Here is a 230,686-nt window from a genome sequence, read left to right as displayed (position 1 = left end):
CTCGTTGTCCGGCGGCAGCTCCCGCTCGTCGATCACCGCCCGCAGCACGTCCCCGTCGCCGAGCCCCGCGTGGTTGGCGCGGCCGTTGCCGACGAGGTGCACCTCGCCCTTCTTGTCGATGACGCCGTGGCACAGCGGTCCCGGCAGGCTGGAGTGGCCGTCGTAGCAGAGCGCCACCGAGCTCGCGGTGCCCGAGGTGACGGTGTGGTGGATCATCACGCCGTGCGTCGGGCCCCAGGGCCCTTTGGAGTTGCGGTTGTGGGTGCGCCACTCGCGCACCTCGTGGACGGTCAGTCCCTCGGCGCGGAGCGCCGCGAGGAGCTTGGCCGCGGTCAGCGGTGTGGCCATCGGATTTCCCCCTAGGTGTTCTCGGTGGCCCGGTGGTCATCGGGGCCGGATTCGGTACGCGCACCAGGGCACCGGGGGCCTGTGCGGTACGTATTCCGGGGCCGCTACGGGCCTGTGCGGTACGCGTACCGGGCGGCGCCGGGCGGCCACCGCGCCCGCCGCCCGTGCACCGGTTCTCGGTACGCCGACCGTCCGTATACCTACGCGGGCACCGAAACGCCGTGGCCGCGGGCGCCGGGCGGCCGAGGACCGGCGGCTCCGCTTCCCCTCGAAACCCGTCCGGTTGGCCGTTTCGACACCCGCCCGGTTGACCGTCCGGGCCGTGCGGTGCGCTTGCGACTCCTGATGCTTGAGTGTTCAACGCAGCTTGCTGGAAAGGGAGTTGAGGAACAAGAGGTGTGCCGACTACCTCAAGGGAAGGTCCTGTGAAGACCGTTTGCCACACGGGTTGCCACGCGAGTTTCGATGAGCGAGTACGGGTTCGGCTCCGGCAGCGGGGCCACCGAGACGACCTCCAGGCCCGCCCGCGCGCAGACCGCGTCGAAGTCCGCGCGGGTGCGCTCCCTGCCGCCCACGTTCACCAGCATGTTCAGGTCGGTCAGATACGCCGTCCCGACCTGCCCGACCTGCCCGACCGGCACGGTCCGCGGCAGCACCTGCTCGACGATCAGCACGCGCCCCCGCGGAGCAAGGGCGGTGGCGCAGTGGCCCAGGATCGTCACCACCTGCTCGTCGTTCCAGTCGTGGACGATGCTCTTGAGCAGGTAGAGGTCGAGACCCTCGGGAACCGACCGGAAGAAGTCCCCCGCGACCAGGGAGCACCGCTCCCCGAGGCCGCTTCGCGCCAGCGTGCCGGGCGCCTGGGCGAGCCCTTCCGCACTGTCGTAGACGACACCGCACAGTTGGGGGTGCGCGTTCAGGACGGCCGCCAGCAGCGTGCCGTCGCCGCCCCCGATGTCGGCGACCGTGCCGTAGCGGCCGAAGTCGAAGAGGCCGGGGAGCAGGGCCGCGGTCTCCCGGGTGCCCTGGCTCATCGCCGTGTTGAACTCCGCCGAGAGCTCGGGGTGTTCCTTGAGGTGGGCGAAGAATCCCTTGCCGAAGAGCGGGTCGAAGGACGTGCCGCCCGTCCGTACGCTCACGTCGAGGTGTTCCCAGGCCCGCAGCATCATCGGCTCGGTGAACATCGTGACCAGCGAGGTGACCGATTCGGGGTGCGCGGGATCGAGCAACGCGCCCGTCGGCGCGACGGAGAAGGCTCCGGGCCCGGTCCCGCCCTCCCGCAGGACGCCGAGGCCCGCCAGGGCGCGCAGCAGGCGGAGCGTGGCCTGGGGCTGGGTGCCGGCCGCCTCGGCGACCTCGGCCGCGGTCCGTTCGCCGTCGCCGATCAGCTCCACCACCCGCAGCCCGACCGCGGCGCGCAGGGTCTGGGCCGCCATGCTCCCGAAGAGCAGCCGCACCAGCGGCCCCCGCTCGGCAGACCCTGACGGACGGTCGCCTTCACTGCCCACAGCCATCTCCGCACCCCTTCCCGTTCCCACGGGCGATCCGCATCACCGAATGAGGCCAACTAGGCTACTGAACAAGGAGGTTGAAAGCTCGCGGCGCGGGCGGGCGCGCCTTTCACCCGGACGGGCGGGACGCCGGGAAGCGGCGCACGGGGCGTCCGTGCGGTGGCTAGCCTGGCGCGCATGTGGCTGGCCGTCTTCGTGCTGCTCGAAGGTCTTCTGGTGTTCTGCTGCGGGGCGCTGGGCGATCGTCACCTCAACCGCAACGTCCGCAGATCGGGCCTGCTCGCGGGGACGATGGGGCTGACTGCGGAGAACGCACGGGACCTGCCGCTGCCATGGATCCACCCGACCGCCGTCGCCCTGGCGACGGCGGGCTTCTGCGCCTTCGGCATGCGGTTCGTGTGGACCGGCCTCAGGCAGGGCCGGGACCCCGGCCTCGATCCGGCCAAGGCCGCCGAGGACTATCTGGCCGGCCGCGCGAACCTGAGCCGCTTCGACCGCGCCGGTGACGTCGGAGCCCTCGACGCGAGCGTCGACAAGCTGCGGTCCGCGGTCCGATCCAGCCGGGGCGAGCGGGCCAGGACGGAGTACGCCGCGAACCTCGTCATGGCGCTGCGCGGCCGGTACGAACGCCTGCGCGATGCCGACGACCTGGACGAGGCCGTGACGACCGGCCGGGAGGTCGCGGGGTCCGCGTCGGCCCGCGCGCCGCGCCGCGGCGTCCTGCTGTCCCAGACGAGCTGCGCGCTGCGGCTGCGCCACGACCACTTCGGGGACGCGGCCGACCTCGCGGAGGCCCTGGCGGTGAGCCGGGAGGCGGTGGCCGCCGCGCGCCACTCCGAGGACCGCGTCAGCTGCCTCGGCGAGCTCTCCGCCGTGCTGCGCAGCCGCTTCGAGCGCGAGCGCCGCGCCGACGACCTGGACGAGGCGATCGAGACCCTGGAGCTCGCGGTGCGCACCACGCGCTCGCGCGACCGGCCCTTCGTGCGCGTGGTCCATCTGACGACCCTGTGCCGACTGCTCGTGGAGCGGTACGGACGGTCGGGCCGGTGGGCCGACCTCGACCGGGCGCTGACGGTCGGACGGCAGGCCGCCCAGCGCATGCCCCCCGAGTACCGCCTGTACGACACCTGCCTGAACAATCTCGCGCTCGCCCTGCGCGTCCGTTACGAGCACACGCCCGACGCGGCCGAGCTGGACGAGGCGGTCGCCCTGGCACGGGAGGCGGCGAAGAACGCGCCCGCCGACGACCCGGCCCGCGCGGGGCACCAGCTGAACCTCGCGCTCGCGCTGCACAGCCGCCACCGCGCGGACGGCAGGGCCGAAGGGGCGAGGGCCGCGGACCTGAAGGACGCGGTGCCGCCCGCCAGGTCCGCGGCGACCAGCCCGGTGGCGGACGTTCCCGCGCGGGTGGCGGCCGGGGTCGTCTGGGGCGACATCGCGGCGACGGCGGGAGAGTACGCCGAGGCGGTCACCGCCCTGGAGGGGGTGATCGAGCTGCTGCCCCGCCTCGCCGCGCGCGAGCTGCACCGCCCCGACCAGGAGCACCGGCTCGGCCAGGGCGCGGGCATCGCGGCGAACGCGGCGGCCTGCGCCCTGGCCGCAGGGCAGCCGGAGAAGGCCGTGGCGCTGCTGGAGCAGGGCCGCGGAGTGCTGCTGGGCCGGGTCCTGGACGACCGTGCGGACCTGACGGCGCTGCGGCACCACCATCCGTCGCTCGCCGACCAGTTCACGAAATTACGGGACACTCGGGATACTTTGGACGGCGTGCCAGCGCCTGAATCTCCGCTGGGCACGGAGCCGGTGGAGCCTGACGGACCGGACGGCCCGGATGATCTGGACGGCCCGGATGATCTGGATGACTCCGATGGCCCGAATGCCGCGATTCATCCGAATCATTCGGATCATCCAGACAGCGAGTCTCACCCTGAACCTGAGGGTGAGGGTGAAGTCAGTGGGATTCCGGAAGGGCGGAGTGCCGGGGCCCTGGCCCCCGTGTCCCGTCAGGTCCTCGAACGGGAGAACGGCCGCAAGGCCCGCCGCGCCCTCGCCTCCCAGTGGGACGCCCTGCTGGCGGACATCCGGTCGCGGCCCGGCTTCGAAGGCTTCGCCCGCGGCCCCGACGTCGCGGCGCTGCGCGCGACGGCCGCCGACGGGCCGATCGTCTTCCTGAACGTCAGCCCCTACCGGTCGGACGCGATCGTGCTGGAGGCCGACGGCGTACGGACCGTACCGCTGCCCGGCGTCACGCTCGACGCCGTCGACGAACAGGTCCGTACGACCGTCGACGCCGTGCGGCCGGAGCATCTGCTGGACCCTGCGGCCCAGGCGCGCTTCGCCGGGGTGCTGGCCTGGCTGTGGGACGCGGTGGCCGCGCCGGTGGCAGAGGCGCTGGACCTGCGGCCCCCGCCGCCGGGCGCGGACCCCGCGCGCGTGTGGTGGGTGCCCACCGGACCGCTGACCCTGCTGCCCGTGCATTCGGCGGGGCGCCACGGCAGCAAGGGCGGAGCGGTCGGCGGCGGCGGCAAGGGCGGGGCGGTTCCGGCGAACCTGCTGGACCGGGCGGTCTCCTCGTACGTACCGACTGTCCGTACGCTGCGTGCGGCTCGCGCCCGGCAGCCCGAGAGGTCGGTGCCCCGGCCGCTGGTCGTGGCGCTGCGCGACACTCCGGGCGCCGCGCCGCTGAACGGCGCGCCCGCCGAGGCCGACGCCGTACGGGCCGCGTTCCCCCGGGCCCGGGTGCTGTCCGACGGCGAGGCGGACGCGCGGCACGTCCTGGCCGAACTGTCGCGGCGCTCCTGGGCGCACTTCGCGTGCCACGCGGTGACGGAGCCGGACGCGCCGTCGCGCGGCCGTCTGCTGCTCCACGACCACGAGCGCAGGTCGTTCTCGGTCGCCGACATCTCCCGGCTACGGCTCAGGAACGCCGAACTGGCCTACCTCTCGTCGTGCTCGACGGCCCGCCCCGGGCACCGGCTCTACGACGAGGCGATCCACCTCGCGTCCTCGTTCCAGCTCGCCGGGTTCCGGCAGGTGATCGCCACGCTCTGGCTGCTCGACGACCACGTGGGGGCGGAGTTCGCGACACAGGTGTACGAGCAGTTGGCGGCCGCGCCGCAGGGCGCGGGGCGGGCGGTGGACGGTGCCGCGGCGGTGCACCGCGCGACGCTCACCGCGCGGGAGCGGTACCCGAACTTCCCCGCGCTGTGGGCCGGACACATCCATGTGGGGCCGTAGCGCCCGTAGCGCATGCGGGACCGTAGCGCCTGTAGCGCATGCGCGGTCGGAGCGCCCGTCCCTTGGGGAGAGGTCCGCGAAGAGCCCGCCGGGGGCGCAGGCGCCTCACTCTTCGGGCGGTGCGGACGGTGCTGGATTCGCGGGTGCCGTACGGTCGGGCGCCGCCGTCCTCGACGGGGCCGCCGGTCCCGGGCCGCCGGGCTCCTGGAGCGCCGCCTGCGGTGAGGCCCCCGCGGGACCCGCGGGACCCTCGTCGGGTTCGGTGGCGCCGTCGCGGGGCGTGTAGCCCCGCACCTCGCGGGACCTGGCGAGCAGTCGCAACTCATGCGGGGTCAGTTCGGGCACTGCGGTCCTCCGGTGGGGTGGCGGGTTCCGCCCGCGTCGGGTGGATCAGCTCGACGAGGTCCGCGTCGGCGGCGCGGACGTGCAGACCGGCGCTGTTCTCGACACGGCCCGCGAAACCGCCGTCGGGACGCATCCGCCAGACCGACTCCAGGAACAGCTCGGGCGGCTCGGGATAGGAGGTCGCGTACGACCCCGATCCGTACCAGCCGCCCGCCCAGGTACCGTCCTTGAGCCGGACCCGTACGAAGCACGAGCCCCGGTGCCGGAACATGTGGTCCCACGCGCTCGGTGTGGCCCGGTAGCGCGCGGGCAGGCGGCGGCGCTGCCACATCGAGACGCCGACGGCCGCGACGGCGGGCACGAGGACGAAGAGGACCAGCGCCAGCAGCCCGGCCTGGCGCGGCTGGCGCACCACGCCGTCCCAGCGCGCCGCGGCGCCCCCGCGGACCACGCGCACCAGCAGCGGGCCGAGGGCGATCGCGTACACCGAGTCCAGCACGACGGACGCGGTCACGGCCCGCAGGATCCGCTCCCCGAGCTTGCTCTCCCGCACGACGGGGCCGCGCAGCCGCTCCCTGACGAACTGGTAGCTGATTCCCGGCAGCACGAAGAGCACCAGGAGGAACAGCTGGACCGGGGTGGAGGGGGCCTGTCCCACTGTTCAGAATCCCGACAGGTCGTGCGGGTCGTACCGGACCGCGGTGCGCTGCCGCTCACCGCGCACGGCCAGTGCGCCCATGAGTACGGCGCCCACCGCGCACCCCACTTCGAGCTGGAGCCGTACCGAGTCCGCCCAGGCCGCCATCTCGTCCCGGTACCAGATGATGCCGACGAATCCCACGACGCCGCTGACGCACCAGGCGAGCGCGACGAGCGGGTTCTCACGGCTGGTGGCGATCTCGCCGAGGAAGAGCAGCCCGGAGGCGAGCAGGATCAGGGCGTTCAGCAACAGCATGCCCTCGGCGCCGCTGAGCAGGACGGCCTCACCGGCCGCCAGGCAGACCACGCTGATCGCGGACTTCAGCACGACGTGCCCGCTCCGGGGCGACAGGAGCACGGCGAACACCTGGATTCCCATGACGAACGACGACCACGACCACTGCACGCCCCACCCGCCTCACCCGTGTCCGCAACCGTGTCCTCACCTGCGGCCGCACCCGTGCGGAAAGCACCCGCGCCGCTCGCGGTAAGGCATCCATCGTGGCGCAACAGCGCGGCGGCCCGAGGCCTTTCGAAGACATCCGGACCCAGGCCCCCCACGTGCACCCCGTGTGCACCCCGTGTGCACCGGCGCACCGGTGCGTCCGCCTCGCCGGTTCAGCGGACGGGGAAGCCCAGCACCATCAGCGGCGCGCCGGTCGGCCGCGGCGAGCCGCCCGCCGGTTCGACGGTGATGCCCATCCCCTTGGCGCTTCCCACCCCGCCCTCCAGGAGCACCGCGCCCGTGGGCCTGTCCGGATCCAGCAGCCCGGCGGGTCGCATACCGTCGCCGTCGTCGTACCAGAGCTGGTAGACCCTGCCGGGCGGTGGGCCCGGCAGGCGGGAGGCCGCGAACACGGCGCGGTCCAGGTCCCTGGAGACCACGACCGTCCCCGACCCGCCGCCGGGCAGTCGGCCGGTGCGGGCCGTCGCGTCGTCCGCGGCCAGCACGCCCGCAACGGTCACCAGGCGGCTCCGGTCGGCCTGCGCCTGCCGCTGGGCCTCCTCGGCGCGTTGGTGCTGCTGCCAGGCCACCGTGCCGCCCAGGGCCGCGGCCGCCGCGAGGCACGCGGCGAGGGCCCATCGCGGGGTCACGCGCCGTCGGGGCGGGGCGGGAACCCGTGCGGGTACGGGCAGCGGTCCTGTCCACGCGGCCCGGTGACCGGCGACGACCGGGCCGTCCTGGCGCACGTGCGCGATGCGGCGCAGCACCTCGGGCTTCAGCCGCGCGGGCGGCCTCTCGGCGGTGGCGAGACCGAGCCGACCCGCCGTCGCCGACAGTTCCCGGGCCTCCTGCGCGCACCCCTCGCAGCCCGTCAGATGGCGCTCGAAAGCGGCGCGTTCCCCGTCGGACAGCGCGCCGAGCGCGTACGCGCCGCTGAGCGTGTGCGGATCACCGCGCGGGTACGGGTCGGCGGGGTTCACACGATCACTCCCAGGCAGTCGCGCAACCGGATCAGTCCGTCGCGCATCCGGGTCTTGACCGTCCCGAGCGGGAGGGCGAGGAGTTCGGCGACCTCACGGTAGGTCAGGCCCCGGTAGTAGGCGAGGGTCACGGACTGCCGCTGCGTCTCGGTGAGCCCGCCGAGGCACCGGCGCACCTGTTCGCGCTCCAGACGCCGCTCCACCTGTTCGCTGGTCTGGTCGAACGCGGGGGTCAGGTCGAGCAGCGCGGCCTTCCGGTCCCTGGCCGTCGACGCCTGTTCGGAGCGCACCCGGTCCACCGCCCTGCGGTGCGCGAGGGTCAGCACCCAGCTCATGACGGAGCCGCGCGCGGACTCGTAGCGCGTGGCCGTCTGCCAGACCTCGACCATCACCTCCTGGGCCACCTCCTCCGACTGCGCCGGATCGCGCAGCACGCTGCGCACCAGGCCGAGCACCGGCCCCGCGACGGCGTCGTACAGCTCGGAGAACGCGTCCTGGTCCCCGCGCGCGACGCGACGCATCAGCACCGCCAGGGGTGGCGGCGCCGCTGTCGACGGCCCGCCGAACCGCATGGTGTCCCTCACGCCCCGCCCCTCCACCCGTTGTCGGTAGCGAGAGGTATTCGCAGCGGAGGGCCGACCGGATTGGTGTCCGGCTCAGGAGGTGCGCGCCGCCCGCCACTCGGACGCGAGCACCGACCAGATCTCCTCGTCGTGCCGCTCGCCCCGGTACAGGTAGCTGGCGCGCAGCACGCCGTCCCTGGTCATGCCCAGTCGGCGGGCGATGGCGATGCTGGGCCCGTTCGAGGACGACACCCACCACTCGACGCGCTGGATGCCCCGCTCCTCGACCGCCCAGTCGATGAGCACGCGCACGGCCCGGGTCACCAGTCCCTTGCCCACCCCCGCGGGTTCGAGCCAGCAGCCCGCTTCCGCGTTGCCCTGTGCGACGTCCATCGTCCGCAGGATGACCGCTCCGACGAGCGTGCCGTCCGCCCAGATGCCGCAGATCCGCCCGGTGTCGGACGCCGCCTTCTCCGCGTACGCCTGGAGGAAGGCCCTGCTCGACTCCAGGTCGGTCACGACGTCCGGGAGGCCGTTGCGCTCCCCGATGAACTCCCGGCCCCGGTCGATGTGGTGCAGGAACTCCTCGGCCTGCCACGGCTCCAGCGGGCGCAACTGCGCCCCGTCGTCGCCCAGCGATATCGCGTACATCGTCACCCTCCGCGCCTTCCGCGCCCGGTGCGCGGCCCTGCCGACAGCGAGTCGATCTTCTCACGCGGCGAGGGATCCACCCACTTGCCCACCCAGGGTGGTCACACCTAGGGTGACGCCATGGAGTTCAGTGAGGGACTAGAGATCAACACCTTCCAGGGCAATTGGCTGGTACGGATGTGGTGGCCGCCGGGCGCGGTGGCCGGCGGCCCGCAGAAGATCGTCGTCGAAGCCGCGCCCGACGCCCCGCCCGCCGAGGCGGCGCGCGGCATCTCCACCACCGTGCTGCGCCGACTGGACATCTCCGAGGCCGTCCGGCGGGCGCAGCGACTCGCACCGGAGACCGAGCCCTGGCGCGTCGAGACCGAGCGCCTGGAGCGGGAGGCCGGGCGCACCGCACGGCTGCTGGGCGACACGGGGGTCTCGGAGCCCTATCTGGCCCGACTGTGCGAGCTGTACCTGGATCTGGCGCGCAAGGGCGTCCCCGCTCCGGTGCCGTGGCTCGCCGAACGCCTGGAGCGCAGTCCCCAGACCGTCCGGGACCACCTGAAGGCGGCGCGGCGGGAGGGCTACATGACCGCCCTGACCGGAAAGGCCGGCGGCGAGCTGACCGCCAAGGCACTGGCCGTGCTCGGCGAGGGGGGCACGGCGGGCGCGGCCGAGTGATCACCGTCACGTCATTCCCGTACGTTCCGTGTCAACCGGATGCGCCCCGCCAGGCGTATGCGAGGTGAGACCGGATAGATCCAGGAGTGGCCGTTGACCGTCGAGGAGTTCGAAGAGTTCTACGCGCGATCGGCCGCACGGCTCACCGGGCAGCTGTACGTGATGCTGGGCGATCTGCACGAGGCCCAGGACGTCGTGCAGGAAGCGTTCGTCAAGGGCTGGAGCCGTCGGCGCCAGCTGGACCGTGACGGACAGCCCGAGGCGTGGATCCGCACGGTCGCCTGGCGCTTGGCGGCGAGCCGCTGGCGCGGGCGGCGGCGGACGGCCGAGGCGTGGACCCAGGCGGGACCCCCGCCGCACGTCGAGGGCCCAGGGCCCGATTCCGTGGCGCTCGTGGAGGCGCTGCGGGAGCTGCCGCCCAAACAACGCCGGACGCTGACCCTGCACTACGTGTGCGACCTGAGCGTCGAGCAGATCGCGGGAGAGACCGGTCTGTCCGCCAGCACCGTCAAGACGCATCTCGTCAGGGGGCGGGCCGCACTGTCGCACCGCCTCCAGGACCCGCGCACCGAGGAGGCCCCGGATGTCTGATCAGCACAGCCCCCAGGACCCGTTGAACGCCTTGTTCAAGGACGCCGCGACGGGCGGCGGATCGCGGTCCAGGCCCGTACCCGTCACGGTCATCGCACAGCGGGGGCGCCGGGCCCACCGGCGCCGCATCGTCGCACTGGCCGCCGGGACGTGCCTGTTCCTCGCCGGCGCGGGCGCGGTCACCGGCGCGCTGCTGCCCGGCGGGGGCGGCACCACGCTGCCCGCCGACTCGCCCTCCCCTTCCCCCGCGCCGTCCCCGCCGCCCTCGCCGTCACCCGGTGCGACGGAAGGGAGCCCCGGGCCCGACGTGTCGCAGATGCCGACCCACCCGCCCGACGGAAGTCCCTCGGGCGTACCCTCCAGCACGTCCTCACACGGCCGGAGTGAGCCCGACCCCACGCCCTCGAACACGCCCACCGGTACACCGAGCCGTTCCATGCCGCCGCCGGACGGCAGAACCGCACCACCGAGCTGACCGCGCCACCGAGCAGGTCGCCCCGGCGGACCGCCCGGTCCGCCGGGCCGCCCGGCGCACGGGACGGTCCGCCGGGCACCGGCCCGTCCGGCACGCACGACGCGCGCCGGACGGGCCGCGTACGTACCGCCCGCTCCCCCGCGTTCCGACGCGGCCCGCGCACTCCGCCCCACCCGCCCTCCTGACAGGAGCCCCACCCCGTGACCGCGCCGGCCCCACCCCTGCCCGGGGAAAGCCACCCCCTCACCGCCATACCCTCGGCCGGGGTCCCGCAGGTCCGTGCGGGCCGTCGCAGACGGTTCGTCCTCTCCCCTGCCGACCGCGAGGTGCTGTGGCTGTACCTGCTGGTGCGCCTCTCGCTCTGGACCACGGCCTACTGCGCGCGCTGGGTCTTCCCCCCGCGCGACACCCGCCGCCCCGCGTCGGTGCTGTCCTCCTGGCAGCAGTGGGACTGGTACCACTACCGCGACATAGCCCGCCAGGGCTACTTCCCCGACGGTGCCGGGCCCTGGCTGGAGCACTGGGACAACAGGGAGGCGTTCTTCCCCGGGTTCCCGCTCGCCGCGCGCACCGTCCACCTGGTCGTACCGAGCTGGACGGCGGCGGGTCTGCTCGTCTCGTTCGTCGCCGGTGCCGTCGCCGTACTGGCCCTGGCCCGCATCACCCGGCTGCACCTGCCCGACCGGCAGGCACCGCAGCGGGCCGTGCTGTTCTTCCTCCTCTCCCCCTGTGCGGTGTTCCTGGCCGCCGGGTACACCGAGGCCCTGTTCCTCGCGTTCGCCCTCCCCGCCTGGCTCGCCGCGCAGCGCCAACGGTGGCCCCAGGCAGCCGCCCTGGCCTGTCTTGCCACGTCGGTGCGGGTCAGCGGGCTGTTCCTCGCCGCCGCCCTGCTCGTGCACTTCGTCAGCTCCTGGAGCGAGCGCCCGCACCGGCTGCGCCCGCTGCCCTGGCTCGTCCTGCCCGTCCTGCCCGCCGCGCTCTACAGCTGGTACCTCCACTGGTACACGGGCGACTGGATGGCCTGGAAGCACGCCCAGGAGCGCGGCTGGTACCGCGACTTCCACGCCCCCTGGGAGGCGTGGAGCAACACCTGGCGCGCCGCCTTCAGCGCGGAACAGCACACCGGTTACGCCTTCATGTGCCGCGCGGAACTCCTCGCCATGGTCGTCGGTCTCGCGCTGCTCGCCCTGCTGCTGCGTCAACGGCGCTGGCCCGAGGCCGTGTACCTGTCCCTCACGCTCTGGGCGCTCGGCACCTCGTACTGGTTCACCTCCGTGCCGCGCTCGACGCTCCTGTGGTGGCCGCTGTGGATCGCGCTCGCCGCGTGGAGCGTGCGCAGACCGCGCTTCGCCCCGGTGTACCTCCTGCTGACCGTGCCGTTCACGGCCGCGTTCGCCCTGGCCTTCCTGACCGGCCGCTGGACCGGCTGAACGGATCCCCGGCAGGGCCCCGACCAGCGCCCCTCCGGACGAACCTCCCCTTCGGCGGGAAACGCACCGTGCGAAAATGCGTCTCTCATGACGTCGTAGGAACAACGGGGGAGACGCGTGAGCGATTCGATCTATGCCGAGAGCTCTTGGAACCCGCTCGCCAGGACCGTGGAGCTGGCCGAGTACACGCTCCGGGTCGGCAGCAGGACCACGCCGCTGCGCGAGCTGAACCTCGCCGCGATGGCCGATGCCTACCTGCGGGGCCGCTGGCTCGGCGGCGGTGGCGTAGAGCGCGACCTGGGCGACCTGTCCGACGGGCCGGGGCGGGTGCCCGTCACCCGCGTCACCGGCACGACGCACCCGGTGAAGGTGCGCAGGGCCGCCGAGTTCGCACGGCACCTCGGAGAGCTGACGGTCCGGCAGTGCGGCGGCCCCGAACAGGTGGCGGCGTTCGCCGCGCGGGCCCTGGCGGAGGGCGTGCCGCTGTGGATGGCACGGCGGTACGCCCCCGGGCCCGCGGGCGACATAGCCGTCGCCGTCGACCGGCGTCTGATCCGGGTGGACGTGTGGGGCCCCGCGGCGCCCGTCGTACGGATCCGCGCGCCGTACGGCCTGTACGCCGCCGACAGGTCACCGGCCCGCGGGCTGGTCGTGACCGTGGGCGCCGATACGGCCTCGCTGACCCTCACCAAGGTCTGGCGCAAGTCCCGCAGTTCCGTGACCCTCAGGACGTCGCAGGGCCAGTGGGAGCTGCACCGCGAGGGCGTCATGTCCTCGCGGCTCGTGCGCGACGGGCGGCGGGTCGCGCTGCTCGCCCGGCCCGGCCGCCGTCCCAGGCCCGAGGACGGGGCGGTGCTGATGCCGCTCGCACGGATCGGTCACGACACGTCGGATCCGCTCGACGCGGTCCTCGCACACGCCTTCGCCGTCACGTTCGGCCTGGGCGACACCACGGGCACGTACCGCTTCCGGGCACTGCCCCCGCAGCGGCCCTGGCAGTCCGAGCCGCTGCTCAGCGACTGGGGCGAGCCCTGGTACAGCAACCTCGGCTCCGGCAGCGACGACAACGAGTCGGGTGGCGGAGACGGCTGGGGCTCGGACGGCGGGGACGGCGGCAGCGGGGACGGCGGCGGCGGTGGAGACGGCGGTGGCGGAGGGGACGGCGGCGGAGGCGGAGGCGGCGACTGACCGGGCGGGGTACGGGTCAGACCGAATCCGTCGCCCCCGCTCCGATCAGTTCGCCCAGCGGGCGCCCCGCCGGGGACCGCTCGGTGCGCATGGCGTGCCGGGCCAGCTCCACCAGCTCCAGCGGGGTCAGTTCGGCGAGCGTGTCGCGGAAGTGCGCGAGGAGTCCGGAAGCGGCCGACAGGAGCGCCGCGTCGCCGTTGGGGCGCGGCGCGATCCCGTCCCCGGTCAGGAGCAGGGCCCGCACCAAGGCGTAGAGCTGGGCGGTACCGGCCTCCCGTACGGTCAGCGACAGGTGCGCCGACGCGGTGCCGCCGGTCGCGACGGCCGCGTGCGCGAAACCTCTCGGCACGTACAGGACCTCGCCCTCCCTCAGTTCCGTCTCCAGGAGCACGTCCCCCGGGTCGCCGTCCACCCGCTCGGGCTGCCAGTTCCCGTCGGGCGGTCCGCCGTACACCCGCCAGCGCTTGGTCCCGTGGATCTGGACGGCCAGCACGTCGGCGTCGTCGCGGTGCACGGGGCGTCCCCGGGCGCCGGGCGGGGTGAGGAAGTAGAACGCCTCGACCTGCCGCCCGAACCGTTCGGCCAGCCCGTCGGTGAGTTCGCGCACCCCGGCGTGCCACTGGTCGACGTAGCGCAGCAGCAGGGTGGCCCGCTCCTCTTCGACCAGGCGGCGCACCGCCCCCGCGTCCACGTAGGGTTCGACGATCTCGCCGAGCACGACGCGCGGCGCACAGAACCGGGCGGCGGCGACGAGGCCGTCTTCGTGGGCGAGCTGTACGTATGGACTCTCCTTGTCCCCGGCTGCTCCGGGGGAACCGGGCGCGACGATCGCCGCGGCCGGGATTCGACGACGGCCCCGAGTCCGGGGCTGTGATCGATGTTTGCCGCACGGACCTGCCCGGAGACAGGCCGCATACGTGTTCCATACGCCACCGTCCGCCCTTCTTGACGCCGTACTTGCGCTGCCCGGGTGGCGCGGAGCTATCGCGCGGGCTTCTCCCAGACGGAGACGTGCTGGTCGCTCTCGGCGGTGAAGGGATCCCCCTTCCAGTTCTCCCAGCGGTCGCGCAGCCGCAGCCCGGCGAGCCTGGCCATCAGGTCCAGCTCGGATGGCCACACGTACCGGAACGGAATGGAGCGGTGTTCGGCGCGGCCGTCGGCGATCGTGACGTAGTTGGAGCTCATCGCCTGGGTCACGACGTCATAGGTGTCGAACGCCCACTGCGCCGGGCCGATGCCGAACGGCACCGCGCTCTGCCCCGGCGGGAGCCTGCGCAGGGCGGGCACGCCGACCTCGACGACGAAGCAGCCGCCGGGCGCAAGGTGCTCGGCCGCGTTGCGGAAGCAGTCCACCTGGGCGTCCTGCGTGGTGAGGTTGTTGATCGTGTTGAAGACCAGATAGGCGACGCCGAAGGTGCCGGGCACCCGCGTCGTGGCGAAGTCCCCTACGGTCACGGCGACGGCGTCGCCGCCCGGCTTGGTACGCAGCCGCGCCACCATGGCCCGGGACATGTCGATGCCGTGCACCGGGACGCCCCGGCCGGACAGCGGCAGCGCGATCCGGCCCGTGCCGACGCCGAATTCGAGCGCCCCGCCGTCCCCGGCGAGCCCGGCCAGCACGTCGACGGCGGGGGCCACCTCCTCGGGCCTGAACCTCTCGGCGGACGACTCGTCGTAGGTGGCCGCGATCTCTTCGCCGAAGTAACCGTCCTCGTCAGCAGTCATGCCGGGACCGTACCGGCACCCCTCCCTTCGAATCGCCCCGTTTTCCCTGCGGACGGCGCTGCTTGACGGCGCGTCACGGGGCATCGCCCTGCCACTGCCAGCGCGTTCCGTCTCCCGGCGCCGGTCCGTACCACGTTCTGCCGCCCGGCCCGAAGCTGCCGATCTCGGTGAGCAGCGCGGCGCCCTCGGCCCGTTCGCCGGGGCTCCTCGCCGTGACGTCGAGGAGCAGTCCGTCCAGGGGGCCGCCGACCAGTTCCACGTAGTCGCGCCCCTGCCGGGGCCCGGGGTCGGGGTCGTCGTGGTCGGTGCCGTAGACCCGTACGCGCATCCATTCGTCCATCACCGCAGCGTGTCACCCGCCACTGACAATCGGCCCGGGGCCGGGACCGCCGCGGCGCCCGCGGTCATCCCAGCAGTTCGCCGGCGTACAGCGCGTACACCTCGGCGCAGCGGCGCAGCGCGGCCTCGTCGACGTACTCGTCGGGGCCGTGTGAGACGTCCAGGCGGCCTGCGCCGTAGCCGAAGGCGGGGATGCCCAGTTGGGCGTACCAGCGGGTCTCCAGGATGCCCGCGCACATCTCGAAGCGGGGCCTGGCTCCCTGGACCACGGACGCGACGCGGGCGAGCGCGGCGGCGGCCGGATGCCCCGAGCTGGTCGCGGCCGGCGGCTGGAGCTGGGTGATCTCGACGGACGCGTCGGCGCCGATCTCCCGGGCCGCGCCGTCGATGAGCGCGGTGAGGCGCTTGGCCTCGGCTTCCAGGTCCTCCTCCGGGTTGTACCTGCCGTCGACGGTGAAGTACGCGGAGCCCGGCACGACGTTGAAGTTCGAGCCGCCGCCCGAAAGGCCGCCGACCACGACCATGGTGCCAGGGGCGTCCTCGGGGGCCATCGGGAAGGCCGTGTGGCGTTCGGCCATCGCGGTGGCGTACCGCTCGACGGGACGCGCGATGTGCAGCATGTGCTGGAAGGCGTTCACGCCGCGGTCGGCCTGTCCGACGTGGGCCTCCTTGCCGCGCACGTCGACGCGCAGGGAGAGCGCCCCGCGGGCCGCGTTCCAGATGCTGCCTCCGCTGGGTTCGCCCGTCACCATGGCGAGCGCGGCGGGGTCGATCAGTTCGGCGCCGCGCAGGTGTCCGGCGCCGACGACGCTGCCGGTCTCCTCGTCGCACACCAGGTGCAGGACGACGCGTCCGGAGCCGAGGAGGCCGAGTTCCTGGGCGGCGGCCGCCCCGTACAGCATGCTGACGATGCCGCCCTTCATGTCGGCGGTGCCCCGGCCGATGATCCGCCCGTCCCTGCGCACCGCCGTGAACTGCCCGCGGTCCTGTACGGGGACGACGTCGAAGTGGCCGTGGAAGTAGACCAGTCCCTCACCGTCCGGAGTGCCCGCCGTGCCGCGTACGACGCACGGCTCTTCGAGTCCCGAAGGGGTGGTGGGGTCGGTCGCGGCAGGAGCCGCGGTGACGGGCAGGATCTCGGGGGACAGCCAGAGCCGGTCCATCGCGTCCCTCAGCACGCGCGCACAGTGCCCCAGTTCGCGTCCTGGAGGGTTCTCCGATTCGACGGCGACCAGGAGCGTCAGCAACTCGGCCATCTCTTCCGACCGTGCGTCGAGCCACTCCCTGACCCGTGCCGCGGTGTCCGTCGCGGGCTTCGTGGTGGTCGGCTTCATGGGCGGCGTGGTCATGAGCGTTCTCCCCCTCCGGTCGTGCGCGTACGGTGTACCGGCTCGCTCTCCGAGCCGGTACACCGTACGGGGCCCCGCGGGGGCCGTAACAGGGTTACGGCAGCCAGTGGTTGCCGGTGACGGCGATCATGGCCTGGAGCTGGATGCTGGAGCCGTAGTAGCTGCTGGGGTCCAGCGGGACGGAGTTCATCTTCTTCCAGAGCGCGTCCAGCCAGGTGCGGCTGCCCGCGTCGGTGGAGGCGGCCACCGCGAAGGGCGCGATGAAGGCGACCGATGAGCCGGACTCGGCGACCGAGCCGTCGAGCCGGTAGCCCTGGGCGATCTTGTTCGGGTCACCGCCCGTGGCCTGCTTGATCCAGGTGTTCATCTTCTTCACGGAGGCGAGGGACTTGGCGTCGCCCGTGGTCAGCGCGTCCACGCCGAGGCGCCAGGGGTCGCGGCAGGCGTTCCAGGAGTACGCGCCGTCCAGCTCCGACTCCAGGACCTCGCCCGGTGCGGGCTTGGGGTCCGAGGTGTTGGTGTTGACCACGAAGTCGGGGAGCAGTCCGGTGCGGGACGCGTACTTCGACTGGAGGTGGCCGATGACGTTCTGGTGCGCGGCGAGGATGCCGTCCCAGGCCGAGTCGCCGGTCGCCTTGCGGAACGCCTTGAAGTGGCCGGGCAGCCAGTCGGAGCTGCGGCTGATGGTGTTCTTGCTGCCCGACGACCAGTCGCCCAGGTTGGTCAGCTTGGTGCCGGAGACGATCTCGCTCGCCTTGATGGCGTTGATCCGCTTCACGGCGAGGCGCTTGTAGTCGTACGTCCCGGCACTGCCCCACTGCTTGTCGGCGAGGAGCAGCGCGTACGCGATCTCCAGGTCGCCGTCGGTCGCGGAGTCGCCGCCGCTGACGCTCTTGCAGTTCTCGTCCTGTTCGGCGGCGTGCAGGTCGGAGTTGATGACCGAGGGGTGGTCCAGGACGTACTTCAGGACCCGGTCGAAGGAGGTGCGCGCGTCCGGGTCGGCGCCCGCCATGGTGGCGAGGATGGTGAGCCCGTAGCCCTGGCCCTCGGCGACGTACGGGTGGTCGGCGTCGGTCGAGGAGATCGCGGACCAGCCGTTGCCGCAGCGGGAGGTGACGAAGGCGGACTTCCACTTCTTGTAGTAGGCCACCACCTTCGCGTCGTTGGCCGCCTGGTCCCCGGAGACCGTGATGGAGCCGGAGGCGTACGGGAACTTGTGGCTGCCGAAGGGCACGTTGACCCCGCCGGCCGGCGGCTCGCCGGAGCCGCTGCCGTACGCCGCCACCTCGAACAGCGAGTAGCCGTACGCGGTGGCGCGCTGCGTGCCGAAGACGCGCAGGTAGCGCCCGGTGCCGCTGACCGTGAGGTCGTCGGTGCCGCCGTCGCCGGCGGTCGTGGCGGCGATCTGGCGCCAGTTCGTGCCGTCGTCGGAGATCTCGACGCGGTACGCCTTGGCGTACGCGTCCTCCCAGTTGAGGACGACCCGGCTCAGCGCGGTGCCGGCGCCGAGGTCGACGCGGATCCACTGGTTGTCCACGCCCTCCTTGCTGGCCCAGCGGGTGCCGGGGTCGCCGTCTACGGCGAGTGCGCCGCCCAGGGCGCTCGTCTCGTTGGACGAGGTGGTGACCGGGCGGTTGAGGGCGAGGTTGTCGGCGGCCTTGACGGTCCCGGCGGGCGAGGGTCCCGGGTTCCCGAGGGGCGCGGTGGACGCGTTCGCCGATGCGGGGCCGGTCAGGCCGGCGAGGAGCCCTGCGGCGGCCGCGGCCGCGCACAGCGCGACCCGAGTCCTGTTTTGTGTAGGGGGCATGGCACTGGATGGTGGCGGGCGGGACGAGCGGGGGTCAAGACGTAAGTTAGGAAACTTTACTGTTCGTCTTTGGTTCGTTCCCGGTTCGGTTCCGGTTCGGGTCTCCCCCGCCCTTTCTTCAGCCCTCGGTCGCGCATCCTTCATGCGTCAGCGCCGCCAGCACGTCCTGTTCGAGCCCCAGCTCGAACGCCGAGTCGTACACGACGTCGCCGACCGCGTCACGTGCGGCCCGCTCGCACTCCGCGCGCAGCTGCCGCAACTCGGGCATGCCCTGCTGGGCGTGGCCGACGGCGCTCCAGTACGCCTGGCTGACCCCGGCCACGAGTGCGGCCGTCTCCCCGCGCCCGTCGGACGCGGCGGCGGACGCGAGCAGTTCGAGGCCCATCGCGATGCCGTACTTGTCGCCCAGCAGCCGTTTGGCGTCCAGCATCGACCTGGCGTGCACCCTCGCCTCTTCGGGCCTGTCGGCCATCAGCGCCAGCAGCGCCAGCTGGTAGTCGGCGTAGGACCGCGTCCAGTACTCGCCGCGCGCGAAGCAGCGCTCACGCAGCTCGCCCGCCAGTTCCACCGCCTCGTCCGTCAGCCCGAGCGCGGTGAGCGCGAAGACCCTCAGGAGGAGACAGCGCAGAAGAGCGGCCGACTCGAAGGGCGAGCCGCCCGACCGTGCCAGGGCACTGTCCGCGGCCGCGGCGGCGGCCAGCGGGCGGCCGGACAGGAGGTGGGTGATGCCCAGCAGATAGGCGGCGGACAACCGCCCCTCCGTGTCGCGGGCCCGGGACGCCTCCAGTTCGCACCGCCTGGCGAGCTCCCCGGCGCGCTCGTGCTCGCCCTGGAGGAGCGCCGCCAGACCCAGCACCCACAGGGCGCGCGTGCGGTCCGCGCCCGGTGCGTGCGGTCGGGCGAGCGCCTGTTCGATGTAGGAGCGGGCCGCTCGCAGATGGCCGCAGCAGTTCCAGAAGAACGCGACCCGCCCGGACAGTTCGAGGGCGAGCTGCGGCTCGCGCGGCAGGAAGTGGTCGAGCGCGGTGCACAGGTCGGTGTGCGCCGCGGCGACCGTGCGGTACCAAGTGGCCTGTCCCGGACCGAGCCAACCCTGGTCGGCCTTGCGGGCCAGTTCGAGGAAGTACCGGGCGTGCCGGTCGGCCACGGCGCCGGTCTCCCCCAGCTCGCGCAGCCACATCGCGCCGTACCGCCGCACGGAACCCAGCATGCGGTAGCGGCCCTGCGCGTCCTTCTCCACCACGGAGCCCGCCACCAGCCGGGCCAGCGCCTCCGTCGCGCCCGCCTCGGTGAGCGGCCCTCCCGCGCACACCTCCCGCACCGCCCTCTCGTCGAAGCGGTCGCGGAAGACCGAGAGCCGCGCCCACAGCAGCCGCTCACGGGGAGCGGACAGTTCGTGGCTCCAGCCGATGGCCGTCCGCAGGCTGTGGTGGTGGACGGGTCTGGACGGTTCGGTCGGTCCCGAGGAGTCCAGCAGGTCGGGCGGCGGCGACTCGACCAGTTCGGCGAGCACCTCCAGAGACAGGTGCACGGCCCGCGCCGCGGCGAGTTCGAGCGCGAGGGGCACGCCTTCGAGTCGTCGGCAGATGCGCAGCGCCGCCGTACTGTCCCGCACCTCCGAGACGGTGAGACCCGGCGACGCGGCAGCGGCCCGTTCGGCGAACAGGGTGAGCGCGTCTCCCTCGCACGGCAGGGGCGCGAGCGGCAGCAGCTGCTCTCCCGCCACGCCCAACGGCTGCCTGCTGGTGGCGAGCACGGTGACGCGCGGCGCCGCCTCCAGCAGACGGCCCACCAGATCCCGGCAGGCCGCGACGAGATGGTCGCAGGTGTCCAGGACGATCAGCATCTCCTTGTCCGCGAGGTACGCCAGGAGCGGGTCCAGCGGCACGCCCGTCGTGTGATCGGCGAGGCCGACGGCCGCTCCGATCGTCGCCACGAACCGCCCCTCGTCCGGAAGCGGCGAGAGGTCGGCCCAACAGATCGCGGGTACGGGCGACTTGTCGTCGCCGGTCGCCGCGTGCAGGGCGAGTCGGGACTTCCCGACACCTGCCGGGCCGGTAAGCGTGGTGAGCCGGTTCCGGACGAGCGACTGTTCAAGGCGCTCCAGTTCGGTACCGCGCCCCACGAAGCTGGTGGTCACGTCTGACAAGCTCCCGGGCTTCAAGGCCAGTATGTCCGCGCCGCTCCGGTCCGCGCGCGCGTGGGGCGATGATGCCATGCGGACGGGGCGGGACTTGCTCAACAATGCGGACGGGCCCCGCGGATCCACGGCCGGACGGTACCCTTCGGGACCGCACAGGAGTGCGGAAGTCCACGTGCGGCCCACGGCCGTGTTCCCGGCCCGGCGCGTGCTTCCGCGCGGGGTGCCGGAAGCGGTGCGGCACGGATATCGCGGTGCGGCCCGCACGTCGCGCGTCTAGTGTCGACCGGCATGAGAACGGAAGGCGGCACTGCGGCGGTCCCGGACGACGAACAGGACGAACAGCAGGACGAACAGTACGGGCGGCTGCTCAACGTGGTCGACGTGGAGGCGACCTGTTGGGCGGGGCAGCCACCGCCGGGCCAGGTGCACGAGATCATCGAAATCGGCCTCTGCGTGGTCGACTTGGCCGCGGGTGAGCGCCTGGCCAGGCACCGGATCCTGGTGCGCCCGGCCCGGTCGGCCGTGAGCGGGTTCTGTACGGAGCTGACCGGGCTGACGCAGTCCGAGGTGGACACCGGTGTGTCCTTCGCCGAGGCGTGCGCGATCCTGGCGCGGGAGCACCGCGCGGGCCGGTGGCCCTGGGCGAGTTGGGGCGACTACGACCGCAAGCAGTTCACCGCGCAGTGCGGCCGCGGCGGCCCCCCTTACCCGTTCTCCGGACGGCACACCAACGCCAAGGCGGCCTTCACCGAGTCGTACGGGCTGCGGAAACGGCCGGGCATGGCGCAGGCGCTCCGGGTCGCCGGGCTACCGCTGGAGGGACGGCATCACAGCGGTGTCGACGACGCGTGGAACATCGGCGCGCTGGTACTGGACGTCCTGGGCAGGGAGGGATGGCCGCACCACTAGGGAGCCGGGCCGCACGGTTGCCTGGTGTCCGTCCGGTCGCGCGACCGGACGGACACCAGGCAATCACAGGTACGTCACCGGGCGAATGCCCCACCGGGTAAATGCCTCACCGGAGCGGCGCCACTCCCTCTCCCTCGTCCCACAGTTCGGCGCTCCGGCTCGCCACCAGCGCGCCGATCCGGGCGAGCACGTCATCGGCCGGCGCCGGGGCGATCCTGCGTCCGTCGCGCAGCCGCAGGGCAACCCGTCCGCCCGCCGCCTCCCGTGATCCGACGACCGTCTGGTAGGGCACGAAGCGCGCCTGCCTGATGCGGGCACCGAGGGTGCCCTGCTCGGGCGCCGCCAGTTCGGCGCGCAGCCCCTGTTCGACACAGCGGCGCACCAGCGCGGCGGCGTGCGGGAGTTCGGCGTCGGAGACCGGCAGGACGACCAGTTGGGTGGGGGCGATCCAGGCCGGGAACGCGCCGCCGTGCTGTTCGACGAGGAAGGCGACCGCCCGTTCCACGCTGCCGATGACGCTGCGGTGGACCATGACCGGGCGGTGCTTGGCGCCGTCCGCGCCGATGTAGTGGAGGTCGAACCGTTCGGGCTGGTGGAAGTCGATCTGGACGGTGGAGAGGGTGGATTCGCGCCCCGCACTGTCGGTCACCTGGACGTCGATCTTGGGGCCGTAGAACGCCGCTTCGCCCTCGGCCCTTTCGTAGGGAAGTCCCGAACCGTCCAGCACGTCGGACAGCAGGGCGGTGGAGCGGCGCCACAGTTCCGGATCGGCCACGTACTTGCCGCCGGGTCCGGGAAGGGAGAGGCGGTGGCGGACGCGGGTGATGCCCAGGACCCGGTACGCCTCGCGGATCATCGACAGGGCGGCGGCCGCCTCTTCGGCGGCCTGTTCCAGGGTGCAGAAGATGTGGGCGTCGTTGAGGTGGATCGCCCGCACCCGGTTGAGGCCGCCCAGGACGCCCGAGAGTTCGGAGCGGTACATCCCGCCCAGTTCCGCCATCCGCAGGGGCAGTTCGCGGTAACTGTGCGGGCGGGAGCGGTAGATGAGGGCGTGGTGCGGACAGAGGCTCGGTCGCAGGACGACCTGCTCCGCACCCAGGTCCATGGGCGGGAACATGTCGTCGCTGTAGTGCGACCAGTGCCCGGAGATCTCGTACAGCTCCCGTTTGCCGAGTACGGGAGAGTGGACGTGGCGGTAGCCGGCCAGGCGCTCCGCCTCCCTGACGTACTCCTCCAGGGCGTGCCGCACGGTCGCGCCGTCGGGCAGCCAGTACGGCAGGCCCGCCCCCATCAGGGGATCGGTGTCGAACAGGTCCAGCTCGCGGCCGAGCTTGCGGTGGTCGTACACGGTGGTCTCCTCGCGTGGAAGTCAACGGGCGAGTGACCACAGTCGAAAGCCCCGGGGCACTCGCCCCGGGGCTTTCGACTCAGACAGCTGTCAGCGCGCCGGGACACTCTCCGGCGTCGTCGTCTCCACGATCATGGCAGCGCGCTTCATGCGGCGGACGGTAGCAGAGCGACACTCAGGGGCGCGCGGCAATTACCGCGCGCCCCCTGAGGGCGGCACAGGTGCGCTCGTACACCGTCGCGCGCCCCCGGAATGCACACCGTCGTGCGCCCCCTGGGACGCGCGGCGCCGTCCGTGCCCGCACCGGCCCGCGCCCGTGTCAGCCCGCGGTCTCGTTCGCGGCCGCCTCGATCAGATCGGTGACCGCGACCGGCTGCGAGGCCAGTGAGGCGTGCCCCGCGTCCAGCTCGACGGTCTTGCGGGGGTCCATCCGCTGCGCCATGCGGCGCTCGTTGTCGGGGTGGATCATGCGGTCCTGGGCGGACACCTGGTACCAGGAGGGCTTGGCCCGCCAGGCGGGAGCGGTCACGGTGTCGCCGAAGGTCGAACCCAGCGGAGCCTTCTGCGTGACCGCCATGACCAGCGCCTCGTCCGCGTCCAGGTCCTGCGCGAAGCTCTCGTGGAACTTGTCCTGCGCGATCCACAGATAGCCGTCGGAGTCGGGGGCGATGTTCGCGAACGCGGCGGGCGGCATCTCCTGGCTGAGCTGCCCCGGGCTCTCCCCCGCGTCGGGCGCGAAGGCCGCGACGTAGACGAGGCCGACGACGTTGGGCAGGTCGCCCGCCTCGGTGATGACGGCGCCGCCGTAGGAGTGCCCGACGAGGAGCACGGGCCCGTCGACCTGCTTGACCATCTTCCGGGTCCGCTCGGCGTCGTCGGCCAGTGAGGTGAGCGGGTTCTCCACCGCACGCAGTGAGGTGAAACCCCTTCTGTGCAGTTCGACGACGACCTTCGACCAGTGGGCGGCTCCGCCCCAGAAGCCGTGGACGAGAACAACAGTGGGTTTGTCTGACATGGCTGTGCACCGTTCGCCGGTTGTGTCGTCGGCCCCCGGGAAAACGGTAGGCCCAGGGGTACCGGGCCGCCATCGCTGGAGGCCGCGACCGTCGAACGCGTCTTCGACAGTCACGGCCCGGCGGCGCCCCGACCTCCCCCCGGGGCGCGCCCCGCCGCCCCGCTCACAGCCAACGCTGCACGCAGCGGAAGCCGAGGTGGCAGGCCGTGGTGTCCTCGGCCCTGACCCGCCTCGCCGCCGGGCGGCATCCGTGGCAGCTCGCCTCGTCGCACAGGTGCGAGCCGCCCTTGACGATGCGCCCCGCAAGACCGTCCGGGCCCTCGGGCGCACTCTCCGAGGTCCACTCCCAGACGTTGCCCACCATGTCGTACAGGCCGTAACCGTTGGGGTCGTACGAGCCGACCGGACTGGTGCCCGACGGCGCGTCCCGCCGCCACGGGAACGCACCGTGCCAGGTGTTGGCCATGCGCCTGCCGTACGGGGTGAAGTCGTCGCCCCACGGGTAGACGGCGGACTCCAGGCCGCCGCGCGCCGCGTACTCCCACTCCGCCTCGGTCGGCAGGTCCTTGTCCGCCCAGCGCGCGTACGCGGTAGCGTCCTCGTACGCGACGTGCGTGACAGGGTGGTCGGCGAGGTTCTCCAGGGTGGACGAAGGCCCTTGCGGATGCTTCCAGCTGGCGCCCGGAACGTGCTCCCACAGACCTGAGGGCTCCGCGGACGGTCCGGACGGCGCAGCGGGCGGCACCACGGGCAGCCCCGCGGGTGACACCGCCGACAGGCCGGGGAGCGCCGTCCCCTCCGGCACCCGGAAGAGCAGTGAGCCGGGGTGCGCCGACGCCGTGCCGCCGGGTCGCGGAGCCGGGTCCAGGGGGCGCTCGGCGACGGTGACGTATCCCGTCGCTCGTACGAAGGCGGCGTATTCGGCCACCGTCACCGGGCGGATGTCCATGTAAAACCCGCCCACGGTCACCGCCCGAACGGGGCGCTCCTCCGGACGGAAGTCCTCACTGCCCATCCGAAACGTTCCGCCGGCGAGCCGGACCATGCCCATCGGCACCGCCTGCACTCCGTCGGTTTCCTGCTCTGATCCCAGCCCCTCAGTCATGGGCACACGCTAGCCCCCAAACGGGCATTGCAGTCATATCGCCCGAATTGCGGGCGTGTTATCGGGGCGGCGACACCAGCAGCGCCAATCGAGCGCCATAATGCCGTCACTTTGAGCCATTATGACACACAATAGCGCCACAGCGGATTGCGTTAGCGCCAGCATAGTGTCACTCTGGCGCCAATACCGCACATCACCTCTCCAGGAGGAGATCCATGCCGCACGAGCCGTCGGCTCAGCCGGTCGCCATGCCCACCGAACGCCGCGCGGGCTGCCCCTTCGACCCCGCGCACGAACTGGCCACGATCCAGGAACGGCAGCCCCTCGCCCGCCTCTCCTTCCCCGACGGGCACACCGGCTGGCTGGCCACCGGCCACTCCGCGGTCCGCGCGCTGCTCGCCGACCCGCGCATCAGCGTCCGGTACGAACTGCTGCACTACCCCTATCCCGACGGACCCGAGTTCCCGCTCCCACCGGCTCCGGTCGGCGACATGCTCGGCCTGGACGCACCTCAGCACACCAGGTTCAGGCGCAAGCTCATGGGGAAGTTCACGGTGCGCCGGATGCGCCAACTGTCCGAACGGGTGGCCGAGATCACCGAGGAACACCTGGACGCCCTGGAACGCTCGGGCCCCGGCACGGACCTGGTGGAGGCGTACGCCCGGCCCATCCCGGCACTGATGATCTGCGAACTGCTCGGCGTCCCGTACGCCGACCGCGACGCCTTCCAGGGCAACGTCACGACGATGTTCACCTCTGACGCGCCGATGGAGGCGCGGACGGCCGCCATGCAGGGGATCGACGAGTTCATCAGGGGGCTGGTCCGCGAAAAGCGCTCCGCGCCCGCCGACGACCTGCTCAGCGACCTCACCCAGGACCCCGATCTCAGCGAGGACGAACTCACCGGGCTGGGCGGACTGTTGCTCGCGGCCGGGCTCGACACCACCGCCAACATGATCGCCCACGGCGCCTTCGCCCTGCTGTCCCATCCGAAGCAGGCCGAACTGCTTCGCACCGAGCCCGACCTGGCGGACCGGGCCGTCGAGGAGCTGATGCGCTACCTGACCGTCGCCGGCACGACCATACGCTCGGCCCTGGCGGACATCGAGATCGACGGACAGGTGATCCGCGCGGGCGAGACGGTCGTGCTCTCCCTCGACGCGGCCAACCGCGACCCCGCGAAGTTCGCGGACCCCGACTCCCTCGACCTGCGTCGCGAAACGGCCGGCCAGCTGGGCTTCGGGCACGGCGCCCACCAGTGCCTGGGACAGCAACTTGCGCGGGTGGAACTGAAGATCGCCATGCCCGCGCTGTTCACCAGGTTCCCCACGCTGCGGCTGGCCGTCGCCCCCGAAGCGGTGCGGCTGCGCACGAACATGAACATCTACGGCGTGGTGAACCTGCCGGTCGCCTGGGACGAGGAGTAACACCCGTGGAACTCTCCACCGATCCCGACCGCTGCGTGGGCGCCGGACTGTGCGCGCTGCGGGTGCCCGAGGTGTTCGACCAGTCCCCCGACGACGGCCTGGTCATGCTGCTGACCGAGCACCCTCCGCAGCGCTACCACAGCGCTGTCCGCACAGCTGCGGGCACCTGCCCGGCGGCAGCCATCGCCGTAACCGAGGGCGACGCCTGACCGGCGCCGACCCGTTCGGCCTGGCCACCACCGATCCGTTCGGACAGGTCGGGGCCGATCCCTCCGTCCGACAGGTCGGGGCCGATCCCTCCGTCGGACCTGCGGCGCTTCACATCGGCAGGTCCAGCAGCCTCAGTTGTCCCTGCGGCCACCGGGCGCCGTCGTGGAGCGGACGCAGCATCGTGTGCAGCGGCATCACCACCGTGCGGTTCTCGGGCTGCGGGACGAGCACGTCACCCGCCGCCGCGTCGACCGGGCGCCATCCGAGGCGTTCGTACAGTGCGACGAGCGGCGGGCGGCAGAACAGGAGCGCGTACTCGGGGCCCATCGTGCGGGCGTGCTCCAGGGCCACCGCGACGACCCGCCGCGCCAGCCCCCGGCCCCGTACGTCGGGGGCGACGGCGACACCGCCGATCCCTATCACCTCGGTCGCGACGCCGCCCACCTCGACCGGCAGGCGCAGCAGGCCGGTGTGGGCCACGAGCCGGTCGCCCCACCGGATGCCGAAGTGCTCCTTCTTGGGCTGCCAGGTGAGTCCGACGTCAGCGACGCCGAAGGGATCGGTGACGCCGCCGAAGATCTCGTCGTGCTCGTCCTGCGCGTAGACGGCCAGACGCGTCTCCACGAAATCGGGCTCCGGGGACACCAGGTGTTCCCCTGAAGCGCCCCGTGCCGTCTGCTCGGTGTGTTCGGTCATCCCTCCATCATCAACTGGCGCCGAAGCGCAGCGCGACGGTGTCCCCCACTCCGACGGTCCGGCCCCGGTCCGCCGCCGTGAACGTCGAACCGTCCACGCTCGCCAACCAGCTCGACCCCCCGCTGTTGGACGTGGAATTGAGGGAGGTGACCACGCCCGTACCGGACGCCGGGGCGACCGATGTCACACAGCCCGCGGGCGCCGCCGCGGTGGTCGCGGCGCTCAGCACGTCGCCGAGCGTCGTCGTCGGGCCCGTCGGGGTGAGGGTCACCGCGCAGACCTTCGGAATGCCCGTGCCGTCGTCGACGGTCAGCGCCAGCTTGGTCGCCGTACCCGCGGTGAAGGCGCTCTGGCCGACCCACTTCGGCGCACCCGGCGTCACCGGGGCGGGCGGGGCGGCGGTGAAGCCGCCGCCCGCGACGGCGCGCAGGCCGTCGATGGAGGCGTACGCGGACGGCACGGTGTCCGACGGCAGGTACTTGAACCCGCCGCCCGGGTTGAACTGCTGTGCGATCAGGAAGTCCACCGGGGTCTTGCCGGGCGGCGTCAGGAAGTCACCGGTCTGCGGGTTAATGCCGCAGGCGTTGAGGCCCGAGACCGCCCAGCCGTTGGAGTCGGTGTTCACGCCGAACATCGCGTTGAACGCGCCCGTCGAGGGGACGAGCTTGCTCTTGAGGAACGCCTTGGCCTGGAGGACGTCCGGGTCCGTCTTCGGCACTCCGGACACGCAGAGCGCGGCCATGGAAGCGCCGGTCATGTCGATGTCGCTCGCGGCGCCGAGCTGGCCCGGGTCGCCCTCGGCCTTGCCGTAGTTCCAGCCGCCGTCGTTGTGCTGGTTGGCCCGGATGCGGGCGACGATCCGGTCGAGCAGGGCCTGCGGGACGCGCTGCGCGCCGGTCTGCGTCCTGGCCCCGGCGAGCGCGAGGGCCGCGAAGACGGTGCCGTTGTAGTTGGCGGACGAGCCGAAGTAGCCGGGCTCGGCGTTCTGCCAGTGGCCGTAGACGTCGGCGATGAGGTTGCGCGACGCCGAGACGCGCGCCGGGTCGATGCCCGCCGCGTACGCGTTGAGCGCCCCGCGCTCGTAGTCGGTGACGACGGGGCTCGCGGAGGGCCAGCCCGGCGTGGCGAGCAGGTTGCGGTACACGGTGCGGGCGTTCTTGGACGCGTCGCCGCCGGGCGCGACGTCGACGGCCGCGGTCCCGGCCGCCGCGAAGGCGCTGAAAGCCCACTCGTTGGAGAGTCCGGAGCCGGCGTACGAACCGTCGGCGGCCTGGAGGGACTTGAGGTAGGCGACGCCGTTCGTTTTGGAGGTGGCGATCTGTGCGGGGGTGGCGGTGGCGGACGCCGGGACCGTCGAGAGGACGAGGGCGCCGAGCGCGAGGGGGACGGTCAGCGCGGCGTACGCGGCCGGGCCGCCGCGTCTGGAGGTACGGGCGCGGAACCGGGAAGACCCAGCTGTGGCGGCACGGGTACGGAACGTGGAGACGCGGGACGTACGGGTCATGGTCTGCTCCTGGGCACGGGAACGCCGACCGTCCCGCTCCCGCGAAGAACACCCGCGCCGAACGCACGGCACCGCCCCGCGGCAGAGCGGTGTGGCCGCCGTCCAATCGCGTGGATTCGGCTTCCGGCAACTGCCTTCACCGCTTGGGCATTCGGGCTCGGCACGGCCCCCGCCGTCCCACACCGCTGCGCGTCAGCCCCGGATTCCCACCGGGTTCCCCCACTCGGCAGCCCTGGACGCTACCCCAGCGCCGTACGGTGCGCCAGCGCCCCCGAAAGACGCGCCGTACGGTCGGTGACGGCGGGTCCGTACGGTGCCCCGGTCGCCTTGACGGCCTCTTGGTACGCGTGTTCCAATCCGGCTGATACACGCTCAGTTCCAGGGGAAGCCGGTCGAATTCCGGCGCTGACCCGCAACCGTAGGCCCGGCGACGCCGGGCGAGCCGGACTGCCCGGGGCCGAGTCGATTCTCAGCACGAGACGCCGTCGCGGACTACGGCGTGGTCTGACCCCGCCCCCCCCCGGCATGCCCAGGCATGTGTCCGGCAGGGCCCGTCGCCACGCGTTTTCCCGCCCGGCGCGGACAGCCGACACGAGGGGTCGCGGTGGGGACCGGAACACGAACAGGCCGGTGGGCAGGGACTGGTGGGCTTCTCCCGCCGATCACGGCAGCACTGCTCGTGCTCGCGGCGAGCGTGGTGTTCGTCACGGGCCCCGGTACGGCTCCCGCGGCGGCGGAACCGGTGAAGAAGTGCACGGCCACCAAGGGCGCGGTCGTCGCGGTCGACTTCGGTCCGTGGGGCGGCAAGGTCGTACGGGGCTGTGACACCACCCCGACCAGCGGCTACGAACTGCTGCACACCGCGGGGTTCAGCACGGCCGGCACGCAGCACGACGGCCCCGGGTTCATCTGCCGCATCGGGCACAAGGACTTCAAGGCCGGGAAGCAGTACCCCACTCCTGACCGGGAGAAGTGCCGCCTCACGCCGCAGGCCACGGCCTACTGGTCGTACTGGATCGCCCCGCCCGGCCAGGACCACTGGTCGTACAGCCAGCTCGGCGCCATGGACCGCAGGCCGAAGGCGGGCGACGTCGAGGCGTGGGTCTACGGCGGCACCGACGTCGGCGGCACCAAGGGCCGTCCCGCCTTCTCCCCCGACGACGTGCGCCCCGAAGGCCACACCGCGCCGCCCGACCCCGAAGTGCCCGACGTCCCGCACGCCGACGTGGACGTCGCGGCGGCCTCGCGCTGGATCGCCGCCTCCCTCAAGGACGGCGAACGCGTCGTGGGGCAGGACGAGGAGGGCGCGGAGAAGAACGACCACTTCCGCACCACTGAGGCCGCCTTCGGGCTCGCCGCCGCGTACGGGCAGCGCCCCGCCCTCGACAAGACGCTCACCAGGGTGGTCGATTTCCTCGCCAGGCCCGCCGAGAGCACCGCGTACGCCTATCCGCACGGCACGGACAAGGCGCCCGACGGGGCGGCTGTAGCCCGCCTCGCGCTGGTCGCCGAGGTCACCGGGCGCGACCCGCGCGCCTTCGGCGGGTACGACCTGCTCGGTGAACTGGTCTCGCACCGCTGTGCGTCCGGCCCCGGGCCGGACGGATCCAACCCCGGCTGTACGGCCAAGGGCGACTTCCGGGGCGCGGGCTACGCCGAAGGGCAGGCGCTCGGCGTGCTCGCGCTGCTGCGCGGCGGGGTGCGGCCCCCGGCCGACACCGTGGCGCGCCTGGCGGGACTCCAGTGCCCGGACGGCGGTTTCACGAGCATTCTCGTGGGGCCCGGCGAGCACTGCGGCAGCGAAGCCGCGTCGACCGGCCTGATCGCGCTCGTCCTGCGCAAGGCGGGCGGCCACGACGCGGCTCTCGCCAAAGCCCGCACCTGGCTGCGCAAGGCACAGCTGCCGACCGGCGGCTTCCCCGGCTACGAAGGGGCGACGGTCGGCGCCGTGCAGTCCACCGCGTTCGCCGCACAGGCGCTGCGGACCCTCGGGGACGGCAGGCGCGCGGACGCCGGGATCTCCTGGACGTCCGGGCAGCAGCAGTTGAACGGATCGTTCGCGTACGAGGAGGGCGGCACGGAGCCGCTGCTGTTCGCCACGGCGCCCGCCGCGCTCGCGGGCGCGGGCAAGGACCTGGTGACGCTGTCCACCAAGAGGACCGGCCCCACGGCCCCGGGGCCCGACCTCGCCAAGGGCGTGACGTTCCTCACCGGCAAGAACCGGCTCAAGCTGGGGCGCTACTACGAGTCGGGCCCCGGCAGCGGCTTCGCCGACTACGGCCTCACCATCGACACGGCCTACGCCCTGGCGGCCACGGACCGAAACAGGGCCACCCTCCGCGACATTGTGGACTTCCTCGACAAGGGCGGCAGGGACGGCACGGGACGCTCCATTCACAACTGGACGGGCGTGGGAGACGCCAAGCACCTGTCGAGCGGCTCCCTGGGCAAGACGGCGCTGCTCGCGCAGGTCGTCGGCCGCGACCCGCGCGCCTTCGGCGGGAAGGACCTCATCGAGGGACTCTCCTCGGCGGTGTGCGCGGCCCCGAGCTCCGGCAAGGACCGGAGCTGCGCCGCCAAGGGCGCGTACCGCAACGTCCTGTCGGTCTTCTCCCAGTCGCTGGGCATCATGGCGCAGTACCGCGCGGGCGAGGGCGAGGCGGCGCGGGAGCCCGTCGCCTACCTGGAGGGCCTGCAGCATCCGTCCGGCGCGTGGCCGAGCCTGATCCCCACCACCGGGGACTCCGAGGTGGACTCCACCGCCATGGCCGCGATGGCGCTCGACCTCGTTCCCGGCGAGCGGTCACGGGCGGCGGTCGACAGGGCGCTCGCCTGGATCGCGGGCCGCCAGCTCGCCGACGGCGGCTTCCCCGGGGCCTCGGGCAACTCCGTCAACTCCGCCGCGCTCGCGATCCAGGGGCTGTCCCTGGACGCGGAGAAGTACGCGGACCGGATCGCCAAGGCGCGCGCGTTCCTCGTGACGCAGCAGAACGCCGACGGCGGGTTCAACATCGCCGTGGACGGACAGCGCGGCTCCGACGTGCGCGCGTCGGCCCAGGCGGTCAGCGGGGCGACCGGGACCTCGTTCGGACGGCTCACCGGCAGCCTGGCCGGCACCAAGGAGCATCCGCTGCCCGGTTCCACGCCCCCGGGCAAGACCCCCTCGATCGTCACGCCGGGCGAGGACGGTTCGGGCGGGGACGGTTCGGGCCCCGGATCCGGCACCGGAATCGTCACCACGGGCAACAGCGGTCCCGGCACGGGCGGGCAGCTCGCGTCCACCGGTACCCAGGCCGGACGGCTCGCGCCGACGGCCGCCGCGCTGCTGGCGTGCGGCGCGCTTCTGACGGTGGTGGCGCGCAAACGCCGTACCCCGGCCGAAAGGGGCAGGCGGTGACGCGGATCCTCACGCGTGTGCCGGTCGCCTTCGCGCTGGTGGCCGCCGTCGCCGTGCCCGCCGCTGCCGCACCGCAGCCCATGGGGCGCTGCACGACCGGTTCGGGCGCGGTGCTCGCGGTCGACTTCAGCAAGTGGGGCGGCCCGGTCTACCGCTCCTGCGGCACCACCCCGACCACCGGCTACGAACTGTTGAACCAGGGCGGCTGGCAGACCTCCGGCACGGGCCACGACGGTCCCGCGTTCATCTGCCGCATCGGGTACAGCGGCTTCCGGGGCGGCAAGCAGTTCCCGCCGCCCTCGCAGGAGAACTGCGTGCTCACTCCGCCCGCGTCCGCCTACTGGTCGTACTGGCACGCCGATCCCGGCTCCGACACCTGGCAGTACAGCCAGCTCGGCGCGATGCTCTACAAGCCGAAGCCCGGCAGCGTCGACCTGTGGATCTTCGGCGGTACGAACATCGAGGGCACCGAGGGGCGTCCCACCGTCACCCCCGACCAGCTGCGCGCCCACAACGTCCGGCCCGTCGGCGGCGGCCCTGCCGTACCGGAGGAGACCCGGACCGCGGACCCGGTGCCGCCAGGCACGGACACGGGCCCCGCACCGGTCGCACCGCCGCGCCCGGTCGCAACGGACAGGCCGCCGACCGAGAGCCCTGCCGCGAAGCAGTCCGCGACGCCCTACCCTTCCGCGTCCCCGACACCGTCGCCGTCCACGGCGCCCTCCTCCACGGCCCGGGGCCCCGTCGCCGCCGCGTCGCCGCGCCCCAAGGTCGTCGACGCGGTCCCGGCCGCCGACGCCGAGCACGACACGGGCTCGTTCGTGCCCGCCGCCGTGACCGCCGCGCTGGTCGCCCTCATCGCGGCGGCAGCGCTCTACGCGGCGAGACGCCGACGCCGTACGGAGTAGTGACGTGTCGCGCACCGAATCGACAGCGGTGCGGCCGCCGGTGTCCGGGGACCTCCCGGACACCGGCGGCCGCCGTCTGCCCCGCACCCTGCACCCCGTCGCCTGGTGGCTCTGGGCGCTGGCGCTCGCGACCGCCGTGAGCCGCACCAACAACCCGCTGCTGCTGTTCCTGGTGCTGGCCGTCCTCGGCCACGTCATCAGCATGCGCCGCACCGAGGCGCCGTGGGCACGCGGCTTCAAGTACTACCTGTACCTGGCGCTCACCGTGGTGGCGCTGCGCGTCGTCTTCCGGGCGGTGTTCGCCACCGGCATCACGCCGCGCGACCACTTCCTCTTCTCGCTGCCCCGGATCCCGACGCCCGACTGGTACGCGGGCATCGAACTGGGCGGCCCCGTCTCCCTGGAGGCGCTGCTGTCGGCGGCGACGGACGGGCTGCGCCTGGCGTGCATGCTGTGCTGCATCGGCGCGGCCAACACCCTCGCCAACCCCAAGCGGGCGCTGCGGGTGCTGCCCGGCGCACTGTACGAACTGGGCGTCGCCGTCACGGTCTCGCTCAGCGTCGCGCCCCAACTCGTGCAGAGCGTCCAGCGCGTGCACCGCGCCCGCAGGCTGCGGGCCGGACGCACCAAGGGGGTCCGGGCGCTGCGCGGCATCGCGGTGCCCGTGCTGGAGGACGCCCTGGAGCGCTCGCTGCGGCTGGCGGCCGCCATGGACTCGCGCGGCTACGGAAGGGCCGGGTCCGCGACGAAGCGCTCGCGCAGGCTGACGGGCGCGCTGATGCTGCTCGGCATGTGCGGGCTGTGCACGGGGGCGTACGGGCTCCTCGACGCGACCGCGCCGAAGCTGATCGGGCTGCCCGCGCTGGCGTTCGGCGGGGTGTTGTGCGTTGCGGGGCTGCGGCTCGGCGGGCGACGCGTGACCCGTACGACCTACCGGCCCGACCCGTGGCGGTTCGAGGAGTGGGCGGTCGCGGGGTGCGGGGTGCTCTCCGCCGTGCTGCTCTTCGCCGGCGTCGGCTTCGACGCCGCCGAACTCAATCCGTCCATCTATCCGCTCAGTTGGCCGACGCTGCCGATGGTCCCGGCCGCCGCGGTGCTGCTCGCGGGCGCCGCGGGCTTCCTGGCGCCACCGCCGCGTCCCGCAGGGGGAATCCGTTGATCACCTTCGACCAGGTCTCCGTCCACTACGACGACGCTGCCGGGCCCGCGCTGCGTGACGTCGACCTGACCGTGGAGGAGGGCGAGCTGTGCCTCGTCGTCGGCCACACCGGGGTCGGCAAGTCCACCCTCCTCGGCACGGTCAACGGTCTCGTGCCGCACTTCACCGGCGGCACGCTGCACGGCTCGGTGACGGTGGACGGCCGCGACACCGCCCACCACCCGCCCCGCGAACTCGCCGACGTGGTGGGCTTCGTGGGCCAGGATCCGCTGGACGGCTTCGTGACCGACACGGTCGAGGAGGAACTGGCGTACGCGATGGAGCAGCTGGCCGTCCCGCCCTCGACCATGCGCAAGCGCGTCGAGGAGACGCTGGACCTGCTGGGCCTCGCCGATCTGCGCCACCGCGCGTTGTACGAACTGTCCGGCGGCCAGCAGCAGCGCGTCGCGATCGGTTCCGTGCTCACCGCGCACCCCCGGGTGCTGGTGCTCGACGAGCCGACGTCCGCGCTCGACCCGACCGCGGCCGACGAGGTGCTGGCCGCCGTCACGCGGCTCGTCCACGACCTGGGCGTGACCGTGCTGCTGGCCGAACACCGTCTTGAACGGGTCGTGCAGTACGCGGACCGCGTGCTGCACCTGCCGGGTGACGGGCGCGTGGCGGCGGGGCCGCCCACGGAGGTGTTCCGGACCTCGTCCGTCGCGCCGCCCGTCGTGGAACTGGGGCGCCGCGCGGGCTGGGATCCGCTGCCGCTCTCCGTACGGGACGCGCGGCGCGCGGCCGCCCCGCTGCGGGCACGACTCGTGGACAGGCCGGTCCCGCCGGTACGGCCCCCTGCGGGCGGGAAACGGGCGAGGGTGCTCGACGCGCGCGGGGTGACGGTCGCGTACCGGGACGTGGCCGCCGTCCGCGAGGTCGACCTGGAGCTGCGGTCCGGTGAGGTGACCGCGCTGATGGGGCGCAACGGGTCGGGCAAGTCGTCGCTGCTGTGGGCGTTGCAGGGGTCGGGTCCGCGCAGGGCGGGCACGGTGCGGGTGACGCCGCTCGGCGGGGGCGCAGCGGCGGACCCCAAGGAGCTGCCCGCGGCGGGGGCGCGGCGGCTGGTGGGGCTCGTCCCGCAGACGCCGACGGACCTGTTGTACCTGGAGTCGGTGAAGCAGGAACTGGCCCAGGCCGACGCGGAGTCGACGGCCGGGACGGTACCGGCCGCGAGCGAGGGCGGCGCGCCCCGCGCACGGGACGTCCTGGACCGTCTCGCCCCCGGCATCGACGACGCGACCCATCCGCGCGACCTTTCCGAGGGTCAGAAGCTCGCGCTGGTGCTGGCCATCCAACTGTCCGCCGCGCCCGGGGTGCTGCTGCTCGACGAGCCGACCCGGGGGCTGGACTACCGGGCCAAGTCCCGGCTGGTCGAGATCGTGGACGCGCTCGCGGCGGAGGGCAGGGCCGTGGTGGTCTCCACGCACGACGTGGAGTTCGCGGCGCGCGCGGCCGACCGGGTGGTGGTGATGGCCGAGGGCGACGTGGTGGCGGACGGGCCGACCGACGAGGTCATCGTCGCTTCCCCGGTCTTCGCGCCCCAGGCGGCGAAGGTCCTGGCGCCGCTCCCCTATCTCACGCCCGGCCAGGTGGACGCGGCGCTGCGGGCCGAAGGCGGGGGCGGCACGGACGCCGGAGGGGGCGGCACGGACCCCGAAAAGGACACTACGGACGCCGGAGGGGACAGTACGGACGCCGGAGGGGAGCGCTCGTGAGGGAGCCCGCCCAGAAGTCCCCCGGTGCCGTCTCCGCGATCCGTGTCACCCCACGTGCCTCCCTGGTCATCGCGATGGCCGCGTTCCTCGGCGTCGTGGCGTTCTTCTGGCCGTTCGTCGTCGCCCCGGGCAAGCTGGGGGCCTCCTACGCCCCGCCGTTGATCTTCGGTGTGCTGCTGGCGCTCGTCCTGTGCGTGGTGATCTCCGAGATCGCCGAGGGCGGCATCAGCTCCAAGGCCCTGGCGATGCTGGGTGTGTTGTCCGCGGTCAACGCCGCACTGCGGCCGCTCGGGGCGGGCACCGCGGGAATCGAGACGGTCTTCTTCGTACTCGTCCTGGCGGGGCGGGTGTTCGGCCCCGGCTTCGGCTTCACCCTGGGCTGTACGTCGCTGTTCGCGTCGGCACTGATCACGGGCGGGGTCGGACCCTGGATGCCGTACCAGATGTTCGGCTGTGCGTTCGTGGGGATGCTGGCCGGGCTGCTGCCGAGGGCGAGCGGGCGCGTCGAGGTGCTGATGCTCGCCGTCTACGGCTCGCTGTCCGGCTATCTCTTCGGGTTCCTCCTCAATCTCTCCTTCTGGCCGTTCTCGCTCGACCCGAACAGCTCGATCGCCTATCTGCCGGGGCTGCCGTTCACCGAACAGTGGCACCGCTACGTCGCGTTCGACGTGGCGACGTCGCTCGGCTGGGACACGGGCAGGGCGGTGACCAACTTCGTGTGCATCACGCTGGCGGGCCCCGCCGTCCTCACGGTGTTCCGCCGCGCGGCCCGCAAGGCCCGCTTCCAGGCGCCGGTCCGGTTCAGCAAGGAGTGAACGTCCCCTTCGGGGAGCATCGGGCAGTGCGGCGCAACCCGGCGGGCCACCACTGGTGGCTGTTCGGGCAGTTCGTGTGTACGGATGGGCAGTGATGGGCGGCCTCCGAACCCACAGCCGATGGCCGGCGATCCGGCGGGCGGCGGGTGCGCCGAAGCACCCTTTGTGCGCAGGTCGAACGCACCGCACGGCAAGGGCCACGCACTCCACGGAGAGTGCATGGCCCTTGCATGTTCAACCACCCATACCTGACTGTCGTTCACAGACCAGACGGAAGTGGTGTATCGGCCATTCATACGGCTGATCCTGGCTGAAGTCGTGGTCTAGACCATACTGTCGAGTAGTGGTTACTGTCACCCCCCGGAAGGCACGACCGGCCTTCCCGAACCGACCGTTCCACCCACACCCCCAACCCCGCTTCCGCAGCTCAGCGCTGGGCAACGCCGCCCAGTGCCGGGCCGCGCAGCTCCGCCATGCCCACCGATAGGAACTGCCTGTGATCGACCTCGTGGTGGTACTCAGGGCCGAAGACGCCGTCCTCGACTTCCTCTCCGTGCTCGCCTCGCCGACTTCCCCGGGATCCGAACGGCCCACCGAGACCCACGTCCTGCTCTGCGACACCGGCGAGCGGCTGGTCCTGCCGCCCGGCGCGGACCCTGCGGAGCGCCTGGGCCTGCTCGCCCGGCACGTCCGGCCGGCCGACGACAGTGCCGCGTCCCCCGGTGTCACCCGCCTCACCGACTGGCTGGGCGACGCGGTGCGCGACCGCACGGCCCGCATCTGGACCCACTCGCCCGCCGACAACCGGCGCAGCCGGGGCCGTACGGGGCTGGACGCGGCCGAGGCCGCCGACGCCCTCGGGCTGCCGGTGCTGCACGCCGTCGGCTACTCCCCCTTCCTCCAGTTCATCAGCGATCGCGACCACCCCCTCGACCGGACGTCCGTCGCCGCCAAACTGAACTTCACCAACCAGTCCTGCGCCCATCTGCTGGACAGCGAGTCCCCCGACCACATGCTCTACACCGGCCGGGTGCCCGCGACCGAACGCTTCTTCGCCTCGGGGGCCGATGAGCGGCTGCGGCTCTACGCCCTGCTCGCCAGCCTCGACGACGAGGCGGCCGCAGTGCCCGACCCGTGGGAGTTCGCCTCCTCCCCGTACGAGAGCGAGCGGCTGGACACCACCACCGCCTGGATCGCCCACTGGTGCGAGCCCGACGCGGGGCCGCTCGTGGAGGTCGGCGCCTGCGAGGGCGCGCTCACCGGCCGCCTCGCCGACAAGGGCTTCCGCGTCGAGGCGACCGAGCCCAACCCGGCCTTCCGGCGCAGGCTCGTCGAGCGCGTCGCGCACGAACGGCTGACCGTCCACAACGACGACCTGGAGGCTCTGGCCGTCCCGGCGCGACAGCTGGCGGGCTCCGCGTACCTCCTGATCGAAATGCTGTACTACGGCCAGGACCTGGCGCTCCTCGACTCGCTCCCCACCGACCTGGTCTTCGTCGCCCTGGAACCTGAGGCCCTCGACACCCGGCTGCGGCCCTGGCTGGCCGAGACCCAGCGGTGGCGGCAGGCCGACGAGACGGTCCTGGTCGAGCCCGCCCTCGAAACCGTCTGCGGCGGACGCGCCTACCTGCGCAAACGCGGCAGCACCGGCATCCTCCTGCGCCGCGTCCCGGGCATCATCGGCTCCGTCGACGCCCCGGCGGCCCCCGCTTCCGACTCCGCCCAGCACTGACACCGCGAGGTCATCCGTCCGTGAGCACTGCCGCGACATCCATAGCCCCACTGGTCAACGCCTGCCTCCTGCCCGCCTACGAAGGCCGCACCCCGCCCGACTGGGTGCACCGCGCCCTCGACGCCGGACTCGCGGGCGTCGGGATCTTCGGCACCAACCTGGCGCCGGGATCGATCCGCGCCGACATCGTGGAACCACTGCGCGCCACTCGCCCCGACGCGCTCATCGCGCTGGACGAGGAGGGCGGCGACGTCACACGCCTCGACTACCACCGGGGCAGCGTCTACCCCGGCAACCACGCGCTGGGCACCGTCGACGACCCCGAGCTGACCCGCAAGGTGGCCGGCGCGATCGGCGCCGACCTGGTCGCCACCGGCATCAACCTCTGCTTCGGGCCCTGCGCCGACGTCAACTCCCAGCCGGACAACCCCATCATCGGCGTGCGTTCCTTCGGCGCCGACCCCGTCCTCGTCGCCCGGCACACCCGGGCCTTCGTCGAGGGCCTCCAGGAACACGGCGTCGCCGCCGCGCTCAAGCACTTCCCCGGCCACGGCGACACCGGCACCGACTCGCACGACGCGCTGCCCGACATCGACCGCTCCCTGGACGCCCTGCGCGCCCTGGACCTGCCCCCGTTCGCCGCGGGCGCCGCGGCCGGCGCCAAGGCCGTGATGACCGGCCACATCCGGCTGCCGCACCTCGCCGAACTGCCCGCGACCCTCAGCCACCGGGTCGTCACGGGGCTGCTGCGCGAAGAACTCGGCTTCGACGGGGTCGTCATCAGCGACGCCCTGGAGATGGCGCCGATCCTCGACCGCTGGGGCTTCGGCGGGGCCGCCGTGCTCGCCTGGGCCGCGGGGGTCGACCTGGTCCTGCTCGGCGCGAGCGGCGGCGAGCACGTCCTGCCCGAGGTGTACGACGCGGTCGCGCGCGCCGTCGACAAGGGCGAACTGTCCCTGGAGCGGCTGGAGGAGGCCGCCGAGCGGGTCGCGGCGCTGCGCGCCTGGTCCGCGCCCGGCGGCGCGGGCGTCGGGGTCGGCCTCCTCGCCGCGCGCCGCGCCCTGGCCGTCACGGGCCCGCTGCCCGCCCCCGTCGAAGGGCCCGTGCACACCGTACGGCTCGCGGGCGAGGCCAACATGGCGGTGGGGATCGCCCCCTGGGGCCTCGCCAGGCCGCTCGAACGCCTCGGTGCCCTCGCGTCCGCGACCGACGTGGAGCCCGGCACGGACCCGTCGGCGATCCCCGTCCCGGAGAGCGGCCCGCTGGCCGTCGTGGTCCGCGACGCGGCCCGCGACCCGTGGCAGCGCGCCACCCTGCGCGCGCTGCGTGAACGCCGCCCCGACCTGGTGACCGTGGAGATGGGCCTCGACACGGCCGGATCCACGGGGGACGGACCCGCAGGGGACGGCATCGTGCTGCGCACCAGGGGCGCCGGACTCGCCAACGCGGTCGCCGCCGCCGAACGCCTCACCGGACGGACCTGGTCGGGGCCGCTGCGCGAGTGACGCGACGGCCGGGTGCGGATTCCCGTTCGCGGGCCGGAGGGGGGCCGGCCGCACCCGCGCGGCGAGGGCCGCGAGCCGTACCAGACCCCGCGCCCTTCACCGGGCGCAGAACCCCACGGAGCACCACGTGAACCACGTGTACGACACCTGTGTCGGTCTCGGCTACCACTGTGAATCCACGTACCAGATCCGCCGGTTCACCGGCATCGAGCGGGCCGCCTTCTTCGACTGGCTCGACCTCGAACTCCCCTCCGTCGTCACCGCGCTCACCACCGGCTTCCAGGGCGTCCTGCGCCCCGGCCTGAGCGTGCCCGACAGCGACGGGGCCTGCGTCCACGACAAGGGCTCGGGAATCCGCTTCTTCCACGACTTCCACGCACCCGAGGGGCAGCCGCTCACCACCGCGCTGATCGACGAACAGCTCCCCGCGGTACGCGCCAAATTCGCCTACCTCGCGGACCGCTGGCGGACGACGGCCTCCTCCACCGCGCGGGTCCTCTACGTCCACCACGACGCCTTCGACGAGGCGTCGGCGGCCGATGTCCGGCGACTGCACGCCACCCTCGCCGCACAGCACGCCGAGCACCGCTTCGGGCTGCTCTGGCTGCGCCGCACACCGCCGTCCGACGCCCACGGCCTGCCGCCCGGCGTCTCCTGGGACACCGTGCCGCTCGTCGAGGGCCGCTGGGAGGGCGACGACGCCTCCTGGGACCGCGTGCTGACCCGCTTCCCGCTCGCGGCCCACGCCCACACACCGAACTGACCGAGGACTCCACATGGCTCCATTGGCTCCCTTCGACCGTACGGTCGTCCTGTCCCCGCACTTCGACGACGCCGCGCTCTCCCTGGCCGGCCTGCTGCCGGAACTGCCGGGCCCCGTCACCGTCGTGACCGTCTTCGGCGGCGCGCCCGACGCCGACGCGCCCGTCTCCTGGTGGGACCGCACCTGCGGGTTCTCAACGGCCGCCGAGGCGTACCGCACCCGGCTCGCCGAGGACGCCGCGGCCTGCGCCCTGATGGGCGCCGAGCAGATCGTGCTCGACCATCCCGACGGCCCCTACGCCGCGCCCGGCGCCGAACTCCACGCACTGGACGACTTCCTGAAGAACCTCGGTCCCGGCGCCCTGGTGCTCGCACCGCTCGGCAGCAACCAGCCGGACCACGAGGCGGTGCGCCACCGCGCCGTGTCCGTACTGGGCGCGATCGGCGCCCCGCTGCCCCGGGTGTACGCCGATCTGCCGTACACCGGGCACGTCCCCGGCTGGGGCGAGCCGGGCGCGGTGGACACGCTGGCCGTCAACTCCTACTGCGGCCTGGCCTATCAGGCGCTGTCGCGCGCGTACGACACCACCGTCAAGCACGAACTGCGGCTGTCCGACGAACAGTGGGCCGCCAAACGCGCCGCCGTACTGTGCCACGGTTCACAGCACGCCGCGATCGCCACGGACCACGGCGCGTTCCTCTCCCGTACGGGACCGCTCAGCGCCGAACTCATCTGGTCGCTGGCGCCCCTCGGCTCCGCGTCCCCGATCGAACCCGGCGAGGCCACACCGTGCGACTGACCGAAGACACTTCCGGGCCCGAAGAGCACGGCGGGCCCGACGCCGCCGACAGGCCCGTCGTCCTGGACGCGCGCGGCCTGGTCAAGGAGTACCGCAGGGGCCGCGCCGTGGACGGCGTGAGCCTCACCGTCCACGCGGGCGAGCGCCTCGGGCTGCTCGGCCCGAACGGCGCGGGCAAGACCACCACCCTCCTGATGTGCCTCGGCGCGGTCGAACCGGACGGCGGGGAGGTCGAGATCCTGGGCCGCACCCTTCCTGCACGACGGGCCGACGCCATGCAGGGCATCGGGTTCGTCGCGGGCTACCTGCCGCTGCCCGACCGCGTGCGGGTCCGCGAGTACCTGCGCCTGTACGCCGACCTGTACGGACTGCGCGAACCGGCTGCCGCCGTGGAGGCCGCGCTCGCCCGGTTCGGCATCGAGCACCTCGCGCACGCCATAGGCACCGAACTCTCCAGCGGGCAGCGCACCCTGGTGGGCATCGCCAAGGCGGCCCTGCACCAGCCCCGGCTGATGATCCTCGACGAGCCCACCGCGTCCCTGGACCCGGACATCGCGCTGCGGGTGCGCACGGCCCTGCTGAAGCTCTCCGCCGAACAGGGCACCGCGCTCCTGGTCACCAGCCACGACATGGTGGAGGTCGAACGGCTCTGCGAACGGGTCGTCTTCCTGCACGGCGGCCGCATCGCCGCCGACGGCACGCCCGAGGACGTGGCGCGCCGGTTCGGCCGCCAGGACCTGGAGGGCGTGTTCCTGCACCTCGCCGAGGAGCGCGACCGCGAGCGCGAGAAGGCGGTGGGCCGATGACGACGACCGCGCCCCTGCCGGGGCCCGCCCTGCGCACGCCCGCCTCCGCGTCCGCGCACCGGGTGCTGGCGGTCGCCCGTCGGCACTGGCTGGTGCTCAAGCGCAGCCCGCACCGCTTCTTCGACGTCCTGGTGTGGCCGCTCGTGGACACCCTGCTGTACGGCTCCATCGGGCTGTTCGCCGCACAGGCCGCGGAGAAGGCGGGCGGCAACCCGAGCACCACCGCCGCGGTGACGGTGTACCTGCTGAGCGGCACCGTCCTGTGGCACCTCGTCCACCAGACGCAGATCTCCCTGGCGACCGGCTTTCTGGAGGAGACCTGGTCCCGCAACGTCCTCGGGCTCCTCGCCACCCCCATGCGGGACTGGGAGTACCTGGCCGGGGTGGGACTGTTCGCCCTGGTCCGCACGGCGGCCAGTACGACGGCCGTCGCGACGCTCGCCTTCGCCGCGTACGCCTTCGACGTCACCGAACTGGGCATCGGGCTGATCCCCGTCGCCGCGCTGCTGCTGGCCTGCGGCTGGTCGGTCGCGCTGCTGGTGGTCGGTCTGGTGCTGCGGTACGGCAGTGGCGCCGAGGCACTGGTGTGGGGCGCGCTGTCGGTGGTGATGCCGCTGTCCGGCGTCTTCTACCCGGTGTCCACGCTGCCCGCCGCGCTGCGGCCGATCGCCGAAGTGCTGCCGACCACGCACGTGTTCGCCGCGGGCCGGGAACTCGCGGCGGGCAAGGACATGCCGTGGCGGGAGCTGCTGCTCGCGGCGGGCGGCACGTGCGTACTGATCCTGTTCAGCCTGTACGCGCTGAGCCGGATGCTGCGCACGTTCCGCAGGAGGGGGCTGGTCACCCGCTATTCCTGATCCCCCGGTTCTCGACCCCGGCTCCCTGAAGAGACGGCGTGCCATGATCGGCGGATGCTGAGCATCGGATCTGTCGTTCTGGGTGTGTCGGACGTGTCGCGCGCGACGGCGTTCTGGACCGCCGCGCTGGGATACGTACCGCGTGAGGAGCCGTCGGACGACTGGGTGGTGCTGGTCCCCGGGGAGAAGGCGGGCCCCGGGGTCCAGCTGGCCCTCGGGTTGAGCGAGTCGCCCATGCAGGAGAGGCCGAGGGTCCACCTGGACCTGTACGTGGACGACGCGGCGGAGCAGGCCGCGGAGATCGACCGGCTGGTGTCGCTGGGCGCGCACCGCGTCGACTGGGACCTGTACCCGCAGGACCCGGACTTCGTGGTGCTCGCCGACCCTGACGGCAACCGCTTCTGCGTGATCGACGCGACGCACGGGTCGGATTCCGTGTGAACCGACGCGCCGCACAGGTCTGTATCCGTGTGATCGGGGGCGCCGCACAGGTCCGTGTCCGCGTGACCGGGGGCGCCGGACAGTTCCGTGCGGGCCCGGTCGGGGACTGCTGAGGGCCAACGGCCCCTATCGCGGGCGTCCCCCGCCGTCCAAGGTGGACTCCACGACACGAAGCGAGGAGCAACCATGGACCTGCTCGACGACGCCCGCGCCCTCCAGGACGACCTGGTCAGGCTGCGCCGCACCCTGCACGCCGCGCCCGAGACCGGGCTCGAACTGCCCCGCACCCAGGAGACCGTGCTCGGCGCGCTCGACGGGCTCGGCCTCGACGTCACCACGGGCAAGGGCCTGTCATCGGTGACCGCCGTACTGCGCGGCGCCCGGCCGGGGCCGACGGTGCTGTTGCGCGGCGACATGGACGCCCTGCCCGTCGACGAGCGCACCGGCCTGGACTACGCGTCCGCCAACGGCTCCATGCACGCCTGCGGCCACGACCTGCACACCACCATGCTCGCGGGTGCCGCACGGCTGCTCGCCGCGCACCGGGACCGGCTCGCGGGCGACGTGGTGTTCATGTTCCAGCCGGGCGAGGAGGGCTTCGACGGGGCGCGGCACATGGTCGAGCAGGGCGTGCTCGACGCGTCGGGCCGGCGGGCCGACGCCGCGTACGCCATCCACGTCCTGTCGGCGGGGTTCGCGCACGGGCAGTTCGCTGTGCGGCCCGGCCCCGCGCTCGCCGCGTCCAACGGCCTCCACGTGACCGTGCGCGGCGCGGGCGGGCACGGCTCGATGCCGCACCGCGCGAAGGACCCGGTGCAGGCGGCGTGCGAGATGGTGACCTCGCTCCAGGCGTGGATCACCCGGACGTTCGACATCTTCGACCCGGTGGTGCTGACGGTGGGCGTGTTCCAGGCGGGCACGCAGTCGAACGTCATTCCCGACACGGCGTCGTTCCGGGCGACGGTGCGATGTTTCTCCGAGCGCTCCCTCGCGCTGCTGCGCGAGGGCACCGTGCGCGTGTGCCGGGGAATCGCCGACGCGTACGGCGTCGAGGTGGACGCGGAGTTCGTCGAGGTGTACCCGGTGACCGTCAACGACGCCGCCGAAGCGGCGTTCGTCTCCCGGACGGTGGCCGAACTGTTCGGCGGCGAGCGGTCGCTGGCGATGCCGCAGCCCCTGTCGGGTTCCGAGGACTTCTCGCGTGTCCTGGACGAGGTGCCGGGCGCGATGCTGTTCCTCGGCGCCACGCCGCCGGACGCCGACCACGACACGGCGCCGAACAACCACTCCCCGCTCGCGGTCTTCGACGACGCGGTCCTCGCGGACGGAACGGCGCTGTACGCGCGCCTGGCAGCGGACAGGCTGGCCAGGTAGGCCGTACGGGGCGCCGGGAGCCCGGTCGGGCCGGACAGGGCGCCGGGAGCCGTCGGTCGGCCGGTCCGGTCCCCCCGCATAGGATCCCTGGTCCAGGGGAGCTGGGGCCTGGGGCCGGGGGTCCGAGCCTCGGAGGCCGTGGAGAGGCGAGGGGCGCAGAGTGGCGAGGAAGGCGGCGCGGGGCGGACGGTACGAGGAGCCCAGGCGCAGGAAGCGGGACGACGAGGAAGGGTGCTGCACAGGAGCGCTCGACACCTACATCGGATGCGGCCGCTGCTGCCCCGCCCTCGCCCTGTCCTCCCTCGCTCTCCCCGTCTTTTCCTCCCTCTCCGGCCTCGTCCGCCCGGCTGGTGCGACGCGCGAAGAGGAGGACCCGGTCGCGCCCCGCCCGGCGGGCCGGACGGCCGCCGCGCTGTACGCAGGGGTGCGGCGCTACCGCGTCGCGGTGAGCCCCGGCCGGGCACCCTGCTGTCCGTACACCCCGAGCTGTTCGACGTACGCGATACGGGCACTGCACCGGCACGGGGCGGCGCGCGGCGGGCTACTGATTCTGCGGCGCCTGGCGCGGTGCCGTCCGGGCGCCGCACGGAGGCGCGGTTTCAGCGATCCGGTACCGGACTGACCCGGACTGACCGGGCCTCGGGGAGAGCGCGAACCGCACCTCCCTCCGGTCAGGCGAACACCTCCCTGTTCCGCGCCGCCCACGCCGCGAAGCTGCCGGGCGCCCGGCCAAGCACCCGCTCCGTGTCGGGGCTCACCCGCCGCTCCGCTTCCGACGGCTCGCCGAGCACGGACAGCGTGCCCTCCACCACCACGTCCGGCATGAAGCGCGACAGCACCGCCCGCGCCTCGTCACGGGTCAGCTGGGCGAACCGCACCGGCTCGCCCAGCGCCTCTCCGATGGCCCGTGCCTGTTCGCGCGGCGTGACGGGCGCGGGCCCGGTCAGTTCGTACGTGCGGCCCGTGTGTCCCGCCCCGCGCAGCACCCGGGCCGCGACAGCCGCGATGTCGGCGGGGTCGACGACCGGCAGTCCGACGTCCCCGAACGGCGCGGCGACCGTGCGCTGTTCGCGCACGCCCGGCACCCAGGCGAAGGCGTTCGTGGCGAAACCCGCGGGCCGCAGCACGGTCCACTCGGCCCCCGACTCCCGTACGGCCGCCTCGAACTCCCGCAGGTGGTCGTGGGACGCGGACCGCGGGCGGGTTCCGGCGAGTTGCGAGGACTGGAGCACGACCCGCCGTACGCCCGCCCTCTTGGCCGCGTCGAGGATCGCGCCCGGGTCCGTCCCGTCGCCCGCCCCTGCGACGAGGAGGTAGAGCGCGTCGGCCCCTTCGAGGGCGGGCAGCAGGCTCTCGGGCGCGGTGAGATCGGCGGAGTGGTGACGTACGCCCGGCTGTCGCGGCGCGTCCGAAGGGCGGCGCGACACGGCCGTCACCCGCTCGCCCGCCGCTGCGAGTTCCGCCACGAGGGTCCTGCCGACGTTTCCGGTGGCTCCCGTTACGACGATCATGTGGTGCTCCGTTCTGAGGTGGGTCGTCCGTTGTTGGCTGTCACCACTCTCACGGCCAAACAGGCCACCTTCTGGCCACTTTTCGCAGAAGAATGTCCGTCATGAAAGCTGACCGTCTGGTGGCGACGCTGCTGTTCCTGCAAGAGCGCGGGCGGGTGACCGTGGCCGAGGTCGCCGCGGAACTGGAGGTGTCGGTCCGCACCGCCCGCCGTGACCTGGAGGCACTCGCCCTGGCGGGCGTGCCCGTCTACTCGCAGCGCGGCCGGGGCGGCGGCTGGTCGCTCGTCGGCGGCGCGCGCACCAACCTGACCGGGCTGACCGCCGACGAGATCCGCTCCCTGTTCCTGCTGGCGGGCCCCTCGTCCACGACTCCGGCGTCGCGGACGGCGCTGCGCAAACTGGTGCGCGCGCTGCCGGCTCCACTGCGCGACGACGCCAAGGCGGCGTCCGAGGCGGGCGTGGTGGACGGCCTGGACTGGTCGCGCACGGCGGTCTCGGCCGACGAGCCGTGGCTCGGTGCGGTCCAGCGGGCGGTGGTGACCGGGGTGCGGATCAGGCTCGGGTACGCCCGGCCGGGCAGACCCGCACGCGAGCGGACCGTCCATCCGCTCGGCCTCGCCTCGAAGGCGGGCGCGTGGTACCTGGTCGCAGGGACGGACGAGGCCAACGACGACGGGACGGACGGCGGAGCCGCCGCGGGAACGGACGAGGGGGCAGCCGGGAGGGGCAAGGGGACAGCCGCCGAGGCGGGTGAGGGGGCAGCCGCCGGGTTGCGGACGTACCGCCTCAGCCGCGTGACGTCGGTCGCCGCGACGGGCGAGCCGGTGGTGCGGCCGGAGGGCTTCGACCTCGCAACGGCGTGGCGGGCGCTGGCGGCGCGGATGGAGGAGCGGATGGCGGCGGTCACGGTCCGTGCGGTCGCCGACGCGGACGCGGAACCGCTGCTGAGGCGGCTGTTCGGCGGCCGCCTGCGCATCGCCCCGCGCGAACCCGCCGCGCCGGACGACCGGATCCGGATCGAGCTGGACGGTCCTTCGCCCGAGGTCGTGGCCGCCCAGCTCGCCGGTCTCGGTGCCCGGGTGGAGGTCCTGCACCCGCCGGGAGCACGCGCCGCCCTCGCGGAGACCGCCGCCGCGCTGACCGCTCTCTACGGCCCCGTCCCCGAGCCGCGTAAACCAGCTTGACCCGCGCTTTATGGTTCGTCCATGAGCAGCACGACACTCCGCCTGGAGCCGATCACCCCGGCCAACCTCGACACCGCGACCGCCATCGAGGTCCGCCCCGACCAGGAACACCTGGTCGATCCGGTCGTGCGGTCCCTCGCCGAGGCGTACGCACACGGCGACGTCGCCTGGCCGCGCCTCATCGTCGACGGGGACCGCGCGGTCGGCTTCGTGATGGCGTTCCTCGACATCGACTTCGCGGGCGACGGCACCGGCACCGACATCCGCTCCGGCGTGTGGCGGCTGAACATCGCGGCGGGCGAACAGGGCCGGGGGTACGGCCGCTTCGCGGTCCAGGAGGTCATCGAGGAGGTCCGCCGCAGGGGCGGCGACCGGGTCACCGTCACCTGGGAGCCGGGCGACGAGGGCCCCGAGGGCTTCTACCTGGGCCTGGGTTTCCGCCCGACCGGCGAGACGAGCGGCGACGAGACGGTCGGGGAGCTCCGTATCGACGGCGGTGCCGACAGCGCGTGAGGGCTCGGCGGGAGCCGCCGCTCCCGCCCCTCTCCGGCTCGCGCCCCGTCACGGATCCCGCCGCGCAAATCCCTTTGACCGCCGCGGGAACCGTACGGATCATGGGCGCGTGTCCGCGCCCCGAAGGAGGCCCCGATGTCCGTGTCGAAGACGCCGCCCCTCGGAGGAGTCACACTGATCCGCGACGAACGGCTCACCCAGCACGTGGAGTACGCCTACGCCGCCACCGCCGACACTCCCCTCCGCACCGTCTGGACGGCGGGCGCCTGCCCCTTGGACACCGAGGGCAACACGGTCGCGATCGGCGACTACGCGGGCCAGACCCACCAGGTGATGCGCAACCTGATCTCCGCACTGGACGCCGCGGGCGCCGCGCTCACCGACGTCGTCAGGACCACGGTGTACGTGGCCTCGTCGGACCGGGCCGACCTGGCTGCGGCGTGGCAGGTGTACCGCTCGTACATGGGCGCGCACGACGCCCCCAGCACCCTGCTCGGCGTGACCGTGCTCGGCTACGACGGGCAGCTCGTCGAGGTCGAGGCGGCCGCCGTACTGCCCGACCCGGCCCGGTCCCCCGCCGCCTCCCCCGAAAGCCCCGCACCCTCCGACAACTGAAGGGCCCACCGTGCTGCTGCTCTCCACCGACCGTCTCACCCTGCGCCCGTTCCGCCAGGAGGACGCGGACGACCTGTACGCGTACCAGAGCCTGCCCGAGGTCGCGAAGTACCTCTATCGCCCGCCCTACACGCCCGAGCGCTGCGCGGAGGTCATCGAGGAGCGCGTGACGGCGAACGGGACGTGGCAGACCGACGGCGAGGTGCTGGTCCTCGCGGTGTGCCCGCGGGACGAGCCGGGCGTGGTCGGCGAGGTGGTGCTGAAGCTGGCGAGCGCCCGCGCCCGCCAGGTGGAGATCGGCTGGGTCTTCAACCCCGTGTACGCCGGGCGGGGGTACGCGACCGAGGCGGCCCGCGCCTTGGCCGTCGCCGCCTTCGACGAGCTGCACGCACATCGTGTCTTCGCCCGGCTAGACGCCGAGAACACCGCGTCGGCGCGGATCTGCGAGCGCCTGGGCATGCGCCTCGAAGCCCGCTTCGTGGAGAACGACCTGGACGGCGACCGCTGGGGCACCGAGTGCGTGTACGCGGCGCTCGCCGCCGACCTCAAGCGATGAGCACGGCATCGGCTCCGGAAGCGCGGGGCACGGGGCGGGATCCGGAGCGGTATGCGGACCGGCCGGAAGAGGATCCGGTGCGGCACGCGAACCGGCCCGGAGAGGATCCGGTGCGGCACGTCGATCGGGCCGGACGGGACGCCGAACAGACCGGGCGCGTCGTACGCGTCGTCGAGGGGGCACTGGGTCCCGCCGTCATCGGCATGTACCGGCACGGCTCGGCGACCTTCGGCGGACTGCGGCCGCACAGCGACATCGACGTGCTCGTGGCCGTACGGCGGCGCATCACGGACGCCGAGCGCGCGGCGCTCACGACGGGCCTGCTCGCGGTCTCCAGCACCTCGCCCGACGGCCCGCGCCCCGTCGAGCTGTGCGTGGTGGCCCAGCACGACGTACGGCCGTGGCGTTCCGCGCCGCACTGCGACTTCCTGTACGGGGAGTGGCTGCGCGAGGAGTTCGAGCGCGGCGGGGCCGCGGCGCCGGGGCCGAGCGACGACCTGGCGCCGCTGATCACGATGGTGCTGCGGGGCGACAGCCCGCTGACCGGACCGCCGCCCGGCGAGGTGTTCGCCCCGGTCCCGCCCGACGAACTGCGCCGGGCGATCGTTGCGGGGGTGCCTGAGCTGCTGGCGGAGCTGGAGTGGGACACCCGCAACGTGCTGCTGACGCTGGCCCGTGTCTGGTCGACCTTGGTGACCGGCGGGATCAGGTCCAAGGACGCGGCGGCTGACTGGGCCCTGGAACGGCTCCCCGACGAGCACCGCGCGGTACTGGTCCACGCGCGCGACGTCTACCGGGGAGAGGCGCTGGAGTCCTGGGAACGGCTCGCTCCCGCGGTGCTGCCGCACGCCGAGCACGTGGTCGCGGAGATCCGCGAGGCGACGAAGCACCCCTGAGGCGGCTACCGCTCCTCGGGGACCGCTTCTCCGAATACTCCGGGCTCTCCGGGTTCCCCTGGAGCCAGCTCGGCCGCCTTCGTCTCCTGCTCGACCGGCAGCCCCAGCCGTACACGGATCTCCCGCGCGGCCAGTGCGCACGCCTCGGCGCGCTCCGTCCGCCCCAGCCCCGTGAGGGCCCGGCCGAGCGCACCGAGCGCCATCGCCTGAAGCGGCTCGTGGCCGAGGATGCGCGCGCCCGCCAGGCTCCGTTCGAGGTGCGCCGCCGCCTCCGCGTACCCGCCCAGCTCGCACTCGGTGATGCCGGTGCGCAGCTCGACCATCAGTTCCAGGAACTCCGAACCGATCGCCCGGCAGCCCTCCAGCGCCTCGGTGTAGCTCTCCAGCGCCTCCTCGTGGCGGCCGAGCGCGCCGAGGGTGCGGGCGTGGCCCTGCTGGAGGTAGACGCGCACGACGGTCCAGCCGAGGGGTTCCGCCCGCCGGAGGGCGTCCGCCAGCAGGGCCAGTGCCTCGTCGCCCCGCCCGAGCTCCCGCAGGGGGCCCGCCGTGTTGTTCAGTGACTCCAGCTCGCCCCAGAGGTTGCCCCGCCTGATGTGGACCGCGGTGCTCTCGCGCAGCAGCGCGAGGGCGAGCGCCGGATCGTCGTACTCCAGCAGCGCCCGTACGTTGAGGAGTTGCCCCAGCACCGCCTCGTCGCCCGTGGCGCGGCTCAGCTCCAGCGCGGTGCGGACCTCGGCCGCGCCGTCCTCGACGCGGCCGACCTGCCAGAGCCCGCCCGCCAGCATGTAGCGGGCCCGGATCTGGGCCGGGCTGTCGCTGCGTTCGACGGCCGCCTGCGCGATGGCGGCCGCGGGGCCGTTGAGCCGGGGCCACAGGAAGTCGCTCTCGCCGAACGGGTCGAGGGCCAGCAGCAGGTCGGCGGCGGGGCCGATCGGCATGCCCGGCCGTTCGGCGGCCCGGCGGAGCACGGAGAGCACGGCGTCGAACTCCTCGCGCACCCACTCCTGTCCGGCCGCGGCACTGCTGAAGGGGGTACCGGCGGCCTTGGTACGGGCCAGGGCGTGCGGTACGGCGCAGCCGGGGCGGGCCAGTCGGTAGGCGCCGCTGACGGTGGCGAGGCTGTAGTCGACCAGCCGGCCGAGCGCCGCGTCCAGTTCGGCGGGCGTCTCGGTCTGCGCGGAGCGCGCCCGTGCGAAGAGCCGCAGCAGGTCGTGGCAGCGGTAGTGGCGGGCGCCGTGCGATTCCAGCAGGCCCGCGTCGACGAGCTGTTCCAGCATGTCGAGGGTCTCGTGCTCGGCGCGGTCCAGCACGGCGGCGGCCTTCTCGACGGAGACCAGCGGTCCCTCGGGGACGGCCAGCAGCCGGAAGACCCGGGCGAGTTCGGGCGTCAGCTGGTCGTAGCTGAGTTGAAACGACGCCTCGACGGCCAGGTCACCCACTTTCAGCTGGTCGAGCCTGCGTCGCTCGTCGGCGAGGCGGCCCGCGAGGTCGGCGATGGTCCAGCCGGGCCGCTGGGCGAGGCGGGCGCCCACGATCCGTACCGCGAGCGGGAGGTGACCGCAGGCCGCGATCAGTTCGGCCGCGGCGTCCGGCTCGGCCTCGACGCGCTCCTGGCCGATCATGCGGCCGAGCAGTTCCAGGGCCTCGGCCTGGGTGAACACATCGAGTTCGATGCTGCGCACGGGCAGCGAAAGGAGCTTGGTGCGGCTGGTCACCAGGGCCGCGCAGCCGGGTGTGGACGGCAGCAGCGGGGCGACCTGCCGTTCGTCGGCGGCGTTGTCGAGCACGACGAGGACGCGGCGTCCGGCGAGCGCGGAGCGGTACAGCGCGGCCCGCTCCTCCAGGCCCTCCGGTACGGGGCCCGCGCCGAGCGCGCGCAGGAACCTCGCCAGGACCTCGGAGGGTTCGGCGGGAGCCGCCGAAGCGCCGAGCAGGTCGGCGTGCAGCTGTCCGTCGGGGTAGCGGCCGCGCACCTGGTGTCCGGTGTGCAGGGCGAGAGCGGTCTTGCCGACGCCGCCGATGCCGGACACGGCGGAGAGGACGACGTGGGGCGCGTCGCCGTCGAGGGCCGCGAGCAGTCGGGTGCTGCTCTCGTCGCGGCCGGTGAAGTCGGCGGGCGGTGCGGGAAGTTGGGCGGGGACGGGCAGCCTGCCCGGCTCGCCGGTGAGCCAGGCGCCGGTGTTCCGCCCCTGGCCGGGTCCGGCGGCGCGCGGGGCGGGGGCGCGTGCCGCGTCGTGGCCGAGCACCGGGTCGGCGTGCAGGACGCGCAGGTGCAGCTCGGTGAGGGCGGGGCCCGGCTCGACGCCGAGCTCGTCGGCGAGCAGCCGCCGTACGTCGGCGTAGACGGCGAGGGCTTCGGCCTGCCGCCCGCTGCGGTACAGGGCCAGCATGAGGTGGGCCTGGAGCCCTTCGCGCAGCGGGTGCTCGGCGACGAGGACGCTCAGTCCGGGAACGGCCTCGGCGTGCGCGCCGAGCGCCAGGTCCAGGCCGAAGCGGGTCTCCAGGGCGGCGAGCCTGCTCTCGGCGAGCGTGGCGCGCAGTCCTTCCGCGTACGGCCCTGGGACGCCCGCGAGCGGCTGTCCGTGCCAGAGGCCGAGTGCTTCGTCGAGCTGTCGGCGCGCGGCGCGCGGGTCGCCGTCGGCGGCACTGCGGTCGGCGCGCGCCACCAGTTCCTCGTGGAGCGCGACGTCGAAGGAGCCGTCGGCGGGCTTGAGCAGATAGCCACCGTGCTCGGAGCGCAGGACGCGGGCCGGGGTGCGCGGCGGGCGGTCCGGCTCCAGTTTGCGGCGCAGTTCGCCGATCTGGGTCTGGAGCGTGGAAAGGGCGCGCCGGGGGGCGGCCGCGCCCCATATCCCGTCGACGAGTTCCCCGGTGGAGACGGGCCGGCCGCGTCGGCCGAGGAGCATGGCGAGGACGGCCTGCTGCTGGGGGCTGAGCGGGACGCTCGCGTCGCCGCGCAGGACCCGTACCGGCCCCAGCAGGGTGTAGCCAAGGTCAGTTGCGTGCATGTCTCCCGCGCTCTCCGCTGTCCCCGTCCACATGTCCCCTGTCGGCCCCCGCGCCGATGTCTGCCCTGTTGGCCCTTGCATCGGCCTGGCACATTGTATGGATGGGCAAGCCGATGGTGTTCGTTCGGGCAGAGCCGCCCACTTGACACCAAGCAGATTGGCTGATTAGTTCCGCCGTCGTCACGGCGGCGCGCCGGTCAGGGGTCCGTCGCGGCGGCCGGAGCCGTACTCGCCGCTGGCCGAGTGGCGCCCACGGAGCGCGAGTTACGGGCGGTACGCGCCCCAGGGCCGGGCGCGCGGGCGGCTCGGCGGGGCGCCCCCGGACGCGAACTGCGGGTAAAGCCCAGACCAAGGACGGTCGGCGTTCCCCCCACGGGCGTACGAGGACCGCGCTTCGAAGGCCTCCGCGATCCGCTCCAGCGGCGACAGGTGAGTGATGAAGATCTCCAGCTGTTCCGGCACCGGCGGTGCGGCCGGCCCCGAGTACTCCGGCCGTGTCGTCCGCGCCGCGCCCGCCGACGGCTTCGAGGGGATCAGGAGCTCGCCAGGCCGCCTGCGGTCTCGCCGCCGTCGATCACGAACGAGTGGCCGGTGACGAAGGCACCCGCGGGCGAGGCGAGGTAGGCGACGGCCGAGGCGATCTCGGCGGGGTCGGCGAGCCGTCGCAGCGGGACCTTTGCCGCGCACTCCGCCAGCGCCGCCTCGGCGTACTCGGCACGCTGCAACGGCGTCAGTACGTAGCCGGGGCAGACGGCGTTGACCCGGACCGCAGGAGCCAGTTCCAGCGCCATGGTCTTGGTGAGTTCGATGACGGCGGCCTTGCTGACGTTGTGGCCCGCGTAGTTCGGGATGCCGACGAGCCCGCCCACGGACGCGATGTTGACGATCGCGCCGCCGTTGCCGCGCACCATGCGCCGGGCCGCCTGCTGGGCGACCAGGAAGGTTCCGGTGAGGTTCACCTCCAGGGTTTCGCGCCAGGCCTCGGGCGTGGCGTCGAGGAACGCCTGGCGGACACTGACGTCCGCGCTGTTGCACAGCACGTCGATGCCGCCCCACACGTCGTCGAGCGCGTCGAAGGCCCGCGCCACCTGCCCGGCGTCCGACACGTCGCCCGGCAGCAGGAGGTGGGGCGCGAGGTCCAGCTTCGCGGCCCGTTCGAGGCCGACCCGGTCCCGGTCGAGTACGGCGACCCGGGCGCCGTCCTGCCGGAAGCGGTGTGCGACCGCCGCGCCGATGCCCGACGCGCCACCCGTGACCAGCACTCTCGGGGCCCGCCCCCCGTCGGGCGTGCCCGGTGTGTTCGGAGTCCGCGCCACGGCTCAGCCCGAGCTGTTCGGATCGTTCCCGCGCGAGGATTTCGGGATCTCCGCACGGGGATTCGGGATCTCCGCAGGGGAAACCGGTTTCGCATTGATTCCGGCAGCTCGCGTGCTCTCTTCGGCAGAAATAGCTACCCCCCGTTGATGCGCACCCTGCGACTGGCGTGGCGCATCGCATACAGAACGTATACGGCAGCAGCCTCTGCCGCTCCGCGCATCCTCAGCAAGGCGCCTTTGAGTCACCTTCCATCATCTTCCATCGTCTGATTTCCGGTGCGCACGACCCACTTGCCGACCTCTTGGTACTGGGAGTCGTAAACCGCCTCACCCGTACCGGGCTTCAGATCGTAATGACCCAGGTTTCCACCCCAGTAGCGAAGGATCCTTCCCAATTCGGCGGCGGGTTCGGCAGCCAGGGCCGTACCGTCCATCTCGATTTCCAGCACGAACTTCATCCCTATCCGTCCTTCGCTTCCGTTTCCGCTGCCGAGAAATTCCCGACCTTCGGAAAGCAGGAAGGACCCACCAGGCCCTCCGCGCATTCCCTGGCCTCAATCGTCTCATTGAACCGTGCAGTGAAGGTTTTCCACTGGAAACCCCAGAGTTTCAGGGCAGTGACCCCTGACAGGTCTCAAACGGGCCGTCGCCCACCCCGCCCCGCCCTCACGTTTCCCGCTCGCCGAATGCGCCGTGTCGCCCCGCCCCCGCAGCGAACCTCGCCGCGCCCGCCACCGTTTCGGTCGTCAACGACACCGCGCCGTGCTCGAACTCGTTGGCCAGCGCGGCCTCCTCCGTCATGCCCTCCTGCTCCAGCACCGACAGCCGGTCCTCCCGCAGGCAGCGCTGCGGGAACCCGGCGATCTCCGCCGCGAGCTCCCGCGCCGCCGCCAGGGCCCGGCCGGTGGGCACCACCCTGTTGGCGAGACCGATGCGCAGCGCCTCCGCCGCGTCGACCGGCCTCCCGGTGAGGATCATGTCCATGGCCACGCTGGTGCCGATCAGCCGGGGCAGCCGCACCGTGCCGCCATCGATGAGCGGGACGCCCCACCGGCGGCAGAACACTCCGAAGACCGCGCTCTCGTCGGCCACCCTCAGGTCCGCCCAGAGCGCCAGCTCAAGCCCGCCCGCCACGGCGTGCCCGCTCACCGCCGCGACGACCGGCTTGGTGAGGCGCATCCTCGTCACCCCCATCGGACCGTCGCCCTCCCGGTCCACCCGGTTGCCCCGGCCCTCGCTGATCGCCTTGAGATCGGCGCCCGCGCAGAACGCGCCGCCCGCACCGTGCAGCACCGCGACCGCCGCCCCGTCGTCGGCGTCGAACGCCCGGAACGCCTCGGCCAGCGCCGCCGCCGTCTCGCGGTCCACGGCGTTGCGGACCTCGGGCCTGTGCAGTTCCACCGTGGTGACCGCACCCTCGCGGCTCACCCGTACCGTCTCGGTTCCCATGGCGCCCGATGCTAGGGCGTGGCACCACGCGCCCGTGGTCGTTCCGCGGGAGCGAGCTGTGCGGTTCAGCGGGTCCGGTAGTGGGCGTAGATCAGCCCGCCGGCGAAGGCGCGCTGGTCGACCAGTTCGAGGTCGAGGCGCACACCGTCGGGGAAGAAGCGCTTGCCGCCGCCGACCAAGCTCGTGGTGATGAACAGGTGGTACTCGTCCACCAGACCGGCCCTGATCGCCTGGGCCGCGAGGTTCGGACCGTCGACGGTGAGGTCGCGCTCCGCCTCGGCCTTGAGCTCGCGCACCGCGTCCGGATCGAAGGTCCGCTCGATCCTGGTCCTCCGCCCCGGTACCGAGGTCGCCCTCCGCCGCCTCGGCACAGCCGTCGAGCGAGGTGAACATCGAGTAGATGAGCTTGACCATGGGTCTCCTCGGATACGACCGCACCGGTCCGCCGACCGCCGACGGTTCCGCGGATGGTGACCTCCGTACGCGCCGGAACTCATCGGCCGACCGGCCGGACACGCTCCAGCGCACCGAATCGGCACCATCACCCTTTTGGGTGCCCACCGTTCCAATACGCCCCGCACACCTTCCCGTTCGGTCAGGATCGCGACCATGCCGATCTCTGAGAGCACCCAGGAAGCCGCCCAGGACACCCTCGACCAGCGCCGAGCCGAGCTCCAGGCGAAGAAGGCGCTCAAGGCCCAGCGGCGCGCGGAGAACGAACGCAACGCCGCGGCCAACGCCGAGCGCCGCCGCCGTCTCGCGCTGCCGCCCCAGGAGCGGCTGATGGCCTCCGCGGCGATCGAGAAGATCGAGGCCCGCTGGACGGTTCCGGAGCCCGAGGTGCCGCTGGAGGAAGTGATGGCGGCCCAGCGGGCCGCGATGACCCGGGTCGAAGTCGTCGAGGTGATCCGGGAGATCACGGTGGAGGTGACCGCCCCGCCGCTGCCCCCGGGGTCGTACACCGAGTGCGAGGTGTGCGTCGGGCGCGGAATGCGGGACCGGTACGGCCAGGTCCCCGCGGCCGCACACCACATGCTCCTCACGGACTCCGCCGGGGAACGGGTCGCCGTGATCGAGACGTGCCCCACCCATGTGCCCTACGTCCAGGCGACGGCCAAGCGGCGAGGCTTCAAGGCGACGAGCCAGAACTGAACCACGGGGCCCCTCCCCCCTCCCCCTCCCTCCCCGCCCTCCCCGCCCCCTCCGCCCCCGCCGCCACCCCGTGCTCAAATCCCCATGGACGATGATCCACTCCGCGCCGTAGCGTCGGACTCCATGACTGGATCCCCGTCCTCGCCCCCGCCCCCGTCCTTGCCCCTGTCCCCGCAGCCGCCCCCGCCCGTGGCGCTGTCGGTTTCGGAGCCCGACGCGACTGCCGTCCGGCCCTTTCGCATCGCGGTCCCCCAGTGCGACCTGGACGATCTCAACGATCGTCTCGACCGCACCCGCTGGCCCGACGAGCTGCCCGGCGTCGGCTGGTCTTACGGCGTTCCGCTCGGCTACCTCCAAGAGCTCGTGCACCACTGGCGGCACGAGTACGACTGGCGCGCCGCCGAAGCCGCGCTGAACGAATGGCCGCAGTTCACCACCACGATCGACGGCGCGAACGTGCACTTCGCGCACATCCGCTCGCCCGAACCGGACGCGACCCCGCTCCTCATGACGCACGGCTGGCCCGGCTCGTTCGCGGAGTTCGCCCACGTGGTGGGACCGCTCACCGACCCCAGGGGCCACGGCGGCGACCCCTCCCAGGCGTTCCATCTGGTGCTCCCGAGCATTCCCGGCTTCGGTCTCTCCGGTCCCACCCGGGAGACGGGCTGGGAGTTCAAACGGGTGTCGAAGGCGTTCGCCGAGCTGATGCGGCGCCTTGGGTACGAGCGGTACGGCGTGCAGGGCGGCGACTGGGGCGCGGCGATCTCCCGCGAACTGGGTCGTGCCCTGCCCGATCGTGTCATCGGCGTTCACCTCAATCTGCTTCCCGGAGCGGGCGCGGTACAGGAGCCCACCGCCGAGGAGCTGGCAGGTCTGAGTCCTGCGGAGCGGGACCGTACGGTCGCGTCGTGGGAGCGGATGCGCCAGTGGCAGCGTGACAAGCAGGGGTACGCGGACCTTCAGTCCACCCGCCCGCAGACCCTCGCCTACGGCCTGACCGACTCCCCGGTCGGTCAGCTCGCCTGGATCGCCGAGAAGTTCAAGGAGTGGACGGACTCGACCGAGCGGCCCGAGGACGCCGTCGACCGCGACCACCTGCTCACCAACGTGATGCTGTACTGGCTGACCGGCACGGCCGGGTCGTCCGCCCGCATCTACTACGAGCGGGCCCACGCGGACTACTGGGGCGAGCCGCCCGAGCCTTCCCGGACGCCGACCGCGCTCGCCGACTTCCCCCGCGACAACTTCATCCCCCTGCGGCACATCGCCGAACGGACCAACAACATCGTCCGGTGGACGCGGTACGAGCGGGGCGGACACTTCGCGGCGATGGAGCAACCCGAAGCTCTGGTCTCCGACATCCGTACGTTCTTCGCCGAACTGCCCACCGCCCCTCCCTATCCCTACGCGAGCCTCGGAGGCTGACGCGGGCCTGCGGATATCCGGCCGGGCGGATCCCGCTTCCCTTTCGGCTCTTTCGGCGTTCTGCCCGTCACCAGCTCCAGCCCTGCCCCGGTGTCGCTTCCCGGCCCGTGGTCCTGCCCTGCGCCCTGCCGACCGCTGGACCACGGCTCCCGTTTCGAAGGCCGCCCCGGCCCCTGCCGCTCACCTCGCGTCCCTGGGATGCCTCCCGTCCTCGGCTCGTGCTCCTCGTCCGGTGTCCGTCCCGGTGACTCGTCGTCCCGCCCTCAGGTCCGGTCCCTGGCCCGGTGTCGTTCCGTCCGGGTCCTTCGGGGGCATTGCCCGCGGCGCGCCGGGCGGAGATCACCGAGGCGCGCTTGGCTCCTCGCCTGAGCCGGCCGAGTCCCAGCCGGGCCAGCAGGCTCAACTGCCCGTGTCCCCGTCCGCCCGCGGGACGTTGCGCCACGGGATTCTTCACCCGCGCCTCGGCCAGGGCCTGCGCGAAGTTGAGGCGTTGCCACAGGACTTCGTCCGGGTCGTGCGCCCGGACGAGCTGTTCCACGACGTCCTGTGCGGCCAGTGACTCGGGGCGGACCTGGGCCAGGGAGGGGCGCAGCCGGTGCAGCAGGCTCCTCTCGTGCGGATCCGGTACGGCCTCCTGGACCGCTTCGGGCTTCAGGACGGCCCCAATGATCGCCGCGCGCTCCCAGGGGTCGTCGGTCTGGCCGAGCAGTCGGCCGACCCTGCGTCCCCGCCAGTTGCGCGCCCGCCAGTCACCGCCCTGGGCGAGCACCTTGCGCATCTCCTCCGGGGCCCGGCCCGTCAGAAGGTCGGGTTCGCGGGCGGCGAAGTCCTTCAGCTCCTCGGCCAGATAGAGCCAGACGACGGCTCGGTACCTGTTCAGATAGAAGCGGACCGGTGTGAAGTATCCGGCCCTGGCCAGCCGGGTGAAGCGGTCCGGGCCGACTCCGATGAGTCGGGCCCCGTCCGTCGTTCCCACCGTCCTCACGCGCCGGCGGAGGGCTTCGGGGAAGCCCGGGTCCGCGCGCAGCCGCTCCACTTCCTCGCACGGCACGCGGCGTTTGGTCCCGCGCCCGGCCACGGCCGCGGTGCGGATGTGTCCCAGCTGAACGGCGAGCTCGAATTCGCCGCGCTTCAATGCAAGTTCCGCGGCGGCGCGGCCCTGCGCCAGGGTACGGCTGTTGTCCGATTCGGTCATGACGGTCTCCCCCGTGCGTCACGAATACGCTGTGTGAAGACCGTAGCCCGCCGGGGCGAATCCCGCTCAAGCCTGTGGATAACCTTGTTCCCGACAGGGAAATCCCAGTTCAGAGGCCTTGTCGGAATGTTTCCGGGCCGCGCTGGACCGTGCTCAGAATCCGTTGACGGAGGCGTTGCTGCCCGGGTTCCGAGCGGCGACGCCGAGGTGTTCGCCGACGCGGTTGACGAGCAGAGTCATCTCGTACGCGACCTGGCCGACGTCGGCCTCGGCCGCACTCAACACACAGAGGCAACTGCCGTCGCCCGCCGCGGTGACGAAGAGCATCGCGTCGTCGAACTCCACCATCGTCTGCCGCGCCCGGCCGGCGTGGAAGTGACGTCCCGATCCCCGGGCGAGGCTGTGCAGTCCTGACGAGACCGCCGCGAGGTGCTCCGCGTCCTCGCGTGCCAGCCCCGTGCTCGCCCCGGTCACCAAGCCGTCGTTGGACAGCACGATCGCGTGCCGTATGTGTTCGACCCTCCTGGTCAGGTCGTCCAGGAGCCAGTCGAGTCCTTTGTCCAGAGCCACGTGCCGTCCTCCCCGCTTCATACGTTCCCCGCACCCCGCGTAACGGCCACCCTTCCTTACTGTCCGCGTACGGGCAACCCGTCCTCCGCTTCGGGGAGTCGCGCCGTGGCCAGGGCATCGGCGGCGGATGATGGGCGCATGGCGAAGAAAATGACGCATGACGAGTGGCGGGCCTTCCTCTCGGAGGGCACGCGCACGGGCAAGCTGGCGACGGTGAAGGCCGACGGAAGCCCGCACGTGGCGCCGATCTGGTTCGTGCTGGACGGCGACGACCTGGTGTTCAACACCGGCAAGGAGACCGTGAAGGGCCGCAACCTCCTGCGGGACGGCCGGGTGGCGCTCTGTGTGGACGACGACCGGCCGCCGTTCTCCTTCGTGGTGGTGCACGGGCGCGTCGAGATCAGTGAGGACCCTGCCGAGCTGGTGCGGTGGGCGGCGCGGATCGGCGGACGGTACATGGGCGAGGACCGGGCGGAGGAGTTCGGGAAGCGCAACGGTGTGCCCGGCGAGCTGCTGGTGCGCGTCCGCGTCGAGAAGGTCCTGGCCATGGCCGACGTGGCCGACTAGTCGTTGTCGGGGTCTTCGAAGGTGTCGAGGAGCCGGGCGGTGTGTATCCGTCCGGCGTACTCGACGAGCCTGATGAGTACTTCCTTTCCCGAATCGCGGTCCCGTGCGTCGCACAGCACGACGGGGGTCCCCTGGTCGAGGTCCAGGGCCCGTGAGACTTCCTGGGTGCCGTAAGTGCGCACGCCGGGGAAGCAGTTGACGGCGACCACGAACGGAATCCGCCGGTGCTCGAAGTAGTCGACCGCCGGGAAGCAGTCGCCGAGGCGGCGGGTGTCCGCGAGGACGACCGCGCCGAGCGCGCCCTGGGCCAGTTCGTCCCACAGGAACCAGAAGCGGTCCTGTCCCGGTGTGCCGAAGAGGTAGAGGGAGAGGCCCGACCGGATGGTGATCCGGCCGAAGTCCATGGCGACCGTGGTCGTGGTCTTCTGGTCGACTCCCCCGGTGTCGTCGACGCGCTCTCCGGCCTCGCTGAGCAGTTCCTCGGTGCGCAGCGGACGGATCTCGCTGACCGATCCGACCAGGGTGGTCTTGCCGACGCCGAACCCTCCGGCGACGAGTATCTTCAGCGCGAGCGGGGTGCTGTCCACGTCCGTGCCCTCTGCTCGTTCGGAACTCATCGATCACTTCTTCCTGTCGGCGACTGATCGGATCGTGTCGGCTCGGGTCGTGTCAGCTCGGATCGCGTCGGCATGGCACCGGTATCGGGTACTGCGTGGCAAGGGGGTCACCGTTCGGTGTGTCCGAAACTTCTCTGCGGCGCCCTGGCGGTTACAGCGCCCGCAGTCCTGCTATCACTTCTCGCAGGATCCTCACGTCGGGCAGTGCGGCTGGTGGTACGGGGCGGTTGACGGTGACGTACCGCGCTTCCGACAGATCCCCGAGAAGGACCCGTACGACTCCCACCGGCAGGTCCGCGTCGGCGGCGAGTTCGGCGACGGAACGCGTCTCCGCCCTGCACAGTGCCAGTAGGGTGCGGTGCTCGGGGCCGAGCAGTGACTCCTCCGCGCGTCCCCGCGACTGGGACAGGTCGGGGGAGACGAGCGCGATCAGGTCGAACCGCGTTTGTCCCGGCCCCGCTCCGGTGCGGCCGCCCGTCATGGCGTACGGGCGGACCAGCGGGCCCGCGTCCGCGTCGTACCAGCGGGTGCCTTCCGTACCGTTCCCGCCTGCCGTTCCGTCCGTGGGGACGGTCATGCGCCCGGCCGTCTGGGCGCGGTGTACAGATGCTCGCCCACCCGTTTGACGAGGCGTGCCATCTCGTACGCGACCAGGCCGATGTCGGCGGCGATCGTGGTCAGTACCGCCAGGCAGGACCCGTCTCCCGCGGCGGCGACGAACAGGAGGCCGTCGTCCATCTCCACCAGCGTCTGCCGTACGTCGCCCGCGTCGAAGTGTCGTCCCGCCCCTTTGGCGAGGCTGTGGAAGCCGGACGCGACGGCCGCCAGGTGTTCGGCGTTCTCGCGGCCCAGTCCCGCGGAGGCTCCGACGGCCAGCCCGTCGTTGGAGAGCACGACCGCGTGCCGGACTTCCGTGGCACGTGCCACTAGGTCGTCCAGGAGCCAGTCGAGGTCGCCTGGGCGCTGGGCGGTGGTGGTCCTCGGGTGGTCGGTCATGTCCGGTCTCCTTCATCGGCCGCGTCGGCGTCGCCGCCCGGACCGTCGGCGCTGCGGGGAGGTGGCGCGAGGGCGGCGCCCCGGAGCCAGCCCGCGCGGTAGGCCGTCATGCGGTCCCTGGCCTGCTCCGGGGTGCGTGCCGGTGGGCCGCCCTGGGCGTACGGGCCCGGGGACGCCGTTTGGCCGGCAGGGGCCTGTTTCGTTGGTGCGACGCGCAGTTGGGGAGCGAGGCTGGCCTGTCGTACGCGGCGCGGAAGCGGGTCGCCGAGGTCCGGGGCCGGGCCGTCGTCGGGCGGGACGAGGCCGCGTGGAGCGGGATCGCGCGGCACAGGGCCGTGCGGATACGGGGCGCGGGGGCTCGGGACGTGCGGGGCGGCGGCACGGAGGGGCGGGAGGGGAGGAACGGTCCCTCTATCGGAAGCTTCGGCAATCGGAGCCGTACCGTTCGGATCCGTGCCGTTCGAGGCGGTGTCGTTCGAAGCGATGCCATTCGAAGCGATGCTGTTCAAGGCCGTCCCGTCCTCGGCCGCACCGTTCGGGCTTGCGCTCTTCAAAGAGGCCGTGCCGTGCGCGAGGGCAGTCGGCGGTGTGGCGGTCGCGGCGGGCGGTGCGCGGTGTTGTCCGGTCGGGGCGGGCTCGCTCTGCAACAGCCCGGTGGGGATCAGTACGACAGCGGTCGTGCCGCCGTACGGCGACGGGTGCAGCTGGACCTTGACACCGTGGCGCGCGGCCAGCCTGCTGACCACGAACAGTCCGAGCTGGTCGCTTTCGAACAGGTCGAGCTCGTCGGAGTGCGCGATCCGGTGGTTGGCCGCGGCCCTGGCCTCTTCGCCCATGCCGAGCCCTCGGTCCTCGACCTCCAGGGCGTAGCCGTGGCCGACGGGTTCGCCGACGACGCGGACCTTGGTGTGGGGTGGGGAGAACTGGGTGGCGTTCTCGATGAGTTCGGCGAGGAGGTGGGTGAGGTCGGCGACGGCCGTACCGACGAGTGCGCTCTCCGGAAGCGGGCGCACCTCCACGCGCGTGTAGTCCTCGATTTCGGAGACGGCCGCCCGTACGACGTTGGTGAGGGACACCGGCAGGCGCCAGGCTCGGCCCGGTGCGGCGCCGGACAGGATGATCAGGCTCTCGGCGTGGCGCCGCATGCGGGTGGTGAGGTGGTCGAGGCGGAAGAGGTCGCCGAGTTCGTTCGGGTCCTCCGTGCGGCGCTCCATGGAGTCGAGGAGGCTGAGCTGGCGGTGGACGAGTACCTGGCTGCGGCGGGCTAGGTTGACGAAGACGCCCGCGACGCCGTCGGCCAGTTCGGCTCGCTCCGCCGCGGCGGTCAGCGCCGCGCGGTGGACGGTGGTCAGTGCCTCGCCGACCTGTCCGACCTCGTCCTGGGCCGGGGGCCCCGTCGGGGCCTCCGCGTCGATGTCCAGGGAGTTTCCGCCGCGCAGCCCGGCCATGGCGCGGGGGAGCTTGCGGCGGGCGATCTCCAGGGCACTGTTGCGCAGCTCGACCAGTTCGACGACGAGGGTGCGACCGATGCTCACCGAGATCACGAGCGAGGCCAGGACGGCCGCGAGGCCCAGCAGCACGGCGGCTCCGGAGGGGGCGAGGACGGCCTCCTTCAGCGGATCGGTCGAGGGGCGGGCAGCGCGGGACTCGATCGCGCGCATGCCGTCCCGTACCGCTGCCACGGAGGTGTTCCACCGGGCAGGCGGTACGGCGCGTGCCGCGCGGGTGCCGGCGGGCGCGGCGAGGATCTTGTCCTCTGCCGTCAACAGCCGTGTCTGGGCGTCCTGTCCCGCCAGGCGCCGCCAGTCGGCGCGGGCCTGGCCCGGCAGGTCGGGCGCTGTGGCCTCGATCAGGGTCCGGCGGGCTTCCACGGCTCCGGTGAAGTCACGCAGCCGCTGTCCGTCCAGCGTTCCGGTGAGGGCTGCCGCGCACAGCAGGGCGTCCTCCCGGGAGAGGAGTTCGGCCGCTCTGCCGAAGTCGACGAGCACGCGCGCGTGGGCACCGCGTTCCGTGGCGAGGGATCCGGTCACCGCGAAGGCCGCTGTGACGGCGGCGGTGTACTGGCCGTAGGTGTCGTCGGGCGACGGACCGCCGCGCTGTGGGGAGTCGTCGTCCTGTTGCTCTGTACTGGAGGGCTGCTCCGCACGGGAGGGGCGCTCCGTGCGGAACGGTTGCTCCGTACGGGACGGGCTGGATTCGTCATCGCGAGACTTCAGTCGCTTCAGCTCGCCGCGCAGGGCGCGCAGCCCTTCCGTACGGGCCAGGAAGTCGTCGAGCCGCTCTGCGGTGTCCTTGGGGAGGGGGCTGGAGTCGGCGACCGTGTGGGTGGGGTCGAGCATCAGTCGGGCCAGTGCTTCGTCGGTGCGTGCGGTGTGTTGGGCGAGTGCGGCGGCGTTCGACGCGCCGGGGGCAGCCGACTGGCGCACGGCGGCGCGGCGTTCGGCCTGGAGGGCGGTGACGGCTGCCGCCACGGGGGCTCGAACGGTCTCGTCGGTGCGTTGCAGCCGGTTGAGACGGGTGAGGTCCTGTGCGGTGGTGACCGTGGCGAAGCCCCAGAGTGCGATCAGGGAGACGACGGGCACCGTGAGCAGCGAAATGATCTTGGCTCGTACGGTGCGGGGTCGCAGCCTGCCCCGTCTGCGGGGCGCCCCCTGGTCAGGGAGGGCAGTGGGTTCGTGTGCGCGCGGACCGGCGTGTGCGCGGCGGCCGCGTGCCGGGGTTTCCGGAGGGGACGGTGGTTCGGCGTCCGGAGGGAAGTGGGTTATCGGCATGGGCCTCTGCGATCTACGGAGTGGTGGCCGGTCCGGTGGCCGGCTGTCCGGCCCGTCGGACTCGTTCGGTCTGCTGGGCCCGTTCGGACGGTGCGGGCTGTTCGGACGGTGCGGGCTGTTCGGTGCGGTCGTCCTGTCCGGCTCGTGCGTACGCGGCGCGCTCGCGCGCGGTCGGCGACAGTGCGACGAACGCCGCTGTCAGGAAGAGGTAGGAGCCGAGACCGACGGCGAGGGGAAAGATGAACTGCATCGCCGTGGCCCCGGCCGGCGGGCTGCCCGAAGGGGTGACGCGCACTCCGACGGCGAGCATGCCGGTGTAGTGCATGCTGCTCACCGCCGCGCCCATGACGAGGGAGGCACCGACGACGGCGAAGGGTGCCTCGATGTTGAGCGCCGCCCATAGGGCCGCGGTCGCTGCCACCACCGCGATGACGACGGAGAGCGCGACGAGCAGGGCGTCGTACTCGACCTGTCCGTGCAGGCGCAGCGCGGCCATGCCCAGGTAGTGCATGCTGGCGACGCCCAGTCCCGTGGTGAGTCCGCCGAGGCACAGCGCCAGGGTGCGCCCCTGCCCGTATCCGACGGCGAAGACGCCCGCGCCGACGACGAGCATGGCGACGAGCAGGCTCAGTAACGTCAGTGGGACGTCGTAGCGGATCTCGGTGCCGCCGACGGCGAAGCCGAGCATGGCGACGAAGTGCATGGTCCAGATGCCCGTGCCGATCGCTGACGCCGCCGTGATCAGCCAGTTGCGGCGGGAGCGGCCCTGGGCGGCGAGCGCCCGCACCGTGCAGCGCAGCCCGAGGGCCGCTCCGACGGCAGCCATGCCGTAGGACAGGACGGGGGTGAGCCAGCCGTAGGCGGCGTGGTCCAGGTGACCCAGGGAATCGAGGTGTCGCATGGCGTACTGCGTGGCGTGCTCCATGGCCCAGGGACGCTAGTGCGCCGGGGGGCGCGCGACGGGGGCGCAGTTCGAAAGCGGATGGAACATGACAGAGATACGGCCCAGGACGACCGCGCCGAGGCCTAACGTGCCCGCCGGTGGATCCGAATGCGGGTGCGTACGGGTGTGTACGGGTGCGGATACGGGCCGGGGCGGGCGGAGCGCGGACGCGGGGCCGTCGGACCCGTCGGGGCCGTATCCGTGGTCCCCTCGGTGGGGGAAGATCACGCCATGAGCGATGACCCCACACAGGTACAGGAGTTCTTCGGCACCAGGGCGGCCACCTGGGACAGCCGTTTCCCCGACGACGGCCCGGCGTACACGGCGGCGGTCGGCGCCCTCGGTCTGCGCCCCGGGGACTCGGTGCTCGACGCGGGTTGCGGCACGGGCCGCGCGCTGCCCGCCCTGCGCGCCGCGGTCGGCCCGCAGGGCACGGTGATCGGCGCGGACCTGACGCCGGAGATGCTGGCGGAGGCGGTACGTGCGGGGCGGCACCTGAGCGGCCGGCTGCTCCTGGCCGACGTGAGCGGGCTGCCGCTGCGCTCGGGGGTGCTGGACGCGGTGTTCGGGGCCGGACTGATCTCGCACCTGCCCGAGCCCGAGGAGAACCTGCGGGAGCTGGCGCGCGTGGTGCGGCCCGGCGGGCTGCTGGCGCTCTTCCACCCCATCGGCAGGGCCGCTCTCGCGGCGCGGCACGGCCGTCGGATCACCCCGGACGATCTGCGCGCCGAGGACCGTCTGGGGCCGCTGCTCGCCGCCTCCGGCTGGCGGATGACCTCGTACGTCGACGAGGACGACCGTTTCCTGGTGCTGGCCGTCCACGACGGCTGAGCTCCAATCCGGCCCCGCGGGTGCAGACTTGGAAGATCGGCAGCCGCGCCGCCCAGCATCGCCCCGTCAGAAGAGCCAGGAAGAGGTGATCCGTGTGTTAGCCAGAATCCAGCGGTGGAGGGAATCGGCCAAGGCGCGCGCCGCGAGTCGGGATCCGCATCCGCAGCACAACCTCTTCGAGGCGGCGTCCGCCTACGTGGTGGCCTGCATCGAGGACGACGAGGACCGGATGGAGGAGGCGACGGGATGGGTGGATCCCAACGCGATGGTCTTCGGCATCAATGAACTGGCCTGTCGTGCGGTCATCTCCCTGGCCCGCGAGCGGAACGAGTCGCCGCAGAAGGTGGCCAGGGACCTGCTGGGACTGCCCGCCGTCTGACCCTCGACGCCGGTGTTACCCACTGGTTAGGGTGCGCCGACAGACGATCGAAGGGGAGGGCGCCGTGACCGGGACGGACGAGGCGGACGAGAACGACGCGCTCTATGTGCTGACCGCCGTGCTGCTCACGCCCGCGCAGTTCCCGAGCGTGCTCGGTGACGACTATCCGCAGGCGTGCGCGGCGCTCGGCCTCGAACCGTACGCCGACGGCTACGGCCTCGTCATCGGCCAGGACGGGGCGGGCGCGCGCTGGACCGTGGTCGTCGACGACGTCTCGTTGGTCGCGGTCGCCATCGCGGCCTGGGACTGCGGGATGGAGCACGAGCTGTCCCCGCCCGACCGTACGGTGGTCGCCGCGCTGCCGGGCTGGCCCCTGGCGGTGGCGGTCTCGGCGCCCGGTGTGCCCGCCCCGCACGATCCCGCCCCCGAGCCGGAGAGCGGCGGACGGGCGCCTCTGGTGCCGCCTGACACGGAGGCCTGGGGTCCAGCCCAGCGGCGGCTCGGCGCCGACGAGATCGCCCTGGAATGGTCGGCGTGGCGCGAACAGCTCGGCGACGACGCGTTCGACGTGCCGGACGGAACAGTCGGCGCGGGTGCTGCGGCCGAGGAGAGCGCGGCGGACGGCCGGAGCCCGGCGAACGAGTCGGACGCCGCGGACGAGGAACCGGCGGACGCGGCGCCGGAGGGATCCGGGGCCCGGCAGGGGATCCGGCGCGTCCTGGCCGAGGCGCACGCCTATGTGGACGTGCCTCCTCCGCCCGGTCGGGTCCGCTCCAGCTTCGCGCCCGGCGGGGCGCGGACGCTGCGCGCCGACGGACCTGGCTGGTCGATGGTGGCCAGGACCGACGACATCGCGTTCGTCCTGTTGGACGAGGAGCCGGGCCAGGTGCTTCCCGTGGGGCGCGGCGCCGAACTGCCGGGCCTGCTGGAGGGCCTGGACAGGATCGCCGTGCGCCCCGCCTGAGGGGCTCGCGGCAGGGGCGCACTGACCACATGGCGGGGGTCCGTTCCGTGTGGGTCGGCCCCATGGCCGCGACGGGAGGGCGGCAGCACGATGGGCCGCCGACCGCCCTTCCCCGCAGTTCCCCGGAGGCCCCGTATGCGTCTGTCGTCAGGCGTTCCGATTCTCACCGCGCTCTTGATGGGGGTGACGCTCGTCGGCCCCGCGGACGCCCGGACGCCCACCGGTCCGTACGACGACGGGCCGTGCGGTCGCCACACCCGGTTGGACGTTCCGGGGGCTGAGCACCAGCGGTCGGCCTGTCTCGGTGATCTGACGACCGCGGGGCTGGCGGGCACTCCGTACACCGACATGGCCGATCAGGCGGGCCTTTCGGCCAAGGGCACGCGGAATCCGTCCGGTGTGCCGGGAGTGCAGATCGACGGCTACTTTCCCGACTCTTCGCGCCTCAACGCCACGCACGGCTGGCAGCACGACGCACAGTTCGTGATCCGGCTGCCGGAGCGGTGGAACGGCGGGCTGGTGGTGACCGGCGCGCCGGGGACCCGCAAGCAGTACTCCACGGACACGCTCATCTCCGACCAGGTGCTGGCGCAGGGGTACGCGTACGCGTCGACCGACAAGGGCAATACGGGCCCCGATTTCTTCACCGACGGTGCCCGGCCCGGGGACGCGGTCGTCGAGTGGCACTCCCGGGTGACCGAGCTGACGCGCGCCGCGAAGAAGGTGGTGCGCCAGCGGTACGGGACGGCGCCGCGCCGGACCTATATGACGGGCATTTCCAATGGCGGCTATCTGACCCGCTGGCAGTTGGAGAACCGTCCCGAACTCTATGACGGCGGGGTGGACTGGGAGGGCACCCTCTGGACCGCCCGGGGGCCCAGTCCGCTCACGGTGCTGCCCGTGACGGTGGCGCGTTCGCTCGGTGCGGCGGGTGACGCGGATCTGGTCGCGGCGGGGTTCGCGGCGGACTCGACGTTCCTGTGGCCTTACCACGAGAGCGTCTACTGGGGGCTCACGCAGAAGATCTTCCGCGCGGAGTTGGACCCTTCGTACGACCCGAAGTGCCCCGGAGTGTCGGCCGGTTCCACTCCCGCCGAGATCTTCACGGCGTGCCCTTCGGACGCGGCGTACGACTACCGTTCGCGTCCCGCATCCGTCCGGCGAGCGGTGGCGAAGATCGCGCTGACGGGCCGCATCGGCAAGCCGCTGATCACGCTGCACGGCGATCTGGACGCGCTGCTGCCGATCCGTACCGACTCCGACGTGTACGCCAGGATGATCGACGGCCAAGGGCGCGGACGGCTGCACCGCTACTACACCGTCGAGGGCGGCACTCATGCCGACGGGCTGTACGACGCCTTTCCTGACCGGCTCCGGCCGATCCTGCCGTGCTACCGGTCCGCGTTCACGGCGCTGACGCGCTGGGTGGAGCGGGACCGTACGCCGCCCTCGGACCGGACGGTGCCCAGGCCCAGGAATGGTGACGTGGTCAACTCCTGCTCCCTGACCGCTCCGGCAGTTCCCGCGGCTCCTGCGTTCTGACCGTCGGGGTGTCCGGTCCGGCAGCCCGGCCGGGCTGCCGGACCGGACGGTGGCGCAGCAACGTCAGGCACGTTCCAGCGGGCCGTGCGGTTCCGCGGGCGGCTCGTCGCCCAGCGGTGCTCAGCGGCCCAGCTCCCGCTTGCTGACCCTGCGCAGCCTGCGGCGCTGGGACGGGTCCAGCATCAGATAGGCCGCCGTCGGGATACCGATCACCACCAGCAGCGACAGCCAGAATCCGATCAGTGGCATCAGGAGGAGCCCTACGGCCACTCCGCCCACTGCGATCTTCGCCCTGTTCGACATCTTCGACGCCTCCTTCGCGGCCCGTGCCGCTCCCTGCTGGGAGAACGCATGCGCGAGCCGCCCGGTTCCGCGCAGCGACAGCGAGCTTCCAGCGGGCAGTGACACAGGTCACGCTACGGCGACGCCTGGAACGGCGCCTCTTGAGTTATCCTCGGCCGCTCCGGTTCGAGTAGTCAAGTTTGAGGAATCACCATCTCCGTGCACAGGTTCCCGCCCGCCGGCCTCGCCGAGATCGCCGAACTCTCCCGCTGTTCCGCTGTTTTCCTGCCGTCCGACCCGCCCCGCGCCGGTCAGATCGCCTTCTGGCACCCCGACGGCACCGAACCCCCCGTCGGCCCCGGCACCGTCGAGGAACTGACGGTCGTCTCGGCCGACGCCACGACCACCACCGTCCGGGCCCTGATGGTCCCCGCTCCCGACGCCCTGCCCGTCCTGACGCGGGCCCGCGCCGCGCGGGGCTCCTCCCCCGCGACCGCCTTCTGGGGCGCGGCCTCCGTCCTCGCCCTGCAGTTCGCCGCGCGCGGGCTGTTCCTGCCGGGGCTCACGGCGACGGACCACGACGCCTGGCGGTTCGGGCCGCTCTCGGCCGACGACCTGGACCGGATCCGCACCCTCGCGGCGTCCATGCCGCCCTCGGCGCACGCCGTGCCGCTCGGCGCGGACGGCCTGGGCGGTCCCGCCGGACAGGACGGGCCCGTGCTCCTGCCCGAACAGGTGGAGCTGCTGCGCGCCTTCCTGGACGCCGTGGCCGACGGCCTGCCCCGTACGCCCGCCGCGCCGCTCGCGACCGGATCCCCCGCCTTCGCCGCCACCCCGCCCCAGCACCTGCCCGAGCAGCGGGCCTGGGCCGCCGACGTGGCCGCGGGCCACGACGCCGGGGTACGCCTGTCCCTGCGCATGGAAATCCCCGGTCTCTTCGCATCGGACAGCGGCGCGGAGGGTGGGGTGGAAGCGGATGCGTACGGCGCGGTGCCCGGCTTCCGTGCCGTACTCCAGATCCACAGCGTCAGCGACGCGACCCTCGTGGCCGACGCGGCCGAAGTGTGGGGCGGAGCGCAGGGGTTCGGTCCGCGCGCCCGGCTGGACGCACTGCTCGCGCTGCGGCGCGCCGCCCGCGCCTGGGCCCCGTTGGCCCCGCTGCTGTCGGCCGCCGTTCCGGACGCCCTGGAACTGGCGGACGAGGAGGTCACCGAACTCCTCGGCAGCGCGTCCCGCGCCCTGGCCGCGACGGGTGTGCAGGTGCACTGGCCCAAGGGGCTGGCGCGCAGCCTCACCGCGCACGCCGTGATCGGCCCGCCCGGCGGCGAACCCGACCTCATGCGGGACGGCGACGGGGACGGCACCGGCCGGTTCAGGCAGGCCGAGTCCGGCCTGCCCTCCTTCCTGTCGGCAAACGCCCTGCTGGCCTTCAACTGGCGCTTCGCGCTGGGCGACCAGCAGCTCACCCGCGCGGAGCTGGACCGGCTCGCCGAGTCGAGCCGCCCCGTGGTGCGCCTGCGCGACCAGTGGGTGCTGATCGACCCCGAGGAGGCGCGGCGCGCCCGCGAGGACCAGGACCGCAAGGTCACGCCGATCGACGCGCTCTCGGCCGTCCTGACGGGCACGACAGAGGTGGACGGACGGCAGGTCGCCGTCGCGCCCACCGGATGGCTGGCGCGGCTGCGGGACATGCTGGCCGATCCCGAGGGCGGGCCGCAGTCCGTGAACCAGCCCGCCGCGCTCGCCGCGACGCTGCGCGACTACCAACTGCGGGGGCTGAACTGGCTCAACACGATGACCTCGCTGGGGCTCGGCGGCTGCCTCGCCGACGACATGGGGCTCGGCAAGACCATCACGCTCATCTCGCTGCACCTGCACCGGCAGACCGTGCCGTCCGCCGCGGGTCCCACACTGGTCGTCTGTCCGACGTCCCTGATGGGCAACTGGCAGCGGGAGGTGGAGAAGTTCGCGCCCGGCACGCCCGTGCGGCGCTTCCACGGCCCTTCGCGCGGCCTGACGGACCTGGCGGACGGGGAGTTCGTCCTCACCACGTACGGCACGATGCGGCTGGACGCCGAGCGGCTGGCCGAGGTCCCCTGGGGAATGGTCGTCACCGACGAGGCGCAGCACATCAAGAACCCGTACTCCGCGACCGCCAAGCAGCTGCGCACCATCGGGGCCCGCGCCCGGGTGGCCCTGACCGGCACTCCGGTGGAGAACAACCTCTCCGAGCTGTGGGCGATCCTCGACTGGACCACTCCCGGTCTGCTCGGCAAGCTGTCCGCGTTCCGCACGCGCTACGCGCAGGCGGTGGAGGGCGGCGCGGATCCGGCCGCGGCCGCCCGGCTGGCCTCCCTGGTCGGGCCGTTCCTGCTGCGCAGGCGCAAGTCCGACCCGGGCATCGCGCCCGAGCTGCCGCCCAAGACGGAGACCGACCGCGCCGTCTCGCTGACCAAGGAACAGGCGGGACTGTACGAGGCGGTGGTGCGCGAGACGCTCGCCGAGATCGCGGAGTCGGACGGTTTCGCCCGGCGCGGCCTGGTGGTGAAGCTGCTGACCGCGCTGAAGCAGATCTGCAACCACCCGGCGCAGTACCTCAAGGAGGAGCAGCCGAGGATCCCCGACCGGTCGGGGAAGCTGGAGCTGTTGGACGAGCTGCTGGACACCATCCTGGCCGAGGGGTCGAGCGTGCTGGTCTTCACCCAGTACGTGGGCATGGCGCGGATCCTGGAGCGGCATCTGGCGGTGCGCGGCGTTCCGACACAGTTCCTGCACGGCGGCACGCCGGTCGCCGAGCGCGAGGCCATGGTGCGGCGCTTCCAGGACGGCGAGGCGCCGGTGTTCCTGCTCTCGTTGAAGGCGGCGGGCACGGGGCTGAACCTGACCAGGGCCGAGCACGTCGTGCATTACGACCGGTGGTGGAACCCCGCCGTCGAGGCGCAGGCCACCGACCGGGCGTACCGCATCGGGCAGACCCAGCCGGTCCAGGTGCACCGGCTGATCGCCGAGGGCACGATCGAGGACCGCATCGCGGACATGCTGGCGCGCAAGCGCGAGCTGGCCGAAGCCGTACTGGGCGGTGGGGAGACCGCGCTGACCGAACTGACCGACGCCGAACTGGCGGAACTGGTGGAGCTGCGAGGGGGCGCCCGATGAGCGAGGGTTTCGAGAACGGGATGGAGCGGGTGTTTCCCGCGCTGCCGCCCGCACAGGGGCGCGGTTTCGCCCAGACCTGGTGGGGACAGGCGTGGCTGAAGGCGCTGGAGGACACGGCGCTTGAGGGCGACCAGCTCAAGAAGGGCCGGAGGTTCGCCCGCGAGGGCAGGGTGGGTGCGGTGTCGGTCAGGCCTGGCCGGGTCACGGCCGTGGTGCGGGACAGGGACGGTTCGTCGCAGCGCGGCGACGTACTGCTCCAGCAGTTGAGCGACGAGGAGTGGGACCGCTTCCTGGACATGGCGGTGGAGCGGGCCGGGCACATCGCGGCGCTCCTCGACCGCGAGATGCCGCCGCACCTGGTGGAGGACGCACTGGCCGCGGGCGTGGAACTGCTGCCCGGGATAGGCGACCTCGAACCGGAGTGCGACTGCGACGCCTGGGACCTGTGTCCGCACACCGCGGCGCTCTGCTACCAGGTGGCGCGTCTGCTGGACCAGGATCCCTTCGTGCTGCTGCTCATGCGGGGCAGGAGTGAGCGCGCGCTGCTGGACGACCTCCAGGAGCGCAGCGCGGCCCGGGGCGCACGGTCCGGCGCGGACGGCGCCGAGGGCCCGGAGGCGGGCGGCGAGCCCGTGGGCGGGGCCTCGCGGGTCCCCGCGGGGGTGCGGGCCGACGAGGCGTTCGCCGCGCGGGACATCCTTCCGCCGCTGCCCGACGCGCCGCCGCTGCCCGACAGTGCGGGGCAGCCGCCCTCGCTGGACACGGAGACCGAGCCCGCACCCGGAGTGGAGGCGGACGCACTGGAGTTCCTGGCCGGTGGCGCGGCGGTGCTGGCGCGGCGCCTGCTGGCGGAGGCCCTGGCGCCCGGTCACGACCGCCGGCCCGTCGAGGAGGAGCTGACGGTCGCGCAGGACGCGGTGCGGCTGGCCGCTTCCGGTGCGGACGCACGTGCCGCGGGGCGCCTCGCGGAAGGTACGGGGCGTCAGCGCGGCGACCTCGACCTGGCGGTGCGCGCCTGGCGGTACGGCGGGGCGGTTTCGCTCGGTGTGCTGGAGGAGGAGTGGACGCCCGACGAGGAGACCCTGGCGCGGGCGCGGGCCCGCATCGCCGGGGCCGTCGAGTCCTGGGAGGCCGACGAGCGTCCTGAGCTGAAGGGCGTCAAGAACCGTTGGACGGTCGCGGACGGCCGGGCGCAGGTGCGGTTCGGAAGGGACGGGCGTTGGTGGCCGTACCGCAAGGAGCGCGGGCGCTGGGTTCCCGCGGGTCCCTCGGACCCTGACGCGGCGGCAGCGCTGGCGAGCGTGCTGAACGACGCCGACGGCTGACGGCCGCCCCTCCCCGCGGCGACGGCGCCCGCAGGGGCGCCCTCGCCGCGTACCGGGGCGTCTGCGGCGCGTACGGGCCACTTCCGCGCCACCGCTCCCACCCCTACCGTTCGACGCACGCGGTACGACAGCGGGGGGACGGACACAGTCGGTGCAACGCGGACGTGCCGGTGCCCGCGCTCCAGCTGCTCCCGTTCGGCTTCACCACCGCGGGCGCCCTGCACCAGGAGTGGCCGTCCTGTCCGGGCGGCCCGCACCGGCACCTGAGGGAGACGGCCCGGAGCAGCCTCGGCCAGGGGGCCTCCTACGGCTCGCGTTACGAATCGTCGGCACCTCATGAGGAGGCGTTCCATGGAGTCCGCACAACGCGTGGTGCACCGTAGCGGACTGTTCTCGCGCCTCCTGCTGGCGCTCGTCGTCCTGGCCCTGCTGTTCTTCGCCTACACGGTCGTCCGCGAGAACCTCTCCGCCCGTACGGTGCGCGACTGGCCGTGGCGGTTCCGGCTGATGGACCTCCAGAGTGCGACGGCGGCGCTGATAGCGACGTCGGGCGCGGCGCTGGCACGGGCCCAGTACGCCAGGACCGTCCGCCCCGTGCTCGGCCACTTCGGCCGCACGGTGGCGGACGTGGCTCCGGAGGGGCGGCTCGCCTGGGCGTGCCACCTGTTCAACGGGGCGCAGGACGTGGCGACGGTCACCGACATGGGGTACTGGGTGGTCTTCACGTCCTCGGCCCGCGCACAGGGGGCCGAGGACGCCTCGCGCTGGCTCTCCAGCCAGGAGACCGATCAACTGATCGTCAGGCGCGGTCTGGTGGCCCGCGAGGACTTCTGGCTGGACTTCATCGGAACGGGCCGCCCGATTCCGGGACAGGGGCTGATGTTCCTGGGGTGGTTCACCGAGCCCGCGCTGCGGGAGGTCGAGACGGTCTACGTCAGGGTCCGGGTGATTGACCGGGTGGGCGACACCCACGAGCGGACGATCGACCTCCTGAAGGGCGTCAACAGGACGCCCCGTTACCCGGACGCGCCCCCGTTCTGAACGCCCGCCCCTCCGGAACCGTCCGCTCCTCCGGAGCCGCCCACCCCTCCGGAACCGCCTGCTCCTCGAAGAGCCGGGCGGTGAGGGCGCGCGCCGTCAGTGCGGGATCGAGTCGATCAACTCCCGTGCCCCTTGGCGCAGCAGCGCCACCGCCACCGAGGTCCCCAGGGTCGCGGGGTCGAGCCGCCCCGCCCACTCGTGGGCGTTGAGCACGGTCTTGCCGTCCGGCGTGAACACCTTGGCGCGCAGCGAGAGGTCACCGCCGCGCTCCGAGTGCGCGTATCCCGCGATGGGGCTGTTGCAGTGGCCCTGGAGCACGTGCAGGAACATCCGTTCGGCGGTGGCCTCGCGCCACGTCGCGGGGTCGCCGAGGCCGCTGACCGCGTCGATGGTGTCCGTGTCGTCCTGGCGGCACTGGAGGGCGAGGATCCCGGCTCCGATGGGCGGGCACATCGCCTCCACCGACAGCACCTCGCTGATGGCGTCGGTGCGACCGATCCGCTCAAGCCCCGAGGCGGCGAGCAGCAGCGCGTCCGCTTCGCCCGCGGTGAGCTTCTCCAGGCGGCGGTTGGCGTTGCCGCGCATCGGTACGCACTCCAGGTGCGGGTGCGAAGCGGCGAGTTGGGCGATGCGGCGCACCGCGCTGGTGCCGATGCGGGTGCCCGCAGGCAGCTCGTCGAGGCCGAGGCCACCGGGGTGGATCAGGGCGTCGCGGATGTCGTCGCGCTTGAGGAACGCGGCGAAGACCGTCCCCGCGGGCAGCGGGCGGTCGGCGGGCACGTCCTTCACGCAGTGCACGGCGAGGTCGGCCTCTCCGGCGAGGAGCGCGGCGTCGACCTCCTTGGTGAAGGCGCCCTTGCCCTCGACCTGGGAGAGGTCGCCCATCCACTTGTCGCCGGTGGTCTTGACCGGGACGACGGTGGTGGCGACGCCGGGGTGCAGGGCGGCCAGCTCGGCGCGGACACGCTCGACCTGGGCCAGGGCCATGGGCGAGTCGCGGGAGACGATGCGGATCAACTCGGGGACGGACATGGCCCCCACGATAGTGCGCCCGCGGCGGGCGTCCGTCCCATCGACACCCTTTCGGACGCGGAGCATCATGGTCACGCCCGTCACCCACCGCTCGTGCGCAGCCCTGTTCCTCCCCCCACTCAGGAGTGCCCATGAACCGCAGAAGGCTCCTCAAGGGCGCCGCGGCCGGCCTCGCGGCGACCGCCACGGCGGGCTTCGCGGCCCCGTCCGCCCTCGCCGCGGCGCCTGTGCGCCCCGGTCCCTTCCCGCACCCGCCCCAGGCCGTGAGGGCGGCCCGCAGCGGCGCGTCGACGCTCGCCGTCGACTACCCCGACGCGCACTGGACCCCGGCCGCGACCGGCAACTTCACGGTGTCCAGCCGCCCTTCCGCGTATCCGGTGCGGTACGTGGTCGTCCACGTCACCCAGGAGACGTTCCCCGACACGATCGGGATCTTCCAGAACCCCGCGAGGAAGGTCTCCGCCCACTACGTGGTCCGCTCGTCGGACGGCTACGTCGCACAGTGCGTGCGCGAGAAGGACATCGCCTGGCACGCCGGGAACTGGGACTACAACACGCGCAGCATCGGCATCGAGCACGAGGGCTGGGTGGACCGGCCCTCGTACTTCACCCACGCGATGTACGAGCGGTCCGCGGCTCTCACCGCGTCCGTCTGCGACCGGTACGGCATTCCGAAGGACCGGGCGCACATCATCGGGCACCACGAGGTGCCCGGTTCGGACCACACCGATCCCGGGCCGTCCTGGGACTGGACGCGGTACATCCGGCTCGTCAACTTCGCCTGACGGTCGCCGCTCGCGCCCCGGGCGGTCGCCCCCGTCGGCCCTCGTCGGCGCCCGTCGGCGCCCGTCGGCGTTCTTGCCGGGCCGCCCGCCCGGGGTCACGATGTCCGGGACCCTGGAGGGCGAAGTGAGCGAAGCGTGGGTGGCCCTGGAGGCCGGTGCCGATCCGGTGCGCAGATGCGGCGAACTGTTGCGCGCGCACGAGGCGTTCACCGCGTCCGGCCGTGTGGAGCGGCCCGTGCGGCCGGTGGTCGCCGCGTCCTGGCGGCGCTCCGCGCGGGCCCTGGTCTGCCCGGACGGCACGGCGCAGGTGGAGCTGGACGAGGACGACATCGGGCGGTACCGCGACGAGCACCCGTTGGCGCGGGTCATGCCGGTCATACGGGAACTCACCGCTCCGTACGCCATGGACGGCCGTCATCTGCTGGCCGTCTGTGACGCGCGGGCGCGGCTCCTGTGGGTGGAGGGGCACCCTGAAACCCTGCGCAGGGCCGGGCGGATGAACTTCGTCGCGGGTGCCCGCTGGTCGGAGTCGGCAGCCGGGACCAACGCGCCGGGGACCGCGGTCGCCGTCGACCGGCCCGTACAGGTTTTCGCTGCCGAGCACTTCAGGCGCCCCGTGCAGGCGTGGACGTGCGCCGCCGCCCCGGTCCACGACCCGGGCACGGGGCGGCTGATCGGCGCGGTGGACATCACGGGCGGCGATCCGCTGGCGCATCCGCACTCGCTGGCGTTCGTCCAGGCGGTGGCGCGCGCCGCCGAGTCCCAGTTGGCGCTCCTCGCGCCGCGCCCGGACGTCGGGGGCGTACGGCTGCACGCGCTCGGCGGGGACGAGGCGCTGCTGCTGTGCGAGGGCCGCAAGGTGCGGCTGAGCCGTCGGCACAGCGAGATCGTGGTGCTGCTGGCCCACCGTCCGGACGGGCTGGGCGGGGACGAGCTGCTGTCGGAGCTGTACGAGGACGAGGCGGCGCACCCGGTGACCCTGCGCGCCGAACTGTCGCGGCTGCGCGCCCTGCTGGGCCCGGAGCTGCTGCGCTCCCGTCCGTACCGGTTCACGGTCCCCGTGGACGCGGACTTCGCGACGGTGACGCGGCGACTGGCCTCCGGTGCGGTCGCGGCCGCAGCCGGGGCGTACGCGGGTCCGTTGCTGCCCGCGTCGAGGGCGCCGGGTGTCGTACGGCTGCGGCGGCGGGTGGAGGAGCAGTTGCGGGCGGCGGTGATAGCGCGGGGCGACCCGGGGCTGTTGGGCGACTGGGCGCACAGCCCGTGGGGCGAGGACGACCTGCCCGTGTGGCGGGCGCTCGCCGCGGTGGCGGGTGCGGGACAGCGGGCACCCGCGCTGGCCCGGGTCCGGGAGCTGGACGCCGAACTGTCCGCGGGGTGGGGCGGGTCCGAAGGGTCGGGTGCCGCGGTTCGCGTACGGAGGGCCGCAACGGTGTCGCAACGTCCGCGCCACTAGCCTCGCGCCCGAGCGCCGTCCAACGGCGGGCGGCGGCCGAGGGAGGGCACGGAGATGACCCGTTACGCAGCGCCGGGCACCGAGGGCGCCATCGTCAACTTCCAGGCCAGGTACGACCACTGGATCGGCGGCGACTACGTCGCCCCGGCCAGGGGGCAGTACTTCGAGAACCCGAGCCCGGTCAACGGCCGCCCGTTCACCGAGATCGCCCGGGGCACCGCCGAGGACGTGGAGCGCGCGCTCGACGCGGCGCACGCGGCCGCGCCCGCCTGGGGGCGCACGGGGCCCGACGCGCGCGCCGCGATCCTCAACCGCATCGCCGACCGCATGGAGGCGAAGCTGGAGGAGCTGGCGGTCGCGGAGAGCTGGGAGAACGGCAAGCCGGTGCGGGAGACGCTGGCCGCCGACATCCCGCTGGCCATCGACCACTTCCGGTACTTCGCGGGGGCGCTCCGCGCGCAGGAGGGGTCGCTCAGCGAGCTGGACGACGACACGGTCGCGTACCACTTCCACGAGCCGCTCGGCGTGGTCGCCCAGATCATTCCGTGGAACTTCCCGATCCTGATGGCGGCCTGGAAGCTGGCGCCGGCGCTGGCCGCGGGCAACGCGGTGGTCCTCAAGCCGGCCGAGCAGACCCCTGCGTCGATCCACTACTGGCTGAGCCTGGTCGCCGACCTGCTGCCGCCCGGTGTCCTGAACATCGTCAACGGCTTCGGCGCCGAGGCGGGCAAGCCGCTGGCCTCCAGTCCGCGCGTGGCCAAGGTCGCCTTCACCGGCGAGACCACGACGGGGCGGCTGATCATGCAGTACGCCTCCGAGAACATCAAGCCGGTCACCCTGGAGCTCGGCGGCAAGTCGCCCAACATCTTCTTCGACGACGTCTGGTCGGCCAACGACGACTTCCGCGACAAGGCGCTCGAAGGCTTCACCATGTTCGCCCTCAACCAGGGCGAGGTGTGTACCTGTCCCTCGCGGGCGCTGATCCAGCGCGGTCACTACAGCGAGTTCCTGGAGGCGGGGATCGCCCGCACCGAGCAGATAGTGGCCGGTCACCCCCTGGACACCGACACCATGATCGGCGCGCAGGCGTCCAACGACCAGCTCCAGAAGATCCTCTCCTACCTCGACATAGGCCAGCAGGAGGGCGCGAAGATCCTGACGGGCGGTCAGCAGGTCGAGTACGACGGCGAGATGGCGGGCGGCTACTACGTCCAGCCGACGATCTTCGAGGGCGACAACCGGATGCGCATCTTCCAGGAGGAGATCTTCGGTCCGGTCGTCGCCGTCACGTCCTTCACGGACTTCGACGACGCGATCCGCACGGCCAACGACACGCTGTACGGCCTGGGCGCGGGCGTCTGGACCCGCGACATCAACACCGCGTACCGCGCGGGCCGCGCGATCCAGGCGGGCCGCGTCTGGACGAACTGCTACCACGCCTACCCCGCGCACGCCGCCTTCGGCGGCTACAAGCAGTCGGGAATCGGGCGCGAGAACCACCGGATGATGCTGGAGCACTACCAGCAGACGAAGAACCTGCTGGTCAGCTACTCGCCGAAGAAGCTCGGCTTCTTCTAGAGCACCAAGTCGATCTCCCGGGAGGGCAATTGCCCTCCCGGGAGCAGCCACGGAGCCCCTCAGTCGCGCCTCCCGGACCGGTCACGGACCGGATTCCCGCCCGGAGTGAGGCAGGCGGCCACCCTCTGACACGCGTGGTGGCACGACTGGCATGACGGCTCGACTCCGCAGAGCGCCGCGGGCGCGGGCACAGGCCCTTTGTGCCCCACCGCTTGCATCACCGCAGAGTTGGAAAAGGCTCCCTACGTTGTTCTGCGGGACGCGGTGAGCCCCTCGCTCCCGCGAAGACCTGGTCACAGTGGGGCCGGACCTCACTCGTGCGGGTCCGCGGCCAGTCCCGCAGGCGAGCCTCCGCCGCCGCGCCGACCTGCTACAAACCCGGCCACCGCTCCAGAGTGACCTAGACCGGCCCCGCCGGGACGAAGGTCGGCGCGACGGACGCGAGAGCTTCTCCTGGCACGACTACCGCGCCCCGCTGATCGCCACCAGCGGCTCGGCAGCCCGATCGTGCTCTTCCGGGACAGCCCTCGACGCCCACAAAGCCTCCGGCCCGCGCGAGTTCGCCGAAGCCCGGGACCGGCTCACCCTCTCCTCAGCGTCTCGGCGCCCATCCCGAGATCACCGGCGACCGACTTGACCGTCGCTCCCGGCCTCGACCGATACGCGACCGAGTGCCGGCTGAAACATTTCCGACGGACGACGGCGGCTTTCGCAGACGAGTCTTTGTCCCGCAGCGGCGCAGGAGGACACACCTCCTGCCGACTGTCCGGTTCGGCCCCCTCCCGGGCGCCGTCGCCACGAGGCGCCCGCCGGACCGCATCCGTACCACCACGTCGCCGTTTCCCACCGAAGAGGTGCAGATCATCTTGCGGTATTTGACCGTCCCATCGATTGCATCCGGAATCAGCGTTGCCGCCTCGCTGATCACCCTGTCAGCCGTTCCCGCCGATGCGGCGTCCACCCCGGCCCCGGAAGGCGTGCGGTGGGAGCTCTGCCGGGATGCGGTGTCGGACTGGAATCGCAACGACAACCGCAGCGAATGCACACTCATCCCTGTCCCGGTGGACTACTCCAAGCCCGAGGGCAGGAAGATAGATATCGCGGTGAGCAGGGTCAAGGCCACCGGAAAGCGCACCGGCGCTCTCTTCGGCAACCCCGGAGGCCCCGGTCTGGCCGGCACCCCGTCCGCCCATGAACTCCTCAGCAGCCGTCTGGGGCCCATGAACGAGACATTGGACTTCATCGGCATCGACACCCGCGGGACCGGCTACAGCGCCCAGATCTCCTGCGATGAGCCTGAATTCCAGGGGAGTGAAACAGAAAAAGAGATGTTCGAGATGCGGGCGGATGCGAAGCGCGCCTGCATCGCCAAGGACCCGGCACTGGCACTCTCCATCAGCATGGAGAATGCCTCCCGGGACATGGACCGCATCCGGCAGGTGCTGGGCTTCAACAAGATAAACTTCTACGGAAATTCCGGCGGGACGGCGCTGGGCGCGGTCTATCGCTCCATGTTCGACAAGCGCGTCGACCGCATGTGGCTGGACTCGGTCATGTCCCCGGTCGGTCAGAATGCAGGGATCGAAGCGGAAGTAGCCGCAAACGACGCCGGATACCGGCGATTCTTCAAGTGGCTGGCCGGAAAGGACTCCACCTACGGGTTCGGATCCTCGCCCAAGAAGGTCGAATCCGCATTGAAGGAGCTGCAGAAGAAGGTCGGACGGGAAGGATTCGCCGCCCTCCTGGATACCAACCTGGAAGCCATACCGGATCGGTGGGAGCGATCAGCCGCAAAGTTGATGGAGGTCCGGGACAGCGGAGCAGGGGTGACCTCCACGCAGCGGAATGCGGACCGGAAGCCTTTCGGCTTCGGAGAGATGGGGCGTAATTACGGCTTCACCCACGACGCCTTCATGTGCAACGCCAGCCCCGACGGCCGGACGTATGCCGATCTCGTCCGAATAAGGAAGGAACGGCAGGCGAAGTACCCATTCTCCACTGACTTCAACAACGAGCGCATCGCGAACTGCGGCGGCTGGCCCGCGGGCAAGCCGTGGAACTTGAAGCCCGGAAAGAGCCGGCTGCAGCTGTCCGGCCACAAGTTCGAAACCATCACGCCTTACGTATGGGCCAAGATGATGCACGAGAAGATCGGCGGATCGCTGCTGACCGTCATGGACGCGGAGCACTCCACCATGAAGTCCAAGGACCTCGCGTGCGGCTCCAAGGTGCTCGACTTCTTCCGGGACGGCACACCCGCGAAGGGCAGCTGCGCCGGTTTCCCCGCCGACCGGACGGGCCCCCCGGGACCGGCCGGCAACATGGCGGGAACCGTGAAACTCCCGTACTGCTCCGCTTCGCTGGTCCGCCCCCGCACCGCCCGTGACGAGGACAAGGCGCTCCTCCTCACGAACGGGCACTGCCACCCCGCGGGACGGCCGAAGCCGGGTGAAGTGATCACCGGCAAGAACGCCCCCGTCGAAGGCACCGTCATGAGCCCGGCAGGCCGCGAACTCGGCCCGGTGACCGGGCGGGTCCTCTACGCCACGATGACCGGAACCGACATCACGGTGGCACAACTGGACTCCACGTACGCGGAGATCAAGCAGAAGTACAAGGTTGAGGCGTTCCCGCTGGCCTCGTCCTCGCCCGTACCCGGGCAGAAGATCAAGGTGGCGTCCAGCTTCCTGGAGAGCGTCTGGTCGTGCCAGGCCGAGGCCGTGGTCCCGACCCTCAAGGAGGGCGACTACACATCGACCCGTGCCATCCGCTACGCGAAGGAATGCGACACCCGGCCCGGAAGCTCCGGCTCGCCCGTCATCGACGCCGAGACCCGGGAGCTCGTCGCCGTGAACAGCACCAGCAACCGCGACGGCAAGGAGTGCGAACTGAACAACCCCTGCGAGGTCGACGGGACGGTCACCACCGTCCACCAGGGACGCGGGTACGCCACCCAGACCGCGGCGATCGCCGCGTGCATCGGAGACGACAACACCCTGGATCTCAAGCGCCAGGAGTGCACCCTGCCCAGGCCCTGACCTGAGCCCGCCTCACCTCACCCCCTCCCCTTCCGCCCCTCTGCCCACGGTCCCCTCCCGAAGGGAGCCCGGGGCGGAGGGGCGGACCCCGTGCGTGCACGGTCCTCGGTCATCCTTCGCCGGTCCGCGCCCGAACCGTGAGGCGGCCGACTCGGGCCGCCTGCTCGGCGTCGTGACGGGTCCTCGCCTCGTCGAGCGCGTCGCCCATGCGCTGGTACAGCGCCTCCCTGCGTCCGGCCGCGAGGGACCGTGCGGCGTCGAGGCGTTCGAGACTGCCCTGGAAGTGCGGGGCGACCTGCTGCGCGAACAGTTCGTAGTGTCGCCGGGTGGCGTCCGGCCTCGCCCATTCGTGCGCCATCATGAGGTAGCAGCCGAAGCCGTGGGACTGCTGCTGGAGTTGGCGGATGTGCCGGATCGCGTCGTCCGGTGTGCCGATGACGCCGACACCGGACTCGTTGATCCAGTCGATGCGTTCCTTCAGCGTCGAGCCGCCGGGCTCGAAGTGCGGCACCGCGGCTTCGTACTGCAGATAGCGGCACCAGTCGTCGAGCCCGTACGCGACGTCCGCGTACGCCTGTTCCTTCGTTTCGGCGAGGTGCACGGGCCCGACCAGTCGCCATGCGGCGCGGTCGGGGGTGGTGCCGAACTGCTGGGCCCGTTCTTCCATCACGTCCCAGTGCGCGGCGAGCAGGTCCAGGTCACCCGTCATGGTCGCGCCGATGGACAGCAGCGCCAGCCCGTGCTTGCCCGCGATCCGGGGGCCGGAGGGCGAGGCGATCGCCGCGACGCCGACTTCGAAGCAGGGCCTGGAGTAGGGGCGTAACTGACATCTGGCTTCTACGAGTTGGTAGCGGTCGGTCTTCTTGGTGACGGGCTCGTCCCCGGTGAGCAGCTGGATGAGGACGTCGGTGTCCTCTTCCAGCGCGGCCCGCTGCGAGACCGGGTCGATGCCGATCATCGCCGCGTCCGTCGGGAGGGAGCCGGGGCCGAGGCCGAGCATGAACCGGCCCCGGGTGAGGTGATCGAGCAGGATCGCGCGGTCCGCCACCCAGAGCGGGTTGTGGTACGGGAGGGAGAGCACGCCGGTCCCCAGCTTGATGTGCGTGGTCCGGGCCGCGACGTGCGCGATGAAGATCTCAGGGCTGGCGATCAACTCCGATCCGCCGGAGTGGTGTTCACCGATCCAGGCTTCGTCGTAACCGAGCTCGTCGAGCTGCTGGATGGTGGCCACGTCCCGCGCGAGGGCGGTCACGGGATTCTGGCCTTGAGCAGTGTGGAACGGCGCCATGAAGACTCCGAAACGCATCTCAAATCCTTCCGTCACATCAGAGACCGGACCGGCGCCGTACCAGTGGAGGGCGCCCTTGCGTACGGTTCGCCCTTCGGGCGGTACGGGGCCGCCCCGCCCGGTGCCGCGACGGCTGAACCGACGTGTCCCCGGAGCCGGGACGTGACACCACGGCGTCGCAGGCCAGGTGAGGAGCGGTCACCGTGATCGAGGCTAGCAAGCAGCGTGCGGCCCACGGGCCGGAACACCGGGAAGGCGGCGGGGAGTTCCGCGCGGCGAGCCGGGTACGCGTACGAGTTGTTGGTTCAGGCGGCGGCCGGTGAACCGGCCGACCGACCCGCCGTACGGGGACGGCCCGTGCGGCCTCGATCCGGTGTCGGCACTCGGGCAGCCAACCGCTCGCCCCGTCCGATCCCGATCGCACCCAGTCCCTGCCGCCGCAGCCCCTCTACGGGCCGGGCAGGCACCAGCCTGGCCAAGATCCGGACCATTCCCCGACCCGGCTCTTCGCCCGTCAGGTGCCTTCCTCCCGCAGCCCCGCCCGGTCGTGGAGGCGGCGCAGCGGGCCGGGGGCCCACCAGTTGGCGCGGCCCGCCAGGCGCATGAACGCGGGGACCAGTACGGCGCGGACCAGTGTCGCGTCCAGGACCACCGCCAGGGCGAGGCCGACGCCGAGCAGCTTCAGCAGCGTCACCCCGCTGACCGCGAAGACGAACAGGACCACGGCCACCAGGACCGCGGCGGCGGTGATGATCCGGCCGGTGTGCTGGAGGCCGAAGGCCACCGACTCCTCGTTGTCGCCGGTGAGCAGGTACCTCTCCCGGATCCGGGACAGCAGGAACACCTCGTAGTCCATGGAGAGCCCGAAGGCCACGCAGAAGGTCAGGATCGGGATGGTCGCGTCCAGGGTGCCGGTGTGCAGCGGGCTGCCCACCAGGAACGACAGGTGGCCCTCCTGGAAGACGAAGACCATCGCCCCGAACGTGGCGCTGAGGCTGAGGGTGTTGAGCACCAGGGCCTTCAGCGGCATCAGCACGCTTCCGGTGAACAGGAACAGCAGCACCAGGGAGAGGCCCACCACGATGCCGATCGCCGCCGGGGTGGCCCGGACGATGGCCGCGGTGCTGTCCTTGACCTCGGCGGCCCGGCCGCCCACCCACACCCCGTCGGATCCGTCGGGCGGGGCCACCTTCCGCACGTGGCCGACGAGTTCGGTGCCGTCGGGCGAGTCCTGCTCCACCGTCGACACCACGGACAGCAGCGTGAAGTCGCCGTCCACGAGGGCGGATGCCGCCGGGCCCGGCTCCTGGACCCGGCGGCCCGCCGCGTAGGAGCCGGTGGACGCGGTCACCTCGCGGACGCCCCGCACCGTGGACAGTGCGCGCGCGTAGGGGTCCACGGCGGGTCCGGTGGCGCCTTGGACCACCACGGGTACGGTGCCCAGCGCGCCGTCGTCGAACTGGTCGCGCAGCAGTTGCGTGGCGCGGTGCACCTGGGAGTCGGCGGGCAGCGAGCGGTCGTCGAAGAGGCCGGACGAGACCCGTGTGAACGGTGACGCCAGGAGGAGCAGCAGGACGACCACGGCGCCGCCGTAGAGGCCGGGGCGGCGCATCACGGCCCTCGCGAACCGGTACCAGCGCCCCTCTTCGGGGGCGTCGGGTGGCGCGGCGCCGCGCCACCGGGCGAAGACGTCGTAGCGGTTGACCCGGTGGCCCAGGACGGCCAGCAGCGCGGGCAGCACGAAGACCGCACCCGCGGCGGCGGTGAGGACCACCACGATCCCGCCGTAGGCGAAGGACCGCAGGAAGAACTGGGGGAAGACCAGGAGCGCGACGAGGGACAGGGCCACGGTGAGCGCGGAGAACGCGACGGTCCGCCCGGCCTTGCGCACCGTGGGCACCAGGGCCTCCCGCACCGTGGCGCCGCCGCGCAGTTCCTCGCGGAAGCGGGCGAGGACGAACAGGCTGTAGTCGATGGCGAGTCCGAGGCCGAGCGCCGTGGTGGAGTTCATCGAGTACACCGAGATCGGCACCGCGCCCGCCAGCGCGTTGAGCACCGCCCGGCTCACCAGGATCGACAGCAGGGCGATGACCAGCGGCAGGGCGGCGGCCACGGCGCTGCCGAAGACCAGCAGCAGCAGGACGAGGGTGATCGGCGTCGCGATCGCCTCCGCGAGCAGCAGGTCGTGCGCGGTCTGCTTGCCGACCTCCGACTGCACCTGGGCGGAGCCCGCCGCCAGCACCGTCAGCCCCTGTGCGTGCCGCCGGACGTCCGGCACCAGCCGTTCGGCGGTCTTCGCCCGGTCGTCCTCGTCACCGCGCAGCGAGAGGGTGAGGAGCCCGGTGGAACCGTCCCGGGAGCGCAGCGAGGGCACGTGCCCGGCTGTCCAGTACGAGGTGGCCGCCCGTACGCCGGGGGCCCGTTCCGCGCGCCGGGTCAGGTCCGTGCCCACCGAGGTCATCCGCGCCGAGTCGACCGGTCCCGCGCCGCGCAGCAGCAGGACCAGGTCGCCGTCGGCGGTGGGGAAGTGCTCGGCCACCAGGCGCTCGGCGCGGGAGGACTGCGCCCCGGGGTCCGAGAACCCGCCGTGGACCAGCCGGTTCTCCACTCCCAGGCCGCCGATGGCGGCCGTCACGACGACGGCGGCGCTCGCCCACAGCACGACCGCGCGCCGCCCGTACAGCGTCGCGCTGACGCGGTGGAACATGGGACCCTCCGATCGTCGGCCGGGCGTGACTCCGGGGTACCGCACGGACCGGCGTCCTGTCAGCGGCACAACCCGGCCACCTTTCGGGGCCGTTCGGTTGATGGCCCGGGGCGGCCTGGCGATACTGGCTGTCGCACGGCGACGCCGAGGTGAGTGGAGCCCATGGATCCCGAACGCGCACTCCTCGACCTGCTCGGCCTGCTCGATCTGGAGCGCGTACCGGACCGGGGTGGGGGCGAGCACTTCCGCGGGCCGGCGCCGCTGGAGCGCTCCTCCCCCGTGTACGGCGGTCATCTGGCGGGCCAGGCGCTGGCCGCCGCGGGCCGTACGGTCTCCGACGGGCTGGCCGTGCACTCGGTGCACGCTTCGTTCCACCAGCCCGCCGTACCGGACGCGTCCTTCGAGCACCGGGTCGAGTCGGTGAAGGACAGCACGGCCTTCGCCGCCCGGCGGGTGCGTACGGGCCAACGCGGCCGGGAGGTGTTCTCGCTGACCGCCTCGTTCCACCGGCCCGAGCCGGGGCTGGCCCACCAGGACCCCATGCCACCGGTGCCGGCCCCGGACGGCCTGCCCTCCTACGAGGAGCGGCTGAGCAGCGCGTTCGGCGCGCAGGTGGCACCCCTGGGCAAGCCCTACGACCAGCGGTTCGTCGGGCCGTTGAGCTTCGACGTGGAGAAGGACCCGTCGCTCGCGTCCGCCCGGACGCAGGTGTGGCTGCGCACCAAGGGCGAGCTGCCCCCGGGGACGGGCGGGGACCGCGAACAGCTGCTCCACGCCTGTCTGCTGGTCTACATGTGCGACGTCACCATGCTGGAGACGGTGCTGGTGCGGCACGGCGTCTCGTGGTTCCACGCCAGCGGCCGCAGCATCGACTACACGGTGTGGATCCACCGGCCCTTCCGTGCGGACGACTGGCTGCTCTGCGCGCACGAGACGCCCGTGGCCGCCGGGGGACGGGGGCTCGTCCTCGGCCGGGTCTTCACCCGTGACGGTACCCTGGCCGCCACCCTCGCCCAGGAAGGACTCCTGCGCGTGAGCGGCGGCCGGGAGGCGCGCGGCTGAGCCGCCTCGTTCCTCGCCTTCGCCCGCGTACGGCGCCTATACGACCAGTCCGCCGGACACCTCGATGGCCTGCCCGGTGATGTAGCGGGCCCGGTCGGAGGCGAGGAAGCACACCAGGTGCGCCACGTCGTCCGGGGAGCCGAAGGCGTGGCCGGGGATGAGGGACTTGAGGAACTCGGTCCTGTCCGGCGGTATCACGGCCGTCATGTCGGTCTCGATGAGGCCGGGGGCGACGGCGTTGACGGTGACGCCCCGGGCTCCGATCTCCTTGGCGAGGGCCTTGGTGAAGCCGATCACCCCGGCCTTGGCCGCGGAGTAGGCCGTCTGGCCCGGGATGCCGTGCAGTCCCGAGGAGGACGCGATGTTGACGATGGCGCCGCCGCGCTGTTTGACCAGCGGCATCAACAGGGGTCTGGTGATGGCGTACATGCTGTCCAGGTTGGTGCCGATGACCTCGTGCCACTGCTGCGGGGTCATGCGGGCGAACGCGGTGTCCCGGGTCACTCCCGCGTTGTTGACCAGGACGTCGAAGCGGTCCAGGTGGCCGAGCGCCGCGATGGCGAAGCGCTCGGCCTCCTCGGTGTCGGCGACCTGGGCGTACAGCGGGACGCAGCGCTGGTCGGGATGGGCGGCGCCCAGGTCGTCGGCGAGGGCGCGGGCACGGTCCTTGTCGCTGTGGTAGCCGAAGACGACGTCGGCGCCCTGCGCCAGTGCGAGGCGCACCACCGCGGCGCCGATGCCGCGCGACCCGCCGGTGACGACGCAGCCGCGCCCCGCCAGGGGGAGAGCGTCCGTCACTGTCCGCTCCGGGCCCCGGCCGCCGGCCGGGCGGACTCCTTCTTGCGCCGCGCCGCCTCCTCGCGCAGTTCGCGGTAGCGGTCCTCGGCGAGCAGGGCCGAGAACATCGGCGCGTAGAAGGGGCCGTCGCCGGTCAGCGTGATCCGCTCCGGTGTGATCCGTGCGTATCCGCGCTCGGCCAGGGCGTCCCAGACGGTGGCGAACTTCTCGTAGACGTCGAGACCGAAAGCGGCGGCGTACTGGGTCCGTTCGATCTCCGTGCTGATGAGGCTGCGGAAGAGCAGCATCATCAGCCAGTCGTCCGAGGTGTGCCGGAAGCCGCGTTCGACGGGGAACCTGCCGTTGTCGACGGCCGCCTTGTACTGGGCCAGGTTGCGTTGGTTGATGAACGACCAGGAGCGGCCCGAGGCGAGCGCGGGGTTCCCGAAGAAGGTGATCGCCGCGTAGCCGAGCCCCAGGGTGTCCAGGTGGTCGAAGCGGGTGGTGTAGCCCTCCCGGAAGTCGTGGGCCGCGGGATCGCCTGGGCGGCGGAAGTTGTACGTGGAGAGCTGCTCGTAGCCGCGGTCGAGCAGGAAGTCCCGCCCCGCCCGGTACATCTCCAGGTTGGCCAGGGTGCTGGGCAGCTCGTGGAAGCGGTTGAGCGCGAAGTCGGTCGGTCCGCCGACGTTCAGCTCGTAGTGGGTGATGTCGTAGACGTCCCAGGAGACCAGGGTCTCCAGGTCCTCCAGCATCGTGTCGACGGTCTGCTGCGGCCAGCCGAAGATCAGGTCGACGTTGGCGGACAGGCCCAGCTCGCGGGCCCACTCCAGGCTCTGGATGACGTGCTTGGTGGTCTGTTTGCGGCCGCTGAAGCTGTTGAGGCGTTCGTTGACCTGCTGCACGCCCATGCTGATGCGGTTCATCCCCGAGTCGTGGATGGCTTGCATCTTCTCCCGGGAGAACAGCTGGGGAATGCCTTCCAGGGTGAGGTCGGCCTGCTCCGAGATCTCCGGGAAGAGGCGGCGCACCATGTCCATCAGCCGGTGGTAGACGGGGCCCTTGTAGAGGTTGGACGTGCCCCCGCCGAAGTACGCTCCGGCGAGGACGGAGCCCTGCATCTGCTCCCGGTACATCTCCGCTTCCCGCTCCACGTACCCGTAGTAGTTCTCCAGTGCGGCGTTCCCCTGGAACTCCTCCACGGGGAAGAGGCAGTACCCGCACTTTCCGGGGTCGGTCTGTATGCAGTACGGGACGCCGACGTACAGGAACACCGGTGACGTGCCGTGCGCTTCCCGCAGGCGGATCCGGTCCTCGGCTATCTCGTCGAGGGGCACGGACAGTTCGTTCCAGAAGCGCGGCGAAGGAAAGCCGTGCTGGATCTTGTTGACCTGGCGTTCGCCCAGGTGGCTGTCGAGGTAGTTGTTGACGAAGTCGGGGCTCAACACGGTACTGGCACTTCCCCTCTGGTGGGATCTGCCGGATGTGTGGTCTGCCGGATGTGGGTCTGCCGGTCGTGACGGGGACCGGGCTCAGGGGTGCGTCGGAGCGTCGGCGCCGTCCGGGTCCGCGAGGACCACCTGGTGGAGGAGGTACTCCGCCAGTTCGTCGATGCTCTGGTACTCCAGGGCCTCCATGGCCTTGAAGCGGAAGTCGAGCTTCTCCTGGATGCGGCGCTGGAGTTCGGTGATGGTCAGCGAGTCGAGGCCGATCTCCAGCAGGGCCAGGGAGGGGTCGAGATCGGTCATGTCGATCTCCAGTTCCGCCGACATCCGGCCCAGGGTGTCGACGATCTCGACCATGAGCCAGTCGATGACCGCCTGTCGGCGCTCGTCGGCGTCGAGCGGCTCGACGCGTTCGCGCAGTTCGCGCCGTGACTCGCCGCTCTCGCGGGAGTGGGTGCCCAGGGGCCCGGCGGGGACCGCCGAGGGGTCGGCCAGCGAGCCCACGCGCCGGAACTCGACGGCGTCGAGGTCGGCCAGCAGGCTCCCGGTGTCGTCCAGGACGCGCAGTCGTGCCGTGAACGCGGTGTCGGTGGCGTCGGCCCGCAGCTGGACGTGGCCCCAGACCTGGTCGGGCAGGAGCCGGTGCAGGACCATCCGGCCGATTCCCACCGGGAGGTAGGTGCCCTTGGCGGCGCCGTCGCGCGCGGCGGCCGCGGCCAGGTGCAGACAGCCGTCGAGCATGGTCGCGAGGCGGTGGGAGTGCCCGGCCCGCGCCGCGCCGTCGGGAGCGGCGGTGATCCGGCCCAGCGCCTGCCCGCCCGCTTCGTCGGTCCACAGTTCGCGGACGGTGGAGAAGCTCGCGCCGTACTCCAGGCCGTCCTCGCGCAGCAGTCCGTAGAGCCGTCCGGGGGCGAGCTCCGTGGACATCTGTGCGCGCAGGTCGTCGAGGCGTTCGACGAAGCTGTCGGATCGCTCTCCGAGGGGTCCGACCGTCCCGTGGCAGTACCGGGGCGCGTCGTCGCCGTCTCCCCCCGCCACGGTGAACCGGAAGCGGCCGTCCGCCGGGGCGCCCTCTCCCGCCAGGTCCACCCGTACGCTGTTGGACCCGGTGGGGGTCAGGACGAGCGGCCGGACGAAGCTGACGTCGGTGAGTTCGACGGGTGCGGGGCCGTAGCCGTCGGCCGCGGCGCGGGCGTCCACGGCCAGTTCCAGGTAGCCGGTGGCGGGGAAGACGGTGGCGCCGAGGATGCGGTGGTCCACCCAGGGCGTGCCGGGCGGCACGTCCTGCCGGTGGACGCGGTGCACGGCGGGTCGCGGCTCGGGTGCCGCCGCGGGAGGCGCCTGCCGTCGCGGAGCCGCGGGTGCCGTCGCCGTGCGGTCGGCGCGGTCGGCGCGGTCGGTGCGGTCGGTGCGGTCGGCGTCGTCGGGCGTCACCCAGTACCGGTCCCCGCGGAATGGGTACTGCGGGGCGGTGGAGGTACGGCGGTGGTTCGGGCCCCGGTAGAGCGCGGGCAGGTCGACGGCGGCACCCGCCGTGAACAGGGCGCCCGCGGCGGCGAGGAGGTTGCGCACGTCCCGGCCGTCGCGCTGGAGGGTGGGGATCACGGTCACGTCGGACGTCCCGAACGCCTCCGACACGTACGTCCGCAGCGCGGGGTGGGGGCCGATCTCGACGACCACCGTGCAGCCGCGGGCGGCCACCGTGCGCAGGGCGTCGTGGAACCGGACGGGGCGGCGGGCCTGCTGGCTCCAGTACTCGGGCCCTTCCGCGCCGGTCAGCGCGTCGCCGGTGGCGCCGGAGAGCACCGTGAGGACCGGGGCGGCCGGACGGAGCGTGGCGGCTGCCTTGCCCAACTCGGGCAGGACCGGGTCCATCAGGGGCGAGTGGAACGCGTGGGAGGTCCGCAGCCGGGTGGTGCGCACGCCCTGCGCTCCGGCGAGGCGTGCCACTTCGTCGACGGCTTCGGCCCGGCCGGAGACGACCGAGGCGCGCGGCCCGTTGACCGCGGCCAGGGAGACGTCGGCTTCGAGCCCGGACAGCCAGCCCTCGACGGTGCCGGGGTCGGTGGCGACGGCGAGCATCACTCCGTCGCGCGGCAGTTCGCCCATGAGGCGGCCGCGTACCGCGCTGAAGTGGGCGGCGTCCTCCACCGTGAGCAGGCCGCCGACGCACGCGGCGACGACTTCGCCGATGCTGTGCCCCAGCACCGCGTCCGGAACCACTCCCCAGGAACGCAGGAGGGAGGCGAGCGCGTACTCGACGGCGAACAGCGCCGGTTGTGCCAGGGTCGTGTCGTCGAGGGCCTGCGGTGTCCCCTCCTCGAAGAGGAGCTGCCGCAGCGGTACGGGTAGCTCTCCGTCGAGCACCTCGGCGCACCGGTCGATCGCCGCGGCGAACTCGGGCTCGTGGCCGTACAGTTCGCGGGCCATGCCGGAGTACTGGACGCCCTGTCCGGTGAAGACGAAGGCCGTCTTGGCGGGCTTGACCGGGCGGCCGCCGGTGACCGAAGGGGGCGTGCGCCGGGTGCGCCACAGCCGCAGGTCGTTGGCGATCTCCAGGCCGCTGCGTCCGGTCACCGCGAGGCGGTGGCGGTGCGTGGCCCGCCCGGCGGCCGCGGTGTAGACGGCGGCCGGCAGGCCGTCCCGCCCGTTCCGCGCGAGGTGGTGCGCCCAGCGGTCGGCCAGCGCGTCCAGGCTGGTCGACGACTTGGCGGACAGCACGAGCAGTTCGGCGGGGCGCGGGTTCCCCGCGTCGGTGTGCCGTTGCGGTAGCGGGGCTTCGCGCAGCAGCACGTGGGCGTTGGTGCCGCTGTAGCCGAAGGAGTTGACGGCGGCCAGGCGCGGTGCGTCCCCGCGCGGCCAGGGCACCGGCTCGGTGGGTATCTCGACCGGGGCGCCGTCGAGGTCGATCTTGGGATTCAGCCGGTCGAGGTGGACGCTGGGGTAGATGGTCTCGCGGTGCAGGGACAGGGCGGCCTTGACGACGCCGAGGAGTCCGGCGGCGGCTTCGGTGTGTCCGAAGTTGCTCTTCGCCGAGCCGACGTACAGCGGCCGTCCCGCGGTGCGCGTCCGTCCGTAGGCGTTGGCGATGGCGCCCATCTCGATGGGGTCGCCGACCGGGGTCCCGGTGCCGTGCGCCTCGATGTAGTCGACCTGCGCGGGGGCGGTGCCGCTGCGGGCGAGGACGGCGCTCATCACCTCTTCCTGGGTCCGCCCGTTGGGGGCGGTCAGTGCGGGGGTGCGTCCGTCGTGGTTGATCGCGGTGCCGATGATGTGGGCCAGGGCGGGATCGCCCCGCTTCTCCGCGAGCGACTGCCGGCGCAGCAGCGCGGCCACGCAGCCCTCGCTGCGGACGTACCCGTCGGCCTTCGCGTCGAAGGACCGGCACTGTCCGCTGGGCGAGAACAGGCCGAGTTTGCAGAACGCGATGTGGACCTGCGGGTTGAGGATCAGGTTGACCCCGGCGACGATGGCCGAGTCGCACTCGCCGGTGAGGATGGACTGCCGGGCCAGGTGCATGGCGACCAGGGAGCCGGAACAGGCGGTGTCCACCGTGAGACACGGGCCCTTGAGGTCGAGGAAGTGGGCGACGCGACCGGCGCTGATGCTCATCGAGTCGCTCATCGAGTCGTAGGCCGTGATGCCGTGGAGGCCCACGGCCTCGTGCTTGAGGATGAAGTAGCTGTTGCTGTTCATGAGGGCCAGGAAGACACCGGTGTTGCTGCCCCTGATCTCGTCGGCGTTCTGCCCGGCGTGCTCCAGCGCGTGCCACACGGTCTGGAGGAGCAGGCGCTGCTGCGGGTCCATGCGGGCGGCCTCGGCGTCCGAGATGCCGAAGAACGTCGCGTCGAAGAGGTCGACGTCGTCGACGAAGCCGCCGTGGCGGGTGTAGGTCTTGCCGGGGGCCAGGGGGTCGGGATCGTAGAATTCCTCCACGTCCCAGCGGCTGGACGGTATTTCTTCGACGCAGTCCCGTCCCTCCCACAGGACGGTGTGCATGTCGTCCAGCCCGTGGACTTTACCTGGCAGTGTGCATCCGATCCCTACTAAGGCAATGGGCTCGGCATCCATGCCGATCTCCTTCGGCTGCGGTGAGGGCGCTGTCGTGGCGGGGCCCACATGGGGTGGCGGCCCGGAACGACCACAAGTTGTGTGGTGCCTAAGCACGTTCACTTGTCGGCATCCAGGGCTTCGGCGAACTGCCGGTCCGCATACGACTCAGCCGAAATGCCCCTTAGCGCACTTTTGCAAGGCTAGTTGTGGGACACATCCGGGGTCAAGGACGCCCACAACGGGTGGTACGGCGCGTTCGGTATATACCGCGACGTGTTGGTGCGGCCAGGGGTGTCGGCGTTCAATTCGGCGTTCGTGCAATTGCGTTGGACGAGCGTGGTGGGCGAATTCCCGCGGGGCGCGGCAGGCGTCCGGGGCGGGAGCGACCGGGCCGCGGCCTCACACGGTCGTCGAGCGCCCGCCGGGGCCGGTGGTCCCTTCTTCCCCGGGAGGAGAAGGGCTGCGCCACGAGCTCCCGCGTTCGCCCTGGCGCCGCTCGCGGTGACGCGCCACCGCGTCGTTGTTGGCGCAGCGCACGGAGCAGTAGGCGCGTCGGCCGTTGCGGGAGGTGTCGACGAACGCCAGGCCGCAGCCGCGGCGCGCGCAGCGCCCCAGCCGTTCGGCGCCGGCCGAGCACACGACGTAGGCGAGTCCGGCCGCGGTGACGGCTCGGACGTGCGCGGCCACGTCCGAGCCGGTGGCGCTGTAGTGCAGGTGGGGCTGCCCGTCGTGCAGGGAGATCCGGGGGCTGCTGGAGGCGTCGGCGAGGAGCGCGTTGACCGCACCGCACCGTTCTTCGAGGTCCTGCGGCCCGAAGCACACGGCCAGACGGCGGCTCCACGTCCAGACCGTCCCGGCCTGCGCGGCGGTGAGCGTGCGGCGCACCACGCCGTGCGCGGCGAGCAGGGGTTCCAGGTGTTCGGGGAGTGGCGGCGCGGTGAGGTTGACCAGGTCGGCGGCCAGCCGGGCGGCTTCCCCGCCGTAATGGTTGAAATGCATAAATCGACGTGCGGTCCTTCGGAGTGCTGCTCGCGCTGAGCCCCGCCGTGGCGGCGGGGATCGGCTTCCTCTCGCTGCACGAGCGGCTCACCGCACGTCAACTGTGCGCCGTCGCGCTGGTGGTCCTGGCGGGCGCCTGGTCGGTGCGCCGTGCCGCTCCCGGTTCGCCCTGAGCGGCAAATCGAGGGGAATTCAAGGGGGCGAATCGAGAGGGTGAATTCAATTCCGCATTCGCTTCGCGCTGGCCAGGGTGCCCAGAATCATTACCGCGAAGACGACCGCTCCCTTGTATCCGGAATCCCTGGGAACAACGTCGGATTGGATCAGGGCCAGCAACAGCACGATGCCGACACCGCACCAGAGCGCTGCCCACAGCAGCAGCCTCAGGTAGAAGCGGAGCACGGATGGACCTCGCATTCGTGAATCGTGCGAGGGGTACGGTTCCCCGGTTACCGCACCCCTGCGTTCCGGGTGGTCGGGGCTGCCGCCGGGAGGCTTGGACGGGTGCGGCGATGATCAAGGTGGAGTCTGGGCGATCGTGACCGGACCGTCCATACGGGCTGCCACCCATCTTTTTTCGCCTACCGGGAAGGGCGCGGACGGCCGGACCCGGCTGGGCGGATCGATCACTTCCGCCCTGGTCCCGGCAGTGCAGTAAGGTGCCTCATCAGTCGTGGTGACAGACGACGATCATGAGGTACCCGCAGGTGGTGGGGGTGGCCGAGCGGGGCGCAACCAAGCCCGGCGGCGTCCCCCGGTCCGTCGGCGGGCCGCTGCGCCGGGCCTGTACCTTCTTCCTCGCATGTCACCTGTTGGCACATGTGTCGACGTTCCGTGTGTCCGGATTTCGATGGTTCAAAGGGGTGAGGGCTGCGTGAAGCGGCGTCGCATATGGGGAACGGCCGCCACCGCGGTCGCGGCTCTGGCCGGAGTGCTGGTGTTCCAGGGCGTGACGGACAGCGGCGACACCCCTGCCGGGACGGACGGCGCGGCGGGGCCGGTCAGCACCCGGGAACGCACCGCGCCGCTGGGAACGAGCGCCGACGGGCGCAGCGCGTCGCTCGCGCGGAGGGGGACCGAGCCGTTCAGCATGCTGGGCGTGACCTGGACGGACCCCGGTGCACGCGTCAGCGGCACGGTCGAGGTCCGCACCAGGGCCGCGGGCTCGGGAGAGTGGTCCGGCTGGCTGCCGCTTGAGGGCGACAGCGGGCAGGGCGAGAGCGGAGCCGCCCGCGGCGGGACCGAGCCCGCGTGGGTGGGGCCGTCCGACGGCGTCGAGGCCCGGGTGACCTCGGGCGGCAAGGCGTCGGCCGGGCTTCCCGCCGGGCTGCGCCTGGACATGGTCGACCCCGGCAAGGGCACCGTCAGGGGCATGGCGCCCGCGGCCTTCGCCGTCGACGGGGCCGAGGAGCCCGCTCCTTCGGCCACCGAGCCCGCCGAGCCCACCGACCCCGCACCGGACGCGACCGCGTCGCCGGAACCCTCCCGGAGCGCCGAGCCGTCCGACGGACCGACCGCGAGCCAGTCGCCGTCCGGGCCGCCGCTGCCGACGCCGACGCCCGCACCGACCTCGGCGCCCTCCTCGTCCGGTTCTCCTTCCGCGACCGCGAGCCCGTCGCCGTCCGCGACGGCCACCCTGCCCCCGGCTCCGCCGTCGACGGCGCCGCGTCCGCCGATCACCTCGCGGGCCGACTGGAGCGCGGACGAGTCGATCAGCCCGGAGGCCCCCGGCTACCTGTCCGGCGGGAAGGTCAAGGCGGTCGTCGTGCACCACACGGCCGAGTCCAACGCCTACACGTGCGCCGACGCCCCGAAGGTGGTCCGCGGGATCTACGCGTACCACGTCAAGCAGCTGGGCTGGAAGGACATCGGCTACAACTTCCTGGTGGACAAGTGCGGCACGGTGTACGAGGGCCGCAAGGGCGGTGTCGACCGGCCCGTCCAGGGCGCGCACGCCTACGGCTTCAACGCCGAGACCACCGGCGTCTCGGTGCTGGGCACCTACACCGACGCGGCCCCTTCGCAGGCGGCGATGACCTCGGTCGCCCGGATCGCCGCGTGGAAGCTGGGCCAGTACGGAGTCGACCCGGCCGGCACGACCACGCTGACCGCGGGTGACAAGGGGACCAACTACTTCGGGAAGTCCTGGGCCAAGGGCGCCCAGCTGTCGTTCCCCGTCATCCACGGCCACCGGGACGGCTACAACACCCAGTGCCCCGGCAACGCCTTCCACCAGCAGCTGGCCGCCCTCCGCACCATGGCCGCCGGGTCCGTCACCGGGCTGGCCGTCAAGTCGATCGCGGGCGCGAGCCCGTCCGGCACGACGTACTACACCAAGGCCGCCATCACCGTGAACTGGGCTGCCGCCACTCCGAGTTCACTGATCAAGCAGTACGAACTGCTCGTCGGCGGAAAGCCGGTGGCCACCGTCGCGGGCACCGCGACCTCGGCCAGGGCCACCCTCGCGCTCGGCACCCACGCCGTGGCCGTACGGGCCACGCACATCTCCGGCAAGCAGACCACCAGCGCGGCGGCGACCGTGGTCGCGGAGACCACCGCGCCCGCCTTCACCGCCAAGCCCGCCCTGGCCCTGCGCACCGGGACCGTGAACACCACCGCCGTCCCGGTCACCTTGAGCTGGAAGGCCACCGACCGGGCAGCGCTGAAGGAAGTGCGCCTGACCGCGCCGGTCGCCAAGACCTACGGGCCCACCCTCACCAGCGCCGCCCACACCGCCCGGTCCGGGGCGGCGACGGCGTGGCAGCTGACCGCCCACGACCACGCGGGCAACACCGCGGCCGCGACGGTGTCGGCCACTCCGCTGATCCTCCAGGAGACCGCGGCCGCCAGGACCGGCACGTGGACGGCCAAGTCGTCCGCCGCCTACCTCGGCGGCAAGTCCTTCACCAGCTCGGCGAAGAACGCCTCCCTGACGTGGACGTTCACCGGTCGCTCCGCGGCCTGGGTCGTGTCCCGGGCCGCCACCTCCGGTCAGGCGCACGTCTACGTCGACGGCGTGAAGGCCGCGACGGTCGACTTGAAGTCGTCCGCCACCAAGTACCGCGACGCGATCTGGACCAAGACCTGGGCCACCAGCGCCAAGCACACCGTGAAGATCGTCGTGGTCGGCACCAGCGGCCGTCCCGCCGTCACCACCGACGGTCTCGTCTACCTCAAGTAGGGGAGCTCCACTCTGATGTGGAGGCCCCCCGCGGGGCGGGGGGCGAGGGTGAGGGCACCGTCGTGGGCCCGGGTGATGGTGTCGACGATCACCAGGCCGAGGCCGACGCCCGCGTGGTCGGCGTGGACGCGTTCCGTGCCCCGGCGGAACGGTTCGGTGAGCGTGGCGACCAGTTGGGGCGTGAGGTGCTCGCCGGTGTTCTCGACCGTGAGCACCGCGCTGTGGGGGCGCGCTTCGGTGCGGACCCGTACGGTGCCCTGTTCGGGCAGGTTGTGGACGATCGCGTTGTGCACGAGGTTCATGGCCAGTTGCAGCAGGAGCGTCGGGGATCCGGTGGTCGCCGCGATGCCGCCGTCGGTCTCCAGGGTCACGCCGTGTTTCTCCGCGAGCGGGAGCAGGGTCTCGGTGGCCTCTTCCGCCAGGAGGGACAGGTCGACGGGCTCGCGGCTGAAGGAGCGCTGATCGGCGCGGCTGAGCAGGAGCAGTGCCTCGGTGAGGTCGATGGCCCGGGTGTTGACGGTGTGGAGGCGGTCGATGAGCCGGCCCGTGTCGTGGTGCGGATCGGTGCGGGCCACGTCGAGCAGCGCCATCGAGATCGCCAGCGGGGTGCGCAGTTCGTGCGAGGCGTTGGCGGCGAACCTCCGCTGCTGCGCGACGTGCGCTTCGAGCCGGGCGAGCATCGCGTCGAAGGCGTCGGCGAGTTCGCGGAACTCGTCCCCCCGGCCCGGCAGGCGGATCCGGTGGGAGAGCGATCCGTGCGTGGCCGCGCGGGTGGCGTGGGTGATGCGGGTCAGCGGGGCGAGCATGCGGCCCGCGAGGAACCATCCGCCCACGAGGCCGAAGATCAGCAGGAACACCACCACGGTGGCCGCCGCGGGGGCGAAGGTGCCCAGGAGGAGCTGGCGGTTGGGGTTCTGGTGGAGCAGCCTGCGGTCCCAGTCGTCGGGGACGTACTCCAGGAGGAACAGCCACACGGCGGCGAGCAGCAAGGCACCGGAGAGCATGACTAACCCGGCGTAGCTGACGGTGAGTTTGAGGCGGACGCTCATGCCGGGCCGCCTAGCCATCCCGGCCCTCGCCGTGACCGCCCGGGGGCGGTGTGTCGATGCGGTAGCCGACGCCCGGCGCGGTGGCGATGATCCACGGTTCGCCGAGCCGTTTGCGCAGGGCCGAGACGGTGATGCGGACGGCGTTGGTGAACGGGTCGGCGTTCTCGTCCCACGCGCGCTCCAGGAGTTGTTCCGCGCTGACGACACCGCCGTCGGCGGCGACGAGGACTTCGAGCACGGCGAACTGCTTCCTGGTCAGCGCGACGTAGCGGCCGTCCCGGTACACCTCGCGGCGGAACGGGTCGAGCCGCAGCCCCGCGATCTCACGCACGGGCGGCCTGTTGTGGGCGCGTCTGCGGTCCAGCGCCCTGAGCCTGAGGACGAGTTCCTGGAGTTCGAAGGGCTTGGTGAGGTAGTCGTCGGCGCCGAGCCCGAACCCGGACACCTTGTCGTCCAGGCGGTCGGCCGCGGTGAGCATGAGGATCGGCATGCCGCTGCCGGAGGCGACGATGTGCGCGGCGATCTCGTCGCCGGACGGTCCCGGGACGTCGCGGTCCAGGACGGCGATGTCGTAGGCGTTGACGCCCAGCATTTCCAGGGCGGTGCCGCCGTCGCCCGCTATGTCGGCGGCGATCGCTTCCAGACGTAGTCCGTCGCGGATGGCCTCCGCCATAAAGGGTTCGTCCTCGACGATCAGCACGCGCATGTCCCCGATGCTACGAGTCGGCGCATATCGTCGGCGTATCGAAATTCCCATACGGGTCGGCAACACCGCGCGGCGTTGGCTGGCGGTATGAATCGAACTCCCCTGTCGGCGCGCACAGCGACGGACACGAGGACGCGGCAGGCCCTGCGGGAGGCCCCGGACGTCGCTCGAAACACCGGCCTGGACACCGGGCCGGACCCGGGCACGGGCACGGACCCGGGCGCGGACCTCGGCGCAGGGCCGGGCCTCGGCGCGGGCCCGGACCCGGGCGCGGGCACGGGCACGGGCGCGGGCACGGGCACGGGCACGGGCGCGGGGCCGGGCACGGGCGCGGGGCCGGGCACCGGCTCTGACGGCCTGCCCGCGGGCGGTCGCGGGCCGGGGCCCTGGAGGCGCGGCGCGGTGCTCGCGGTGCTGGCCCTGCTGCTCGGCCTGCTCCTGCTGCTGCACGCGCGGATCACGGACCGAGGTGGCGTCGGCAGCCTCGTGGAGACCTTCCTGCCGTGGTTCGGCCTGTTCGTCCCGGTGCTGCTGGCCGGGGCGCTGTGGCGCCGCTCCGCATCCGCCGCGGTCGCGCTGCTGCTGCCGGTCGCGATCTGGCTGAGCCTCTTCGGCGGGCTGCTCGTCGACAAGTCCCGCTCGGGCGGCGACCTCACCGTGGTCAGCCACAACGTCGGCGCCGACAACCACGACCCCGTCGGCACCGCCCGCGACCTGGTGGCCTCCGGTGCGGACGTGCTGGCCCTCCAGGAGATCACCCCGCAGGCGAAGCCGCTGTACGGGAAGGAGTTGGCGCGGGCGTACCCGTACCGCGTGGTGCTGGGCACGGTCGGGCTGTGGAGCAGGCTGCCCCTGTCCGACACCCGGCCGGTCGACATCGCGCAGGACGTCGGGCCGTTGGGGGACGCCAAGCCGGCCGGAGTGAAGCTGGCCGGCAGCCGGGCGCTGCGCGCCACGGTGGCCACGGACCAGGGGCCGCTGGCGGTGTACGTGGCCCACCTGGGGTCCGTACGGGTGTTCCCCGGGAACGGCTTCTGGACGGACAGCAGGGACAGGAACGCGCGGGCGCTCGCCGTGGCCGTCGCCGCCGAGCCGAACGAACGGGTGGTGCTGCTCGGCGATCTGAACGGCACGACGGACGACCGTGCGTTCGCCGGGATCACCTCGCGGCTGCGTTCCGCCCAGGAGGAGGCCGGCGACGGCTTCGGCTTCAGCTGGCCCGCACGGTTCCCGGTGGCGCGGATCGACCAGGTGCTGGTGCGGGGCGTGGAGCCGGAGAGCTCGTGGGTGCTGCCCGCCACGGGCAGCGATCACCGGCCGGTGGCGGCCGGGATCAGCTGGTGAGGCGGGGGCGCCGGGCCGCGCGTCCAGCGGGCGTCCCGGCCGGGGCGCCCGGGTCGGGGTGCCCCGGTCCGGGCGTCCCGGTCGGGGTGTCCCGGTCCCTCAACGGTCGCGTTCGGCGGAGGCCCTGAGGTGCGCGATGCCCAGGTCGACCGCGGCCTCCAGATGGGCGGTGCCGCCCGTGGTCATGAGGATCAGCACGCCGCCCTGGATCCCGGCCAGCAGGGCCGCCGCCTCCCGGTCGGCGTCCAGCCCGGGGGCGATCTGGCCGCTGCCCTGCATGTGGCGGATTCCGGCGGCGAGTTGCCGCTGCCACCGGCCGACCAGTTCACCGGCCACGGTCCGGGAGGCGTCGGTGGCGCCGCCCAGGTGGGCGAGGGCCGCGTGGAGGGGGCAGTCGCTGCCCTGCGCGCGGTAGCGGGCGACGACCTTGTCGCGCCACCGTTGCCAGGCCTCCCAGGAGGTGAGGGCCCCCAGCTCCGGCTGCTGTTCTTCGATCACCAGGGACGCCTCGTGCCGTGCCACGGCGAGGAGCAGTTCGTCCTTCCCTTCGGGAAAGTAGTGGAAGAGTTGGCTCTTGCTGGTTCTCGTGCGGGCCATGACGTCCTCCAACCGCACCGCGAACACGCCCTGTTCGCGGATCTGGTCGGCGGCGCCCTCGATGATGCGCTGCCTGGTCGCGACGCCCTTGCGGGTCAATGCCATGGGTCCTCCTCGTACGAGCCGCTGTGCACCGCTGCCGACCGCCGCGTTCCGGTCGGCCGACGCGCCCGGCCGGGCGCGCCCCTGTCAGGCCCGTCCCGGTCGTCAGGCGCGCCCCTGTCCAGGGAGCAGCAGCAGTTTGCCGGTGGTGCGCCGCGACTCCAGGTCCGCATGGGCGCGGGCCGCCTCCGCGAGCGGGTAGCGGCCGGTGACGCGCGGGGCGAGCCGTCCCGCCAGGATCATGTCGAACACCTCACCGGTGCGCCGCAGCAGGGCTTCGCGGGTGGGGACGTGGTGGTGCACCACCGGGTAGGTCAGCAGGATGCTGTTGGGCAGGTCGGTGGGGCGCAGCGTCGGGACGCCCATGAAGGGGCCGTAGTAGGCGTGCACGCCGTGCGGGCGCAGGGCCAGTTGGGAGGAGCGGAACGTCCCGGAGCCGCCTCCGTCGTACACGACGTCGGCGCCCCGCCCTTCGGTGAGTTCCCTGATCCGGTCCTCGAAGCCGCCGCCCGAGTGGACCAGTACGTGGTCGGCGCCCGCCTCCTTCGCGACGGCCGCCTTCTCCTCGCGGGAGACCAGTGCGACCACCCGGCCGCCGCGCGCCTTGACCATCTGGGTGAGCAACCGGCCCACGCCGCCCGCGGCGGCGTGCACCACGGCGGTGTCGTCCGGCCCGACCGGGTAGGTCTCGGTACTCAGGTGACTCGCGGTGAGGCCCTGCATCATCACGGCTGCGGCGGTCTCGTCGTCGATGCCGTCGGGCACCTTCACGAGCGAGTCGGCGGGTACGGCCAGCAGTTCGGCGTAGCTGCCCGGGTGGTAGAACCAGGCCACCCTGTCGCCGACGGTCAGGTCCTCCACCCCTTCGCCCACGGCGACGACGCGGCCCGCTCCTTCGACGCCGAGGACCGCGGGCGCGGCCCAGCCGGGGCCGCCCTCGGCGCGGGCGCCGACGTCCATGTAGTTCACTCCTGCGGCGACGAGCCCCACCAGCACCTCTCCCGGGGCCGGTGAGGGGTCGGGCAGTTCGGTCCAGCGCATGACCTCGGGACCGCCGTGTTGCTCGATTCGGATCGCGTGCACGGGTGCCTCATCTCTGCTGTTGCGCGCGTACGGACGCGTTCTGTTCCGCACGTACGGGCTGCCGTACGGCTGGGCGTACGGTCGGGTGTGGTCGGGAACGGCAGCACCGTAGGTCGGCGAAAATGGACCAGCAAGTCCAGAACCGTTCCTGGACAGGGGCGTTGAGGACGCCGTCGTGTCACAGAACGTCGACAGCGCCAACCGAACGGACGCGCGGACCTCTCTGGTAGAGCGGCCCGACACCGCGGCCGTACGCGCCCACCGAGGAGACACCCGCCATGCCAGAGAAGACTCCCGTGAGGAAGCCGTCCGACTCCGCGCCCCTGCGTCCGCGCGGCCGGACCGCGGGGCTCGTCGCGGCGGGAACGGCCCTCTCGCTCGCCGTGCCCGTGGCGGCCTACGCCGCGGCCGCACCGGCCGCACCGGCGGACCCGGCCTCCGCCCTGACCTACACCCCCGCCGAACGCGCGGACGCCCTCGCCTACTGGACGCCCGCCCGCATCAAGTCGGTCGGGAGGTCCGTCGACCTCGGCCCGACGGGTCCCAGGGCCCACCCGTGGCGGGGCAGCGCCCTCAAGACGGTGGGGCGCCTCTTCTTCGTCAACTCCCGGGGCGCCGACACCTGGTGCACGGCCACCGCCGTGACGGGCTCCAACCGTTCCGCGGTGATGACCGCGGCGCACTGCGTGCGCCGCGGCTCCTCTCCGTACAACACCAACAGCACGATGGTGTTCGTGCCCGGCTACAGCAAGGGCGTCCAGCCGTACGGGGCGTTCGCGGTGCGCACGGCGGTGACTCCGCGCAGTTGGGAGACCGACTCCGTCAACGACATGGCCGCGCTGGCCGTCGACGCGCGCGTGGACGGGCGCAGGCTCACCGACGTCGTGGGCGGCCAGGCCGTCGCCTTCGGCCGTCCCGTCGGCGGCTCCGTCTCCTCCTTCGGCTACTCGGCCACCCGTCCGCAGCTCGGCGAGGAGTTGCTGCGCTGCGTCGGCACGGCGAAGGCGAAGGACGGGGCGCAGGCCGTCCCCTGCGACATGACCGGCGGCGCCAGCGGCGGCCCGTGGTTCGCCGACTTCGACGTCCGGACCGGCAGGGGCGTCCTGATCTCGGTGAACAGCGCGCTGGACGCCCTCACGCCCACCGAGATGCAGGGCGAGGTGTGGGGCGCCACGGCACGGCAGGTGTACGAGCGGGCCCAGCGCGCCTGAGCGCACAGCGCCGCGCCCGACCTGGACGCGCGCGGTTCAACACGCCCTCCGGTCCTGGACGCGCGCGGTTCAGCACATCCTCCGGTACGGAACGTCCGGCAGGTACTCGCGCCACTCGTCCCGCGTCAGCCCGCCTCCCGCGCGCCCGCACACCGCCGCCGTCAGGCGGTCCGGGTCCACGGAGACGGAGCGGATGCCGCTGTGTTCGCCCGCGCTGCGCACGGTGCGGCCGTCGGGGCTGAAGGAGACCGCGACGATGCCGTCGCCCGGGGTCGGCAGGGGGGAGCCCAGGGGCTGGCCCGTCGGCACGTCCCAGAGCTGGAGCGTGCCGCCGTCGCCCGCGACGGCCAGGGTGGCGCCGTCGGGCGAGAAGGCCAGTGCGGTGACGGCCTCGACGGTGCCCCTGCGGGCGGCGTTCTGGGTTCCCACGAGGGAGCCGCGCCTGCGGGTGACGTCGCCGTCCCAGAGGGCCACTCCGCCCGCGCTGTCGCCGACCGCCAGGCGCGTTCCGTCCGGGCTGAAGGCGAGCACTCCCGCCGCGTCCAGGTTGAGCCTGCGCGGTCCGCCGCGGCCCGCGGGCAGGGCGAAGCCGTACCTGGGGGTGACGAGCAGCCGCCCGTTGGGGCGCACTTGGGGCGCGCTGATGCGCTGGGCGACCGAGAGGGACGCCTCGAACACCGTGAAGTGGCCGCGGGACTGGTCGGCGGGGCGGGTCCGCCTCCCGCTGGCCACGTCCCAGGTGTCGACGGTGTCCATGCCGAAGCGGGTGACGAGCAGGGAGCGGCCGTCCCCGGTGAAGGCGAGCCCGGTCATGGGCAGCCGCGCCGCGTAGGGCGGGCGGGGGTCGCTCGGCACGGGGGCGGGTCTGTCGGCCGGTACGTCCCACAGGGTCAGGCGCCGGTACGCGGCCCGCTCGTCGTCGCCCGACACGCTGGTCCTGCCGTGGGCGAGGGTGCGGCCGTCGGGGCTGAGCGCGAGCAGGGTGCGGCACTCCTCGTCGGTCCGGGGCGGGCTGCCCTCCGAGCAGGTGACGTCCGGGGTGCGGGCCGTGCGGCGGCCGTCGGGGACGCGGTACGCCTCGGCGTACGAGGTGTTCCCCCGGTGGCGGCCGACCGCGAGCGTCCGGCCGTCCTTGCTGAACGCGCCCCGCAGAGCGGGGTCGCGGTTCCAGTCGGCGGACATCGCGGAGCCGTAGGAGACCGAGCGCACGACGGTGTCCAGGCTGTGGCGCGCCGTCACGTAGCGGATCACCCCCGCGTCCTGGTCGATCCTGAGCTGGGTGGCGACCTCGTTGGCCAGCGGAAAGCGGAAGACCGGCTCCTGGGGCGAGGAGAGCCGCCAGAGCAGGATCTCGCGGCTGTCGGAGGCGACGACGAACCTTCCGTCGGCGCTCGTCGTCGCGTCGGTCAGGCCCGCGTGGCGGATCGCGGTGCGTTCCCGTCCGGTGGCCGGGTCGTGGAAGCGCAGCCCCGTCCCGTCCCGGACCATGAGGGACCCGCCGTCCCTGGTGAACGCGGCGGACGGGGCGGCGCAGGCCTCGGGCGGCAGCGTGGAGACCAGGCGGCGGCGCGCGACGTCCCAGACTTCGAGGGGGGCGTCCTGCCGTCGCCCGCTCCTCTTCGCGCCGTCCTTCGTCCCTTCGGCGCACAGCGCAAGGAGGCGGCCGTCGGGGCTCATGGACCAGGTCGGGCTGTATCCGGTGGGCCGTTCGAGCAGGAGCCGGTCGCTGCGCGCGTCCCTGACCGCGAGGCTGCCGCGCATCTCCTCGTCGAGGCGCATCTCCACGGCTGCGCGGCCGTCCGCGGCGTATCCGTAGACCGTGCCCCGCACGGGCCGGGGCGGACCGGCCGGCCGGCCCGTCGCCAGGTTCCAGGCGCGGACGGCGGGCCGCGACCCGTCGCGCCGTTCGTTCAGGGACTCCAGGGCGACCGTGCGCCCGCCGGGGGCGATCGCGGTCACCCAGGTGTTCATCGGGAGCGGGACGGGCGGCCCGACCGCCTTGTGCGTGGCCACGTCCCAGGCCCGTACGCCCGACTCGGTGCTGGTGACGACCGTGCGGCCGTCCAGGCTGAGGTGGACGGGCGCCAGGTCTGAGACCGACGTCGGGTCGCGGCCGTCGGGCACGTCGTACGTGTCCTGTTCGGGCTGGGCGAACGCGCCGAGCAGCGCCGAGCGGGTCTCCGTCGTGCGGGTGAGGGCCCATGCGGCGAGGCTCAGCCGCATCGACAGGGCCGGGTCGGTCGCGCGCGTGCCCTGGGCGAGCGAGGCCATGCGCCGGGCCGCGGTCTCCTCGCGCTGCTGCCGGTTCTCCTCGCGCTGCTGGCGGGTGGTGCGGCCCTGCTCCCAGGCGGCAGCGGCGGCCACCGTGGCGAGGACGACGAGCAGGGCCACCGCGGAGGTGACCGCGCGGCGGGTCCAGCGGGAGCGGGTGCGGGCCGCCGTACTGGCCCGTAGGAACTCCCGCTCGTGCGAGGTCAGCTCCCGCTGGTCCCGGGAGCCGCCGAAGGTCGTCTCGGCCTCGGCCAGTTCGCCGCCGCGCAACAGTGCCCCGCTGTCGCGGTGCCTGGCCCGCCAGTGGTGGGCCGCCTGGGTCAGGCGGCGTCTGCGGCGCAGCCGTTCGCGGCCCTCGTCGATCCAGCCGCGCAGTCTCGGCCACGCGGTGATCAGTGCCTCGTGGGTGAGGTCCACGGTGTCCCGGTCCAGGGTGACGAGCCGGGCGCGGGCCAGCCGGTCCAGGACCGTGTCCGCGTCCGCCGCTCCCGCGTGGAGCACCTCGGCGCGGTCGGCGGGACGGCGGGTGTCGGGGGCGCCGTCGCCCGGGGTGATCAGGGTCAGCAGGATGCGGCGGGCCGCGTCGGCCTGGCCTGGCGTGAGGTCCGCGTACAGTTCCTCGGCGGTCTGGGCGATCGCGCCGTGCAGTCCGCTCGCCGCGTGGTAGCCCTCCAGGGTCAGGGTGCGGCTCCTGCGGCGGCGCCAGGTCTCCAGGAGTGCGTGGGAGAGCAGGGGCAGGCTGCCGGGCTCGTTGGCCACCTCCTCCACCAGGCGGGCGGTCAGGGCCCGTTCGACGAGGAGCCCGGAGGCCGCGGCGGGTTTCACGATCGCCTCGCGCAGCTCGGCGGCGGTCAGCGGGCCCACGGGCAGGGCGGATTCCTTGACGGCCGCGGCCAGCTCGGGGTGGGCGAGGCAGTGGGCGTAGAAGTCGGCGCGGACGCCGAGCACCACCCGCAGCCCGCTGTCGGCGCGGCGGGCGGCCAGCAGGGCGGCGAGGAACTCTTCTCGTTCTTCGGCGTCGGAGCAGAGGGTGAAGAGTTCTTCGAACTGGTCCACGATCAGCCAGGTGTCGCCCTCCCCCTCCGCCGGGACGAACAGTTCCCCGCGGGAGCGCAGCGGCTTTCGGCCCGGGGTGAGGATCCGCAGGGCGGCGGGGCGGGGCAGCGGGGACGGCGTGCGGCGCAGCCGGGGTATGAGACCGGCCCGCAGGAGGGAGGACTTGCCGCTCCCCGAGGGTCCGAAGACGGCGGTGAAGCGGTGGGCCGCGACCAGTTCGGTCAGTTCGTCGGTGAGCTGGCCGCGTCCGAAGAAGAGCGCTTCGTCCTCCGGTTCGAAGCGGGCGAGGCCGCGGTAGGGCGGGCCGCCGGTGGCACAGGTCCCGGAGGCGGGGGTGGGGACGGGGGCGGCGAGGTGCGCCGCGTCGGCCTCGTGCCAGCGCTCCTCCCACTCCCCCGGGTCGCCCCCGCAGGCGGCGACGTACGCCAGCAGGACGGGCAGGGTCGGCAGTTTCGTGCCCGCGGCGGCCTGGGAGAGCGCGGTGACGGAGTATCCGGCGCGCCCGGCCATCTCCCGGTACGAGATCCCCCCGGCCTCCCGGCGCAGCGCGCGCAGTTCGTGGGCGAGGCGGGGCACGGGACCCGCTTCCGGAACGAGTTCCTTCTCCGGTCTTCCCACACCGCTCCCGTTCAAGTGATCAAGGTCCCCCCCCCACGCTAGGAACGTACCTCCTGTCGTCACAAGGGCCCCATCGGCCACATGCGAAACAGTTGTTCAGCCGTCCGGATCGGGCTGCTGAACAACTCCCGGGCCGGTGGACTGCTGGTCGCAGGCACCGTGGCGACGCCCAGGAAGCGTCGGGGCCCGACAGGGCCCGGGGGCACGGGCAGGCAACCCCCCTCATCCAGGAGAAGAGTTGTACAGATCCATGCGCACATCCCGACGCCGTGCCGGGGCCCTGGCCCTCGCCACGGCCGTCGCGGCCCTCGCCACCGGGCTCGTCGCCCCCGCCGGGGCGACGCCCTCGGGACCGGACGACATCGGGCCGGGGCGGTCCGCCGCGTCCTTCGACGGCGCGGCGCCCCTCAAGGACGTCACGCTGATCACCGGCGACCGGGTCGTCCTCGACGGCAAGGGCAAGCCCGTCCGCGTCGTGCCCGGCAAGGGCCGGGAACACATTCCCGTACGGATACGGAACCTGGGCGACCGCACCCTGGTGGTGCCCGCCGACGCGGAGCGTCTGATCGCCGCGGGCAAGGTCGACCGGCGGCTGTTCGACCTGACCGAGCTGACGCGCCCCGGCACCGTCGCCGCGCAGCGCGGCGGCGTCAAGGTGATCGTGCAGTACGCCGGTACGGCTGCCGCCTCGGCCCGCTCCGAGGTGCGCGGAGCGGGGGCGGGCACGGTCCGCAGGACGTTCAGGGCGATGAACGCGGAAGTCGTCCAGGCGTCCCGCGCGGACGCGGGGGCGCTGTGGTCGGCGCTCACCGACTCGGGGCGCGCGGCGGCCGCCGACGCGAACGCCGTCACCACGACCACCGCCACCGCGCCCGGCATCGGCCGCGTCTGGCTCGACGGCGGGCGCAGGGCGAGCCTGGACAAGAGCGTGTCGCAGATCGGCGCGCCGAAGGCGTGGGCCGGCGGGTACGACGGCAAGGGCGTCAAGATCGCCGTGCTGGACACCGGCGTGGACTCCGCGCACCCGGACCTGAAGGGCCAGGTGGTCGCCGAGCAGAACTTCTCGTCGGCCGCCGACGCCAAGGACCGCAACGGGCACGGCACGCACGTCGCGTCGACCGCCGCCGGTACGGGCGCGAAGTCCCAGGGCGCCTACAAGGGCGTGGCGCCGGGCGCCCGGCTGCTGAACGGCAAGGTGCTCGACGACTTCGGCCAGGGCAGCGACTCCGAGATCCTGGCCGGCATCGAGTGGGCGGTCGCCCAGGGCGCCGACATCGTCAACATGAGCCTCGGCGGCCCCGACTCGCCCGAGCTGGACCCGCTGGAGGCGGCCGTCAACAAGCTGACGGCCGAGAAGGGCGTGCTCTTCGCCGTCGCGGCCGGCAACTCGGGGCCCCGCCCGTCCACGGTGGAGTCCCCGGGCAGCGCGGACGCCGCGCTCACCGTCGGCGCGGTCGACGACGCCGACGCGCTGGCCAACTTCTCCAGCCGGGGCCCGCGCGTGGGCGACGGCGGCTTCAAGCCGGACGTCACGGCGCCCGGGGTGGAGATCACCGCGGCCGCGGCGGCGGGCAGCATGCTGGCCGAGAAGCTCGGCCAGAACCCCGACGGCTACCTGACGCTCGACGGTACGTCGATGGCGACCCCGCACGTCGCGGGCGCCGCCGCGATCCTCAAGCAGCGGCACCCGCAGTGGACGCCCGCCGAGATCAAGGGCGCCCTCACCGGCTCCGCCAAGCAGGGCGCGTACAGCCCCTTCCAGGGCGGGACGGGCCGCATCCAGGTCGACGCGGCGCTGGAGCAGACGGTGTTCGCCGAGCCCTCGGGCGTGAGCTTCGGCGTGGCCCAGTGGCCGCACGCGGACGACCCGGTGCAGACGAAGAAGGCCTCCTTCCGCAACTCCGGCGACCAGCCGGTCACCCTCGCGCTGACGCTCGACGCGCGCGACCCGCAGGGCAGGCCCGCCCCCGAGGGGTTCTTCGCCCTCGGCGCGACGACGGTGACCGTGCCCGCGCGCGGCACCGCCTCCGTGGACGTGACCGTTGACACCCGGATCGGCGGTGCGGTCGACGGCCAGTACAGCGCCCAGCTCCTGGCCGCGGGCAACGGGCAGAGCGTGCGCGTCCCCGTGGTCGTGGACCGCGAGGTCGAGTCGTACGAGGTGACGTTCGAGCACCTCAACGCCGACGGGAAGCCCGCGGCGGCGTTCTACACCTCGCTCCTCGACCTGTCGGGCGACACGATCAAGGACGCCGCGAGCTTCTCGCAGGAGTCGGGCCCGGCCAGGGCGCGGCTGGCGAAGGGCTCGTACTACCTGGACTCCAACATCGGCGGGGAGGCCGAGCAGGGCGGCTGGCTGGTCCAGCCCCGGCTGGAGGTCACGGGCCCGCGGACGGTGACGCTCGACGCGCGCCTGGCGAAGCCCACCGACATCACCGTGCCGGACCGTGACGCGAAGCTGGAGAGCGCGTACATGTCGTTCGACTACACGCCGGGCAAGACGGGCGTGTCGGCCTTCATGCCGATCGGCGACTTCGCGAGCGTGCGCACCGCGCACCTCGGCCCCGCGGTCACCGCCGGGCTCTCCCAGCTGTGGTCGGCGTCGTGGAGCAACGGCACGAAGGACTACCACGTGACGCTGGGCGGCTTCGCCGACCGGTTCGCCACCGGGTACACCCGCCACCTCACCGCGGCCGACCTGGCCACCGTACGGGTGGGCCTCGGCGCCTCCGTTCCCGGCAAGACCGGCAACCTGTTCCCCACGGGCACGCTCCCGGGCGTCCCCGAGCCGTTCGCCAGCCTCCCCCGGCCCTCCCACCAGCTCCCCGCCGAGCGGACGCTCCACCTGTCGACGGTCGACAAGGTCCGCTGGACCACGGGCTTCCAGCAGTCGGGCGAGAGCGGGGGCGGCCGGACCACGGACGCCGCGTTCCCGCCGGCCGAGCCCAAGGAGTACCAGGCGGGCAAGACCTACCGCGAGGTGTTCAACACGGCCGTGTTCGGCCCGCGGATCGACTCCCGGTACGGGCTCTTCCGCACCGGCGACCGGATCTCCGGTGACGTGCCGCTGCTCTCCGACGGCTTCGGGCACGCGGGCCGTTCGCTCCTGAAGTCCGCGAAGACCACGCTGTACCGCGACGGGGTGCTGATCGGCGAGAACGACGACCCGCTGTACGGCGCCCCCTTCACGGTGCCCGCGGGCGACGCCAAGTACCGCCTGTCGACGTCGATCACGCGTGACCCCGCCGCGGCGGCCACCTCCACGCGGATCGACGCGAGCTGGGAGTTCCGCTCCAAGGAGACCGCGGCGGGGACCCGGCTGCCCGCCTCCACGGTCCGCTTCGGCGCCGACGTCGCGCTCGACGGCACCGCCCCCGCGGGGCGCACCCAGCTCGTGCCGCTGACGGTGCAGGGCGCCGCCGCGAACGGGAACCTCAAGTCCCTCGCCGTCTACGCCTCGTACGACGAGGGCAGGACGTGGAAGGCGCTCACGGTGGCGCTCGGCAAGGCCGTGGTGACCAACCCCGACAAGGGCAAGGGCGTCTCGCTGCGCGCCCTGGTCGTGGACAAGCAGGGCAACCGCTCGACGCTGGACGTCCACAACGCGTACTACGGGAAGTGACGGCCTGACGGTTCGTCATCAAGGGGCGGTGCGACCGGGCCTGACGGCTCGGGCGCACCGCCCCCGCGCTTTCCGCCGGGCCGGGCGCCCCCAATCCGCGGAAAGCGGTACGGGCGCGGCGCCCCGGCGCGATAGGAAAGCACGGCGAAGCCCGTCCTCCCTGCGGAAGGTGCCCGATGAAGCGGTATCTGCGGCGCGTACAGATGGTCGAGTCTCCGGTGTCGTCCGCCGAGCAGGAGCTGTTCGGCGGGCCGCTGCGGTACGACATGGGCTGGTCCCAACACGACCACGCACAGGTCGAGTTGACGATGCTCTCCGCCATCCGCGCGATGCCGCGCCTGGTGGGCGGCACCCTGCGCAGGGCCTGGTCGGCCGACCGGCCCGCGCTGGTCGCCGTCGGGATCAGCGAGATCGGCCAGGGCGTGGCGGCAGCCGCCGGGCTGCTCGCGGTCAACTCCGTCATGCACGCCCTGCTGGGCGGCGGCACGCCCGCCGACCGGCTCCACGAGGCACTGCCCGCGCTGATCGTCGGGGCGTGCGTCGCCGTGGTGAACGCGGGGCTCGCCGGGTGGTCGACGTCGCGGGCGGGGCGGCTCGAACCGCTGGTCGAGCGGATCGCGACGACCGAGTACCTGGCCGCCGCCAGCTCGGTGGAGCTGGAGGCGATCGAGGACCCCGCGTTCCGCCGGCTGATCGACGTCGCCCAGTACGGGGCGGCGTCCGCGCGCCGCATGATCAGTGCCTGCGTGGCCGCGGTGAACGGCACGATCTCGCTGATCGCCACGGCGGGGGTGCTGGCGGTCCTGCACCCCGCGCTGCTGCCGATGCTGCTGCTGATCGCGGCGCCGCGCGGCTGGGGCGCGATGCGGGTGGCCCAGGAGCGCTACGTGTCGGTGATGAACTGGATCGAGCACGTGCGCGCCAGCCGCCTCATCGGCAACCTGCTCACCGAGCGGAGCGCGGCCCAGGAGGTGCGGATCCACGCGGTCGGGCCCTTCCTGCTCGACAAGTACGAGGACATGGCGCGCAGCGCCGAGGAGGAGCAGAAGCGGCTCGCCAACGGCAAGGCGGTCACCGAGCTGGTCGCGGCGGCGCTTTCGGGGGTGGCGATGGCCGCGACGTACGGGGTGATGTTCTGGCTGATCTTGGCCGGGCACATGGGGCTCGCGGTGGCCGGCACGGCCGTGGTCGCGGTGCGGTCGGGTTCGGCGAGCCTGGGGGCGCTGGTGATGAACGTCAACCAGCTCCACGAGGAGTCGCTGTACGTCAAGGACCACGCCGAGTTCCTCGCGGAGGCCGAGCGGCGCGCGATCCCCGTCGGCGGTGACGACCTGCCCCGCCGGGTCGGGCAGGTGGACCTGGTCGAGGTCACCTACCGCTACCCCGACCGCGAGACGCCCGCCCTGGACGGGGTGTCGCTGACGCTGCCGATGGGGTCGGTGACGGCGGTGGTGGGTGAGAACGGGTCGGGCAAGAGCACCCTGATGAAGGTCCTGGCGGGCCTGTTGCTGCCGCAGAGCGGTTCGGTGCGGTGGGGCGGGGGCGACGACGGCGCCGACGTCACCGCGCTGGACCGGGCGCGGGTCTTCGGCCGGGTGGCCCTGCTGACCCAGGACTTCCAGCGCTGGCCGGTGACCGCGGCCATGAACATCCGCATCGGCCGCCCCGAGCGGCAGGCGGCGCCCGAGGCGCTGGAGCCCTCGATCGAGTACGCGGGGGCCGGGCCGGTCGTCGCGAAGCTCCCCGACGGCCTGCGGAGCCTGCTGGCACGGATGTTCCGCGGCGCGACCGAGCTCTCCGGGGGCGAGTGGCAGAAGATCGGCCTGGCCCGCACCCACTGGCGCAGTTCCACCTCGGGCGCGGACGGCGTCCTGATCGTCGACGAGCCGACGTCCGCGCTGGACCCCGAGGCGGAGATCGCCGCGTTCGACCGCATCCGCAGGCTCGCCGGTCCCCACCGGGCCGTGGTCCTGGTCACGCACCGCATGTCGGGCGTCCGCCACGCGGACACCATCCACGTCCTGAACCGGGGCCGCCTGGTGGAGTCCGGCAGCCACGACGAACTGCTCGCGGCGGGCGGCCGCTACGCCACGATGTTCCGCACCCAGGCGTCCCAGTACGCCGCCAACGGCAGCGCCCCGCTCCCCCACCGGAACACACCGCGGACGGCACCCTGACCGGGCCGCGCCGGGCCGCGCCGGGTCACAGGTGGTGGAGAGGCACGGCCGCGACCGCCGGAGCACCGCCGCGGCCACGGGTTCTCCCGCCCGGAACGGGGGGGGGAGTTCAGGCCGTGTGCGCCGCCAGGGCGTCGATCAGGAGGGGCCAGAGTTCGCGGGGGCGGTCGTGGCCCATGTCGGGGACCAGGAGGAGTTCGGCTCCCGGCACCAGTTCCGCGGTGCGGCGGCCGCCGCTGGGGTCGGTCAGGGTGTCGTCCAGGCCGTGGATCACCAGCGTCGGGACGCGGAGCTTTCGGAGCGCGTCCGCGCGGGAGCCGCTGAGGACCATCGCGGCGAGCTGGCGGCCCTCGCCCCCGGGGCGGTGGGCGCGGTCGTAGCTGCGGGCGGCCAGGTCCCGCAGGACCTCGGCGTCGCCGTAGCGCTTGGAGGCCCACAGCAGTGCGCGGTCCGCCGCCGCGACGTACCCCTCGCGGTCGGCCGGCCCGGGGGCGGCGAGCGCCGCCTGCGCCTCGGGGGTGGCCCTGCCGTACTCGCTCTCGCCGGTCGAGGACATCATCGACGTCAGGGTCAGCAGCCGGTCCGGGTGCTCGATCGCCATCGTCTGGGCGATCATTCCGCCCATCGACGACCCGACCACGTGGGCCCGTTCGATGCCGAGCGCGGTGAGCAGGTCCAGGCCGTCGCGCGCCATGTCCGACAGCCGGTAGGGGGCCATCGCGAGGGCGGCGGCGACGTCTCCCGAACCGGCCGCCGCCATGAACCGGGCCACGTCGACGGGGTGGTCGTCGAACCGGGTGGACAGCCCGCTGTCGCGGTTGTCGTAGCGGATCACGTACCGGCCGCGGTCCGCGAGGGCCCGGCAGAAGTCCTCGTGCCAGGAGAGCAGCTGCGCACCGAAGCCCGTGACGAGCAGGACGGGGGCGTCGCCGGGGTCGCCGAAGGCCTCGTAGGCGAGGGACACGTCCGGGGATACGTCGATGAGCGGCATACGGGAATCATGCCAGGGCCGTCGGCCCGGCCGCGCCCCCGGGCCCGGCCCGCACGGGGCCGGGCCCGGGGGCCGCCGTCACTTCGCCGTCACTTCCCCGCGTGCGTCCGCGGCAGCCGCGTCGCCCCCGCCGCCGCCAGCAGGCAGAAGCCCACCACCCACCAGAAGGTGTCGGCGAAGGCCTGCGACACGTCCGCGCCCCGCACGTCGAGGCGGCTCTGCAGGACCACGGCCAGCGTCGCCGTGCCGACCGAACCGCCCACCGTGTTCAGCAGGTTGAGCGCCCCGGCCGCGCGCGGCAGCTGGGCGGGCTCGATGCGGCTGTAGACGATGTTCATGACCGGCGCGCCGATCATCGCCATCCCGACGCCCCGCACCGCGAGCGCGGCGACGACCGCCGCGTCCGGGAGGTCGTGGCCGAGCTGGGTGAAGGGGACCGTGCCCAGCAGGATCAGCCCGATGCCGGTCACCACCAGGGTCCTCGGCGCGACCTTGTCGATGGTCCGGTTGACCAGGACCGATCCGGCCGCGGCGCCCAGGCCCTGCGGCGCGAGCATCAGTCCGGCCTCCAGGGCCGAGAGGTCGCGGCCCGTCTGGAAGTACAGCGGCAGCAGGAACATCGTGCCGAACACCGAAGCGCCCAGGACGAGCAGCGCGAGCGCCGCCGCCCCGAAGGGCGGCCTGGTGAACAGGCGCGGGTCCACCAGCGGCGTACCGCTGGTGCGCAGGCCGTGCACGGTGAACCCGACCAGCATCGCCGCTCCCGCCGTGATGCCGATCGCCGCCGGGAGCATCCGGTCGTGGGCGACCTCGGTCAGGCCGTACACCAGCACCGCGAGGCCCGGCGAGAGGAGCAGGGCGCCGCGCAGGTCGAACGCCGTCTTCTGGGAGGCGGGCGGCACCACGGGGACGTGGCGGCGCGCCAGGAGGATCGCGGCGGCGCCGATCGGCAGGTTCACCAGGAACAGCCACGGCCAGGGCGCCACGCCCAGGATGGTGCCGCCGACCAGCGGGCCGAGCACCGGTGAGAGCAGCGGCACGACCGAGACGATGCTGATGACGCGGCCGGTGCGCTCCTTGCCCGCGATCCGGGCGAGCAGCGCCTGTCCGGTCGCGGGGAGCATGCCGCCGCCGAGGCCCTGGACCACCCGGAACACGATCAGGCTGGTCGCCGACCAGGCCAGTGCGCACAGCACCGAACCCAGCAGGAACACGCCCACGGCCACGAGCCAGGTGCGGCGTCCGCCGAAGCGGCCGGCGAGCCAGCCGGACGCGGGCACGGCGGCCACCACCGCCAGGAGGTAGGCGGTGGAGACCCACTGGATCTCGGCGACGGTCGCGCCGAACTCCTCGGTCAGGGTGTCGATGCCGACGCTGACGATCGTCGCGTCCACGGTGGCCATGAAGGTGCCGAGGACGAGGATGAACGCGATCCGCAGCAGCGCGGGGTCGACCTTGGCGGGGGGCGGGGCGGGCGTCTCGGCCCGCGCCCCCGTCGGCTTCTCGCTCATCGGCGCTCCACCAGGTCCAGTACGGCCTCGTCCATGCGGTCGCCCAGCGTGCGCAGCAGGTCGAGGAGTTCGGCGGCGAGCCCGGTGGTGTCCACGCCCGCGCGGTGGGCGAGCACGCCCGTCCAGCCGTCGCCCTCCGGCATGACCGTGAGGGTCACCGGGTGGTGGGTGGACTCGCGGAACCTGGTCCCCACGACCGTGAGGCCGGGGGCGGGTTCGCGCAGCCGGTCCGGGTCGACGGGGTAGTTCTCGAACACCACGAGGCTGTCGAAGAGCCTGCGCCGTCCGGTCAGCCGCTCCAGGTCGGGCAGGGCCACGTGCTGCTGCTCGACCAGGGCGCGCTGGCGCGCCTGGAGGTCGGTCAGCGTCTCGGCGAGGGTGCCGGCGAGCCTGGCCCGTACGGGAACGGTGTTGGCGAGCAGACCGATGATCTCCTCGACGCCCTCCACCTCCGGCGGGCGGCAGGCGACCATGGCGCCGAAGCAGACGTCCGCGCGGCCGGAGCGGCGCGCGAGGAGCACCGACCAGGCGCCCTGCACCAGGGTGTTGAGGGTCAGGCCGCGCCGGGCGGCGAGGCGCGTGAGGTCGGCGACGACGGCCGCGTCGAACTTGATGAGTTCGGGCCGCTGCCAGGCCTCTCCGGGGGCGGCGCCCTCGGGCAGGCCGCCCAGCAGGTGGTCGCCCTCGGCCAGGCCGTCCAGTTCGGCCGCCCACTGGCCCAGGTCGGGCTCGTGGTCGGTGCGCCAGCTCAGGTAGTGAGCGAACGGCACGGGGGCGGGCAGGCCGGGCGCTCCGCCGGTGAGCCGGGCGGTGTAGAGGGCGAACAGCTCGGTGAGGATGCGCGGGGCGGACCAGCCGTCGGACAGGACGTGGTGGGTGGTCAGGACCAGGTCGGCCAGGTCGGGGCCGCGACGGATCACGGTCAGGCGCACCAGCGGGCCCTCCGCGAGGTCGAACGGCTCCGCCAGGTCGGCCGCGAGGGCGTCCTCGGCGGCGCTTCCCTCGGCGGCCGCTCCCGGGGCGCCTCCCGACGCGTCGGGAGCGTCGACCACCCGGAAGTCCGGCCGGGGCGACTCGGGGATCACGCCGAGGTCGCCCGGGAACACCGCACCCAGGTTCGGGTGCCGCTCCAGCAGGTCGCCGCCCGCCGCGCGCAGGGCGTCGGTGTCGAGGGCGCCCGCGAGGGAGAACGTCGACTGGACGGTGTACGGGTCGGGGTGCTCGGTCCGCGAGTGCCGCAGCATCACTTCCTGGAGCGGGGTGAGCGGCTGGACCTCGGCGACCTTCCGGTCCCCGCCGAGCGCGTGGATCTCCGGCGCGGCGGCGACGGCGAGGGCCGCGGCCTTCAGGTGCCCGGCCAGTTCCTCGATCTCGGCGGTGGTGCACAGCGCGGACGGCCAGGTGATGCGGACGCCGAGGGTGTCGTCGCGCACCAGGGCGTTGACCATCAGGCCGTGCGGCAGCGGGAGTTCGGCGGAGCCGCCGGAGCCGAGCGGGTCGGCGTCCGGGGGCGTCTGCCAGACCGTCTCGGCGGCGGGGGCGCCGGGGAACTGGCCCAGGTAGTTCCAGGCCACCTCGGGCTCGACCGGGTCCAGCAGGCCCGCGGAGGTGAGGATGCCGTAGCCGAGGCCGTCGCCCTGGGCGCGCAGCCGCTCGCGGACGGCCCGCACGTCGTCGTCCGCGTGCAGCCGTACGGGGTGGACGGCGGTGAACCAGCCGACGGTCTGGGAGAGGTCGACCTCGGTGGGCCGGCCGTGGCTCTCCAGCGCGACGAGCAGTTCGTCGGCGCCTCGCCAGTCGCGCACCGCGCGGGCGAGCGCGCCGAGCAGCACGGCGTCGGGGGTGGTGCGGTGGGCCGCGGGCAGGGTCGTGACCAGGGCGCGGGTGGCTTCGGCGTCGAGCCACAGCTCGTGGTGCGCGGCGGTGGCCACGGTGTCGCGGGCGGGGTCGAGCGGGCCCAGGAGCGCGGCCGCCGTCTCCCGCGCACCGGCGGTCGTGCGCTGCCAGTGCTCCAGTTCGTCCCGTCGGTCGGCGGCGCGCAGCGAGCGGGCCCAGCCGACGAACGACTGTCCGTGCCGGGCGAGTTCGCCGCCCGAGTGGGCGTGCTCGACGTCGTCGAGCAGGACGCGCCAGGACACGCCGTCGGCCACCAGGTGGTGGGCGATCAGGACGAGCCTGCCGGGCCGCTCGGGTCCCGCGTCCACCCACAGGGCGCGCAGCAGCGGGCCGGTGCGCGGGTCCATCGTGTCGCGTACGGACGCGGTCCAGGCGTCGACCGCGGCGCGGACGTCGTCCGTGGCGGGGACGCGGGTCAGGACGTCGGCCCCGGTGACGGCGCCGGTCTCGGGGACCCGCAGGGCGTCGTCCACCAGGTGGGCGCGGAGCACGTCGTGCCGGGCCAGGAGCGCGTCGAGCACGGTCCGCCAGGCGGTTTCGGAGCCGCCCGCGGGGACGCTGATCTCCACCCACTGGCAGAAGCCGTCGGCGCCGTTCCCGGCGCGGCGCAGCAGGTCGCGCATGATCGGGGTGAGCGGCGCGTCGCCCACGGCGGGCGCGACGGCACCGCCCAGGGTGCGGGCGCGGGCCGCGATCCCGGCGACCGTCTCGCCCTCGAAGACGTCCCGTGCGGTGAGGCCCAGGCCCTGGCGCCGGGCGCGCGAGACGACCTGGAGCGAGACGATGCTGTCGCCGCCGATGGTGAAGAAGTCGTCGTCGGGGCCGATCTCGTCGGTGCCCAGCACGTCCCGGAAGACGCCGAGCAGGACGGCCTCCGCCTCGGTGGCGGGTGCGCGGCGTGCGGCCGCCGCCGTCTCGGGGGCGGGCAGCGCGGAGGCGTCGAGCTTGCCGCTGGGGCTCAGCGGCAGCCGGTCGAGCTCCACGTACGCGGTGGGCACCATGTGGTCGGGCAGTTCGCCCGCCAGGTGGGCGCGCACGGCCGCGGTGTCCAGGGCGGCGCCGTCGGTCGGGATGACGTAGGCGACGAGGCGGTCCTCGCGGACGATCACCGCGCAGGCCCGTACGTCGGGGTGGCGGGTGAGCGTGGACTCGATCTCGCCCAGCTCGACGCGGAAGCCGCGCACCTTCACCTGGTGGTCGACGCGGCCGAGGAACACGATCTGTCCGTCGGGGCGCCAGCGCACCAGGTCGCCGGTGCGGTACATGCGCTCGCCGGGCGCGGCGAACGGGTCGGCGACGAAGCGCTCCGAGGTCAGTCCCGGGCGGCCGAGGTAGCCGCGGGCCACGCTGGGTCCGCCGAGGTACAGCTCGCCGGTGACGCCGGTGCCCACGGGCTGGAGTCCGCCGTCGAGGACGTAGGCGCGGACGTTCGGGTCGGGGCGGCCGATGGGCAGGGGGCCCTCGTCGTCCGGGTCGTAGTGCCAGGTCACGGAGTTGATGGTGACCTCGGTGGGGCCGTAGGCGTTGAAGAGCGCCTTGCGGCCGGTGCCCCAGCGGCGGGCCAGTTCGGGGTCGAGGCGTTCGGCGCCGACGACGAAGAACACGTCGGGGGCGACCGTGCGGTCGTCGGGCATCGCGGCCAGGAAGGAGGGCAGCAGGTTCACGCCGGTGACGCGGTGCTCGACGATGTAGTCGAGGAGTTCGTCGCCGGGGACGCGCACCTCTTCGGGGGCGATGACGGACGTGCCGCCGGACAGCAGCGGCACCATGGTCTGCCAGAACGCCACGTCGAAGCTGGTCGACGCGAAGTGCAGGTAGCGGTCGTGCTCGGTGACCCCGACGACCTCCTCCTGGAGCGCGATCAGGTCGGGCACGCCCCGGTGGGTGACGCCGACGCCCTTGGGGCGGCCGGTGGTTCCCGAGGTGTAGATGACGTACGCGAGGGCGTCGTCGGTCAGCCCGGCGCGCGCGTCGGCCGGGTCGGTGTCGGGTACGGAGGCCAGGGTGGCCGGGTCGTCGAGCCGCAGGACCGGGACGTCCCGTTCGGAGGGCACGTCGGCGCCGGTCGTCAGGGCGGCGGCCGGGACGATGTCGTCGATCATGAACGCCAGGCGCTCGGTCGGGTAGGCCGGGTCGAGCGGCACGTACACCGCGCCCGCCTTGGCCACGCCGAACAGGGCGACGGTCATCTCGACGTCGCGGCCGAGCAGGACCGCGACCGGGTCCTGGGGCCGTACGCCGCTGCGGATCAGCGCGTGGGCGACCTTGTTGGCCTCCCGGTCCAGCTCCGCGTAGCTGAGGCTGCGGTCGCGGCAGACCAGGGCCTCGGCGTCGGGCTTCCTCTCCACCTGGGCGGCGAACTCGGCGAGCCAGTGGCCGCGTTCCTTCTTCGGGACGATCTCGGTGCCGGTGCGCAGCATCCGCGCGCGCTCGTCGGCGTCGAGGGAGGGCAGCCGCAGCGCGGGGCGCGCCGGGTCGGCGACGATCTCGCGCAGGATGTTGTGCAGCCAGCGGCCGTAGTCCCGGACGGTCGCGTCCGCGAAGGCGCGCGGCTGGTAGCCGAGGCCGATCGTGATCTCGTCGTCGGGGATGACGATCACGGTCAGCGCGTAGTGCGTGGCGTCCGTGATGTCGACGCCCGCGAGGTCGAGGCCGGGAGCGAGGGGGGTGCGCTTCCTGCTGGAGAGCGGGAAGTTCTCCATCACGAGCATGGTGTCGAAGAGTTCGCCGACGCCGACGGCCCGCTGGATGTCGGGCAGGCCGACGTGGTGGTGGTCGGCGAGTGCGACGCTCTCGGCGTGCACGTGCGCCATCAGGTCCCGCGCGGTCTGGTCCTGGGTGTGCCGGACGCGGACGGGGATGGTGGTGCCGAGCTGGCCGATCATCGCCTCGACGCCGTCGACCTCGGCGGGCCGCCCGGAGACGGGGCCGCCGAACACGACGTCGCGGCGGCCGGTGAGCCTGCCGAGCAGCAGGCCCCAGGCGGTCTGGAGGACGGTGGTGAGGGTGATGCCCTCGTCGCGGGCGAAGGCCCGCAGCCGGTCGCTGAACTCCCGGCCGAGCCCGACGCTGACGCGGCCGGGCCGCTCGACGCCGGTGCCGGTGCTCGCGGGGGCCAGGCGCGTGGCGTCGTCGACGCCCGCGAGCGCGTCGCGCCACGCGGCGAGGGACGCCTGGTGGTCGCGGCCCGCCAGCCAGCGGAAGTACTCCTGGAGCGGCGGGGCGACGGGCGCGGCGGGGCCGCCGCCCAGCTCGGCGTAGATGGCCAGGAGGGTGCGGCCGACGATCGGCATGGACCAGCCGTCGAGCAGGGCGTGGTGGTTGGTGATGACCAGCTTGTGCTCGTCGGGGCCGACGCGGGACAGCAGGAAGCGGATCAGCGGCGGCCTGACGGGGTCGAAGGGCCGTGCCAGCTCGGTGCGCACGGCCTGTTCGAAGTCGTCGTCCTGGCGCCAGTCCAGGCAGACGTCGGCGGGGATGACCTGGACGACGTCGTCCCCGGCGTGGGCGAGGCAGACGCGCAGGGCCGGGTGGCGGTGCAGGAGTTCGCGCGCGGCCTCGGCCATGCGGCCCGGGTCGAGCGCGCCGACGAGGGTCGTGACGGCCTGGACGACGTACACGTCGGTGTCCTGGTCGTCGCGGACCATGGTGTGGAAGGAGAGGCCGACCTGGAGCGGGGTGGCGGGCAGGACGTCGGCGATGCGGCCGGTGTCGCCGGTGGCTTCGAGGGCGTCGATGGCGGCCTGGTCGAGGTCGACCAGCGGCAGGTCGGAGGGGGTGAGTCCGCCGGTGGTGTGGCGGGAGTGCTCCGTCAGGTCCGCCAGGGCGCGCTCCCAGGCGTGCTGGAGGGCGGCGACGGCGTCGGCGCCGAGGACCTCGGTCGCGGCGGTCCACTCGACGGCGAGCCGCGGCGCGCCCTCCTCGTGGACGAAGCAGTTGAGCGCGAGGACCTGTTCCAGGGCCTTGTCACCGGGCTCGGTCACGGCGAAGGCGTCGCGCTCGGGCAGGCGCCAGCCGGTGCCGGGCAGGGCGGCGAACCGGCCGAGGTAGTTGAGCAGGACGTCCGGCGGCGGGGCGGTGGTGAACGCGGCGTCGACCGCCGGGTCCAGGGTGCGCAGGACGCCGTAGCCGATGCCGCCGTCGGGGACGGAGCGCCTGGCTTCCTTGGCGGCGCGCAGGACGCGCCCGACGTCGCCGCGCGCGGGGACGCGGACCGGGTACTCGCTGGTGAACCAGCCAACCGTACGGGCCAGGTCGAGGTGTTCGCGGCCGTGGCCCTCCATGGTGACGGTCAGCGCGTCGCCGCTCGCGCCCCATTCGCGCAGGGCCAGGACGAGCGCGGCGAGCAGCACCTCGTCGACGCCCGCGCGGTAGGCGCCCGGCAGCGTGGTGAGCAGGGCCTCGGTGGTCTCGGGCGAGGCGACGGTGACCGAGCGGTGTGCCGTGGCGACCGTGTCCTGCTTCTGGTCGAGCGGTCGGTCGCCGAGGCGGAACGCGGAGCCGAGTGCGGTGCGCCAGTGGTCGAGTTCGCCCTGTCGGGCGCCGGACGCGCCCTGTTCGGCGAGGACCGCGGCGTGCTTGCGCCAGGAGGTGCCGACGGGTTCGAGGGCGCCGCCCGTGCAGGCGGTGTGCAGGTCGGGCAGCAGGACGCGCCAGGAGACGCCGTCCATGGCGAGGTGGTGCACGACGACGACGAGTCTGTCGGGAGTGCCGTCGGGGGCGCCGTCGGCGGTGCGCAGCAGGGCGGTGCGCAGCAGGTCGCCGGTGCGCGGGTCCAGTTCGTCGGCGAGGCGCTGGGCGAGCGCGGTGACGTCCTCGCCGCGCACCTCGGTGACGACGGGCCTGACGGCACCCTCGGGCAGGACTTCGAGTCCGGCTCCGGTGGCCTTCAGGCGCAGCGCGTCGTGGTGGTCGAGGACCGTGCGCACGCCCCGGACGAGGTCGTCGTGGGCGAGTTCGTCGATGCTCAGGGCGGTCCACTGGGCGTATCCGGCGACCGTGTCGACGTCCGGGTGCGGGTCGAGGAGGCCGCGGACGATCGGCGGCGCGGGCACGGGCCCCGTCGGCTCGTCCAGTTCCTCCGGTACGTCCTCCAGCAGGGTCGCGGACGCGGCGAGCGCGGCGAAGCTGCGGCGGGCGAGCAGGTCGCGGGGGCGCAGTTCCAGGCCCTTGGCGCGGAGCCTGCTGCTGACGGCGATGGCGCTGATGCTGTCGCCGCCGAGGGTGAAGAAGTCGTCGTCCACGCCGACCTGTTCGACGTCGAAGACGTCGGCGAGCACGGCGCAGAGCAGGTGTTCGCGCGCGGTGCCCGGGGCGCGTCCGCCGCCGGTGGACGCGGGCGCGGGCAGGGCGGCCCGGTCGAGCTTGCCGTTGGGCGTGACGGGGAGTTCGTCCAGGACGACGACGGCGGCGGGCACCATGTGCTCGGGCAGCCGCTCGGCGAGGTGGGCGCGGACGGCGTCGCCGGTGGCCGTGCCGGACACGACGTAGCCGACGAGGCGGGAGGAGCGTACGGCCGCGGCTGCGGCGGTGACGCCGGGGACGGCGCCGAGCGCGGCCTCGACCTCGCCGATCTCCACGCGGTGGCCGCGGATCTTGATCTGGCCGTCGCCCCGGCCCAGGTATTCCAGGCCGCGTCCCGGCACCCAGCGGCCGCGGTCCCCGGTGCGGTACATCCGCTCGCCGGGCGCGCCGAAGGGGTCGGCGACGAAGCGTTCGGCGCTCGCTCCCGGCCTGCCGAGGTAGCCGCGGGCCAGGTGCGGTCCCGCGAGGTAGAGCTCTCCCTCGGTGCCGTGCGGCACGGGCTGGAGGGCGCTGTCGAGGAGGTGGATGCGGGTGCCCGCGAGGGGGTGGCCGATGGTCACGGTGTCGCCCGCGATGGGCGCGGCGGTGCTGGTGACGGTCGCCTCGGTGGGGCCGTACATGTTGCGTCCGGTGGTCCCGGACGCGGCGATGCGCTGCCACAGGGCGGGCGGTGCGGCCTCGCCGCCGAGGACGAGCAGGGTGGGGCCGAGGTCGAGGAGGCCGCCGTCGATCAGGGGCGCGGCCATCGACGGGGTGGTGTCGACGATGTCGATGCCGTCGCGGGCGTAGGCGGCGAGCAGTTCGTCGGCGTCGCGGGTGGTCTCGGCGTCGTACACGTGGAGTTCGTGGCCGCACAGCAGCCACATCAGGTGCTCGAACGCGGAGTCGAAGGCGAAGGAGTAGGTGTGGGCGGCGCGCAGCCGCCTGCCCGCGCTCCGCTCGGCCTGCGCGACGACGGTCTCGCGCTGGTGGTGCAGGAGGGCGGCGAGGCCGCCGACCCGGCCGAGCACGCCCTTGGGGCGGCCGGTGGAGCCGGAGGTGTGGATGACGTAGGCGAGGTGCTCGGGGTGGCGGGGCGCGGCCAGTTCGGCGGCTTCCAGCGGGGTGCCGGGGTGCGCGGCCGCCTCGTCCTCCAGGGCGGCCCAGGGCAGTCCGTCGAGCGTGCCGTCGGTGAGGACGAGCGCGGGGCGCGTGTCGGCGACGAGTTCGCGCAGCCGCTCGACGGGGTGGGCGGCGTCCAGGGGCAGGAAGGCGGCGCCCGCGTCCATGACGGCGAGCAGGGCGACCACCGTGTCGGCGGAGCGCGGCAGGGCGAGGGCGACGACGTCGTCGGGGCCGATGCCGCGGGCGCGCAGCGCACGGGCGGTGCGGTGGACGCGCTCGGCGAGGGCGGCGGCGGACAGCCGGACGTCGCCGCACACCAGGGCGGTGTGCCCGGGACCGGCCGCGGCCATCGCGTCGAGGGCGGTGGGGACGTCGGCCGGGGTGCCGGGCAGGGCGGCCGGCGCCCAGTCCGCGAGGAGCGCGGCGACGTCGTCGGTGAGGGGGACGCGGCCGACGGCCCGGCCCGCGGTGAGGCCGGTGAGCAGGGCGCGCAGTCCGGCGAGCTTGGCGTCGACCGCGCTCTGGTCGGTGCCGCGCGCGTCGACCTCGAAGCCGAGGAGCAGTCCGCCGTCGCGGGTGGGCAGGACGCTGAGGCCCATGTCCTCGGGCGGGCCGCCCGCGACGTTGCGCATGACGCCCTTGGCCCCGGCGAAGTCCAGCGTCAGGTCGAAGGCCTTGAGGTTGATGCCGCGCCCGTGCAGCAGTGCGCCCGCGCCGGGCACGCCGATGTCCCTGGGCAGGTCCTCGCCCCGGTAGCGCTGGTGGTCGCGCATCTCCTTCATGGCGGCGGCGACGCGCTTGCCCAGGTCGCCGAGCCGGTCGCCGCCGCGCACGGTCACCCGCAGCGGCAGCACGTTGACCGCCATGGAGGGGGTGCGCAGTTCGGTGGAGCCGGTGCGGCACATCAGGGGCAGCGCGAACACCACGTCGGTGCGGCCGAGCACGCGGTGCAGGAACGCGGCGTACGCGGCGATCAGCGCCTCGCCCCAGGTGACGCCCTCGCGGTCGGCGGCCTCGCGGAGCGCGGCCATCTCCTCGGAGGTGACGACCGTGCGGGCGGTCAGGGTCCGCTCGGGCGGGCCCGCGGCCGAGTCGGCGTCACCGAGGTCGGGCAGCGGGGTGAAGCGCTCGACCCAGTAGGCGCGGTCGTCGGCGGCCTTCTCGCTCGCCCGGTAGGCGAGGTCGGAGGCGACGAGGTCGGCGAAGGAGCCGAAGGTCGAGCGCGCGGGCTCGGTGCCGCGCACCAGGGCGGTGTAGCGGGCCGCGGTGCGGCGGGCGAGCATCGCGGCGGTGTAGCCGTCGAAGATCAGGTGGTGGCCGAGCTGGGTGTACCAGACCTCGGTGTCGGAGAGCCTGATGACGGTACGGGAGTAGAGCGGGCGGTCCACCATGCCGCGGCACGCCTCGCCCGTCCGCGCCCGCTCGGCTTCGACCAGGGCCTCGGCGGCCGCGGCCGGGTCGGCCTCGCCCCTGAGGTCGACCACGCGGGGCGGCTCGACCGGCTCGTCGCCGACCCGCTGGCGCGGTCCTTCGGGGGTGTCGTACACCCGCAGCCGCAGGGTCTCGGCCTCTTCGGTGGTCGCCCTGACGGCCTCCACCAGCGCGTCCACGTCGACCGGTGCGCCGCCGGATATCTCCACGACGTCGCCGACCACGTAGTACGGCGAGTCCGGTTCGAGGCGCTGCGCGTTCCAGATGCCCAGCTGGGCTCCGGTCAGTGCGAGCGGTCCTTCCGTGGACACGATGGTGCTCAACTCACTCTCCTTGCAGTGTGGGGACGACCATCGGCGTGTCCGTCACCGGGTCAGGGATGATGACGTTCGGCAGGTCGAAGACGTCCTTGATCAGCGCGGCGTCCACGATGTCCGTGGGAACGCCCTCGGCGATCACGCGGCCGTCCTTCATGGCCACCAGGTGGTCGGCGTACCGGCACGCCTGGTTGATGTCGTGCAGCACGGCGATGACCGTGCGGCCCTGGTCGCGGAGTTTCGCCAGCAGACCCAGGAGCTGGTACTGGTGCGTGATGTCCAGGAACGACGTCGGCTCGTCGAGCAGCAGGTACGGCGTCTCCTGGGCGAGGACCATGGCCATCCAGACGCGCTGGCGCTGTCCGCCGGACAGCTCCTGGACCTGCCTCTCGGCGAGGTCCTCGACGCCCGCGGCGACCATCGCCTCGACGACGGCCTCCTCGTCGTGCCTCGACCACAGGGCGAGCAGCGACTGGTGGGGGAAGCGGCCCCGCCCCACGAGCTGCTTGACCTTGATGTCCTCGGGGGCCTGCGGGTCCTGGGGCAGGAAGCCGAGCTGCTTGGCGAGGGCCTTGGCGGGGTAGTCCGAGACCTCCCGGCCGTCGAGTTCGACCTTGCCCTCGTGGGGGCGCAGCAGTCGCACGAGGGCGCGCAGCAGGGTCGACTTGCCACAGCCGTTGGGCCCCACGATGGCGGTGAACGCGCCGTCGGGGACGTCGAGGCTCAGCCGGGTGGACACCACCCGGTCTCCGTAGCGCAGGGTGATGTCCCGCGCGGTCAGGCGTGCGCTCACGCGCGCCTCACCTCCTTGGTCAGCAGCCAGATCAAGTAGCAACCGCCGATCGCGGTGCTCACCACGCCGACGGGCAGCGCGACGGGTGCGAGCAGCATCTGGGCGATCAGGTCGGCGCCCATCAGCAGGACGGCTCCGGTCAGTGCGGCGGGCAGCAGCGGCACGCCCGCCGCGCCCGCGAGCCTGCGGCCGATCTGCGGCGCCGCGAGGGCGATGAACACGATCGGTCCCGCCACCGCGGTCACGGTGGCCGTGCAGCCGACGCCGACCAGCACCATCAGCAGGCGCAGCCGGTCGAGCCCGACGCCCGTGGTGACGGCGACCGCGTCGCCGAGCGCCGCCTGGTGCATGGCGTGCGCGCGGGTGGCCATCAGGGCGAGCAGGACTCCGATCACCGCGAAGGGGATGTTCAGGTCCTCCCAGCCGACTCCGTTGAGGGAGCCCGCGCTCCAGCCGACGGCGGCGATCGCCACCTCCAGTTCGGCGCGGAGCACGATCCAGGAGTTGAACGCGGTCACCATCGCGTTGACGGCGATGCCGATCACGACGAGCCGCAGTCCGGAGAAGCCCCGGTCGAAGGAGAGCAGGTAGATCGCGGCGGCGACGACCAGTCCGCCGATCACCGAGCCGACGGCCAGCTGTGCGGACGTGCCGGACAGGACGGTGATGGCGATCAGGGCGCCGCTGTAGGCGCCCGCGTCGAGGCCGATCACGTCGGGGCTGCCCATGGGGTTGCGGGTGAGGTTCTGGAAGAGGGCTCCGGCGACGCCGAGCGCGGCGCCGAAGACCAGTCCCGCCAGGACCCGCGGCAGGCGCCAGTCGGAGATCACCACGGAGCGTTCGGCGCCGCTGAGGACGGCGAACACCCTGCCGGGCGTGGACCAGGAGGCCCCGTAGCAGAGTCCGAGGAGGCCGAGGCCCAGGATGAGGACGGTCATGACGGCGACGAGCACCACGGTGCGGCGCTGGACCGTCAGGCCGAGGCCCTCGCGGGCGGCCCGCCCGGTCTTCCGGCCGTCCGCCGGGCCCTTGGCGGGGCCGGACTTCGTGTCGATGGCGTTCACAGTGACCCCGCCCCGTAGCGACGGACGACCCAGATCAGCATGGGGCCGCCGAGGAATGCGGTGACGATGGCCACCGGCACCTCGCCGGTGGGCAGCAGCACGCGCGAGCCGATGTCGGCGATCAGCAGGAGGATCGGGCCGAGGACCATGCTGTAGCCGAGGGTCCAGGGCACCGAGCCCGCCGCGGGCCTGCGCACCAGGTGCGGCACGATCAGCCCGACGAACAGGATCGGTCCCGCGACGGCCGTGGCGGCGCCGCTGAGCACGGTGACCAGGACGAGTGCGACGGCGCGCACCCGGCCCACGCCCGCGCCCAGCGTCTGGGCCACGTTCTCGCCGAGCGCCAGGGCGTTGAGGGACTTGCCGAGCACCAGCGCGCCTGCGAGGGCCAGGCCGATGGCGGTCAGCGGCAGGGCGAGCGGCGCCTGTTCGCGGGCGGCGAGCGAGCCGACCGACCAGAACCGGTAGACGTCGAAGACGTCCGGCTTCATCAGCCGCATGCCGAGCGCGACACCGGTCAGTACGGCGGTCAGGGCGACGCCCGCCAGGACGAGGCGCAGCGGCGACTGGCGCCCGACGGCGGCGACCATCAGGGTGGCGACCACCGAGCCGAGCACCGCCCAGCCGAACTGGCCGGCCTGTCCCGCGGCCAGGCCGAGGCCCGAGCCGAGAGTGATGGCGAACCCGGCGCCCGCGGTGACTCCGAGGATGCCGGGCTCGGCCAGCGGGTTGCGGGCGATCGTCTGGATGAGCGCGCCGGCCACCGCGAGTGCGGCACCGACGGCGACCGCGAGCAGGGCGCGGGGCGCCCTGATGTCGCGGACGATGACCTGCTCGTCGGTGCCCGTGTAGTCGAGCAGGGCGCGCACGACGTCGGCGGGCGGGATCGAGCGGGCACCGATGCCCACGCTGATCACGGCGACGACGGCCAGGAGGACGAGTCCGCCGACGAGCAGGGCGGTCTGCGGCGCGGCCCGCCCTGCTCCCGTCGCTTCGGACGTGCGGCCTGCGGTGGTCACGGCTTCAGCAGCGGCGCGAACGCCTTGTCGATCGCGTCGAGGGTCTGCATGCCCTGGCCGTAGGTCGCGGCCTCGGTGTAGCGGATCGGGATGGTCTTGCCGGCCTTGACGGCGGGCAGGTTCTTCCAGAGCTTGGAGTCCATGGCGTACTTCACCGACTCGGGCAGGGAGCCGTCGGCCTTGACGGAGTAGGTGATGACGTCGGCCTCGCGGAAGGAGGCGGGCAGTTCCTCGATGGAGGGGTACTCGCTGACGCCCTTGGAGCCGGGGCCGGGGTTCTTGACCTTGCCGTAGTACACGGCGCCCGCGTCCTCGGCGATGTTGGTGCCCCAGGAGCCGCTGAACTCGCGCTGGAAGGTGCCCTTGGCGGACTCGCCGTACGAGCCGAGGTGGCCGAACTTCAGCTTCGGCAGGACGCCCTTGTACTTCTCCTTCAGCGCGGCGGCCTTGGTCTCGTACTGGGTCTTGACGGCGTCGAACTGCTTGAGCGAACCGGCGGCGTCGGCCTGCTGGTGCGAGAGGGTGCGCCAGGCGGACGGCTTGGTCGGGCCGATGGCGACGACGGGGGCGATGCCCTCCAGGCGCTTCACGTCGATGTCGCCGAGCACCGGGGCGGGCACGCCGATGACGATCAGGTCGGGCTCGGCCTCGGCGATCGCGTCGTAGTTGGTCTCCGTCGCCAGCTCGCCCGCGACCTTGGGGAGCTTCTTGTACGTGGCGAGGGTCTTCGCGTCCATCATCGGCTCGCCGCGCTTCCACGACGAGATGCCGACGAGCGGGGCGTCCGCCTCGATGAGGGCGGGCACGGCGTAGCCGGTGGCGACGACGCGCTTCGGCTTCTCCGGGATGGTGATCTTGCCGTTGTCCGCGGCGAACACCCGGGTCTTGCCCTTGCCCTCGGCGTCCGACTTGCCGTCCGACGAGCTGCACCCGGTCACGACCAGGGCCAGCGCGAGGGCGCCCACCAGGCCGGACGTTCTGCGTATGGACATGTGATGCTCCTTGTTCAGTGTGCTTCGGGGGAAGCGGGTCAGGCGCGCCCGGTCGGGCGGCCTTCGGTCGGACGCGAGGTCAAACAGGGCCGGACGGGGTGGAACGGGGTCGGACACGGACGGTTCGGCGGCCGTCCGGTACGGGGTTCGTACGGCCGGGGCCCGCGGGCCCCGGGCGCGTACGGCTCAGTGGTCGTCGTCGAAGTCGGCGACGCCGCGCTTCCAGTAGCCGGTGATGTCGTGGTCGGCCTTGTCCAGCTTCAGCTCGTCGCGGGCCCAGCGGCGCAGCGGCTTGATCTGCCCCGCCTCGCCCGCGGCCCACAGGTACAGCCGCTCGCCCTCGGGGACGGTGACCGCCGTGGCGGCCCGCGCCAGGGCGTCGCCGGTGCCCGCGGGGCGCTCGCCGAGGTGCAGCCAGTGCACCTCGAAGCCCTCGGGCGCGTCGAGTTCGATCTCCTCGGCGGGGCCCGCGACCTCGATGAACGCCCAGCCCTTGGCGGCCTCGGGCAGTTCCTCCAGCCAGCGCGCGATCGCGGGGAGCGCGGTGATGTCGCCCGCGAGCAGGTAGCGGTCGTACGTGTGGGGGACGATCAGTCCGCCGGGCGGGCCCGCGACGTGCACCGGGGTGCCGGGCTCGACCGCGCGCGCCCAGTCGGAGGCGAGTCCGCCGTCGTGCAGGGCGAAGTCGATGTCGATCTCGGCGGCGGCCGGGTCGTAGCGGCGCACGGTGTACTCGCGCGACGTGGGCGCGGGGCGGGGCCACTTGAGCATCAGACCGTTGGTCTCGGGCAGCCGCAGGGTGCCGTCGGGCTCGGGGAAGAGCAGCTTGACGTGCTCGTCGGGCGAGTGGGCCTCGAACTCCTTGGCGCCGGGACCGCCGAGGGTGACGCGCAGCAGGCCCGCGCCGACCATGGCGGTGCGCACGACCTCGGTCTCGCGGACGCGGATCGGGTAGCCGACCTTCTCGGCGTGGCGGCCCTCGCGGACCTCGGCGATCCGCTCCAGGTACCGGTGCCTGTGGTCTTCCCTGGTCATGCGGCACCGCCCGTCAGGAGCGCGGTCCAGTGGGCCAGTTCGGGGCGCTCCGCCAGGTCGGGGAACTCCACCTCGGTGGCGCCCGCGGTGCGCCAGCGCTCGATGAGCGTCATGATGCGCACGGAGTCCAGGCCGTGGTCCATGAGGTTGTCCTCGGGGTCGATCTCGGCGGGATCGCAGCCGAGCAGGTCCGCGACGTCGGCGCGGATCTTCTCGGGCGACAGGGTCTGGCTCATCGGACTGCTCCTGCGGGGGTCGGCACCGACGGCGCGGGCGGCGCGTCGGCGGGGGTGGTGGTCGTGGCGCCGCGCTGTACGGTACGGGGCGCGCGACGGCGCGTCATGCGGCGCCCTCCATGCCCAGGGCGCGCAGCAGCGTGCCGAACTTCGCGGTGGTCTCGGCCAGTTCGGCCTCGGGGACCGAGTCGGCGACGATCCCGGCGCCCGCGAAGAGCCGTACCGTGCGGTCGCAGACCTCGGCGCTGCGTATCGTCACGGCCCATTCGCCGTCGCCGTCCGCGCCGTTCCAGCCGACCATGCCCGCGTAGTAGCCGCGGTCCTCGGGCTCCAGGTCCGCGATGGCCGCGAACGCCCCGGCGCCCGGCACGCCGCACACGGCGGGCGTCGGGTGCAGGGCTTCGGCGAGTCCGAGCGAGGAGCAGACGGGGTCGGTGGGGTCCGCGAGGCGTCCGGCGATGCGGGTGGACAGGTGCCACATCGTCGGGGTGCCGATGACCTCGGGCCGCTCGGGCACCTGGAGGTCGACGCAGAACCTGCCGAGCACGTCGGCGACTTGGGCCGCGGTGTGCGCGTGCTCGCCGAGGTCCTTGACCGAGGCGCGCAGCCGTGCGACGCGCTCGCGGTCCACGGCCTCGTCGCCGGACCTGGGCGCGGAGCCCGCCAGCGGGTTGGCCACGACGGTGTCGCCGCGCCGGGAGACCAGGAGTTCGGGGCTGGCTCCGACGAGGGTGCGCGGGGCCGGGTCGCCGAGGGCGGTGACGTCGGCGGCGAAGGCGTACGCCGCCGGGTTCGCGCGCACCAGCCGGGCCAGCAGCGCGGGCACCCGCACCGGGGCGTCGGCGGTCAGTTCGAGGGAGCGGGCCAGGACGACCTTGCTCAGTTCGCCGCGGCCGATGCGTTCGACGGCCCGGCGGACGCCGTCCGCGTAGTGCGCGGGCTCGGGGCGCGGGGTGACCGACCAGCCGGTGCCCGCCTCGGTGTTGGGGGCGCCCAGGTCTTCGGGGGCGTCCGCGCGGCGCACCACGCAGGGCACCACGAGGGCGGCCCGCGCCAGCGGGCTGAAGCCGACGGCCCCCGCGACCACGGGCTCGGGGAGCCCGGCGGCCGCGGCCGCTTCCAGCGCGTCGGCCGCCGCCTTGGCGTACGTCCCGCTGCCCGCCGCGACCCGGGTGTGCACGCCGTCGGCGAGCAGGGCGCCCCGGGGCGAGGAGAAGTAGAACGAACCGGGCAGGTACGCGGCCAGGAGGTCGGCCGCCCGGTGCACGGGACTGGGGCGCACCAGCGCGGACATCGGCACGTCGGGTTCCTTTCTCTGGCACGCGGGTTCGCGTCCCGTCGGGTGACGGGCGCTGCGGGGTCGGGCGGGACGTTCACCGCGGAGGCGGCGGGGCGTTCACTGCGGAGGCGGTGGGGCGTTCACCGGGAGGTCGGTGGGTCGTTCGGCGCCGGGGAGCGTCGTGGTGTCGTGACGTCGGGGCGCGAACGGGCCGGGCGCGGTCCGCAAGTCCCGTACGGGACCTGCCGCTCCCACGTTCCGAACCATCGCATTTCCCCCTTGTCGACCCCCCTGTTCGCCCAGGCAAGGCTAACCTAACTTTCCGTGTCGACTGTACGCAAGTGATCACCTTTCCCGACCCGGCGGATCGCGTCGTTCGGCGGGCGGTCCCGACCTGTTCCCGCGCGGTCCCCGGGCCGCCGCGGCGGGCGGGGACTGCGGCGGGAGGGCGAAGCCGACCTCCGCGCCGCCGCCCTCCGCGCCCGTGGCGAAGACCGTGCCCCCCTCCGCCGCGACGATGTCGTGCACGATCGCCAGACCCAGGCCCGAGCCGGGGGTGGCCTGGGTGCGCGGGCCCCGGTGGAAGCGGCCGAAGACCGCCTCGCGTTCGGCGGGCTCGATGCCGGGGCCCCGGTCGCGCACCGACAGCCGGGTGCCTTCGACGTGGACGGTGACCGGGGTGCCGTCGGGGCTGAACTTCACCGCGTTGCTCAGGAGGTTGTCGACGCACCGGTGGAGCGCGCGGGGCCGGGCCAGGACGGGCCGGGGCGCGTCGGCCGTGACGGTGATCGTGCGGCCGGTCCTGGCCCGGTGGCGCAGCGCGGCGTCCTCGGCGAGGACCGGCAGGTCGACGGCGACCGGGTCCTCGTCCGTGTAGCGGTCGGTGGCCAGGTCGACCAGTTCCCGCACGAGGTCGTCCAGGGCGGCCGTCTCGGTGACCAGGGTGGTGAGGATCTGCTCCTCGTCCTCGGGGGCGAGCCTGCCCCGGGCCCGTTGCAGGAGTTCGGCACTGCCGCGCACCGAGGTCAGCGGGGTGCGCAGCTCGTGGCTCGCGTCCTGGACCAGCTGCTGCTGCTGTGCGCGGGAGCGGCGCAGCGCCGTGAGCATCGAGTCGAAGCTGCGGGTGAGCCGGCCGATCTCGTCGGCCCCGGCGGGCGGCAGCTCGACGGAGAGGTTGCGGGTGGTGGTGATGTGCTCTGTGGTGCGGGCCAGTTGGCGCACGGGCCGCAGGATCCGCCCCAGGACCAGCCAGCTCAGCAGCGCCGAAAGGGCGACGGCCGCCGCGGTCGTGAGGGAGATCCGCCACAGGAACGCGTCGTCGACGCGCGCGGCGCCCCCGTAGTCCTGCCCGACCATGACCGCTCCCCCGCCGGGCAGCGGCCTGGTCAGGACGCCGTACTCGGTGCCGGAGACGACGACGTCCTCACGGCTCTCCCCCGTCCCCGTCCCGGCCACCCGCAGGGCAGCCACGGGGACCGGCAGCCGCACGCCGCCGGGGGCCAGTTGCCGTACGACGCCGTCGGCGGACACCACCTGTTCGACCATGCCCTCCCGGGGCGGCGGGGTCAGGCCCGCGTCGATGAGGGCGACGACGGCGTCCGTACGGTCGTCGAGGCCGCGCTCCAGTTCGTCGCCGACCAGGTCGCTGACGCCCCGGTAGGACATGACGGCGGCCAGCGCCATGGCGAGCGCGGCCGCCGCCACCACCACTGCGGTGATCTTCGTACGGAGCATCAGGCGGCCCGGACGGTGTAGCCGACGCTGCGCACGGTGTGGATCAGCCGGGGCTCGCCGCCCTGCTCGGTCTTCTGGCGGAGGTAGCCGATGTAGACGTCCAGCGAGCGGGAGGTGGTGTCGAAGTCGAAGCCCCAGATCCGCTCGTACATCTGCGACCTGGTCAACACCGTGCCCGGGTGGCACATCAGCAGTTCGAGGACGTCGAACTCGGTCTTCGTCAGGTCGAGTCCGCGCTCCCCGCGGAACGCCTGCCGCGCCTCGGGGTCCAGCGTGAGGTCGCCGACCGCGAGCGCGCCCGTGCCCCCGGCCGCTTCGGTGCGGCGCAGCAGGGCCCGTATGCGGGCGAAGAGTTCCTCGGTGGCGAACGGCTTCGCCAGGTAGTCGTCGGCGCCCGCGTCGAGCCCCGCCACCCGGTCGCCGACCTCGTGTCTGGCCGTCAGGACCAGGATCGGCGTGCGGTCGCCGCGCCTGCGCAGCATCCGGCACAGGCCGAGCCCGTCGAGGTTCGGCATGACCACGTCCACCACCGCCAGGTCGGGCCGCTCCCGCTCGAAGTGGCCCAGCGCCTCCAGGCCGTCGGCGGCCGTGAGCACCCGGTAGCCCTCGAAGCGCAGCAGCTGGTCCAGGGTGCTGCGCACGCCCGGGTCGTCCTCGGCGACCAGCACCGTCCTGCGGTGTCCCGTTCCCTCAGTCATGTGATCATCTTCGTCGGTGGCGGACGTGGTCACGGCACCGGCCCGTCAGCCGCGCACGGGGGCGACGGTGATCGGCGGGAGGGCGTTCAGACAGGACGTGTCGCCCGTGCGGCCGGTGCGGACGAAGTGCGACGAGACTCCGGTGACGCAGCGGCTCATCTCCAGCTCGGGCACGTGTCCGAGGTTGCGGACCGAGAGGAACCGGCTGTCGCGGAACTGGCGGGCCGCCTTCTTCCCGCTCGCGTCGGGCGTGTTGGCGTCGAGGTCGCCGGAGAGGACGAGGACCGGGACGTCCGGCAGCTTCGGACCGACGGGCTGCGGGTCGGGGGTGTTCTCGCGCGGCCAGCCGATGCACACGTCACCCGCGTCCGTGGTCCCCTCGGTGAAGCCCTTGGCGCTGAACGCCCCGTGCTCTGCGGGGCGCACGGCCGCGAGCGCGGCGTTGTGCTGGCGCCAGCGCACCGACAGCGGGGCCTTCTTCGACCAGGACTTGCGGTAGTCGTTGCAGACGACCGCGATGTACGGCGCCTGGTCGACCGTGCTGCCCGACGCGCCCTCCTCCTGGACCAGTGCGCGCAGCGGTGCCGCGTCGCCCGCGACGAACCGGTTCAGGGCGCGGGGCAGCCGGCCGAGCAGCGAGGGGTCGGCGGGCGCGAGCCCCACTCCGCTGCTCGCCGCCTCGAAGAGCAGGTTGGCGAGCTTGTCCTCGCCGAACCGCTTCTGGTACACGCCGTGTTCGGTGGTGATCGGCACGGTGAGGGGCTTGGCCCGCAGCCGGGCGGCCGTGGTGGCCAGGTCCTTCACCGCCCGCTCGCCGTCGCACGCGGCGGCGCTGCGCGCGCACAGGCGCCGCAGGGTCAGCGAGACCGCCTGTGCGCTGGGGCGCGCCATGGGGTCGAGCGCGAGGGGGTAGGCGCCCGACAGCACGATGTTGCGCACGTGCCCGGGGTGGCGGGAGGCGTAGACCGGCATCAGGTAGGTCCCGTAGGACAGCCCGTACAGGCTCAGCCGGTCCACCTTGATGCGGGCGCGCACGGCGTCGATGTCGTCGGCGGTGGCGGCGGAGGTGAAGCCCGCGGCCCTGGCGCCGAGGTTCTTGCCGCACTTCACGACCGCGGCCCGCTGCTGGGCCCGCGTGCCGAAGCGGTACTCCGCGTCGGTGACGCCGCACGGCACGCGCTGGGACGCGCCGGTGCCGCGCGGGTCGACGAGGAGCACGTCGCGGTCCTTCAGCAGGCCCTCCATGAACCAGGCGACCTCACCGGCCTTGTCGATCAGGGTCTCGCCGGGACCGCCCGGGTTGAGGGCCACCGTGCCCTTCGCGGCGCCCGGCGCCCGGTGCCGAAGGACCGCGTAGCTCACCTTGACCCTGCCCAGCTCCGGCTTCCCGACGACGAGCGGACGGTCGACCGTGCCGCAGTCGACCCGGTGCCCCGCCACCGTCGGACACCACTGCGGGGCCGCGGGTCCCGTCGTCCCCGGCGCGGCGGCGGCCGCCGTGGGCAGGGCCGACGCCAGCAGCGCCATCATGCTGACGGCCAGTCCCGCGCGCCGCGCCGTCTTCTTCTCGTGCGTCATGTCCGCTCCCGGTCTCTCCAGTGATCGGCCCCTCGGCTTTGCTCCCCCGGGGGCGAGTACGACCTTGCCGGGCCCGTTTCACAGCCCCGGCAGAGCAGCCGCAAAGGAACGTAAGAATCGCCCGGCCCGTACGACGGCACTTGTTGTTCGAACGACTTGCTCGGACGACTGAGTCGCTATGATTCGGCCATGGCACACGTGACCGCGGCCGAACGCCGCCCCCAGCTGATCGAAGCGGCCATCGCCCTGATGACCAGGGAGGGCGTGGCCGCGGGCAGCACCCGCGCCATCGCGGCGGAGCTCGGCGTCGCCCAGGCGACGGTGCACTACACGTTCGGTACGAAGGAGGACCTGTACCGGGCCGTCATGGAGCGGCTGACCGGCGACCTGGTCGCACACGTGAAGGAGTCGGCGCCCGGCGACGCCGGTTTCGCGGAGAGCATCGCCGCCATGACCGCCGCCCTCTGGCGCACGGTGCGCGAGCAGCCCGAGTCCCACCAGCTCCTGACCGAGCTGAGCATGCTCGCGCTGCGCACGCCCAATCTCCGCGAGGTCCTGGAGACCCACAACCGCGAGGTGACGGCCGTGACGGCGCGGCTGGTGGCCGAGGCTGCCGAGCGGACGGGGCAGCGGCTCGCGGCGCCCGCGACGGCCGTCGCGAACCACTTCCTCGCCTCCTTCGACGGGCTGACGCTCCAGCACCTGGCCCTGCCCGACGAGGAGGCCGAGAGGATCGGCCTCCAGACCCTGGTGTCCAGCGTCGTGGCGCTGGCGGACGGCACGCTGAAGCCCGTGACGCTGCCGGAGGCCTGAGCTTCCGACGGCGTCACGGGCCGCGTCACGGGCGCACGGGCCGGGTCCCGGGCCCGCGCGGGTCAGCCGGCCCAGACGTCCTCGACGTACGTGCCCGACTCGACCAGGGCGTCCAGCCAGGCGGCCGACTCCGCGTCGTCCGCGCCCGTGTGCTCGCGGTAGACGGCCCTGAAGGCCTCCCGCACCGCCGGGGCCATGCGCCGCCCGTCGCCGCAGACGCGCACCCGGCCGCCCGCCTCCAGCACGGCCCACACCTCGGCGCTCTCCCGGGCGATCCGGTCCTGGACGTACCGCACCCCGTCCTCGGGGGCCCGCGAGAAGGCGGGGCGCATGCGCACGGCGCCCGCGGCCTCGGCCCGCTCGAACTCCTCGCGGTGCAGGTAGTCGACGTCCGGGTGGTCGCAGCCGAAGTAGCAGAGCAGGGTGCCGGTGGCCCCGGCGTGCAGCCGGTCGAGCACGGCCCCCCTGAAGGGCGCGAGGCCGGTGCCCGCGCTCACCAGGATCGCCGGGGCCGCGCCGTCCCCGGGCAGCCGGAACGCCTCGGCGCACGGCAGGACCCTGGCCTGGACGGTGTCCCCCGCGCGGAGGGTCTGGACGTACGTGGAGGCGGTGCCGTCGAACGAGCCTTCGCCCGAGCGGTGGGGCGCGGTCAGCAGCGACACCATCAGCTCCGCCTCGCCGGGCACGGCCCGCGCGGAGGACGAGACCGAGTAGTGCCGGGGGCGCAGCACGGGCAGCGTCTCCAGGAAGCGTTCGAACGGAAGCTCGCAGGCGCGGTACCGCTCCAGCAGGTCCAGGACGCTCAGCCCGGCGGCCGTGACACGGGCGTGGAACTCCTCGGGTCCGGCCTCCGCCAGCGCGGCCAGCGGGCGCCGCTCGGGCGGGCAGGCGGTGTGCTCGGCGAGGAGGGCCACGTGCTCGGGGGCGGCCGGGTGCTGGAGCTCCACGAAGTCGGTGAGCAGGCGGCGCACGGTCAGCGGGCGGTCGACGGGGAGCGCGCCCCGGCTGCGGCGGCGGGCGCTCAGCCGGATCGTGCGGTCGGGGTCGAGGCCGAAGCGGTCGGTGACCCGCTGGACGAGCGCTTCGGGGTTGCGCGGCAGGAGGGCGATGTGGTCGCCGGTCCGGTAGCCGACGCCGTCCGGGAGGCGCAGTCGGAGGTAGCGCTTGGAGCGGCCCAGCTCGTGGTCCGTGTCGACCAGTTCGCGGGCTTCGAGGACCTCCATGGGCCGGACGCCGTGCCGGGCGGCGAGTTCGCCGGTGACGGACGCGGTGGCGTCCGCGATCTCGTACAGGCCCCGCTCCCCGCTCGGGCGCTCCCCGCGCTCCGCCGCGTCCGCGTCGCCGTACCGGTCGAGGAGGGCCGTCCACAGGTCGGCGCTCCAGCGGTCCACGGTGCCCGCGAAGTCCCCCGAGGCGTCGGCCGCCCCGCGCTCCAGCAGCGGGAGGGCCCCGGCGGCGCGCAGCCGCTCGTCGACCAGCGTCGGTACGTGCTGGTAGGTGGCGGCCCAGTTGCGGTCGCCGACGCCCAGGACGGCGTACCTGAGCCCGTCGAGCGAGCCGGGCTCCAGCGTGCGCAGCCAGTCGACGAAGCGGGTGGCGTCGTCGGTGGGGCGGCCGTTGTAGGAGGCGGCGACGATCACGACGGGGCCCGCGGCGGGGTCGAGCCCGTCCGCGAGGTCGTCCAGCGGGGCGACGGAGGCGGTGAAGCCGTACGCGTCGCCCTCGGCGGACAGGTCGCGGGCGATGCCTGCGCAGGTGCCGAGGTTGGAGCCGTGCAGCAGCGTCAGCGCGGTGGCCTTCGCGGTGGTGCGGCGCTCCGGGGCCCCGTCCGCACGCGGGCCGGTGGCGTCGGGCGTGCGGGGCGTGCGGCGCTCGTCGGCCGTGCGGCGGGCCAGTTCGAGGGTGAACGCGTCGGGCTTGATGGTGAGCGACTGCTGGATCTTGAGCTGGTAGTCGGCGTGGTCGATCAGCCGGTAGCGGTGCACCAGCAGGCCGAGGAGCAGGGTGGCCTCGTGGAGCGCGAACTGCCGTCCGATGCAGGCGCGTTCGCCGCTGCCGAAGGGCTTGAAGAGGTGGACGGGGCGGGCCGCCTCGCGCTCGGGCGTGAACCGCTCGGGGTCGAACAGCTCGACGTTCTCGCCCCAGGCCGGGTCGCGGTGCAGCGCGGGCGTGAGCACCAGCAGCGTCTCGCCCGCGCGGACCGCGTGCGTGCCGCCGATGACGATGTCCTCGATCGGCTCCACGGCGAACGCGGGCGCGGTCGGCCACAGCCGCAGGCTCTCGTTGAGCACCTGGCGGACGTACGTGAGCCTGCCGACGTCCGCGTACGAGGGGTCGGGCGCGTCCGCGTCGCCCCACAGCGCGTCGACCTCCGCCTGGGCGCGGGCCAGCACCTCGGGGTGCTTGGTCAGGTAGTGCAGGGCGAACGAGAGGGCTCCGCTGGTGGTTTCGTGGCCCGCGATGAGGAACGTGATCACCTGGTTGCGGATGTTCACGTCGTCCAGCGGTTCGCCGGTGACCGTGTCGCGGGTGTGCAGCATCCGGCCCAGCAGGTCGTCGGTGCGGGTGTCGCCGGACGCCCTGCGACGCCGTATCACCTCGTCCACCAGTTCCGTCATGAGCGCGGCGTCCGCGCGGAACCGCTCGGCCTGGCGCCACTTGAACAGCTCGGCGCCGGGCAGCGACTCGCTCTTGGCCTGGGTGAAGGCCAGCGCCCTGCCCATCGCGCCGACGAAGGGGTGCTGCTCGTCGCGCTCGAACGACTCGAAGTCGTAGTCGAATCCGCAGAGTCCGATGGTGTCGAAGGTCAGCCGGGTCATGTCCTCGGGCACGTCCACCGGGCCGCTGCCCGCGGCCAGGTCCCACTTGGCGATCAGCGAGCGGGCGACCTTGAGCATGGTCGCGTGGTAGCCGCGCATGGCGCCGAGCGAGAACGCGGGCATCAGGATGTCGTGCGCCTTGCGCCAGTTGGGCTCGTGGTGGAAGGCGGTGAAGAGGCCGTCCCCGGCGATCTGCCGGATCTCGACCAGGTCGGAGTGCACGTTCTTGCGGAACCTGCTCTCGTCCGACAGCTCGGCGACCAGGTCGAGTCCGCCCACGACCACGGCGTCGTCACCGAAGGCGCGGACCCGGAACACCGGGCCCAGCTCCTTGACCTCCTTCATCAGGTGGAGGAGCCCGTCGGCGCCCCTGGGGATGTCGAGGGCGTGCCCGAGGAAGGGGAGCGCGGGGCGCTCGGGGATCGCGGTGGTCGTCGTCGCGTGGGTCATGGGCCCGCCTTTCGTGCCGCACCGGCTGTCGCTTGACGCAAACGTTATCGTGCGACTTTGTCAGGTGACAATGTCAGACGATTGTGTTGCTCGGCACAGGGGTTCGGCACAACCGAAGGGGTGCCGGACGCGTCCGGCACCCCTTCGACTTCGGTTCTTCGCCCCGCGGCGCGCTACCAGGTGTGCGCCACGTCCACGATCAGCTTGTCGCCCGACTGCAGGACCCGGAACGGCAGCCGGGCGCGGACGCCGACGCCGACCTGCGTCTGCCCCTCGTAACTCGCGCCGAACTTGGTGTCCTTGAAGGTCCGGTAGCCCTTGACGTCCACACCGGGCAGCGGCTTGCCCGCCCGGCCGGGGTAGACGGGCTTCGCGGTCGCCGGGTCGTAGCTCGGCGCGTTGACGACGACCTGGAGCACGGCTCCGCCTGCGACCGGTATCGGGGTGCCGGAGCCGTCCTGGCGGAACTTGGTGACGTACGAGACGTGGTACCCGGTCCTGCCCGCCGGGCCGGTCACGTCGAACACCATGCGGTCGTAGCAGGTGTTGCGGCCGGTCCTGATGTTCTTCAACGGCTTGCCGGTCGAGTCGGGGACCGTCTTCAGCCCGCTGCCCCACCGCGCCGAGCAGCTCGTGGCCGCGGGCGCGGCGCCCGCCGTGCCCGCCGTGCCGACGAGTCCCGTACCGGCTACCGCGAGCGCCACCGCCGCAGTCGTCGTCCGTCGCATGATGTGCCTCCCACATGTGCTGTTCACGTGCCGTACCGCTGCTGTCCAGAGGTGCACCACGTTGGACAGCTGACCGGGGGGACCCGGTTGCCCCGCACGCGTGTTTCAGCCGGATTCGAGACGACTTTGTCGTGAACGCGGGAGTGTGGGCGACAGAGACGCCGCGGAGACCGGCCCGCGCTGGACGGACGCCGCTCCCGCCGTCCAGCGTACGCCCGGCTTCCGGGAGTGGCCGTTCCACGGATCGCGCGCGCCGGCCGTCGCACGTCCTAGCGGCGGCTGCGGATCAGCAGGTAGAGGAAGTACGGCGTGCCGATCACCGCGGTCATCAGGCCGGCGCCGAGCTGGGCCGGGGCGATGACGGTGCGGCCCACCAGGTCGGCGGTGCACACGAGGATCGCGCCGAGCAGCACGGAGACCGGCACCACCCGGGCGTGCTGCCGGCCCACGAGGGCCCGCGCGGCGTGCGGGGCGACCAGTCCGACGAAGCCGATCGTGCCCGCGGCGGCCACGGCGGTGGCGCTCAGCAGGACGCCGAGCACCAGGAAGCCGAGTCGGCCCCGGCTCAGGTTCAGCCCCAGCAGCCTCGGGGTGTCCTCGTCGAGGGAGACCAGGTCGAGTTCGGTGCGCCGCAGGACCGCGACGGTCACGCCCACGGCGAGCACCCCGGCCAGCGGCAGCACGTCGGGCACGGTCCGCCCGTAGGTGGAGCCCGACAGCCAGGTGAGCGCCTTCGTCGCGTTGAACGGGTCGGTGAGGATGATCAGGAGGCTGATCACCGCGGACGCGCCCGTGGCCACGCCGAAGCCGACGAGGACGAGCCGGTTCTGCTGGAACCCGCCCCGCGCGGCCAGTCCGAAGACGAGGACCGAGCTGAGCGCGGCGCCCGCGAACGCCCCGGCGGCCACGCTCCAGGTGCCGGCCAGGGGCACCGTCGTGACGAGCACGACGGCGCCCACCGCCGCGCCGTTGGTGACGCCGAGGATGCCGGGGTCGGCCAGCGGGTTGCGGGTCACGGCCTGGATGAGGGTGCCGGCCAGGGCGAGCGCCGCGCCCGCGAGGAGCGCGGCCAGCACGCGGGGCACCCGCGTGTCGAGGACGAAGGCAGTGGTCTGCCCCGCCTTCCCCTGGGCCCAGTTGACCACGTCGCCCAGCAGGAGCTTGGCGTCGCCGAGCAGGACGGCGGCGACGACGACGGCGAGGAGGACGACCACCAGGACGGCCGTGGTGGTGAGGAAGACGGCCCTGCTGCGCAGCCGCAGCCGGTCGACGGCGGCGGCTCCCGCGGTGTCCTTCACCCGGGCCGCCATGACGATCAGGAACACCGCGCCGACGAAGCTGGTGACGACGCCGGTGGGCACGGCGACCGCGGTGTCGGCGGGCACGAGGGCGCGCAGCAGCACGTCGGAGCCGAGCACCAGGGCCGCGCCGGTGAGTCCCGCGGTCGGCAGGTGCAGGCGCGAGCGGTTGAAGGGGCGGAACCTGCGGCCGAGGCCGCGCACGAGGGCGGGTGCGCACAGGCCGACGAAGCCGATGGGCCCGGCGAGGGTGACGGCGGCGGTGGACAGCAGGGCGGCGAGCACGACGGCGGTGACGCGCGTGCCGCGCACGGGCACGCCGACCCCGCGCGCCGCGTCGTCGCCGAGCGCCAGGGCGTCGACCCTGCGGGAGATGAGGATCAGGCCCACGAGGCCGACGGCGGCGACGGGCGCCATCTGCAGGACGCCGTCGAAGCCGTTCTGCGCGATGCTGCCCTGGTTCCACTTGTAGAGGCCCTCGGTCTGCTGCGGGAACAGCAGGAGCAGGCCCTCGGTGACGGCGGTGAGGCCGAGGGTGAGGGCGCTGCCCGCGAGGACGAGCCGGACGGTGCCCGCGCCGAGGCCGGACAGTCCGAGGACGACGGCCGCGGCGACGAGGCCGCCGATGAAGGCGACGCCGGACGAGGCCAGCAGCGGCAGCGAGACGCCCGACGCGGCGAACAGGCCGAGCGCGAAGTAGGAACCGGCGTTGACGGCGAGGGTGTCGGGCGAGGCGAGCACGTTGCGGCTGACCGACTGGAGGGCGGCGCCCGCCATGCCGAGTACGGCGCCGATGAGCAGCCCCGCGGTCATCCTGGGCAGCCGGGAGGACACGACGACCGACGCGTCGGACGCGTCGGCCTGCCCGGTGAGCGCCTTCCAGACCTCGGACGGGCCCACGGCCGCGGTGCCCTGGGTGATGTCCACGACCGCGAGCGCGGTGACGAGGACGACGAGTGCGGCCGTCACCGCGGCCGCGCCCGTCCGGGACGCGACGGCCGACGGACGGGTGGCGGGGGTGGTTGCGGTGACGGCCATGGTGCTACTTCTTCGTCAGGGCGGTGACGACGGAGTCGACGTAGCTGTTCATGGACTCGGTGGCGCCGAACATCCAGATGCCGTCGGGCAGTCGGTGCACGTTGCCCTTCTTGACGAACGGCAGGTTCGTCCACACCTTGTCCTTGGCCAGGACGCCGGTGAACGGGTTGCTGGTCTTGTCGCCGTCGTTGCCGATGTAGGCGAAGTGCGTGCCGGGGCTCAGCTTGGTCAGGCCCTCGACGTCGGTGGTGCCGAGGCCGTAGTCCTTGTCGCCCTTGACGGTCCAGGCGTTCTTCAGGCCGAGCTTCTCGTTGACGGCGCCGATCAGGGAGCCGCTGGTGTAGGGCCTGATCGAGGTCTGGTTGGAGGCGACGTAGCCGTCGGCGAAGGCGTACTCGGCGCCGGCCAGCTTGGCGTCGGCCAGCTTCTGCCTGCCGTCGGCGAGCTTCGCCTCGAAGTCCTTCTTGAGCTTCTCGGCCTTGTCGGTGGTGCCGGTCGCCTTGGCGATCAGGTCGAGGTTCTTGGTCATCTGCCCGATCGGGTCGGCCGCGTCGGCGGGCCGGAGCGTCATGACCGTGCCGACCTTGCGCAGCTGCTTGATCGCGGCGGCGGGCAGGTCGGTGGTGGCGAGGATCAGGTCGGGCTTGAGGGCCGCGACGGCGTCCATGCTCGGCTCGCCGCGCGTGCCGATGTCCTTGGGGTCGTTCTTCAGCGGGACGGCGCTGTCCCAGGTCTTGTAGCCCTTGACGTCGGAGACGCCGGCCGGGTCGACGCCCAGGGATATCAGGCTCTCGACGGTGTTCCACTCGGTGCCGACGACCTTCTTGGCCGGGCCGTTCAGCTTGACCTCGGCGCCCGTGGCGTCGGTGAGGGTGATGGTCTCGGCGGAGGGCTTCTTCGCCTCGTCGGCGGCAGGCTCGGTGGTGCCGCAGGCGGCCAGGGCGAGGGCCGCGGCGGTGGCGGCCGCCGCGGTGAGGAAGTGGCGCTTCATGAGGTGGTGCTGAGCCTTTCGCTTCGCGAGTGGTGGCGGCCTATGGCGCGGGTGCGCAGCCGTCCGGTGAGCGGGTCGGTGTCGACCTCGATGCGGATGCCGTACGTGTCGGTGAGCCGCTCCGGCGTCAGCACGTCGGCGGGGTCGCCGTCCGCGACGACCCGGCCTTCGGCGAGCAGGACGATCCGGTCGGCGACGGCGGCCGCCTGGTCGAGGTCGTGCAGGACGGCGCCGACGGCGATGCCGTGGTCGTCCGCCAGGTCGCGCATGAGGTCGAGGAGTTCGACCTGGTAGCGCAGGTCCAGGTGGTTGGTGGGCTCGTCGAGCAGGAGCACGCCCGTCTCCTGGGCGAGGCAGCCCGCGAGCCAGACGCGCTGGAGCTGCCCTCCGGAGAGGTGTTCGGCGCCGCGCCCGGCGAGGTCGGCGACGCCCGTCATGGCGAGCGCGCGGTCCACGGCGGCCCGTCCGCCGGGGTCGGCCTTGCCCCAGCGGCTGCGGTACGGGTAGCGGCCGAATTCGACCACGTCCCGCACGGTCAGGCCGCTGGGCGTGGGCCGTCCCTGGGTGAGGAGGGCGACGTGGCGCGAGAACTCGCGCGAGGTCAGGGCGAGCCCGTCGGTCGCGCCGTCGATGAGCAGCGTGGCCGCCCTGGGCCGCTGGAGGCGCGCGAGCGTGCGCAGCAGGGTGGACTTGCCGCTGCCGTTGGGGCCCACCAGGACCGTCACTTCGCCCGGTCGCAGCGTCATGGCGGCGTCGTGGACGACGTCGACGCCTTCGTACGCCACGGTGACGCCCGTGGCCGAGAGTTCATGACCGGGGGGACGCGGGGCCGCGGCGGTCTCTTCACCTACATGCACGAAGGGGAGGTTAGCCTACCCTTATTGAACTTGGAAACAGGGGTTCGGTTTTCTGCCGCAAGAGGGAAACCGGCCAACCCGCGCCGCGTCAGCGGTCGGCCCCGCCGACCGCACCCGACCTCGGCGACGGCAGGGGCGGCGGCAGCGGCAGCGCCACGCGAGCCAGCCCGCGGCCCGTCTGGTGGCGCAGGTCGTGCCAGGCGCTGCCCGTCGCCCGAGCCAGGGAACCGAGGGTGGCGCGCTGCTCGTCGGTCCAGTGGCCGGCCAGCGGGCGGTGCACCGAGATCACGCCGAGCCGGACGCCGCCCGGGGCGGCCACCGGCACCGAGGCAACGCCGCCGACCCCGGCCTCCCGCAGGACGTCCAGGGCCGGGGTGCCGAGGAAGACCGGCGAGGCCGCCACCTCTTCGACGAAGACCCCGCTCTGGTCCTGAAGGGCCACGCCGCACGCCGACTCACGGTCCTGCACGGTCTCGAAGTAGCTCAGGAAGGGCTGGTGGAAGCCCCGTTGGGCGACGATCCGCAGCGCGCCCGCCTCCGGGTCGTACAGCTGCGCGTTGCCCATCGGCGCCCCCGTGATCCGCAGCGCCAGGGCGAGCGCGTCCCGCAGCAGGTCGCGGGCGTAGGCGTGCTCGTCGCGGTGGCCGTTCGGCGCGGGCGCGCGCAGGCCGCTGGGCACGCGGCACAGCCGCATGGTGTGCGCCACCGCGCTGTGGGCCCTGCGGACGGTGAGGCTGGCTCCCGCGGCAGCCGCCCTGCGGTGCGCGCTCACCAGCAGCTCCACGCCCGCCAGGGAGCAGAACGTGACGCGGCTCAGGTCCAGTTCGACCCGTCCGGTGGGGGTCTCCAGGCCGTGCAGCGCGTGTTCCAGGGCGGGCACGGCCAAGGTGTCGAGCTCACCGGCGACGTGCAGGACCGTGTGGTCGTCGGCGCGGGACACGGCCAGCCTCAGCCGGGGCGCGGGGGCGGACCAGACCATGGCCATTCCTCACGACTGGAAGAAGTCGGGTGCTGTCAGTGTAGGCCCGTCGCACCGCGTGCGTGAGTGTCCCCGACGGGCCGTTCGGGCAGGTCCCGAAGGTGGTCGGGGCTTCTCCATCCGTCTTTCACACCAAGGTCGTTGCATTTGCGCCGTGCATCTGCCGCGCGCGGCGCGGGAAGGTCTTCTCGGCACACCCGCGCGGTGACAGACTCTGCGCAGGGCTGCACACTGGCAGGGGAACGGGCGGAGGCGGGGCCATGTCCGCGGTACCGGAGAAGGTTCTGCTGGTCGACGACCACGCGGACAACTTGTACGCGCTGGAGAGCGCTCTCGTTCCGCTCGGCTACCCCCTCGCCAGGGCCACCGACGGCGACAGCGCGCTCAAGGAGCTCTTACGCGGCTCGGTGGCGGTCGCCGTCCTGGACGTGATGATGCCGAGGGTCAGCGGCCTCGACGTCCTGCGTTACGTGCGCCACATCGAGCAGACCCGTGACATTCCGGTCGTCCTGATCACCGCGATGGGCCGGGAGAGCAACGTCGCCGACGCCGCGCTGCGGCTGGGCGCGGCCGATCTGCTGCTCAAGCCCGTCGACCCCTGGGCGCTGCGCATCAAGGTCAAGTACCTCTACGAGACCCGGCGGGCCCAGTACGAACTGCGCACCCAGCTGCGCAGCATGCGCCAGCACCCGGGCGAGGAGCTCACGTCGGAGCCGACCGTCAGGACCCCGCACCAGCGGACGGGGAACAGCACGCGCCTGCCGGACGGTGCCCGCGGCCCGCTGTGACGATCCCCCCTGCCCCGGGCGCTCGCACGCCGGGACAGGGGGGATCGGACGGGGGTCCTCACGCGGCGGCCGGGCCGACCAGCTCCCCCAGGACGTCCTCCATCGTCACGTACCCGAGCACCGTGCCCGCCTCGCCGACCACCGCCGCGAGGTGGCTGCCGGCCGCGCGCAGGGCGGTCAGCGTGTCGTCCAGCGGGGTGTCGATGCGGACCCGGGTCACCGCGTGGAGCGCGGTGCGCGGGAAGGGCGCGTCCCGGTCGGTGACGCCCAGGGTGTCCTTGATGTGCAGGTAGCCCAGGACGGCTCCGGCGGGTCCCGTGACCGGGAAGCGGGAGTACCCGGCCTCGGCCGCCGTGCGCTCCAGCCGCGCCGGGGTGGTCCGGTGGTCGACCGTCACCATCCGTCCGGCGGGCACGAGGATCTCCCCGACCGGCCGGGTGCCCAGCTCCAGGGCGTCGCGCAGCCGCTCGCCGTCGGTGGGGGTCAGCAGCCCCGCCTCACTGGTGTCGCGGACCATGCGGGCCAGCTCGTCGTCGGTGAACACCGACCCGACCTCGTCCTTGGGCTCGACCTTCAGCAGCCGCAGCAGCGCGTTGGCGAAGGCGTTGATGCCGAAGATCACCGGGCGCAGGGCGCGGGTGAGGCCCACCAGCAGCGGGCCGAGCAGCAGCGCGGTGCGCGCCGGGGCGGCCAGCGCGATGTTCTTCGGCACCATCTCGCCGAAGAGCATGTGGGCGTAGGTCGCCGCGGCCAGCGCGATCACGAAGGAGATCGGGTGGACGAGGGCGCCCGGCACGCTCGCGGCCCCGAAGACCGGCTCCAGGAGGTGGGCGATGGCCGGTTCGGCGACCGCGCCGAGCACCAGCGAGGAGACGGTGATGCCGAGCTGGGCCGTGGCCATCAGCGCGGAGATGTGCTCCAGGCCCCACAGGGTGAGCCGGGCCCGCCGGTCGCCCTCGCGGGCCGCGGGCTCGATCTGGCTGCGGCGCACGGAGATCAGCGAGAACTCCGCGCCCACGAAGAACGCGTTGGTCAGCAGCGTGAGGGCGCCGATCAGCAGTTGCAGGGCGGTCATCGCGCGTCCTCCAGCTGTCCGTGTCCTTCGGCTCCGTCGGTGCTGCGGGCCGGTTCGGTGATGTGGACGCGGTCGGCGCGGTGGTGCTCGACGTCCAGGACGTCGATGCGCCAGCCCTCCAGCTCGACCGTGTCGCCCTGGGCCGGGATGCGGGCCAGCCGGGTGGCGACGAGACCCGCGACCGTCTCGTAGGGGCCGTCGGGCGCGAGGAGCCCTATCCGGGCCAGCTCGTCTATGCGCACGCCGCCGTCCGCCTCCCAGGTCGCGCGGCCGTCGCAGGTGGGCGGGGCGGGCAGCAGGTCGGGGGCCTCGGCCGGGTCGTGCTCGTCGCGGACCTCGCCGACGACCTCCTCGACGATGTCCTCCATGGTCGCGACGCCCGCGGTGCCGCCGTATTCGTCGATCACGAGCGCCATGGTGCGGTGGGCCCGCAGCCGCTCCAGGAGCCGGTCGGCGGGGAGCGAGTCGGGGACCAGCAGCGGCGCGGTGGTCAGTTCGGTCACCGGGGTGGTGGCCCGGCGCTCCGCGTCCAGGGCGAGGACGTCGCGGATGTGGACGGTGCCGACGACCTCGTCGAGGGTGCCCCGGTAGACGGGGAAGCGGGAGAGGCCGGTGGCGTACGTGAGGTTGGCGGCGTCGGCCGCGGTGGCGCGGGCGTCCAGGGCCCGTACGTCCACGCGCGGCGTCATCACGTTCTCGGCCGTCAGCTGCCCCAGGTGCAGGGTGCGCACGAACAGCTCGGCCGAGTCGGCCTCGATGGCGCCCTCTGCCGCGGAGTGCCGGACCAGCGAGGCCAGTTCGGCGGGGGTGCGTACGGTCTCCAGCTCCTCGGCGGGCTCCAGGCCGAAGCGGCGCACGAAGCGGTTGGCGGTGTTGTTGAGGTGCCGGATGAACGGCGCGAAGGCCGCGGTGAAGCCGCGCTGCGGAGCGGCGACCACCTTGGCGACGGCCAGCGGCCGGGAGATCGCCCAGTTCTTCGGCACCAGTTCGCCGATCACCATCAGGACGACCGTGGAGACGACGACGCCCAGGAGCGTGGCGACCGTGGGGGCCGCGCCGCCGAGTCCGGCCGCTTCGAGGGGGCCGCGCAGCAGGGCGGCGAGCGAGGGCTCGGCGAGCATGCCGATGATCAGTGAGGTGACCGTGATGCCGAGCTGGGCGCCGGAGAGCTGGAAGGTCAGCTTGCGCACGGCGGCCAGGGCGCCGTCGGCGCCGCGCTCACCCGCGGCGGCGGCGCGTTCGAGGTCGCCGCGCTCGACGGTGGTGAGGGAGAACTCGGCCGCGACGAACACCGCGCACGCCAGGGTGAGGGCGAGGGCCAGGAGCAGCAGCAGGAGTTCCGTCACCGTGCCACCCCCGTCCGCAGGCTCGGTCTGTGCGGGTGGGATGCGGCACGGCTGGTACTGGGAGGCTCACCCATTGCGGGTTCGATGCTCCTTCTTGGGTAGTTCGGGGGTTCTGCGGGGCCACGGCCCGTGACCCCATGTTTCTACATGTGTGTAGAGAACGCGAGTGCCTCCGCCTGTGTTCCCGCTCCCACCGGCTTTCGCGCGCGACCGCCGTATCCGCGCCGTCACTACATCTGTGTCGCCGCGTGCAGGATGAAGAAGAGGGTGACGGCGGAGTTCGCCGAGGACAGCGCGGCCGCCGTCGTGCCCGCGGCCGCGCCCCACGCGGCCAGGCCCACCGCCGTGGAGGCCGGCGGCCACACCCGCCCCGCCGGGGCCGGGCCCAGCAGGGCGGCGACCCGGCGCGGCACGGGGCCCGCTGCGGCGAAGTGCGCGAGCGTCGCGACGGGGGCGCCGCGCGAGATCAGCGCGGCCTTGCCGATCGCCCGCGCGACCGTGCGCCGGCTGCCGATGTGCGCCGCGGCCTCCTCGTCGGCCCACCGTTCGGCGGTGTAGCGGACGGCGGTGCGCAGCGGCCGCAGGAACGGGTTGGCCCGCGCGGCCAGCTCGACCACGAGCAGCGCCTTGTGGTGCCCGGCGGCCAGATGGGCCCGCTCGTGGGCGAACAGGGCCCGCCGCTCCCCCGGTTCGAGCCCGGCCAGCATGCCCCTGCTCACCACGACGCGGTCCCGGGCGCCGGGCAGCGCGTAGGCGTACGGCAGGGCGTCGGGGAGCACCGCGACGGACGTCGCGGGCAGTCCGCGCAGGGCGCGCCCGGCCGCGCGGCGCACCCGCCGGTGGCGCCGCACGGTGCGCAGGCCCGACACGAGCACGGCGAGCAGCGCGGGAATGGCGAGGGGGCCCGCCACCTCGTCGTACGGGACGGCGGCGCGCACCTCGGGGTCCGACCAGCCGTCGGGCAGCGGGTTGCCGGGGAGCTGGGCGGTGCCGACCACCATCAGCAGGGCCAGGCACAGGGTGCTGCACACCGCGAAGACGGCCGCGACGACGGTGAGCAGACGCGTCGCCGTCCTGGGGTGCAGCCGGTGTTCGCCGAGGCGGGCGATGGGCCAGGCGGTGAGGGGCAGTACCAGCGGAAGGAAGACGAAGACTCCCACGGCGGCTAGCGCTCCTTCTCTTGTGGCTCTTCCGGCTCTTCCGGGTGCGGGGAAAGCAGGCCGCGCAGCAGTTCCTCGTCGCCGGGCGACAGCGCGGTCAGGAAGCTCGCCAGGACGGCGCCGCGGTCGCTCTCGCCCTCCAGGACCCGGCGCATCCGCAGCGCGGCGAGCCCCGCCCCGTCGGCCGTCGCCGTCCATTCGAAGGAGCGGCCCACCCGTTCCCTGGACACCGCGCCCTTGGCGTGCAGCCTGGTCAGGATGGTCATGACCGTGGTGTACGCGAGGTCGCCGCCGAGCCGCTCCTGCACCCAGCCCGCCGTCACCGCGCCCGGCGCCCGGCTCAGCGCCGCGAGCACCTGGGCCTCCAGCTCGCCCTGGCCCCTGCGGCGCGCGGGCTCGTCGGTGCCGTCTCCGTTGCGGTACGTCATGACACCGTCCTCCCGCCTGCCGTGTGCCGGCCGTTCGCCTGCCGGTCGCTCCCGTGCGCACGGGAGCGGTTCATCGTACAGAGACGCGGGGGCGCGGGGGCGCGGGTGCCCGAAGGATCGGGGCGCGGTCAGGCCGAGTGGTCCAGGTGCCGCTTCACGAACGCGCCCGGCGTCTGCCCGAAGTACCTGCGGAAGGCCAGGATGTAGCCGTTGGTGCTGACGAAGCCCACCCGGGCGGCCACCGCGCCCACCAACTGCCCCTGTTCCAGCAGGCCCAGCGAGTGGTTGAGGCGCAGCCTGGTGCGCCACTCCGAGAAGGCCATGCCCGTCTCGGCGCGGAACGCCCGGCGCAGGCTGGTCGAGCTGGTGTAGAGCTCGGCCGCCCACTCGGTGGCGGTGCGCGCGTCGCTCGGCGTACGGGCCAGCTCCTGCGCCACGAGCGCGGCCGTGCGACTGGTGGGCCGGGGCAGGGGCAGCGCGGCGGGGTGCTCGGTCCGCAGGGCGGCGAAGACCTCCGGGTCGTTCTCGGCGGCACCGGTGGAGCGCATCCGGGCCAGCAGCAGCCGCCGCTGCGCGCCGGTGACGTTCAGGGCGGCGGCGTCGGAGTGCGGGAGCGCGAAGAGGTCGGCGTCGAAGTTCTCCACCACGATCAGCGACTCGCTGTCGAAACGGGCGCTGTGCGGCAGACCCGCCGGGATCCACAGGGCGACGGACGCGGAGAGTTCGTGGTCGCGCCCCCGCGCCGAGACCACGATCCGGCCCACCGGGACGTAGAGGAACTGGTGGAAGTCGTGGACGTGCGGCGGATGGCCGCCCTCGGCGATGAAGTCCTCGTCGGCGAGCGGCACGGCGAACGCCCGCGCCCCCGCGTCGGCGAGGAGCCCGCCGGGCACCCCCGCCCTGTCGTCGCGCACTGGGCGCAGCGCTGTTTCGGCCACGGAATCCTCCCCCGGAGCCGGCCCGGTCGGCTGACCCCTGATTGTGAACGGTTCGCCTCCGGCCTTGGACCGGCCCCGTCGAGGTAAGGCTAGCCTAACTTGTGCGCTTGCCCAGGTGAGGAGCCCCGGAACACTCATGACACAGACCGCCCTGCCCGCCGCGCCGCCGACGGCACCCGCCAGGACGAAGTCCTCGCGCGGGGTGCCCGTCGCGGTGCTCGCGGGCCTGACCCTGACCGCCCTGGTGGTCGCCAGCATCGGACTCGGTGCCCGCGACATCTCACCGGCACAGGTCCTCGACATCCTGCTGCGTCCCCACGGGGGCGGCTACGACAGCGACGTGCTGTGGAGCGAACGCATCCCCCGCACGCTGCTGGGCGTCGCCGTCGGCGCCTCGCTCGGGGCGTCGGGACTCGTGATGCAGGCCCTGACCGTCAACCCGCTCGCCGACCCGGGCATCCTCGGGATCGAACAGGGTGCGGCGCTCTTCGTCGTGCTGGGCATCCTGTTCCTCGACTTCTCGGGCGTCGGCGGCTACTTCTGGGCGGCCTTCGCCGGGTCGGGCGTCACCTTCCTGGTCGTGTACCTCATCGGCACCCGCAGGGGGGCGGGCTCTCCGGCCGTCGGCCTCGTCCTGGCCGGGGTCGCCGTCGCCGCCGTGATGTCCTCGGTCATCACGCTGCTCGTGGTGCGCGACGAGGCCGCCTTCTCGCACCTGCGGTTCTGGTCGGTGGGCCAGCTGACGGGACGGGCCGGATTCCTCGCGGAGGCCGCCCCGTTCATGCTGGCGGGCCTGCTGCTCGTGCTGCCGCTCGGCCGCACGCTCAACGTGCTGAGCCTGGGCGACGAGACGGCGCTCGGCCTCGGGGTGCGCGTCGGCCGCGCCCGGCTGCTGTGCGCGTCCGTCGCCGTCCTGCTGTGCGCCGCCGCGACCGCGGCCGTCGGCCCCGTCGCCTTCGTCGGCCTGGTCGCCGCGCACTGCGCGCGGCTGCTCGTGGGCGCCGACCACCGCTGGTCGCTGCCGCTGTCCATGGTGTGCGGCGCCGCGCTGCTCGTCGGCGCGGACACCGCGGGCCGCCTGGTCGTGGACCACGGCGAGATCCAGGTCTCGGTGATGACCGCGCTCGTGGGCACGCCGTTCTTCCTGTGGCTGGCCCGCCGCGGCGACTCGGTACGGGTGTGAGGCACATGACCCTCCTGCCCACCGAGGGGCCCACCACGAGGCCCGCCGCGAGGCCCGCCACCGCGCCCGAGCCGACACGCGGCCGCGAAGCCGTCGCCGCCGGGCTGCGCCGCACCCACCGCGTCCGGGGCCGACGCGCCCTGGTCACCGCCCTCGTCCTGGTCCTGGCCCTGGCCGGACTGCTCGCGGCGTCGCTGCTCCTGGAGCTGAACAGCCGGATTCCGGGCGGGGACGTGCTGCCCGCCGCGTTCGGCCTGCGCGAGGGGCTCGCGGACTACGTGATCCACCGCATCCGGCTGCCCAGGGCGCTGACCGCGCTGCTCGCCGGTGGCCTCTTCGGCCTGTCGGGGGCGCTCTACCAGCGCCTGATCCGCAACCCGCTCGCCACGCCCGACATCATCGGCATCTCGGCGGGCGCCGGTGCGGGCGCCTGCACCGTCCTGCTGTTCGCCCCGGCCTTCGTCCAGGGCCCGCAGGCCGCCGCGCTCGCCGGGTCCTTCGGGCTCGTGGCGCTGCTGCTCGTGCTCAGCCGCAGGAACGGCGCCGTCGACACGTACCGGCTGGTGCTGGTCGGCATCGGCATGAGCGGCATCTGTGTGGCGTACGTGAACTACCTGTTCACCGTCGCCGGGACGCAGGGCGTCGCCCAGATGCTGCGCTGGCTCGTCGGCAGCACCAACGACGCGTCCTGGGACGGCGTCCGGACCCTCGCGGTCTCGCTCGCCGTCTGCGGCGGCTGCGCCGCGCTGCTCGGCCGGCCCCTGGGCGGCCTGGCGCTCGGCGACCAGCTCGCCGCCGGGCTCGGGACGCGGGTGGCCGCGACCCGCACGGCGACCCTGCTGCTCGGCGCGGCCGCGGCCGCGCTCGCCACCAGCGTCACGGGACCCATCGGCTTCGTCTCGCTGATCAGCGGCCCCATCGCCGTGCGGCTCGTGGGCGCCGACCGGGCCGTGGCGCTCGCGGTGCCGACGGGCGCGGTGATCGTGCTCGGCGCCGACGTGCTCGCACAGCACGCCCCGCTGGTCAGCCCCGTGCCGACCGGAGTGCTCACCGCGCTCATCGGCGCCCCCTACTTCGTCCTGCTGCTCCTGCGCCGCCGTTCCCCGGGAGCCCCGTCGTGAGAACCCCCGCCCCGAGGAAACCCGCCATGGAGCCCGCCGTGTCCACCGATCGCACTGATTCCACCGATTCCACTGACTTCGTCGATTCCGCCGCGTCCGGCACCTGCCTCGAAGCCCGGGACATCACCGCGGGCTACGGCGCTCGCCCCGTCGTCCAGGGGCTGTCACTCGCCGTGGAGAGCGGCCGGATCACCGCGCTGGTGGGCCCCAACGCCTGCGGCAAGTCGACGCTGCTGAAGTCCGTCGCCCGGCTGCTGCCCGTCGCCGCGGGCACGGTCCTGCTCGACGGCCGGGACATCCACCGCCTGCCCACCCGGGAGGTGGCCCGCCGTCTCGGCATCCTGCCGCAGACGCCCGTCGCACCCGAGGGAATCACCGTGGGCGACCTGGTCTGGCGGGGCCGCCATCCGCACCGGCAGTTCGGCAGGCGCCGCACCGGGGCCGACGACGCGTTGATCGCGGACGCCCTGCTGGCCACCGGGACGGCCGAGCTGGCCGACCGGCCCGTCGACGAGCTGTCGGGCGGCCAGCGCCAGCGCGTCTGGATCGCCCTGGCGCTGGCCCAGGACACTCCCGTCCTGCTGCTCGACGAGCCCACCACCTACCTCGACGTGGCCCATCAGATCGAGGTCATGGACCTGCTGGCCGACCTCAACGAACAGACCGGCAAGACGATCGTGCTGGTCTCGCACGACCTCAACCAGGCCGCGCTGTACGCCTCGACGATCGTCGCGATGCGCGACGGGCGCATCGTGCGCCAGGGGCCGCCCGAGGACGTGCTCACCGTGGAGACCGTCTCCGAGGTGTTCGGCCTCGACTGCCTCGTCGTCCCCCATCCCCGTTCCGACCGGCCCCAGGTCTTCCCCCTGGGCCGCCGCAACCCCGCGTAGGAGAAACACCGTGCCGACCACCCCCGCACGCCCCACCACCACACGCACCACCACCGCCGCCGCACGCCGCCGTCCGGCCCGCGCCCTCGCCGCCGCCGCCGCGCTCAGCACCTGCCTCGGCCTGCTCACCGCCTGCGGCACGGCCGACGACGGGGCCAAGTCGCCCGCGGGCGCCGTCGGCGACCGCACCGCGGGCTTCCCCGTCTCCCTCACCAACGCCTGGGGAAAGACCGAGATCCCCACCAGGCCCCTGCGCGTGGCGACCACGTCGGACGGGGACACCGCGATCGCCCTCGCGCTCGGCATCGTGCCGGTGATCACCCCCGACATCGAGGACGGCGACCCGGTCGCCGAGTTCAAGCAGCGCGCCATCGACAAGCTCGGTGCGGGCAAGCTCAAGACGTACGACGACACCGACGGCACCGCCTACGAGGAGATAGCCGCCGAGGACCCCGACGTCATCCTCGGCATGAACTCCTGGTCGATGCAGGCGGACTACACCAAGCTCACGCCCATCGCGCCCGTGGTCACCTTCACCGACAAGAAGCACGCGGACACCCTGACCTGGCAGGAGCGGCTGCGCACGGCCGCCAAGGCGCTCGGCCGCACCGCCGAGGCCGAGAAGGTCATCGCGGCGAACGCCCGCACCACGGCGCGCGCGGCGGCGGCGCACCCCGAGTTCAAGGGCAAGAAGTACACGTACGCGGTCGTGCACCCGGAGCAGATCAGCTTCATGTCGTACGCCGCCCAGGACCCCGGCGTCTTCGAGAGCCTGGGGCTCGCCAAGACCGACAAGGCCCGCGACTACGGCCCCGACAAGAACGCCGTGAGCCTGGAGAACCTCGACCAGCTCGACGCCGACGTGCTGCTGCTCACCTACCCGTTCGGCGACAAGGGCGTGCTGAGCCCGGCGGAGCTGGAGGGCAACAAGCTCTTCAAGTCGCTGAACGCGGTGAAGAACAAGCACTTCGCCGTGGTGCCGTCCGAGAACTCCCTGGCGACGGCCATGGCCTACCCGGACGCGCTGAGCGCTCCGTGGGTGACCGAGGAGCTCACGCCGATCCTGGCGAAGGCCGTGGCGGGCGGGTAGCCGCCCCGGGGCGGGCGCCGGGCCCGCGCACCTGCCCGCCGGAGTGCGTCACCACGTGTCCTTCGAGACCGTGACGCGCCCGGCGGGCATCGTCAGCTTCCGGTGCCCGCGCGCGATGGTGTCGGCCCGGTGCGCGATGACGACCAGCGCGCGGTCCGCGGCCGCCGCCGACAGCGCCTCCTCGATCCTGGCCGCCGTCGCGCGGTCCACTCCGGCCGTCGCCTCGTCCAGGATCAGCACGGCCGGGTCGGTGAGCGCGGCGCGCGCGATGGCCGCCAGCTGCCGCTCCCCCGCCGACAGGGTGCGCGGACCGACCCGGGTGTCCAGGCCGTCGGGCAGCGACGCGACCCACCGGGCGAGACCCAGCCGGTCGAGCGTCCGCTCGATGCGGGCCCGGTCGGGGCGGCTCCCGGTCAGGGCGAGGTTCTCCGCGAGGGTCCCCCGCACCAGCGCCACCTCCTGCGGAACGAGCACGATCCGGGCGCGCAGCCGGGCCTCGTCCAGCGCGGCGAGGTCGTGTCCCGCGTAGCTGACGGTGCCCCGGTCGGGCCGGTACAGCCCGGCCAGCAGCTTGCCGAGCGTGGACTTGCCCGACCCCGTCCCGCCCACGACGACCAGCCGGTCGCCGCGCCGCACGGTCAGCGAGAGGCCGGACAGGACCTGCTGCCCCTGGCGGTACGCGAAGTCGACGCCGTCCAGCACGAGTTCGCCCCGCTCGGGCAGCGGGTCCCGTTCGGCGGATCCGGCCGGTCCGTGCGGCGCCGTCGCCCGTACGAGGTCGAGCAGCCGGGCCAGGCGCACGTGCGCCTCGCGGGCGTCGCCGATCGAACCCGCCAAGTCCTCGAAGCGGTGCAGGACGTCCCGCGTGGCCAGCACGAACACCACGGCCGTACCCACGGTCAGCAGCCCGCGCCCGACCAGCGCCGCGCCCGCCACCAGCAGGAGCGCCACGCATCCCGCCTGGAGCAGCGCGAGCTGATTGAGCCTCAGCTCGGCGCGCACCTGACGCTCGCGGGCCCGCAGCAGCCGCTCGTTGTCGCCTTCGAACCGTTCGAGCCAGCGCGGCACCCCGCCGGAGGTGCGCAACTCCTCCTGTGCGGGCAGGGATTCGCCGAACCGCGCCGCGACCGCCGACTCCGCGGCGGCGACGGACGCGTACGCGGGCCCGGCGCCCGCGTGGAACCTCCGCACGATCGCGTACGCCGCCGGGGCGAAGGCGAAGAGCAGCATCAGCGTCAACTGCCAGGAGTACGCGGTCAGTACGACCGCCGTGAGTCCGAGCACGGTCACCGAGGTGACCAGGTCGGGCAGCGTGCCGCCGACGAAGGAGGCGAGCCCCGCGACCTCGCCGGTCAGCCTGCGCACCAGGTCGCCGCTGCGGTGGGCCTCGACGAACCGCAGGGGCGCGGCGCCGACCGCCGCGACGGCCCGCTCCCTGAGCCGGGCCAGGACGTGTTCGCCGGTGCGGACCAGGAAGTAGCGCGAGGCCCAGGCGGTCGCCCCGCTCGTCACGACGCACAGCAGCAGGACCAGCGCCCAGCGGACCAGGCCGTCCCGGTCGCCGCCGCCCGCCGCGTCCACGGCGCGCCCGATGCAGGCGGTGACGCCGACGGCCAGGGCGGCCGCGGCGAGGTTGAGGGCGACGGTGAGCGCGAGGGCCGCGCGGTGCCCGGCGACGAAGGGCAGTGCGCGACGGAACACGGCCTTCTGGTCGGGGAGTTCGGCGAGTACGGGCTCAGACATGGCGCACGGTCTCCAGGGGGTCGCGGGGGTCGCTCTCGTCGTCCGGCGCCGCGATGCCGACGACGATCTCGCGGTCGGCCAGGGCGCGGACCGCGGGTGAGTGGGAGGCGATGAGGACGACCCGGTCCGCGGTGGCCGCGCGCAACCGGGCCAGGACCTCGGCCTCGGTCGCGGCGTCCAGCGCCGAGGTGAAGTCGTCGAGCAGCAGGACCGGGCTGCCCCGCAGCAACGTCCGCGCGAGTGCGACGAGTTGGCGCTGCCCGCCGGAGAGCGCGCCGCCGTGCTCGCCGACCGGCGCGGCCGTGCCGCCCACGACGCCCGCCAGGGCGATGTCGAGCCCGGCGACCGCGGTGGCCTTCGCGAGTTCGGCCGCCGGTCGGTCCCCGCCGAGCAGCAGGTTGTCGGTGACGGTGCCGTCGAGCAGCAGCGGGCGTTCGGGCACGTAACCCAGCGTCTCGTACAGCCGGTCGGGGTGGACGTCCGCGAGGTCGCGCCCGGCGAAGCGGACCGTGCCGTCGGCCGGTACGAGCCGGGCGACGGCCCGCAGCAGGGTGCTCTTGCCACCGCCGGTCGGCCCGGTGAGCACGATCCACTCGCCGGGCCCGGCCGTCAGGTCGAGCGGCCCCACCGGCGCCCGCCGCTCGCGCCGCACGACCAGCCCGGCGATCTCCAGGATGCCGCGCGGCGCCAGTGCGGCCGCCGGGTCGCCGCCCGGTGCGGGCAGTTCCAGCACCTCGCTGATGCGCGCCGCGGCGACCAGGGCCTCGGCCCGGTCCCCCAGGCGGTCGACGGCCACGTTGACGGCGACCGACACCGTGCCCATCCACAGTGCGAACGCCGTCAGTTGGCCGACCGTGATCCGGCCGTCCGCGGCGGCGGCCCCGCCCGCCAGCAGTCCGCCGACCACGGCGAGCAGCGGCACCACGAAGGCGACCGCCTCCCAGGCCGCGCCGACCCCGGCGAGCCCCAGCGTGCGGTGCGTGATCCGTGCGCTGTGCCGGTGGTGGCGCTCGACCATCAGCCGGTCGGCGCCCACTCCGCGCAGCGACAGGAGCCCGGCGAGGAGTTCCTCGACGGTGCTGCCGCGCCTGCCGTGGGCCCGCGACAGCTTCTCGGCGCGGCGGGCGAACAGCGGCGGGAAGAAGCGGTTCACGACCAGGAGGACCGGCACGGTGGCGGCCGCGACGAGCAGCAGCAGCGGGTCGAGGCCGAAGAGGGCGGGGCACAGGAGCAGCGCGGTGAGCCCGATGACCACCCAGGCGGTCAGCCCGTGCACCCAGGCGAGCACCGCGTCCACGTCGCGTCCCGCGCGCACCGCGAGGTCGCCGGTGCGGTCGGCGTCGCCGCGGAGGGTCTCGGTGTCCACGGCGAGCACGGCGCCGAGCATCCGGGTGCGCAGCCGGGCCCCGGTGCGGGCCTCCGCGAGGTTGCTCCACAGCTGCCAGCCGCGCATGCCGGCGTACTCGGCGGTGGCGGCGAGCAGGAAGACGGCGGCCCAGGCCGCGGTGGCGGTGGTGTCGCCGCCGCGCACGCCGCTGTCGACGGCGCGGCCGAGCAGCCAGGGCAGGGAGAGGAAGGCGAGCTGGCGCAGCACCGCCCAGCCGACGGAGCGCAGGAGCTCGGGGCGGGCGTGGAGCAGGCACTGGCGCAGGAGCCGGGAGGCCGGGGATCGGGAGGACACCGTGGTGACCGTAGGCGCGGGCGGCGGGTCCCGGTCGAAACGGGCGGGCCGGTTCGTCGAACGCGGCGCCCGACTCCACTCGCGGCCCCGTCGGCGGTGGGTCGCGCGGTGGGCTCGGTCCGGTCCTTCGCTTGGATGCGGCGGCGCCGTGCGCGCCTAGCCTGACCGGGCCCGGCCGACCGCCCCGAAGGAGCCTCGAAGATGCCCAGCCGCAGTCCCCGTACCGTCGTCACGTTCCCCATCGTGCTGAGGGAGCTGACCGTGCTGCGCGTCGCGGACGTCACGCCCGGCATGCGGCGGGTGACGCTCGGCGGCCCGCAGCTTCGGGCCTTCCGCAAGGACGGCCTGGACCTGCCGCCGCTGCGCACCGAGGGCTTCGACGACCACGTCAAGTTCTTCTTCGCCGAGGAGGGCGCGGAGCCCGTGCTGCCCCGGCAGAACGTGAGCAGCCTGGACTGGCCGGCCGACGGGCGCCCGCTGGCCAAGGACTACACGCCGGTGCGGTTCGACCCGGAGGCCGGCGAGATCGACTTCGACTTCGTGCGCCACCCGGGCGGGGTCGCCTCGTCGTGGGCACAGCGCGTGGAGCCGGGTGACGTCACCTGGATCGCCGGGCCGAAGATGTCGCACAGCCTGCCCGTCGGCACCGACTGGCTGCTGCTGGTCGGTGACGAGACCGCGCTCCCGGCCGTCGCGCGGTGCCTCGCGGAACTGCCCGCGGGCACCAGGGTGCGGGCGTTCGTCGAGGTCGGCGAGGAGAGCCACCGCCAGGAGCTGCCGACGGCGGCGGACGCCGAGGTCACCTGGCTGGTACGGGCCGGTGCCCCGGCCGGGACCACGGACCTGCTGGAGCGGGCCGTACGGGACATGGAGTGGCTGCCCGGCACGGTCTTCGCCTGGGTCGCGGGCGAGGCGACGGCCCTCAAGGGGATCCGGCGCCACCTCTCGGTGGACCGCGGGGTGCCGCGCGAGCACACGGACATCACCGGTTACTGGCGTCGCACCGGGGCGGCGGCCGTCGCGTCCCCGGGCCACGCGTCCCCGGACGGCGCGGCGGACGGGGCCGTGTCCCCGGACGGGGCGCAGGACGCCCACGAGCGGCTGCACGAGCTGACGGACCTCGCGCCAGGCCTGGCGATCCGCGCCGCCGTCACGCTCGGTCTGATCGGCCTCGTCCACGAAGGCGTGGGCGACGCGGCGGAGTTGGCCCGCCGCGTGGGCACCGGCCCCCGCACGGTCCGCGCGCTCCTCGACTACCTCACGGACCTGGACGTCTGCGCGCGCGATGCGGGCGGGTACCGGCTGGCTCCGGTGGGCGAGGAACTCGTCGAGGACGGCCACTCCCTCCAGGAGTACGACCTGCGCGGCGCCGACGCGGCGTTGGAGCTGGCGCTCGCGGGGCTCGCGGACACGGTGCTCACCGGCGGGTCCCGGGTGCGGACGCCCTCGGGCGAGCCGCTGGCCGACGCGCTGCGCACCGACGCGGCGCTCGGCGGTTCGGCCCGCCGCACCGTGGAGGAGGAGGCGCGGTGGATCGCGCCCGGCACGGTGGGGGCGTACGACTGGTCGTCCGTGCCGCGGCTGACCGCCGCCGGGCAGGGCGCGGGGACCGTGGTGAACGCCCTGGTGAAGGCGTTCCCCGCGCTGCGGGTGCGGATCGGCGCGCTGCCCTCGGAGCTGGACGTGCTCGGCGGGCAGGTGCTCGACGCGGACGTGCTGCCGCGGGTCGAACTCGTCCCGCACACCGAGCCCGTGCCGCCGGGCGCGGAGACCCTGCTGCTCTGCCGCTTCCTGGAGCGGCTGCCCGCCGATGACGCGGTGTTCACGCTGCGCGAGGCGGCGCTCTCCCTCCCAGTCGGCGCCGAACTGGTGCTGGTGGAAAGGGTGGTGGCGGCCGACCCCGACGACCTGGACGACGCGCTGCACCACCTGCGCCTGACGGCGGCCTTCGGCTCGGGGCTGCGCACCGAGGAGGAGCTGACCGCCCTCGCCGTGCGGGCGGGGCTGCGGGTGACCGCGTGCCGCGACATCGGCTGGGACCACCGGCTGTGGGTGCTCACCACGGCCCGGTGACCACGGCGTCGGGGCGGCGGGCCCGGCGTGGAGGCAGTGGGCCCGGCGTCGGGGGCGGTGGGCCCGGCGGCCAACCATGTGTACGCTGAATTTCGGACGTTCAGCCGCTCGCGGGCCCTGTGGGCGCCGCGCCCGTGACGGGGTGCAGCTCCGGATGGGCGTCCCACCACTCCCGGTGGAAGGCGTTGTTGGCGACGTTGGCGAGGTAGGCGCGGGCCGCCGCCTCGTACAGCAGCTCCGCCTGGCCCGCCGAGACCGAGGAGCGGTGCCAGGCGAGCCGGATGCGCCCGGTGATCGGGTCGCCCGCGATCGGGCGGACGACGGTGCCCTCCGCCTTCGGCGCCGTGGGCTGGCTCAGGGCGATCGCCCGGCCCGCCGCGATCAGGTTGTAGTGCATCTTGCGGTCCGCGATGCGGTAGCGCAGCGAGGGGGCGAACCCGGCCCTGGCGCAGGCGTCGTGGAGCGCCTCGGGCCCGCCGTCGTCGTCCTCGACCAGGGTCATCCAGGCCTCGCCCGCGAGGTCGGCCAGGTCGATCCGCTCCCGGCCCGCGAGCGGGTGCTGGGCCGACATGCGGATGGCGAACGGCTCCTTGAGGACCAGGGTCCTGGCCATCGCCCCTTCGGGCAGCGGGACTTCGTGGTCGTTCACCTCGCCGTACACGATGGCGTCATAGCGTCCGGCGCCGAGCATCCTGGTCAGCGCGGTCACCGAGTGCTCCAGGTCGACGGTGATCTCCTGGCCCGACATCGACTTGTCGGTCTGCTCCAGCAGGTCGTCCAGGAGCACGAGCAGGATGCAGCCGAGCCGCAGCGGCGTGTCGGCCGCGATGGCCCGCGCCTCGGAGCCGAGCGCGTCCATCTCGCTGAGCACCCGCCGGGCCCTGGCCAGCACGAACTGCCCCAGCACCGTGGGCTCCATGCCCTTGCGCGTCCGCACGAACAGCTCGCCGCCCGTGACCCGCTCGATCCTGCGCAGCTGAGCGGAGAGCGAGGGTTGGGACACCCCCAGCCGACGAGCCGCGCGACCCAGACTGCCGGCCTCCGCTATGCGGCAGACCGCCTGTAGATGTCTCAACTCCAGCTGCATTTTGCTCAGCGTACGCAGCTCGACACCGGCGCACCATAACTCCCGCCCTATGCCCGGATGAGATGTACCTGACTAGTCATGTCCACGCTCATACTGCGCGATGAACCAATCCCCCACGATCGGAGTGGACCTTGCGCCCCCTCAGATTCTCGGCCGCGGTGGCAGCGATGGCGCTGACCGCCGGCCTCACCGGCACCTTCGCCGGTGCGGCCACGGCCGTACAACAGCCCGACCAGTCACAGAACAAGCAACAGACCCCGCTGGCACGTGCGGTGGCCGCCGCCGACCTGGCCGTCCGCAGTGGCTTCGACACCCTCGTCAACTCCGCGTCCGAGCAGTACGAGCGGCGTCAGGTCACCCCCTGGGTGAAGGACCTGTACTCCGTGGCGTACGAGCGCAGCTACCGCGGCCTGCCGGTCGTCGGCGGCGACGCGGTGGTCCTCGCCGACGGCGACGGTGACGTACGTGCCGTGCAGTCCGCTTCCTCCGTGCAGATCGACGTGGCCACCACCCCCGAGGTGACCGCGAAGGCGGCCGAGACCAGGTCGCGCGCGAAACTGGCCAAGGTCGACAAGGTCGTCGAGAGCCGCCTCGTGGTGCGGCTCAAGGACGACAAGCCGGTCCTCGCCTGGGAGACCGTGCTCACCGGGCGCACCAAGTCCGCTCCCAGCAAGATGCACGTCTTCGTCGACGCGCGCACCGGCAAGGTCGTCGACTCCTACGACGACGTGGCCGCGGGCACGATCAACAGCAAGTGGAACGGCCCGCCCACGCTCTCCATCGACACCACCAACTCCAACGGCACCTACTCGCTGCGCGACCCGAACCGCACCGGCCTCAGCTGCGCCGACTACAGCGGCGGCCAGGTCTTCAGCAAGTCCACCGACTCCTGGGGCAACGGCAACCCCACCTCCAAGGAGACCGGCTGCGCGGACCTGATGTTCGCCGCGCAGAAGCAGTGGGACATGCTCAAGAACTGGCTGGGGCGCAACGGCGTCAACGGCAGCGGCCGCACCTTCCCCGCCAAGGTCGGGCTCAACGAGCTCAACGCCTACTGGGACGGCAGCTCGGTCACGATCGGCCGCAACAACGCCAACGAGTGGATCGCGGGCGTCGACGTGGTGGCCCACGAGTACGGCCACGCCATCGACTCCAACACCCCCGGCGGCACCAGCGGCCAGGAGTCGGGCCTCGGCGAGGCCACCGGTGACATCTTCGGCGCGCTGACCGAGGCGTACATCAACCAGCCCTCGCCGTACGACACCCCCGACTACACCGTCGGCGAGATGATCAACCTCCAGGGCCGCGGCCCGATCCGCAACATGTACAACCCGCCGCTGGTCAACAACGACCCGGCCTGCTACAGCTCCTCGATCCCCGGCACCGAGACCCACAAGGCCGCGGGCCCGATGAACCACTGGTTCTACCTGCTGGCCGAGGGCACCAACCCGGGCGGCGGCAAGCCGACCAGCCCCACCTGCAACCAGTCCACGCTGACCGGTGTGGGCGTGCAGAACGCCGGAAAGATCTTCTACGGCGCCATGCTGCTCAAGACCAGCAGCATGTCGTACAAGAAGTACCGCACGGCGACGCTGAGTTCGGCCAAGGCGCTGGACCCGGCCACTTGCAACCTGTTCACCAAGACGAAGGCCGCGTGGGACGCGATCAGCCTGCCCGCCCAGCCCGGCGACCCGACCTGTACGCCCACCGGGCAGCAGGACGACTTCTCGATCGGCCTGAACCCGGCATCGGGCACGATCCAGCAGGGCGGCTCGGTCACCACGACCGTGTCCACCAACACCACGCAGGGCAACGCGCAGTCGGTGACGCTCAGCGCGTCCAACCTGCCCTCCGGCGTGAGCGCGACCTTCGACCCGGCGACCGTCCAGTCCGGACAGTCCTCGGTGCTGAAGCTCACCGCCACCAACAACGCGGCCCCCGGTCCGTCCACGATCACGGTCAAGGGCCAGGGCACCACGCTTTCGCACACCGCTGACTACGCGCTGACCGTGAACGGCGGCACGCCCGGCACCGACCCGCCGGACATCAGCGTCGACAACGTGCGCGCGCACCTGACCCAGTTCGGCACCATCGCCTCGCAGAACGGCGGCAACCGCCGTGCGGGCAGCGCCGGTTACACCGCGTCGCTGAACTACGTGAAGGGCAAGCTCCAGGCGGCCGGCTACACGGTCACCGAGCAGGCCTGCACCAGCTGCACCTACCCGTCGAACAACCTGATAGCCGACTGGCCCGGCGGCCCCGCCGACCAGGTCGTCATGTTCGGCGCGCACCTCGACGGCGTCTCCGCCGGCCCCGGCATCAACGACAACGCGTCGGGCTCCGCGACCCTGCTGGAGAACGCGCTCGTCCTGGCCCAGAAGAACCCGACCCTCACCAAGCACGTGCGGTTCGCCTGGTGGACGGACGAGGAGCAGGGCCTGAACGGCTCGGAGTTCTACGTCGGCAGGCTCTCCGCCACGGAGCGCGCGGCCATCAAGGCGTACTACAACTTCGACATGGTGGGCTCCACCAACGGCGGCTACTTCATCAACAACGTCAACGCCACCCAGTCCACGCACCTCAAGGCGTACTGGGACTCGCTGAACCTGTCCCCCGAGGAGAACGTCGAGGGCCAGGGCCGCAGTGACGACGCGTCCTTCAAGGCCGTCGGCATCCCCACCTCCGGCTACGCGGCCGGTGCCAGCGCCCGCAAGACCTCGGCGCAGGCCCAGAAGTGGGGCGGCACGGCGAACGCCGCGTACGACTCCTGCTACCACAGCGCCTGTGACACCACCAGCAACATCAGCCCCACGGTGCTGGACCGCAGCGCCGACGGCGTCGCGTACGCCCTGTGGAAGAGCGCCGTCGGCGGCACCCCGGCACGGGACTTCTCCATCTCCACCAACCCCGCGTCCGGTTCCGCCAAGCCCGGTGAGTCCCTCACCGCGCAGGTGAACACCACCACCGTCAGCGGCGACCCGCAGACCGTCACGCTCTCGGTCTCCGGCGCCCCCGCGGGCGTCACGGCGACGGTCAGCCCGTCGTCGGTCACCTCGGGCAACTCCGCCACGCTGACCGTCGAGGTCGGGGCGAACGCCCAGCCCGGCCCGTACACCCTGACCGTCACCGGCCAGGGCACCGCCACCCACAGCACCACGTACTCGCTGACCGTGGGCGGCACCGGCACCTGCACCCCGCGCCAGGTCGTCGCCAACGGCGACTTCGAGGCGGCGGGCGCCTCGTGGACCCAGTCGTCCACGATCATCACCAACCAGGCGGGCCAGACCCCGCACGGCGGCCGCTACATCGCGTGGCTGAACGGCTGGGGCTCGACGCACACCGACACCCTGACCCAGTCCCTGGCCATCCCGGCCGGGTGCGCCAGCTACAAGCTGTCGTTCTACCAGCACATCGACACGGCCGAGTACGAGAACGTCGCCTACGACAAGTTCACCGTGTCGATCGGCAACCAGACCCTCGACTCGTTCGACAACACGGACGCCAACTCCGGCTACGTCCTCAAGACCTACGACGTGGCGCAGTTCGCGGGCCAGACCGTGACGCTGAGGTTCAACGGCGTCGAGGACCAGTCGCTCCAGACGTCGTACGTGGTTGACGACGTCACGCTCAACGTGAGCTGACCCCTTCTCGCCCAAGGCGCCCGGCACGGGGCTTCCCGTGCCGGGCGCACTGGTGTGTGCTGCTGTGGACCGCACGCGACGGCACCTTGCCCCGAGAGGAGCGCCACAGATGGCGAAGACCCCCGACCCCGTCGAACTGACACCGGCAGCAGAGGAGTTGCTCCGCAAGCTGCGCGCGGACCACGGACCGCTGATGTTCCACCAGTCGGGCGGCTGCTGCGACGGCAGCGCCCCGATGTGCTATCAGGAAGGCGAGTTCCGCACGGGCGAATCGGACGTGCTGCTGGCGTCGCTCAAGGTCGAGGGGATGACCGAACCGGTCCCCTTCTGGATGTCCAGGAGCCAGCACGAGGTGTGGTCGCACACCCGGCTGATCGTGGACGTGGTGGAGGGCAGGGGCAGCGGCTTCTCGCTCGAAGCCCCCGAGGGCGTGCGTTTCCTCATCCGTTCCCGGCTGGTCTCCCCCTAGCTTCCCGGGTCTGGCCAACTCGACTGTGACTTGGGAGAGTTGACCGGACTCTTGGGGGGCTTGTGGACCGCTTTCGGTTACGTGCGCCGTGTGCCGCTCTGGTCGTCTGGTGCGCCCTGCTGGGGCTCGGCGCGACGCCGTCCGCCGGGGCCGTCGGCCGGGTGCGGGTCGCGCCCGGCGTGGAGTACCGGGTGTACGACGTGGCCGCGTCGCGCGGCGCCGCCCGGGTCCACGTGCTCTCCGTCGACCTGCGCGATCCCCGCGTACGGGTCGGGCTGCTGCACCCTGGGGCGGTGGCCGCCCGCGCGCCGGTTTCCGCCCTCGTCGTCGGCGGCGGTGCGGTGGCGGGCGTCAACGGGGACTTCTTCAACATCACGGAGACCCAGCACCCGGGGGTCCAGGCGACCGGCGCGCCGGTGGGCCCGGCGATCGCCGAGGGCCGGGCGCTGAAGGCGGCGGTGCCCGACGGGCAGCGGTTCGGGCCCGCGCTGCCGCCGACGACCTCGACGCGGGACGTCTTCGGCGTGGGCTACGACCGCAGGGCGCGGCAGGGCAGCCTCGCCCTGGAGGGGACGGTCACCACGCCGTCGGGACGGCTGCCGCTGGGCGGCCTCAACCAGTACGCGCTGCCGGTCGGCTCCGTGGGGGCGTTCACCGCGGACTGGGGCGCGGTGTCCCGGCAGCGCGCGGTGTGCGGCACGGACACGGACCGGGCGGCGCCGTGCACGGACGAGGCGTTCGAGGTGACGGTGCGGCGGGGGCGGGTCGTCTCGACGTCGAACGCGCCGGGCGCTGGCCCGATCGCCCGGGACACGACGGTCCTGGTGGGCCGGGAGGCGGGCGCGGCGCGGCTGCGGGGCCTGGCGGTGGGCGAGCGGGTCTCGGTCGGGCACCGTCTCGTGCCGTCCGCCCCGGGACCGCGGTTCCGCTTCGCGGTGGGCGGGTATCCGCTGCTGCGCGCGGGCGTCCCGCTGCCGGGGCTCGACGCGCGGACGGCCGCGGTGCGGTCGGCGGTCGGCAGTGCGGAGGGCGGGCGGCGGTTGCTGCTGCTGGTTCTCGACGGGGCCCCCGAGTTCCGCACCGGGCTGACGATCGCCGAAGTGGCCGACGAGTTCGTGAAGCTGGGCGCGGACGAGGGGTTCAGCCTGGACGGCGGGGGGTCGTCGACGCTGGTCGCCCCCGGGGCGGACGGGGGCGGGCCCCAGGTGCTGAACCATCCGAGCGGCGGCTCGGAACGACCCGTTCCGAACGGGATCGGGGTGTTCTGAGGGTGCCGTTGCCCCCGGGGGCGCCGTCTTTTCGCCTGCGGCGGGCCGGTCCCCTACCCGCCCCTTCCCGAAATCCTGCCGGTGGCTGGGTGGGGTGCGGGGTGGCGAGCCCGCTCGGGGTGGGTGGGTTGGTGCGGCGTGTGCCCCACCCTCGCGCAGTTCCCCGCGCCCCTTACGGGGCGCGTCCGTACCGAACGGGGTCGTTCGGCGCAGGGCCCCGATATGGGCGCGGGGAACTGCGCGATCAGCTCGCCGCCGGCCCCCTCCTCAGCTCCGCGTGCGCCGCGGCCAGGCGGCCGCCCGTTTCCGCCGTGCTGATCAGGACCGCCATGTTCGCCTGGGACGTCCTGCCGCCCGTCGTCCTGTCGATCGCCCGCATCAGGTACTTGGTGATCGCGTTGCCCGTCACCCCGTCCCGTTCCGCCGCCTTCAGCGCCTCGCCCAGCGCCGCCTCCGCGACCGCGCTGTCCACCGCGTCCTCGGGGCGGGGCGGGGTCGTGATGACCACGCCGCTGTTCGCGCCCGTCGCCCAGTGCGCCTCGACCACGCGCGCCACGACCTGCGGGTCGTCGATACGGTGCGGGCTGCGGAAGCCGCTCGACTCGCAGTAGAACGCGGGGAAGTCGTCCGAGCGGTAGGAGAGCAGCGGCACGCACTGCGTCTCCAGGTACTCCAGCGTCAACCCCAGGTCCAGGATGTTCTTCGCGCCCGCGCAGACCACCGCCACCTTCGAGCGGGTGAACTGCACCAGGTCCGACGAGACGTCCATGCTCGTCTCGGCGCCCCGGTGCACCCCGCCGATCCCGGCCGACGCGAAGAACGGGATGCCCGCCAGCTCCGCCGCCACGAGCGAGGAGGCGACCGTCGTCGCGCCCTTGCCTCCCCTGGCGAGGACCACCGGCAGGTCGCGGCTGCTCACCTTGGGGATGCCGGGCGTCGAGGCGAAGCGCTCGATGTCCTCGTCGGACAGGCCGATCAGCAGCCGGCCCCCGTCGACGCCGATCGTCGCGGGGACGGCGCCGCCCGCCCGCACGGCCGCCTCGACCTTGCGGGCGGTCGCCGCGTTGTCCGGGTAGGGCAGGCCGTGCGTGATGACGTTGGACTCCAGCGCCACCACGGGATCGCCCGCGTGCAGCGCGTCGGCCACCTCGTCGGAGTAGACCAGGGGAATCCCGGATTGCGTACTCATGTGGTGATTCCTCGTCACTTCTGTTCGTAGTCGGGAAACTTGAGGAGGCTCGCGGCCCTCTCCTCGATCTCCGGCGCGTAGACCGCCTCGTGCCAGTCGTCCGGGGCCACGGCCTCCAGGGCGATCGACACGGCGCCCTTCGAGGTGCCGAACCGGCCCGCGATCAGCGCGGTCAGCTCGTCGGCCAGGTCGCGCTCCTGGTCCGGGGTGAAGTCCTTGGGGAAGTGCTTGATGGTGACGTGCGGCACGGTGGTCCCTTCTCAGTCCGTACGGGTACTGGTGCGGATCGCCTTCGCCAGCTCCGCCACTCCCGACTCCTTGAGCACTTCGTAGTGGTCGCCCGCCAGGTCGACCACCAGCGGCGGGGTCGCCGCGTAGCCCGAGCTGCCGTCGATGAACGAGTAGTCGTCGCCGCTCGCCCGGAACACCGTCACCGGCGCCTCGATGCGCCGCTGCGCGAGCTCGCGGAAGGTGTAGTCGAACTCGTAGGTGGAACCGACCAGTTGGACGATGCGGTGGATCAGCTCCGGGTCCAGCTCGGGGACCAGGCCGTGCACGAAGCCGGTGAAGCCCGCCTCGTCCCGCACCTCCCGCAGGCAGCGCTCCAGGTCGGGCCCGCTGATCGCGCCCCGGAAGACCGAGTAGAGGATCGTGACGTACGCCGGGTTGGTGAACGCCGCCGTGCGGCCGTGCTCGGCCGCGTCCGCGCCGCGCACCTCGGGGTTGCCCGGGCAGATCAGCAGCAGCTGCGCCACCTCCTCGCCCGCCTGCTCCAGCTGCCAGGCCGTCTCGAAGGCGACCCGCGCCCCGAAGGAGTAGCCCCACAGGGTGTACGGGCCGTGCGGCCGCACCCGGCGGATCTCGGAGACGTCCGCGGCGGCCGTCTCGCGGATCGTGGCGTACGGCACCTCCCCCGCGTTCAGGCCGTGCGCCTGCACGCCGTAGAAGGCGCGGCCCTCCGACGCCTCCCGCGCCAGGTGGCGCAGGTTCATCGGGTAGCCGCCGAGGCCCGGCCAGCAGAACACCGGGGCGGCGTCGTCGCCGCGCTCCAGCGGCACCAGCCGGGAGCCCGTGCCCTGCCCCGCGCCGTCCACCCGGGCCGCCAGGTCGCCCAGGCGCGGGCACTCGAACAGCACCTGGAACGGCAGCCCGGTGCCGTACGCGCGGTTGATCCGGTTCACCAGCGCCACCGCGCTCAGCGAGTTGCCGCCGCTGGCGAAGAACTCGTCGGTGACCGAGACCCGCTCGTAGCGCAGCACCTTCCCCCACACCTCGGCGAGCCAGCGTTCCGTGGGCGTCCGCGGCGCCACGAACGGCCCGTCGGGCGCCGCAGAGCGCACCTCGTCCGACGCCGCGAGCGCCCGCGCGTCGATCTTGCCGTTGGCGGTGAGCGGCAGCCGGTCCAGGAGCAGGACGCGGCCGGGCACCATGTAGTCGGGCAGCAGGCGGCCCAGTTCCTCCTTGATGAGTTCGGTGGGGCCCTTCATGTGGACGGTGTCCTCGTACATGCCCTCGCTGCGCGCCTGCTCCTCGCTGATCCGGCCGCCCACGAAGAAGTACGAGGCGTCGACGGGCGCCTCGCCCGCGTCCGCCAGGACCGCGTCCAGGCGCCGCGCGGCGGGCAGCGGGTGCCCGCTCCTGGAGCTGTAGCCCGAGGACATCAGGCCGATGGCCGGGCTCCGGCGCTGGAGGCGGTGGAGCGTGGCGCCCAGGGTGACGTAGTCGAGCCAGCGCGGCCCGCCCCTGCTGACCGCGCTGATCCCGAACGACGCCCGGTCGTAGACCTGCTGGTTGATGGCGATGACGTGCTTGCGCAGGACGAGACCGTCGGAGATCCGCTCCAGCGCGCCGTGCGTGGCGCCCGAGCGGTCCGGGCGGTAGCGGTACTGTCCCGGCGCGAGGCCCGCGATGCGGTCCGGATGGACCTGGACGTACAGCTCGGCCGCGTGCGGGTCCCAGGAGGGCAGGCTCCAGGAGACGACGCCGGGCTCCGGCCGGGTGATCGCGAACGTGCCCACGAAGTGGTCGTCGCCCGCGGCGTCCAGCCGCGCCGCGGTCGCCGGATCGCGCTCCACCGGGCGCATCTCCAGGCCGTGTTCGGGCAGCACCTCCTGGAACACGCCGAGCATGTGCCCGGTCTCGAACTCCACGACCTCGTCGATGTTGTCGCGGTACACCGGCTCGATCGCGGAGCGGCGCCCGTTGAAGTGCACGAGCGGGTCGTCGGCCGCGCTCAGCGCGCTCGGCCCGATGCGCACCAGGGCGTGCTCGACGGGGTGGTGGTAGTAGACGCCGGGGGCCAGGCTCTCGATGCTCCCGCCCGTCTCCAGGTACAGCTGCGTCGCGTACAGGGCGCCCGGCGAGGCGTACGCGTACTTCGGCAGCAGCCGCTGCGCGCTGTGGAACTGGCCGAACCAGCGCAGGATCCCGCCCAGGCGTGCCAGGTCCAGCGTGCCGTCGGCGCCGGGCCGCGCCGCGCGCCGCGCGGGCGCGAGCAGTTCCAGCAGGTCGTCGGCGCCCACCTCGCCGCCCTCGTAGAAGCGGTAGGTCTTGCGCGCGAAGGCCGCGTCCCGCTGGTGCGCGGTCGCCTCCGCGCCCGGCAGCGGCACGCTCGCGCGGCCGGCCAGCTCCGCGCCCGTGCGCACGCCCGCGTCCGACAGCTGGGCCCTGACCTGGAGCCTGCCCGCCTTGGACCGGTGGTGGCCCGCGTCGTGGCCCTGGTCCATCAGGGCCGCCTCCTTGGGGTCGAGCTCCACGCAGGCGACCATCTGCTGGTGTCCGGTGCGCGCGTCGTCCACGACCACGGCGGCCGCCCTGCGCACCCACGCGTGCTGCTCGATCGCGGTGGCGACCTCGTCCAGCTCGATGCGGTGGCCGCGCAGTTTGACCTGGTTGTCGGCGCGGCCCGCGAACTGGATGGTGCCGTCCTCGTTCCAGTGCGCGAGGTCGCCCGTGCGGTAGAGGCGCTGGGTGGGGATGAACGGCGAGGGGATGAACTTCTCGCGGGTCTGCTCGGGCCGGTGCAGATAGCCCCGGGCGAGCTGGGCGCCGCCGATGTACAGCTCGCCCCTCTCGCCGATGTCCACCGGGGCGAGGTTCTCGTCCAGGATGAAGCACGGCGTGTTGTCCACGGGCGTGCCGATGGGCAGGGTGCCGGCCCCCTCGGGGATCGCGCCCGGGTCGACCGCGTGGGCGGTGGCGTTGATGGTGGCCTCGGTCGGACCGTACAGGTTGATCAGCGACACGCCGGGCAGCTCGGCGAAGAAGGCGCGGGCGAGCCGCCTGGTGAGCGCTTCGCCGCCGGAGAACACCTTGGTGAGGGTGGTGCACAGGCGCAGTTCCTCGGTGTCGATGAGCGCCTGGAGGAGGGTGGGCACGCACTGGAGCGTGGTGACCTCGTGGGCGACGACGGCCGAGAGCAGCGCCTGGGGGTCGCGGTGACTGCCGGGCAGGGCTGCGACGGTGCGGCCGCCGAGCGCGGGCGCCAGGATCTCCCACTGGGCGGCGTCGAAGCTCATCGGGGTCTTCTGGAGCACGGCGGTGCCCTCGCCGAGGTGGCCGTGGGTGTGCATCCAGCGCAGCTGCGAGACGACGGCCCGGTGCTCGACCATGACGCCCTTGGGGCGGCCGGTGCTGCCCGAGGTGTAGATGACGTAGGCGAGGGAGTCGGGCCGCCAGGCGGCGGGCGTCACCTCGTCGGTCGGCGGGGCCTCGGCGAAGGTGACGACGAGGGTGCCGGGCGGGGCCAGCCTCGCGAGGTCGTCGGCGAGGTGGTCCTGGGCGACGACGACCCGGGTGCGGCTGTCTTCGAGCATGTAGCGCAGCCGGTCGTCGGGGTACTCCGGGGAGAGCGGCAGGTAGGCGCCGCCCGCGAAGAGGACGCCCCAGACGCCCGCGATCAGGTCGGCCGACGGTTCGGCGTACAGGCCGACCGTGTCGTCGGGCCCGATGCCCAGGCGCCGCAGCCTGGCGGCGAGCCCGGAGGCCGAGCGGACCAGCTCGCGGTACGTCAGTCCGCGGCCGCGTCCGCTGACGGCGACGGCGTCGGGGCGGGACTTGGCCCGGTCGAGCAGCAGGTCGGGCAGGCAGGCGGCGGCCCCGGTGCGGACGGGGGCGCGGAGCGCGGCGGGCGTGCCCACCGGGGCGGGTGCCTGGGCAGGGGCGGGGGCGGCCTGGGCGGGTGCCTGGGCGACCGCCCGGGTGGCGGCCGCCTCCTCGTAGACGGTGCTCATCGGATGGCCCCCGCGTCCGTCGTGCCGAAGTAGCGGTCCCCGAAGTCCCCGATGCCGGGGATCATGAAGGCGTGCTCGTTCAGCCGTTCCTCGACCGCCGAGGTGACGATGCGCACCAGCGGATGGGCGGCGTGGACGGCGGCGATGCCCTCGGGGGCAGCGATGAAGTCGACGAGGACGATGCGGTCCTCCCGTACGCCCGCGTCCAGGAGCACCCGGATCGCGGCGTTGGCCGAGCCGCCGGTGGCGAGCATCGGTTCGAGCAGCAGGACGTGGCGCCCGGCGATGTCGGCGGGGAGGTGGGAGTAGAGGAGGTGCGGCAGTTTGGTGGTCTTGTCGCGCTGGATGAGGATCTTGCCGATGCGGATCGAGCGGTGCAGCTCGCGCAGTTCGGCCTCCATGCTCTCGCCGGCCCTGATGACCGGGACGGCGCACACCTTCTCGGTGAACCGCCATCCCGCGTAGGTGCCGCCGGAGGGGGTCGTGACCTCGTGCTCCTCGAACGGCAGCTGATCCAGGGCGTGTTCGAGGAGGAGCCGGATGATCCGGCGGGAGTGGTGGACGAAGTCCTCGCGGCGGGCGTCGCGGTCGCGCACGACGGTGTGCAGGGCGCGCAGCTGGCGGGTCTGGGGCAGCAGGTGGACCTGGCCGCCGACCGCCTCCGGGGTCAGGACGGCGGTCGGTGCTATCGGGCGTGACATGTGAGGGGGCTCTCCTGTGGCCGTGCGGGGCCGATCGGGCCCGGCCTTCTCGGGCGGGGCCCGGCCGGGCCTAGTCGACGGGTGGCTCTTCGAAGGTGGGCGGGAGGGCGGGCGTCGCGGTGAACTGCGCGGCGGCCACGCGGTACACCGAGCGGCGCCCGCTGCGCTCCCACACCTGGCGCAGGACGTGGACGAGCTTGGGGTTGTGCTCCTCCGCCTCCAGCGCCGCGCGGGCCGCGGTCTGCCGCCAGTCCTGTTCGAGGGAGGTGTCCGGGCCCGTGTCGCGGGCGTCGGCGAACAGGTCGTGCAGGGCGGCGAGCTTGTCCCGCTCGGGGAAGTCGGCGCCGGAGAAGACGGTGCCGAGCAGTCCGGTCCAGAAACAGCGGACGGCGAACTGCCGCTGGTCCGCCGGGAGTCGCTTCGCGATGTGCTCGACGGCGTGCAGCGAGGTGATCAGGTGGAGCAGGATGAAGTCGCCGGGCCTGGCGAGGTAGAGCAGCGTCGCCGCGTAGAACAGCTGCTCCCAGTCGACGGGGGCCTCGTCGTCGCGGGACCAGGCTTCGCCTGGCTGGATCAGCGGGTGGCCCGCGTCCAGGGTGCGTGCGATGCGGAACTGGAGCCCGGAGCGCAGGAGTTCGGGGTGGATGCGGCCGTCGTCGACGGGGCTGGTGTCGGCCAGCAGCTCGCCGACCCAGTGCTTCAGCGCGTCGCGGTCCGCGTCCCAGGCCCCCGCGGTGCGCAGCAGCGAGTCGACGGGCGTCGTCTCGTCGTACCGCTCCGCGATCCGCTCGGGGTGACAGTCGACGTAGGTGAAGGCCATGTACGCCAGGCCTTCGACCGCCATCCAGCGGCTGCCGTACTCCAGTGCCCAGCCGAGGTGGATGGTGGCGTGGGTGAAGGCGCCGGCCCAGCCGGGCAGCAGGACGGGGACGTAGCGGCGCAGCACCTCGTCCAGGCCGAGCTCCTCGATCCTGGCGTCGAAGAAGTCGCAGTACGACCAGAAGCTCGTGCGGCGGCCCCGGTGCTCCAGCCAGTTGTCCTCGGTGATGGTGTACCGGTCGGGCTTGGGAGCCTCCAGTCCGTAGCCGTAGGTGGTGAGCTTGGCGTAGTTCTCGTAGTACGCCTTGATGCGGTCGGCGGGCACGCCGAGCCCGGCGAGGGCGACGACGGCGTGCTTGGAGTGGTTGGTGAGGTGACCGTTGAACTCGATGTGGTAGGTGCGGTCGTCGAGGAGCTCTTCGATCAGTTCTCGGTCAGACATTCTTCGGATCCTTGTCCCGGCTGTGGTCGATGGGGGCCTCGGTGCGGCCCTCGGTGCGGCTCTCGATGCGGGCCTTGAGCCGGGGCAGTACGAGGCCCAGGAGGACGAGTGCGACGCCCAGCAGCCTGAGCGCGGAGGGCAGCGACCGCTGTTCGGCGCAGTCGTACGCGACGGCGGAGAGCACCTGTCCGCTGATGACCAGCAGCGAGGCGTTCATCGCACCGAGGCGCGGGAAGACGTGGCTGTTGACGGCGACGAAGAGCGCGCCGAACACCCCGCCCAGGTAGGCGGCGACCGGCACGTCGCCCAGGCCCGGCCAGCGCTGGAAGGCGAACAGGACGACGGTCAGGAAGCCGAACCCGACCAGGTGGTTCCAGACCGAGGCCCTGAACGCCCCGATCCTGGTCGCGAGTTGGCCGTTCACGGCCCGGCTGGTGCCGATGAGCACGCCGTTGAGCAGGGCGAGCAGTACGTAGAGGATCACGGCTCAGGCTCCGACCACGATCAGTACGCTGCCCGCGAGGACGCAGCCGGCCACCGTCAGGTCCAGGGCGGTGATGCGGCGCCTGGGGATGCGCAGCAGCCCCCAGCGGTCCGACGCGATCCCGAACAGGACCTGTCCCGTGAGCATCAGCGCCACGGTCCCGGCCAGTTCGAGGCCGCTGTTGACGGCGATCGCGGAGAGCATCACCACGAAGGCGCCCGGGATGCCGCCGAGGCGGAACCACAGGGGCGTCCTCTCCGGGGGCGCCGCGTCCCGGACGGCGTCCGACCGCTTCGCGTTCGCGCGGTGCGCGGCGCGGGCCGTCAGGGCGACCAGGGCGAGGGCCACCAGCGCCCCGAGCGCGTGCGCCGTCCAGGAGGCGAACACGGGCGTGGTGTGGTGCGCCAGTTCGCCGTTGAACTGGGTCATCAGGGTGAGCAGTACGCCGCCGGCGACGGCCAGGAGCCAGTCGGTGGCGCGGCCCGTCATGCTGCGGTCCCCTCCTCGGCGGCGAAGGCCACGATGTGGGCCACCACGTCGTCGAAGGTGTCGGCGGTCCAGGTCGGCCCGGCGGTGGCCAGCTCGGCCCTGTCGTGGATGCCGTAGGTGACCGCGATGGAGCGCAGGCCCGCGGCGTGCGCCATCTTCAGGTCGTGCGTGGTGTCGCCGACCATGAGGGCGCGCTCCGCGGGGAAGTCGAGGGTGTCGAGGATGAGGGTGCCGGACTCCGGGTGGGGCTTGGGGTTGGCGACGTCGTCGGCGCCGACCACCTGGGCGAACAGCTCGCGCAGCCCCGCGGCGCGCAGCAGGGCCTCCGCGCTGGCGTGGAACTTGCTGGTCGCGACGGCGAGGGTGACGCCCTGTTCGCGGAGCTTGGCGAGGCCGTCGGTGACGCCCGGGTAGAGCAGTTCGGCGGCGCGCGGCAGGATCAGCTCCTTGAAGTGGACCTGGTACTGCTCCACGCCCCTGCGGACGTACGGGTCGGCCGGGTCGCGCCCCAGCAGGGCGCCGAAGGCCCGTTCCAGGGGGAGCCCGATGGTGGCGCGCACGGCGTCGGGGTCGGGCGTGGACTCGTCGAGCGAGGCGAAGGCCGCGGTGAAGGTTTCGACGATCGCGCGGGGCGTGTCGACGAGGGTTCCGTCGAGGTCGAATACGGCCAGGTGGCCCATGGGGGTCCTTTCGGCGTTGCGGGTGGTGCGTACACCGGGTGCTCTATGCGTTTCGGTCGAAATCATCTGCCGGATCGTCGTTGGCCGGAAGTGGCCGCCCGCTCCGTGATCGACCGTACGGAGCTATTGCTGAGGCTCTGCTGCGGATTCGTGAACGCCGTGTGGCACGGCGGGCGGGGGCGCGGAGGGCGGTTGACCGGGGGTGCGCCTCGGTGCTCAACTTGCGGCCATGTCAACCGACTTCGGTCGGGAGTGGTCGACTTCCTGTCGGCCCTGAGGCGGCAGGCGCGTCAGCCGCCGCACAGGGCGGCACCCCACCCCGCCCCTTCCCGAAACCCCGCCGGGGCTGGGTTCTCACCTGCGACCCGGTGGTCGGCCGGTCTCGCGGTTCCCCGCGCCCCAGGGCGGTCCGGCACGTCCGGCACGGGCGCCCCGACAGGGGCGCGGGGAACCGCGCGGGAGCGGGGCAGACGCCGCACGTACCCACTCGGCGCGAGCGGGCTCGCCACAGGTACCCCACCCCCGGTTCCCGCCCCCTCAACCTCCGTACACACGAAAGGCCCGCACCCCCATGCCCGTGGAATTCCTCGGCATCGCCTACACCAACGACAGCTCTGAGACGACCCCCCGCTCCGGCGCCTCCTTCGACAAGCAGTACACGCTCAAGCTGGCCCGTGCCCACGAGGACCACGGGTGGGACCGCGTCCTGTTCGCGTACGGGTCCAACACCCCGATCCCCACCCCCGCCGCGGGCTGGCTCGCCGCCAAGGTGGACAGCCTCCAAATCCTCCTCGCGCACCGGCCCAACGTCTCGTACCCCACCTACGCCGCGCGTTCCTTCGCGACGCTCGACCAGATCAGCGACGGGCGCCTGACGATCCACTTCATCACCGGCGGCAACGACCGCGAGCAGCGCCGCGAGGGCGACACGCTCACCAAGGACGAGCGGTACGCCCGCACCCGGGAGTACATCCAGATCGTCAAGAAGGTGTGGACGCGGACCGAGGCGTTCGACCACGAGGGCGAGCACTACCGGTTCCACGACTTCGTCAGCGACGTGTGGCCCGTCCAGCAGCCGCACCCCGGCGTCTCGTTCGGCGGCTCGTCCCCCGCGGCGTACGCGGCGGGCGGCGCCGAGGCCGACGTCTACTGCCTCTGGGGCGAGCCGCTCGCGCAGACCGCCGAGCAGATCGAGTCCGTCTGGGCGGCGGCGAAGGCGGCGGGCCGCACCGACCGGCCCCGCATCCAGGCGGCGTTCCGCCCGATCCTCGCGCCGACCGAGGAGCTGGCCAGGCAGAAGGCGCGGCGCACGGTGGAGGCGATCCGCGCGGTGGGCCGCGAGGCGCCGCGCGGGCACCAGAAGGTGCGCCCCGAGAACACCGGCGCCCAGCGGCTGATCGCGATCGCCGAGCGCGGCGAGTGGTTCGACCGGGCGCTGTGGACGCCCACCTCGGCGGCGACGGGCGGCGAGGGCAACTCCAACTCGCTGGTCGGCACGCCGGAGACCGTCGCGCGCGCCCTGCTCGACTACTACGACCTGGGCGTGGACGTGCTGTCCGCGCGCGGTTACGACCTGGTGGGCGACGCGATCGACTTCGGCCGCCACGTCATCCCGCTGGTCCGCGAGGAGGTCGCCAAGCGCGACGCGCAGGGCGCCGAGCGCGGCCCGCACCTGCTCCCCGTGATCCTGGAGCGGATCGCGGCGGAGACCGGCACCGAATCCCGTACGGACGAAACGGCGGCAGCACGATGAAGCGTTCCACCCTGACCGGAGCCGCCGTCACCACCGCCGCCGCGCTGCTCGCGCTGACCGCGTGCGGCGACCCGGACGAGGACGGCGGAAGCGGCACCCAGCCCGCCGGCGCCCGTGCCGGGGTCACCAAGACCGACGTGGTCGGCCAGATCGAGAAGGACGAGGCGGCGGCGGCCCTGCTGCCGGACGAGGTCCGCACGTCGGGCACGGTCCGGCTGGCGACGGCCATCAGCGCCCCGCCGACCGCGTACTTCCCCGACGCCAAGGGCTCCGAGCCGGTCGGTCTCGACATCGACCTCGCGGACGCGGTGGGCCGGGTCCTGGGGGTGAAGGTGGACCGTCAACAGGCGACGTTCGACGCGATCCTGCCCGCCCTGGAGAGCGGGAAGTACGACGCGGGGACCGCCAACTTCGGGGTGACGAAGGAGCGGTTGAAGACGATCGACTTCGTCACGTACATCAACGACGGGCAGGGCTTCGTCGCCCGCGCCGACAACGACGCGCTGAAGCAGGTCACCGAGCTGGACCAGCTGTGCGGCAAGTCGGTGGGCGCGACCGCGGGCACCACCTTCGAGGGGATACTCAACGACAACAAGAAGGTGTGCACCGACAAGGGCGAGAAGCCGTACGACGTGAAGGTGTACGCGGACGCCGGTGCCGGGCTCATCAGCCTCCAGCAGGGCCGGGTCGACGTGATCATGGCGGCGGTGAACGGACTGCGCTACCAGGCGGCGCAGCCCGCGGCGAAGGTGAAGTTCCTCGGCCAGTACCACCGCATCCACGTCGGTTTCGCGCTCAAGAAGGGCTCGCCGCTGGCCAAGCCCTTCCAGGCGGCGGTCAACAAGCTGATCGCGGACGGCACGTACCAGCGGATCCTGAAGAAGTGGGACGCGGACGGGTCGGCGGTGAAGGAGTCGCGGATCAGCCCGCAGCCGATACCGAAGGGCTGAGGCCGGGCCGAAGGGCCACCGGCCCCCGGGAGGCGTTCCCCGGGGGCCGGTGTCCGAACGGACGTCACGTCAGTTGGAGTTCACCAGCTCGTGCGGGGGAACGGTGACCGTGCGGGCGCCCTTCGTGCCGCCGATGATCACCTTGCGCAGCGCGCTGTTGTTGGTGAGGTTGGTCTCCTTCAGGCGCTTCTCCGGGTTGGCCAGCACCTGGATGTAGTAGGTGCCGTTCGGCAGGTTGGTGATGTCGAACGACTGGCCGGGGAGGTCCTGGGTGTAGGTGTCACCGGAGCCGACGTCCAGCACCTCGCGCACGGAGATGGAGTTCTCCTGGCCGCACGCGGTGGACAGGTCGGTGTTGGACGGGTGCCAGTTGGCGTTCTTCACCGTGTAGTCGACCGCGTCGGTGTTGGCGAGGCAGAACGCCTCCTTGCCGCTGCGGACCTGCTCCTTCTTGTCGGCCTTCAGCAGCCGGTAGCTGGCGAAGTCCGTGAAGTGCCAGTGCTCGTGTCCGGGGCGCGGGTCCCACTCCATGGTGCCGGTCGGGGTGTAGCCGACCTGCTTGCCCTTGGCGTCGTAGAAGTACTGGTAGGCGTCCATCAGCTCGGCGCCGGGCTTGCGGAAGCCGTCCACGACGAGCTTCGCGGGGCCCGCGTTCCACACGTTGGCGCTGAAGGCGAGGTAGTCCTTGCCGGGCACGTCCTGGCCGCCGTCGCTGATCTGGATGCCGTAGGCGGGCAGCGAACGCAGGTCGGGCTTGGGCACGTTCGGCACGGACGCCTTGCCCGTCGGGGGCTTGGCGGCGGGCTTCACGGCGGGCGCCCTGCGGGAGCCGTCGGTCTGGCCGGGGGCGTCGCCGACCGAGGCGGCGCGCAGTCCGGCCGCCTTCTTGACCGCCCAGGGGAGGGCGGGCGGCGCCGGGACGAGCGGGCCGTGGCCCACGTTGTACGAGGGGCCCGCGCCGCTCGTCGGGGCGGCGGGCGCGGCCGGGCGCGCCGAGCCGTGGCCGGGCATGGTGTGGCCGGGCATGGTGTGGCCCGACATGTCGTGGCCGCTGTGGCCCGACGCGGCGGCGGTGCGCCCTGCCGGGTCCTCCCAGCTGCGCTCGCGGACGGTGACCTTGACCTTCTGGGGCTTGTCCGCGATGCCGAACAGGTCGCGGTAGCGCTTGGTCACGGAGATCGTGGCGGTGTACTTGCCCACGGGCAGGGCGACCGGGCCCGACTCGTAACCGGCGTAGGTGTTGGCGGCCCAGCCCTTCTCGATGCCCCAGATCGAACCGAGGGTGAAGGCGTTGTTGGGGCAGCTCTCGGGGTACTTCGAGTTCGCCGGGGCGTCGGGGCGGACGCGGCCGGACGCGTTGTTCGGGCAGAACGACTCGGACTTGCTGAGCACCGTCTTGCCGGTCGCGTCGGTGATCTTGATCTGGGCGAAGTCGGGGAACCCGTTGAAGCCCTTCACCAGTCCCTTGGGGAGCGCCTTGGTCCGCGTCCTGGTCCCCTCGCGGATGATCTGCTCGGCGACGACCGGGTCCTTGTAGGACTTGCGGGTCACCTTGATCTCCAGCGGGGAGCCCTCGGCGGTGAGGTAGGTGCCGAGGTCGAGGTAGACGCCGGGCTCCTCCTTCCACGAGTCGAGGGTGACCGACGTGGAAGCGGCGATCAGGCTGAACTTGGGAGTGGACTGGGCCTTCTTGGCGTCGGGTGCCGCGGCAACGACACCCGCGGTCACGGCGATCGCCGCCGCGGCGGCGATCGCCGAGCGGGTCAGCCGCTTCTGGTGAGGTCTGGTCATCGTTCCTCTTCCGGTCTTCCAAGGACGTGCTGGGAGGTGCCTCCCGCAGGGGAGAGGCGGTGACGACCCTGTGGGTTGTCTGTGGATCCGGAGCACGCCAAGGGTTGGCCGAAAAAGACCCGCGACTGGGGGGTTCCGGTCGAATTGCGGTGAACCGTCCCTGCGGACCGATCAGTTGCGGTAGAAGAACACGTTCCGTACGCGGCCTCCCGTACGGCGCTACGCGCGCTCGCGCCCGCGCAGGAACGCTTCGAGACCCGCGAGGTCGTCCGTGTTGACGTGGTCGACCCCGGCGGCCAGCAGCTCCGTCCAGACCGCGTCCCGCTGGGGTCCCGCCAGGTCGGGCGTGGCCCAGAAGCGGACGCGCTGGCGGCGGCCGTGCGCGGTGGCGACGATCGCGTGCAGCTTCTCGCGCTCGGCCGCGGGGAAGGGCCCGGCGCCGAGCCATCGGAAGCTCTGCGTCCAGTTCGAGGAGATCAGCGGGGCGAACGCGGCCGGGGTGGGCGTCGCCAGGTCGTCCAGGCGCCCGTCGTAGAAGGCGTACCGCACCCGCTGGGCCTCCATCGGGACGCGGGCCGCGCGGTCCCCCGAGACGACGGGGACGACGGCGCCGTGGGTGACCTTGCCGTGGGCGTAGCGGCTGAGGATCCGCCGGTAGTCGCGCAGTTGGCGGTCCAGCTCCAGGTAGCAGGCGGCCCCGTCGGTCTTGATGTCGATCAGCAGCTGCACGGGCCGGTCGTGACCGCGGTACACCGAGCCGTGGTTGGCCCGGACGCGGGCGAGCAGCGGGTCGAGGTAGAGGGAGCGCAGGGTGCGGGCGGGATCGAGGTCGGCGGGCTCGTGGGCGACGAGGAGGTCGCCGTTCACGAGGAAGACGTCGGCCTCGACGCTGGTGAAGCCGTGGGAGAGCGCGTCGTGCAGGGGCCTGGTGTGCAGGTAGTCGTTGTGCGCGTGCGCGCGGCGCAGCGGGCGCGGCCTACCGACCGCGGTGTGCTCGGTGGCCGCCGCGGTCGAGAGCGGGACGACGGCCGTCGCCGCCGCCGTGGCGAGGGCGGTCGTGACGACTCTGCGGCGGGTGGGGTTCGCCTGGGCCATGGGGTTCTCCCGGAGTGCGTGGGGTCGGGCGGACGGTCGCGACCGAGTATGCGGCCGGGGCCGGTGAACGGGCAGGCCCCCGCCGAGAGTTGCCCGGTTCTTCGACCGTCCGTCGACTGTTGTTACCGGTCGTGGCGGGGCCGGTCCCGTCGTGCGCTGACGGACCGCGGCCGGTGACCGGCTCCCCGCGCCTACCCGGCGTGGGCCGCGACCCCGAGGTCCCGCGCCAGCGTCAGGCCGGCCGCCACGTCCACCACCGCGTCGATGTCCTCCTCCTCCTCGTCCTCGCGCAGGACCGGCGGGTAGAGCGCGTCCGCCAGCGCCCCGACCGCCGCCCCGTCCACCGTGCGCTCCCGGACGCGGCCGAGGAACCGTAGGACCTCGTCGGCCGGGTCGTCGTCGGGGTGGATCAGCGAGGCCAGCCGCTCGATCGTCTTCCGCACGCCCGCCCCGCCCGGCGCCGCCCACGGCACCGACATCCCCAGGCCGTCGTCGGACAGGCCGTCCGGGTAGGCCGCGCGGGCCCAGGCCCCGTCCTGCCACCAGTACGCGTAGCCCAGGAGGCGGTCCGCCGCGTCCGCGCGCAGCCGCTCCCACGGCAGCCAGGGCGGCCCGCCGTCCAGCAGGTCCACCGGCGTCCGCCCGAGATGGGTGTGGCTGCCGTCGGAGTCCTGTCCGGTCAGCAGGGCCCGGTCGCCGTCGAATCGTTCGAGGCGCCACCAGTACGCGCCACCGCTGTTCCAGCAGTGCACGGACGTCCGCCCCTTGAAGGTGTACTCGTCGCCGTCGCCGACCGCCGTCGTCGCCAGTGCGAGCGTCACCGCGCGGTCCCACAGCTCCCCCGCGTCCGCGAGGTCTTCGGGCACGCCAGGTCGCCGCATCTCGTTCTCCCCGTTCCGGCCGCCGCACGCGGCCGCCTCCCATGGTCCCGCCGAGGCTACCGGCCCGCGCCGCGGCCGTGGCCCCCGCTCAGGCCCCGCCCGTCAGCGCCGCCCACTGCACCGTACGGTCGCACCACCGCTCCAGCAGCACCCGGTCGTGCCCGACCGCCAGCACTCCGGCGCCCGACTCCGCCCGGTACGCCTCCACCACCGCGACCAGCGCCGCCGTGGTCGACGCGTCCAGCATCGCGGTCATCTCGTCGCAGACCAGCCAGCGCGGCCGCAGCACCAGCGCGCGGGCCAGGCACGCCCGTTGCAGCTGTCCGTCGCTCACCTCGTGCGGGCGGCGGGCCAGCAGGTCGCCGGTGAGCCCGACCGCTTCGGCCAGCTCCGCGACCCGGGCCTCCGCCTCGCCGCGCCGTCCCGTCGCGCGCAGCGGCTCGGCGACGACGTCGCGCAGCCGCAGCCTGGGGTCGGCGGAGAGCCTGGGCTGCTGGAAGACGACGCCGACGGCGGTGCGCAGTTCGCGCGGCGCGCGGTGCCGCCAGCCGCGCACCCGCGTGCCGTCGAGCGTCAGCGTGCCCGCGTCGGGCCGGTGCAGCAGCGCCGCGACCCGCGCCAGCGTGGACTTGCCGCAGCCGCTGGGGCCGAGCAGCCCGACCGCCTCGCCGGGCGCGACGGTGAGGCTGACGTCGCGGAAGACGGGCCTCCTGGGCTCGTACCCCGCGGTGACGGCGGTGAGTTCAAGCACGGGCGGGCTCCTCGACGTGGTGGCAGGCGACCTCGCCGTCGAACGCGGGGCGCGCGGCGCACAGCCCGGTCGCCCGGGGGCAGCGCGCCGCGAACGCGCAGCCCTCAGGGAGCGCGCCCAGCTCGGGCGGCATTCCGGGGATCGGGGTGAAGTCGCGCTCGGGCAGGGCGGCGAGCAGTCCGCGCGCGTACGGATGGCGGGGGCCGCGGCCCCGGAAGAAGCGGCCCGCGTCGGCCAGCTCCACGATGCGGCCCGCGTACATCACGGCGATCCGGTCGGCGATCCGCTCGGCCGCCGCGAGGTCGTGCGTGATCATCAGCAGCGCGCGGCCCTCGTCGGCCTGGCGGCGCAGTTCGTCGGCGGTGCGGTCCACCAGCTCGCGGTCGAGCCCGGTGGTCGGCTCGTCGGCGAGCAGCAGGGGCGCGTCGCCGATGAGCGCGAGCGCGGTGGCGGCGCGCTGGGCGAGGCCGCCGGACAGCTCGTGCGGATAGCGGTCGAGGTGGTCGACGGGGAACGCGGCGCGCTCGGCCGCGGCCACGGCGGCCTCGCGCCGCTCGCGCCTGGGCGTGTCCACCAGCTCCCGCAGCGTCTCCTCGATCTGTGCGCGGACGGTGCGCACGGGCGTGAGGTGCGCGGCCGGTGACTGCGGTACGAGCCCGACGCGCCTGCCCCGTACCGTACGGGCGAGCGTGCGTTCGTCGGCGGTGAGCAGGTCGAGGCCGCCGAGGACGGCGGACCCGGCGGTCTCGGCGTTGCCCGGCAGCAGGCCGAGCAGCGCCGAGGCCAGGACGGACTTGCCGCAGCCGCTCTCGCCGACGAGGGCCAGGCACTCCCCCGCCGCGAGGTCGAAGGAGGCGTCGCTGACGGCGGCGACGTGCCGTCCGCCGCGCATCGTGAAGCGCACGGAGAGCCCGCGCACGGACAGCACCGTCTCGGGCGGGTCGCTCTCCTCGCGCTCGGCGGCGACCGCGGCCAGGGCCCGTACGACCCTGGCGTCGGCGCCTGCGGGCACCGCGCGCGTGCTTTCGGGGCCCGTGGTCACAGCGTCAGCTCCGATCGTCTGCGCGGGTTCAGGCGGTCGCGCCAGGCGCCCGCGAGGCCCGCGAAGGCCAGGGTCGGAATGATCAGGAACAGTCCGGGGAACAGCGTCGGCCACCAGTCGCCCGCCAGCAGGGAGCTGCGCGCGCCCTGCACGAGGTTGCCGAGGCTCGCCTGGTGCGCGGGCAGGCCGAGGCCGAGGAAGGAGAGGGCCGACTCGTGCCACATGGCGTGCGGCACCATCAGCACCGCCGCGAGACCGGCCTGCGGCAGCACGGCGGGCAGCAGGTGCCGCACCGTGACGCGCCGGCGCGACGCGCCGCCCGAGATCGCCGCCTCCACGAAGGGCCGCGCCCGCAGCGACAGCACCTCGGACCGCACGATCCGGGCGGTGGAGAGCCAGTGCGTCAGACCGACCGACACGACCACCGGCCAGACGCCGGGTCGGAACATGGCGACGATGAAGATGCCGAGCAGCAGGTGCGGCACGGAGGAGAAGGTGTCGACGAGCCGCATCACCACGCGGTCGGTCCACCCGCCGAACGCGGCGGCCGCCGCGCCGACGGCGGTGCCGATGACGGTCGCGGCGAGCGCCGCGACCAGGCCGACGAGGAGCGAGACCCGCAGCCCGTACACACAGCGCAGCAGGAGGTCGCGGCCGACGTCGTCGGTCCCGAAGGGGTGTGCCCACGAGGGCGGCTGGAGCTTGAGCGCGAGGTCGACGGCCTGCTGGTCGAGCTGGACGACGGGCGGCACGATCAGCACGGCGAGGACCACGGCGGCCACGACGGTGCCCGAGGTCCAGATCCGGACGGCGCGGGTGGAGCGGCGGGTGCGTCCCCGCGCGCGCCACTGGAGGGTCTCAGCCATCGAAGCCCACCCTCGGGTCGGCCAGTCCGTACAGCAGGTCGGAGAGCAGGTTGCCGAGCAGCACGGCGGCCGTGGCGAGCACGGTCAGCGCGGCGAGCAGCGCGAAGTCCACCGAGGTCGCGGCCTGGACGGTGGCCGCGGCGATGCCGGGCCAGCTGAACACGGTCTCGACGAGGAGCGCGCCGGTGATCAGCTCGGGCACGCGGGAGCCGATGAGCGTGAGCATCGGGAGCATGCCGGAGCGCAGGGCGTGGCCGATGAGCACGGTCCGTTCGTTCAGGCCGCGGGCGCGGGCGCCGCGCACGGGGTCCTCCTCCAGGGCGTCGGCTACGCCCTGGCGCACGTACAGGAAGAACCACGGCAGCTGGGAGACGCCGAGCACCAGCGCGGGGAGCACCAGGTGCGTGGCGACCTGGTCGAAGGTGACGACCTCGCTCTCGGTGTCGGTGAGCCCGCCGGCGGGCAGGACGTCGAGCTTGAGGGCGAAGAACCAGATGGCGAGCAGCCCGAGCCAGAAGGCGGGGGCGGCTTCCAGGGTGTACGCGGCGGAGCTGACGCAGCGGTCGAGCCAGCCGCCCTGGCGGCGGGCGGCGAGGACGCCGAGCGCGGTGCCCAGCACGATCGCCACGAGGAAGGCCGTGGCGGCGAGCAGCGCGGACCAGCCGATGCGTTCGGTGACGACGTCGGCGACGGGCTGGCGCAGCACGGTGGAGTCGCCGAGGTCGCCGGTGAGTGCGGCGGTGAGCCAGTTCCACCAGCGGGTGACCAGCGGCTGGTCGACGCCGAGGTTGGCGCGGATCTGGTCGAGGTTCTCCTGCGAGGCGGTGAGCCCGGCCGTCCCGGTGTACGCCTTGACGGGGTCGAAGGGCGAGGCCGCGGCGACGGCGAAGACGCCGAACGTCACGACCAGCAGGACGGGGACGGCGAAGAGGATCCGCCGTCCCGTCATCCTGGCCATCGCCCCCCAGGGGAGGCGGCGGCTCACTTCTCGGTCTTCCTCAGGTTCTTCGGGATCCACTTCTCGACGTTCCACCAGGGGCCGGAGGCCAGGCCGTGGTCGTGCGGCTCGACCTGGGTGGTGAGGCCGTCCCAGTCGTCGTCGACGACGTAGAGGTGGTCGATGTGGGTGAGGAAGGTGTAGCCCGGGTTCTTGACCAGTTCGCGCTGGACGGTGTCGTAGGCGGCCTTGCGCTTGGCCTTGTCGTTGGTCTCGCGGGCGTCGTCCAGGGCCTTGTCGACGGCCTTGTTGTCGTACCAAGCCATGTTGTTGAAGCCGTCGCCGCCCAGGGCCGACTGGAGCAGCAGGTACTGGTCGAAGTCGGGGTCGCCGGGCGAGCCGCCGCCCGCGAGGACGGCGTCGGTCTTCATCCGCGGCTCGATGACCTCCCAGGTCCCGGCCTCGGTCTTGATGCTGATGCCGGCCTTCTTGGCGTCGGAGGCGTAGGCCAGGGCGTGGTCCTGGCGGAGCTTGTCGCCGGAGAGGTACCAGAGCGGGAACTCGGCCTTGACGCCGTCCTTCTCGCGGATGCCGCCCTTGCCTGCCTTCCAGCCGGCGGCGTCCAGGATCTGCTTGGCCTTCTCCAGGTCGTGGGTGCGCTCGGTGCCCTTGGCGAACCACTCGCTGTCGGTGGGGACCGGCCCGTAGGCGGGCTTGCCCGCGCCTTCGAGGATCTTGTCGACCATGGCCCGGCGGTCGACGGCGACGTCGAGGGCCCGGCGGATCGCGGTGTCGCCCGCGACCTTGTTGTGGGTCGGCAGGGTGACGTTGCGGTAGTCGTAGGTCTTGGCCGCGTACGTCTTCTTGTGCTTGTCGCCCTTGAAGCCCTCGGCGAGGTTGGGCGGCAGGATCGCGCCGTCGAGGTCGCCGGAGCGCAGCCGGGTGGCGCGGGTGTCGTCGTCCTTGATGATCGCCATGGTGAACTTCTTCACCCGCGGCGGTCCGCCCCAGTAGTTCTCGTTGGCCTTGAAGGTGAGCTTCTCGCCCTTGGACCAGTTGGTGAGGGTGTAGGGGCCGGTGCCGATCGGCTCGGTGGAGAAGGCGCCGGTGTTCGGGTCCTGCTTGCCCGCGACGTGCTCGGGCGCGATGGGGAGCACGGTGCGCTGGGCGAAGGGGGCGTAGGGGTACTTCAGGGTGAAGACGACCGTGTCGGGTCCGGTGGCCTTGACCTCCTTGACCGCGTCCAGCTCGGTCTTGGAGGCGTTGTTGGTCTTCGGGTCGAGGATCGTCCTGTAGGTGTAGACGACGTCCTTCGCCCCGAAGGGCTGCCCGTCGCTGAACTTCACGCCCCGGCGGATCTCGTACGTGTAGGTCAGGCCGTCCGCGCTGATCTTCGGCAGCTCCGCGGCGAGCGCGGGCTGGAGCTTCATGTCCGCGTCGAAGGCGAGCAGCCCGTCGAAGATCTTGGAGTTGCCGTCCTTGCCGTAGCCCAGGAGCGGGCTCAGCGTCTCCGGCTCGTAGGCGATGCCGACGACCGCGGATTCCTTGGGGCCCTTGGAACCGCCCGACCCCTCGGTGCTGCCGGGGTTCGAGCAGGCCGCCGCGGTCAGGGCCAGGGATCCGGCCAGGGCCACGGCGGCCGTGCCGCGTATCGAACGGGCGGTCATGGAGGCCACTCCCCTACTAAAGATCAACTGTTATTGCGAGCGATTCGCAATTAAACAGTACGTAAGGGAGATCCTCGCAGGCGGCCCCTTACTCCGGAGCGGGGAGTTCCGCCAGCTCCGCGACGGTCTCGCGGTGGCGGCCCGGGGTTCCGTAGGCGATCTCGTCGGCCTTGGCCCGCTTGAGGTAGAGGTGCGCGGGGTGCTCCCAGGTCATGCCGAGCCCGCCGTGCAGTTGGACGCACTCCTCGGCGGCGCGGACCGCGACGGGCGCGGCGTGCGCCTGGGCGAGCGCGAGGGCGAGGGGCGCTTCGGCGCTCCCCGTGGCGAGCGCGTCGGCGGCGTTGCGGGCGGCGGCCCTGGTGCCCGCGACCTCCAGCCAGAGCTGGGCCATGCGGTGCTTGAGCGCCTGGAAGGAGCCGACGGGCCGGTTGAACTGGTGCCGGGTCTTCGTGTACGCGACGGTGGTCTCCAGGCACCACTCGGCGATCCCCAGCTGCTCGGACGCGAGGAGCCCGGCGCCCGCCGCGAGGCCGCGGCGGACGGCGTCGCGGCCGGTCCGCGGGTCGGCGAGGAGGGCGGTGCGCGCGGTGTCCCGGGCGACGGTGACCTCGGCGAGCGGGCGGGTGAGGTCGAGCGGGGTGAGCGGGGAGACGGTGACGCCGGGGCCGTGCGCGTCCACGGCGTGCAGTCCGTCCGGGGCGAGGACGAGGAGCACGTCGGCGGCAGCGGCGTCCGCGACGGAGGTGGCGGTCGGGGCGTGCGCGCCGTCCCGGACGTGCGGTCCGTCTGGGGCGGTGCCCAGTGGGAGGGCGAGCACCGCGACCGTGCCGCCCGCCGCCAGGTCCGCGAGGAGCCCGGACACCGCGTCCGTCGCCGTGTCGCAGCCCAGCAGGACCTGCGTCGCCACGACCGAGCAGGTCAGGAAGGGTACGGGCGCCACGGCCCTGCCCAGTTCCTCCAGGACGACCGCCGCCTCGCGGTGCGTCGCGCCCTGGCCGCCGAACTTCTCGGGGACGAGGAGCCCGGGGAGTCCCGTGTCCGCCATCGCGCTCCACAGTGCCCGGTCGTGGGCGTCCCCGCCCTCGATCCAGGACAGCACGCGCGCCGCGTCGCAGTGGTCGGCGAGCAGGGAGCGCACGGCGGCCCGCAGGTCCTCCTCGGTCTGCGAGTAGAGCAGGTCGTTCATCGCGTCAGGTCCTTCCAGGCGACGTCCTTGTCGTCGCGGGGCTCGGCGGGCAGTCCGAGCACGCGTTCGGCGACGATGTTGAGCAGCACCTCGCTGGTGCCCCCCTCGATGCTGTTGCCCTTGGAGCGCAGGTAGCGGTAGCCGGGGTCACGGCCCGTGAAGTCGACCAGGTCGGGGCGGCGCATGGTCCAGTCGCCGTACAACAGCCCCTCGTCGCCCATGAGTTCCACTTCGAGGGAGCTGATCTCCTGGTTGAGGCGGGCGAACAGGAGCTTCGTGCCGGAGCCCTCGGGGCCCGGCTGGCCCGCCGCGAGGCCCTGGCGCAGCCGTTCGCCGGTGAGCCGGGCGACCTCGGCCTGGACCCACAGCGTCAGCAGCCGCCGGTGCAGGTCGTGGGTGCGCAGGTCGGGGCGGGCGCGCCAGGTGGCGGCGACGGGGCCGATCATGCCGCCCTCGCGCGGGAGGCGGGCGCCGCCGATGGAGACCCGCTCGTTCATCAGGGTGGTCCGCGCGACCCGCCAGCCCTCGCCGACCTCGCCGAGCCGGTACGCGTCGGGGATCCGCACGCCGCTGAGGAACACCTCGTTGAACTCCGCCTCGCCGGTGATCTGGCGCAGCGGGCGCACCTCGACGCCGGGGTCGGTCATGTCGCAGACGAAGTAGGTGATGCCCCGGTGCTTGGGGGCCTCGGGGTCGGTGCGGGCGATGAGGATGGCGAACCCTGCGACGTGGGCGCTGGACGTCCAGACCTTCTGTCCGTCGACCACCCACGCGTCGCCGTCGCGGACGGCCCTGGTGCCGAGGGCGGCGAGGTCGGATCCGGCGCCGGGCTCGCTGAAGAGCTGGCACCACACTTCCTCGCCGGTCCACAGGGGGCGCAGGAAGCGGCGCTTCAGCTCTTCGGAGCCGTACGCGAGGATCGTCGGGGCGGCCATGCCCAGGCCGATGCCGATCTTGCGCGGGTCGTTGTCGGGGGCGCCCGCCGCGGCGAGTCCGGCGTCGACGACGGCCTGGAGGGAGCGCGGCGCGGCGAGTCCGCCGAGGCCGACGGGGTAGTGGACCCAGGCGAGCCCGGCGTCGAAGCGGGCCCTGAGGAAGTCGGTGCGGTCGGTGGTGGCCGGCGGGTGGGCGGCGAGCAGTTCGGCGGTACGGGCGCGCAGTTCGGCGGCGTCGGTCATCGGCCGCCCTCCCCGGGGACGACCGCGACGCGGCCCGTGGTCGCGCCGTCCGCGACGCGCTGCACGGCGTCGGCCGCGCCGGGCAGCGGGACGCGCTCGCTGACCAGCGGCTTGACGACGCCCCGCGCCGCGAGCCCGGTCAGCTCCTCGTGGCAGGCGCGGACGGCGGCGGGGTCGTGCTGGTTGTACAGGCCCCAGTGCAGGCCGACGATCGAATAGTTCTTGACCAGCGCGTGGTTGAGGGCGGGCGTGGGGATCGCGCCGCTCGCGAAGCCGACGACGAGGATGCGCCCCTCGAAGGCGACGCACTTCGCCGACTGGGCGTACGCGGCGCCGCCCACGGGGTCGTAGACCACGTCGGCGCCCCGGCCGCCGGTCGCCTCCTTGACCCGCGCGACGACGTCGTCGACGCGCCGGTCGATCACCGCGTCGCAGCCCGACTCGCGCGCGACGGCGGCCTTCTCGGCGCCGCCGACCACTCCGATGACCGTCGCGCCCGCCGCCTTGCCGAGCTGGACGGCGGCGCTGCCCACGCCCCCGGCCGCGGCGTGCACCAACAGGGTCTCGCCCGGCTGGAGGCGGGCCCTGCGGTGCAGCCCGAACCAGCCGGTCTGGTAGCCGACGTGCAGTGCGGCGGCCTCGGCGTCGTCCAGCGCGTCGGGCGCGGGGAGCAGGGCGGCGGCGTCGGCCACGGCCCACTCGGCGAAACCGCCGTGCGGCAGCGCCGGGTTGGCGATGACGCGGCGGCCGTCCTCGGTCTCGCCGCAGATCTCCACGCCGGGCGTGAAGGGCAGCGGCGGGGTGAGCTGGTACTGGCCCCGGCACAGCAGCGCGTCGGGGAAGTTGACGTTCGCGGCGCGCACCCTGAGCAGGACCTGCCCCTCTCCCGGTGCGGGGCGCGCCGCCTCTTCGAGGCGCATCGCCTCGCGGGGCTCGCCGTTCCGGTGCACTCGCCATGCCTGCATGAGGGGCCTCCACAAACCATCGGCTCTGCCGCTACCAGGCCGCATACTAAGCAGTCGCTTGGAGTCTTGGGAACAGTGCGCCCCGGGAAACGGCGCGGCCGGGCCCCGCGGCGCGGGACCCGGCGGTCAGGAGCGCGGCCCGTGCCGCGCGGCTCAGCGGCCGAACAGCTCGAACGCCACGGCGGGCCGCCCGCCGAAGCGCGGCGCCGCCGCCATCGCGTTGCCCGTCAGGAACGTCCGGCAGTACTTCTCCGGGTCCTCGTCCGTCAGCGCCTCGATGTACGCGCGGTGTTCGAGCAGCGAGAGCACCGAGCGCTCCAGGCCCGGCGTCGCGTCCACCGCGTGCGTCGGCGTCGCGGAGCCCGCGACGGCCACCCAGCGCACCCCGTTCCAGGGGTCGAGCCCCTGCCCGGTCAGCTCGGGGAAGATCCAGCGGTTGCCCGCGTCCGCCGCCGCGTCCAGCGTCGCCCGGCCGACCGCCCGGTGGTCGGGCGTGTTCCAGGGGGCGCCTGGGCCGCCGCCCCAGGTGTCGCGGTGGTTGAGCGTGATCACCAGCTCGGGGCGGTGGCGGCGGACCGCGGCGGCGATGTCGCGGCGCAGCCCGAGCCCGTACTCGATGGTCCCGTCGCGGTGGTCGAGGAACTCCACCGCGTCCACGCCGACGACGGCGGCGCTCGCCCGCTGTTCGCGCTCGCGCAGCGGCCCGCACGCGTCGGGGGCGATGCCGTCGATGCCCGCCTCGCCCCGGGTCGCCAGCAGGTACGTCACTTCCTTGCCCCGGTCGGTCCAGGCGGCGATGGCCGCCGAGCAGCCGTACTCCAGGTCGTCGGGGTGGGCGACGACGGCGAGCGCGCGCTGCCAGTCTTCGGGCATGGGGGCAAACTGCTGTTCGGTCATGGGGCACACCCTAGTGACCGCCGCACCGCGCATCGCGACCTGCGCGGTTCCCGTGTCTCCACGGACAGTTCAGCATCTCGTGCGGCCCCTTCCCCGCGCTCCTACCGTGGAGTCGTGATCCGGTTCGAGCAGGTCTCCAAGGTGTACGCGGACGGCACCACCGCCGTCGACGCCCTGTCCTTCGACGTCGCCGAGGGCGAGCTGGTGACCCTGGTGGGGCCTTCCGGCTGCGGCAAGACGACGACCATGATGATGGTCAACCGGCTGATCGAGCCGACGTCCGGGCGGATCCTGGTGGACGGCGAGGACATCGCGCGGGTCGACCCGGTGCGGCTGCGCCGCCGGATCGGCTACGTGATCCAGCAGGTCGGCCTCTTCCCGCACCGCACGGTCCTCGACAACACCGCGACCGTGCCCGCCCTGGTCGGCTGGAAGAAGGCGAAGGCCCGCGCCCGCGCCGCCGAACTCCTCGACCTGGTGGGCCTGGACCCCGGGACGTACGGCTCCCGCTATCCGGCGCAGCTCTCGGGCGGTCAGCGCCAGCGCGTCGGGGTCGCCCGCGCGCTCGCCGCCGATCCGCCCGTCCTGCTGATGGACGAGCCGTTCGGCGCGGTGGACCCGGTCGTGCGCGAGCGGCTGCAGAACGAGTTCCTGAACCTCCAGGCGACGGTCCGCAAGACGGTCCTGATGGTCACGCACGACATCGAGGAGGCCGTCCGGATGGGCGACCGGATCGCGGTGTACGGCGCGGGGCGCATCGAGCAGTACGACACCCCGACCACGGTCCTCGGCACGCCCGCCAACGCCTACGTCGCCCGGTTCGTCGGCGCCGACCGGGGGCTCAAGCGGCTCTCGGTCACTCCGGTGGAGGCCGCCGACCTGGAGCAGCCGCCGCTCGCGCGGTTCGAGGACCCGGCCCGCTCGGCCGCCGCGGCGCTGCGCGCCGAAGGGGCGCGCTGGGCGGTGGTGCTGAACGCGTCGGGCGAACTGCACGGCTGGGTGTCGGCCGACAGCCTGGCCATCGCGGGCGGGCAGGGCACGGTGGGCGAGCTGGCGCGGCGGATGGAGGCGTGGGTGCCGCTGGGAGCCCCGCTGAAGCAGGCGTTCGGCGAGATGCTCCAGCACGACGCGGGCTGGGTGGCGGTGCTGGACGGGACGCGGTTCGCGGGCGTGCTGACCCCGGCGAAGCTGCACGAGGCGCTGCGCCGCTCGGTGGACGCGGAGGCTCAGGGCATCGCGCGCGAGGACGTGGAGTTCGACTCGGTGGCGGACGCTTAGGGGCGCGGGGCAAGGGCGGCGGGGGCGGCGGGCGCCGCGCCGGAGGACTGGGGAACGGCCGCGGGCGCGGCGGGGGCCGCCGCCCGCTCCGGGGGTCCGTACAGCCAGGCCGCGACCGCCACCCCCAGCGCCCAGCCCGTCAGCTGCGCCGCGACGTAGCCCGGCACGGAACCGGGGGCGATGCCGGTGAACGAGTCGCCCAGCGCGCGGCCCGCCGTCCCCGCCGGATTGGCGAACGAGCCGGACGAGCTCCACCAGATCGCGGCGGCGAGGTAGCCGCCGACGGCCAGGGGCGTCCAGCGCGCCCGCCCGGTGCGCCTGAGGCCCGTGATGAGCACGACGAGCCCCGCGGTCGCCGCGGCCTCGGCCAGCAGCAGGTGCGGTTCGGACCGCTCCCGCACCGACCAGTGCGCGGGCTCCCTGCCGTACGTGAGCCCGGCGAACTGGCTGCCCGCGACCGCCCCCGCGAGCTGCGCCCCGATGTAGAGCGCGGCATCGCGCCCCGGCGGTCCTTCGCCGCCGCGTCTGCGCTCCGACCAGGCGAGGAGCGTGACGACGGGGTTGAGGTGGCCGCCCGAGACCGGGCCGAGGAGGGTGAGCAGCAGAGTGAGGGCCAGCGCACTGGCCAGCGAGTTCGCCAGGAGCTGGACGCCGGGGTCGCGGCTCAGCCCGACCGCCTTGGCGCCGGAGCCGATGACGACGGCCACCAGCGCCGCCGTCCCCGCGCACTCCGTCACGACCCGGCGCGACAGCGTCTTCCCCGCCCTCACGGCGCCCTCCCCAGAACGTCCCTGAACCGTCCCGGGCCGCGCCCGGGATCCATTCACCGGAAACTATATTCCGAATCACGGAATCAGTCGATCAGGCCCTTCTCGGTCAGGTACGCCTTCGCCACGTCCTGCGGGAGCCTGCGCCAGCTGTCCACGCGCTCGTTGAGCGCGGCCAGGTCCGCGGTGGTCAGCACGGTGTTGAGGCGGGCCAGCGCCGCGGTGATCCCGGTGCTCCCGGCGCGCGCCCGGTTGACGACGGGGACGATGAAGTCGGCGTTCTGGAGGCGCTTGTCGTCGGCGAGCAGGACGAGGCCGAACGCGTCGAGGGTGGCGTCCGTCGTGGTCGTCAGCACCATCTGGTCCCGGCCGCTCTGCACGGCCTGTTTGGCCTGGGTGGTGCCGACGCCCTTGGGGTCGACCGCCGTGACGTCGATGCCGTACACCCTGCGCAGCCCGGGGGCGCAGTACGGGCGCTGGACGCACTCGTCGCCCGCCGCGAGCCGCACCGGCAGCTTCGCCGCCCCGAGGTCGCTGAGCGTCCTCAGCCGGTGCTCCTTCGCGTACGCGGCGGTGACGGCGAACGCGTTCTGGTCGACGGCCCTGCCGGGGTCCAGGACGGCGAGGCCGCGCGGGGCGGCCAGCGCGCGCAGCGCCTTCATGGTGGCGGCGAGGTCGGGCGAGCCCACGGTGGGGGCGTCGGGGCCGTTCGTCTTGGCGTTCAGCCAGTCCGCGAAGGTCGCCGCGTACTCCGGCACGACGTCGATCTGGCCGCTCTCCAGCGCGGGCTCGTAGAGCTCCCGGTTGGTGACGGAGAGGATCTTGGTGCGGTATCCGGCGCGCTCCAGGAGCAGCGCGTACATCTGGGCGAGGAGGTCGCTCTCGGTGAAGCCCGCCGAGCCGACGGTCAGGTTGCGGCTGTCGCCGGGCGGTGCGGTGACCTCGCCGCGGTTCTCCAGGGCGGGGCCCGTCGCGCAGGCGGTGAGGACGGCGGCGAGCAGCGGTCCGGCCAGCAGGGCCCGCAGCCGGGGCCGGGGCCAAAGCCGGGGCGCCCGCCGGGAACCGCGCCGTCGTGGCGTCCCGCGCGGCGCCGTCATCCGCCCGTCCCGTCGCGCACCCACTGCGGCGCGAGGCGCTGCCCCAGCTCGAACAGTCCCTCGACGACCAGCGCGAAGACCGCGACCAGCACGGCGCCCGCGACGACCTGCGGGGTCGACGCGAGGTTGAAGCCCGCGGTGATGATCCGGCCGAGCCCGCCGCCCCCGGCGAGTGCCGCGAGCGTGGCCGTGGCGACGAGCTGGACGGCCGCGATCCGCACGCCGGTCAGGATCAGCGGCAGCGCGAGGGGGAGTTCCACGTGGAACAGCAGCTGCCGCCCGGTCATGCCCATGCCCCGCGCCGCGCGCACCACGTCCCGGTCCACCTCGCGCATCCCGACGTACGCGTTGGTGAGCAGCGGCGGCACGGCGAACAGCACCAGCGCGATGATCGTGGGCCACTGCCCGTGCGTGCCCAGCGGGGTGAGGAGGAGCAGCACGAGGACGGCGAAGGTGGGCACGGCCCGCCCGACGTTGGAGAGGTTGACGGCGAGCGCGCCGCCCTTGCCGATGTGGCCCAGGAGCAGGGCGACGGGGAGTGCGATCAGGGAGCTGAGCAGCAGGCACACGGCGGTGAGGAAGAGGTGTTCGCCGAGCCGGTCCCAGACGCCGCCCTCCCCCGACCAGTGGGCCGAGGTGGTGAGCCAGGACCAGGCCGCTTCCAGGGTGTTCACGCGGGCACCGCCCTGGTCCAGGGGGTGAGCAGCCGCTGGACGCCCAGGAGCAGCAGGTCGGCGGCGACGGCGATGACGACGCACAGCACGGACGCCGTCAGGACCTGCGCCTTGAAGTACGAGTTCATGCCCGTGTAGATGAGGTTGCCCAGGCCCCCGTAACCGACGATCGCGCCGACCGTCACCAGCGAGACGGCGGAGACGGTGGCGATGCGCAGCCCCGCCATGGCGGCCGGCAGGGCCAGCGGCAGTTCGACCGCGAGCAGCAGCCTGACCGGCCCGTACCCCATGCCGCGCGCGGCCTGCCTGGTCTCTTCCGGCACGGCGCGCAGCCCGGCGAGGATGTTGCGGACGAGCAGGGTGAGCGAGTAGAGGACCAGGCCCGCCACCACGAGGGAGGCGGAGAGCCCGTACACCGGCAGCAGCAGCGAGAACATCGCCAGCGAGGGGATCGTGTAGAGCACGGTCGTCAGGCCGAGCACGGGGCCGGAGGCCCAGCGCCAGCGGCGCGCGAGCACCGCGAGCGGCAGGGCGATCAGCAGGCCGAGCGCGACGGAGGCCGCGGTGAGCTGGAGGTGCTGGAGCACCGCGTCCCAGAGGATCTCGCGGCGGCTGGAGAGGTAGGCGCCGCAGATCCACTCGTTGCGCGCGAGGCAGTCGTCGGGGGGCGCGGTCACCCGTCCATTGCAGCCCGGAACGCCGCTCCCCCGCACGGCCGGCTGGGCCGTACGGGGGGGGTGGGGGTGGCCCGGCGGGCCGTTCGAGGTCCGCCGGGCCGGGGGTCCTACCGGGTCACTTGCCCCAGTAGGCGTTCTCGATGGTCTGGCTGAAGGTGTTGCCCTGCTTGTCGACGAGCTTGGCGCGCAGCGAGATCGCCTTGCCCGCCTTCGGGTTGAGCACGGTCACCGAGCCCTTGACGACCGGGGTCGGGAGCCAGGTCCTGCCGTCGAGGCTGAACTCGACCTTCAGCGACTTGACGCCCGCCGTGGCCGCCGCGCCCTGGACGATCACCGGCACGCGGGCGGGGACGCCCGCACGGGCGGTGGTGTCGGAGGCGAGCTTCGGCGCGAAGCGGACCACGGAGAACGGCACCATCGCGGCGGAGTCCGTACGGCCCGAGGTGAAGGTCCAGTTCGCGGAGACCTTCGTGGGCCGGGTCGCGGGGGTGGTGCGGTCGGCGGTCACCGCCAGCTCGTAGCGGCCTTCGGCGGCGGGCACCTTGTAGCCGGTGTAGCAGAAGTCGTTGTACAGGGGTGCCGGCACCGCCACGCCGTCGCGAGTCAGGGTCGTGCTGCCCGGGTCCTCCTCAAGTCCGGGGGCGCTCCAGTGGCCGCCGGCGTCCCGCATGACGTCCGCGCACACCTTGAGCAGGTCGCCCTCGCGGGTGATGCCCTGCCCGCCGCCGACGTTGGCGCCGTAGACGCCGACGCCCATGTCGCGCCGGTAGGTCTTGCCCGCCTCGTAGGACTCGTAGGAACGGCCGTGCCTGAGCTCGACGGACTCCTCCGTCTCACCGAGCTGGAGGAGCCGGGGGCTCCACTGGGCGTCGGGGCTGTCCGAGGCGAGGAAGAGCCTCAGGTTCCTGGGCAGCGGACGGGGAGGGCCGAAGTGCGGGAAGATCGAGACCCATCGCCCGCCGAGTATCGGTTCGATGCCGAAGGTCCCCTGCTTTCCGGGCCGTTGCGCACCGAGGCGCAGGTCGAGCGCGGCGAAGTCGCCCGCCTTGGCACGCCGTTCGAGACCGGTGGCCAGCTTGGTGACGGCTCCGCCGTAGAGGTACTGGTACTCCCTGTCGCCGTTCTCGGCGACGGAATGGAACAGCTGGGTGAGCGTGCCTCCCGAGGAGTAGTCGGGTCCGTACTGGGCGAACCGCACCCCGTCGAAGCCGGGGCTGTTCGCCCCCACGGTGAAGCCGATGCTCTCGACGGGGTGGCTCAGTTCGATGGACGTGCTGGCGAACCGGGACTTCGCGGCCGGATCGGGGCCCTTGATGGAGACCGGCCGCGCCGTGCGCGCGTCCAGCGTCACCTCGGTGTCCCCGTTCACTTCGAGGTGGGGCGCCGCGATCTGGCTGTACTTGCCCGTGCTCAAGCCGAGGAACGCCGTGAGGAAGTAGACGCCCTTGGGCACGCGCAACGTGACGTCGGCGCCGCCGTCCATCGGGGAGCCGCCCGTTCCTGCCCATTCTCCGGCCAGCGGATTCAGGTACGTGTCGTGGTCGGGCTCGGCCTGTCCCTCCAGACCGACATGACGGACCGTCAGGCTGTAATGCTCGCCCTCGCGGTCCACGGCGGCGTTCGTGCGCAGCGTCTGGCCGCCGCCGGTCGCGGTGACCGTCCCGGCGTAGACGCCGTTCAGGGTGCCGCCGAGCCTGGTGTCGGCGGTCAGCCGAACGACGGCGGTGTCGCCTGCGGGGACGGTGACCCGCTGCTCGGAGAGCGTGAACATGCCCTCCGGGGCCGGCTTCCCTCCGGGCCCCCTGCCGCTCGCCTTCAGGTCGAGGGTGACCGGGGCGTCGCCGAGGTTGCGGTAACTGATCTTCTTGGTCGTGGGCTCGTCGTCCTCGTGCGGGAACGACTGCTTGTCGAAGGAGAGCGACGCGGGCTCGGACACGACGCCGTTCTCCAGGGCGGCGGAGACGTCGACGCGTCCGCTGCCCTCGGCGAACAGATCGTGGCCGCCCGACTTGGCGGACCCCATCAGGACCGCCTTGAGCTGCTCGCCGGTCCACGTCGGGTGCCGCTGCTTCAGCAGGGCCGCGGCGCCCGCGACGTGCGGCGTGGCCATCGAGGTGCCCGAGATGGTGACGTAGCCGGCCGGGTTCTCGCCGACCTTCTGCGCGATGGTGCTGCCGGGCGCGGAGGCCGCGGTGACGGCCACGCCGGGCGCCGTCACGTCGGGCTTGAGACCTCCCTTGTCGGCGCTCGGGCCCCAGCTGGACCTCGCGTACATGGCGTCTTTCTTGTCGACGCCGCCCACGGTGAGGGCCTTCTCGGCGCTGCCGGGCGACTCGACGGTCCCCGCGCCCGGCCCCGAGTTCCCGGCCGCGACGACGAAGAGGATGCCGCGTTCGGCCGAGAGCCGGTTGACGGTCTCCTCCAGCGGATCGGTCCACGGGCCGTTGCGGGCGCCGAGGCTGAGGTTGACGACGTCGGCGTTCTGCTCGGCGGCCCACTCCATGCCGGCGACGACCTCCGAGTCGGAGCCGGCGCCCTCGTCGTTCAGGACCTTGCCGTCCAGGATCTCGGCGCCGGACGCGACGCCGCGGTACTTGCCCGCCGAGCCCTGGCCGGTGCCGGCGGCGATGGAGGCGACGTGGGTGCCGTGGCCGTGCCGGTCCTTCGCGTCGGGGGAGTCGGAGAAGTTCCGCTCCGCCGCCTGGCGGCCCTTCAGTTCGGGGTGGGTCTCGTCGACCCCGCTGTCCAGGACCGCGATCCGCACGCCCTTGCCGTCGAGGCCCTTGGACCAGGCCGCGGGGGCGCCGATCTGCGTGGTGCTCGTGTCCAGGCTGGCCGTGCGGACGCCGTCCAGCCAGACCCTCGCGAGGCCGGGGGCGGCAGTGACCCCGGAGCGGCCTGCGGCCGGGGCGGCGGTGAGGGTGTCCCAGACGGTGCGGACGGCCGCGTCGGAGACGGTGACCGCTTCCGCGTTCAGCCGGGGGAGGGCGCGGCGCACCCGGACGCCGCCGTCCTCGCGCAGTTCGCCCTTGAGCGCCTCGGCGGACGCGGTGGGGGCCGGGGCCGCGGCCTTGGCCGCCTTCGCCCCCTCGTACCCGATGATCAGGGGGAGGCCGCCGCCGGTTCCCGAACCCCCGGCGGCCTTCGCGCCCTTGGCGCTCTTCGCGGCCTTGGCGCCCTTCGCGTGCTGCCGCGCCCGGAGCAGTTCGACCGTGTCGAAGAGCCTCGGGTCGAGCCTGCCCGCGCTGACCAGTTTCCCGGCGTCGGACGGGAGGACGCGGGTGCTGCCGTGGACGCGCTCGGTGCGTACGGGGATGTGCTCGCGCCCCTTGGCCAGGGCCACCCGCACCACCGCGCCCCGCGCGTCCACGCTCACCTCGTCGCCCGTGATGAGCGTGAGGGTGTGGGCGACGGGCCCCGGTGCCGATCCCTGCTTCGGCTTCTGCTGCGGCCCTTCCTGCGGTCCCTGCCGCGCCGATGGAGCGGCGGTTCCCGGCGCGCCGTGGGCCGGGAGGGCCAGCACGGTCCCGGTGACGAGCGCCAGCACCGCCGTCGCGGCGGTCGTGGCGAGCCCGCTGGATCTTATGTGCAACTCTGCTCCTCAGTGCGGTGGTTGAGCGTGCGCGTCGAACCGAGGCGCCCAAGTGGCCGCGTGGCCACGTGAGTCGTGTGTTCCCTGTGGTTCTGTCTCTTCGACGCCCCGGTCCCCCCGGGATGTTTCACCGCGGGACGCGTGGGTTTCGGGCGCGGCCCGCGAGCGGCCCGTATGCGACTGAAGTCGTACGCCCGGCCGCCAGAAGGCGACCCCTGGTCTGACGCGCCGCCCGTCCGCCCCGTCTAGCGTCGTCGCCATGCCCACACCGAACGGGTCCTCAAGGACCGCGGCGCTCGGCTGCGCCCTCGCACTGCTCCTGCCCCTGACGCTCGCGGCGACGGCGAGCGCGTACCCCTCGGCGCCCCCGGACGCCACCACGTCCGCCGCCCGCCCCGAACGTCCCGCGACCGGCCCGCGCCTCCCCGCGCCCACCGGCCCCCACGCCGTGGGGAGTTCGACCCTGCACCTGGTCGACCGCTCGCGGCCCGACCCGTGGGTGCCGGACGCCGACGGGCGCGAACTGATGGTGACCATGTACTACCCGGCCGCCGAGCCCGGCGGCGGCAGGCCCGCCCCGTACGCCACCACGGCCGAGGTCGAGCTGATGATGAAGGGCTTCGGGATGACCGGGGTCGAGCCCGCCGAGGTGAGCGGGTTGCGCACCAACAGCCGCGTCGACGCCCGGCCCGCCAAGGGGCGTCACCCGCTCGTGGTGCTCTCCCCCGGATTCGGCGCCTCGCGCTACACCCTCACGCACATCGCGGAGGACCTGGCGAGCCGGGGGTACGTGGTGGCCTCCGTCGACCACGCCTACGAGTCGCTCGGCACCGCGATGCCCGACGGCCGCATGCTGACCTGCGTGGCGTGCGTGGCCGTCGACGAGAACGGGGTGGACCCCGGCGTGCTCACGGCCGCGCGCGCCGCGGACGTCTCGTTCCTGCTGGACCGGCTGACCCGCCCGCACCCCGGCTGGCGGTACTCCGACGTCATCGACCGCCGCCGCGTAGGCATGGCGGGGCACTCCATCGGCGGCGCGAGCGCGGCCACCGCGATGGTGGGCGACCGCAGGGTGCGGGCCGGGATCAACATGGACGGGGCGTTCTGGGACGCGCTGCCGCCGCAGGGGCTCGACGGGCGGCCGTTCATGATGCTGGGCACCGAGACGGACCACCTCCCCGGCGGCCCCGACAAGACGTGGGACACGACGTGGCCCGGCCTCGGCGGCTGGAAGCGCTGGCTGACCGTGGCGGGCTCGGAACACTTCACGTTCTCCGACAAGCCCGTCTACGACGACCGGTTCGGCCTGCCGCACTCCCCGCTGCCCCCGGAGCGCGCGGTCGCCCTCACCCGTGACTACGTCGCGGCCTTCTTCGACCGGCACCTGCGCGGACGGCCGCAGCCGCTGCTGGACGGGCCGAGCGCGAGCAACCCGGAGGTGAGATTCCACCGCCCGCAATCCTGAGTGACCGTCAGAAACGGTACGTCGTACGGTAGTCGGGCACGATCACCCTGCTGTACGGGCTCGCCGCGCGCACGTCGCGTGCGAACCGGTCCAGGTCCACGCCCTCGTCGCGCACGGGCCCGTCGGCGAGCGGCAGTTCGAAGTTGTCCCAGTGCACGGGGACGACCGTGCCGGGGTGGTCGAGCGCGGCCATGAGGCGGGCCGTGTAGCGGTACGTGGACGAGCTGCCGGGCGGCGGGACGAGGGCGGCGTCAGGGCGCAGCCCGGTCAGCTCGCGGGCGCTGAAGTCGCTGGCGCCCATCATGAACACCGAAGGGCCGTCGCCCACGGTGAGCTGGAAGGCGAGCGTGTCGCCCTCGGGCAGGTCGCCGATGGTGCGCGGGGTCTCGGCGGGCGGGGCGGTGAGGGTGCCGGGCAGCAGGTAGGCGTGCGCCTTGTTGCGGCTGTGCCGCGAGGACACCGCCTCGACCACGTACCCGTCGAAGTCCAGCACCTCGCCGCCGCGCACGACGATCAGCTGCGCGGCGGGCACGCCCATGGCGCGCAGCAGGTGGTACGTGGTCTCGGTGCCGATCACCTTGGCGCCGGTGGAGCGCGCGATGAACGGCACGTCGTTGACGTGGTCCCAGTGGCTGTGGCTCACCATGATCAGCTCGGGGCTTCCGGTGTGCCGCGCGACCAGGGCCTCGTCGGTGCGCAGCGCCGTGGCGGGGTCGAAGCGGCCGCTGAACACCCCGGTGTCGAAGCGGGTGACGTACGGGTCGAAGAGGACCGTGCGGCCCGCGAAGTCGACGCGCCAGCCGGTGGTGCCGAGCCAGCGGTAGGAGGCGGCGCCGGCCTTGGCCCGCTTCCCGGCGGGGGCGGCGGAAGCGGCCGTCGCCGCACCCGCGCCGAGGGCGGGGGCGGCGACGCCGACGGCGGCGGTGCGCATGAGGAGACGGCGGCTGGGAGGGGTGGTGCGGTGGTTGCTCATGGGCCGTACGAGATCAGGCTCCGGGCGCCCGCGTCCAAGGCCCGTCCCCGCAAGATACCCATGACGACGAGGGCATCACAGCAGGTCAGGGCAGGTTCCAGGGCACCGCGTCCGGCCGCTCCGCAGTGCGTCGTCCCTCAGCTCGTCGTCCCTCAGCTCGTCATCCTTCAGCGCGCGCCCCTCAGCGCGTCGACAGCCGCTCTCGCCGCCCTGCCGATCGTCGCGTCCACGGCCGGGCGGTCGGCGCGGGCCGAGGCGGCGGAGGCCGTGGCGGCCCTGTCCATGGCGGCGGTGTCCCTGGCGGCGGAGTCCGTGGCAGCCGCGTCCGTGGCGGCGAACACCGCGAGCGCGTACCGGCCGCCGTCCGGATGGGTCACCACCCCGACCTCCATGTGCAGTCCGGGCAGCGTGCCGGTCTTGGCGGCGATCCGGACGCCGTCGGGGAAGCCGGAGACGATGCGGTGCCGGAACACCTGGCGCTCCATCAGCTCCCGCACCCACGCACAGGCGGCGGGGGAACCGGCGCGGTCCTGCCAGATGAGCCGCAGCAGCCGCGTCATGTCGCGGGCGGTGCCGCGCGTGGTGCGGTCCGCGTCGAGGACGCGCAGGGTGCGCAGCTTCTCGGGGCCGAGGGTGGGGTAGAGCCGCGCGAACTCCGCCTCGTCGCGCGCGCCGACGTCCTGGAGCATCGACGCGAGCAGCTCGCGCGGGCCGCCGACGACGCGGGTGCGGTCGAGGCCCAGCTCGGCGGCGAGCATCCGCACCGTGTCGAGCCCGACGTGCCGCAGCAGGGCGTCGGCGGCCGAGTTGTCGCTCACCGACATGGTGAAGAACGCGAGGTCGCGCAGGGACATCTCGACGTCGTCCAGGCACCCGGCGGTGCCCCAGCCGCCGAGGCGGTCGGCCCTGCCCACGGTGACGCGGTGGCGCGGGTCGAGCTGTCCGGCGTCGGCCTGCCGGGCGAACTCCAGCACCAGCAGGACCTTGAACACGGAGGCGAGGACGACGGGCTCGTCGGCCCCGACGGCGATCTCGCGCCCGCTGTCGAGGTCGAGGGCGTGCAGCCGGACGCGCGCGCCGACGGCCTCGAACATCGCGCCGATCCGGTGCGCCACGGCCTCCGGGTCCGCCCCGCTTCCCGCTCCCCTCTCGTCCGCCGTCGCCTCCAGGCCCCGTACCGACTGGTCCACGCCGCCCCTTCGCCCTCTTCGTCGTGCGTCCGGGCGATCGCGTAGGGTCGCCCGGTGGATCTCATACGCCACTTGCGCCTCTTCATTGTCGTCGCCGACGAACTGCACTTCGGCCGGGCCGCCGAGCTGCTCGGTGTCGCCCAGCCGCAGCTCAGCCGTGCCGTGCGCCGTCTGGAGCGGGAGCTGGGCGCCGAGCTGTTCGACCGGTCGCGGCGCGCGGTGCGGCTCACCGCGGCGGGGACGCTGCTCCGCGAGGAGGCGCGCGACCTGATCGGCCGCGAGGAGCGGCTGCGCCGTCTCGTACAGCTCGCGGACTCCGGCGCGCTCGGCGAACTGCGGGCGGGCGTGCCGCCGCAGACTCCGGCCCGCACCCTGCACGCGCTCCTCGCCACCGCCGCCGAGCGTCACCCCGGGCTGCGGCTCGACCTCCAGGAGCTGGACTCCGCCGAGCAGGTGCGGCTGCTGACCACCGGCCAGCTCGACGTGGGGCTCGTGCACCAGCCGTGCGACGCGCCCGAACTGCACGTCGGCCCCGCGTCGCCCGTCGCGCTCGGGGTCCTGCTCGCGCGCACGTCACCGTTGGCCCGCCGCGCGGAGGTGGCGCTCGCCGAGCTGGGCGGGCACGACCTGGTGCTCCTGCCGAGGGCGGCGGCGCCCGGCTGGTACGACCGGGTGCTCGACGTCTGCCGGGCGGGCGGGTTCGTGCCGTCGGCGCTGCGCCACGCGCGCGATCCGGAGTTCCTGACGGGTCTGGTGTCGGCCGGGCACGCGGTGGCGTTCGACGACGGGCTGACGGCGGCGCGCGAGCCCCGGGTGGCGTGGCGGCCGCTCGCCGGGCGGCCGTTGGTGCGCGGCCTCTCGGCCGTGTGGCCGCGCGAGGCCGCGCATCCGGCGGCGCGGGACGTGGCGCGGATCGTCGCGGAGACGGTCGCCGAGGACGCGGCGGCGGGCGGCGGGACGGCGGCCTGGACCGGGGGCACCGGGGCAGGGGGCGCCTGGACCGGAGGCGCCGGACCCGGGGACGTCGGGACCGGGGACGTCGGAATCGCGGGCGGCGGCACCGGAGCGCTCGCTGGTACCGAGGGCGGCGCGACCGGTGACGCCGTGCGGCCTTGGTCGGTGGTGTACGAGCCCCGGTAGCCCGGTAGCTCCGGCGGGGAAGGAGCGCGGCGCGAAAGCGACCACCGGGACGCCTGATGTCCCCCGCGGCCCTTGACACCCCCGAACATGACATGGACATTACTAGCCGCTCCCGCCCCCGCCTTCACCCAGGTAACCGGTCACAGGAGGAGCCCCATGCAGAGCACGCTCACGGGCCACAAGCTCAGAACCGCTCTCGCCGCACTGGCCATCGCCACCGCGGCCGCACTCGGCGCGTTGCAGAGCGCCGACCCCGCCACCGCACGCCCCGCCGCCGACACCACCACGACCCCCGCCGCCCCCGCCGCCGTCTCCCCGGACGCCCCGCACCGGGGCACCGTCGCCCTGGCCAGGACGCCCGGCCACCGCACCGCCCACGACGCGGGCCGCGACCGCGCCGTCGCCGCGCTCAAGGAGGCCCGCGCGACCGGGCACCGCACGGCGCCCGGCGTCGCCGCACCCACCCACAACTGGTGGGGCGTCTTCCCCCGGTCCGGCACCCACGACGGCATCACGGCCACGCACAGCGTCGACCCCGCGTACCGCGTCGCCAACTCCCAGAACTTCACCTACGCGCCCACCACCAAGGCGCAGAACTCGTGCATCGAGGTGGTGACCGCCTACTGGAGCGCGGGCGCCGAGATCTGGGCCTGGGACTGGTGCTCCGACCCCGGAGGCCCCGCGAAGACCCTGCCGGTGAACGCCGACTTCAGGGCGAAGTACACGACCACCACCGACGGACTGCTCACGTACGGCGTCCAGCTCTCCAAGGACGCCGGTTCCGGCAACAGCTGGTCCGCGTACCTCTACAACCAGCGCTCCGCGCAGTGGGAGCTGCTGTACCGGCAGTCGGGGCGCGACCGCAGCGCGCTCGACCACGGCTGGGACATCTTCGAGATCTACGCGACGGTCAACCCGTCGACCGGCACGGGCCACTACTGCACCGAGGCCCGCAACACGGTCTTCGACAGCCGCTCGATCCAGCTCCGCGCCAACGGCTCCTGGCAGCCCGCGACACCGGCCGACTCCCCCTGGACGTCGCAGAACCCGAACGGCCGTGACTTCCTCTGCCCGGCCCTGAAGTTCCTCAAGGCCGGGGCCAACGACCACTACACCGTGCGGCAGTAGCCGCCCGCGACCCCGCGTCGCCATCCGCCGGACGGCGGCCCCGCAGCCACCGAAGCCACCGGGACCGCCGATTCCTCCACGCCCCGCCCGCTCCCCGCCACCTTCCCGTCCCCCGCGGCTCCCCCGCCCCCCGCGGTCTCCGGCTCCCCGCCGCCAGCGCGAGCGCGGCGCGACCATGGCCAGGACGTGCTGGACGGCCAGCGGGGCGAGCCGCCGCGGCGGCACCCGCTCGCCCACGCCGTCCGGCACCCGCTCGCCCGCGCCGTCCGGAGCCGCGCGTACCGGTGTCGGCCGTCGTCGTCCGGCCTCCAGCCAGGGCAGTTCGGAGGATGCGTAGCGGTACTCGCGTTGGGCGCGGCCGGGAACAGTGCGCGCACCTCGCTCTCCCGGTACGGGGCGAAGTGCGGGACGACGTACTCCCAGCGCAGGTAGCCCTCGACGGTCACCTCGAAGATCCGCCCGGACGGCGAGTCGGTGACCAGGGTGTTGCCGTTGGCGAGCCGCTGCGCACGCGCTGGAGTTCACCGGCGAGCGCGAGCCGGACCGCGAGTTCCCCGATAACGGCCGAAGGGAAACGGCCGACGGGATTTCCCGTAGCGCGGAAGAATTTCTCAACGTGCCTTATGCGGCCCGCCGAACACAATACCCCCTGGGCCCGCCCTGCCCTTCCGGACCTTCTTTTCTGCCCCTTCGGGCAGCCTTGGCGCACCCGCGAACTATACCAGCGAGTAGCAGACGGGATACCGGCGAGTATCCGGATGGAGCGCCATTGACAGACTCAGAAGCCCTGGTCAATCATCACTTCCGAGAGCGGCACGGAGGACCGTGTTCCGCTCTTTACCTATTGTTTGACATACCACACAGTCCATCACGCAGTGCATTACGGACCGCATTGAGACTCGGCAGACCCCGCTGAGACATTTATCCAGTCACCACTGTGAATGAGCATCCCGCAGAGGGGAACAGTCGGCCTTGCCCGCGAATCAAGAGTTGCGTCGTTCCACCCCCGAACAGCCCGGCACGACGCCCCCCGGAAGCGCCCTCCTGCCGCGCGCCGACCGGTCCGCGCCGTTGGTGCTGTCCCACGCGCAGCAGCGGCTCTGGTTCCTGGCGCAGATGCCGGGCGCGAGCGAGGCCTACCACATGTCGCTGACGGTGGAGCTGCGCGGCGCGCTGGACAGGGCGGCGCTCAGCAGGGCGTTGGACGCGGTGGTCGCCCGCCACGAGCCGCTGCGCACCCGGCTGGAGGCCGACGCAGGCGTGCCCTTCCAGGTGATCGACCCGGCCGACACCGGATTCCCGCTGGCCTTCGAGGACCTGACCGGCTCGGAGGACGCCGAGGACCGGCTCGTGGCGCTCGCGCTGGACGGGACGACCGCGCCGTTCGACCTGGAGCGGGGCCCGCTGGCCCGCGGGCTCCTGGTCAAGCTGGCCGACGACCGGCACGCCCTGCTCCTGGCCTTCCACCACACCGTCACCGACGGCTGGTCGATGGGCGTCCTCACCCGGGAACTCAGCGCCCTGTACACCGCGTTCACCAGCGGCGCCGACGATCCGCTGCCCGCCCTTCCCGTGCGGTACGCCGACTTCGCGGCCTGGCAGCGGCAGTGGCTGTCCGCGGAGACCGCCGAGGCGCAGGGCGCGTACTGGCGCGAGACCCTCGCGAACGCCCCCGCGCTCCTCGAACTGCCCACCGACCGGCCCCGCCCCGCCGAGCAGGACTACCGGGGCGCACGCGTGCCCGTCACCATCGACGAGGAGCTGACCGCCGCGCTGCGGACGCTCGCCAGGCAGAACGGCAGCACCCTGTTCAAGACCGTGCTGACGGGCTGGGCGCTGACCCTCTCCCGCCTCGCGGGCACGGACGACGTGGTGATCGGGGCTCCCGCGGCCAACCGGACCCGGCCCGAACTCGAAGGGCTCATCGGCTTCTTCGCGAACACCGTCGCGCTGCGCGTCGACCTGTCGGGCGAGCCGACGGTGGCGGACCTGGTGCGCCGGGCGGACGCCGCGGTGCTGTCGGCGCTGCACCACCAGGACCTGCCCTTCGAGCAGGTCGTCGAGGTGGTGAACCCGCCCCGGAACCTCGCGCACACCCCGCTGTTCCAGACGATGCTCGCCTGGCAGGTGGCCGAAGAGGAGGCGCTGGCGCTGCCCGGCGTCGAGACCGTGCCGCTGGACTTCCCGCGCCTGTCCGTCGCGTTCGACCTGATGCTGCACCTCACCGCGCGAGACGGCCGGGTCGCGGGGAGCCTCGACTACGCGACCGCGCTCTTCGACGCGGCGACCGCCGAGCGCCACGTGCGCCAACTGCTGCACGTCCTGCGGCAGATGGCAGACGACCCGCAGCGGCCCGCGACCGCCCTGACGCTCCTGGACGAGCGGGAACTGCACCAGGTCCTGGTCGAGTTCAACGACACCGCGGCGGCCGCGACCTCCGCCGGTCTGGTCGACCGGTTCGAGGCGCGCGTACGGGAGCGGCCGGGCCAGGTCGCCGTGGTCCACGAGGACGAGCGGCTCGACTACGCGACGCTGGAGCGGCGCGCCAACCGCCTCGCCCAGGCGCTGATCGCCCGGGGCGTGCGCACGGACCGGGTCGTCGGGCTGCACATGGGCCTCTCGGTCGACCTGGTGGTCGGCATCCTCGGCGTGCTCAAGGCCGGCGGCGCCTATCTGCCGCTCGACCCCGCGCTCCCCCACGAACGCCTCGCGGGCATGGTGGCGGACGCGGGCGCCGTACTGGTGCTCGGCGACGCGGACGGCGCTCCGGGACCCGGCGGCGACGCGCCCGCGGTGCCCTGGCTGCGGCTCGCCTCCGTGGAGGCCGACGCCCCGCGCGACGACGCGCCCGGCCTCCCCCACCGGCCCGACGACCTCGCGTACGTCATCTACACCTCCGGCTCGACCGGCCGCCCCAAGGGCGTCGCCGCGACCCACCGGGGCATCCTCAACCTGCTGGACTACTGGGGCGAGGAGTTCGGCGCGACGCCCGGTCTGCCGTCGGCGATGTGGCCGAGCTTCGCGTTCGACGCCTCGGTCCAGGAGTTCCTGCTGCCGCTCACCACGGGCGGCGTGCTGCGCCTCGTGCCGCAGGGCGTGCGCGAGGACCCCGAGGCGCTGATCGGCTGGATGCGCGAGCACCGCGTCGTGGACGTCCTGCTGCCGCCCTCCTTCGTGCGGTGGATCTGCGAGGCGCCCGAGGAGCGGCTGGCGTCTCTCGCGCTGCGCTGCGTGCGCACCGGCCTGGAGCCGCTGCCCGAGGACGCGCTGCACCGGATGGAGCGGGCCCTGCCTGGGCTGCGCGTCCTCAACGGCTACGGCCCGACCGAGACCGCGCTGTACTGCACCGCGCACCTGGACCCGCTGCCGCTCGCGCGCCAGGCGCCGATCGGCCGCCCGGTCGCCAACACCCGGGCGTACGTGCTCGACGAGCGGCTGCGCCCGGTGCCGATCGGCGTCGCGGGCGAGCTGTACATCGCGGGCGCGGGCCTGGCGCGCGGCTACCTCGGCCGCCCCGACCTGACCGCCGAGCGCTTCGTGGCCGACCCGTTCGTGCCGGGCGCGCGCATGTACCGCAGCGGTGACATCTGCCGCTGGCTGCCCGACGGACAACTGCTGTACGCGGGCCGCCGCGACCACCAGGTCAAGCTGCGCGGCTTCCGCATCGAGCTGGGCGAGATCGAGGCGACGCTGCTCGACCAGCCGGGCGTCACCGGGGCCGCCGCGCTGGTGGACCGCGACGCGGCGGGCGAACCGCAGCTGATGGCCGCCGTCGCGATCGAGGGCGCGGAGCCCAGGCCGGTCGCCGAGTGGCGGGCCGCGCTCGCGCGCCGGCTGCCGGGACACATGATCCCCGCGGTCTTCGTGGAGCTGGCGAAGCTGCCGGTGACCCGCAACGGCAAGCTGGACCGGGCCGCCGTCGTGGAGCTGGCGCACGCGGCGCAGCCCGCCCAGGTGAACCAGGCGAGCCCGCGCGACCACATCGAGCTGACGCTGTACCAGATATGGCAGAGCGTGCTGCTGCGGACCGAGATCGGCATCCGGGACGACTTCTTCGACATCGGCGGCACGTCGATCTCCGCCATCAAGCTGATCCACGCCGTGCGCGAGGCGTTCGGCGAGGCGCTGACCATCCGCGACCTCGTGATGCACCCGACCATCGAGGACCTGGGCGGGCGGCTGCGCCGCGGCGCGTCGGGCCCGCCGCCGAGCAACCTGCTCGACTTCCGCGCGGGCGACGGCGGCGCCCGGGTGATCTGCGTCCACCCGGCGGGCGGCACCGCGTTCTGCTACCTCTCGCTGGCCAAGGCTCTGCCGGACGCGGTGGGCGTGCACGGCATCCAGTCGCCTGGGGTCAACCCCGGCGAGGCGTCCCTGCCGACCGTCGAGGCGATGGCCGAGTCGTACCTGGAGCTCGTCGCCCCGCTGCTGGCCGAGGGCGGGCCGCTGGTCCTCACCGGGCTCTCGTACGGCGGTCTGATCGCCCACGAGATGGGTCGCCGCCTCGCCGACGCGGGGCACGAGCGGGTGAGCGTGGTGCTGCTCGACACCCAGGCCACGGACGACGCGGAGCGCCGCGCGGCCGTCACGCCGGTGGACCTGGCGGAGTTCCGCGACAAGCTCGTCAAGTTCAACGGGATGTACCCGGGCATCGACGACGAGCAGATCCGGCAGTACTTCCACATCTACAACCACAACCGCATGACCACGAGCGTCCACGTGCCCGCGGCGACCGCCGCGCGCACGGTCCTGATGCAGGCCGTCGAGAACGCACCCGGCCCCCTCCTGACGGAGGTGCGGGACTTCTGGCGGAGCCGCGCCAAGGGCGGATACCAGGTGGAGTCGGTGCGCTGCGACCACTGGGAGATGTTGGAGTCGGACGCGGTGCTGCGGATCGCGGCGCGCATCGAGGCGGAACTGCGGGAACTGCCGGGTCGCACCGGCACGGCGGACACCACGGAAAAGCGGTAGGCGGAAATGAGCACGGCACCACACTCCCCGTACGACTCCGGCATCGCCGCCGCCGTACTCGACCGGGCCCGGCGCCACCCCGCGGCCCCCGCGGTCGTCGACGGTCCGCACACCCTGGACTACGCGGGCCTCGACCGCGCCGCCGCGACCGTCGCGAACGCGCTGTACGCGCACGGCGTGCGGCCGGGCCAGGCCGTCGCGATCCACCTGCCGCGCTCCTGGCAGCTCATCTGCACGATGCTCGGCGTCCTGCGGCTGGGCGCGGTGGTCGTCCCGCTGGACGCGCAGAGCCCGCCCGAGCGGCGGCGCCACATCCTGACCGACTCGGGGAGCGTCGCGGTGGTGCACGGCGCGAGCGCGCCCGGCGACCTGCCCGACGGCGTCCGTCCCCTGCCGGTGGACGCGCTCCTGCGCGACGCCGGCGCAGGCGCCGGGGACGGCGCTCCGGCCCCGGACGCCGCCCCTGGGTCCGCGCCCGCCCCGGTCGCCTGCATCCTCTACACCTCGGGAACCACCGGCGTCCCCAAGGGCGTCGAGCTGCGCGACGCCGGGATCCGGCGCCTCGCCGCCCCCGGCTACCTCCACGAGCTTCCCGAGGGCGCCCGCTACACGTGCATGTCCAACCCGGCCTTCGACGCGCTGAGCTTCGAGGTCTGGGTGCCGCTGCTGACCGGCGGCACCTGTGTGATCGTCGACCACGAGGCGACGCAGACCCCCGACGCCCTCGTGGCCGAACTCGGCCGGCTGCGCATCGACACGATGCTCATCACCGCCGCGCTCTTCAACGCCGTGGTCGACAAGGTGCCGGACGCCTTCACGGACATCGACCAGGTCCTGGTGGGCGGCGAGCAGCTGAACGCCGGCCTCATCCGCCGCTGGTACCGCGACAACGCCGCGAGCACCACCCGGCTCTACAACGCCTACGGCCCCACCGAAGCCAGCACGATCGCGCTGTGCCACCCGGTCCCCCGGGACTTCGACGGCGACGTCGTGCCGATCGGCCGCGCGCTGTCCGGCACCGGCGCCGTCGCCGTGACCGAGGGCCTGCGCCCCGCCGAGGTGGGCGAAGTGGCGGAGCTGTGCCTGTCGGGCGAGGCGCTGGCCGTCGGGTACCGCAACCTGCCCGCCGAGACCGCGCGCCGCTTCGTGACCCTCGAAGGCCCGAACGGCACGCCCGTGCGCCACTACCGCACGGGCGACCTGGTCCGGCTCGACGCGGCGGGGAACTACTCCTACGTGGGACGGGCCGACCGTCAGGTGAAGGTGCGCGGATTCCGCATCGAGCCGGGCGAGTTGGAGCGCCGCATCGTGACGCACCCGGCGGTCCGCCAGGCGTACGTCTGCACGCGGCGCGACGCGTCGGGCGTCAATGAACTCCTCGCCTACCTGACCCTCGGCGCCGAGCTCTCCTTCGACGACTTCCACCGCCACCTGGACACCGCGCTGCCCGCGTACATGCGGCCGCACCGCACCTACCTGCTGGACGAGCTGCCGTTGAACGCCAACGGCAAGGTCGACCGCGACGCGCTGCTGGGCCGCGCGGACGCGCCGTGGCGCCGGGCCGACGAGCCCCGGGACGGCGGGAGCCGCGAGCCCCTCGACCTCACCGAACGGCAGCGGGACGTGCTCGCCCTCGTGGCGGAGACCCTGGGCACCGAAGGGCTGCGGCTCGACGACCGCTGGATCGCCTGCGGCGGCGACTCGCTGAAGGCGCTGCGGCTGCGCTACGAGGCGCGGCGGCGCTGGGGCTGCGAGCTGTCCCCGCAGCTCGTCCTGCAAGGCACCTTCGCCGAACTGGCCGCCGCGACGCAGACGGCGGCGGACGCCGCGTCCCCCTACCCCGAGCTGCCCGCCCCGGTGACCGGGCGGGACGCGCCCGCGACCTCCGAGCAGCAGCGGCTCTGGCTGTTCCAGCAGCGCGAGCCCGACTCCCGCGCCTACCACGTGCCGTTGTCCTTCCGCGTCGAGGGCGAGGTGGACACCGACGCGCTGCGCACCGCGCTGCGCCGCCTCGTGGCGCGCCACGCCGCGCTGCGCACCTCCTTCACCGCCACGCCCGACGGGCTGCGGCAGACGGTCGGCGAGCCGTACGACCCGTGGACCGAGCCCACCGGGCCCGCGCTGCGAAACGCCTCGGCACGGGCGGAGTTCACCGCCGCCTTCTTCGCGGAGCCCTTCGACCTGGCGCGGCCCGAGATGTTCGCGGCGTGCTGGCTGCCCGCGCCGGAACCGGACCGCGCGGGCGGCGGCGAGCTGCTTCTGCGCATGCACCACATCGCCGTCGACGGCTGGTCGCTCAACGTGCTGTTCGCCGACCTCGCGGCAGACTACGCGCACGGCGGCGCGGCCCCGGACGCCGCAGCCCCCGGCACCGCGCCGACGCCCCTCGACTTCGCCCACTGGCAGAACGAGTGGCTCGCCCGCGACGCCTACCGCGCCCAGCGCACCGAACTCGCCGCGCTCTACGGCGACCTGCCGCGGGACCACGCCCCGCTGGAACCGCTCCACGCGCCCGCGGGCCCCGCGGGACGCCTGCTGCGCACCGTGCTCGACACCGGCCGCAGGACCGCACTCGACCGGCTCTGCGCCGACCTCGGCCGCACCCGCTTCCAACTCCTGCTGAGCGTCTACGCCTGGAGCCTGTACGGCGTCACGGGCAGCACCGCGCCCCGGATCGCCGGCCCCGTCGCGGGCCGCCAGGTCCAGGAGTTCGCGGACAGCGTCGGCATGTTCGCCAACACCGTGCTGCTCCCCCTGGCCGTGGAGCCTCGCGAGGGCCTGCGCGCCCAGCTGGCGCGGCACGCGGATGCCGCGCGCGGCGTCCTCGACCACCAGGACGTGGTCCTCGCCGACGTCGTCGCGGACGGGGCGGGCGGCTCGGGGCACCCGGGCGGCGGCACTCCGTTCGACTTCATGTTCGTCCTGGAGAACACCGACTTCGACGCGCTGGCGCTGCCCGGCTGCGTGGTGCGCCCGCTGTGGCAGCCGCCGGTCGACGCCAAGTGCCCGCTGACCCTGTCGGTGATCGAGCGGGCGACGGGCTTCGACTGCCTGTGGGAGTACGACGCCCGCCACTTCGACGCGGCCGAGGTCGCCGCGCTGGCCGAGCTGTTCGAGCGCGGCCTGGACGCGCTGACCGGTGCGGCGCCCGCCGCCGCCGGGGGAACCGGGCAGACCCTGGCCGAACTGGTCGCCCCCCACCGACGCGCCCTGCCCGAGCCGGGACGCGCCGAGACCGCTCCGCTCGACTTCGACACCGTCGCGGAGGGCTTCGCCCGCCAGGTGCGGCGCACCCCCGCAGCGACCGCGCTGGTGCACGGGGACACCTCCCTCTCGTACGCCGAACTCGACGCGCACGCCGACGCGTTGGCCCACCGGATCCAACGGCTCCACCCCCTGGAACCGCGGGACACCGAGCCGCGGGACACCGACACGCGGGACGCCGAACCGCAGGACACCGAGCCGCGTTCCGTCGCCCTCTTCCTGCGCCCCTCGCCCGAGCACGTGGTGGCGCTCCTCGCGCTGGCCAGGCTCAACCTGACCATCGTGCCGCTCGACCCCGCCTATCCGGCCGAGCTGCTGCGCCAGGTGCTGTCGCAGGCGAATCCGCTGTGCGTGCTGGTGGCGCCCGACGACGCGCCGGAGCTGGACGCCGTCGCCCCCGACGGCCCGCCGCGCCACCACCTCGTCCTGACGGCCCCCGTCGAACAGGGCCCGGAGATACCGCCGCACGACGGATCGCGCCCGCTGTACACGCTGTTCACCTCGGGCTCCACCGGTACGCCCAAGGGCGTGCGGGTGCCCGACCGCACGCTGTGCAACCTGCTCCAGTGGCAGCGCGAGCACGGCGGCCTCGCGGCCCCGGCCGTCACCCAGCAGTTCTCGATGCTCTCCTTCGACGTCTCGTTCCAGGAGGTCTTCGGCACGCTCTGCGGCGGCGGCACGCTGCGCCTGGTGCGCCCCGAGTGGCGGCACGACGCGCCCGAGCTGCTCGACCGGCTCGAAGCGGGCGGCGTCGAGCGCCTGTTCCTGCCGTACGTGGCCCTGAACCTGCTCGCCGAGCACGGCGTGCGGCTCGGCCGCTACCCCTCGCGGCTGCGCGAAGTCATCACCGCCGGCGAGCAGTTGCTGTGCACGGACGCCATCAGGCGCTGGTTCGCCGGACTGCCGGGCGCGCGGCTCTTCAACCACTACGGGCCCACCGAGACCCATGTGGTCAGCGCCCTCTGCCTGGCGGGCGACCCGGCTCGCTGGCCGGAGCGCCCGGCCATCGGCAGGCCCGTGACGGGCGCCTGGCTGCGGGTGGTGGACGAGGCGGACGAGGCCGTGCCGCCCGGCCGCCCCGGCAGGCTGCTGCTCGGCGGCCCGATGGCGGCGCCGTGCTACCTGGGCAACACCCCGCTCAACGCGGAACGCTTCGTCGAACTGCCGGGCCTGGGCACGTTCTACCGCAGCGGCGACCTGGCCCGGTTCGACGGGGACGGCCTGCTGCACTACCTGGGCCGCGACGACCAGCAGATCAAGCTCAGCGGCCACCGGCTGGAGCTCGGCCAGGTCGAGGCGGCGCTGCTGCGGCACCCCGACGTCGTCAACGCGGTGGTGGTACGGGACGGCGAACGCCTCGTCGCCTGCGTGGAGTTCGGCGCCGCGTCACAGCGGGACGGGGCCGCGAGCACGCCCGACGCGGCGGAACTGGCCCGCCACCTGGCCCCCTTGCTGCCCCCTTACGTCCGCGTCGACCGCTTCCGACGCGTGGCCCGGCTGCCGTTGACGCCGAGCGGCAAGCTGGACCGGCGCGCGGCGCTCACCGCCCCGGGTGACGACCTGCGGTCGGCGGCGCACGACGCGCCCGCGCTGTCCCCGACCGAGGCCCGGCTCACCCGGCTCTTCGCCGAGGTGCTGAACCGGACCGTCGGGCCCGACGAGCGCTTCTTCGACGCGGGCGCCACCAGTCTGGACCTGATGCACTTCCAGCTGCGCTGCACCGCCGAACCGGACCTGGACTTCACCGTCCCCGACCTGTTCGAGCACGTCACCGTGCGCCGCCTCGCCCGCTTCCTGGACGGCGGGACGGACACGGCGGCGCCCCCGCGGTCCGAGCACCGGGGCGGTTCCGCCGACGTGGACGAGCCGATCGCCGTCATCGGCATGGCCGTGCGCCTGCCCGGCGCCGACGACCTCGCCGCGTTCTGGGAGATGGTCCGCACGGGCGCCCGGGGCATCGAGCACTTCGAGACCGACGCCGCCGGGAGCGACGCGGGGCGGGTCGGCGCGCGCAGCCAGATGTCGGGGCTGCTCTCCTTCGACCCCGAGCACTTCGGCATCAGCCGCCAGGAGGCGCGGCTGATGGATCCGCAGCAGCGCCACCTCCTCATGAGCTCCGTGCAGGCACTGGCCCACGCGGGCCTGGCGGAGCAGGGCGGACTGCAGATCGGGCTCGTCGCCGGCTGCGGCGAGAACACCTACGCCCAGTCGATGGCGCGCGAGGCCGACCCCGAGCGGCTGCCCGACGGCTTCCAGCTGGCGCTCCACCAGGAGAAGGACTTCCTCGCCACCAAGGTCGCCTACCACCTCGACCTGACGGGACCCGCGTTCACCGTCCAGGCGGCGTGCGCCAGTTCGCTGGTGGCCGTCCACGTCGCGGCGGGGATGCTGCGCCAGGGCGACGCCGACGTGATGCTGGCGGGCGGGGTGCTCGTCGACACGCTGATGACCGGCGGCTACACCTACCGGCCGCAGCACATCTTCTCGCCCGACGGCCTGTGCAGGCCCTTCAGCGACGACTCGGGCGGCACGATCGGCGCCAGCGGCGTAGGCGTGGTCGTCCTCAAGCCGCTGCGCCTCGCGCGCCGCGACGGCGACACCGTGTACGCGGTGGTGACCGGTTCCGCGCTGAACAACGACGGCGCGGGCAAGCTGAGTTACAGCGCGCCCTCGCTGCCGGGCCAGCGCGAGGTGATCCGCGCCGCGCTGCGCCGCGGCGGCCGCACGGGCGCCGACCTCGGCTACGTCGAGGCGCACGGCACGGCCACCCGGCTCGGCGACCCGGTCGAGGTCGGCGCGCTGCGCCAGGCGTACGCGCTGTCGGAGTCCAGGACCGAGTCGGAGGCCGAACCCGGCCGCTGCGCGCTGACCTCGGTGAAGAGCCAGATCGGCCACCTGGGCGCGGCGGCGGGCGTGGTCGGTCTCGTACGGGCAGCGCTCTGCGTCCACCACGGCCTGATCCCGCCCAACGTCGGCTTCCGGGCGCTCAATCCGCAGATCGGCACCGACGCGGCGCCGTTCTACGTCCCCGCCGAGGCCGCGCCCTGGCCCGCGGGACGCCCGCGCGTCGCCGCGGTGAGCAGCTTCGGCATCGGCGGCACCAACGCGCACCTGGTGCTCGAAGGGGACGACGCGCCGCGGGAGCGGCACGACTCCCGCCCCGAGCCGCTCGACTGCCTGCTGCTGTCCAGCGGCAGCGCGGCCGGGCTGCGCGCCGACGCGGCGGCGATCGCCGACTACCTGGCGGCGCGGCCCGAGGAGTACGGCCGGGTGCTCCGTCACCTCCAGGCGGGTCGGCGGCCGCACCGCTGGCGCGCGGCCGCGGTCTGCGCGGACGTGGACGCGGCGGTGGACTGGCTGCGCACCGCGTCCGGCACCGAGGTGGCGTCGGCCGGGGGGACGGACCGCGACGAGCGGTGCGCCGCCGTCGACCGCTCGGCCTCCGAGGTGGTCGACGCCTGGCTCGCGGGCCGGACGGTCGTGCTGCCCGCGGGCTGCGCACAGGCGCCCTGGGACTTCCCGCCGCCGAGCTTCGCGCTCACGGAGTACGACTTCGAGCGCGCCGCCCCGGCGGCCGCCCCGGCGGACGGCGGCCCCGTGGACGGCGGGGCGCCGCAGCGCCTGCCCGACACCGACTGGCTGCACCAGCCGCACTGGGTACGGCTGAGCCGCGCCACCGCTCCCCGTACGCCCGACGCCGCTCCCCGTACGCCCGCCGCCGGTTCCCGGACCGGCGCGGTGCTGGTGGCGATGACGGCGGCCCCGCTGCCGCCCGGGGCGCTGGCCCCCTTCGAGGCGTCCTACGACCGGGTCGTGCGCGTCGTGGAGGCCGCCGCCTTCGCGCGCGTCGCCGAGGACGCGTACGAGGTCGACCCGGCCGACCCCGACTCGCTGCGCCGACTGCTCGAAGCGCTCGCGCCCGAGCGGTCCCCCGCACCCGGACAGCCCAAGCAGCCCGAACAGACCGGGCAGACCAGGCAGACCAGGCAGGCAGAGCAGCCCGGGGCGCACGGTGGAGCGCCGCTCGTCGACTGGCTGCACGCCCTCCCGCTGGCCGCGCGCGGACCGCTCGACGAGGCGGCGCTGGAGCGCGCCCGCCGGTCCTGTCTGGACACCCCGGCGGCCCTGCTGCGCGCGGTGGGCGAGCTGACCGGGCGCCTGCGGCTGCGGGCCTGGTGGCTCTCGTACGGGGCGCAGCCCGTCCACGGCACCGTCGAGCGGCCCGAGTCCGGGCTCCTCGCCGGAGCGGGCGAGGTCGCGTCCCAGGAGTGCGCCGTGGACGGCCACTGGGTGGACCTGCCCGGCGCGGACCTCGCCCGCTGGGCCGCGCGGCTCGCCGCGCTGCTGGCCGGGGCCGGGGAGCCCGGGGCGCTGCCCCGGCGCCTCGCGCTGCGGCAGGGCTACTGGTGGCGGCAGGCGCTGCTGCCGGTGGCCGCACCCCGGGACGCCGCGCCCTCCGCGCTGGCCGACGCCCCCGCCACGTACCTCGTCATGGGCGGCACGGGCGGCATCGGCCGCTCGCTCGCCGCGTGGCTCCTCGCCCACGCCGACTGCCGGATCGTCCTGCTCTCGCGCTCCGCGCGGCTGCCCGACGACCTCGCGCAGTGGGCGGACCGCGTCGTGCCGATCGCGGCCGATCTCGCCGCCGACCCGCTCGACGCGGTCGTCGCCCGCGTCGCGGACGCCGTGGGCGGCGCCGGGATCGACGGCGTGGTGCACGCGGTCGGCGCCGCGGGCGGCGGGCTCGTCGCCCGGCGCGACGCGGCGGCGATGCGCCCCGTGACGGCCGCCAAGCTGCGCGGCGCGCTGCTGACCGAGCGGCTGATCGAGCGCTACCGGCCTGGCTTCGCCGCGTACTGCTCGTCGATGTCGGCGCTGTACGGCGGTGTCGGACAGTTCGACTACGCCGCCGCGAACGGCCTGCTGGACGGCTTCGCCCACTACGCGCCCGGCGGGGAGGGCGAGGCGGACGGGACCGACGGTACGGACGCGGACGGTGGTGCGACGCTGCGCGTCAGCATCGACTGGGACATCTGGAACGAGGTCGGCATGGCGTGCGACGCCCTGCACGCCGACGCCCGCCACCAGGCGCACCTCGCGGTCGGGCTCGCGGTGAAGGAGGGACAGCGGCTGTTCGACCAGGCGCTGCGCCTCCAGCTGCCCCAGCTCCTCGTGTCCACCACGGACATCGGGCGGGCGCGGGAGTTCTACGCACCGCTCGCGGCGCCCGCTTCCGTGCCCCGGCCGCGCGAGCCGGAGCTTGCCGACGGCCCTGCGGAGGGCCGCCCCGGTGCGATGGCCGCGCGGCTCGACGGCTGGCTGTGCGAATGGCTCGGGGTGGACGAACTCGACCCGGACGCCTCCCTGTACGACGAGTACGGCGCCGACTCGCTGACGATGCTCGACCTCGTCGCGAAGGTCGAGCAGCACTACGGCGTCGACCTGGAACTCGCCCACCTCGGCCACCGCGTCAGCCTCAACGACGTGCTGGCCCGCATCGAGGAGGTGCGCGCGGCAGCGTCGGACGCCGCCGCGCCGCCCGACGGGGTCGCGCTCGCGGTGTGGCAGGAGGGAACGGGCCGCGACGTGCTGTGCCTGGTCCATCCGGTCGGCGGCGACATCCAGGCGTACCGCGCGCTGGTCTCCGGGCTCGACCCGCGGCTCACGGTCTGCCTGATCGCGGACCCCGCGCTCGGCGGCGGCCCCGCGCCCTCCTGGTCGCTGGCGGAGCGCGCGGACCGCTACCGCGCCGCGCTGGAGGCGCGCTTCCCGCAGGACGCGTGGAACTGGCACCTCGCGGGCTGGTCGTTCGGCGCCTGGGTGGCGCACGCGATGGCGGCGGGCGCCGAGGCGGCGGGACGGGCCGTGACGGGCCTCCAGCTGCTCGACCCGCCGCCGCCGGACGCGGCGCCGCACTTCCGGGCGTACGACGAGGAGCGGTACGAGGCGGTCTTCGCCCACGAACTGCTCCAGGGCGGCGGCTCGGACACGGCGGACACGGCGGACACGGCGGACACGGCTGATGCGTCGGGCGCCGCGGGCGCCGCGGACGGAGGCGGGCGGGCCCCGGCCGTCAGCCCGCACGCGCGGGCCTACGCCGAGCGCCTGGCGCACTGCTGCCGGGCCAACGTGGCCGCGATGGCCGGTCACGAGCCGGCCCTCCTCGCCCGCACCCCCGTCCACCTGTGGCTGGCGACCCGGCCGGTCGAGAACCTGCCGGAGCTGGGCTCGCCGGAGCGGCAACGGCGGCTGTGGGGCACGCTGCTGCCCCTCCTGGAGGGCTGCCACGAGCTGGACACCACGCACTACGGGATCGTGCGCGGGCCCTGGGTGCGGGCGGTGAGCGACACCGTCAACGCCGCCGCCGCGGCCCCCTCCCCCACCACCGTACGAAGGACGCAGGACCGATGAACCCCTACGGATCGCTGCCGTCGAGCGCGTTCTGGCGCACCGCCGTGGCCGAGCCCGAGCCCCGGGACATCCGCGGGCTCTGGACGCCGAAGTTCGCCGTGGGACAGGACGACATGGTCCTCACCGCGGGCTCCTGCTTCGCCCGCCACATCGGGCGGGCGCTGCTGGAGCACGGCATGTTCTGGCACGAGGCGGAGTTCCCGCCGCCCGGCCTCACCCGGGCCGAGCGCGACGCGCGCCAGTACGGCGCGTTCTCCTTCCGCACCGGCAACATCTACACCGCGGCCGTGCTGCGGCAGTGGCTGTCCTGGGCGTTCGAGGAGTCCGCCCCGCCCGCCGAGGTGTGGGAGGAGGAGGGCCGCTGGTACGACCCGATGCGCCCGTCGGTCGAGCCGGAGGGGTACGCGTCGGCCGAGGACGTGGCGCGGGCGCGCGCCGTGACCCTGGAGGCGATCCGCGGCGCCGTGTCCGGGGCGAGCTGCCTGGTCTTCACGCTGGGTCTGACCGAAGCGTGGCGCGGCCGCGCCGACGGCACGGTGTACCCGGTCTGTCCCGGCACCGTGCGCGGGACGTACGACGCCGAGCTGCACGAGTTCCACAACTTCACCTTCGACGAGGTGTACGGCGACCTGTGCGCCGCGCTCGCGCTCGCCCGCAGGGCCAACCCGGAGCTGCGGCTGCTGCTGACGGTCTCCCCCGTGCCGCTCACCGCGACGGCGAGCGGCGGTCACGCGCTCACCGCGACCACGTACTCCAAGTCCGTACTGCGCGCGGTGGCCGGGCAGTTGGCCCAGGAGCTGGACTACGTCGACTACTTCCCCTCGTACGAGATCGTCACCGGTTTCCCGTACCGGGCGGCGTTCTTCGAGCCGAACCTGCGCTCGGTGACGCCCGCGGGCGTCGACTTCGTGATGGGCCACTTCTTCGACGGGATCCGCCCCGCGCCGCGGACCGCCGCCCACGTGTCCGGGCAGGCGCCCCGCGACGACGCCCGCACCGACGACCCCACCACCGCCCACACCGCCCACACCACAGTGCGGAGCCCCGCGCACGACTCGGGAGAGGACCTCTGGTGCGATGACGCCGTACTCGACTACTACAACCCTCGCTGACACGGCCCGCTTCCTGCTGCTCGGCGACTCGCACGCGGGTCCCGTCGGCCGGGCCGCGAAGGCGGCGGGGTTCCCCTTCGCGGGCGGGCCCGTCGGGGCGGGGCGCGACTTCCACGCGGACTTCTTCGACCTGCGCGGCGGGGACGTCGTCTTCCGGGGCGAGGAGACGGAGGAGCTGTACCGGGGGTTCCTGGGCGAGCTGGAGGCCTCGGGGATCGACGCGCTCGCCGAGCGCGGCGTGCCGCTGGTGTGCACCTTCGGCTTCAGCGCGCACTTCGTGGCCACCACCGCCAACTGGGACGTCTACCGGCTCGCCGACGGGGGCTTCGCCCCCGGCTTCCTGACCGGGAAGCTCTTCGACGAGCTGGTGCGCGCCACGGTCCGCGGCGCGCTGGCCTTCTACGCGCACGCCCGCGGCCTGGGCATGCGGGTGGTGTCCGTGATGCCGCCCCAGCGGGTGCCCGGCATGTCGGACCCGGTGGTCTTCGGGGCGGCGCAGGACGTGATGCGCCGCGCGCTGATCGAGCTGGGCGTCGACGTCGTGGACCTGCGGGAGCGCGTCACCGACCGGGAGGGCCGCCAGCGGCCGGAGTTCAGCGAGGCGACCGACGGGATCCACGGCAACCTCGCCTTCGGGCGGCTGATCCTGCGCGAGCTGCTGGACCTGGGCCTGTGACCCCCGAACCACCTTTCCCCCTCACCACCGTACAGACGTCCAGGAGGACGCAATGGAACAGTTCGCACTGGATGCCATCACCCGTGTCACCACCGCGCCGCCGGAGGTCTACGACACCATCTCGGTCGACCCGCTGACGCCGACCATCGGCGCCGAGGTGTCGGGCGTCGACTTCTCCAAGGAGCTGACGGAGGATCAGGTCGCCGAGGTGCGGCGGGCGTTCCTCCGCCACCAGGTGCTGGTCTTCCGCGACCAGGAGCTGGACAACGAGACCCACAAGCGGGCCGCCGGGTACTTCGGCGAGCTGCACCCCGTCGCGCTGCCCGCCAAGGACTCCGACCCGCACGTGCTGGAGATCAGCGCGGACAAGGACTCGCGCAACGTGGCGGGTCACGGCTGGCACGCCGACGGCACGGCCGACCTCCAGCCGTCGCTGGGCTCGATGCTCTACATCACGCGCACGCCCGAGGTGGGCAGCGGCGGCGACACCATGTTCGCGAACATGACCCTCGCGTACGACATGCTGTCCCCGGCGATGAAGGAGATGCTGGACGGCATGACGGCGGTCCACGACGGGCTGCTCGCCTGGGAGGGGAAGACCCCGCCGCCGGAGTACGACGTGCCCAAGCACGTCCACCCGGTGATCGCCAGGCACCCCGAGACCGGCCGCAAGCTGCTCTTCGTCAACAACATCTACGTGTCGCACATCGAGCAGCTGTCGCGCCGCGAGAGCCGGGCCGTCATCAACATGCTGTGCGACCACATCGCGAGCACCGCGCTGCTGCACTGCCGGGTCCGCTGGACGGCGAACACCCTGGTGTTCTGGGACAACCGCTGCGTGCAGCACCACGCGATCTGGGACTACTTCCCGCACTCGCGCTACGGCAGGCGCGTCGCCATCAAGGGCCACCGCCCCACGGCCTGACCCCTGGGCCCGTCGTCCGGGCCGCCGCACACGGCGGCGGCGGCCCGGACGGTTCCGGTTCCGGTTCCGCCTCAGGCGGCGGCCCGCTCCAGGCTCTCGGCCAGCCCCGCGGCGAGGCGTCCGCAGGCCGCTTCGTACGCCGCGGCCCGCTGCCGCGCCGCCTCCTCGTCCCGGCCCTCGACCGTGCCGACGGCCAGGGCGCAGACGCGCACGTACGCGAAGGGGTACGCGGCGGCCAGGGCCTCCTCGTCGGCGTCCGCGAAGGCCGCGGCCAGCGCACCGGCGTTGGCCAGCGCGTGGGCGCCCGCGAAGGAGAGGGCGTTGGCGTCGGTGTTCAGCTTCGCGTACATCTGCGCGAACTCCGCCGCCTTCTCCTCGGTGTAGTCGTTGTCCAGCGCGTACTCGCGGGCGCTGACGGACGACGCGGCGTAGGAGTCGGCGTACGGGTAGGCGTCGCGGTACACGCCGGTCAGCGCGGAGCCGAGCGCGTCGGCCCACTCCGCCCTTGCGACCGGCTCCCCGGCCAGGGCACGCAGGTGCAGCAGCCGTACGGCTTCCAGCGCGCCCTTCCCGGCTCCGTCCGCGCCGTCTCCGGCCGCGCCGCTTCCGGCCTCCGCCAGGGCGGGCATGACGGTGTGCGCGTGCCAGTCGTGCACGACCGAGAACGGCACGCGCCCGGCCAGCCGGTCCAGCTCCGCGTGCACCCGGTGGGCCCACTCCCGCGCGGCCCCGGGGCCCTGGCCGCCGTACAGCGTGGCGGCCGCCTGGCCGAACCACTCGGGCTCCCGGTGCCCGGCCGCGCCGCCGGGACCGGCCGCGAGCCTGGCGGCGAAGTCCTCGGCGGTCTCGGCGGGTGCGGGCGTCCGCGTCATGCGTCTGTCTCCTGGTTCTCGCCCCCGGTACCGTCCCGGGCGCGTCGTGCCTGTGCGTCGCGTGCGGTCCGCCGCTCTCGTCGGCGCGCGGCCCGCCCGGCCAGTCTGCGCCCCGCAGGGTCACCGGGTCCAGCGAGCACCGGGTCCAGCGAGCACCGGGTCCAGCGAGCACCGCGCCCGGCGGCGCGCGTCAGCGGGCGGCCGGGCCGATCGCCTTCACGGGCGTGACGCGGATGACGACGCGCAGCGCCTCGGGCGGCAGGTCCAGGTACTCCTGGCCGGCGCCGGGGCCCTCGTACTCCTCCGCGAGGCGCACCGCCAGCGCGCGCCCCTCGTCCTCGGTGACGGTGGCCGTGCCCCGCACCTCCAGGTACTGGTCCGGGTCGGCGAGGTCGTACACGGTGAGGCTGACGCGCGGCTCGCGCTCGACGTTCTTGACCTTGCGGCGGCCCGCCTGGCTGGAGATCACCAGCTCGTCGCCCTCGCGGCCGACCCAGACGACGGAGGTCTGCGGAGCCCCGTCGGGGTTGATCGTGGCGAGCACGGCGGGGTGCGGGGCGTCGAGTATGCGGCGGGCGTTGTCGCCGAAGGAAACGATCATGCCGCCACCTTAGGCGGGCGCGACGCGGGGCGGAACCCGGACCCCCGTGCCGGACTCCGCCCCGTCCTGTGGGACCGGTTCAGCCAGCGAACTGGTCCATCCACTCCTCGACCTCGTCCGCCGACCTCGGCAGGCCGGCCGACAGGTTCTCGTTGCCGTCGGCGGTGACGATCAGGTCGTCCTCGATGCGCACGCCGATGCCGCGCCACTCCTCGGGCACCGTGAGGTCGTCCGGCTGGAAGTACAGGCCGGGCTCGACGGTGAGGCACATGCCGGGCTCCAGCACGCCGTCCACGTAGTCCTCGTTGCGCGCGTGCGCGCAGTCGTGGACGTCGAGGCCGAGCATGTGCCCGGTGCCCGCCATCGTGAAGCGGCGCTGGAGGCCCAGCTCGTACGCGTGCTCAGCGGGGCCCTCGATGAAGCCCCACTCCACCAGCTTGGCGGCCAGGTGGCGCTGGGACGCCTCGTGGAAGTCGCGGTAGGCGGCGCCCGGCTTCACGGCGGCGATGCCCGCCTCCTGGGCCTCGTACACCGCGTCGTACACCTTGCGCTGGACCGGCGTGAAGGTGCCGCTGATCGGCAGGGTGCGGGTCACGTCGGCGGTGTAGAGGGTGTGCGTCTCCACGCCCGCGTCGAACAGCAGCAGGTCGCCGGGGCGCACCGGGCCGTCGTTGTCCGTCCAGTGCATGATCGTGGCGTGCTCGCCCGCGGCGCAGATCGAGCCGTAGCCGACGGCCTTGCCCTCCAGTCGGGCGCGGCGGAAGAACGTGCCCTCGATCCAGCGCTCGGACGTGGCGACCGCGGTGGACAGCTCGCCGACGACGTCGGTGAACCCGCGCACCGTGGAGTCGACGGCCTTGCGCAGCTCGCCGATCTCCCACTCGTCCTTGACCAGGCGCAGGTCGCTCAGCGCCTCCTCCAGCTCGTAGTCGCGGTCCTCGTCGGTGCTGACCGCGGCCTCCAGGGCGGGGTCGATGCCGCGCACGATGCGGGTCGGCGCGCCGGACCCGGCGGCCAGGTCGGCGGCGGCCGTGCGGACGTCCCGGCAGGGCAGGCCGAGGACCGTCTCCGCCTCGGCCAGGGAGCGGCGGCGGCCCATCCACAGCTCGGCGTGGTAGCCGCTCCAGAACTCGTCGGTGTCCCGGCTGTCGCGCGGCAGCTGGTAGCAGTACGCGTCGTGGCCGCCGTCCGCGCGGGGTTCGAGGACGAGGGCGCCGTCCCTGGCCTGGTCACCGGTCATGTGCACGTAGCCGGTGTAGGAGCGGAAGGGGTAGGTGTCGTCGTTGGAGCGGACCTTGAGGTTGCCCGAGGGGATCACCAGGCGCTCGCCGGGGAAGCGCGCGGAGAGCGCGGCGCGGCGCTCGGCCGCGTACGGCGCCTGGGCGTCGAGGGTCAGGTCGTGCCGCTCGGTGTCCGCCCAGCCGGTGCGCATCAGCGCGGACAGCTCGTCGGAAATGCCTGAGTAGAGACCGTTCTTGCGGCGGTTCGCCACGGCGTACACCTTCCCTCTGGGTGGGTTCCGGTTCCTCGGACGGGCCGGGTGGGGCACGGACGGGGTCGGGGCATGGGGGATCCGGACCCCGTCCGTGACCCGGAAGGTATACGGCGCCGGGCCCGCCCGGTGCCCAGGAGTGTCACTGGCACGGATCGGCCATGCGCGGCGCGGGAGAGGGTCGATAATGCGGTACGTGGACAAAGCACTGACGGCACTCACGGCACTCACGGCACGCACGACACGGACGGCACGCACGGCATGGACAACGTGAAGCTCGGCGAGGCGCTGCGGCTCCTGGGCATCGACGAGGCGGCGGCCCGGGTCTACCTGGCGCTGCTCGAACTGGCGCCCGCGCCGCTCGGCGCGGTCGCGGCCGCGACGGGCCTGCGGGACGCGGAGCTGACCTCGGCGTACGGCTCGCTGGTCGACGCGGGGCTGGCCAGCGCGGTCGACGGGGCCGGGGAGGTGGTGGCGCCCGTGCCGCCGACGGCGGGGCTCGAAATCCTGGCCAGGCACCGGGCGGCCGAGGTCGAGGAGTCGCGGATCGCCGTCGGGGGCGCGTTCGAGTCGTTCCGGCGGCAGCGGCTCGCCTCGTACAACGACAACCTGGTGGAGGTCGTGACCGGGGACTCCGTCGGGCCGCGGATCCGGCGGGCCTGGGCGAGCGCGCGCGAGCAGATCAGACAGCTCGAATCGCCCCCGTACCTCACCCTGCCGGAGGCCACCGGCGACTCGCTGGCGACGCTGGAGCGCGGGGTGACGCAGCGCGTCGTGTACTCGCGGGCGTCGCTGGAGTTCCCCGGCCACCTGGCGGAGGCCATCGAGCCGTGCGTCAACGCCGGGGAGCAGGCCAGGGTGGCGCCCTCGGTGCCGGTCAAGCTCGTGATCATCGACGAGGCGTACGCCCTGGTCTCGCTGTCGATCAAGGAGGCCGACGTGCACAACACGATGCTCGTGGTGCAGCCGTGCGGGCTGCTGTCGGCGCTCATCGCGCTGTTCGAGCAGTCGTGGAGCAACGCGCTGCCGTTCCACGGCCGCACCACGCGGCCCGGCGGGCTGCCGCCCGCCGACCGGCGGCTGCTGTGGCTGCTCGCGGGCGGCGCGGGCGACGACGTGATCGCCCGCGAGCTGGGGATCAGCCGCCGTACGCTCTTCCGCCGCCTCCAGGTCCTGATGGCCCAGCTGGGCGCGGCGAACCGCTTCCAGATGGCGCTCCAGGCACAGCGCAACGGCTGGCTGTAGCGGACGCGGCCGACGCGCCGGGGCCCCGGGGGGCGCGCCGGCCCCCGGGGCCCCCCCCCCCGCCCCGGGGGCCAACCCCCACCCCCCGGCCCCGCGGGCCCCGCCCCCCCCCCCCCCCGCCCCCCCCCCCCCCCGGGGGGCCCCCCCCCCCCGT

At 73.4% G+C, this 230,686-nt stretch carries 174 protein-coding genes and 2 riboswitches (1 of these 176 only partly in view); of the genes, 71 read left to right on the top strand and 103 right to left on the bottom strand.

What is annotated here, in order from left to right:
• Together ACIBNE_RS03685 and ACIBNE_RS03680 are read right to left on the bottom strand one after the other, a co-directional pair.
• A protein-coding gene (locus ACIBNE_RS03685) for a peptidoglycan-binding protein (protein WP_399269095.1) crosses the window boundary here: on the bottom strand, positions 1 to 348 show its beginning. 540 nt of this gene lie to the left of the window's left edge; the window shows 348 of its 888 coding nt (coding positions 1-348); its start codon is at positions 346 to 348; its stop codon lies off the left edge, out of view.
• Positions 349 to 758: 410 nt separating this feature from the next.
• On the bottom strand, positions 759 to 1,862 hold the full coding sequence (locus ACIBNE_RS03680; protein WP_399269093.1) for a methyltransferase: 1,104 nt from the start codon (positions 1,860 to 1,862) through the stop codon (positions 759 to 761).
• Between the two features lie 174 nt (positions 1,863 to 2,036).
• Between ACIBNE_RS03680 and ACIBNE_RS03675 the strand changes: the two genes are divergently transcribed.
• Positions 2,037 to 5,093, top strand: a complete 3,057-nt coding sequence (locus ACIBNE_RS03675) for a CHAT domain-containing protein (protein WP_399269091.1) — start codon at positions 2,037 to 2,039, stop codon at positions 5,091 to 5,093.
• A 105-nt stretch (positions 5,094 to 5,198) separates the two neighbouring features.
• Here the strand turns inward: ACIBNE_RS03675 and ACIBNE_RS03670 are convergent, their stop codons facing one another.
• The 6 genes from ACIBNE_RS03670 to ACIBNE_RS03645 all read right to left on the bottom strand — a co-directional run bounded on the left by ACIBNE_RS03670 (position 5,199) and on the right by ACIBNE_RS03645 (position 8,776).
• Complete coding sequence (locus ACIBNE_RS03670; protein ID WP_399269089.1) at positions 5,199 to 5,438, bottom strand: hypothetical protein; 240 nt, start codon at positions 5,436 to 5,438, stop codon at positions 5,199 to 5,201.
• Positions 5,416 to 6,096, bottom strand: coding sequence for a DUF6338 family protein (locus ACIBNE_RS03665; RefSeq protein ID WP_399269087.1), 681 nt, complete (start codon positions 6,094 to 6,096; stop codon positions 5,416 to 5,418). The genes ACIBNE_RS03670 and ACIBNE_RS03665 overlap by 23 nt, the downstream gene beginning before the upstream one ends.
• Positions 6,097 to 6,099: 3 nt before the next feature.
• The gene (locus tag ACIBNE_RS03660) at positions 6,100 to 6,516 is read right to left on the bottom strand and encodes a hypothetical protein (protein WP_399269085.1); all 417 of its coding nucleotides are present in this window, start codon (positions 6,514 to 6,516) and stop codon (positions 6,100 to 6,102) included.
• A gap of 239 nt (positions 6,517 to 6,755) precedes the next feature.
• Positions 6,756 to 7,562 (bottom strand): anti-sigma factor domain-containing protein, encoded by an 807-nt coding sequence (locus ACIBNE_RS03655; RefSeq protein ID WP_399269083.1) that lies wholly within the window; start codon positions 7,560 to 7,562, stop codon positions 6,756 to 6,758.
• A complete protein-coding gene (locus ACIBNE_RS03650; protein WP_399270052.1) occupies positions 7,559 to 8,134 on the bottom strand; it encodes a sigma-70 family RNA polymerase sigma factor in 576 nt (191 codons plus the stop codon). Before ACIBNE_RS03650 ends, ACIBNE_RS03655 begins: the two co-directional genes overlap by 4 nt.
• An 84-nt stretch (positions 8,135 to 8,218) precedes the next feature.
• Positions 8,219 to 8,776 carry a GNAT family N-acetyltransferase gene (locus tag ACIBNE_RS03645; RefSeq protein WP_399270050.1) on the bottom strand — a complete coding sequence of 186 codons (558 nt, stop codon included), beginning with the start codon at positions 8,774 to 8,776 and terminating at the stop codon, positions 8,219 to 8,221.
• A 120-nt stretch (positions 8,777 to 8,896) separates the two neighbouring features.
• On the opposite strand from ACIBNE_RS03645, the gene ACIBNE_RS03640 reads away from it, so the two are divergent.
• From ACIBNE_RS03640 to ACIBNE_RS03620, 5 genes are all read left to right on the top strand, one after another.
• On the top strand, positions 8,897 to 9,442 hold the full coding sequence (locus ACIBNE_RS03640) for a hypothetical protein (protein ID WP_399269081.1): 546 nt from the start codon (positions 8,897 to 8,899) through the stop codon (positions 9,440 to 9,442).
• A 93-nt stretch (positions 9,443 to 9,535) separates the two neighbouring features.
• Entirely contained in the window at positions 9,536 to 10,033 is a 498-nt protein-coding gene (locus ACIBNE_RS03635; RefSeq protein WP_399269078.1) for a SigE family RNA polymerase sigma factor, read from the top strand.
• The gene (locus ACIBNE_RS03630) at positions 10,026 to 10,508 is read left to right on the top strand and encodes a hypothetical protein (RefSeq protein ID WP_399269076.1); all 483 of its coding nucleotides are present in this window, start codon (positions 10,026 to 10,028) and stop codon (positions 10,506 to 10,508) included. The genes ACIBNE_RS03635 and ACIBNE_RS03630 overlap by 8 nt, the downstream gene beginning before the upstream one ends.
• 200 nt (positions 10,509 to 10,708) lie before the next feature.
• Positions 10,709 to 11,938, top strand: coding sequence for a mannosyltransferase family protein (locus ACIBNE_RS03625; RefSeq protein ID WP_399269074.1), 1,230 nt, complete (start codon positions 10,709 to 10,711; stop codon positions 11,936 to 11,938).
• A gap of 117 nt (positions 11,939 to 12,055) precedes the next feature.
• Complete coding sequence (locus ACIBNE_RS03620; RefSeq protein ID WP_399269072.1) at positions 12,056 to 13,126, top strand: hypothetical protein; 1,071 nt, start codon at positions 12,056 to 12,058, stop codon at positions 13,124 to 13,126.
• 16 nt (positions 13,127 to 13,142) lie between these two features.
• Here the strand turns inward: ACIBNE_RS03620 and ACIBNE_RS03615 are convergent, their stop codons facing one another.
• The 6 genes from ACIBNE_RS03615 to ACIBNE_RS03590 form a co-directional block, all read right to left on the bottom strand.
• Complete coding sequence (locus ACIBNE_RS03615) at positions 13,143 to 13,844, bottom strand: JmjC domain-containing protein (protein ID WP_399269070.1); 702 nt, start codon at positions 13,842 to 13,844, stop codon at positions 13,143 to 13,145.
• Positions 13,845 to 14,107: 263 nt separating this feature from the next.
• Positions 14,108 to 14,851 (bottom strand): class I SAM-dependent DNA methyltransferase, encoded by a 744-nt coding sequence (locus ACIBNE_RS03610; RefSeq protein WP_399269068.1) that lies wholly within the window; start codon positions 14,849 to 14,851, stop codon positions 14,108 to 14,110.
• Positions 14,852 to 14,924: 73 nt separating this feature from the next.
• A complete protein-coding gene (locus ACIBNE_RS03605; RefSeq protein WP_399269067.1) occupies positions 14,925 to 15,191 on the bottom strand; it encodes a hypothetical protein in 267 nt (88 codons plus the stop codon).
• A 64-nt stretch (positions 15,192 to 15,255) separates the two neighbouring features.
• The gene (locus tag ACIBNE_RS03600) at positions 15,256 to 16,539 is read right to left on the bottom strand and encodes a M20 family metallopeptidase (protein ID WP_399269065.1); all 1,284 of its coding nucleotides are present in this window, start codon (positions 16,537 to 16,539) and stop codon (positions 15,256 to 15,258) included.
• A gap of 94 nt (positions 16,540 to 16,633) precedes the next feature.
• Positions 16,634 to 18,346, bottom strand: coding sequence for a glycosyl hydrolase family 8 (locus ACIBNE_RS03595; protein ID WP_399269063.1), 1,713 nt, complete (start codon positions 18,344 to 18,346; stop codon positions 16,634 to 16,636).
• 118 nt (positions 18,347 to 18,464) lie between these two features.
• Positions 18,465 to 20,486 carry an ATP-binding protein gene (locus ACIBNE_RS03590; protein WP_399269061.1) on the bottom strand — a complete coding sequence of 674 codons (2,022 nt, stop codon included), beginning with the start codon at positions 20,484 to 20,486 and terminating at the stop codon, positions 18,465 to 18,467.
• A gap of 291 nt (positions 20,487 to 20,777) precedes the next feature.
• Here ACIBNE_RS03590 and ACIBNE_RS03585 point away from each other — a divergent pair, with 291 nt between their 5' ends.
• Positions 20,778 to 21,398 carry an exonuclease domain-containing protein gene (locus ACIBNE_RS03585; RefSeq protein ID WP_399269059.1) on the top strand — a complete coding sequence of 207 codons (621 nt, stop codon included), beginning with the start codon at positions 20,778 to 20,780 and terminating at the stop codon, positions 21,396 to 21,398.
• 106 nt (positions 21,399 to 21,504) lie between these two features.
• Here ACIBNE_RS03585 and thrS read toward each other — a convergent pair whose 3' ends face one another.
• The 3 genes from thrS to ACIBNE_RS03570 all read right to left on the bottom strand — a co-directional run bounded on the left by thrS (position 21,505) and on the right by ACIBNE_RS03570 (position 24,866).
• A complete protein-coding gene (gene thrS / locus ACIBNE_RS03580) occupies positions 21,505 to 22,746 on the bottom strand; it encodes a threonine--tRNA ligase (protein ID WP_399269057.1) in 1,242 nt (413 codons plus the stop codon).
• Between the two features lie 319 nt (positions 22,747 to 23,065).
• On the bottom strand, positions 23,066 to 23,761 hold the full coding sequence (locus ACIBNE_RS03575) for an alpha/beta hydrolase (protein WP_399269055.1): 696 nt from the start codon (positions 23,759 to 23,761) through the stop codon (positions 23,066 to 23,068).
• 163 nt (positions 23,762 to 23,924) lie between these two features.
• Positions 23,925 to 24,866 carry a formylglycine-generating enzyme family protein gene (locus tag ACIBNE_RS03570; RefSeq protein WP_399269053.1) on the bottom strand — a complete coding sequence of 314 codons (942 nt, stop codon included), beginning with the start codon at positions 24,864 to 24,866 and terminating at the stop codon, positions 23,925 to 23,927.
• Between the two features lie 215 nt (positions 24,867 to 25,081).
• On the opposite strand from ACIBNE_RS03570, the gene ACIBNE_RS03565 reads away from it, so the two are divergent.
• The gene (locus ACIBNE_RS03565) at positions 25,082 to 26,293 is read left to right on the top strand and encodes a cytochrome P450 (protein ID WP_399269051.1); all 1,212 of its coding nucleotides are present in this window, start codon (positions 25,082 to 25,084) and stop codon (positions 26,291 to 26,293) included.
• A gap of 5 nt (positions 26,294 to 26,298) precedes the next feature.
• Positions 26,299 to 26,502, top strand: coding sequence for a ferredoxin (locus ACIBNE_RS03560; RefSeq protein ID WP_399269049.1), 204 nt, complete (start codon positions 26,299 to 26,301; stop codon positions 26,500 to 26,502).
• 109 nt (positions 26,503 to 26,611) lie between these two features.
• Here the strand turns inward: ACIBNE_RS03560 and ACIBNE_RS03555 are convergent, their stop codons facing one another.
• Together ACIBNE_RS03555 and ACIBNE_RS03550 are read right to left on the bottom strand one after the other, a co-directional pair.
• On the bottom strand, positions 26,612 to 27,199 hold the full coding sequence (locus ACIBNE_RS03555; RefSeq protein WP_399269047.1) for a GNAT family N-acetyltransferase: 588 nt from the start codon (positions 27,197 to 27,199) through the stop codon (positions 26,612 to 26,614).
• A 10-nt stretch (positions 27,200 to 27,209) separates the two neighbouring features.
• On the bottom strand, positions 27,210 to 28,703 hold the full coding sequence (locus tag ACIBNE_RS03550) for a hypothetical protein (protein ID WP_399269045.1): 1,494 nt from the start codon (positions 28,701 to 28,703) through the stop codon (positions 27,210 to 27,212).
• A 145-nt stretch (positions 28,704 to 28,848) separates the two neighbouring features.
• Positions 28,849 to 28,923, bottom strand: a riboswitch (cobalamin riboswitch).
• Between the two features lie 116 nt (positions 28,924 to 29,039).
• Positions 29,040 to 29,175, top strand: a riboswitch (cobalamin riboswitch).
• 132 nt (positions 29,176 to 29,307) lie between these two features.
• On the opposite strand from ACIBNE_RS03550, the gene ACIBNE_RS03545 reads away from it, so the two are divergent.
• The 14 genes from ACIBNE_RS03545 (at position 29,308) to yidD (ending at position 45,635) form a co-directional block, all read left to right on the top strand.
• Positions 29,308 to 32,100, top strand: a complete 2,793-nt coding sequence (locus ACIBNE_RS03545) for a prenyltransferase/squalene oxidase repeat-containing protein (protein WP_399269043.1) — start codon at positions 29,308 to 29,310, stop codon at positions 32,098 to 32,100.
• Positions 32,097 to 33,008, top strand: a complete 912-nt coding sequence (locus ACIBNE_RS03540; RefSeq protein ID WP_399269041.1) for a hypothetical protein — start codon at positions 32,097 to 32,099, stop codon at positions 33,006 to 33,008. The genes ACIBNE_RS03545 and ACIBNE_RS03540 overlap by 4 nt, the downstream gene beginning before the upstream one ends.
• 4 nt (positions 33,009 to 33,012) lie before the next feature.
• On the top strand, positions 33,013 to 34,167 hold the full coding sequence (locus tag ACIBNE_RS03535) for an energy-coupling factor transporter transmembrane component T (protein ID WP_399269039.1): 1,155 nt from the start codon (positions 33,013 to 33,015) through the stop codon (positions 34,165 to 34,167).
• Positions 34,164 to 35,921, top strand: coding sequence for an ABC transporter ATP-binding protein (locus ACIBNE_RS03530; RefSeq protein ID WP_399269037.1), 1,758 nt, complete (start codon positions 34,164 to 34,166; stop codon positions 35,919 to 35,921). The genes ACIBNE_RS03535 and ACIBNE_RS03530 overlap by 4 nt, the downstream gene beginning before the upstream one ends.
• A gap of 74 nt (positions 35,922 to 35,995) precedes the next feature.
• Entirely contained in the window at positions 35,996 to 36,736 is a 741-nt protein-coding gene (locus ACIBNE_RS03525; protein WP_399270047.1) for an ECF transporter S component, read from the top strand.
• A 496-nt stretch (positions 36,737 to 37,232) separates the two neighbouring features.
• Positions 37,233 to 38,468, top strand: a complete 1,236-nt coding sequence (locus ACIBNE_RS03520; RefSeq protein WP_399269035.1) for a hypothetical protein — start codon at positions 37,233 to 37,235, stop codon at positions 38,466 to 38,468.
• A gap of 20 nt (positions 38,469 to 38,488) precedes the next feature.
• Complete coding sequence (locus tag ACIBNE_RS03515; protein WP_399269033.1) at positions 38,489 to 39,973, top strand: glycoside hydrolase family 3 protein; 1,485 nt, start codon at positions 38,489 to 38,491, stop codon at positions 39,971 to 39,973.
• Positions 39,974 to 40,100: 127 nt separating this feature from the next.
• Positions 40,101 to 40,736 carry a papain-like cysteine peptidase gene (locus tag ACIBNE_RS03510; RefSeq protein WP_399269031.1) on the top strand — a complete coding sequence of 212 codons (636 nt, stop codon included), beginning with the start codon at positions 40,101 to 40,103 and terminating at the stop codon, positions 40,734 to 40,736.
• Between the two features lie 13 nt (positions 40,737 to 40,749).
• Entirely contained in the window at positions 40,750 to 41,535 is a 786-nt protein-coding gene (locus tag ACIBNE_RS03505) for a PIG-L deacetylase family protein (RefSeq protein ID WP_399269029.1), read from the top strand.
• Positions 41,526 to 42,341 (top strand): ABC transporter ATP-binding protein, encoded by an 816-nt coding sequence (locus ACIBNE_RS03500; protein ID WP_399269028.1) that lies wholly within the window; start codon positions 41,526 to 41,528, stop codon positions 42,339 to 42,341. Before ACIBNE_RS03505 ends, ACIBNE_RS03500 begins: the two co-directional genes overlap by 10 nt.
• Complete coding sequence (locus tag ACIBNE_RS03495; protein WP_399269026.1) at positions 42,338 to 43,198, top strand: ABC transporter permease; 861 nt, start codon at positions 42,338 to 42,340, stop codon at positions 43,196 to 43,198. The genes ACIBNE_RS03500 and ACIBNE_RS03495 overlap by 4 nt, the downstream gene beginning before the upstream one ends.
• A gap of 54 nt (positions 43,199 to 43,252) precedes the next feature.
• Entirely contained in the window at positions 43,253 to 43,639 is a 387-nt protein-coding gene (locus ACIBNE_RS03490; RefSeq protein WP_399269024.1) for a VOC family protein, read from the top strand.
• 186 nt (positions 43,640 to 43,825) lie between these two features.
• Positions 43,826 to 45,013: a M20 family metallopeptidase gene (locus ACIBNE_RS03485; protein WP_399269022.1), complete on the top strand. Its 1,188-nt coding sequence runs from the start codon at positions 43,826 to 43,828 to the stop codon at positions 45,011 to 45,013.
• 160 nt (positions 45,014 to 45,173) lie between these two features.
• A complete protein-coding gene (yidD, locus tag ACIBNE_RS03480) occupies positions 45,174 to 45,635 on the top strand; it encodes a membrane protein insertion efficiency factor YidD (protein WP_399269020.1) in 462 nt (153 codons plus the stop codon).
• A 49-nt stretch (positions 45,636 to 45,684) separates the two neighbouring features.
• Here the strand turns inward: yidD and ACIBNE_RS03475 are convergent, their stop codons facing one another.
• Positions 45,685 to 46,524, bottom strand: coding sequence for an SDR family oxidoreductase (locus ACIBNE_RS03475; protein WP_399269018.1), 840 nt, complete (start codon positions 46,522 to 46,524; stop codon positions 45,685 to 45,687).
• A gap of 101 nt (positions 46,525 to 46,625) precedes the next feature.
• Between ACIBNE_RS03475 and ACIBNE_RS03470 the strand changes: the two genes are divergently transcribed.
• The 5 genes from ACIBNE_RS03470 to ACIBNE_RS03450 all read left to right on the top strand — a co-directional run bounded on the left by ACIBNE_RS03470 (position 46,626) and on the right by ACIBNE_RS03450 (position 50,288).
• Positions 46,626 to 47,708 carry a helix-turn-helix transcriptional regulator gene (locus tag ACIBNE_RS03470; RefSeq protein ID WP_399269016.1) on the top strand — a complete coding sequence of 361 codons (1,083 nt, stop codon included), beginning with the start codon at positions 46,626 to 46,628 and terminating at the stop codon, positions 47,706 to 47,708.
• A 21-nt stretch (positions 47,709 to 47,729) separates the two neighbouring features.
• Entirely contained in the window at positions 47,730 to 48,221 is a 492-nt protein-coding gene (locus ACIBNE_RS03465) for a GNAT family N-acetyltransferase (protein WP_399269014.1), read from the top strand.
• Between the two features lie 135 nt (positions 48,222 to 48,356).
• Positions 48,357 to 48,836, top strand: coding sequence for a RidA family protein (locus ACIBNE_RS03460; RefSeq protein ID WP_399269012.1), 480 nt, complete (start codon positions 48,357 to 48,359; stop codon positions 48,834 to 48,836).
• 10 nt (positions 48,837 to 48,846) lie between these two features.
• Positions 48,847 to 49,392: a GNAT family N-acetyltransferase gene (locus ACIBNE_RS03455; protein WP_399269010.1), complete on the top strand. Its 546-nt coding sequence runs from the start codon at positions 48,847 to 48,849 to the stop codon at positions 49,390 to 49,392.
• Between the two features lie 110 nt (positions 49,393 to 49,502).
• Positions 49,503 to 50,288 (top strand): aminoglycoside adenylyltransferase family protein, encoded by a 786-nt coding sequence (locus tag ACIBNE_RS03450; RefSeq protein ID WP_399269008.1) that lies wholly within the window; start codon positions 49,503 to 49,505, stop codon positions 50,286 to 50,288.
• Positions 50,289 to 50,293: 5 nt separating this feature from the next.
• Here ACIBNE_RS03450 and ACIBNE_RS03445 read toward each other — a convergent pair whose 3' ends face one another.
• From ACIBNE_RS03445 to ACIBNE_RS03425, 5 genes are all read right to left on the bottom strand, one after another.
• The gene (locus ACIBNE_RS03445) at positions 50,294 to 53,296 is read right to left on the bottom strand and encodes an AfsR/SARP family transcriptional regulator (protein ID WP_399269006.1); all 3,003 of its coding nucleotides are present in this window, start codon (positions 53,294 to 53,296) and stop codon (positions 50,294 to 50,296) included.
• A 533-nt stretch (positions 53,297 to 53,829) separates the two neighbouring features.
• Positions 53,830 to 54,558 carry an SDR family NAD(P)-dependent oxidoreductase gene (locus ACIBNE_RS03440; RefSeq protein ID WP_399269004.1) on the bottom strand — a complete coding sequence of 243 codons (729 nt, stop codon included), beginning with the start codon at positions 54,556 to 54,558 and terminating at the stop codon, positions 53,830 to 53,832.
• Positions 54,559 to 54,854: 296 nt separating this feature from the next.
• Positions 54,855 to 55,070, bottom strand: a complete 216-nt coding sequence (locus ACIBNE_RS03435) for a hypothetical protein (RefSeq protein ID WP_399269002.1) — start codon at positions 55,068 to 55,070, stop codon at positions 54,855 to 54,857.
• A gap of 208 nt (positions 55,071 to 55,278) precedes the next feature.
• Complete coding sequence (locus tag ACIBNE_RS03430) at positions 55,279 to 56,061, bottom strand: crotonase/enoyl-CoA hydratase family protein (RefSeq protein WP_399269000.1); 783 nt, start codon at positions 56,059 to 56,061, stop codon at positions 55,279 to 55,281.
• Positions 56,062 to 56,126: 65 nt separating this feature from the next.
• Positions 56,127 to 56,357, bottom strand: a complete 231-nt coding sequence (locus ACIBNE_RS03425) for a dihydrofolate reductase family protein (RefSeq protein ID WP_399268998.1) — start codon at positions 56,355 to 56,357, stop codon at positions 56,127 to 56,129.
• A gap of 313 nt (positions 56,358 to 56,670) precedes the next feature.
• Between ACIBNE_RS03425 and ACIBNE_RS03420 the strand changes: the two genes are divergently transcribed.
• Both ACIBNE_RS03420 and ACIBNE_RS03415 read left to right on the top strand, forming a co-directional pair.
• Positions 56,671 to 57,213: a hypothetical protein gene (locus ACIBNE_RS03420; protein WP_399268996.1), complete on the top strand. Its 543-nt coding sequence runs from the start codon at positions 56,671 to 56,673 to the stop codon at positions 57,211 to 57,213.
• A 123-nt stretch (positions 57,214 to 57,336) separates the two neighbouring features.
• Positions 57,337 to 58,638, top strand: coding sequence for an epoxide hydrolase family protein (locus tag ACIBNE_RS03415; protein WP_399268994.1), 1,302 nt, complete (start codon positions 57,337 to 57,339; stop codon positions 58,636 to 58,638).
• A 67-nt stretch (positions 58,639 to 58,705) separates the two neighbouring features.
• Here ACIBNE_RS03415 and ACIBNE_RS03410 read toward each other — a convergent pair whose 3' ends face one another.
• Together ACIBNE_RS03410 and ACIBNE_RS03405 are read right to left on the bottom strand one after the other, a co-directional pair.
• Positions 58,706 to 59,833 carry a DUF6397 family protein gene (locus tag ACIBNE_RS03410; RefSeq protein ID WP_399268992.1) on the bottom strand — a complete coding sequence of 376 codons (1,128 nt, stop codon included), beginning with the start codon at positions 59,831 to 59,833 and terminating at the stop codon, positions 58,706 to 58,708.
• Between the two features lie 153 nt (positions 59,834 to 59,986).
• Positions 59,987 to 60,403 (bottom strand): roadblock/LC7 domain-containing protein, encoded by a 417-nt coding sequence (locus ACIBNE_RS03405; protein ID WP_399268990.1) that lies wholly within the window; start codon positions 60,401 to 60,403, stop codon positions 59,987 to 59,989.
• 138 nt (positions 60,404 to 60,541) lie between these two features.
• Between ACIBNE_RS03405 and ACIBNE_RS03400 the strand changes: the two genes are divergently transcribed.
• Positions 60,542 to 60,970, top strand: coding sequence for a PPOX class F420-dependent oxidoreductase (locus ACIBNE_RS03400; protein ID WP_399268988.1), 429 nt, complete (start codon positions 60,542 to 60,544; stop codon positions 60,968 to 60,970).
• Here the strand turns inward: ACIBNE_RS03400 and ACIBNE_RS03395 are convergent.
• From ACIBNE_RS03395 to ACIBNE_RS03375, 5 genes are all read right to left on the bottom strand, one after another.
• Positions 60,967 to 61,587, bottom strand: coding sequence for a GTP-binding protein (locus tag ACIBNE_RS03395; protein ID WP_399268986.1), 621 nt, complete (start codon positions 61,585 to 61,587; stop codon positions 60,967 to 60,969). The two genes, ACIBNE_RS03400 and ACIBNE_RS03395, sit on opposite strands and share 4 nt — an antisense overlap.
• A gap of 151 nt (positions 61,588 to 61,738) precedes the next feature.
• Positions 61,739 to 62,164 (bottom strand): DUF742 domain-containing protein, encoded by a 426-nt coding sequence (locus ACIBNE_RS03390; RefSeq protein ID WP_399268984.1) that lies wholly within the window; start codon positions 62,162 to 62,164, stop codon positions 61,739 to 61,741.
• Positions 62,161 to 62,583: a roadblock/LC7 domain-containing protein gene (locus ACIBNE_RS03385; protein WP_399268982.1), complete on the bottom strand. Its 423-nt coding sequence runs from the start codon at positions 62,581 to 62,583 to the stop codon at positions 62,161 to 62,163. Before ACIBNE_RS03385 ends, ACIBNE_RS03390 begins: the two co-directional genes overlap by 4 nt.
• On the bottom strand, positions 62,580 to 65,165 hold the full coding sequence (locus ACIBNE_RS03380) for a nitrate- and nitrite sensing domain-containing protein (protein ID WP_399268980.1): 2,586 nt from the start codon (positions 65,163 to 65,165) through the stop codon (positions 62,580 to 62,582). Before ACIBNE_RS03380 ends, ACIBNE_RS03385 begins: the two co-directional genes overlap by 4 nt.
• A gap of 202 nt (positions 65,166 to 65,367) precedes the next feature.
• Positions 65,368 to 66,237 (bottom strand): MHYT domain-containing protein, encoded by an 870-nt coding sequence (locus ACIBNE_RS03375; protein WP_399270045.1) that lies wholly within the window; start codon positions 66,235 to 66,237, stop codon positions 65,368 to 65,370.
• Positions 66,238 to 66,528: 291 nt separating this feature from the next.
• Here ACIBNE_RS03375 and ACIBNE_RS03370 point away from each other — a divergent pair, with 291 nt between their 5' ends.
• The 4 genes from ACIBNE_RS03370 to ACIBNE_RS03355 all read left to right on the top strand — a co-directional run bounded on the left by ACIBNE_RS03370 (position 66,529) and on the right by ACIBNE_RS03355 (position 70,013).
• On the top strand, positions 66,529 to 67,128 hold the full coding sequence (locus tag ACIBNE_RS03370; protein ID WP_399268978.1) for a class I SAM-dependent methyltransferase: 600 nt from the start codon (positions 66,529 to 66,531) through the stop codon (positions 67,126 to 67,128).
• A gap of 106 nt (positions 67,129 to 67,234) precedes the next feature.
• Positions 67,235 to 67,507, top strand: coding sequence for a hypothetical protein (locus tag ACIBNE_RS03365; RefSeq protein WP_399270043.1), 273 nt, complete (start codon positions 67,235 to 67,237; stop codon positions 67,505 to 67,507).
• Between the two features lie 64 nt (positions 67,508 to 67,571).
• On the top strand, positions 67,572 to 68,471 hold the full coding sequence (locus tag ACIBNE_RS03360) for a hypothetical protein (RefSeq protein WP_399268976.1): 900 nt from the start codon (positions 67,572 to 67,574) through the stop codon (positions 68,469 to 68,471).
• 135 nt (positions 68,472 to 68,606) lie between these two features.
• Complete coding sequence (locus tag ACIBNE_RS03355; RefSeq protein WP_399268974.1) at positions 68,607 to 70,013, top strand: tannase/feruloyl esterase family alpha/beta hydrolase; 1,407 nt, start codon at positions 68,607 to 68,609, stop codon at positions 70,011 to 70,013.
• A gap of 120 nt (positions 70,014 to 70,133) precedes the next feature.
• Here ACIBNE_RS03355 and ACIBNE_RS03350 read toward each other — a convergent pair whose 3' ends face one another.
• The gene (locus tag ACIBNE_RS03350) at positions 70,134 to 70,316 is read right to left on the bottom strand and encodes a hypothetical protein (RefSeq protein WP_399268972.1); all 183 of its coding nucleotides are present in this window, start codon (positions 70,314 to 70,316) and stop codon (positions 70,134 to 70,136) included.
• 198 nt (positions 70,317 to 70,514) lie between these two features.
• On the opposite strand from ACIBNE_RS03350, the gene ACIBNE_RS03345 reads away from it, so the two are divergent.
• The 3 genes from ACIBNE_RS03345 to ACIBNE_RS03335 all read left to right on the top strand — a co-directional run bounded on the left by ACIBNE_RS03345 (position 70,515) and on the right by ACIBNE_RS03335 (position 75,817).
• Positions 70,515 to 73,451, top strand: a complete 2,937-nt coding sequence (locus ACIBNE_RS03345) for a DEAD/DEAH box helicase (protein ID WP_399268970.1) — start codon at positions 70,515 to 70,517, stop codon at positions 73,449 to 73,451.
• The gene (locus ACIBNE_RS03340; RefSeq protein WP_399268968.1) at positions 73,448 to 74,776 is read left to right on the top strand and encodes an SWF or SNF family helicase; all 1,329 of its coding nucleotides are present in this window, start codon (positions 73,448 to 73,450) and stop codon (positions 74,774 to 74,776) included. Before ACIBNE_RS03345 ends, ACIBNE_RS03340 begins: the two co-directional genes overlap by 4 nt.
• Positions 74,777 to 75,127: 351 nt before the next feature.
• A complete protein-coding gene (locus tag ACIBNE_RS03335; RefSeq protein WP_399268966.1) occupies positions 75,128 to 75,817 on the top strand; it encodes a hypothetical protein in 690 nt (229 codons plus the stop codon).
• A gap of 96 nt (positions 75,818 to 75,913) precedes the next feature.
• Here the strand turns inward: ACIBNE_RS03335 and hemC are convergent, their stop codons facing one another.
• Positions 75,914 to 76,849 carry a hydroxymethylbilane synthase gene (gene hemC / locus ACIBNE_RS03330; protein ID WP_399268964.1) on the bottom strand — a complete coding sequence of 312 codons (936 nt, stop codon included), beginning with the start codon at positions 76,847 to 76,849 and terminating at the stop codon, positions 75,914 to 75,916.
• 131 nt (positions 76,850 to 76,980) lie between these two features.
• On the opposite strand from hemC, the gene ACIBNE_RS03325 reads away from it, so the two are divergent.
• The 4 genes from ACIBNE_RS03325 to ACIBNE_RS03310 all read left to right on the top strand — a co-directional run bounded on the left by ACIBNE_RS03325 (position 76,981) and on the right by ACIBNE_RS03310 (position 83,706).
• Positions 76,981 to 77,634 carry an N-acetylmuramoyl-L-alanine amidase gene (locus tag ACIBNE_RS03325; protein WP_399268962.1) on the top strand — a complete coding sequence of 218 codons (654 nt, stop codon included), beginning with the start codon at positions 76,981 to 76,983 and terminating at the stop codon, positions 77,632 to 77,634.
• Between the two features lie 124 nt (positions 77,635 to 77,758).
• Positions 77,759 to 79,090, top strand: coding sequence for a GAF domain-containing protein (locus ACIBNE_RS03320; RefSeq protein WP_399268959.1), 1,332 nt, complete (start codon positions 77,759 to 77,761; stop codon positions 79,088 to 79,090).
• A gap of 54 nt (positions 79,091 to 79,144) precedes the next feature.
• Positions 79,145 to 80,668 (top strand): aldehyde dehydrogenase family protein, encoded by a 1,524-nt coding sequence (locus ACIBNE_RS03315; protein WP_399268957.1) that lies wholly within the window; start codon positions 79,145 to 79,147, stop codon positions 80,666 to 80,668.
• An 854-nt stretch (positions 80,669 to 81,522) separates the two neighbouring features.
• Entirely contained in the window at positions 81,523 to 83,706 is a 2,184-nt protein-coding gene (locus tag ACIBNE_RS03310) for an alpha/beta fold hydrolase (RefSeq protein WP_399268955.1), read from the top strand.
• A gap of 109 nt (positions 83,707 to 83,815) precedes the next feature.
• Here ACIBNE_RS03310 and ACIBNE_RS03305 read toward each other — a convergent pair whose 3' ends face one another.
• Complete coding sequence (locus ACIBNE_RS03305; protein ID WP_399268953.1) at positions 83,816 to 85,012, bottom strand: LLM class flavin-dependent oxidoreductase; 1,197 nt, start codon at positions 85,010 to 85,012, stop codon at positions 83,816 to 83,818.
• Between the two features lie 496 nt (positions 85,013 to 85,508).
• Positions 85,509 to 87,701: an MMPL family transporter gene (locus tag ACIBNE_RS03300; protein WP_399268951.1), complete on the bottom strand. Its 2,193-nt coding sequence runs from the start codon at positions 87,699 to 87,701 to the stop codon at positions 85,509 to 85,511.
• Positions 87,702 to 87,863: 162 nt separating this feature from the next.
• Here ACIBNE_RS03300 and ACIBNE_RS03295 point away from each other — a divergent pair, with 162 nt between their 5' ends.
• A complete protein-coding gene (locus tag ACIBNE_RS03295; protein WP_399268949.1) occupies positions 87,864 to 88,763 on the top strand; it encodes an acyl-CoA thioesterase in 900 nt (299 codons plus the stop codon).
• Between the two features lie 36 nt (positions 88,764 to 88,799).
• On the opposite strand, the gene ACIBNE_RS03290 is transcribed toward ACIBNE_RS03295, so the two are convergent.
• From ACIBNE_RS03290 to ACIBNE_RS03275, 4 genes are all read right to left on the bottom strand, one after another.
• Complete coding sequence (locus ACIBNE_RS03290; RefSeq protein WP_399268947.1) at positions 88,800 to 89,561, bottom strand: SDR family oxidoreductase; 762 nt, start codon at positions 89,559 to 89,561, stop codon at positions 88,800 to 88,802.
• Positions 89,558 to 90,985: a coproporphyrinogen-III oxidase family protein gene (locus ACIBNE_RS03285; protein ID WP_399268946.1), complete on the bottom strand. Its 1,428-nt coding sequence runs from the start codon at positions 90,983 to 90,985 to the stop codon at positions 89,558 to 89,560. Before ACIBNE_RS03285 ends, ACIBNE_RS03290 begins: the two co-directional genes overlap by 4 nt.
• Before the next feature lie 84 nt (positions 90,986 to 91,069).
• Entirely contained in the window at positions 91,070 to 95,053 is a 3,984-nt protein-coding gene (locus ACIBNE_RS03280) for a type I polyketide synthase (protein ID WP_399268944.1), read from the bottom strand.
• A gap of 381 nt (positions 95,054 to 95,434) precedes the next feature.
• Positions 95,435 to 96,034: a CGNR zinc finger domain-containing protein gene (locus tag ACIBNE_RS03275; protein WP_399268942.1), complete on the bottom strand. Its 600-nt coding sequence runs from the start codon at positions 96,032 to 96,034 to the stop codon at positions 95,435 to 95,437.
• 8 nt (positions 96,035 to 96,042) lie between these two features.
• Between ACIBNE_RS03275 and ACIBNE_RS03270 the strand changes: the two genes are divergently transcribed.
• A complete protein-coding gene (locus tag ACIBNE_RS03270) occupies positions 96,043 to 96,207 on the top strand; it encodes a hypothetical protein (RefSeq protein WP_399268940.1) in 165 nt (54 codons plus the stop codon).
• Positions 96,208 to 96,253: 46 nt separating this feature from the next.
• Here ACIBNE_RS03270 and ACIBNE_RS03265 read toward each other — a convergent pair whose 3' ends face one another.
• Positions 96,254 to 96,436 carry a hypothetical protein gene (locus ACIBNE_RS03265; RefSeq protein WP_399268938.1) on the bottom strand — a complete coding sequence of 61 codons (183 nt, stop codon included), beginning with the start codon at positions 96,434 to 96,436 and terminating at the stop codon, positions 96,254 to 96,256.
• Positions 96,437 to 96,884: 448 nt separating this feature from the next.
• On the opposite strand from ACIBNE_RS03265, the gene ACIBNE_RS03260 reads away from it, so the two are divergent.
• Positions 96,885 to 99,215, top strand: coding sequence for an N-acetylmuramoyl-L-alanine amidase (locus ACIBNE_RS03260; RefSeq protein WP_399268936.1), 2,331 nt, complete (start codon positions 96,885 to 96,887; stop codon positions 99,213 to 99,215).
• Here ACIBNE_RS03260 and ACIBNE_RS03255 read toward each other — a convergent pair.
• On the bottom strand, positions 99,203 to 100,264 hold the full coding sequence (locus tag ACIBNE_RS03255; protein WP_399268934.1) for a sensor histidine kinase: 1,062 nt from the start codon (positions 100,262 to 100,264) through the stop codon (positions 99,203 to 99,205). The two genes, ACIBNE_RS03260 and ACIBNE_RS03255, sit on opposite strands and share 13 nt — an antisense overlap.
• A gap of 10 nt (positions 100,265 to 100,274) precedes the next feature.
• Positions 100,275 to 100,970: a response regulator transcription factor gene (locus tag ACIBNE_RS03250; RefSeq protein ID WP_399268932.1), complete on the bottom strand. Its 696-nt coding sequence runs from the start codon at positions 100,968 to 100,970 to the stop codon at positions 100,275 to 100,277.
• A 357-nt stretch (positions 100,971 to 101,327) separates the two neighbouring features.
• On the opposite strand from ACIBNE_RS03250, the gene ACIBNE_RS03245 reads away from it, so the two are divergent.
• Positions 101,328 to 102,314, top strand: a complete 987-nt coding sequence (locus ACIBNE_RS03245) for an endonuclease/exonuclease/phosphatase family protein (RefSeq protein WP_399270041.1) — start codon at positions 101,328 to 101,330, stop codon at positions 102,312 to 102,314.
• A 99-nt stretch (positions 102,315 to 102,413) separates the two neighbouring features.
• Here the strand turns inward: ACIBNE_RS03245 and ACIBNE_RS03240 are convergent, their stop codons facing one another.
• Positions 102,414 to 103,016, bottom strand: a complete 603-nt coding sequence (locus tag ACIBNE_RS03240; protein WP_399268930.1) for a TetR/AcrR family transcriptional regulator — start codon at positions 103,014 to 103,016, stop codon at positions 102,414 to 102,416.
• A gap of 102 nt (positions 103,017 to 103,118) precedes the next feature.
• Positions 103,119 to 104,096: a quinone oxidoreductase family protein gene (locus ACIBNE_RS03235; RefSeq protein ID WP_399268928.1), complete on the bottom strand. Its 978-nt coding sequence runs from the start codon at positions 104,094 to 104,096 to the stop codon at positions 103,119 to 103,121.
• A 278-nt stretch (positions 104,097 to 104,374) separates the two neighbouring features.
• Here ACIBNE_RS03235 and ACIBNE_RS03230 point away from each other — a divergent pair, with 278 nt between their 5' ends.
• Positions 104,375 to 105,307, top strand: a complete 933-nt coding sequence (locus ACIBNE_RS03230; RefSeq protein WP_399268926.1) for a trypsin-like serine peptidase — start codon at positions 104,375 to 104,377, stop codon at positions 105,305 to 105,307.
• Between the two features lie 69 nt (positions 105,308 to 105,376).
• On the opposite strand, the gene ACIBNE_RS03225 is transcribed toward ACIBNE_RS03230, so the two are convergent.
• A complete protein-coding gene (locus tag ACIBNE_RS03225) occupies positions 105,377 to 109,210 on the bottom strand; it encodes a helix-turn-helix domain-containing protein (protein WP_399268924.1) in 3,834 nt (1,277 codons plus the stop codon).
• Between the two features lie 292 nt (positions 109,211 to 109,502).
• Here ACIBNE_RS03225 and ACIBNE_RS03220 point away from each other — a divergent pair, with 292 nt between their 5' ends.
• On the top strand, positions 109,503 to 112,874 hold the full coding sequence (locus ACIBNE_RS03220; protein ID WP_399268922.1) for a S8 family peptidase: 3,372 nt from the start codon (positions 109,503 to 109,505) through the stop codon (positions 112,872 to 112,874).
• Between the two features lie 176 nt (positions 112,875 to 113,050).
• Complete coding sequence (locus ACIBNE_RS03215) at positions 113,051 to 115,051, top strand: ABC transporter ATP-binding protein (protein ID WP_399268920.1); 2,001 nt, start codon at positions 113,051 to 113,053, stop codon at positions 115,049 to 115,051.
• A gap of 109 nt (positions 115,052 to 115,160) precedes the next feature.
• On the opposite strand, the gene ACIBNE_RS03210 is transcribed toward ACIBNE_RS03215, so the two are convergent.
• From ACIBNE_RS03210 to ACIBNE_RS03150, 13 genes are all read right to left on the bottom strand, one after another.
• A complete protein-coding gene (locus ACIBNE_RS03210) occupies positions 115,161 to 116,042 on the bottom strand; it encodes an alpha/beta fold hydrolase (RefSeq protein WP_399268918.1) in 882 nt (293 codons plus the stop codon).
• Positions 116,043 to 116,131: 89 nt separating this feature from the next.
• Positions 116,132 to 117,553 carry an MDR family MFS transporter gene (locus tag ACIBNE_RS03205; RefSeq protein WP_399268916.1) on the bottom strand — a complete coding sequence of 474 codons (1,422 nt, stop codon included), beginning with the start codon at positions 117,551 to 117,553 and terminating at the stop codon, positions 116,132 to 116,134.
• Positions 117,550 to 127,611, bottom strand: a complete 10,062-nt coding sequence (locus tag ACIBNE_RS03200) for an amino acid adenylation domain-containing protein (RefSeq protein WP_399268914.1) — start codon at positions 127,609 to 127,611, stop codon at positions 117,550 to 117,552. The genes ACIBNE_RS03205 and ACIBNE_RS03200 overlap by 4 nt, the downstream gene beginning before the upstream one ends.
• 1 nt (position 127,612) lies before the next feature.
• Positions 127,613 to 128,398, bottom strand: a complete 786-nt coding sequence (locus ACIBNE_RS03195) for an ABC transporter ATP-binding protein (RefSeq protein ID WP_399268912.1) — start codon at positions 128,396 to 128,398, stop codon at positions 127,613 to 127,615.
• Positions 128,395 to 129,336 (bottom strand): FecCD family ABC transporter permease, encoded by a 942-nt coding sequence (locus tag ACIBNE_RS03190; RefSeq protein WP_399270039.1) that lies wholly within the window; start codon positions 129,334 to 129,336, stop codon positions 128,395 to 128,397. Before ACIBNE_RS03190 ends, ACIBNE_RS03195 begins: the two co-directional genes overlap by 4 nt.
• A gap of 122 nt (positions 129,337 to 129,458) precedes the next feature.
• Complete coding sequence (locus ACIBNE_RS03185; RefSeq protein ID WP_399268910.1) at positions 129,459 to 130,481, bottom strand: FecCD family ABC transporter permease; 1,023 nt, start codon at positions 130,479 to 130,481, stop codon at positions 129,459 to 129,461.
• Positions 130,478 to 131,473: an ABC transporter substrate-binding protein gene (locus tag ACIBNE_RS03180; protein WP_399268908.1), complete on the bottom strand. Its 996-nt coding sequence runs from the start codon at positions 131,471 to 131,473 to the stop codon at positions 130,478 to 130,480. The genes ACIBNE_RS03185 and ACIBNE_RS03180 overlap by 4 nt, the downstream gene beginning before the upstream one ends.
• Before the next feature lie 186 nt (positions 131,474 to 131,659).
• The gene (locus ACIBNE_RS03175) at positions 131,660 to 132,508 is read right to left on the bottom strand and encodes a siderophore-interacting protein (protein WP_399268906.1); all 849 of its coding nucleotides are present in this window, start codon (positions 132,506 to 132,508) and stop codon (positions 131,660 to 131,662) included.
• Positions 132,505 to 132,744: a phosphopantetheine-binding protein gene (locus ACIBNE_RS03170; protein ID WP_399268904.1), complete on the bottom strand. Its 240-nt coding sequence runs from the start codon at positions 132,742 to 132,744 to the stop codon at positions 132,505 to 132,507. The genes ACIBNE_RS03175 and ACIBNE_RS03170 overlap by 4 nt, the downstream gene beginning before the upstream one ends.
• 103 nt (positions 132,745 to 132,847) lie before the next feature.
• Complete coding sequence (locus ACIBNE_RS03165; protein ID WP_399270037.1) at positions 132,848 to 134,038, bottom strand: isochorismate synthase; 1,191 nt, start codon at positions 134,036 to 134,038, stop codon at positions 132,848 to 132,850.
• 330 nt (positions 134,039 to 134,368) lie between these two features.
• Complete coding sequence (locus ACIBNE_RS03160; protein ID WP_399268902.1) at positions 134,369 to 135,757, bottom strand: ATP-binding protein; 1,389 nt, start codon at positions 135,755 to 135,757, stop codon at positions 134,369 to 134,371.
• Positions 135,757 to 136,455, bottom strand: a complete 699-nt coding sequence (locus ACIBNE_RS03155; protein WP_399268899.1) for a response regulator transcription factor — start codon at positions 136,453 to 136,455, stop codon at positions 135,757 to 135,759. The genes ACIBNE_RS03160 and ACIBNE_RS03155 overlap by 1 nt, the downstream gene beginning before the upstream one ends.
• Before the next feature lie 45 nt (positions 136,456 to 136,500).
• A complete protein-coding gene (locus ACIBNE_RS03150) occupies positions 136,501 to 138,033 on the bottom strand; it encodes an alpha/beta fold hydrolase (protein WP_399268896.1) in 1,533 nt (510 codons plus the stop codon).
• 189 nt (positions 138,034 to 138,222) lie between these two features.
• On the opposite strand from ACIBNE_RS03150, the gene ACIBNE_RS03145 reads away from it, so the two are divergent.
• Positions 138,223 to 138,846 (top strand): TetR/AcrR family transcriptional regulator, encoded by a 624-nt coding sequence (locus ACIBNE_RS03145; RefSeq protein WP_399268894.1) that lies wholly within the window; start codon positions 138,223 to 138,225, stop codon positions 138,844 to 138,846.
• A gap of 62 nt (positions 138,847 to 138,908) precedes the next feature.
• On the opposite strand, the gene ACIBNE_RS03140 is transcribed toward ACIBNE_RS03145, so the two are convergent.
• From ACIBNE_RS03140 to ACIBNE_RS03115, 6 genes are all read right to left on the bottom strand, one after another.
• Complete coding sequence (locus ACIBNE_RS03140) at positions 138,909 to 142,115, bottom strand: bifunctional cytochrome P450/NADPH--P450 reductase (RefSeq protein WP_399268891.1); 3,207 nt, start codon at positions 142,113 to 142,115, stop codon at positions 138,909 to 138,911.
• 173 nt (positions 142,116 to 142,288) lie between these two features.
• A complete protein-coding gene (locus tag ACIBNE_RS03135) occupies positions 142,289 to 142,843 on the bottom strand; it encodes a hypothetical protein (protein ID WP_399268888.1) in 555 nt (184 codons plus the stop codon).
• Positions 142,844 to 143,112: 269 nt separating this feature from the next.
• Positions 143,113 to 145,179 (bottom strand): iron ABC transporter permease, encoded by a 2,067-nt coding sequence (locus ACIBNE_RS03130; RefSeq protein ID WP_399268886.1) that lies wholly within the window; start codon positions 145,177 to 145,179, stop codon positions 143,113 to 143,115.
• A 4-nt stretch (positions 145,180 to 145,183) separates the two neighbouring features.
• The gene (locus ACIBNE_RS03125; RefSeq protein WP_399268884.1) at positions 145,184 to 146,170 is read right to left on the bottom strand and encodes an ABC transporter substrate-binding protein; all 987 of its coding nucleotides are present in this window, start codon (positions 146,168 to 146,170) and stop codon (positions 145,184 to 145,186) included.
• Entirely contained in the window at positions 146,167 to 147,027 is an 861-nt protein-coding gene (locus ACIBNE_RS03120; protein ID WP_399268882.1) for an ABC transporter ATP-binding protein, read from the bottom strand. The genes ACIBNE_RS03125 and ACIBNE_RS03120 overlap by 4 nt, the downstream gene beginning before the upstream one ends.
• 88 nt (positions 147,028 to 147,115) lie before the next feature.
• A complete protein-coding gene (locus ACIBNE_RS03115) occupies positions 147,116 to 148,006 on the bottom strand; it encodes an STAS domain-containing protein (RefSeq protein ID WP_399268880.1) in 891 nt (296 codons plus the stop codon).
• Between the two features lie 260 nt (positions 148,007 to 148,266).
• Between ACIBNE_RS03115 and ACIBNE_RS03110 the strand changes: the two genes are divergently transcribed.
• The gene (locus ACIBNE_RS03110; protein ID WP_399268878.1) at positions 148,267 to 148,794 is read left to right on the top strand and encodes a two-component system response regulator; all 528 of its coding nucleotides are present in this window, start codon (positions 148,267 to 148,269) and stop codon (positions 148,792 to 148,794) included.
• A gap of 58 nt (positions 148,795 to 148,852) precedes the next feature.
• On the opposite strand, the gene ACIBNE_RS03105 is transcribed toward ACIBNE_RS03110, so the two are convergent.
• The 5 genes from ACIBNE_RS03105 to ACIBNE_RS03085 form a co-directional block, all read right to left on the bottom strand.
• Positions 148,853 to 149,869 (bottom strand): hemolysin family protein, encoded by a 1,017-nt coding sequence (locus tag ACIBNE_RS03105; RefSeq protein ID WP_399268876.1) that lies wholly within the window; start codon positions 149,867 to 149,869, stop codon positions 148,853 to 148,855.
• Positions 149,866 to 151,215 (bottom strand): hemolysin family protein, encoded by a 1,350-nt coding sequence (locus ACIBNE_RS03100; protein ID WP_399268874.1) that lies wholly within the window; start codon positions 151,213 to 151,215, stop codon positions 149,866 to 149,868. Before ACIBNE_RS03100 ends, ACIBNE_RS03105 begins: the two co-directional genes overlap by 4 nt.
• 230 nt (positions 151,216 to 151,445) lie before the next feature.
• Positions 151,446 to 152,375 (bottom strand): M56 family metallopeptidase, encoded by a 930-nt coding sequence (locus ACIBNE_RS03095; RefSeq protein ID WP_399268870.1) that lies wholly within the window; start codon positions 152,373 to 152,375, stop codon positions 151,446 to 151,448.
• 5 nt (positions 152,376 to 152,380) lie between these two features.
• Positions 152,381 to 152,803 carry a BlaI/MecI/CopY family transcriptional regulator gene (locus tag ACIBNE_RS03090; RefSeq protein ID WP_399268868.1) on the bottom strand — a complete coding sequence of 141 codons (423 nt, stop codon included), beginning with the start codon at positions 152,801 to 152,803 and terminating at the stop codon, positions 152,381 to 152,383.
• Positions 152,804 to 152,931: 128 nt separating this feature from the next.
• Positions 152,932 to 153,741, bottom strand: a complete 810-nt coding sequence (locus ACIBNE_RS03085) for a helix-turn-helix domain-containing protein (protein ID WP_399268866.1) — start codon at positions 153,739 to 153,741, stop codon at positions 152,932 to 152,934.
• 136 nt (positions 153,742 to 153,877) lie between these two features.
• Between ACIBNE_RS03085 and ACIBNE_RS03080 the strand changes: the two genes are divergently transcribed.
• The 4 genes from ACIBNE_RS03080 to ACIBNE_RS03065 are packed head-to-tail and all read left to right on the top strand — an operon-like array spanning position 153,878 to position 158,025.
• Positions 153,878 to 154,924 (top strand): FecCD family ABC transporter permease, encoded by a 1,047-nt coding sequence (locus ACIBNE_RS03080; protein WP_399268864.1) that lies wholly within the window; start codon positions 153,878 to 153,880, stop codon positions 154,922 to 154,924.
• Positions 154,925 to 154,929: 5 nt separating this feature from the next.
• The gene (locus tag ACIBNE_RS03075) at positions 154,930 to 156,045 is read left to right on the top strand and encodes a FecCD family ABC transporter permease (RefSeq protein ID WP_399268862.1); all 1,116 of its coding nucleotides are present in this window, start codon (positions 154,930 to 154,932) and stop codon (positions 156,043 to 156,045) included.
• Positions 156,046 to 156,071: 26 nt separating this feature from the next.
• Positions 156,072 to 156,935 carry an ABC transporter ATP-binding protein gene (locus tag ACIBNE_RS03070; protein ID WP_399268860.1) on the top strand — a complete coding sequence of 288 codons (864 nt, stop codon included), beginning with the start codon at positions 156,072 to 156,074 and terminating at the stop codon, positions 156,933 to 156,935.
• Between the two features lie 10 nt (positions 156,936 to 156,945).
• Positions 156,946 to 158,025, top strand: a complete 1,080-nt coding sequence (locus ACIBNE_RS03065) for an ABC transporter substrate-binding protein (RefSeq protein WP_399268858.1) — start codon at positions 156,946 to 156,948, stop codon at positions 158,023 to 158,025.
• A gap of 48 nt (positions 158,026 to 158,073) precedes the next feature.
• On the opposite strand, the gene ACIBNE_RS03060 is transcribed toward ACIBNE_RS03065, so the two are convergent.
• Positions 158,074 to 159,768, bottom strand: a complete 1,695-nt coding sequence (locus ACIBNE_RS03060) for an ABC transporter ATP-binding protein (protein ID WP_399268856.1) — start codon at positions 159,766 to 159,768, stop codon at positions 158,074 to 158,076.
• Positions 159,761 to 161,449, bottom strand: coding sequence for an ATP-binding cassette domain-containing protein (locus ACIBNE_RS03055; RefSeq protein WP_399268854.1), 1,689 nt, complete (start codon positions 161,447 to 161,449; stop codon positions 159,761 to 159,763). Before ACIBNE_RS03055 ends, ACIBNE_RS03060 begins: the two co-directional genes overlap by 8 nt.
• A 201-nt stretch (positions 161,450 to 161,650) precedes the next feature.
• On the opposite strand from ACIBNE_RS03055, the gene ACIBNE_RS03050 reads away from it, so the two are divergent.
• A complete protein-coding gene (locus ACIBNE_RS03050; RefSeq protein WP_399268851.1) occupies positions 161,651 to 163,522 on the top strand; it encodes an SIP domain-containing protein in 1,872 nt (623 codons plus the stop codon).
• Between the two features lie 100 nt (positions 163,523 to 163,622).
• On the opposite strand, the gene ACIBNE_RS03045 is transcribed toward ACIBNE_RS03050, so the two are convergent.
• Positions 163,623 to 164,609 carry a LysR family transcriptional regulator gene (locus ACIBNE_RS03045; protein ID WP_399268850.1) on the bottom strand — a complete coding sequence of 329 codons (987 nt, stop codon included), beginning with the start codon at positions 164,607 to 164,609 and terminating at the stop codon, positions 163,623 to 163,625.
• Positions 164,610 to 164,776: 167 nt separating this feature from the next.
• On the opposite strand from ACIBNE_RS03045, the gene ACIBNE_RS03040 reads away from it, so the two are divergent.
• The 3 genes from ACIBNE_RS03040 (at position 164,777) to ACIBNE_RS03030 (ending at position 169,987) form a co-directional block, all read left to right on the top strand.
• Positions 164,777 to 168,250, top strand: coding sequence for a M28 family peptidase (locus ACIBNE_RS03040; RefSeq protein ID WP_399268848.1), 3,474 nt, complete (start codon positions 164,777 to 164,779; stop codon positions 168,248 to 168,250).
• A 109-nt stretch (positions 168,251 to 168,359) separates the two neighbouring features.
• A complete protein-coding gene (locus tag ACIBNE_RS03035) occupies positions 168,360 to 168,719 on the top strand; it encodes a DUF779 domain-containing protein (protein ID WP_399268846.1) in 360 nt (119 codons plus the stop codon).
• Positions 168,720 to 168,817: 98 nt separating this feature from the next.
• On the top strand, positions 168,818 to 169,987 hold the full coding sequence (locus tag ACIBNE_RS03030; protein WP_399270035.1) for a phosphodiester glycosidase family protein: 1,170 nt from the start codon (positions 168,818 to 168,820) through the stop codon (positions 169,985 to 169,987).
• Between the two features lie 244 nt (positions 169,988 to 170,231).
• Here the strand turns inward: ACIBNE_RS03030 and ACIBNE_RS03025 are convergent, their stop codons facing one another.
• From ACIBNE_RS03025 to ACIBNE_RS02990, 8 genes are all read right to left on the bottom strand, one after another.
• Positions 170,232 to 171,176: a pseudouridine-5'-phosphate glycosidase gene (locus tag ACIBNE_RS03025; protein WP_399268844.1), complete on the bottom strand. Its 945-nt coding sequence runs from the start codon at positions 171,174 to 171,176 to the stop codon at positions 170,232 to 170,234.
• A 14-nt stretch (positions 171,177 to 171,190) separates the two neighbouring features.
• Complete coding sequence (locus ACIBNE_RS03020) at positions 171,191 to 171,424, bottom strand: tautomerase family protein (RefSeq protein ID WP_399268842.1); 234 nt, start codon at positions 171,422 to 171,424, stop codon at positions 171,191 to 171,193.
• Positions 171,425 to 171,436: 12 nt separating this feature from the next.
• The gene (locus tag ACIBNE_RS03015; RefSeq protein WP_399268840.1) at positions 171,437 to 175,408 is read right to left on the bottom strand and encodes an amino acid adenylation domain-containing protein; all 3,972 of its coding nucleotides are present in this window, start codon (positions 175,406 to 175,408) and stop codon (positions 171,437 to 171,439) included.
• Positions 175,405 to 176,109, bottom strand: a complete 705-nt coding sequence (gene upp / locus ACIBNE_RS03010; RefSeq protein ID WP_399268838.1) for a uracil phosphoribosyltransferase — start codon at positions 176,107 to 176,109, stop codon at positions 175,405 to 175,407. Before upp ends, ACIBNE_RS03015 begins: the two co-directional genes overlap by 4 nt.
• A 70-nt stretch (positions 176,110 to 176,179) precedes the next feature.
• On the bottom strand, positions 176,180 to 177,370 hold the full coding sequence (locus tag ACIBNE_RS03005) for a questin oxidase family protein (protein ID WP_399268836.1): 1,191 nt from the start codon (positions 177,368 to 177,370) through the stop codon (positions 176,180 to 176,182).
• A complete protein-coding gene (locus ACIBNE_RS03000; protein WP_399268834.1) occupies positions 177,363 to 177,854 on the bottom strand; it encodes a DMT family transporter in 492 nt (163 codons plus the stop codon). The genes ACIBNE_RS03005 and ACIBNE_RS03000 overlap by 8 nt, the downstream gene beginning before the upstream one ends.
• A gap of 3 nt (positions 177,855 to 177,857) precedes the next feature.
• Positions 177,858 to 178,343, bottom strand: coding sequence for a DMT family transporter (locus tag ACIBNE_RS02995; protein ID WP_399268832.1), 486 nt, complete (start codon positions 178,341 to 178,343; stop codon positions 177,858 to 177,860).
• Positions 178,340 to 179,089, bottom strand: a complete 750-nt coding sequence (locus ACIBNE_RS02990; protein ID WP_399268830.1) for an HAD family hydrolase — start codon at positions 179,087 to 179,089, stop codon at positions 178,340 to 178,342. Before ACIBNE_RS02990 ends, ACIBNE_RS02995 begins: the two co-directional genes overlap by 4 nt.
• 505 nt (positions 179,090 to 179,594) lie before the next feature.
• On the opposite strand from ACIBNE_RS02990, the gene ACIBNE_RS02985 reads away from it, so the two are divergent.
• Entirely contained in the window at positions 179,595 to 180,776 is a 1,182-nt protein-coding gene (locus ACIBNE_RS02985; RefSeq protein ID WP_399268828.1) for an LLM class flavin-dependent oxidoreductase, read from the top strand.
• On the top strand, positions 180,773 to 181,726 hold the full coding sequence (locus ACIBNE_RS02980; RefSeq protein WP_399268825.1) for an ABC transporter substrate-binding protein: 954 nt from the start codon (positions 180,773 to 180,775) through the stop codon (positions 181,724 to 181,726). Before ACIBNE_RS02985 ends, ACIBNE_RS02980 begins: the two co-directional genes overlap by 4 nt.
• Before the next feature lie 69 nt (positions 181,727 to 181,795).
• Here ACIBNE_RS02980 and ACIBNE_RS02975 read toward each other — a convergent pair whose 3' ends face one another.
• The 12 genes from ACIBNE_RS02975 to ACIBNE_RS02920 all read right to left on the bottom strand — a co-directional run bounded on the left by ACIBNE_RS02975 (position 181,796) and on the right by ACIBNE_RS02920 (position 194,982).
• A complete protein-coding gene (locus tag ACIBNE_RS02975; protein ID WP_399268823.1) occupies positions 181,796 to 183,517 on the bottom strand; it encodes a lysyl oxidase family protein in 1,722 nt (573 codons plus the stop codon).
• A 219-nt stretch (positions 183,518 to 183,736) separates the two neighbouring features.
• On the bottom strand, positions 183,737 to 184,612 hold the full coding sequence (locus ACIBNE_RS02970; protein WP_399268821.1) for a phosphatidylinositol-specific phospholipase C/glycerophosphodiester phosphodiesterase family protein: 876 nt from the start codon (positions 184,610 to 184,612) through the stop codon (positions 183,737 to 183,739).
• Between the two features lie 191 nt (positions 184,613 to 184,803).
• The gene (locus ACIBNE_RS02965) at positions 184,804 to 185,493 is read right to left on the bottom strand and encodes a hypothetical protein (protein WP_399268819.1); all 690 of its coding nucleotides are present in this window, start codon (positions 185,491 to 185,493) and stop codon (positions 184,804 to 184,806) included.
• Positions 185,494 to 185,581: 88 nt separating this feature from the next.
• The gene (locus tag ACIBNE_RS02960; RefSeq protein ID WP_399268817.1) at positions 185,582 to 186,244 is read right to left on the bottom strand and encodes an ABC transporter ATP-binding protein; all 663 of its coding nucleotides are present in this window, start codon (positions 186,242 to 186,244) and stop codon (positions 185,582 to 185,584) included.
• Positions 186,237 to 187,136, bottom strand: a complete 900-nt coding sequence (locus tag ACIBNE_RS02955) for an ABC transporter ATP-binding protein (RefSeq protein WP_399270033.1) — start codon at positions 187,134 to 187,136, stop codon at positions 186,237 to 186,239. The genes ACIBNE_RS02960 and ACIBNE_RS02955 overlap by 8 nt, the downstream gene beginning before the upstream one ends.
• A gap of 146 nt (positions 187,137 to 187,282) precedes the next feature.
• Entirely contained in the window at positions 187,283 to 188,152 is an 870-nt protein-coding gene (locus ACIBNE_RS02950) for an ABC transporter permease (RefSeq protein ID WP_399268815.1), read from the bottom strand.
• Entirely contained in the window at positions 188,145 to 189,110 is a 966-nt protein-coding gene (locus ACIBNE_RS02945; protein ID WP_399270031.1) for an ABC transporter permease, read from the bottom strand. The genes ACIBNE_RS02950 and ACIBNE_RS02945 overlap by 8 nt, the downstream gene beginning before the upstream one ends.
• Before the next feature lie 23 nt (positions 189,111 to 189,133).
• On the bottom strand, positions 189,134 to 190,756 hold the full coding sequence (locus tag ACIBNE_RS02940; protein WP_399268813.1) for an ABC transporter substrate-binding protein: 1,623 nt from the start codon (positions 190,754 to 190,756) through the stop codon (positions 189,134 to 189,136).
• Positions 190,757 to 190,844: 88 nt separating this feature from the next.
• On the bottom strand, positions 190,845 to 191,942 hold the full coding sequence (locus tag ACIBNE_RS02935; RefSeq protein WP_399268811.1) for an acyl-CoA dehydrogenase family protein: 1,098 nt from the start codon (positions 191,940 to 191,942) through the stop codon (positions 190,845 to 190,847).
• Positions 191,939 to 193,120, bottom strand: a complete 1,182-nt coding sequence (locus tag ACIBNE_RS02930; protein ID WP_399268809.1) for an acyl-CoA dehydrogenase family protein — start codon at positions 193,118 to 193,120, stop codon at positions 191,939 to 191,941. Before ACIBNE_RS02930 ends, ACIBNE_RS02935 begins: the two co-directional genes overlap by 4 nt.
• Positions 193,117 to 194,085 carry an NADPH:quinone oxidoreductase family protein gene (locus ACIBNE_RS02925; RefSeq protein WP_399268807.1) on the bottom strand — a complete coding sequence of 323 codons (969 nt, stop codon included), beginning with the start codon at positions 194,083 to 194,085 and terminating at the stop codon, positions 193,117 to 193,119. Before ACIBNE_RS02925 ends, ACIBNE_RS02930 begins: the two co-directional genes overlap by 4 nt.
• A gap of 153 nt (positions 194,086 to 194,238) precedes the next feature.
• Complete coding sequence (locus ACIBNE_RS02920; protein ID WP_399268805.1) at positions 194,239 to 194,982, bottom strand: PIG-L deacetylase family protein; 744 nt, start codon at positions 194,980 to 194,982, stop codon at positions 194,239 to 194,241.
• A gap of 114 nt (positions 194,983 to 195,096) precedes the next feature.
• On the opposite strand from ACIBNE_RS02920, the gene ACIBNE_RS02915 reads away from it, so the two are divergent.
• Positions 195,097 to 196,260 carry an ABC transporter ATP-binding protein gene (locus ACIBNE_RS02915; RefSeq protein ID WP_399268803.1) on the top strand — a complete coding sequence of 388 codons (1,164 nt, stop codon included), beginning with the start codon at positions 195,097 to 195,099 and terminating at the stop codon, positions 196,258 to 196,260.
• Here ACIBNE_RS02915 and ACIBNE_RS02910 read toward each other — a convergent pair.
• The 5 genes from ACIBNE_RS02910 to ACIBNE_RS02890 all read right to left on the bottom strand — a co-directional run bounded on the left by ACIBNE_RS02910 (position 196,257) and on the right by ACIBNE_RS02890 (position 203,067).
• Positions 196,257 to 197,030, bottom strand: a complete 774-nt coding sequence (locus ACIBNE_RS02910; RefSeq protein ID WP_399268801.1) for an aquaporin — start codon at positions 197,028 to 197,030, stop codon at positions 196,257 to 196,259. The genes ACIBNE_RS02915 and ACIBNE_RS02910 overlap by 4 nt on opposite strands.
• Before the next feature lie 83 nt (positions 197,031 to 197,113).
• A complete protein-coding gene (locus ACIBNE_RS02905; protein WP_399268799.1) occupies positions 197,114 to 198,124 on the bottom strand; it encodes an ABC transporter substrate-binding protein in 1,011 nt (336 codons plus the stop codon).
• Positions 198,121 to 198,798 (bottom strand): ABC transporter permease, encoded by a 678-nt coding sequence (locus ACIBNE_RS02900; RefSeq protein ID WP_399268797.1) that lies wholly within the window; start codon positions 198,796 to 198,798, stop codon positions 198,121 to 198,123. Before ACIBNE_RS02900 ends, ACIBNE_RS02905 begins: the two co-directional genes overlap by 4 nt.
• Positions 198,795 to 199,475 (bottom strand): ABC transporter permease, encoded by a 681-nt coding sequence (locus tag ACIBNE_RS02895; RefSeq protein WP_399268795.1) that lies wholly within the window; start codon positions 199,473 to 199,475, stop codon positions 198,795 to 198,797. The genes ACIBNE_RS02900 and ACIBNE_RS02895 overlap by 4 nt, the downstream gene beginning before the upstream one ends.
• Positions 199,476 to 199,590: 115 nt before the next feature.
• Positions 199,591 to 203,067: a S8 family peptidase gene (locus ACIBNE_RS02890; RefSeq protein ID WP_399268793.1), complete on the bottom strand. Its 3,477-nt coding sequence runs from the start codon at positions 203,065 to 203,067 to the stop codon at positions 199,591 to 199,593.
• 259 nt (positions 203,068 to 203,326) lie between these two features.
• Here ACIBNE_RS02890 and ACIBNE_RS02885 point away from each other — a divergent pair, with 259 nt between their 5' ends.
• Positions 203,327 to 204,532 carry an alpha/beta hydrolase family protein gene (locus tag ACIBNE_RS02885; RefSeq protein WP_399268791.1) on the top strand — a complete coding sequence of 402 codons (1,206 nt, stop codon included), beginning with the start codon at positions 203,327 to 203,329 and terminating at the stop codon, positions 204,530 to 204,532.
• A gap of 7 nt (positions 204,533 to 204,539) precedes the next feature.
• On the opposite strand, the gene ACIBNE_RS02880 is transcribed toward ACIBNE_RS02885, so the two are convergent.
• Both ACIBNE_RS02880 and ACIBNE_RS02875 read right to left on the bottom strand, forming a co-directional pair.
• Positions 204,540 to 205,505: an MBL fold metallo-hydrolase gene (locus ACIBNE_RS02880; protein ID WP_399268789.1), complete on the bottom strand. Its 966-nt coding sequence runs from the start codon at positions 205,503 to 205,505 to the stop codon at positions 204,540 to 204,542.
• A gap of 167 nt (positions 205,506 to 205,672) precedes the next feature.
• A complete protein-coding gene (locus ACIBNE_RS02875) occupies positions 205,673 to 206,599 on the bottom strand; it encodes a serine hydrolase (RefSeq protein ID WP_399270029.1) in 927 nt (308 codons plus the stop codon).
• A 159-nt stretch (positions 206,600 to 206,758) separates the two neighbouring features.
• On the opposite strand from ACIBNE_RS02875, the gene ACIBNE_RS02870 reads away from it, so the two are divergent.
• From ACIBNE_RS02870 to ACIBNE_RS02840, 7 genes are all read left to right on the top strand, one after another.
• Positions 206,759 to 207,835, top strand: a complete 1,077-nt coding sequence (locus ACIBNE_RS02870) for a LysR family transcriptional regulator (RefSeq protein ID WP_399270027.1) — start codon at positions 206,759 to 206,761, stop codon at positions 207,833 to 207,835.
• Positions 207,836 to 207,991: 156 nt separating this feature from the next.
• Complete coding sequence (locus ACIBNE_RS02865) at positions 207,992 to 208,963, top strand: carbohydrate-binding protein (RefSeq protein WP_399268787.1); 972 nt, start codon at positions 207,992 to 207,994, stop codon at positions 208,961 to 208,963.
• A 990-nt stretch (positions 208,964 to 209,953) separates the two neighbouring features.
• Positions 209,954 to 213,934: an amino acid adenylation domain-containing protein gene (locus ACIBNE_RS02860; RefSeq protein ID WP_399268785.1), complete on the top strand. Its 3,981-nt coding sequence runs from the start codon at positions 209,954 to 209,956 to the stop codon at positions 213,932 to 213,934.
• Between the two features lie 6 nt (positions 213,935 to 213,940).
• Positions 213,941 to 223,609, top strand: coding sequence for an amino acid adenylation domain-containing protein (locus ACIBNE_RS02855; protein WP_399268783.1), 9,669 nt, complete (start codon positions 213,941 to 213,943; stop codon positions 223,607 to 223,609).
• The gene (locus tag ACIBNE_RS02850; protein ID WP_399268781.1) at positions 223,606 to 224,721 is read left to right on the top strand and encodes a GSCFA domain-containing protein; all 1,116 of its coding nucleotides are present in this window, start codon (positions 223,606 to 223,608) and stop codon (positions 224,719 to 224,721) included. Before ACIBNE_RS02855 ends, ACIBNE_RS02850 begins: the two co-directional genes overlap by 4 nt.
• Complete coding sequence (locus ACIBNE_RS02845; RefSeq protein WP_399268779.1) at positions 224,687 to 225,397, top strand: hypothetical protein; 711 nt, start codon at positions 224,687 to 224,689, stop codon at positions 225,395 to 225,397. The genes ACIBNE_RS02850 and ACIBNE_RS02845 overlap by 35 nt, the downstream gene beginning before the upstream one ends.
• A gap of 52 nt (positions 225,398 to 225,449) precedes the next feature.
• On the top strand, positions 225,450 to 226,322 hold the full coding sequence (locus tag ACIBNE_RS02840) for a TauD/TfdA dioxygenase family protein (protein WP_399268777.1): 873 nt from the start codon (positions 225,450 to 225,452) through the stop codon (positions 226,320 to 226,322).
• Positions 226,323 to 226,393: 71 nt separating this feature from the next.
• On the opposite strand, the gene ACIBNE_RS02835 is transcribed toward ACIBNE_RS02840, so the two are convergent.
• From ACIBNE_RS02835 to ACIBNE_RS02825, 3 genes are all read right to left on the bottom strand, one after another.
• On the bottom strand, positions 226,394 to 227,194 hold the full coding sequence (locus ACIBNE_RS02835; protein ID WP_399268775.1) for a SpcZ: 801 nt from the start codon (positions 227,192 to 227,194) through the stop codon (positions 226,394 to 226,396).
• A 190-nt stretch (positions 227,195 to 227,384) separates the two neighbouring features.
• Positions 227,385 to 227,795, bottom strand: a complete 411-nt coding sequence (locus ACIBNE_RS02830) for a PPOX class F420-dependent oxidoreductase (RefSeq protein ID WP_399268773.1) — start codon at positions 227,793 to 227,795, stop codon at positions 227,385 to 227,387.
• A 79-nt stretch (positions 227,796 to 227,874) separates the two neighbouring features.
• A complete protein-coding gene (locus ACIBNE_RS02825) occupies positions 227,875 to 229,287 on the bottom strand; it encodes an aminopeptidase P family protein (protein ID WP_399268771.1) in 1,413 nt (470 codons plus the stop codon).
• A 261-nt stretch (positions 229,288 to 229,548) separates the two neighbouring features.
• Between ACIBNE_RS02825 and ACIBNE_RS02820 the strand changes: the two genes are divergently transcribed.
• Complete coding sequence (locus ACIBNE_RS02820) at positions 229,549 to 230,532, top strand: LuxR family transcriptional regulator (RefSeq protein WP_399268769.1); 984 nt, start codon at positions 229,549 to 229,551, stop codon at positions 230,530 to 230,532.
• The last annotated feature ends 154 nt before the right edge of the window (positions 230,533 to 230,686 follow it).

It is taken from the genome of Streptomyces sp. NPDC050504 (assembly GCF_044458065.1).
Classification (GTDB): Bacteria; Actinomycetota; Actinomycetes; order Streptomycetales; family Streptomycetaceae; genus Streptomyces.
Note: the sequence above shows the minus strand (reverse complement) of the source record. Positions and strands in the feature narration are given on the sequence as shown.

Coding starts and splice junctions, on each gene's coding strand:
- ACIBNE_RS03485 (WP_399269022.1), top strand. CDS start 43,826: ATGGACCTGCTCGACGACGCCCGCGCCCTCCAGGACGACCTGGTCAGG.
- ACIBNE_RS03080 (WP_399268864.1), top strand. CDS start 153,878: ATGACACAGACCGCCCTGCCCGCCGCGCCGCCGACGGCACCCGCCAGG.
- ACIBNE_RS03410 (WP_399268992.1), bottom strand. CDS start 59,833: ATGACCGAATCGGACAACAGCCGTACCCTGGCGCAGGGCCGCGCCGCC.
- ACIBNE_RS02920 (WP_399268805.1), bottom strand. CDS start 194,982: ATGACCGAACAGCAGTTTGCCCCCATGCCCGAAGACTGGCAGCGCGCG.
- ACIBNE_RS03335 (WP_399268966.1), top strand. CDS start 75,128: ATGGAGTCCGCACAACGCGTGGTGCACCGTAGCGGACTGTTCTCGCGC.
- ACIBNE_RS03465 (WP_399269014.1), top strand. CDS start 47,730: ATGAGCAGCACGACACTCCGCCTGGAGCCGATCACCCCGGCCAACCTC.
- ACIBNE_RS03305 (WP_399268953.1), bottom strand. CDS start 85,012: ATGCGTTTCGGAGTCTTCATGGCGCCGTTCCACACTGCTCAAGGCCAG.
- ACIBNE_RS03060 (WP_399268856.1), bottom strand. CDS start 159,768: ATGTCTGAGCCCGTACTCGCCGAACTCCCCGACCAGAAGGCCGTGTTC.
- ACIBNE_RS03415 (WP_399268994.1), top strand. CDS start 57,337: ATGACTGGATCCCCGTCCTCGCCCCCGCCCCCGTCCTTGCCCCTGTCC.
- ACIBNE_RS03600 (WP_399269065.1), bottom strand. CDS start 16,539: ATGACCACGCCGCCCATGAAGCCGACCACCACGAAGCCCGCGACGGAC.
- ACIBNE_RS03575 (WP_399269055.1), bottom strand. CDS start 23,761: ATGTCAGACAAACCCACTGTTGTTCTCGTCCACGGCTTCTGGGGCGGA.
- ACIBNE_RS03215 (WP_399268920.1), top strand. CDS start 113,051: ATGAAGCGGTATCTGCGGCGCGTACAGATGGTCGAGTCTCCGGTGTCG.
- ACIBNE_RS03115 (WP_399268880.1), bottom strand. CDS start 148,006: ATGGTCTGGTCCGCCCCCGCGCCCCGGCTGAGGCTGGCCGTGTCCCGC.
- ACIBNE_RS03460 (WP_399269012.1), top strand. CDS start 48,357: ATGTCCGTGTCGAAGACGCCGCCCCTCGGAGGAGTCACACTGATCCGC.
- ACIBNE_RS03035 (WP_399268846.1), top strand. CDS start 168,360: ATGGCGAAGACCCCCGACCCCGTCGAACTGACACCGGCAGCAGAGGAG.
- ACIBNE_RS03370 (WP_399268978.1), top strand. CDS start 66,529: ATGAGCGATGACCCCACACAGGTACAGGAGTTCTTCGGCACCAGGGCG.
- ACIBNE_RS02865 (WP_399268787.1), top strand. CDS start 207,992: ATGCAGAGCACGCTCACGGGCCACAAGCTCAGAACCGCTCTCGCCGCA.
- ACIBNE_RS02850 (WP_399268781.1), top strand. CDS start 223,606: ATGAACCCCTACGGATCGCTGCCGTCGAGCGCGTTCTGGCGCACCGCC.
- ACIBNE_RS03350 (WP_399268972.1), bottom strand. CDS start 70,316: ATGTCGAACAGGGCGAAGATCGCAGTGGGCGGAGTGGCCGTAGGGCTC.
- ACIBNE_RS02855 (WP_399268783.1), top strand. CDS start 213,941: ATGAGCACGGCACCACACTCCCCGTACGACTCCGGCATCGCCGCCGCC.
- ACIBNE_RS03585 (WP_399269059.1), top strand. CDS start 20,778: ATGAGAACGGAAGGCGGCACTGCGGCGGTCCCGGACGACGAACAGGAC.
- ACIBNE_RS03275 (WP_399268942.1), bottom strand. CDS start 96,034: ATGCATTTCAACCATTACGGCGGGGAAGCCGCCCGGCTGGCCGCCGAC.
- ACIBNE_RS03630 (WP_399269076.1), top strand. CDS start 10,026: ATGTCTGATCAGCACAGCCCCCAGGACCCGTTGAACGCCTTGTTCAAG.
- ACIBNE_RS03325 (WP_399268962.1), top strand. CDS start 76,981: ATGAACCGCAGAAGGCTCCTCAAGGGCGCCGCGGCCGGCCTCGCGGCG.
- ACIBNE_RS03250 (WP_399268932.1), bottom strand. CDS start 100,970: ATGCGCGTGCTGATCGTCGAGGACGAACCCTTTATGGCGGAGGCCATC.
- ACIBNE_RS03025 (WP_399268844.1), bottom strand. CDS start 171,176: ATGAGTACGCAATCCGGGATTCCCCTGGTCTACTCCGACGAGGTGGCC.
- ACIBNE_RS03005 (WP_399268836.1), bottom strand. CDS start 177,370: ATGTCTGACCGAGAACTGATCGAAGAGCTCCTCGACGACCGCACCTAC.
- ACIBNE_RS02985 (WP_399268828.1), top strand. CDS start 179,595: ATGCCCGTGGAATTCCTCGGCATCGCCTACACCAACGACAGCTCTGAG.
- ACIBNE_RS03140 (WP_399268891.1), bottom strand. CDS start 142,115: ATGACCCACGCGACGACGACCACCGCGATCCCCGAGCGCCCCGCGCTC.
- ACIBNE_RS02935 (WP_399268811.1), bottom strand. CDS start 191,942: ATGAACGACCTGCTCTACTCGCAGACCGAGGAGGACCTGCGGGCCGCC.
- ACIBNE_RS03155 (WP_399268899.1), bottom strand. CDS start 136,455: ATGACTGAGGGAACGGGACACCGCAGGACGGTGCTGGTCGCCGAGGAC.
- ACIBNE_RS03385 (WP_399268982.1), bottom strand. CDS start 62,583: ATGACCGACCACCCGAGGACCACCACCGCCCAGCGCCCAGGCGACCTC.
- ACIBNE_RS03495 (WP_399269026.1), top strand. CDS start 42,338: ATGACGACGACCGCGCCCCTGCCGGGGCCCGCCCTGCGCACGCCCGCC.
- ACIBNE_RS03045 (WP_399268850.1), bottom strand. CDS start 164,609: ATGCAGCTGGAGTTGAGACATCTACAGGCGGTCTGCCGCATAGCGGAG.
- ACIBNE_RS03050 (WP_399268851.1), top strand. CDS start 161,651: ATGCCCAGCCGCAGTCCCCGTACCGTCGTCACGTTCCCCATCGTGCTG.
- ACIBNE_RS03525 (WP_399270047.1), top strand. CDS start 35,996: ATGGCCGCGTTCCTCGGCGTCGTGGCGTTCTTCTGGCCGTTCGTCGTC.
- ACIBNE_RS03070 (WP_399268860.1), top strand. CDS start 156,072: ATGGAGCCCGCCGTGTCCACCGATCGCACTGATTCCACCGATTCCACT.
- ACIBNE_RS03650 (WP_399270052.1), bottom strand. CDS start 8,134: ATGCGGTTCGGCGGGCCGTCGACAGCGGCGCCGCCACCCCTGGCGGTG.
- ACIBNE_RS03445 (WP_399269006.1), bottom strand. CDS start 53,296: ATGCACGCAACTGACCTTGGCTACACCCTGCTGGGGCCGGTACGGGTC.
- ACIBNE_RS02845 (WP_399268779.1), top strand. CDS start 224,687: ATGACGCCGTACTCGACTACTACAACCCTCGCTGACACGGCCCGCTTC.
- ACIBNE_RS02880 (WP_399268789.1), bottom strand. CDS start 205,505: ATGAGCAACCACCGCACCACCCCTCCCAGCCGCCGTCTCCTCATGCGC.
- ACIBNE_RS03595 (WP_399269063.1), bottom strand. CDS start 18,346: ATGCCCCCTACACAAAACAGGACTCGGGTCGCGCTGTGCGCGGCCGCG.
- ACIBNE_RS03175 (WP_399268906.1), bottom strand. CDS start 132,508: ATGACCAGGGAAGACCACAGGCACCGGTACCTGGAGCGGATCGCCGAG.
- ACIBNE_RS03090 (WP_399268868.1), bottom strand. CDS start 152,803: ATGACGTACCGCAACGGAGACGGCACCGACGAGCCCGCGCGCCGCAGG.
- ACIBNE_RS03400 (WP_399268988.1), top strand. CDS start 60,542: ATGGCGAAGAAAATGACGCATGACGAGTGGCGGGCCTTCCTCTCGGAG.
- ACIBNE_RS03430 (WP_399269000.1), bottom strand. CDS start 56,061: ATGGGAACCGAGACGGTACGGGTGAGCCGCGAGGGTGCGGTCACCACG.
- ACIBNE_RS03640 (WP_399269081.1), top strand. CDS start 8,897: ATGGAGTTCAGTGAGGGACTAGAGATCAACACCTTCCAGGGCAATTGG.
- ACIBNE_RS03135 (WP_399268888.1), bottom strand. CDS start 142,843: ATGCGACGGACGACGACTGCGGCGGTGGCGCTCGCGGTAGCCGGTACG.
- ACIBNE_RS03675 (WP_399269091.1), top strand. CDS start 2,037: ATGTGGCTGGCCGTCTTCGTGCTGCTCGAAGGTCTTCTGGTGTTCTGC.
- ACIBNE_RS03555 (WP_399269047.1), bottom strand. CDS start 27,199: ATGACCGAACACACCGAGCAGACGGCACGGGGCGCTTCAGGGGAACAC.
- ACIBNE_RS02950 (WP_399268815.1), bottom strand. CDS start 188,152: ATGGCTGAGACCCTCCAGTGGCGCGCGCGGGGACGCACCCGCCGCTCC.
- ACIBNE_RS03015 (WP_399268840.1), bottom strand. CDS start 175,408: ATGAGCACCGTCTACGAGGAGGCGGCCGCCACCCGGGCGGTCGCCCAG.
- ACIBNE_RS03040 (WP_399268848.1), top strand. CDS start 164,777: ATGGCGCTGACCGCCGGCCTCACCGGCACCTTCGCCGGTGCGGCCACG.
- ACIBNE_RS02885 (WP_399268791.1), top strand. CDS start 203,327: ATGCCCACACCGAACGGGTCCTCAAGGACCGCGGCGCTCGGCTGCGCC.
- ACIBNE_RS03125 (WP_399268884.1), bottom strand. CDS start 146,170: ATGAAGCGCCACTTCCTCACCGCGGCGGCCGCCACCGCCGCGGCCCTC.
- ACIBNE_RS02965 (WP_399268819.1), bottom strand. CDS start 185,493: ATGCGGCGACCTGGCGTGCCCGAAGACCTCGCGGACGCGGGGGAGCTG.
- ACIBNE_RS03300 (WP_399268951.1), bottom strand. CDS start 87,701: ATGTTCCACCGCGTCAGCGCGACGCTGTACGGGCGGCGCGCGGTCGTG.
- ACIBNE_RS03230 (WP_399268926.1), top strand. CDS start 104,375: ATGCCAGAGAAGACTCCCGTGAGGAAGCCGTCCGACTCCGCGCCCCTG.
- ACIBNE_RS03145 (WP_399268894.1), top strand. CDS start 138,223: ATGGCACACGTGACCGCGGCCGAACGCCGCCCCCAGCTGATCGAAGCG.
- ACIBNE_RS02945 (WP_399270031.1), bottom strand. CDS start 189,110: ATGGCCAGGATGACGGGACGGCGGATCCTCTTCGCCGTCCCCGTCCTG.
- ACIBNE_RS03210 (WP_399268918.1), bottom strand. CDS start 116,042: ATGCCGCTCATCGACGTATCCCCGGACGTGTCCCTCGCCTACGAGGCC.
- ACIBNE_RS03315 (WP_399268957.1), top strand. CDS start 79,145: ATGACCCGTTACGCAGCGCCGGGCACCGAGGGCGCCATCGTCAACTTC.
- ACIBNE_RS02980 (WP_399268825.1), top strand. CDS start 180,773: ATGAAGCGTTCCACCCTGACCGGAGCCGCCGTCACCACCGCCGCCGCG.
- ACIBNE_RS03680 (WP_399269093.1), bottom strand. CDS start 1,862: ATGGCTGTGGGCAGTGAAGGCGACCGTCCGTCAGGGTCTGCCGAGCGG.
- ACIBNE_RS02975 (WP_399268823.1), bottom strand. CDS start 183,517: ATGACCAGACCTCACCAGAAGCGGCTGACCCGCTCGGCGATCGCCGCC.
- ACIBNE_RS02835 (WP_399268775.1), bottom strand. CDS start 227,194: ATGACGCGGACGCCCGCACCCGCCGAGACCGCCGAGGACTTCGCCGCC.
- ACIBNE_RS03610 (WP_399269068.1), bottom strand. CDS start 14,851: ATGACTGCTGACGAGGACGGTTACTTCGGCGAAGAGATCGCGGCCACC.
- ACIBNE_RS03170 (WP_399268904.1), bottom strand. CDS start 132,744: ATGAGCCAGACCCTGTCGCCCGAGAAGATCCGCGCCGACGTCGCGGAC.
- ACIBNE_RS02955 (WP_399270033.1), bottom strand. CDS start 187,136: ATGCGCGGCGGACGGCACGTCGCCGCCGTCAGCGACGCCTCCTTCGAC.
- ACIBNE_RS03660 (WP_399269085.1), bottom strand. CDS start 6,516: ATGGGAATCCAGGTGTTCGCCGTGCTCCTGTCGCCCCGGAGCGGGCAC.
- hemC (WP_399268964.1), bottom strand. CDS start 76,849: ATGTCCGTCCCCGAGTTGATCCGCATCGTCTCCCGCGACTCGCCCATG.
- ACIBNE_RS03260 (WP_399268936.1), top strand. CDS start 96,885: ATGGTTCAAAGGGGTGAGGGCTGCGTGAAGCGGCGTCGCATATGGGGA.
- ACIBNE_RS03645 (WP_399270050.1), bottom strand. CDS start 8,776: ATGTACGCGATATCGCTGGGCGACGACGGGGCGCAGTTGCGCCCGCTG.
- ACIBNE_RS02970 (WP_399268821.1), bottom strand. CDS start 184,612: ATGGCCCAGGCGAACCCCACCCGCCGCAGAGTCGTCACGACCGCCCTC.
- ACIBNE_RS02990 (WP_399268830.1), bottom strand. CDS start 179,089: ATGATTTCGACCGAAACGCATAGAGCACCCGGTGTACGCACCACCCGC.
- ACIBNE_RS03505 (WP_399269029.1), top strand. CDS start 40,750: ATGGCTCCATTGGCTCCCTTCGACCGTACGGTCGTCCTGTCCCCGCAC.
- ACIBNE_RS03130 (WP_399268886.1), bottom strand. CDS start 145,179: ATGGCCGTCACCGCAACCACCCCCGCCACCCGTCCGTCGGCCGTCGCG.
- ACIBNE_RS03565 (WP_399269051.1), top strand. CDS start 25,082: ATGCCGCACGAGCCGTCGGCTCAGCCGGTCGCCATGCCCACCGAACGC.
- ACIBNE_RS03255 (WP_399268934.1), bottom strand. CDS start 100,264: ATGAGCGTCCGCCTCAAACTCACCGTCAGCTACGCCGGGTTAGTCATG.
- ACIBNE_RS03240 (WP_399268930.1), bottom strand. CDS start 103,016: ATGGCATTGACCCGCAAGGGCGTCGCGACCAGGCAGCGCATCATCGAG.
- ACIBNE_RS02820 (WP_399268769.1), top strand. CDS start 229,549: ATGGACAACGTGAAGCTCGGCGAGGCGCTGCGGCTCCTGGGCATCGAC.
- ACIBNE_RS03475 (WP_399269018.1), bottom strand. CDS start 46,524: ATGATCGTCGTAACGGGAGCCACCGGAAACGTCGGCAGGACCCTCGTG.
- ACIBNE_RS02830 (WP_399268773.1), bottom strand. CDS start 227,795: ATGATCGTTTCCTTCGGCGACAACGCCCGCCGCATACTCGACGCCCCG.
- ACIBNE_RS03110 (WP_399268878.1), top strand. CDS start 148,267: ATGTCCGCGGTACCGGAGAAGGTTCTGCTGGTCGACGACCACGCGGAC.
- upp (WP_399268838.1), bottom strand. CDS start 176,109: ATGTCACGCCCGATAGCACCGACCGCCGTCCTGACCCCGGAGGCGGTC.
- ACIBNE_RS03295 (WP_399268949.1), top strand. CDS start 87,864: ATGGATCCCGAACGCGCACTCCTCGACCTGCTCGGCCTGCTCGATCTG.
- ACIBNE_RS03150 (WP_399268896.1), bottom strand. CDS start 138,033: ATGACGCACGAGAAGAAGACGGCGCGGCGCGCGGGACTGGCCGTCAGC.
- ACIBNE_RS03420 (WP_399268996.1), top strand. CDS start 56,671: ATGCCGATCTCTGAGAGCACCCAGGAAGCCGCCCAGGACACCCTCGAC.
- ACIBNE_RS03550 (WP_399269045.1), bottom strand. CDS start 28,703: ATGACCCGTACGTCCCGCGTCTCCACGTTCCGTACCCGTGCCGCCACA.
- ACIBNE_RS03075 (WP_399268862.1), top strand. CDS start 154,930: ATGACCCTCCTGCCCACCGAGGGGCCCACCACGAGGCCCGCCGCGAGG.
- ACIBNE_RS02840 (WP_399268777.1), top strand. CDS start 225,450: ATGGAACAGTTCGCACTGGATGCCATCACCCGTGTCACCACCGCGCCG.
- ACIBNE_RS03180 (WP_399268908.1), bottom strand. CDS start 131,473: ATGTCCATACGCAGAACGTCCGGCCTGGTGGGCGCCCTCGCGCTGGCC.
- ACIBNE_RS03105 (WP_399268876.1), bottom strand. CDS start 149,869: ATGACCGCCCTGCAACTGCTGATCGGCGCCCTCACGCTGCTGACCAAC.
- ACIBNE_RS03470 (WP_399269016.1), top strand. CDS start 46,626: ATGAAAGCTGACCGTCTGGTGGCGACGCTGCTGTTCCTGCAAGAGCGC.
- ACIBNE_RS02925 (WP_399268807.1), bottom strand. CDS start 194,085: ATGCAGGCATGGCGAGTGCACCGGAACGGCGAGCCCCGCGAGGCGATG.
- ACIBNE_RS02940 (WP_399268813.1), bottom strand. CDS start 190,756: ATGACCGCCCGTTCGATACGCGGCACGGCCGCCGTGGCCCTGGCCGGA.
- ACIBNE_RS02930 (WP_399268809.1), bottom strand. CDS start 193,120: ATGACCGACGCCGCCGAACTGCGCGCCCGTACCGCCGAACTGCTCGCC.
- ACIBNE_RS03390 (WP_399268984.1), bottom strand. CDS start 62,164: ATGACCGTCCCCACGGACGGAACGGCAGGCGGGAACGGTACGGAAGGC.
- ACIBNE_RS03355 (WP_399268974.1), top strand. CDS start 68,607: ATGCGTCTGTCGTCAGGCGTTCCGATTCTCACCGCGCTCTTGATGGGG.
- ACIBNE_RS03395 (WP_399268986.1), bottom strand. CDS start 61,587: ATGAGTTCCGAACGAGCAGAGGGCACGGACGTGGACAGCACCCCGCTC.
- ACIBNE_RS03280 (WP_399268944.1), bottom strand. CDS start 95,053: ATGGATGCCGAGCCCATTGCCTTAGTAGGGATCGGATGCACACTGCCA.
- ACIBNE_RS03490 (WP_399269024.1), top strand. CDS start 43,253: ATGCTGAGCATCGGATCTGTCGTTCTGGGTGTGTCGGACGTGTCGCGC.
- ACIBNE_RS03190 (WP_399270039.1), bottom strand. CDS start 129,336: ATGACCGTCCTCATCCTGGGCCTCGGCCTCCTCGGACTCTGCTACGGG.
- ACIBNE_RS03165 (WP_399270037.1), bottom strand. CDS start 134,038: ATGTCCGCGCTGGTGCGCCCCAGTCCCGTGCACCGGGCGGCCGACCTC.
- ACIBNE_RS02875 (WP_399270029.1), bottom strand. CDS start 206,599: ATGTTCGAGGCCGTCGGCGCGCGCGTCCGGCTGCACGCCCTCGACCTC.
- ACIBNE_RS03435 (WP_399269002.1), bottom strand. CDS start 55,070: ATGAAGTTCGTGCTGGAAATCGAGATGGACGGTACGGCCCTGGCTGCC.
- ACIBNE_RS03160 (WP_399268902.1), bottom strand. CDS start 135,757: ATGCTCCGTACGAAGATCACCGCAGTGGTGGTGGCGGCGGCCGCGCTC.
- ACIBNE_RS03220 (WP_399268922.1), top strand. CDS start 109,503: ATGCGCACATCCCGACGCCGTGCCGGGGCCCTGGCCCTCGCCACGGCC.
- ACIBNE_RS02905 (WP_399268799.1), bottom strand. CDS start 198,124: ATGACGGCGCCGCGCGGGACGCCACGACGGCGCGGTTCCCGGCGGGCG.
- ACIBNE_RS03570 (WP_399269053.1), bottom strand. CDS start 24,866: ATGACTGAGGGGCTGGGATCAGAGCAGGAAACCGACGGAGTGCAGGCG.
- ACIBNE_RS03605 (WP_399269067.1), bottom strand. CDS start 15,191: ATGGACGAATGGATGCGCGTACGGGTCTACGGCACCGACCACGACGAC.
- ACIBNE_RS03340 (WP_399268968.1), top strand. CDS start 73,448: ATGAGCGAGGGTTTCGAGAACGGGATGGAGCGGGTGTTTCCCGCGCTG.
- ACIBNE_RS02995 (WP_399268832.1), bottom strand. CDS start 178,343: ATGACGGGCCGCGCCACCGACTGGCTCCTGGCCGTCGCCGGCGGCGTA.
- ACIBNE_RS03205 (WP_399268916.1), bottom strand. CDS start 117,553: ATGAGCGAGAAGCCGACGGGGGCGCGGGCCGAGACGCCCGCCCCGCCC.